At 67.2% G+C, this 230686-nt stretch carries 205 protein-coding genes, 1 tRNA gene and 2 pseudogenes (1 of these 208 cut by a window edge); 91 read left to right on the top strand and 117 right to left on the bottom strand.

Translation table 11 applies throughout. The features are described 5' to 3' along the window. On the top strand, window positions 1-16 hold the 3' portion of the coding sequence (gene lysA / locus CFB46_RS28780) for a diaminopimelate decarboxylase (RefSeq protein ID WP_089502092.1). 1223 nt of this gene lie to the left of the window's left edge; 16 of the gene's 1239 nt are visible here — the last part of the coding sequence; its start codon lies beyond the left edge, outside the window; its stop codon occupies window positions 14-16. Window positions 17-192: 176 nt separating this feature from the next. Here lysA and CFB46_RS35590 read toward each other — a convergent pair whose 3' ends face one another. Continuing rightward, complete coding sequence (locus tag CFB46_RS35590) at window positions 193-567, bottom strand: hypothetical protein (RefSeq protein ID WP_143751676.1); 375 nt, start codon at window positions 565-567, stop codon at window positions 193-195. A 33-nt stretch (window positions 568-600) separates the two neighbouring features. Between CFB46_RS35590 and CFB46_RS28785 the strand changes: the two genes are divergently transcribed. From CFB46_RS28785 to CFB46_RS28805, 5 genes are all read left to right on the top strand, one after another. Then, window positions 601-1401, top strand: a complete 801-nt coding sequence (locus tag CFB46_RS28785) for a transporter substrate-binding domain-containing protein (RefSeq protein WP_089502093.1) — start codon at window positions 601-603, stop codon at window positions 1399-1401. 67 nt (window positions 1402-1468) lie between these two features. Then, window positions 1469-2128, top strand: coding sequence for an amino acid ABC transporter permease (locus CFB46_RS28790; protein WP_089502094.1), 660 nt, complete (start codon window positions 1469-1471; stop codon window positions 2126-2128). A 41-nt stretch (window positions 2129-2169) separates the two neighbouring features. Then, window positions 2170-2895, top strand: coding sequence for an amino acid ABC transporter ATP-binding protein (locus CFB46_RS28795; protein ID WP_089502402.1), 726 nt, complete (start codon window positions 2170-2172; stop codon window positions 2893-2895). 46 nt (window positions 2896-2941) lie between these two features. Continuing rightward, entirely contained in the window at window positions 2942-4123 is a 1182-nt protein-coding gene (metC, locus tag CFB46_RS28800) for a cystathionine beta-lyase (protein ID WP_027781143.1), read from the top strand. Window positions 4124-4199: 76 nt separating this feature from the next. Then, the gene (locus CFB46_RS28805; protein ID WP_089502095.1) at window positions 4200-4544 is read left to right on the top strand and encodes a DUF3088 domain-containing protein; all 345 of its coding nucleotides are present in this window, start codon (window positions 4200-4202) and stop codon (window positions 4542-4544) included. Window positions 4545-4644: 100 nt separating this feature from the next. Here the strand turns inward: CFB46_RS28805 and CFB46_RS28810 are convergent, their stop codons facing one another. Then, window positions 4645-5532 (bottom strand): DMT family transporter, encoded by an 888-nt coding sequence (locus tag CFB46_RS28810; protein WP_089502403.1) that lies wholly within the window; start codon window positions 5530-5532, stop codon window positions 4645-4647. 124 nt (window positions 5533-5656) lie between these two features. On the opposite strand from CFB46_RS28810, the gene CFB46_RS28815 reads away from it, so the two are divergent. Next, entirely contained in the window at window positions 5657-7132 is a 1476-nt protein-coding gene (locus CFB46_RS28815; protein ID WP_089502096.1) for an aminotransferase-like domain-containing protein, read from the top strand. Between the two features lie 45 nt (window positions 7133-7177). On the opposite strand, the gene CFB46_RS28820 is transcribed toward CFB46_RS28815, so the two are convergent. Beyond that, entirely contained in the window at window positions 7178-8611 is a 1434-nt protein-coding gene (locus CFB46_RS28820) for a nicotinate phosphoribosyltransferase (RefSeq protein WP_089502097.1), read from the bottom strand. 73 nt (window positions 8612-8684) lie between these two features. Continuing rightward, entirely contained in the window at window positions 8685-9725 is a 1041-nt protein-coding gene (locus CFB46_RS28825; RefSeq protein WP_089502098.1) for a bifunctional nicotinamide-nucleotide adenylyltransferase/Nudix hydroxylase, read from the bottom strand. 191 nt (window positions 9726-9916) lie between these two features. Here CFB46_RS28825 and CFB46_RS28830 point away from each other — a divergent pair, with 191 nt between their 5' ends. The 4 genes from CFB46_RS28830 (at window position 9917) to CFB46_RS28845 (ending at window position 12400) form a co-directional block, all read left to right on the top strand. After that, entirely contained in the window at window positions 9917-10369 is a 453-nt protein-coding gene (locus tag CFB46_RS28830; RefSeq protein WP_089502099.1) for an SRPBCC family protein, read from the top strand. 247 nt (window positions 10370-10616) lie between these two features. Then, a complete protein-coding gene (locus tag CFB46_RS28835; RefSeq protein WP_089502100.1) occupies window positions 10617-11381 on the top strand; it encodes an N-acetylmuramoyl-L-alanine amidase family protein in 765 nt (254 codons plus the stop codon). A 54-nt stretch (window positions 11382-11435) separates the two neighbouring features. Continuing rightward, window positions 11436-11825 (top strand): lysozyme inhibitor LprI family protein, encoded by a 390-nt coding sequence (locus CFB46_RS28840; RefSeq protein WP_006480817.1) that lies wholly within the window; start codon window positions 11436-11438, stop codon window positions 11823-11825. 47 nt (window positions 11826-11872) lie between these two features. Further along, a complete protein-coding gene (locus CFB46_RS28845) occupies window positions 11873-12400 on the top strand; it encodes a GNAT family N-acetyltransferase (protein ID WP_089502101.1) in 528 nt (175 codons plus the stop codon). 25 nt (window positions 12401-12425) lie between these two features. On the opposite strand, the gene CFB46_RS28850 is transcribed toward CFB46_RS28845, so the two are convergent. The 3 genes from CFB46_RS28850 to CFB46_RS28860 form a co-directional block, all read right to left on the bottom strand. Continuing rightward, complete coding sequence (locus CFB46_RS28850; protein WP_027781151.1) at window positions 12426-13772, bottom strand: glutamine synthetase family protein; 1347 nt, start codon at window positions 13770-13772, stop codon at window positions 12426-12428. A gap of 152 nt (window positions 13773-13924) precedes the next feature. Then, complete coding sequence (locus CFB46_RS28855; RefSeq protein WP_027781152.1) at window positions 13925-14482, bottom strand: helix-turn-helix domain-containing protein; 558 nt, start codon at window positions 14480-14482, stop codon at window positions 13925-13927. A gap of 17 nt (window positions 14483-14499) precedes the next feature. Continuing rightward, window positions 14500-15789, bottom strand: coding sequence for an NAD(P)/FAD-dependent oxidoreductase (locus CFB46_RS28860; protein WP_089502404.1), 1290 nt, complete (start codon window positions 15787-15789; stop codon window positions 14500-14502). Window positions 15790-16067: 278 nt separating this feature from the next. Between CFB46_RS28860 and CFB46_RS28865 the strand changes: the two genes are divergently transcribed. Then, entirely contained in the window at window positions 16068-16295 is a 228-nt protein-coding gene (locus CFB46_RS28865; RefSeq protein WP_089502102.1) for a DUF2945 domain-containing protein, read from the top strand. Further along, complete coding sequence (locus CFB46_RS28870) at window positions 16292-16852, top strand: DUF488 domain-containing protein (protein ID WP_089502103.1); 561 nt, start codon at window positions 16292-16294, stop codon at window positions 16850-16852. Before CFB46_RS28865 ends, CFB46_RS28870 begins: the two co-directional genes overlap by 4 nt. An 18-nt stretch (window positions 16853-16870) precedes the next feature. On the opposite strand, the gene CFB46_RS28875 is transcribed toward CFB46_RS28870, so the two are convergent. The 4 genes from CFB46_RS28875 to CFB46_RS28890 all read right to left on the bottom strand — a co-directional run bounded on the left by CFB46_RS28875 (window position 16871) and on the right by CFB46_RS28890 (window position 28605). Then, on the bottom strand, window positions 16871-18043 hold the full coding sequence (locus tag CFB46_RS28875; protein WP_089502104.1) for an HlyD family efflux transporter periplasmic adaptor subunit: 1173 nt from the start codon (window positions 18041-18043) through the stop codon (window positions 16871-16873). Continuing rightward, window positions 18040-20265 carry a type I secretion system permease/ATPase gene (locus tag CFB46_RS28880; RefSeq protein ID WP_089502105.1) on the bottom strand — a complete coding sequence of 742 codons (2226 nt, stop codon included), beginning with the start codon at window positions 20263-20265 and terminating at the stop codon, window positions 18040-18042. The genes CFB46_RS28875 and CFB46_RS28880 overlap by 4 nt, the downstream gene beginning before the upstream one ends. Next, window positions 20258-21781 carry a TolC family protein gene (locus CFB46_RS28885; protein WP_227789542.1) on the bottom strand — a complete coding sequence of 508 codons (1524 nt, stop codon included), beginning with the start codon at window positions 21779-21781 and terminating at the stop codon, window positions 20258-20260. Before CFB46_RS28885 ends, CFB46_RS28880 begins: the two co-directional genes overlap by 8 nt. A 422-nt stretch (window positions 21782-22203) precedes the next feature. Continuing rightward, on the bottom strand, window positions 22204-28605 hold the full coding sequence (locus CFB46_RS28890) for an Ig-like domain-containing protein (RefSeq protein ID WP_089502107.1): 6402 nt from the start codon (window positions 28603-28605) through the stop codon (window positions 22204-22206). A gap of 1162 nt (window positions 28606-29767) precedes the next feature. Here CFB46_RS28890 and CFB46_RS28895 point away from each other — a divergent pair. Together CFB46_RS28895 and CFB46_RS36795 are read left to right on the top strand one after the other, a co-directional pair. After that, window positions 29768-30505 (top strand): sulfite exporter TauE/SafE family protein, encoded by a 738-nt coding sequence (locus tag CFB46_RS28895; RefSeq protein WP_089502108.1) that lies wholly within the window; start codon window positions 29768-29770, stop codon window positions 30503-30505. Window positions 30506-30520: 15 nt separating this feature from the next. Beyond that, a pseudogene (locus CFB46_RS36795) lies at window positions 30521-30975 on the top strand (amino acid permease); the annotation flags it as partial. Window positions 30976-30989: 14 nt separating this feature from the next. Here CFB46_RS36795 and CFB46_RS28905 read toward each other — a convergent pair. The 6 genes from CFB46_RS28905 to ftrA form a co-directional block, all read right to left on the bottom strand. Further along, window positions 30990-31568 carry an NnrU family protein gene (locus tag CFB46_RS28905; RefSeq protein WP_089502109.1) on the bottom strand — a complete coding sequence of 193 codons (579 nt, stop codon included), beginning with the start codon at window positions 31566-31568 and terminating at the stop codon, window positions 30990-30992. A 264-nt stretch (window positions 31569-31832) separates the two neighbouring features. Next, window positions 31833-32420, bottom strand: coding sequence for a TfoX/Sxy family protein (locus tag CFB46_RS28910; protein WP_089502405.1), 588 nt, complete (start codon window positions 32418-32420; stop codon window positions 31833-31835). After that, the gene (locus CFB46_RS28915) at window positions 32417-33526 is read right to left on the bottom strand and encodes a malate/lactate/ureidoglycolate dehydrogenase (RefSeq protein ID WP_089502110.1); all 1110 of its coding nucleotides are present in this window, start codon (window positions 33524-33526) and stop codon (window positions 32417-32419) included. The genes CFB46_RS28910 and CFB46_RS28915 overlap by 4 nt, the downstream gene beginning before the upstream one ends. Before the next feature lie 60 nt (window positions 33527-33586). Further along, window positions 33587-35041, bottom strand: coding sequence for a M20 family metallopeptidase (locus CFB46_RS28920; RefSeq protein WP_089502111.1), 1455 nt, complete (start codon window positions 35039-35041; stop codon window positions 33587-33589). Between the two features lie 80 nt (window positions 35042-35121). Beyond that, complete coding sequence (locus CFB46_RS28925) at window positions 35122-36192, bottom strand: NAD(P)H-dependent flavin oxidoreductase (RefSeq protein ID WP_089502406.1); 1071 nt, start codon at window positions 36190-36192, stop codon at window positions 35122-35124. An 85-nt stretch (window positions 36193-36277) separates the two neighbouring features. Then, a complete protein-coding gene (gene ftrA, locus CFB46_RS28930; RefSeq protein ID WP_089502112.1) occupies window positions 36278-37240 on the bottom strand; it encodes a transcriptional regulator FtrA in 963 nt (320 codons plus the stop codon). Window positions 37241-37354: 114 nt separating this feature from the next. Here ftrA and CFB46_RS28935 point away from each other — a divergent pair, with 114 nt between their 5' ends. Together CFB46_RS28935 and CFB46_RS28940 are read left to right on the top strand one after the other, a co-directional pair. Further along, a complete protein-coding gene (locus tag CFB46_RS28935) occupies window positions 37355-37774 on the top strand; it encodes a rhodanese-like domain-containing protein (protein ID WP_089502113.1) in 420 nt (139 codons plus the stop codon). Between the two features lie 90 nt (window positions 37775-37864). Then, complete coding sequence (locus CFB46_RS28940; protein WP_027781170.1) at window positions 37865-38191, top strand: superinfection immunity protein; 327 nt, start codon at window positions 37865-37867, stop codon at window positions 38189-38191. Between the two features lie 15 nt (window positions 38192-38206). Here CFB46_RS28940 and CFB46_RS28945 read toward each other — a convergent pair whose 3' ends face one another. The 7 genes from CFB46_RS28945 to CFB46_RS28980 form a co-directional block, all read right to left on the bottom strand. After that, window positions 38207-39367, bottom strand: coding sequence for a cytochrome P450 (locus tag CFB46_RS28945; protein ID WP_089502407.1), 1161 nt, complete (start codon window positions 39365-39367; stop codon window positions 38207-38209). A gap of 108 nt (window positions 39368-39475) precedes the next feature. Then, window positions 39476-39742 (bottom strand): YodC family protein, encoded by a 267-nt coding sequence (locus CFB46_RS28950; RefSeq protein WP_089502114.1) that lies wholly within the window; start codon window positions 39740-39742, stop codon window positions 39476-39478. 353 nt (window positions 39743-40095) lie between these two features. Further along, complete coding sequence (locus tag CFB46_RS28960; RefSeq protein WP_089502116.1) at window positions 40096-40956, bottom strand: isocitrate lyase/PEP mutase family protein; 861 nt, start codon at window positions 40954-40956, stop codon at window positions 40096-40098. Window positions 40957-41099: 143 nt separating this feature from the next. After that, complete coding sequence (locus tag CFB46_RS28965) at window positions 41100-42767, bottom strand: ankyrin repeat domain-containing protein (protein WP_089502117.1); 1668 nt, start codon at window positions 42765-42767, stop codon at window positions 41100-41102. 184 nt (window positions 42768-42951) lie between these two features. Then, the gene (locus tag CFB46_RS28970) at window positions 42952-43377 is read right to left on the bottom strand and encodes a GNAT family N-acetyltransferase (RefSeq protein WP_089502118.1); all 426 of its coding nucleotides are present in this window, start codon (window positions 43375-43377) and stop codon (window positions 42952-42954) included. A 54-nt stretch (window positions 43378-43431) separates the two neighbouring features. Next, window positions 43432-44292, bottom strand: coding sequence for a MurR/RpiR family transcriptional regulator (locus CFB46_RS28975; RefSeq protein ID WP_027781175.1), 861 nt, complete (start codon window positions 44290-44292; stop codon window positions 43432-43434). A 55-nt stretch (window positions 44293-44347) separates the two neighbouring features. After that, on the bottom strand, window positions 44348-44701 hold the full coding sequence (locus CFB46_RS28980; RefSeq protein WP_089502119.1) for a YgiW/YdeI family stress tolerance OB fold protein: 354 nt from the start codon (window positions 44699-44701) through the stop codon (window positions 44348-44350). Window positions 44702-44934: 233 nt separating this feature from the next. Between CFB46_RS28980 and CFB46_RS28985 the strand changes: the two genes are divergently transcribed. The 4 genes from CFB46_RS28985 (at window position 44935) to CFB46_RS29000 (ending at window position 48133) form a co-directional block, all read left to right on the top strand. Then, a complete protein-coding gene (locus CFB46_RS28985; RefSeq protein WP_027781177.1) occupies window positions 44935-45597 on the top strand; it encodes a response regulator in 663 nt (220 codons plus the stop codon). A gap of 5 nt (window positions 45598-45602) precedes the next feature. After that, window positions 45603-46967, top strand: coding sequence for an ATP-binding protein (locus CFB46_RS28990; protein WP_152777475.1), 1365 nt, complete (start codon window positions 45603-45605; stop codon window positions 46965-46967). A 315-nt stretch (window positions 46968-47282) separates the two neighbouring features. Then, entirely contained in the window at window positions 47283-47729 is a 447-nt protein-coding gene (locus CFB46_RS28995) for a MarR family winged helix-turn-helix transcriptional regulator (RefSeq protein ID WP_089502121.1), read from the top strand. A gap of 35 nt (window positions 47730-47764) precedes the next feature. Further along, window positions 47765-48133 carry an antibiotic biosynthesis monooxygenase family protein gene (locus CFB46_RS29000; protein ID WP_089502122.1) on the top strand — a complete coding sequence of 123 codons (369 nt, stop codon included), beginning with the start codon at window positions 47765-47767 and terminating at the stop codon, window positions 48131-48133. A gap of 720 nt (window positions 48134-48853) precedes the next feature. Here CFB46_RS29000 and blaPEN-B read toward each other — a convergent pair. Further along, complete coding sequence (gene blaPEN-B, locus CFB46_RS29005; RefSeq protein ID WP_089502123.1) at window positions 48854-49792, bottom strand: PEN-B family class A beta-lactamase; 939 nt, start codon at window positions 49790-49792, stop codon at window positions 48854-48856. A 135-nt stretch (window positions 49793-49927) separates the two neighbouring features. Between blaPEN-B and penR the strand changes: the two genes are divergently transcribed. Continuing rightward, window positions 49928-50818 carry a beta-lactamase transcriptional regulator PenR gene (gene penR / locus CFB46_RS29010; protein ID WP_027781182.1) on the top strand — a complete coding sequence of 297 codons (891 nt, stop codon included), beginning with the start codon at window positions 49928-49930 and terminating at the stop codon, window positions 50816-50818. A 483-nt stretch (window positions 50819-51301) separates the two neighbouring features. Here the strand turns inward: penR and CFB46_RS29015 are convergent, their stop codons facing one another. From CFB46_RS29015 to CFB46_RS29025, 3 genes are all read right to left on the bottom strand, one after another. Further along, window positions 51302-51553 carry a hypothetical protein gene (locus CFB46_RS29015; protein WP_006482135.1) on the bottom strand — a complete coding sequence of 84 codons (252 nt, stop codon included), beginning with the start codon at window positions 51551-51553 and terminating at the stop codon, window positions 51302-51304. A gap of 96 nt (window positions 51554-51649) precedes the next feature. Continuing rightward, window positions 51650-53872: an amylo-alpha-1,6-glucosidase gene (locus CFB46_RS29020; RefSeq protein WP_089502408.1), complete on the bottom strand. Its 2223-nt coding sequence runs from the start codon at window positions 53870-53872 to the stop codon at window positions 51650-51652. Window positions 53873-54027: 155 nt separating this feature from the next. Continuing rightward, entirely contained in the window at window positions 54028-59967 is a 5940-nt protein-coding gene (locus CFB46_RS29025; RefSeq protein WP_089502124.1) for an autotransporter domain-containing protein, read from the bottom strand. 492 nt (window positions 59968-60459) lie between these two features. Here CFB46_RS29025 and CFB46_RS36110 point away from each other — a divergent pair, with 492 nt between their 5' ends. Further along, complete coding sequence (locus CFB46_RS36110; RefSeq protein ID WP_179235129.1) at window positions 60460-60603, top strand: hypothetical protein; 144 nt, start codon at window positions 60460-60462, stop codon at window positions 60601-60603. A 69-nt stretch (window positions 60604-60672) separates the two neighbouring features. Here CFB46_RS36110 and CFB46_RS29030 read toward each other — a convergent pair whose 3' ends face one another. Together CFB46_RS29030 and CFB46_RS29035 are read right to left on the bottom strand one after the other, a co-directional pair. Further along, window positions 60673-61332: a YdcF family protein gene (locus CFB46_RS29030; protein ID WP_089502125.1), complete on the bottom strand. Its 660-nt coding sequence runs from the start codon at window positions 61330-61332 to the stop codon at window positions 60673-60675. Between the two features lie 220 nt (window positions 61333-61552). Continuing rightward, window positions 61553-62587, bottom strand: a complete 1035-nt coding sequence (locus CFB46_RS29035) for a rod shape-determining protein (RefSeq protein WP_027781186.1) — start codon at window positions 62585-62587, stop codon at window positions 61553-61555. A 271-nt stretch (window positions 62588-62858) separates the two neighbouring features. On the opposite strand from CFB46_RS29035, the gene CFB46_RS29040 reads away from it, so the two are divergent. After that, window positions 62859-65261 (top strand): patatin-like phospholipase family protein, encoded by a 2403-nt coding sequence (locus CFB46_RS29040; RefSeq protein ID WP_089502409.1) that lies wholly within the window; start codon window positions 62859-62861, stop codon window positions 65259-65261. A gap of 102 nt (window positions 65262-65363) precedes the next feature. On the opposite strand, the gene CFB46_RS29045 is transcribed toward CFB46_RS29040, so the two are convergent. Beyond that, a complete protein-coding gene (locus tag CFB46_RS29045; protein ID WP_089502126.1) occupies window positions 65364-66494 on the bottom strand; it encodes an ATP-binding protein in 1131 nt (376 codons plus the stop codon). A gap of 64 nt (window positions 66495-66558) precedes the next feature. Further along, entirely contained in the window at window positions 66559-67269 is a 711-nt protein-coding gene (locus CFB46_RS29050) for a response regulator (protein ID WP_089502127.1), read from the bottom strand. 218 nt (window positions 67270-67487) lie between these two features. Here CFB46_RS29050 and CFB46_RS29055 point away from each other — a divergent pair, with 218 nt between their 5' ends. After that, entirely contained in the window at window positions 67488-68402 is a 915-nt protein-coding gene (locus CFB46_RS29055) for a glutaminase (RefSeq protein WP_089502128.1), read from the top strand. Between the two features lie 110 nt (window positions 68403-68512). Here CFB46_RS29055 and CFB46_RS29060 read toward each other — a convergent pair whose 3' ends face one another. Together CFB46_RS29060 and CFB46_RS29065 are read right to left on the bottom strand one after the other, a co-directional pair. After that, entirely contained in the window at window positions 68513-68884 is a 372-nt protein-coding gene (locus tag CFB46_RS29060; RefSeq protein ID WP_089502129.1) for a DoxX family protein, read from the bottom strand. Window positions 68885-69024: 140 nt separating this feature from the next. Continuing rightward, window positions 69025-69897, bottom strand: a complete 873-nt coding sequence (locus tag CFB46_RS29065; RefSeq protein WP_089502130.1) for an NmrA family NAD(P)-binding protein — start codon at window positions 69895-69897, stop codon at window positions 69025-69027. Window positions 69898-70154: 257 nt separating this feature from the next. Between CFB46_RS29065 and CFB46_RS29070 the strand changes: the two genes are divergently transcribed. The 3 genes from CFB46_RS29070 to CFB46_RS29080 all read left to right on the top strand — a co-directional run bounded on the left by CFB46_RS29070 (window position 70155) and on the right by CFB46_RS29080 (window position 73012). Next, the gene (locus CFB46_RS29070; RefSeq protein WP_089502131.1) at window positions 70155-70574 is read left to right on the top strand and encodes a winged helix-turn-helix transcriptional regulator; all 420 of its coding nucleotides are present in this window, start codon (window positions 70155-70157) and stop codon (window positions 70572-70574) included. 156 nt (window positions 70575-70730) lie between these two features. Beyond that, window positions 70731-71369 carry an isochorismatase family cysteine hydrolase gene (locus CFB46_RS29075; RefSeq protein ID WP_089502410.1) on the top strand — a complete coding sequence of 213 codons (639 nt, stop codon included), beginning with the start codon at window positions 70731-70733 and terminating at the stop codon, window positions 71367-71369. A gap of 119 nt (window positions 71370-71488) precedes the next feature. Continuing rightward, window positions 71489-73012, top strand: a complete 1524-nt coding sequence (locus CFB46_RS29080; RefSeq protein ID WP_089502132.1) for an FAD-dependent monooxygenase — start codon at window positions 71489-71491, stop codon at window positions 73010-73012. Between the two features lie 156 nt (window positions 73013-73168). On the opposite strand, the gene CFB46_RS29085 is transcribed toward CFB46_RS29080, so the two are convergent. Continuing rightward, window positions 73169-73900 (bottom strand): ribonuclease T2, encoded by a 732-nt coding sequence (locus CFB46_RS29085; protein ID WP_027781197.1) that lies wholly within the window; start codon window positions 73898-73900, stop codon window positions 73169-73171. A 35-nt stretch (window positions 73901-73935) separates the two neighbouring features. Here CFB46_RS29085 and CFB46_RS29090 point away from each other — a divergent pair, with 35 nt between their 5' ends. Beyond that, window positions 73936-74520 (top strand): OsmC family protein, encoded by a 585-nt coding sequence (locus CFB46_RS29090; RefSeq protein WP_227789538.1) that lies wholly within the window; start codon window positions 73936-73938, stop codon window positions 74518-74520. Between the two features lie 78 nt (window positions 74521-74598). On the opposite strand, the gene CFB46_RS29095 is transcribed toward CFB46_RS29090, so the two are convergent. Both CFB46_RS29095 and CFB46_RS29100 read right to left on the bottom strand, forming a co-directional pair. Further along, window positions 74599-75171 (bottom strand): hypothetical protein, encoded by a 573-nt coding sequence (locus tag CFB46_RS29095; RefSeq protein WP_089502134.1) that lies wholly within the window; start codon window positions 75169-75171, stop codon window positions 74599-74601. Window positions 75172-75265: 94 nt separating this feature from the next. Continuing rightward, window positions 75266-76669, bottom strand: a complete 1404-nt coding sequence (locus tag CFB46_RS29100; RefSeq protein WP_027781200.1) for an HdeD family acid-resistance protein — start codon at window positions 76667-76669, stop codon at window positions 75266-75268. Window positions 76670-77009: 340 nt separating this feature from the next. On the opposite strand from CFB46_RS29100, the gene CFB46_RS29105 reads away from it, so the two are divergent. The 7 genes from CFB46_RS29105 (at window position 77010) to CFB46_RS29135 (ending at window position 84616) form a co-directional block, all read left to right on the top strand. Further along, window positions 77010-77651 (top strand): hypothetical protein, encoded by a 642-nt coding sequence (locus CFB46_RS29105; protein WP_089502135.1) that lies wholly within the window; start codon window positions 77010-77012, stop codon window positions 77649-77651. A gap of 52 nt (window positions 77652-77703) precedes the next feature. Further along, window positions 77704-78270, top strand: coding sequence for a helix-turn-helix domain-containing protein (locus CFB46_RS29110; RefSeq protein ID WP_089502136.1), 567 nt, complete (start codon window positions 77704-77706; stop codon window positions 78268-78270). A 76-nt stretch (window positions 78271-78346) separates the two neighbouring features. Beyond that, complete coding sequence (locus tag CFB46_RS29115) at window positions 78347-78928, top strand: HD domain-containing protein (protein ID WP_089502137.1); 582 nt, start codon at window positions 78347-78349, stop codon at window positions 78926-78928. A 64-nt stretch (window positions 78929-78992) separates the two neighbouring features. After that, window positions 78993-79721, top strand: coding sequence for a class I SAM-dependent methyltransferase (locus CFB46_RS29120; protein ID WP_027781204.1), 729 nt, complete (start codon window positions 78993-78995; stop codon window positions 79719-79721). Between the two features lie 273 nt (window positions 79722-79994). After that, window positions 79995-81176: a macrolide transporter subunit MacA gene (gene macA, locus CFB46_RS29125; RefSeq protein ID WP_089502138.1), complete on the top strand. Its 1182-nt coding sequence runs from the start codon at window positions 79995-79997 to the stop codon at window positions 81174-81176. A gap of 2 nt (window positions 81177-81178) precedes the next feature. After that, window positions 81179-83230, top strand: coding sequence for a MacB family efflux pump subunit (locus tag CFB46_RS29130; protein WP_089502139.1), 2052 nt, complete (start codon window positions 81179-81181; stop codon window positions 83228-83230). A 6-nt stretch (window positions 83231-83236) separates the two neighbouring features. Continuing rightward, on the top strand, window positions 83237-84616 hold the full coding sequence (locus CFB46_RS29135) for an efflux transporter outer membrane subunit (RefSeq protein ID WP_089502140.1): 1380 nt from the start codon (window positions 83237-83239) through the stop codon (window positions 84614-84616). A 30-nt stretch (window positions 84617-84646) separates the two neighbouring features. On the opposite strand, the gene CFB46_RS29140 is transcribed toward CFB46_RS29135, so the two are convergent. After that, window positions 84647-86185 carry an MFS transporter gene (locus CFB46_RS29140; protein WP_089502141.1) on the bottom strand — a complete coding sequence of 513 codons (1539 nt, stop codon included), beginning with the start codon at window positions 86183-86185 and terminating at the stop codon, window positions 84647-84649. A 188-nt stretch (window positions 86186-86373) separates the two neighbouring features. Here CFB46_RS29140 and CFB46_RS29145 point away from each other — a divergent pair, with 188 nt between their 5' ends. After that, window positions 86374-87294 carry a LysR family transcriptional regulator gene (locus CFB46_RS29145; RefSeq protein ID WP_027781209.1) on the top strand — a complete coding sequence of 307 codons (921 nt, stop codon included), beginning with the start codon at window positions 86374-86376 and terminating at the stop codon, window positions 87292-87294. 40 nt (window positions 87295-87334) lie between these two features. Here CFB46_RS29145 and CFB46_RS29150 read toward each other — a convergent pair whose 3' ends face one another. From CFB46_RS29150 to CFB46_RS29175, 6 genes are all read right to left on the bottom strand, one after another. After that, the gene (locus CFB46_RS29150) at window positions 87335-88474 is read right to left on the bottom strand and encodes an enoyl-CoA hydratase/isomerase family protein (RefSeq protein WP_027781210.1); all 1140 of its coding nucleotides are present in this window, start codon (window positions 88472-88474) and stop codon (window positions 87335-87337) included. After that, window positions 88471-89262 (bottom strand): enoyl-CoA hydratase, encoded by a 792-nt coding sequence (locus CFB46_RS29155; RefSeq protein WP_089502142.1) that lies wholly within the window; start codon window positions 89260-89262, stop codon window positions 88471-88473. The genes CFB46_RS29150 and CFB46_RS29155 overlap by 4 nt, the downstream gene beginning before the upstream one ends. Next, window positions 89259-90161, bottom strand: coding sequence for a 3-hydroxyisobutyrate dehydrogenase (gene mmsB, locus CFB46_RS29160; RefSeq protein WP_089502143.1), 903 nt, complete (start codon window positions 90159-90161; stop codon window positions 89259-89261). The genes CFB46_RS29155 and mmsB overlap by 4 nt, the downstream gene beginning before the upstream one ends. Before the next feature lie 18 nt (window positions 90162-90179). After that, window positions 90180-91709, bottom strand: a complete 1530-nt coding sequence (locus tag CFB46_RS29165; RefSeq protein ID WP_089502144.1) for a CoA-acylating methylmalonate-semialdehyde dehydrogenase — start codon at window positions 91707-91709, stop codon at window positions 90180-90182. Between the two features lie 112 nt (window positions 91710-91821). Continuing rightward, window positions 91822-93528: an AMP-binding protein gene (locus CFB46_RS29170; protein WP_089502145.1), complete on the bottom strand. Its 1707-nt coding sequence runs from the start codon at window positions 93526-93528 to the stop codon at window positions 91822-91824. A gap of 165 nt (window positions 93529-93693) precedes the next feature. After that, entirely contained in the window at window positions 93694-94827 is a 1134-nt protein-coding gene (locus CFB46_RS29175) for an acyl-CoA dehydrogenase family protein (protein WP_027781215.1), read from the bottom strand. 137 nt (window positions 94828-94964) lie between these two features. Between CFB46_RS29175 and CFB46_RS29180 the strand changes: the two genes are divergently transcribed. The 3 genes from CFB46_RS29180 to CFB46_RS29190 all read left to right on the top strand — a co-directional run bounded on the left by CFB46_RS29180 (window position 94965) and on the right by CFB46_RS29190 (window position 98450). Continuing rightward, a complete protein-coding gene (locus CFB46_RS29180) occupies window positions 94965-95999 on the top strand; it encodes an AraC family transcriptional regulator (protein WP_089502146.1) in 1035 nt (344 codons plus the stop codon). A 121-nt stretch (window positions 96000-96120) separates the two neighbouring features. Beyond that, on the top strand, window positions 96121-97680 hold the full coding sequence (locus tag CFB46_RS29185) for an NfeD family protein (RefSeq protein WP_089502411.1): 1560 nt from the start codon (window positions 96121-96123) through the stop codon (window positions 97678-97680). After that, the gene (locus tag CFB46_RS29190) at window positions 97677-98450 is read left to right on the top strand and encodes a slipin family protein (RefSeq protein ID WP_027781218.1); all 774 of its coding nucleotides are present in this window, start codon (window positions 97677-97679) and stop codon (window positions 98448-98450) included. Before CFB46_RS29185 ends, CFB46_RS29190 begins: the two co-directional genes overlap by 4 nt. A gap of 82 nt (window positions 98451-98532) precedes the next feature. Here CFB46_RS29190 and CFB46_RS29195 read toward each other — a convergent pair whose 3' ends face one another. Then, on the bottom strand, window positions 98533-98823 hold the full coding sequence (locus CFB46_RS29195) for a type II toxin-antitoxin system RelE/ParE family toxin (RefSeq protein WP_089502147.1): 291 nt from the start codon (window positions 98821-98823) through the stop codon (window positions 98533-98535). Next, window positions 98811-99083, bottom strand: coding sequence for a CopG family ribbon-helix-helix protein (locus CFB46_RS29200; RefSeq protein WP_027781220.1), 273 nt, complete (start codon window positions 99081-99083; stop codon window positions 98811-98813). Before CFB46_RS29200 ends, CFB46_RS29195 begins: the two co-directional genes overlap by 13 nt. Window positions 99084-99420: 337 nt before the next feature. On the opposite strand from CFB46_RS29200, the gene CFB46_RS29205 reads away from it, so the two are divergent. The 6 genes from CFB46_RS29205 (at window position 99421) to CFB46_RS29230 (ending at window position 104784) form a co-directional block, all read left to right on the top strand. After that, window positions 99421-100317 carry a M24 family metallopeptidase gene (locus CFB46_RS29205; protein ID WP_027781221.1) on the top strand — a complete coding sequence of 299 codons (897 nt, stop codon included), beginning with the start codon at window positions 99421-99423 and terminating at the stop codon, window positions 100315-100317. A 44-nt stretch (window positions 100318-100361) separates the two neighbouring features. Next, window positions 100362-102149: an SDR family oxidoreductase gene (locus CFB46_RS29210; protein WP_089502148.1), complete on the top strand. Its 1788-nt coding sequence runs from the start codon at window positions 100362-100364 to the stop codon at window positions 102147-102149. Between the two features lie 29 nt (window positions 102150-102178). Then, a complete protein-coding gene (locus CFB46_RS29215) occupies window positions 102179-103084 on the top strand; it encodes a metal-dependent hydrolase (protein ID WP_027781223.1) in 906 nt (301 codons plus the stop codon). A 79-nt stretch (window positions 103085-103163) separates the two neighbouring features. Beyond that, complete coding sequence (locus CFB46_RS29220) at window positions 103164-103451, top strand: hypothetical protein (RefSeq protein WP_027781224.1); 288 nt, start codon at window positions 103164-103166, stop codon at window positions 103449-103451. A gap of 251 nt (window positions 103452-103702) precedes the next feature. Next, on the top strand, window positions 103703-104080 hold the full coding sequence (locus CFB46_RS29225) for a DUF2917 domain-containing protein (RefSeq protein WP_089502412.1): 378 nt from the start codon (window positions 103703-103705) through the stop codon (window positions 104078-104080). A gap of 329 nt (window positions 104081-104409) precedes the next feature. Beyond that, window positions 104410-104784 (top strand): DUF2917 domain-containing protein, encoded by a 375-nt coding sequence (locus CFB46_RS29230; protein WP_027781226.1) that lies wholly within the window; start codon window positions 104410-104412, stop codon window positions 104782-104784. A 158-nt stretch (window positions 104785-104942) separates the two neighbouring features. Here CFB46_RS29230 and CFB46_RS29235 read toward each other — a convergent pair whose 3' ends face one another. Next, the gene (locus CFB46_RS29235) at window positions 104943-105221 is read right to left on the bottom strand and encodes a hypothetical protein (protein ID WP_027781227.1); all 279 of its coding nucleotides are present in this window, start codon (window positions 105219-105221) and stop codon (window positions 104943-104945) included. 813 nt (window positions 105222-106034) lie between these two features. Here CFB46_RS29235 and CFB46_RS29250 point away from each other — a divergent pair. Further along, a complete protein-coding gene (locus tag CFB46_RS29250; RefSeq protein ID WP_089502149.1) occupies window positions 106035-107336 on the top strand; it encodes an NCS2 family permease in 1302 nt (433 codons plus the stop codon). 241 nt (window positions 107337-107577) lie between these two features. Here the strand turns inward: CFB46_RS29250 and CFB46_RS29255 are convergent, their stop codons facing one another. Then, a complete protein-coding gene (locus CFB46_RS29255) occupies window positions 107578-107868 on the bottom strand; it encodes a DUF1488 domain-containing protein (protein ID WP_027781229.1) in 291 nt (96 codons plus the stop codon). 239 nt (window positions 107869-108107) lie between these two features. Next, window positions 108108-108383 (bottom strand): DUF2964 family protein, encoded by a 276-nt coding sequence (locus tag CFB46_RS29260; protein ID WP_249189237.1) that lies wholly within the window; start codon window positions 108381-108383, stop codon window positions 108108-108110. A 185-nt stretch (window positions 108384-108568) separates the two neighbouring features. On the opposite strand from CFB46_RS29260, the gene CFB46_RS29265 reads away from it, so the two are divergent. The 8 genes from CFB46_RS29265 (at window position 108569) to CFB46_RS29300 (ending at window position 113984) form a co-directional block, all read left to right on the top strand. Then, window positions 108569-110464: a sigma-54-dependent Fis family transcriptional regulator gene (locus CFB46_RS29265; RefSeq protein ID WP_089502150.1), complete on the top strand. Its 1896-nt coding sequence runs from the start codon at window positions 108569-108571 to the stop codon at window positions 110462-110464. Between the two features lie 82 nt (window positions 110465-110546). Further along, window positions 110547-110849, top strand: a complete 303-nt coding sequence (locus CFB46_RS29270) for a 2Fe-2S iron-sulfur cluster-binding protein (RefSeq protein WP_027781231.1) — start codon at window positions 110547-110549, stop codon at window positions 110847-110849. Between the two features lie 56 nt (window positions 110850-110905). Next, window positions 110906-111400, top strand: coding sequence for an SRPBCC family protein (locus tag CFB46_RS29275; protein WP_027781232.1), 495 nt, complete (start codon window positions 110906-110908; stop codon window positions 111398-111400). Window positions 111401-111489: 89 nt separating this feature from the next. After that, a complete protein-coding gene (locus CFB46_RS29280) occupies window positions 111490-111867 on the top strand; it encodes a DUF2946 domain-containing protein (protein WP_027781233.1) in 378 nt (125 codons plus the stop codon). Between the two features lie 290 nt (window positions 111868-112157). Then, entirely contained in the window at window positions 112158-112523 is a 366-nt protein-coding gene (locus CFB46_RS29290) for a copper resistance CopC family protein (RefSeq protein WP_027781234.1), read from the top strand. Window positions 112524-112606: 83 nt separating this feature from the next. Next, window positions 112607-113050, top strand: coding sequence for a copper chaperone PCu(A)C (locus tag CFB46_RS29295; RefSeq protein WP_089502151.1), 444 nt, complete (start codon window positions 112607-112609; stop codon window positions 113048-113050). 32 nt (window positions 113051-113082) lie between these two features. After that, entirely contained in the window at window positions 113083-113256 is a 174-nt protein-coding gene (locus CFB46_RS36115; RefSeq protein ID WP_179235131.1) for a hypothetical protein, read from the top strand. A 98-nt stretch (window positions 113257-113354) separates the two neighbouring features. Continuing rightward, a complete protein-coding gene (locus CFB46_RS29300) occupies window positions 113355-113984 on the top strand; it encodes a LysE family translocator (RefSeq protein ID WP_089502152.1) in 630 nt (209 codons plus the stop codon). A gap of 15 nt (window positions 113985-113999) precedes the next feature. Here the strand turns inward: CFB46_RS29300 and CFB46_RS29305 are convergent, their stop codons facing one another. After that, the gene (locus CFB46_RS29305) at window positions 114000-115313 is read right to left on the bottom strand and encodes a leucine-rich repeat-containing protein kinase family protein (protein ID WP_089502153.1); all 1314 of its coding nucleotides are present in this window, start codon (window positions 115311-115313) and stop codon (window positions 114000-114002) included. 141 nt (window positions 115314-115454) lie between these two features. On the opposite strand from CFB46_RS29305, the gene CFB46_RS29310 reads away from it, so the two are divergent. After that, window positions 115455-115539, top strand: a tRNA-Leu gene (locus CFB46_RS29310). Between the two features lie 76 nt (window positions 115540-115615). On the opposite strand, the gene CFB46_RS29315 is transcribed toward CFB46_RS29310, so the two are convergent. Next, a complete protein-coding gene (locus CFB46_RS29315; RefSeq protein ID WP_089502154.1) occupies window positions 115616-116488 on the bottom strand; it encodes a LysR family transcriptional regulator in 873 nt (290 codons plus the stop codon). A gap of 140 nt (window positions 116489-116628) precedes the next feature. Between CFB46_RS29315 and CFB46_RS29320 the strand changes: the two genes are divergently transcribed. After that, window positions 116629-117873 carry an MFS transporter gene (locus CFB46_RS29320; protein WP_089502155.1) on the top strand — a complete coding sequence of 415 codons (1245 nt, stop codon included), beginning with the start codon at window positions 116629-116631 and terminating at the stop codon, window positions 117871-117873. Between the two features lie 114 nt (window positions 117874-117987). Here CFB46_RS29320 and CFB46_RS29325 read toward each other — a convergent pair whose 3' ends face one another. Further along, complete coding sequence (locus CFB46_RS29325; RefSeq protein WP_089502156.1) at window positions 117988-118872, bottom strand: LysR family transcriptional regulator; 885 nt, start codon at window positions 118870-118872, stop codon at window positions 117988-117990. 78 nt (window positions 118873-118950) lie between these two features. On the opposite strand from CFB46_RS29325, the gene CFB46_RS29330 reads away from it, so the two are divergent. Then, a complete protein-coding gene (locus tag CFB46_RS29330; protein ID WP_089502157.1) occupies window positions 118951-120252 on the top strand; it encodes an aspartate aminotransferase family protein in 1302 nt (433 codons plus the stop codon). Window positions 120253-120345: 93 nt separating this feature from the next. Here the strand turns inward: CFB46_RS29330 and CFB46_RS29335 are convergent, their stop codons facing one another. Beyond that, complete coding sequence (locus CFB46_RS29335; protein WP_027781242.1) at window positions 120346-121095, bottom strand: SDR family oxidoreductase; 750 nt, start codon at window positions 121093-121095, stop codon at window positions 120346-120348. A gap of 44 nt (window positions 121096-121139) precedes the next feature. On the opposite strand from CFB46_RS29335, the gene CFB46_RS29340 reads away from it, so the two are divergent. From CFB46_RS29340 to CFB46_RS29350, 3 genes are all read left to right on the top strand, one after another. Then, window positions 121140-122123 (top strand): AraC family transcriptional regulator, encoded by a 984-nt coding sequence (locus tag CFB46_RS29340; RefSeq protein ID WP_089502158.1) that lies wholly within the window; start codon window positions 121140-121142, stop codon window positions 122121-122123. A 73-nt stretch (window positions 122124-122196) separates the two neighbouring features. Then, window positions 122197-123054, top strand: coding sequence for an AraC family transcriptional regulator (locus CFB46_RS29345; RefSeq protein ID WP_089502159.1), 858 nt, complete (start codon window positions 122197-122199; stop codon window positions 123052-123054). 44 nt (window positions 123055-123098) lie between these two features. Beyond that, window positions 123099-123506, top strand: a complete 408-nt coding sequence (locus CFB46_RS29350; RefSeq protein ID WP_027781245.1) for a DUF2000 domain-containing protein — start codon at window positions 123099-123101, stop codon at window positions 123504-123506. A 30-nt stretch (window positions 123507-123536) separates the two neighbouring features. Here the strand turns inward: CFB46_RS29350 and CFB46_RS29355 are convergent, their stop codons facing one another. The 6 genes from CFB46_RS29355 to CFB46_RS29380 all read right to left on the bottom strand — a co-directional run bounded on the left by CFB46_RS29355 (window position 123537) and on the right by CFB46_RS29380 (window position 129030). After that, window positions 123537-123887, bottom strand: coding sequence for a VOC family protein (locus CFB46_RS29355; protein WP_027781246.1), 351 nt, complete (start codon window positions 123885-123887; stop codon window positions 123537-123539). Between the two features lie 160 nt (window positions 123888-124047). Beyond that, the gene (locus tag CFB46_RS29360) at window positions 124048-124749 is read right to left on the bottom strand and encodes an ABC transporter ATP-binding protein (RefSeq protein WP_006484776.1); all 702 of its coding nucleotides are present in this window, start codon (window positions 124747-124749) and stop codon (window positions 124048-124050) included. Further along, window positions 124749-125522 (bottom strand): high-affinity branched-chain amino acid ABC transporter ATP-binding protein LivG, encoded by a 774-nt coding sequence (gene livG / locus CFB46_RS29365; RefSeq protein WP_089502160.1) that lies wholly within the window; start codon window positions 125520-125522, stop codon window positions 124749-124751. Before livG ends, CFB46_RS29360 begins: the two co-directional genes overlap by 1 nt. Beyond that, window positions 125519-126790, bottom strand: a complete 1272-nt coding sequence (locus tag CFB46_RS29370) for a high-affinity branched-chain amino acid ABC transporter permease LivM (protein ID WP_089502161.1) — start codon at window positions 126788-126790, stop codon at window positions 125519-125521. The genes livG and CFB46_RS29370 overlap by 4 nt, the downstream gene beginning before the upstream one ends. 11 nt (window positions 126791-126801) lie before the next feature. Beyond that, window positions 126802-127728, bottom strand: coding sequence for a high-affinity branched-chain amino acid ABC transporter permease LivH (livH, locus tag CFB46_RS29375; protein WP_006749488.1), 927 nt, complete (start codon window positions 127726-127728; stop codon window positions 126802-126804). Window positions 127729-127911: 183 nt separating this feature from the next. Further along, on the bottom strand, window positions 127912-129030 hold the full coding sequence (locus CFB46_RS29380; RefSeq protein WP_027781249.1) for a branched-chain amino acid ABC transporter substrate-binding protein: 1119 nt from the start codon (window positions 129028-129030) through the stop codon (window positions 127912-127914). 784 nt (window positions 129031-129814) lie between these two features. Between CFB46_RS29380 and CFB46_RS29385 the strand changes: the two genes are divergently transcribed. Continuing rightward, window positions 129815-130462, top strand: a complete 648-nt coding sequence (locus CFB46_RS29385; RefSeq protein ID WP_089502413.1) for a hypothetical protein — start codon at window positions 129815-129817, stop codon at window positions 130460-130462. A 139-nt stretch (window positions 130463-130601) separates the two neighbouring features. On the opposite strand, the gene CFB46_RS29390 is transcribed toward CFB46_RS29385, so the two are convergent. The 11 genes from CFB46_RS29390 to CFB46_RS29445 all read right to left on the bottom strand — a co-directional run bounded on the left by CFB46_RS29390 (window position 130602) and on the right by CFB46_RS29445 (window position 145774). Next, window positions 130602-131624, bottom strand: coding sequence for a hypothetical protein (locus CFB46_RS29390; protein ID WP_089502162.1), 1023 nt, complete (start codon window positions 131622-131624; stop codon window positions 130602-130604). Between the two features lie 341 nt (window positions 131625-131965). Next, the gene (locus CFB46_RS35595) at window positions 131966-132529 is read right to left on the bottom strand and encodes a hypothetical protein (protein WP_143751677.1); all 564 of its coding nucleotides are present in this window, start codon (window positions 132527-132529) and stop codon (window positions 131966-131968) included. 9 nt (window positions 132530-132538) lie between these two features. Beyond that, window positions 132539-136876 (bottom strand): RHS repeat-associated core domain-containing protein, encoded by a 4338-nt coding sequence (locus tag CFB46_RS29405; RefSeq protein WP_234015384.1) that lies wholly within the window; start codon window positions 136874-136876, stop codon window positions 132539-132541. After that, window positions 136873-137331: a DcrB-related protein gene (locus tag CFB46_RS29410; RefSeq protein WP_089502164.1), complete on the bottom strand. Its 459-nt coding sequence runs from the start codon at window positions 137329-137331 to the stop codon at window positions 136873-136875. Before CFB46_RS29410 ends, CFB46_RS29405 begins: the two co-directional genes overlap by 4 nt. A 17-nt stretch (window positions 137332-137348) precedes the next feature. Continuing rightward, window positions 137349-139487, bottom strand: coding sequence for a type VI secretion system Vgr family protein (locus CFB46_RS29415; RefSeq protein ID WP_089502165.1), 2139 nt, complete (start codon window positions 139485-139487; stop codon window positions 137349-137351). Window positions 139488-139878: 391 nt separating this feature from the next. Next, window positions 139879-140388, bottom strand: a complete 510-nt coding sequence (locus CFB46_RS29420) for an OmpA family protein (RefSeq protein ID WP_089502166.1) — start codon at window positions 140386-140388, stop codon at window positions 139879-139881. 86 nt (window positions 140389-140474) lie between these two features. Next, a complete protein-coding gene (locus CFB46_RS29425; RefSeq protein WP_089502167.1) occupies window positions 140475-141743 on the bottom strand; it encodes a diguanylate cyclase domain-containing protein in 1269 nt (422 codons plus the stop codon). Then, a complete protein-coding gene (locus CFB46_RS29430) occupies window positions 141740-142447 on the bottom strand; it encodes a YfiR family protein (protein ID WP_089502168.1) in 708 nt (235 codons plus the stop codon). The genes CFB46_RS29425 and CFB46_RS29430 overlap by 4 nt, the downstream gene beginning before the upstream one ends. Before the next feature lie 324 nt (window positions 142448-142771). After that, window positions 142772-142966: a hypothetical protein gene (locus CFB46_RS29435; protein WP_089502169.1), complete on the bottom strand. Its 195-nt coding sequence runs from the start codon at window positions 142964-142966 to the stop codon at window positions 142772-142774. Window positions 142967-143031: 65 nt separating this feature from the next. After that, entirely contained in the window at window positions 143032-145278 is a 2247-nt protein-coding gene (locus tag CFB46_RS29440) for a xanthine dehydrogenase family protein molybdopterin-binding subunit (protein ID WP_089502170.1), read from the bottom strand. Between the two features lies 1 nt (window position 145279). Next, window positions 145280-145774: a (2Fe-2S)-binding protein gene (locus tag CFB46_RS29445; protein ID WP_027781256.1), complete on the bottom strand. Its 495-nt coding sequence runs from the start codon at window positions 145772-145774 to the stop codon at window positions 145280-145282. Window positions 145775-145903: 129 nt separating this feature from the next. On the opposite strand from CFB46_RS29445, the gene CFB46_RS29450 reads away from it, so the two are divergent. Beyond that, window positions 145904-146797: a LysR substrate-binding domain-containing protein gene (locus CFB46_RS29450; protein ID WP_027781257.1), complete on the top strand. Its 894-nt coding sequence runs from the start codon at window positions 145904-145906 to the stop codon at window positions 146795-146797. A gap of 1 nt (window position 146798) precedes the next feature. On the opposite strand, the gene CFB46_RS29455 is transcribed toward CFB46_RS29450, so the two are convergent. Next, window positions 146799-147689 carry a LysR substrate-binding domain-containing protein gene (locus tag CFB46_RS29455; RefSeq protein WP_027781258.1) on the bottom strand — a complete coding sequence of 297 codons (891 nt, stop codon included), beginning with the start codon at window positions 147687-147689 and terminating at the stop codon, window positions 146799-146801. 241 nt (window positions 147690-147930) lie between these two features. Between CFB46_RS29455 and CFB46_RS29460 the strand changes: the two genes are divergently transcribed. The 13 genes and pseudogenes from CFB46_RS29460 to CFB46_RS29520 all read left to right on the top strand — a co-directional run bounded on the left by CFB46_RS29460 (window position 147931) and on the right by CFB46_RS29520 (window position 162868). After that, window positions 147931-148833 carry an amidohydrolase family protein gene (locus tag CFB46_RS29460; RefSeq protein ID WP_089502171.1) on the top strand — a complete coding sequence of 301 codons (903 nt, stop codon included), beginning with the start codon at window positions 147931-147933 and terminating at the stop codon, window positions 148831-148833. Between the two features lie 36 nt (window positions 148834-148869). Beyond that, window positions 148870-149775: an amidohydrolase family protein gene (locus CFB46_RS29465; protein ID WP_089502172.1), complete on the top strand. Its 906-nt coding sequence runs from the start codon at window positions 148870-148872 to the stop codon at window positions 149773-149775. A gap of 81 nt (window positions 149776-149856) precedes the next feature. Beyond that, on the top strand, window positions 149857-151251 hold the full coding sequence (locus CFB46_RS29470; protein WP_089502414.1) for a UbiD family decarboxylase: 1395 nt from the start codon (window positions 149857-149859) through the stop codon (window positions 151249-151251). Continuing rightward, entirely contained in the window at window positions 151248-151850 is a 603-nt protein-coding gene (locus tag CFB46_RS29475; RefSeq protein ID WP_089502173.1) for a UbiX family flavin prenyltransferase, read from the top strand. Before CFB46_RS29470 ends, CFB46_RS29475 begins: the two co-directional genes overlap by 4 nt. Further along, the gene (locus CFB46_RS29480) at window positions 151847-152947 is read left to right on the top strand and encodes a CobW family GTP-binding protein (RefSeq protein ID WP_089502174.1); all 1101 of its coding nucleotides are present in this window, start codon (window positions 151847-151849) and stop codon (window positions 152945-152947) included. Before CFB46_RS29475 ends, CFB46_RS29480 begins: the two co-directional genes overlap by 4 nt. Before the next feature lie 61 nt (window positions 152948-153008). Further along, window positions 153009-154382 (top strand): nucleobase:cation symporter-2 family protein, encoded by a 1374-nt coding sequence (locus tag CFB46_RS29485; RefSeq protein WP_089502175.1) that lies wholly within the window; start codon window positions 153009-153011, stop codon window positions 154380-154382. 81 nt (window positions 154383-154463) lie between these two features. Further along, window positions 154464-155846: an amidohydrolase family protein gene (locus CFB46_RS29490; protein ID WP_089502176.1), complete on the top strand. Its 1383-nt coding sequence runs from the start codon at window positions 154464-154466 to the stop codon at window positions 155844-155846. Next, a pseudogene (locus CFB46_RS29495) lies at window positions 155843-156148 on the top strand (Asp/Glu/hydantoin racemase); the annotation flags it as partial. The gene CFB46_RS29490 and the pseudogene CFB46_RS29495, both read left to right, overlap by 4 nt. Window positions 156149-156285: 137 nt before the next feature. Next, on the top strand, window positions 156286-157173 hold the full coding sequence (locus CFB46_RS29500) for a LysR family transcriptional regulator (RefSeq protein WP_089502177.1): 888 nt from the start codon (window positions 156286-156288) through the stop codon (window positions 157171-157173). Between the two features lie 171 nt (window positions 157174-157344). Continuing rightward, window positions 157345-158799, top strand: a complete 1455-nt coding sequence (locus CFB46_RS29505) for an N-acyl-D-amino-acid deacylase family protein (RefSeq protein ID WP_089502178.1) — start codon at window positions 157345-157347, stop codon at window positions 158797-158799. After that, window positions 158796-160136 (top strand): MFS transporter, encoded by a 1341-nt coding sequence (locus CFB46_RS29510; RefSeq protein ID WP_089502179.1) that lies wholly within the window; start codon window positions 158796-158798, stop codon window positions 160134-160136. Before CFB46_RS29505 ends, CFB46_RS29510 begins: the two co-directional genes overlap by 4 nt. Window positions 160137-160164: 28 nt before the next feature. Next, on the top strand, window positions 160165-161508 hold the full coding sequence (locus tag CFB46_RS29515) for an amidase family protein (protein ID WP_089502415.1): 1344 nt from the start codon (window positions 160165-160167) through the stop codon (window positions 161506-161508). Between the two features lie 118 nt (window positions 161509-161626). Further along, complete coding sequence (locus CFB46_RS29520; RefSeq protein WP_089502180.1) at window positions 161627-162868, top strand: NAD(P)/FAD-dependent oxidoreductase; 1242 nt, start codon at window positions 161627-161629, stop codon at window positions 162866-162868. Between the two features lie 49 nt (window positions 162869-162917). Here CFB46_RS29520 and CFB46_RS29525 read toward each other — a convergent pair whose 3' ends face one another. The 10 genes from CFB46_RS29525 to CFB46_RS29570 form a co-directional block, all read right to left on the bottom strand. Next, the gene (locus CFB46_RS29525) at window positions 162918-164063 is read right to left on the bottom strand and encodes an alpha-hydroxy acid oxidase (protein WP_027781271.1); all 1146 of its coding nucleotides are present in this window, start codon (window positions 164061-164063) and stop codon (window positions 162918-162920) included. Between the two features lie 182 nt (window positions 164064-164245). Further along, window positions 164246-165013, bottom strand: a complete 768-nt coding sequence (locus CFB46_RS29530) for a FadR/GntR family transcriptional regulator (RefSeq protein WP_089502181.1) — start codon at window positions 165011-165013, stop codon at window positions 164246-164248. Window positions 165014-165081: 68 nt separating this feature from the next. Then, window positions 165082-165972: an amidohydrolase family protein gene (locus CFB46_RS29535; RefSeq protein ID WP_089502416.1), complete on the bottom strand. Its 891-nt coding sequence runs from the start codon at window positions 165970-165972 to the stop codon at window positions 165082-165084. Window positions 165973-166038: 66 nt separating this feature from the next. Further along, entirely contained in the window at window positions 166039-166980 is a 942-nt protein-coding gene (locus CFB46_RS29540; protein ID WP_027781274.1) for an ABC transporter substrate-binding protein, read from the bottom strand. A gap of 82 nt (window positions 166981-167062) precedes the next feature. After that, window positions 167063-168100, bottom strand: coding sequence for an ABC transporter permease (locus CFB46_RS29545; RefSeq protein ID WP_006480700.1), 1038 nt, complete (start codon window positions 168098-168100; stop codon window positions 167063-167065). A 19-nt stretch (window positions 168101-168119) separates the two neighbouring features. Next, on the bottom strand, window positions 168120-169658 hold the full coding sequence (locus tag CFB46_RS29550; RefSeq protein WP_089502182.1) for a sugar ABC transporter ATP-binding protein: 1539 nt from the start codon (window positions 169656-169658) through the stop codon (window positions 168120-168122). Between the two features lie 12 nt (window positions 169659-169670). After that, complete coding sequence (locus tag CFB46_RS29555) at window positions 169671-170447, bottom strand: SDR family oxidoreductase (RefSeq protein ID WP_089502183.1); 777 nt, start codon at window positions 170445-170447, stop codon at window positions 169671-169673. A 70-nt stretch (window positions 170448-170517) separates the two neighbouring features. Beyond that, window positions 170518-171795, bottom strand: coding sequence for an L-fuconate dehydratase (locus CFB46_RS29560; RefSeq protein ID WP_027781277.1), 1278 nt, complete (start codon window positions 171793-171795; stop codon window positions 170518-170520). A gap of 23 nt (window positions 171796-171818) precedes the next feature. Next, window positions 171819-172661, bottom strand: coding sequence for an ureidoglycolate lyase (locus CFB46_RS29565; RefSeq protein WP_059502362.1), 843 nt, complete (start codon window positions 172659-172661; stop codon window positions 171819-171821). A 71-nt stretch (window positions 172662-172732) separates the two neighbouring features. Further along, window positions 172733-173497, bottom strand: coding sequence for an SDR family oxidoreductase (locus CFB46_RS29570; RefSeq protein ID WP_027781279.1), 765 nt, complete (start codon window positions 173495-173497; stop codon window positions 172733-172735). A 660-nt stretch (window positions 173498-174157) separates the two neighbouring features. Here CFB46_RS29570 and CFB46_RS29575 point away from each other — a divergent pair. From CFB46_RS29575 to CFB46_RS29585, 3 genes are all read left to right on the top strand, one after another. Continuing rightward, window positions 174158-174448 carry a DUF3331 domain-containing protein gene (locus CFB46_RS29575; protein WP_006484717.1) on the top strand — a complete coding sequence of 97 codons (291 nt, stop codon included), beginning with the start codon at window positions 174158-174160 and terminating at the stop codon, window positions 174446-174448. Between the two features lie 164 nt (window positions 174449-174612). Beyond that, window positions 174613-175599 carry an oxidoreductase gene (locus tag CFB46_RS29580; RefSeq protein ID WP_089502417.1) on the top strand — a complete coding sequence of 329 codons (987 nt, stop codon included), beginning with the start codon at window positions 174613-174615 and terminating at the stop codon, window positions 175597-175599. A 214-nt stretch (window positions 175600-175813) separates the two neighbouring features. Then, the gene (locus CFB46_RS29585; protein ID WP_027781281.1) at window positions 175814-176110 is read left to right on the top strand and encodes a DUF4148 domain-containing protein; all 297 of its coding nucleotides are present in this window, start codon (window positions 175814-175816) and stop codon (window positions 176108-176110) included. Between the two features lie 201 nt (window positions 176111-176311). Here CFB46_RS29585 and CFB46_RS29590 read toward each other — a convergent pair whose 3' ends face one another. The 6 genes from CFB46_RS29590 to CFB46_RS29615 form a co-directional block, all read right to left on the bottom strand. Further along, window positions 176312-177511, bottom strand: coding sequence for a TauD/TfdA family dioxygenase (locus CFB46_RS29590; protein WP_089502184.1), 1200 nt, complete (start codon window positions 177509-177511; stop codon window positions 176312-176314). A 23-nt stretch (window positions 177512-177534) separates the two neighbouring features. Next, complete coding sequence (locus CFB46_RS29595) at window positions 177535-178491, bottom strand: alpha/beta hydrolase (RefSeq protein WP_089502185.1); 957 nt, start codon at window positions 178489-178491, stop codon at window positions 177535-177537. Window positions 178492-178540: 49 nt separating this feature from the next. Next, complete coding sequence (locus CFB46_RS29600; RefSeq protein WP_089502186.1) at window positions 178541-179029, bottom strand: thioesterase family protein; 489 nt, start codon at window positions 179027-179029, stop codon at window positions 178541-178543. 3 nt (window positions 179030-179032) lie between these two features. Beyond that, window positions 179033-179998 carry an L-carnitine dehydrogenase gene (locus tag CFB46_RS29605; RefSeq protein WP_089502187.1) on the bottom strand — a complete coding sequence of 322 codons (966 nt, stop codon included), beginning with the start codon at window positions 179996-179998 and terminating at the stop codon, window positions 179033-179035. Between the two features lie 86 nt (window positions 179999-180084). Then, window positions 180085-181014 carry a 3-keto-5-aminohexanoate cleavage protein gene (locus CFB46_RS29610; RefSeq protein WP_089502188.1) on the bottom strand — a complete coding sequence of 310 codons (930 nt, stop codon included), beginning with the start codon at window positions 181012-181014 and terminating at the stop codon, window positions 180085-180087. Between the two features lie 79 nt (window positions 181015-181093). Then, the gene (locus tag CFB46_RS29615) at window positions 181094-182047 is read right to left on the bottom strand and encodes a choline ABC transporter substrate-binding protein (RefSeq protein ID WP_027781287.1); all 954 of its coding nucleotides are present in this window, start codon (window positions 182045-182047) and stop codon (window positions 181094-181096) included. A 156-nt stretch (window positions 182048-182203) separates the two neighbouring features. On the opposite strand from CFB46_RS29615, the gene CFB46_RS36120 reads away from it, so the two are divergent. After that, window positions 182204-182659 (top strand): hypothetical protein, encoded by a 456-nt coding sequence (locus tag CFB46_RS36120; RefSeq protein ID WP_152777463.1) that lies wholly within the window; start codon window positions 182204-182206, stop codon window positions 182657-182659. Between the two features lie 56 nt (window positions 182660-182715). Here the strand turns inward: CFB46_RS36120 and CFB46_RS29620 are convergent, their stop codons facing one another. Further along, window positions 182716-183597: a LysR family transcriptional regulator gene (locus CFB46_RS29620; protein ID WP_089502189.1), complete on the bottom strand. Its 882-nt coding sequence runs from the start codon at window positions 183595-183597 to the stop codon at window positions 182716-182718. A gap of 121 nt (window positions 183598-183718) precedes the next feature. Here CFB46_RS29620 and CFB46_RS29625 point away from each other — a divergent pair, with 121 nt between their 5' ends. Further along, entirely contained in the window at window positions 183719-184162 is a 444-nt protein-coding gene (locus CFB46_RS29625) for a DMT family transporter (protein WP_089502190.1), read from the top strand. Between the two features lie 53 nt (window positions 184163-184215). On the opposite strand, the gene CFB46_RS29630 is transcribed toward CFB46_RS29625, so the two are convergent. From CFB46_RS29630 to CFB46_RS29660, 7 genes are read right to left on the bottom strand one after another with little or no spacing between them, the layout of a single operon-like run. After that, window positions 184216-185721 (bottom strand): aldehyde dehydrogenase family protein, encoded by a 1506-nt coding sequence (locus tag CFB46_RS29630; protein WP_089502191.1) that lies wholly within the window; start codon window positions 185719-185721, stop codon window positions 184216-184218. A 33-nt stretch (window positions 185722-185754) separates the two neighbouring features. Beyond that, window positions 185755-186294: a c-type cytochrome gene (locus tag CFB46_RS29635; protein WP_089502192.1), complete on the bottom strand. Its 540-nt coding sequence runs from the start codon at window positions 186292-186294 to the stop codon at window positions 185755-185757. After that, window positions 186291-186791: a c-type cytochrome gene (locus tag CFB46_RS29640; RefSeq protein WP_089502193.1), complete on the bottom strand. Its 501-nt coding sequence runs from the start codon at window positions 186789-186791 to the stop codon at window positions 186291-186293. The genes CFB46_RS29635 and CFB46_RS29640 overlap by 4 nt, the downstream gene beginning before the upstream one ends. Then, complete coding sequence (locus tag CFB46_RS29645; protein WP_027781293.1) at window positions 186788-187333, bottom strand: methylamine dehydrogenase light chain; 546 nt, start codon at window positions 187331-187333, stop codon at window positions 186788-186790. Before CFB46_RS29645 ends, CFB46_RS29640 begins: the two co-directional genes overlap by 4 nt. Window positions 187334-187372: 39 nt before the next feature. Continuing rightward, entirely contained in the window at window positions 187373-188008 is a 636-nt protein-coding gene (gene mauD / locus CFB46_RS29650; RefSeq protein WP_089502194.1) for a methylamine dehydrogenase accessory protein MauD, read from the bottom strand. Further along, complete coding sequence (locus CFB46_RS29655; protein WP_089502195.1) at window positions 188005-188559, bottom strand: MauE/DoxX family redox-associated membrane protein; 555 nt, start codon at window positions 188557-188559, stop codon at window positions 188005-188007. The genes mauD and CFB46_RS29655 overlap by 4 nt, the downstream gene beginning before the upstream one ends. Window positions 188560-188566: 7 nt before the next feature. After that, on the bottom strand, window positions 188567-189724 hold the full coding sequence (locus CFB46_RS29660) for an amine dehydrogenase large subunit (protein WP_089502196.1): 1158 nt from the start codon (window positions 189722-189724) through the stop codon (window positions 188567-188569). Between the two features lie 239 nt (window positions 189725-189963). Between CFB46_RS29660 and CFB46_RS29665 the strand changes: the two genes are divergently transcribed. The 5 genes from CFB46_RS29665 to CFB46_RS29685 all read left to right on the top strand — a co-directional run bounded on the left by CFB46_RS29665 (window position 189964) and on the right by CFB46_RS29685 (window position 196016). After that, the gene (locus CFB46_RS29665; protein ID WP_027781297.1) at window positions 189964-190926 is read left to right on the top strand and encodes a helix-turn-helix domain-containing protein; all 963 of its coding nucleotides are present in this window, start codon (window positions 189964-189966) and stop codon (window positions 190924-190926) included. Window positions 190927-191054: 128 nt separating this feature from the next. Beyond that, entirely contained in the window at window positions 191055-191999 is a 945-nt protein-coding gene (locus CFB46_RS29670) for a GlxA family transcriptional regulator (protein WP_027781298.1), read from the top strand. 476 nt (window positions 192000-192475) lie between these two features. Then, entirely contained in the window at window positions 192476-194188 is a 1713-nt protein-coding gene (locus tag CFB46_RS29675) for a peptidase (RefSeq protein WP_089502197.1), read from the top strand. Window positions 194189-194267: 79 nt separating this feature from the next. After that, on the top strand, window positions 194268-195521 hold the full coding sequence (locus CFB46_RS29680) for a M20/M25/M40 family metallo-hydrolase (RefSeq protein ID WP_089502198.1): 1254 nt from the start codon (window positions 194268-194270) through the stop codon (window positions 195519-195521). 132 nt (window positions 195522-195653) lie between these two features. Then, complete coding sequence (locus CFB46_RS29685; protein WP_089502199.1) at window positions 195654-196016, top strand: YbjQ family protein; 363 nt, start codon at window positions 195654-195656, stop codon at window positions 196014-196016. A gap of 48 nt (window positions 196017-196064) precedes the next feature. On the opposite strand, the gene CFB46_RS29690 is transcribed toward CFB46_RS29685, so the two are convergent. The 4 genes from CFB46_RS29690 to betC all read right to left on the bottom strand — a co-directional run bounded on the left by CFB46_RS29690 (window position 196065) and on the right by betC (window position 201502). Further along, a complete protein-coding gene (locus tag CFB46_RS29690; protein WP_089502200.1) occupies window positions 196065-197315 on the bottom strand; it encodes an MFS transporter in 1251 nt (416 codons plus the stop codon). Between the two features lie 239 nt (window positions 197316-197554). Continuing rightward, window positions 197555-198694 (bottom strand): porin, encoded by a 1140-nt coding sequence (locus CFB46_RS29695; RefSeq protein WP_027781303.1) that lies wholly within the window; start codon window positions 198692-198694, stop codon window positions 197555-197557. Between the two features lie 258 nt (window positions 198695-198952). Next, on the bottom strand, window positions 198953-199921 hold the full coding sequence (gene choX / locus CFB46_RS29700) for a choline ABC transporter substrate-binding protein (RefSeq protein ID WP_089502201.1): 969 nt from the start codon (window positions 199919-199921) through the stop codon (window positions 198953-198955). A gap of 45 nt (window positions 199922-199966) precedes the next feature. After that, the gene (betC, locus tag CFB46_RS29705; protein WP_089502202.1) at window positions 199967-201502 is read right to left on the bottom strand and encodes a choline-sulfatase; all 1536 of its coding nucleotides are present in this window, start codon (window positions 201500-201502) and stop codon (window positions 199967-199969) included. 240 nt (window positions 201503-201742) lie between these two features. On the opposite strand from betC, the gene CFB46_RS29715 reads away from it, so the two are divergent. Together CFB46_RS29715 and purU are read left to right on the top strand one after the other, a co-directional pair. Further along, window positions 201743-202648 (top strand): choline sulfate utilization transcriptional regulator, encoded by a 906-nt coding sequence (locus tag CFB46_RS29715; protein ID WP_089502203.1) that lies wholly within the window; start codon window positions 201743-201745, stop codon window positions 202646-202648. 207 nt (window positions 202649-202855) lie between these two features. Next, window positions 202856-203740, top strand: coding sequence for a formyltetrahydrofolate deformylase (gene purU / locus CFB46_RS29720; RefSeq protein WP_089502204.1), 885 nt, complete (start codon window positions 202856-202858; stop codon window positions 203738-203740). A 33-nt stretch (window positions 203741-203773) separates the two neighbouring features. Here purU and CFB46_RS29725 read toward each other — a convergent pair whose 3' ends face one another. The 6 genes from CFB46_RS29725 to CFB46_RS29750 all read right to left on the bottom strand — a co-directional run bounded on the left by CFB46_RS29725 (window position 203774) and on the right by CFB46_RS29750 (window position 210086). Continuing rightward, window positions 203774-204487 (bottom strand): EamA family transporter, encoded by a 714-nt coding sequence (locus CFB46_RS29725; RefSeq protein ID WP_179235132.1) that lies wholly within the window; start codon window positions 204485-204487, stop codon window positions 203774-203776. A 3-nt stretch (window positions 204488-204490) separates the two neighbouring features. Beyond that, on the bottom strand, window positions 204491-205384 hold the full coding sequence (locus CFB46_RS29730) for a sugar phosphate isomerase/epimerase family protein (RefSeq protein WP_089502418.1): 894 nt from the start codon (window positions 205382-205384) through the stop codon (window positions 204491-204493). Beyond that, complete coding sequence (locus tag CFB46_RS29735) at window positions 205381-206439, bottom strand: ABC transporter permease (RefSeq protein ID WP_105133124.1); 1059 nt, start codon at window positions 206437-206439, stop codon at window positions 205381-205383. The genes CFB46_RS29730 and CFB46_RS29735 overlap by 4 nt, the downstream gene beginning before the upstream one ends. 2 nt (window positions 206440-206441) lie before the next feature. Beyond that, complete coding sequence (locus CFB46_RS29740) at window positions 206442-207449, bottom strand: ABC transporter permease (RefSeq protein ID WP_027781309.1); 1008 nt, start codon at window positions 207447-207449, stop codon at window positions 206442-206444. After that, window positions 207442-209001, bottom strand: coding sequence for a sugar ABC transporter ATP-binding protein (locus tag CFB46_RS29745; protein WP_089502205.1), 1560 nt, complete (start codon window positions 208999-209001; stop codon window positions 207442-207444). Before CFB46_RS29745 ends, CFB46_RS29740 begins: the two co-directional genes overlap by 8 nt. Window positions 209002-209093: 92 nt before the next feature. Then, window positions 209094-210086: a substrate-binding domain-containing protein gene (locus CFB46_RS29750; RefSeq protein ID WP_089502206.1), complete on the bottom strand. Its 993-nt coding sequence runs from the start codon at window positions 210084-210086 to the stop codon at window positions 209094-209096. A 212-nt stretch (window positions 210087-210298) separates the two neighbouring features. On the opposite strand from CFB46_RS29750, the gene CFB46_RS29755 reads away from it, so the two are divergent. Next, complete coding sequence (locus CFB46_RS29755) at window positions 210299-211372, top strand: substrate-binding domain-containing protein (protein ID WP_089502207.1); 1074 nt, start codon at window positions 210299-210301, stop codon at window positions 211370-211372. A 131-nt stretch (window positions 211373-211503) separates the two neighbouring features. On the opposite strand, the gene CFB46_RS29760 is transcribed toward CFB46_RS29755, so the two are convergent. From CFB46_RS29760 to CFB46_RS29810, 11 genes are all read right to left on the bottom strand, one after another. Then, window positions 211504-213159 (bottom strand): APC family permease, encoded by a 1656-nt coding sequence (locus CFB46_RS29760; RefSeq protein ID WP_089502208.1) that lies wholly within the window; start codon window positions 213157-213159, stop codon window positions 211504-211506. A 228-nt stretch (window positions 213160-213387) separates the two neighbouring features. Then, window positions 213388-214251, bottom strand: a complete 864-nt coding sequence (locus tag CFB46_RS29765; protein WP_089502209.1) for a glycine betaine ABC transporter substrate-binding protein — start codon at window positions 214249-214251, stop codon at window positions 213388-213390. A gap of 135 nt (window positions 214252-214386) precedes the next feature. Further along, on the bottom strand, window positions 214387-215535 hold the full coding sequence (locus CFB46_RS29770) for a hybrid-cluster NAD(P)-dependent oxidoreductase (RefSeq protein WP_027781315.1): 1149 nt from the start codon (window positions 215533-215535) through the stop codon (window positions 214387-214389). Window positions 215536-215647: 112 nt separating this feature from the next. Further along, on the bottom strand, window positions 215648-216889 hold the full coding sequence (locus CFB46_RS29775) for an aromatic ring-hydroxylating oxygenase subunit alpha (RefSeq protein ID WP_089502210.1): 1242 nt from the start codon (window positions 216887-216889) through the stop codon (window positions 215648-215650). Between the two features lie 53 nt (window positions 216890-216942). Next, on the bottom strand, window positions 216943-217728 hold the full coding sequence (locus CFB46_RS29780) for a drug:proton antiporter (RefSeq protein WP_089502211.1): 786 nt from the start codon (window positions 217726-217728) through the stop codon (window positions 216943-216945). Next, window positions 217725-218894 carry an electron transfer flavoprotein subunit alpha/FixB family protein gene (locus tag CFB46_RS29785; protein WP_089502212.1) on the bottom strand — a complete coding sequence of 390 codons (1170 nt, stop codon included), beginning with the start codon at window positions 218892-218894 and terminating at the stop codon, window positions 217725-217727. Before CFB46_RS29785 ends, CFB46_RS29780 begins: the two co-directional genes overlap by 4 nt. 4 nt (window positions 218895-218898) lie before the next feature. Beyond that, window positions 218899-220824, bottom strand: coding sequence for a (Fe-S)-binding protein (locus CFB46_RS29790; RefSeq protein WP_027781319.1), 1926 nt, complete (start codon window positions 220822-220824; stop codon window positions 218899-218901). Between the two features lie 3 nt (window positions 220825-220827). Further along, window positions 220828-222891: an NADH:flavin oxidoreductase gene (locus tag CFB46_RS29795; protein WP_027781320.1), complete on the bottom strand. Its 2064-nt coding sequence runs from the start codon at window positions 222889-222891 to the stop codon at window positions 220828-220830. Between the two features lie 68 nt (window positions 222892-222959). Next, window positions 222960-223493: a DUF5943 domain-containing protein gene (locus CFB46_RS29800; protein ID WP_089502213.1), complete on the bottom strand. Its 534-nt coding sequence runs from the start codon at window positions 223491-223493 to the stop codon at window positions 222960-222962. Between the two features lie 138 nt (window positions 223494-223631). Further along, window positions 223632-224603, bottom strand: a complete 972-nt coding sequence (locus tag CFB46_RS29805; protein ID WP_027781322.1) for a dipeptidase — start codon at window positions 224601-224603, stop codon at window positions 223632-223634. A gap of 37 nt (window positions 224604-224640) precedes the next feature. Beyond that, complete coding sequence (locus tag CFB46_RS29810) at window positions 224641-225915, bottom strand: serine hydroxymethyltransferase (protein WP_089502214.1); 1275 nt, start codon at window positions 225913-225915, stop codon at window positions 224641-224643. A gap of 355 nt (window positions 225916-226270) precedes the next feature. On the opposite strand from CFB46_RS29810, the gene CFB46_RS29820 reads away from it, so the two are divergent. Next, window positions 226271-227386, top strand: coding sequence for a GlxA family transcriptional regulator (locus CFB46_RS29820; protein ID WP_089502216.1), 1116 nt, complete (start codon window positions 226271-226273; stop codon window positions 227384-227386). A gap of 58 nt (window positions 227387-227444) precedes the next feature. On the opposite strand, the gene CFB46_RS29825 is transcribed toward CFB46_RS29820, so the two are convergent. Further along, window positions 227445-228857, bottom strand: coding sequence for a galactose-binding domain-containing protein (locus tag CFB46_RS29825; protein ID WP_089502217.1), 1413 nt, complete (start codon window positions 228855-228857; stop codon window positions 227445-227447). Between the two features lie 268 nt (window positions 228858-229125). Here CFB46_RS29825 and CFB46_RS29830 point away from each other — a divergent pair, with 268 nt between their 5' ends. Continuing rightward, window positions 229126-230547, top strand: coding sequence for an aminotransferase-like domain-containing protein (locus CFB46_RS29830; RefSeq protein WP_089502218.1), 1422 nt, complete (start codon window positions 229126-229128; stop codon window positions 230545-230547). Window positions 230548-230686 lie beyond the last annotated feature (139 nt).

Genomic DNA, 230686 nt, shown 5'->3' on the forward strand with positions numbered 1-230686 from the left:
GGAAACATTCGAGTAACGCGCGTCCTGCGTGACGAAGGCCAACGGCCAGGCTTGCCGCAACCGGCAGCCTGGCCGTTTTGCTTTTCGGCATGCCGCCGAGTCGCGCGCGGAGCAACCGCGCGAGCGCGCCGCAGCACCTGATCCCTCTCCTCGTGCGCAACCGCAGCAGATCGCTTGCGCCACCTTTCGCCCTCAGAGAAAAACATTCCACGTTGCGTGAAAAGTGCACGCATCTTTGGAAACACATTCCCTTTTGACAAAACTAAGATTGCCCTCAGTCGCACGGCATTCCCGCCGGATACGCATCGACGATGCGTTCGGCCCACCACTCGCAACGCTGCACGGGCAACCATGAATCACACGCTTGAACGCTTCACCGCGCACGCCGGCCGTCGCCTCGGCTCGCGTGCCTGCGTCCGCCATCCGCACGCGCACCGCACCTTCGCCGCGCACGAACGCATGCCGTAACGCACGGCATCGCGCACGGCGAATCACCACGCTCGCCGACTCACGCTTCACCGACTTCCCGCTCACGGCGACGCCGCCCGTCGCCGCGGCTTCGCGCATCCTGAATTTTCGACAACAACCACGGAGACAACCATGAAGCACTTCACCCCGACGTTCAAACACGGCATCGCGGCCGCCCTCCTCTGCGTCGCGGCCACGACGTCGCACGCGGCGGACCTGCTCGACACCGTCAAGCAGGCCGGCGTGCTGAAGATCGCGCTGGAAGGCACCTATCCGCCGTTCGATTACCGCAACGCCGACGGCCAGCTCGAAGGCTTCGACGTCGACGTCGCGAAGGCGGTGTCCGCCCGCCTCGGCGTGAAGCCGCAGTTCGTGACGACCGAATGGAGCGGAATTCTGGCAGGCCTGCAAGCCGGCAAGTTCGACGTGATCGTCAACCAGGTCGCGATCACGCCGTCGCGCCAGCAGGCGCTCGACTTCAGCACGCCGTACGTGTATTCGTCCGCGCAACTGCTGCAACGGCAAAACGATGCGCGCGCATTCAAGTCGCTCGACGAATTGAAGGGCAAGAAGGTCGGCGTGACGATGGGCAGCAACTATGTCGACCTGGTCAAGACCGTGCCCGCGATCGACCTCCAGGTCTATCCCGGTACGCCCGAAAACCTGCGCGACCTCGCGGCCGGCCGTATCGACGCTGCAGTCAACGATCGCCTGATGCTCAGCTACCTGATCAGGAACTCGCACCTGCCGCTGCGCCCGGGCTCCGTGCTCGCAGGCGGCGAGGACCGCATGGGCATCCCGTTCCGCAAGGGCAATCCGAAATTCGCGAAGGCGATCGACGATGCGCTTGCCTCGCTGCAGCAGGACGGCACGCTGAAGAAGATCTCGATGCAGTGGTTCGGCGCCGACACGACCAAGCCCGTGACGCAGTAACGCAGCTCGCCTCGCGCCCGCGCGCACGAATGCGCGGGCGGTCCGGCACACAATCAGGAGACACGCAATGGAAGCAATCGAACTGGTCGTTCATACGCTGCCCGTGATGGTCAAGGGCGCAGTGTTCACGCTGAAGTTCGCCGTCGCATCGATGGCGCTCGGCCTCGTCGTCGGGCTCGTGGTCGCCATCATGCGCATCGGCAGCAACCGGCTTGCCGCGAGCCTCGCGCGAGGCTACGTGAGCCTGATGCGCGGCACGCCGCTGCTCGTGCAGATGTTCGTCGTCTACTACGGCCTGCCCGATCTCGGCATCACGCTCGATCCGACCACGGCCGGCATCTTCACGCTGACGCTCAACGCGGGCGCCTACCTGTCCGAAAGCATGCGCGGCGCGATCCTCGGCATCGGTCGCGGGCAGTGGGCGGCCGCGCACAGCCTCGGCCTCACGCACGTGCAGACGCTGCGCTACATCGTGTGCCCGCAGGCGCTGCGCCTCGCGGTGCCAAGCCTCGGCAACACGCTGATCAGCCTGATCAAGGACACGTCGCTGGTTTCGGTGATCACCGTCACCGAGCTGCTGCGTTCGACGCAGGAAGTGATCGCCGCGACGTTCCAGCCGCTGCCGCTCTATCTCGCTGCCGCCGCGATCTACTGGGTGCTCAGCACGCTGCTCACGCGGCTGCAGGGTCGCGTCGAGACGCGCCTCGCGCTGCCGTCCACGCATTGACCGCGCCCGGGATTCCCATGAACTCCATCGACGGACAGAACATGATTACGCTCGACAACGTATCGAAATGGTATGGCAAGCACCAGGTGCTCTCGGCCTGCAGCGCGGCGGTCTCGAAAGGTGAAGTGGTCGTCGTGTGCGGGCCGTCGGGCTCCGGCAAATCGACGCTGATCAAGACGATCAACGGCCTCGAACCGTTCCAGAAAGGCAGCATCACCGTCGACGGCACGCGGCTCGGCGATCCCGCCGCGAAACTCGCGCAATTGCGCGCCCGCGTCGGCATGGTGTTCCAGCACTTCGAGCTGTTTCCGCACCTGTCGATCACCGAGAACCTGACGCTCGCGCAGATGAAGGTGCTCGGCCGCCGCAAGGACGAAGCGATCGAGAACGGCATGAAGCTGCTCGACCGCGTCGGCCTGAAGGCGCACGCGCACAAATATCCGGGGCAGTTGTCCGGCGGACAGCAGCAGCGCGTCGCGATCGCGCGCGCGCTGTCGATGAACCCGGTCGCGATGCTGTTCGACGAGCCGACCTCCGCACTCGATCCCGAGATGATCACCGAAGTGCTCGACGTGATGGTCGAGCTCGCGCGCGAAGGCATGACGATGGTCTGCGTGACGCATGAGATGGGCTTTGCGCGGAAGGTCGCGCATCGCGTGATCTTCATGGACCAGGGCGCGGTGGTCGAGGATGCGGCCAGCGACCGGTTCTTCGCGGCGCCGCGCTCCGAGCGCGCACGCGACTTCCTCGACAAGATCCTGCATTGACCGCGCCACCGCCGCCCCGCTTCGATCGACACTCAAAGGAGACATCTTGAACCACCTGCTTTCGACCGACACCGTTCTCGCCCATGAAGGCCGCTCGCACGGCCAGCCCGGTTCGCCCGTGAACCCGCCCGTGTACCGTCAGTCGACGCTGCTCTTTCACGGCACCGACGCGCTCGACGCCGTGCGCGGCACGCCGCTCGCATACGGACGGCACGGCAGCCCGACCACCCGCGCGCTCGAGAAGGCGCTCGCGCGGCTCGAAGGCGCGCATGCCGCGCTGCTGACGCCGAGCGGCCTCAGCGCGATCACGACCGCGCTGCTCGCGGTGCTGAACCCGGGCGACCATCTGCTGATGGTCGATTCCGTGTACGACCCGACCCGTTCGTTCTGCGATGAAACGCTGGCGCGTCTCGGCATCGAGACGACCTACTACGACCCGGCGGCCGGCGCGGACATCGCGTCGTCGATGCGGCCGAACACGCGCGCGGTATTCGCCGAATCGCCGGGTTCGCTGACCTTCGAAGTGCAGGATATTCCGGCCATCAGCCGCGTCGCGCACCGGCACGGCGCGGTCGTGCTGCTCGACAACACGTGGGGCACGCCGCTGAATTTCCGCTCGTTTTCGCATGGCGTCGACGTGTCGATTCACGCGGCGACCAAATACATCGCCGGGCACTCCGACGTGCTGATGGGCGCGATCCTGACGACCGATGCGCTCGCGCCGAAAGTCACGCGCTTCTACCGGCAACTCGGAATGACCGTCAGCGGCGACGACGCGTATCTCGCACTGCGCGGCCTGCGGACGCTATCGGTCCGGCTCGAGCGGCACCAGCGCAACGCGCACGTGCTGACCGAATGGCTGTCGCAACAGCCGGAAGTCGCGCAGATCCTGTATCCGGCGCGCGCCGGCGACGCCGGCCATGCGCTGTGGCAGCGCGATTTCACGGGCGCGTGCGGGCTGTTCGGCGTGGTGCTGCATCCGCAGGCCGACGAGGCCGTGCGCGCGCTGCTCGACGGCATGACGTGCTTCGGCATGGGATACAGCTGGGGCGGCTTCGAAAGCCTGATCATCCCGTCCAGTCCGTCGCGCCACCGCACCGCCACCCGCTGGACGGCGGCCGGCCCGCTGCTGCGGATTCATGCGGGGCTCGAGCATCCCGACGACATGATTGCCGACCTCGCCGCCGGCTTCGCGCGCATGCGCGCCGCCGCACTTGCCGAAGCGTGACATCCGGCGGCGTCGCGCACGTCGCTCCGCATCGCGTTTTCTTCGACGCCCCCCCCTCTCTCATAGCGAGACCATCATGAAAGACACGCTGTTCATTCTCCGCCCCGACTTCTTCAAGGACTCCGAAGGTCCGTTCTACTGCGGCGATTCGGTTGCCGTCGAAGGGCTGCTGAGCTTTTATCCGCGGTTGCGTGACGCCGTCGACGTCGAATACGTCGACGCACCGCGCCCGCGCCAGCCGATCGTCGCGCTGATCGGCCCGGACAACCAGTCGGCGCCGGTACTCGTACTTGGCGACGGACACGCACCGAACGACGACACTCTCGCGATCCGCGAACACAACGGCCGGCGCTTCATCGATTCGCCTGCCGATATCCGGCGATACCTGTCGTCGCAGTACGGCGTCGCGCACGTCGCGTAAGCACGCCGGCGCGTGCGGTCGAGCGGTTGCACTGAACGGAGCGCGCGATGAGCCGCCCCTTTCGCGCACCGCCAGCCGCACCTTCGCTCAGGAGGGTGCGTCACCCCGCGCGCTGCACGGGCGCCATCTTCGAGAAGTACTTCGCACCCGCCACGCAGCCGACCACCACGACCGTCACGACGACCATCGACGGCGGCACCGTCTCGTGCAGCAGCCCGGCCGCGAGCAGGAGGCCGAGGAACGGCTGCAGCAGTTGCAACTGGCCGACGCCCGCGATCCCGCCGAGCGCAAGCCCGCGATACCAGAACACGAAGCCGATCAACATGCTGAACAGCGACACGTACGCGAGCCCCCACAGCGCGGCGGCGTCTACGCCGTCGAACGACGCGGGCGAGGTCAGCCACGCGAGCGGCAGCATCAGCGGCAGCGACAGCACGAGCGCCCACGAGATCACCTGCCAGCCGCCGAGCTGGCGCGACAGCCGCGCGCCTTCCGCATAGCCGAGCCCGCACGCGACGATTGCGGCCAGCATCAGCGCATCGCCGACCACCGACGCCTGCCCGCCGTTGCGCAACGCAAACGCGGCCACCGCGCCGCTGCCGACGATCGAGAAGATCCAGAACGGCAGCCGCGGCCGTTCGCCGCCGCGCCACACGCCGAACAGCGCGGTCGCGAGCGGCAACAGCCCGACGAACACGATCGCATGCGCCGACGTCACGTGCTTCAGCGCAAGCGCCGTCAGCAACGGAAAACCGACCACGACCCCGAGCGCGACGACGGCCAGCGACACGGCCTCGGCACGCGACGGCCGCTTCTGCTTCAGCACGACGAGCAGCAGCAGGCCGAGTGCACCGGCGATCGTCGCGCGGGCGAACGTGAGGAACAGCGGGTCGAGCCCTTGCACCGCGACACGCGTCGCGGGCAGCGAGCCACTGAAGATGATGACGCCCAGCATGCCGCTGAGCCATCCGTCGGTCGTCTTTTGCACGGTCAACCCTGAATGGAAAATGGATGACCGATGATCCGCCGGCGACGAAAACGGCGTAAGCTACAGCCCAATACAATTCAGCCAAACTGTACTGAACAACCAGCCGTACAGTTCATCGTCCGCCATGAACCACTCCGCCCCGATTCCCGCTCCGCCCGCGCCGCCGCGCACGCGCGTGGAAACCGTCATGGATACCCTGCGCGCGCGAATCGCGAGCCGCGCGCTGATGCCCGGCGCGCGCGTGCCGTCGATCCGGATGATGGCCGACGCGCTCGGCGTGTCGAAATCGACGGTCGTCGATGCGTACGAACGGCTCGCGAGCGAAGGCGTGCTCGTCGCACGGCGCGGGTCGGGCTTCTACGTGTCCGGCCACGCGCCGCCGCTCGCACTCGCCGAATTGGGCCCGCGCCTCGATCGCGCGCTCGATCCGTTGTGGCTGTCGCGCCAGTCGCTCGAAGCGGCGCCGACGTCGGTGAAGCCCGGCTGCGGATGGTTGCCGTCGTCGTGGCTGCCCGACGAAAGCCTGCGTCGCGCACTGCGCGCCGTGTCGCGCGACGAACCCGATGCGCTGACCGACTATGCGACGCCGCTCGGCCTGCCCGCGCTGCGCCAGCAGCTTGCATGGCGGCTCGCCCAGCACGGCGTCCACGCGGAACCCGCGCAGATCATGCTGACCGACGGCGGCACGCACGCGCTCGACCTCGTGTGCCGCCTGCTGCTGGAACCCGGCGATACCGTCGTGCTCGACGATCCGTGCTACTTCAACTTCCAGGCGCTGCTGCGCGCGCACCGTGCGCGGATCGTCAGCGTTCCGTTCACGCCGAACGGCCCCGATCTCGTGCGCTTCGAGCAAGTACTCGCCGAGCACCGGCCGCGCCTGTACATCACCAACGCGGCACTGCACAACCCGACCGGCGCGACGCTCGCGCCGCCCGTCGCGCACCGGCTGCTGACGCTCGCGGCCGAGCACGGGCTGCTGATCGTCGAGGACGACATCTTCGCGGATTTCGAGAGCACGCCCGCGCCGCGCCTCGCGGCGTTCGACGGGCTGTCGCGCGTCGTGTCGATCGGCAGCTTCTCGAAAACGCTGTCGGCCGCGATCCGCTGCGGCTATATCGCCGCGCGCCCGGAATGGATCGACGCGCTCGTCGACCTGAAGCTCGCGACGTCGTTCGGCAATGCGCAGATCGGCGCAAACGTCGTGCACCGGCTGCTGATCGACGGCACGTACCGGCGCCATCTCGACAGCCTGCGCGCGCGTCTCGCGGATGCGATGGGCGAAACGATCCGGCGCCTCGCGCGAGCCGGCCTCGGGATCTGGACGGAGCCGCGCGGCGGGTTGTTCGTGTGGGCGCAATTGCCGGACGGGCTCGACGCCGCGCGCGTCGCACGCCACGCGCTGGACCACGACGTGGTGCTCGCACCCGGCGACGTGTTCAGCGCGTCGCGCAGCGCGACGTCGTACATGCGCTTCAACGTGTCGCGCTGCAAGGGGCCTGTCGTGTTCGATGCGCTTGCGCGGGCAATGGAGGCGGCGCGTGCGGTGGAACGCGGCAGCGCGGCGGCGGACGCCGGCGGCCGTGCGCTGGCCGGCAAGTGACACGAACCGGCCGCGCCGCGGCGGGACGCCCCGCCGCCGCCTGCGTCATACTTCTCCCGCGTGCGCCCTCGCCCGCACGTCGGCGAACGACGTATCGACGAGCAAACGCCCGGTGTCGAATACCGTGTCGAGCGCCTCGTCCGATTCGCCTTCAAGCGCACGATCGTCCCACGCAATCGGCAGCGTCACCGTTCGATACTCACCGGTGCGGCGATTGCGCAGCAGCGTGAGCCGCCCCTGCTTCGAGCGCTTGCCCCGATCGGTGACCGGATCCTTGCGGACGTCGTGCCACACGCCGCCGCGCCGGATGGCCGAACACTTCATCGCAAAGCGCTGCGTGTCGCGGTTCACGCGCTGCAACAACGCGCCACCCATACCGAATACGACGTTGCCGGCCGCGTAGCCTGCCTCGTCGAGCGCAACGAGGATCGCTTCGATCGACTGCTCGTCGACACCGTCGCCCTGGATCACGCGCACGCGGTTCAGCACGCGCCGCCCCTTGCCGTTCACGGACGAACCGAACGACGCATCGAGCGCCCGCACCGTCTGCAACACGATCGTCACCGGGTCGCCGGAATCGGGACGCACGACGAGCGTCGCGCCCGAATCGATCACCGCCTGCCGAAGTTCGCCGCCCCACATATCGAGTGCGGCGAACAGATCGTAGGAGTCCGACACGACCGATACGATCGCGCCCGGCAACCCGAAGCGGCCAATCATGTTGCGGTACGCATCGGCCTCGCCTGCGCGCCCCCACGACGTGATCGTGCTGTGCTCGGCCGCCGGCACCGAGTAGGCGGCCATCGGCTCGCGATAGAAGCGGTTCGCGGCCAGCACGCCGAGCACCGTGTCCGAGCCCATGAAGCTCACGAGATGCGCGGCGCCGCCGATCGCGGCCGATTCCGCGCTCGACACGCCGCGCGCGCCGAAGTCGTGCAGCTTGAACGGCAGTTGCGCGAGATCGTCGTCGGTCTTTTCGAGGAAGCGGCGAATCGTTTGGCGCAGATGCCAGCTGCGGGTCGCCACCGTCACCGGATACCAGATGCGCAACAGCATCGTCTCGAGATACGACGCGAGCCAGAACACCTGCGGATCCTCGCATTCGATCGTCATCAGCACGTTGTGCACCGGCACGATCGACCCTTCCGGCACCGCGCGGATCTTCACCGGCAGGTAGCCGTCGTAGTGCTCGACGATGTGGCGCCATCCTGCTTCGTTGAACGGCTCGCCGTGCACGGTGAAGAAATCGCGCGCATCGTCGATCATCGCGTGCGTGACCGGCTTGCACAGATACTCCTTCAGCAGCATCTGGAGGCCGAAGAACAGCGTGCGGTCGTAACGGCCGCCGCGCGATTCGACGTACGAGAACATCGCCGATGCGTCCGGCGGATATTGCAGGAAGTGGGAAGCCTTGTACGAATCCGTGTTGAGAATCGGATTGGCGAGAACCGCGGCAAAGCCGCCGGGATCGTTTTGCATGGCTAGAGCTCCTCTAGGCCGTTGAAGTGCCGCCGCGTCTGTCGCGGCGGACCGAATGCGGGGAATCAGCGCGTCACAGCTTCCCCAGGAAGTGATACGCGATATCGAAGTGATCCTCGAACATCACGTTGCGCATCTGCGCGAATTCGTTGAGCGGGACCCAGCGCGCCTTGTCCGCGTCGTCGCTGCCCTTCACGCGCGGCAGCTCGCCCGTCGGAAAGTTGAACAGGCACGCATGCGTGATCGTTCGGCCGCGCAGCGAACGCGTCGGGTGATCGAACACCTGGCGATCCTTGATCGAGCCGCGCAGCACGGGCTCCGGCAGCTTCAGGCCGGTTTCCTCGCGCAGTTCGCGGATGCACGCGGCATCGAGCCGCTCGTCCTGGTTCACGAATCCGCCCGGCAACGCCCACAGGCCGCGGCCCGGTTCGCTGCGGCGGCGCACCAGCAGGATATGCCCGGAGTGCACGACCACCGCGTCGACCGTCACGAACGTGACGGGATACGGCGCGGCCGCCCAGGCCTTGCGATACGCGGCGATGAATTCGGCTTCCGACTTCAGTTGCGCGAATTCCGGCTGCGTGCGGAAACGCTCGAGCCAGCCGAACACGGGTTCCGGCACGGCCCACTGCACGAAGCTGTTGGTGCGTTCGGCGAAATACTGGTCGCGGATTTCGGTGGCGGAGATGTCTTCCGTCGCGTCGACGTCGACGAGTTCCCATTGCGGGAACATCCGCAGGTAATACGACGTGGCGTCCTTCTCATGCCCGATCAGCCCGACCCTGCGCTGCGCGATATCGCCGAGCGTGGACGCGACGGCGTCCTGCACCCAGCGCACCCAGTCGCCGTCGTTGTAGGTCGAATCCTGCAGCGGGGCGATCGTCACGCGATAGCGCTCGGACGCATCGAGCAGCGAGGCCAGCATCTGGCGACGCTCGTCGAACGAGAACGGATCCTTGATGGTGCGGGGCTTGTCGGTCGACCCGATCAGCACGCACACGCGCTCGGCCCGGCTCAGTGCCGACTTCAGCACGTTCAGGTGACCACGATGCGGAGGCTGGAAACGACCAATGAAAACGAGCGCATCGAAGCGCCGGTTCTGTTGCGTACTCATGAGGCTCCCTCAAGAGATTGAAACGCTTCGGGTCTGTCCCGAAGGGTTGGAATGAATCGTAGGGGAATTCCCGAAGGACGTCAATCGAGTCCATTCGAGCCCACGCTCGACTTGACGAAGTCTGACGAAACACGCGTTATTGGCGCGGTACACTCGATCGCATCCCAATCCACGCCCTGGCGCCCGCCCTCATGAGGATCTCAGTCAGCCGGACCGTCGGCGTCGATCGCAGGCGCCTGTTTACGTGGTCGCAGGATTACGGACGGCGGCTCGTGTGGGACAACTTCCTCATCGATGCCTATCTGCTCGACGGAACGACCGCCGATGTCGGCGTCGACGCGTTCTGCCGCAGCCAGTCGGGCGCGACGATGGTGTCGCGCTACATCTCGTACCGTCCGCCGCAGGTCGCCGCCGTCGAAATGGTCGAAGGGCCGAAGGTGCTCGAGCGCTTCAGCGGCAGCTGGAACTTCACCGAGCGCACGGCCGGGTCGACCGAGGTGAAATTCACGTACCATTTCCGTGCGCAGCCATCCTGGCTGCGCTGGCTGCTCGAACCGCTGATCGGCGCGTTCTATCTCGTGCAGACGCGCCGACGTCTCGATTCGTTCAAGCGCTGGGCCGAAGCCGAAGCGCTGCCGCACTGACCGGCGCGCGCCGCCGGCCGTACGCTGCGCGCGTGCCATCCCGACATGCGCACGCCCCCCCCGTGACGCCATGCTCGCAGCCCCGTGCAGCTGGCTCGAGCTTCGGCTTCCGGCCGGTGCGAAAGCTGCCGTTTCGTCATCGCGGCGCCACCACCACCCGCTATAATCGCGCGACATTCCGACTGCATTGAGCAGGCCGACGGTGGCGCGCCGTTCGACGCGCCGTACGCCCTTCTCGACAACAACAATGACGAACCGAACCCTCCGACGCCTTCGCCCGCTCGTGCGCGCCGCCGCGCGCGTGCTCGCATGCGCCCCGCTGCTCGGCGCACCGCTGGCGCTGCACGCGGCCGGCACCGCGGGCACGCCCTTTACCGAGCCCGCGACCGGGCGCTATATCGTCGTCGACACCGGCCATACGCCGGCGCATCCGGGCTCGACCGGCGCGAGCGGGCGCGTCGAATACCTGTACAACCTCGACCTGTCCGGCGCGGTCGCCGACCAACTCGCCGCGCATGGCGACCGCGTGCTGCGCACGTCGGCGGACGGCCGCGAGATCGCGCTCGATCGGCGCTCGACGCAGGCGCCCGACGCGAACCTGTTCGTGTCGATCCATCACGACTCGATGCAGCAGCAGTTCATCGACGCGGGTCGGCAGCGCGAATTCCGCGGCTTCTCGGTGTTCGTGTCGGCGCGCAATCCGCACTATGCGCAGAGCCTGCGTTGCGCGAAGGCGATTGCCGAGCGGCTGGTCGCGGCCGGCGAACGGCCGTCGCTGTATCACGCGCAGCCGATCCGCGGCGAGAACCGCCCGCTGATCGATCCGTCACTCGGCATCCACCGCTTCGACGATCTCGTCGTGCTGCGCACCGCGCCGATTCCGGCCGTGCTCGTCGAAGCCGGCGTGATCGTCAATCCGGACGAAGAAGCGCGGCTCGCGCGGCGCGAGACGATCCAGCGCCTGTCCACCGCGATCGCGGGCGGCATCGACGCGTGTACGACGCCCGAATAAACGACGGTATCGCCCGTCGGATTCAACGGTTTTCACCCAGTCAGGAGCATCACCATGAAAAAGAAGAATCTGCTCGCATCCTGCGCATTGCTCGCGCTTGCCGTTCCGTTCGCCGCGCATGCGGCCGGCTGCGGGAAGCCTCGCAGCGCGTTCGACCAGGTGTATTGCACGAGCACGCAGTTCTCGCAATCCGACCGCGATCTCAACGACGAATACGGCCGGCTGCGCAAGCAACTGAGCGGCGATCAACAGGCGACGCTGAAGGCCGGCCAGCTCGCGTGGCTGAAACAACGCGACGCGCAGTGCAGCGAAACGCGCGGCAGCAGCTACCTCGTCGATATCCAGTGCGCGAACGACATGACGCAGTCGCGGCTGTCGTTCCTGCGCGAGCGTGAACGCGAATGCTCGAGCACCGGGTGCGTGACGTCGAAGCTCGGCGAGTAAGGTCGAGCAGTAACACGGCATACGGCAACCGATCGCACGGGGAACGCATGGCACCGAACACGACGACGATCGACATCCGCTCGGCCACATCCGCCGATGCACCGATCATCGCCGACATCCACGTCGCGTCGTGGCAAGCCACCTACATGGACATCATGCCGGCGCCGTTCCTCGCCGGCCTGTCGGTCGAAAAGCGCACGGCCGCCTGGCGCCAGGCACTCGACGCAGGACGGCCGCGCGTCGCGCTCGCCTTCATGAACCGCGTACCGACCGGCTGGATCGCATACGGCCCGACGCGCGACACCGACAAGGATCCTGCGTGGGGCGAAATCGAAGCGATCTATCTGTATCCGTCGCATTGCGGACAAGGCATCGGCACGTTGCTGGTCGATCACGCATGCCGATCACTGCATGACGCAGGCCATGTGTGGGTATCGCTGTGGGCACTGGTCAAAAACCGTCGCGCGAGAGCGTTCTACGAACGCGAAGGTTTCGTCGCAGAAGGCGACATCAAGACGTTCGAGATCGACGGTACGCCGATCGAGGAAGTGCGCTACTGGCGCGCACTTCCTTGACCGACTTCCTCGACGCACGCGGCACTCACAGAAACCACCGATACTCCCGCGCCCCGATCTCGTTGCGAAAATCCAGCTCCTCCTGCCGCTTGTTCTCGCAGTACACCATCACGAACTCGCTGCCCAACCCGTCGCGCACGGCCGGATGATCCTGCATCGCGGCGACCGACGACAGCATCTCCTTCGGAAAATCGATGCCGCTGCCGCGATCCTCGTTGAGCGGCGCGATCGGCTCGAGCCGCGCATCGAGCCCGTGCTCCATCCCGCCGAGGATCGCCGCAAGCACCAGGTACGGGTTCGCATCCGCGCTCGCGAGCCGGTGCTCGATCCGCAGATCGCGTGCATCCGACTCCGGAATCCGGATGCATGCGTCTCGATCCTCGAAACCCCAACTCGCGCGACTCGCCGCGTTCACCATCGACCCGTAACGCCGGAACGCATTGTGATTCGGCGCGAACACAGGCATGCAATGCGGCAGCAGCGCAAGGCAGCCGGCCACCGCATGCCGCAACGGCCGCTGTCCGTCCGCCGCCAGCAGGTTGCGCCCCGCCTCGTCATACAGGCTCACGTGCACGTGCATCCCGCTGCCCGGCGCATGCAGGTACGGCTTACCCATGAAGCTCGCGCGATAGCCATGACGCAACGCGACGCCGCGTGTGCTGCGGCAGAACAGCGCCGACCAGTCGGCCGCGCGCAGCGCGTCGTCGGTATGCCCGAAATTGATCTCGAACTGGCCGGGTCCGAGCTCCGCGGTGATCACCGTCGCATCGACGCCCTGCTCGCACGCGGCGTCTACCATCTCGTGCAGCACGTCGGAGAAGCGCGACAGGCGTTCGATATGCATGTTCGGCTGATCGTCGCGGTCGTCGCTCAGGCGGTCGCGCGGATACTGCGGCACGCCTTCCGCGAGCCGCGCGGCGAACAGGTAGAACTCGAGCTCGAATGCGACGACCGGCCGAATGCCGCGCGCCGCGAACCGCCGCAGCACGCGCGCGAGCACCTCGCGCGGCTCGAATTCGATCGGGGAATCGGTGCCGTCGGAGCTGATCAGCATCTGCGCAAGCGGCTGCCGCTCCCAGCGCACGGGCTTCAGCGTGCCGGGAATCAGGCGGCGCGGCGCATCGGGATCGCCGTCGTTGAAGCAGTAATCGCCGATCTTGTAGAGGCCGCCCTGCGTGCCGAGCAACACGCAGTTCTGCGGCAGCTTCAGCAGCGCGCCGGATGCGATTTTCTCGAGCGCGTCGATGGGATAGCGCTTGCCGTAGAAATGCCCGGGGAGATCGAGGCAGATCAAGTCGACATAACGGATCTCGGGGTGCGCCTGCCGAAATGCGCGGACTTCACTGACCAGCGCGGGAACGACGTCAGCCATGTCTCATCCTTTTCATGTCTCGTATGGCGGCGCCGCGGCGCGGCGAACCGGATTCACGCGGAATGCAGTGCAATGTACGCCGCATATCGATCAGTACTGCAAACAGGCTGCGTGGCGCGGCGGCCTGCGACACCGCCCGCCCCGCCGGCCACTCAGGTGAATACCCAGATCACGCGCGTCGGCGCGTCGGTCAGGTTCGCATACCGGAAGCGCTTGTGCGCGGGAAGCTGAAACGCATCGTTCGGGCCGAGCGTGACCGGCGTGTCGTCGCCGTCGATCCAGATCGTCAATTCTCCTTCGAGCACGAAGCCGCCCTGCTCGTCGCTGTCGTCGACCGGCCGCTCGCCGCTGCTCGCGCCCGGTTCGAGATGACTTTCGAGGATCGAGAAGCGCGCACGCATGTTCGGCGACACGAGGATGTCGGTAATGCCGGCCGCGTAATACACGGTGCGGCGTTCGTCGGGCCGCGTGACCCATGGCACGCTGCGCGGCTTGCTCAGGCTGTAGAAATACGTGGTCGGCACACCGAGCGCCTCGCCGATCGCGGTGAGATCCGCGACCGTCGGACGCGACAGTCCGCGCTCGACCTGCGACAGAAAGCCGACCGAGCGGCCGATCCGTTCGGCGAGATCGTTCAGCGTGACCTTGCGATGCTTGCGCAGATCGCGGATCAGGATCGCCAGACTTTCTATCTCTTCGCGTTCGTTCATGTTGGATTCCGGTGCAGTCAAACGGTATCGCGCAGACGGTACCAGGCCTTGCCGATCGCTTCGAGCGGTGCGGCCAGCCGGTCGCCGCCGGGAAAGCGTGGGTTGCGGATGCGCTGGTACTGCGCGAGCAGGTGTGCGTCGCCGAGCACGGCGTCGGCCACCGCGCGCGCGCCGGCGAGCGTCGGCAACACGCCGTGCCCCGAAAAACCCTGCAGCCAGAAGCGCTGCCCGTGGCGGCCGATGTCCGGCGTGCGGCGCATGCTGATGTCGATGTGGCCGCCCCACGCGTAGTCGAGCGGCACGCCGGCCAGTTGCGGGAACACGCGTTCGAGGTGCGGGCGCGTCGCCGCCGCGATATCGGCCGGGATGCCGCCGAGATACGTGCAGCCGCCGCCGAACAGCAGCCGGTTGTCGGGGCTCAGGCGGAAATAGTCGGGCACGAACTGGTTGTCGATCACGCAACTGTTGCGCGGCAGCAGCGCATGCGCGACGTCGGGCGCGAGCGGCGCCGTTGCGACCTGGTACGTGCCGACCGGCAGCAACCGGCGCGCGAGATCGCGATCGAGCCGGTCGACGTACGCATTGCAGGCAAGCACCAGCACGTCTGCCCGTACTTCGCCACACGCCGTGCGGGCGATGTGGCCGCCCGCCGTCTCGCGACAGTCGAGCACGCGGCTCTGTTCGAAGATGCGGCCGCCCGCGTGCTCGATCGTCTGCGCAAGGCCGAGCGCGAGCTTCAGCGGGTTCAGGTGGCCGGCCTCCGGATCGTGCAGCGCGGCGAGATAGCGCGTGCCGCCGATCCATTCAGGCATCTCGTCACGCCCGATCACGCGCAGCCGATCGTAGCCCCACCGCTCGGCCGCCTCGTCGCGCGCCCGCGCCAGCATCGCGACGCGCCGCGGCCGCACCGCGGCCCACAGGCTGCCGGGCCGGTAGTCGATGTCGAAACCGTGCCGCGCCGGCAGTTCGCGCACCTCGCCCGCCGCCCAACGCATGCTGTCCCACAGCAGGCGCGCGCCGTCGCGGCCGAGCGCATCCTCGAGCGGCTGCATGTCGCACGACCAGCCGAGCAGCGCCTGTCCGCCGTTGCGGCCCGATGCCGCCCACGCGACGCGGCTGGCTTCGAGCATGACGACGCGCTTGCCGGCAAGCGCGAGCCGTAGCGCCGTATGCAGCCCGCTGAAGCCCGCGCCGACGACCAGCACGTCGGCGTCGACGCGTTCGTCCAGCGCCGGCCGATGCGGGATCGGCGCCGGATAGGTGCCGGCGTAGTAGCTTGCGACGTGACGGTCGGACTGCACGAACATGCGGAACCCCGTGAAAATTACGCCGAGAAATTTCATGAAAAACTAGCATGACAATTTCATGCGGGCAAGGGGGGACCGGCGTCCATGCCGTTGGGGAAATGAAGGGCACGCCGATTGCGCATGCAGCACGGCTACCGCCGCCGACGTCCGTGTCTTTTACCGTGTGCGGTCGCGGCCGATAATGAACCCATGCACGCTCTTCCTCGCGGCCCCCGGCGCGCACCGCCAGGGTCGCGAAGGCCGACCCACCGCGCATCGACACAAGGAGGCACCCCGGCATGACTACGCCATTCAGGCTGGGCGACCACGTCCGCTGGAATTCCGAGGCCGGCTACGTGACCGGCACGATCGTCGCGATCCACATCGCCGACTTCGACTACAAGGGCCATCGCCATCGCGCGTCGCCCGAGGATCCGCAGTACGAGATCAAGAGCGACCGGACCGACCACGTCGCCGCGCATCGCGGCCGCGTGCTCGAACGCATCGACGGCAAGGACGACGCATGACGCTCCCGTTCTACACGATCGGCCATTCGAACCGCACGCTCGACGAATTCATCGACCTGCTCGACGCGGTCGAGATCACGCTGCTCGCGGATATCCGCAAGATGCCGCGCTCGCGTACCCATCCGCAGTTCAACGAAGCGACGCTGCCGGATGCGCTCGCCCCCGCCGACATCGCGTACGAACACATCGCCGAACTCGGCGGCCTGCGCGGCAAGTCGCACGGCGTGCCCGACGACGTCAACGACTTCTGGACGAACCGCAGCTTTCACCGCTACGCGGACTACGCGCTGTCGCCGGAGTTTCACGCGGGCCTCGACCGGTTGATCGCACAGGGCCACGAGCAGCGCTGCGCGATCATGTGCTCGGAAGCCGTGTGGTGGCGCTGCCACCGGCGAATCGTGTCCGACTACCTGATCGCGCGCGGCGAAACGGTGCTGCACATCATGGGCCGCAACCGCGTGGAACCCGCGCGGCTCACGGCCGGCGCCGTGATCCGGGACGACGGCACGATCGTCTACCCGGATCCCGAACGCAGCGATTCGGCGCCGCACGCATGATCATGCCGCGCATGCGCACTAGCGTTCGCGCAACGCCTCGGCGGCCCGGTTCAGCGGCTTGACGAGGTAGTCGAACACGGTGCGGCGCCCGGTGCGGATCTCCGCGGTGGCGACCATGCCCGGCAGGATCGGATGCCGCTTGCCGTCGCGGGTTTCCAGATACGCGTGCTGCGTGAGCACGTAGACGCGGTAGTAATACACGCGCCGGTCGACCTGGTCTTCGATCGTGTCGGGCGAAATCCGCTCGACCTTCGCCGGCAGCGAGCCGTAGATCGACGACTCGAACGCCGTGATCTTCACGGTCGCCTCCTGCCCCGGATGAATGAACGCGATGTCGCGAGGGCTGAGACGCGCCTCGATCAGCAACTGGTCGTCGAGCGGCACGATTTCCATCAGCATGCCGCCCGGCGGAATCACGCCGCCGACCGTCGACACCCGGATGTCCTTCACGATGCCGCGCGCCGGCGCGCGAATCACGGTTCGTCGCAATTGATCGGCACGCCCTTCGCGAACCTTGAGCAGCGGTTCGAGATCGGCCATCGTCTTCGAGTAGTCGGCTTTCAGCGCGACGTAGTACTCGCTCTGCGCCGCCGAGAGCTTCGTCGAGAATTCGGCGGCCTTCTGACGCAGCCGGAGCACCTCCACCTCGTTGGTCGCGCCGGTTTTCAGCAGCGGCAACGCAATCCGGAGCTCGTCCTCGGCGAGGCGCAATTGTTCGCGCAGGTTGGCGACGTTTTCGCGAAACGCGCGCCGATTCGCGACGAACAGCTGACGCTCGCGCCCGGTCACGGCCTTCTCGTTCGCCAGTTCCGCCGGGAAGTCGATGCCGGGCAGGTCGTTCATCTCCGCATACAACCGCGCCGCGCGGCCCTGCAATGCGGTGATCCGCTCCAGCGTTTCCTCCATCGACGCGCGCGCGAGCACCGGATCGAGCGTCGCGAGCCGTTGGCCCGTGTCGACGACATCGCCCTCGCGCACCGCCAGCTCCAGCAGGATGCCGCCTTCGAGGCTCTGGATGACCTGCCCTTTCGATGCCGGCGTGACCTTCGCTTCGCCGACCGCGACTTCGTCGAGGTTCGCGAACACGGACCACACCAGGAAGATCGCCAGCGCGGCGACGATCAGCCACAGCATCCGCCGGGCGGGCACTGCTTCGCGCGCGCGATTCACCAACCACGGAAAATCGCTCATCGCGTCTCTCCCGCCATCCGCGCCGGCAACGGACGCGAGCCGCCGGCCGGTGCGCGCGCGGCGGCCGCCGGCTCCGGCGTGCCGGAGCCGCGCAACGCGGCCAGCACCTCGTCCTTCGGACCATCGCGCACCACGCGCCCGCCATCGAGCACGATGATGCGATCGACGATCGACAGCACCGGATAACGATGCGTCGCCACGATCAACGTGCGATTGCCGAGCCACTGCTGCAGGCGCTCGACGATCGCCCGCTCGGTCGCCTCGTCGAGCGATGCGGTCGGCTCGTCGAGCAGCAACACGTTCGGCGAGCGCAGAATCACGCGGGCCAGCATCAGCGCCTGCTTCTGGCCGCCGGACAGGCCAAGGCCGCTTTCGCGCAGCTTCAGGTCGAGGCCGTGCGGCTGCCGCAGCAGCAACTGGTCCGCGCACGCGACCTTCATCGCGGCGAGCATCGCGTCGTCGGTGGCGAGCGGACTCGCGATCAGCAGATTCTCTCGCAGCGTGCCGTAGAAAAGGCTCGATTCCTGCAGCAGCATCCCGACGTCGCGGCGGACATCGGCAACGTCGATCAGCGGCATCGGCGTGTCGTTGAACAGGATGCGCCCCTGCACCGGCGTCGCGAGCCCGCCGAACAGCCTCAGCAACGTCGATTTGCCCGCGCCGACCCGGCCGAGGATCGCGACCCGTTCGCCGGGTTCGATCGATAGATTCGGAATACTGAGCACGGGTTTTTCCTGGGGATCGAAGCTGTATCCGACCTGCTCGAAGCGATATCGGCCGACGAGCGCCGGCTTGTGATACGCATCGACCGCCGGATCGTGGTCGACCGGCAGCGCGAGCAGGTTGTCGAGCCCCTTCTTGCCCGCCCGTACGTTCTGGATGCGCGACAGCACGGCGGGAATCTGACCCAGCGGCGCGATCGTGCGGCTCGTCAGGATCGAACAGGCGAGCACGGCGCCGAACGACAGGCTCGCGTCCAGGATGCCGTACACGCCGGCAACCAGCACGCCGGCGTAGGCAAGCTGCTGCACCGTCTGCGCGAGATTGACCAGCAGGCCGGCCAGCCGGCGTTGCTGCAAGCCGATATCGGCATTCACGCGATTCGTATGCGCCCACATCTGCCGGAATCGCGGCTCCGCCTGCAACGCCTTGATGTCCTCGGCGCGATAGATGGCCTCCATCAGGATCGCGTTGCGCAGCGCCGATTCCTCGAGCCCCTGGTTCGACAGCTTCGCCAGCGGGATTTGCGCAAGCACGCCCGGCAGGATCAGCAGCGGGATCGCCGCGAGCGGCACGAATGCAAGCGGCCCGCCGAGCAGCCAGATGATGAACAGGAACGTGATGACGAACGGGATGTCGATCAGCACGCCCATCGTGCTCGACGTCAGCAGCTCGCGCAGCTGTTCGAGATCCCGAAGCTGGGCGACCAGCGTGCCCGGCGAGCGCGGCCGCGCGTCGTTGCGGATGTCGAGCACGCGCGCGAAGAACATCGCCGACAGCTTGAGGTCCGCCTGCTTGCCGAAATGATCGGCAATCGACACGCGCGCGGTACGGAGCAGCAGCTCCAGCGCGAGCGCGAGCACGACGCCTGAAGCCAGCACCCACAACGTATGCGTCGCCCGCGCCGGGACCACACGATCCCACACCTGCATCGCGAACAGCGACGTCGCGATCGCGAGCAGATTGCCGAACAGCGAGCCGGCGCCGAGATCGAGCAACACCTTCCATTGCGCCGAGAATAGATCGTGCAGCCAGGTGTCGGGTTTGGCGGACAAGTAGCCGTCGACGCGCTCGTCGCGCCGCGCGACCCGCTCGTGGACGATCAGCACGCGGGCCGGCCATGCCGGCGCCGGCGCCGGCGCGTCCAGATCGATCGCGCGTTCGAGCGGCTTGCCGTCGAAGACGAACTGGACGACCGCACGTCCCGCCGCGACCGACACGATCACACCGACATGTGCATCGTCGAACACGGCGAGTGCCGGCAGCATCGCCGGCGTGAGCCGCGCCGGCGGCAATGCGACGAACTGCGCGGTCAGGCCTGCGGACGCGGCGACTTCGACGACGGCCGTGTCCGGGTCCGCGACGCTCGCCCACGATGCCGCGCCGCGCACCTGCTCGGGCGAGACGGCCAGACCGAGGTGCCGTGCCGCGAAAATCAGCGGGTCGGCCCAGCGCGCGATGTCGGCGCCGGCATCGCGCCCGGCGCGAAACGCATCATTCATGACGACTCCCCTCGTGTTCGCGCAGCAATTCGACGAACTTGCCGACTGCCACGTATGCCTTGATGCGCGCAATCGCGCCGTCGGCCAGTGCATTGATCGACTCGACTTCCGATTCGAAGATGTCGCGCTCCGGATTCACGACGTCGGTCAACGTACGCTTGTTCAGGATGTATTCCTGCCAGTACAGGTCGCGCGACGCCCGCGACAGCGCGGTCACCTTCTCGTAGCCGTTCAGGCGTGCCGCGGCACCCGTCGCTTCGATCTGCGCCGACTTGAGCGCGCTGCGCGTGACGAGCCGCCGGTTCTCGAGGCTTTCACGGTTCGCGCGCAGTTCGGCTTCGGCGGCCGCGATCTGGTGTCGCGCCAGGCCGCCCAGCGAGTAGTTGCCGCTCACCGCGAAACCGATCCACGTATCGTTGGTGGCGTTCGGGCGGCCGCTCGATATCGAACGGCTCGCGCCGATACCGATGGAAGGAAAGCGCTCCGCCTGGGCGACCCGCACGCGCGCATCGGCCGCATCGACGGCGGCCGCCGCGGCGAGCACCGACGGCGTTCGTTCGATGTCGCCGCCGGCATACCCGAGATCGCCGACGAAATCCACCGTGCCGCCGAGATTCGCCACGCGGCGCGGGCGCGCGCCGATCAGTTCGGTGAGCTTCGCGGCGGCGACGTCGAAGCGCGTGTTGGCCTTCAGCACTTCCGCCTGCGCATGCAGGATCGCCAGTTCGACCAGATTGCGGTCCGACGAAACCGATAGTCCGGCCCGCACGCGATCGAGGATCTTCGTGCGCGTGTCGCTCAGCGCGACGACCTGGCGCCGCGCGGCCGCGACGACATCCTGGCTGGCGGCCAGTTCGACGAACGTCGTCGCCGTCTGGTACGCGACCGTCTCGATCGTGTCGGCCAGTTGGTACTGCTTCTGGCTGCGCGTCGAGTCCGCCGCGGCAATCCGCCCCGACGTGCGGCCGAAGTCGTACAGCAACTGCGACACGCCGATCGATGCGCGCGTGCCGGTACGGTTGCCGTTGCTGCCGAAACTTCCGCCATAGCCGGGACGCACGCCGTAGTCGATCTTCGGGTACCAGGCCGCCTTCGCGACCTCGACCTCCGACATGCTTTGCGCCACTTCCGCATGGGCGCGGCCGATGTCGGGATGGCGCGCGATCGCGACGCCGACGGCGTCGCGCAGCGTCAGACGGTCGAGCGCGATGCGCAGCGTTTCGCCCGAGTCGCCGGCGGCATCCTCGGCATCCTCGGCGCGCCCGGCAACGGGGACATCGAACTCGTCCTGCCTGTCCGGCGTGATCGTCGTCACCCCCGCCGTCATCCCATCATGCAGCGGCGACACCGGCGCTTGCGGGTCGATCGGCGCCATCGCGCGGGACAGGTTCGCGAGGACGATGCGCCGCGCCGGATCCACGGGCGGCAATGGCGGCGCCACGTGCCGGCGCGGTGCGGCGGCGGGCATGCCGGCCGGCAGCGGCACGAACGACGCCGTCGCCACCGCCGGCCGCATCGATGGAGCGGCCGCCCTGGGAGGCGGTGGCGGCGCGACCGGCAATGCATACGCAGACGGTGCCGTAATTGCGTGGACCGCATCAGCCGGCACGCGCGCCGCGGTCTCGAACGAATCGGTCAGCCGGCCGCTCGGCAGCGGAGACGACGACGCGAACGCCGCCGGTGCGGTGTCGAGCAGCGCGATCGCGAACAACACATGGCCTGGATGGAAAACGGCACGCACCGCGCAAACGGCGCGACGCAAGGTGTATCTGGAACGAGCGATTGTCTTGAGCATCATCGGGACGCCGGCGGCGAGCCGTCCGGCAAAGCAGGCCCCCCTTGCCGCGGGGACGGATATGCGTCGGGCAAGCCCGCGTCGCGATGCGACGGGGCTCGCCGTGTCGGGGGAGGCAGGCCGGCCTCCCCGTCGCGCCGCGGTCAGACGATGATCTGCTGGTTTGCGAGCAGGGTCTCCAGGTTGGTCGTCACGTTGTTCAGCGTGACGAGGGTTTCGGAACCGAACGCCGTCCCGGCGCCGTCGCGATCGATGCTGATCACCGTATCGGCGCCGACGTTCGTCACCGACAGGAACTGCCCGATCGTGTCGCCCGCATCGATCGTGGGCACGCCGTCCACGTAGTGCGCGGGTCCGTCGGCATCGGCCGTGTAGCCGACCAGCAGCTTCGACAGATCGATCTTGTCGCCGCTCGTATCGGTCGGGCCGCTGGCCAGCTGGAAGTCGGTGATGACGTCCTGACCGTTGCCGCCGGTGTTGTCCGCGCCGACGACTTCCCACAGGAACACGTCGGTGCCGGCGCCGCCCGTCAGCGTGTCGTTACCGGCGCCGCCGATCAGGATGTCGTTGCCGTTGCCGCCGTCGAGCGTGTCGTTGCCGGCACCGCCGCGCAGCAGGTCGTTGCCGTCGCCGCCGTTCAGCACGTCGTCACCGCCGTAGCCGTACAGGCGGTCGTTGCCGGACGTGCCGGTGACGGTGTCGCTGCCCGACGTCCCCTCGATGATCGACGCCGACTGCGTCGAGCCGAGCAGGTTCGCATTCAGCAACTGACCGGCCGTGGCCGACGCCGACAGGCCTGTCTTGTCGGTCGCGGAGATCGTCACGCTGTCGAGCGCGCTGACGCTGATGAGGCCGCCGTTCAGCGTGATCGAACCGAGAAACTCGTTGAGCTTCAGGTTGTCGATCGTGCCGCCGTCGGTCGCCGTGATCGTCAGGTCGGACGACGGCCCGATCAAGCCGAGGATCCCGGGGTTGTTGACGACGTTGAAGTGCAGCCCCAGTTCGTTCGCCAGCGCCTGGTTCGCGTTGAACTGCAGCGCGCCGAGGCCGATCAACCCGCCGTAGTGCAGCGTCACGTGATCGAGGTTGTTGTTGTAGTCCGATGCGGAGAACGCCTGCTGCGTGCTGAAATCGATCAGATTGAGCAGATTCGCGCCGATGATCCCGAGCAGGTTCCCCGACGCCTGCGCCGATACGACCGGTGCGACATTCGGATCGATCGTGAAAAGCTGCGAGGTCGTCGGGCCGAGGTTGCCCGCCGCATCGACGACGCGCACCGTCGCCGTGTAGTTGGCCGCGGACAACACGCCCGGTGCATACCAGGTCCAGTTCGTGCCGTTGACGGTCGCGTTGGTCCAGTGTGCGCCGCCGTCGAGACTGACCTGGACGACCTCGCCCGCGCCGGGCGCCGCGTTCAGCGTGCCGCCCAGGGTCGGGGTCGTGTCGCCGGTGATCCAGTCGTTGGGTACGCCGGTGTTGTCGGTCAGGGTCGTGAGCGTGGCCGTCGCGGTCGGGGCGGTCGTATCGACCGTGATCGCGAACGATGCGCTCGGTGCGCTGACGTTGCCCGCGGTGTCCGTTGCGGTGACGGTCAGGCTGTGTGCGCCTTCTCCCAGGCCGGTGGTCGGCGTGAAGGTCCAGTTTCCGGATGGGTCTGCCGTCGTCGTGCCCAGCAGGGTCGTGCCGTCATAGACGCTCACCGTGCTGCCCGCTTCTGCCGTACCGGCAAGCGTCGGGGTCGTGTCGTCCGTCGTTGCATCCGTGGTCAGCAGGCCGGTGATCGAACCGACGTCGTCCGTGACGGTAGCGATGATCGGTGCGGCCGGTGCCGTCAGGTCTGCAACCGTCACCGATGCGGACGGACCGGTGTTGCCGGCCACGTCGGTGGCCGTCACGCCGATCACCGTGCCGATCGGCAGCGGGGTCGATGGGGTGTACGTCCACGCGCCGCTCGGGTCGGCCGTTACGGTGGCGTCCGGCGTGCCGTCGCCGTTCGTGTCGATGTTGAGCGTTGCGCCCGCTTCGGCCGTGCCCGATAGCGATGTACCGTCCGTCGCGTTCACCGTCGGAATCGCAGGGGCTGTCGTATCGATCGTCAGGTTGAATGCCGTGCTCGGAGTACTCACGTTGCCTGCCGTGTCCGTTGCGGTGACGGTCAGGCTGTGTGCGCCTTCACCCAGGGCGGTGGTCGGCGTGAAGGTCCAGTTTCCGGATGGGTCTGCCGTCGTCGTGCCCAGCAGCGTCGTGCCGTCGTACACATTGATTGTGCTGCCCGCCTCCGCCGTACCGGCAAGCGTCGGGGTCGTGTCGTCCGTCGTTGCACCCGTCGTCAGCAGGCCGGCGATCGAACCCACGTCGTCCGTGACGCTAACAACGATCGGTGCCGCAGGCGCGGTCGCGTCACCCGTCACCGTTACCGAAGCGGACGGACCCGTATTGCCTGCCACGTCGGTGGCCGTCACGCCAATCACCGTACCGGCCGGCAGCGGAGTCGACGGCGTATACGTCCACGCGCCGCTCGGATCGGCCGTCACGGTGGCGTCCGGCGTGCCGTCGCCATTCGTATCGATGTTGACCGTCGCGCCCGCTTCGGCCGTGCCCGACAGCGATGTACCGTCTGTCGCGTTCACCGTCGGAATCGCCGGGGCTGTCGTATCGATCGTCAGATCGAAGGCCGTGCTCGGAGTACTCACGTTGCCTGCCGTATCCGTTGCGGTGACGGTCAGGCTGTGTGCGCCTTCTCCCAGGCCGGTGGTCGGCGTGAAGGTCCAGTTTCCGGTCGGGTCTGCTGTCGTCGTGCCCAGCAGCGTCGTGCCGTCATAGACGCTCACCGTGCTGCCTGCTTCCGCGGTACCGGCAAGCGTAGGCGTTGCGTCATCCGTACTGCCGCCAGAAACGATCGCACCAACAACGGAACCGACATCGTCCGTGACGCTAACAACGATCGGTGCCGCAGGCGCGGTAGCGTCACCCGTCACCGTTACCGAAGCGGACGGACCCGTATTGCCTGCCACGTCGGTGGCCGTCACGCCAATCACCGTACCGACCGGCAGCGGAGTCGATGGAGTGTACGTCCACGCACCGCTCGGATCGGCCGTTACGGTGGCGTCCGGCGTGCCGTCGCCGTTCGTATCGATGTTGACCGTCGCGCCCGCTTCGGCCGTGCCCGACAGCGATGTACCATCCGTCGCGTTCACCGTCGGCAATGCAGGAGCCGTCGTATCGATCGTCAGATCGAAGGCCGTGCTCGGGGTGCTCACGTTGCCTGCGGTGTCCGTTGCGGTGACGGTCAGGCTGTGTGCGCCTTCACCCAGGCCGGTGGTCGGCGTGAATGTCCAGTTTCCGGTCGGGTCTGCTGTCGTCGTGCCCAGCAGCGTCGTGCCGTCGTACACATTGATCGTGCTACCCGCTTCCGCGGTACCGCTCAATGTCGGCGTCGCATCATCAGTAGTACCACCAGAAGTGATTGCGCCGACAACGGAACCCACGTCGTCCGACACGGTGCCGATGATCGGCGCGGCCGGCGCCGTCGTGTCGCCAGTCACGGTTACCGAAGCGGACGGACCCGTATTGCCTGCCACGTCGGTGGCCGTCACGCCAATCACCGTACCGGCCGGCAGCGGAGTCGACGGAGTGTACGTCCACGCACCGCTCGGATCGGCCGTTACGGTGGCGTCCGGCGTACCGTCGCCGTTCGTATCGATGTTGATCGTTGCGCCCGCTTCGGCCGTACCCGACAGCGATGTACCATCCGTCGCGTTCACCGTCGGAATCGCAGGGGCTGTCGTATCGATCGTCAGGTCGAAGGCCGTGCTCGGGGTGCTCACGTTGCCTGCCGTGTCCGTTGCGGTGACGGTCAGGCTGTGTGCGCCTTCTCCCAGGCCGGTGGTCGGCGTGAATGTCCAGTTTCCGGTCGGGTCTGCTGTCGTCGTGCCCAGCAGCGTCGTGCCGTCGTACACATTGATCGTGCTACCCGCTTCCGCGGTACCGCTCAATGTCGGCGTCGCATCATCAGTAGTACCACCAGAAGTGATTGCGCCGACAACGGAACCCACGTCGTCCGACACGGTGCCGATGATCGGCGCGGCCGGCGCCGTCGTGTCGCCAGTCACGGTCACCGAAGCGGACGGACCCGTATTGCCTGCTGCATCAGTAGCCGTCACACCAATCACCGAGCCGACGGGCAGCAGAGTCGACGGCGTATACGTCCACGCCCCGCTCGGGTCGGCCGTTACGGTGGCGTCCGGCGTGCCGTCGCCGTTCGTGTCGATATTGACCGTTGCGCCGGCTTCGGCCGTTCCCGACAGCGATGTACCGTCCGTCGCATTCACTGTGGGAATCGACGGAGCTGTCGTATCGACCGACAGATCGAATGCCGTGCTCGGAGCGCTCACGTTGCCTGCCGTGTCCGTTGCAGTCACCGTGATCGAGTGCGCGCCTTCGCTCAAACCCGTGCTCGATGTGAACGTCCAGTTTCCAGACGGATCTGCCGTCGTCGTGCCCAGCAGGGTCGTGCCGTCGTACACGCTCACCGTGCTGCCTGCTTCCGCGGTACCAGCAAGCGTCGGCGTTGCGTCATCCGTACTGCCGCCAGAAACGATCGCACCAACAACGGAACCCACGTCGTCCGTCACGGTGCCGATGACTGGCACGGCGGGTGCCGTCGTGTCGCCAGCCACCGTTACCGAAGCAGACAGACCGGTATTGCCCGCCGCGTCCGTAGCCGTCACACCAATAACCGTGCCGACCGGCAACGGAGTCGACGGCGTATACGTCCACGCCCCGCTCGGATCGGCCGTCACCGTTGCGTCCGGCGTACCGTCGCCATTCGTATCGATGTTGATCGTTGCGCCCGCCTCCGCCGTACCCGACAGCGACGTACCGTCCGTCGCATTCACCGTCGGAATCGCCGGGGCTGTCGTATCGATCGTCACGTTGAATGCCGCGCTCGGAGCACTCACGTTGCCTGCCGTATCGGTTGCAGTGACGGTCAGGATGTGAGCGCCTTCACCCAGCGCCGTGGTCGGCGTGAACGTCCAGTTTCCGGAAGGATCTGCCGTCGTGGTGCCCAGCAACGTCGGGCCGTCGTACACATTGATTGTGCTGCCCGCTTCCGCTGTACCGCTCAACGTCGGCGCCGCATCATCCGTGCTGCCGCCAGAAACGATCGCACCAACAACGGAACCCACGTCGTCCGTCACGGTGCCGATGACCGGCACCGCGGGTGCCGTCGTGTCGCCAGCCACCGTTACCGAAGCAGACGGACCGGTATTGCCTGCCGCGTCCGTAGCCGTCACACCAATAACCGTGCCGACCGGCAACGGAGTCGACGGCGTATACGTCCACGCCCCGCTCGGATCGGCCGTCACCGTTGCATCCGGCGTACCGTCGCCATTCGTGTCGATGTTGATCGTTGCGCCTGCTTCGGCGGTGCCAGACAACGACGTACCGTCCGTCGCGTTCACCGTCGGCAATGCCGGAGCCGTCGTATCGATCGTCATGTCGAATGCCGTGCTCGGAGCACTCACGTTGCCTGCCGTATCCGTTGCAGTCACCGTGATCGAGTGCGCGCCTTCACCCAAACCCGTGGTCGGCGTGAACGTCCACTTCCCGGACGAATCCGCCGTCGTCGTGCCCAACAACGTCGTACCGTCATAGACCCTCACCGTACTACCCGCTTCCGCGGTACCACTCAACGTCGGCGTCGTATCGTGCGTCGCACCGCTGATCGCAACCGGATGTTGCGCATCGTCGTTGACGGCCGTAATCGCAGGCGTTTCCGGCACGACCGTATCCACCACGATCCCCACCGTGCTCAACTCGCTCGTATTGCCGCTACTGTCGGTCTGCGTCACCGTGATCTGATGGGCGCCTTCGGGCAACGTACCGGGCGTGTACGACCAGTGCCCGTTCGCGTCCGCGGTCACCGTACCGACCGTCTGACCATCGATCTGGATCGTCACGGTCGCGTTCGGCTGAGCACCCGAACCGGCGATCGTCGGCGACGCACGACCCGTGACGATATTGCCGTTGCCGCCAATCGGCTGCCCATCGATCGAGTCGATCGCCGGTCGCGCGGGTCCGGTCGGCGTTCCGCCGCCGCTACCGCTACCGCCGCCATCCCCGCCGCCGCCGCTGGCCGCGGCTGCCGCAATGCCGCCGGCCGCGGCGACGCCGCCGAGTATTCCGAGCAGGGCACCGGTCGACAAGCCGTCGCCGATCGGCGCATAGACGAGCGCCGAATCGACGATGCCGTCGCCGGTCGCCTGCAAGGCGGGGCCGAACTGCACAAGAAATCGCCCGTCGTCCTGGACGAAGACGAGATTGTGATAATCCGCGCCGTTCTCGAAGAACGCCTGCAAGCGCACCGTTCGGCCGTCCTTGAATTCGACGACCAGGTCGTTCCCGGAGCGCGCGTAGTTGGCCACGTCCTCCTTGTGAGCCGACAGCAGGAAATTGGCGGGACCGCCCGGCGACGCGACGACCTGCGAACCATTGGCGACCGGAACATCGACGTGATTGCTCAAGACCGACGAGGAAACCATTGCCCGACTCCTTGTAGATGGGGGTGACAAACCTGGCCCGTCGCTGACGGGCAAACGTTCAACCAAACAGGCGCGACGGGGCACGACGCGATTTCGCGCCGCTGCAAATCGGGTATCCGGCTCACGCGGGACGCAATGAGCCGCTAGCCCGCCCGAGGCGGTCTATAACGGAAAAGGAAGAGGAAAGGAGCCGGGCTGCTATGGAATCAGCGAGGAATCCAGACGGCCGGAAAAGCCGTTCGCCCTGCGTGTCGGGAAACGGCCCACTACGGCGCACCACCCCGACAGACGTACGTGTTTGATGGCCCTTGTGCCGCGGATTTTCTCCATACGGCGATTTTTGGTTTGATATTGGATCTGCATCTCTACCGCCCTCGCCATATTAGTTATTTCCTTTTATCGCGAATAATCAACAATTCGCTCGATCAAGGCGAATTGTCGCGGTGCACCATTACTCTCTTTATGTACCGCTCGTGCCTGCATTTAGATTACACCGATCTTTCATGGACATGATTGCACTCCGTTGAAGCTTTTACAAATATTTTCAGTCTTTCGTTCAATATATTTTTCCATCACTATAAAAAGATCAACAATTTGCAGAATTGATTCGTCGAATTCATTGTCTCGACAATGATTTATCGCGATTCTGGTATCTCGAAAAGGCCGCCCGCATGGGCTCACGTCCCGGAACGAAAACGAAACCAGATAGCGGCATGCAACTATATTGAGGCCGTGTATTCCGGCGCGTCGCATCAGGCTACAAACCTCGTCGGGAACAAGGATCTCTTCGAGCCCTTTCGTTCTTCTCGATCTCTATCGAAAGCCCGTAGCCATCCACGGCGCCGCCAAACCTCCATATCCGTCTGCCGAACACCCGGAATTCAATTCAGTCTTCGCTGTAACGATATCCGTCACACCGGAAAACCAGCTTCTCAAAAAACCAAATCTGACAAATCCTAAAAAGGAAATAAATAATGAGGTTTTGTCCAAATTGAATCCTCACCATAGATAATCGGTGCGCGTTTTGTCCGCGCACCGGTCATCGCCCGCATGGCGCGAACGTGCGTGCGTGGAGGGCGGTCCTGAACTACCATCGTGCATCCTCACGCGGCGGGCTTGGCCCGTCAGCGGTTGCAGGTCGGATATCCCGGATCAATCGATCGTGCTTGCTCTCATCGTCGTCGCCGGCCTGTGGGCCGGCCTCCAGAACGCCCTCGCGGGCGGCGGTTCGTTCGTCACGCTGCCCGCGCTGATCGTGTCGGGAATGTCACCGCTCGCGGCCAACATCACGTCGACGGTCGCACTGTTCCCCGGCCAGGTCACGACGGGTTGGGCAAGCCGGACCATGGTGAGCGGCGTGGGCAAGCTGCCGTTTCGCGCATTGTTCGCGATCAGCGTGGCCGGCGGCGCGCTCGGCGGCCTGCTGCTGCTGAAAACGCCGTCGTCGATCTTCTCGCAACTGGTGCCGTGGCTCGTGCTGTTCGCGACGGTCGTGTTCGCGTGGGGCAGTTTCTTCCGCAAGCCGGGCGCGGGCGCGCGACATCTCGGCCCCGTCGCGACCGGGGTCTCGCAGTTCCTGATCGCGGTCTACGGCGGCTACTTCGGCGGTGGCATCGGATTCCTGATGATGGCCGCGCTGACGATGGCCGGCCTGCCGCCACGCCACGCGATGTCGACCAAGAACGCGCTCGCGGGCGTGATGAACGCATCGGCGGTCGTGCTATTCCTCACCTCGCCGCACCTGCACTGGCACGCGGCGATCGCGCTCGGCGGCGGCGCGATCGTCGGCGGCCTGCTGGGCGCGTGGGCGCTGCATCGCGTGAACGAACGCGTGCTGCGGATCGCGATCGTCTGCATCGGCGCACTGCTGACCGTCGGGTTGTTCGTCAAACCGATCTGAAGCCACGCTCGTCCCGCCGAGATCGCCGCCATGGCCGCGGGCGAATCGGAAAACCCGAGCAGGAACGTGATCCGCGCGATCAAGAGCGCGATCGTGCGCGTGATGGTGTTCTACGTCGGCTCGGTGTCGATCCTCATCCTGTGCATGTCATGGACCGACAAGGTCAACCTGAAATCGCCGTATGTATCGCTGCTCGGCATGGCGGGCTTCACGGGGGCAGCCGTCGCGACGAAGACGTGCTGTTCGTGTCGTTCATGTCCGTGACGAACTCGTTCCTGTTCTCGAACTCGCGCGTGCTGTCCTCGCTGAGCCATCGCGGCCACGCGCCCGCGATGTTCGGCCGCGCCAACGCGAAGGGCGTGCCGATGAACGCGCTCGTGCCGTGCCTCACCATCTGCGTGTCGATCCTCGGCATGCACTTCGCGAGCGGCGGAGATTTGTTCCTGCTGCTCGCGAAGAGCAGCGGCGCGGGTGCGCGTTCCGTTCAGCCGAACGGCCGCACGCCGATCAGCGGGCCGTGCAGGAACAGCGCGAACACGGCCCAGGCGACGAGTCCGGCGGCAACGGCCGCGACGTCGCCGGCCAGCCCACCGGCCGGATAGCGGACGCCGTCGCGGCGATCCCGCGCACGCGACACGACAAAATCGACGATCGACCACACGAAGAACGCGCCGAACAGCACGACCGCGTGCACGGTGCCGTTCACGAGCAGGTGCGCCACCGCCCAGACCATCACGCCTGCCAGCATCGGATGCCCGACGAGCGTCTTGATCCGATTGCGCGGCACGTACGACGCGGCGATCAGCACGAACGCGACCGCGGTCAGCATGCCCGTCAGGTGGCGCACGCCGACCGGCGACACCCACAGCAACGTCGCGCCCGCGCGGGCGATCCCGTACCCCCAGACGATCAGCACGAAGCCGACGATCGACGCGATCGCGTAACCGCCCTTCCAGCCCTTCTCGCCGATCCGCTCGATCGTCGCGGACCGCCAGCCGTCGGCGACGATCCGGATCGAATGCACACCGAGGAAGATCGCTAAACCGAGAATCAGGACGAGCATCGGCTGTCTCCATCTGGAATGATGAGTGGGGAAGCATTCCGCGCGGCGTCCGTGCGCCGTTCGCGGGGCCGGCGGCAAGGCCGGCGCGGGTCGCGCCAGGCACGGGCGCAACCCGCGCCGATCATAAACGCCGGGGCCGCCGTTGTGAAGCACGCCCGATGTGCGGCGCGTCAAGCTCGATGCATTCGTGGGCCGGTTCGTGCCGGCAAGCCTGAAAGAAAGGAAAGCGAAAAATCGCGAGGCTGTCGCGCCGCGCGGTCGGTACTACGTCTGCTTGCGCTTCGTCGCGGGCTTCGGCGCCGGTGCACGTGATGATTTCGAGGCCGGTTTCGCTTTCTGCGCCGACTCCAGCTTCGATGCGGATTTCGCCGCTGGTCTGGACACCTTTTTCGGCTCCGGCTTCGATGCAAGCTTCGCTGCAGCTTTCGGCGTTGCTTTCGGGGCGGCCTTCGGGGCGGCTTTCGGCCCCGCCCCGGATACCGTCTTCGACGCCACCCTCGCCTTGCGCTTCGTCGGCCCGGCCAGCAGCGCCGCGCGATACGCGCTGCGGCACCAGTCGAACAACGCGCCCGCATCCTCGAGCACGTCGGCCGGCGTTTCGTAATAACCCTCGAGCGCGACGGTGCGCGTGGGCCGCGCATACGAGAACGGCCCCATCCCCGCCGCGACGAACGCCGGGCGGTTCACATCGTCGACGCGCAGGAACAGCGATCCGCGCGACATGAAACCGAACATCACGCCGTCGAGCCGCAAGGCCGCACCGCTGAAGAACCGTGCGACGGCGACCGTCCCGAGCGGCGCAAGCTGATACGCGATTTCCTCGCCGTGCGCCTTCTCCGCCTGCCAGCTCATGCGGATGCCTCGCAGCGCCGCGTCCACGCATCGAGCTCGGCCGCGTCGAAACCGACGGCCGCCGCACTCTCGCGGATCTGCCGCCACGTCGCGCGGTCGACCGGAATGCCGGCCGTGCCGCGTACCGCGCGGCTCGCCTCTTCCGGCTCGCCGGGCACCTGCACCGGCGCATCGCCGGCCCGCGGCGACGCCTTCGCCCAAGCGACGAATGCATCGGCTTCGCGTTCGGCATCGGCCGCGTCGAACGCTTTCGGATCGATCAGCACCGACAGCATCCCGTTGACGATCGCGCTCGTCTTCTGCAGGGTATCGCCGTACGTCGTATGCCCGCCCACGAGCGCGCCGCCGAAGATCTCGCACATCGCCGCGAGCGCATACCCCTTGTGCAGCCCAAACGGCAGCAGCGCGCCGAACGGCTGCTCGTGCATCACGGCCGGATCGTCGGTCGGCTGGCCGCGATGGTCGATCAGCGCGCCGGCCGGCACGCGCCTGCCCTGGTTGTAGGCGACACGCGTCTTGCCGTACGCGATCGCGCTCGTCGCGAAATCGAGCAACAGCGGCGGTTGGCCCGCCCGCGGATACGCGGCGCAGAACGGGTTCGTGCCGAAACGCGGATCGGTGCCGTGCAGCGGCGCGACCAGCAAGTCGCCCGGCACGTTGACGAAATGGAACGACACGAGCCCCGAGCGCGCGCACTGCTCGGCCCAGTGCCCGATGCGGCCGAGGTGATGAACGTCGCGCAGCCCGATCGCGCAGATGCCCATGCGCCGCGCGCGCTCGATCCCTTCGACCATCGCCTCGAACGCGATCACCTGGCCGAAGCCGCGGCCGCCGTCGATCGTCAGCACCGCGCCGCCGTCGCGGACGATCGACGCGTGCCCGTTCAGTTGCAACTGCCCTTCCCGCCACGACGCGACGTAGTTCGGGATCATCCCGATCCCGTGCGAATCGTGGCCCGCGAGATTCGCGCCGACCAGGTGATCGGCGACGAGCGTCGCCTCGCGCAGGTTGCTGCCGGCCCGTTCCCAGAGTGCCGCGACGAATGCATGCAGCGGTTCGGCGCGCATGCGCGGCGGTTCGGCATCGGGCGTCGGCAGTGCGGTCATCGGCAACACTCCATCAAGTCGGTTCGGGTCGGGCAATCGGCACGTCGGGCGTTGCGACGATCAGCGCGCGGTCGCGATCACGTCGGCCACCGCCGCAGTGAGCTTCTTCGCGTACGGCACGTGCAGGAACTCGTTCGGGCCGTGCGCGTTCGATTTCGGCCCGAGCACGCCGCACACCATGAATTGCGCTGCGGGGAAGCCCTCCTGCAGCACGTTCATCAGCGGGATCGTGCCGCCCAGGCCCATGTACGCGCAGTCGGCGCCGAAGTGGCGGCGCGACGCGGCGTCGAGCGACGACGCGAGCCACGGCGCGAGATCCGGCGCCGCCCAGCCGGTCGCGGCGCCCGCGTCCGGCTTGAACGTGACCTTCGCGTTGTACGGCGGATCGAGTTCGAGCAATGCCTTCAGCTGCTGCACGGCCTGCGCGGCGTCGACGAGCGGCGGCAGGCGCAGCGACAGCTTGAACGCGGTACGCGGACGCAGCACGTTGCCCGCATCGGCGAGCGCCGGCATGCCGGCCGCGCCGGTCACCGACAGCGACGGGCGCCACGTCGAATTCAGCAGCGCCTCGCGCGGATCGGTCGTGGTCGGCAGCACGGGTTTGCCGTCCGCGCCGCACGCCCACGGCAGCCCCTTCCACACCGTGTCGCCGAGAATCGCGGCGGCGGCCTCGGCCTCGCGCACGCGGCTCGACGGAATCTCGCAATGGAACGCGCCGGGCAGCAGATTGCCGTTCTTCGCGTCTTCGAGGCGTTCGAACAACTGGCGCATCACGCGGAAGCTCGACGGCGCGATGCCGCCGTAGACGCCCGAGTGGATGCCTTCTTCCAGCACCTCGACCTGCAGGTCGCCGGACACGAGGCCGCGCAGCGACGTGGTGAGCCACATCTGGTCGTAGTTGCCGGCGCCCGAATCGAGGCAGACGACGAGCGACACCTGGCCGAGCCGGTCGCGCAATGCGTCGACGTACGGCAGCAGGTCGTAGCTGCCCGACTCTTCGCAGGTCTCGATCAGGCCGACGCAGCGCGGCCGCTCGATGCCCTGCTCGTCGAGCGCGCCGAGCGCCGCGAGGCTCGCGTAGATCGCATAGCCGTCGTCCGCGCCGCCGCGGCCGTACAGCTTGCCGTTCTCGAACTTCGGCGTCCACGGGCCGAGGTCCGCGCGCCAGCCGTCGAATTCCGGCTGCTTGTCTAGGTGGCCGTACAGCAGGATCGTGTCGGCGCTGCCCGAACGCGTCGCGGGCGTCTCGAAGAAGATCACCGGCGTGCGGCCGGGCAGGCGCACGATTTCGAGCTTCAGGCCTTTCACCGGCTGGCGTTCGGCCCATTGCGCGGCATCGGTCACCACGCGCTCGAGATAGCCGCGCTTCGCCCAGTCGGGGTCGAATGCGGGGCTCTTCGCGGGAATCGCGATGTAGTCGGTCAGGGCATGGAGGATTTCATCGTTCCACTTGCGCTCGACGAAGGTCACGAGCTTGTCATGGTCGAGGACGGGGGTAGTGTCGACGGAAGTCATGGTGGGGGTGCCTGGATCGGGCTGACGAAAAACCCGATGATACGCCGATGCCCCCTCGCCGGCGCCCCCTTACCCGCCGTTCAAACCGCCTTCGGAAACGCGTCGCGCAGCCCGGCCGCGCATGCGAGGGCGTCGCGCCACAGGCGCCGCGTCAGTTCACCGGCATCCTCTTCGCGCGCCAGCGCCGCGGCCTCGCCCGACCACAGCAGCGAAAAATCGTCGCGGCCCTGCCGCTCGAACGCGCCGCGCAGCGGATCGACCGCGGCCGTCGCGAGCGGAAACGCGGGCGCGAGTGCACTCATCGGCCCCTGTTCGCGCATGAAGCGCGTCAGCAGCCCGCGTGCGGGGCGGCCCGTGTACAGGTTGGTCATGCGCGTGCCGTCGTCGCGGGCGGCGCGCACGGCCGCGCGATGCTGTGCTGAACGGCCGGCCTGCGGCGCCAGCAGGTAGCCGGTGCCGATCTGCACCGCGCGGGCGCCCAGCGCGAACGCGGCCGCGATGCCGCGCCCGTCGGCAATCGCACCGGCCGCGATCACCGGCGCGCGCACTGCATCGACGATCTGCGGCAGCAACGCGAACAGGCCCGGTTGCGCGTGGATATCGTCGGTCAGGAACATCCCGCGATGGCCGCCGGCCTCCGCCCCCTGCGCAACGATCGCGTCGACGCCGCGTGCATCGAGCCAGCGCGCCTCCTCGACGGTCGTCGCGGACGACACCACCCGCGCCCCCATGCGGCGCACGCGGTCGAGCAGCGCGTCGTCCGGCAGTCCGAAATGGAAGCTGACGACGGCCGGCCGCAGGTCCTCGACGACCGCGCACATCGCATCGTCGAAAGGCGCGCGGCCAGGGCCACCCTTCACGTCGGCCGAGTCCAAGCCGGCTTCCGCGTAGTAGCCGGCGAGTGCCGCGCGCCACCGCGCGTCCACCTCGGCATCGGGCGCGGGCGGCGCATGACAGAAGAAATTCACGTTGAACGGCGCGGCCGTGCGCGCGCGGATCGCCGCGATCTCGTCGCGCAACTGCCGCGGGCCGAGCGCCGCGCACGCGAGTGAACCGAGCCCGCCGGCTTCGCACACGGCAATCGCGAGCGGGCTCAGCGAACCGACCATCGGGGCCTGGATCAACGGCAAACGGGAAGGCAGCATCGTCATCGGCATCCTTGTTCGGAATGAGTGGCCGTCGCCACACGGGTTGTTCTTTTCATCGTCGCGCACGAGCCCTCCCGCCCGGCGCCTGCTACGTGCCGCCGCGATCCATCCCGCGCCGATACGCGGCCGGGCTCGTCGCCGCGACGCGCCGGAAATGCCGGCGCAGCGATTCCTCGGAACCGAATCCCGCACGCGTCGCCACCTGCGCAAGCGACAACGCGGGCTGCGCTTCGAGCATGTCCTTCGCGACGTTCACGCGTTCGCGGACCAGCCACGCGAGCGGCGACATTCCCGTCGCGTCCGCGAACTGACGCTGCAACGTGCGCGTGCTCATCGCGGCCTGCGCGGCGAGCGATGCGAGCGTGTGCGGCTCGGCCGCATGCGCGCGCATCCAGTCGATCAGCTTCGCGAGCCGGTCGGTGCCGCCCGGTGCGACCGGACGCGGCACGAACTGCGCCTGCCCGCCGTCGCGATGCGGCGGCAGCACGAGGCGCTGCGCGACGCGGTTCGCGATCGCGCCGCCATGATCGCGGCGCACGAGATGCAGCAGCATGTCGAGCCCCGCCGCCGAGCCGGCCGACGTGACGACCTGCCCTGCGTCGACGTACAGCGCATCCGGATTCACGCGCAGCGCCGGATAACGCGCCTGCAGGCGTTCCGCATACCGCCAGTGAGTCGTCACGGTGAGGCCGTCGAGCACGCCGGCCGCCGCCAGCACGAACACGCCCGAACAGATCGAGCAGAGCCGTGCGCCGCGCCGGTGCGCGGCCCGCAGCTTCTTGAGCAACGGTTCCGGCGGCCGCTCGTCCGGATCGCGCCAGCCGGGAATCACGATGGTATCCGCGCGATCGAGCGTCGCGAGCCGGTACGGCGCGGCAACGGTAATGCCGCCCGCCGCCCGCACGGGCCCCGGCTCGCTCGCGCATACCGCGAAGCGATACCAGTCGACGCCGAGTTCGGGGCGCTCGAGCGCGAACAGTTCGACCACGCAGCCGAATTCGAACGTGCAGAGGCGATCGTAGGCGAGTGCGACGACGAGATGATTGTGCATGGCGCGATATTACCGGAACTTGTCGATCGCGCCACTGCCGCCAAACGCGCCGAACCGCGATACTGCCCTCCATTGCGGCGCGTTCCGTGCCCGTTCAACCCGGAGAGCCTGACCATGTCCTATGTCACCGACGTCCCCGCCGCCGACAGCCTCGCCGCCCTCGCGCATTTCGAGGCATCGCTGCGCTTCGAAACCGATTGCTGGGACGTGCACGACGCAATCGCATCCGGCACGCCCGATTTCGTGCTGCTCGACGTGCGCGGTCCCGACCCGTTCGCCGCCGGCCACGTGCCCGGCGCGCGCAACCTGCCGCGCCGCAAGATCATCGAAAGCAAGCTCGCCGACTACCCGGCCGGCACGCTCTTCGTCGTCTACTGCGCGGGGCCGCACTGCAACGGCGCCGCGCGTGCGGCGATCCGGCTCGCGCGCCTCGGCCGCCCGGTCAAGCTGATGATCGGCGGCGTGACGGGCTGGCTCGACGAAGGTTTCGCGCTGAGCAACGAAGTGCAGTCGGCAGGTGCCGAAGCCGCCTGATCGTCACCAAAAGCGCAACAATCAATTGCCAGCACATAAACGGAAAAAGCGCGACAATCAGCCTCATTGCAGTTCGGACGGAGCAGCACCATGCATGACGCAGTCCTGATTCAACTGGCCGGCTCGGTCGTCGCGATCGCACTCTATTTTCTGCCGGCGATCATTGCAGACAGGCGCGGCCGGCACGACAAGCTCACGATCGCACTGTTCAACGCACTGTTCGCGTGGACGGGCATCGGCTGGTTGATGACGCTGTACTGGGCGTGCCAGCCGAACCCGCGCACCGACGTCGCGCAGACGATCCTCGCGAAGCGCCGCGGCGTCAGCATGCGCACCTTTTCGACCGGCCTCGTCGAACGCGTGCAACGCCGCGTCGCCGCCCAGGAGCAATGGGCGGAAAAGCAAGGCTGCCGTTAAGTCCCCCTTTCCCCTTCACCGTATCGCGTCGAACTTCGGCATCCTGATGTTGGTCGACGCGCGGTAGCCCCACTTCAGTGCCTCGCGCGGCGGCCAGCCGCCCGCGCGCAACCGCGCCGCGAATGCCCCCGTCGTCACCGCATGTGCGATCCGCTCGCCCGGACACCCGTGCGGCCCCGTCCCGAAGCCGAAATTCGGCCCCGTCGGGCGGCCAGGCATCAGCCGGTGCGGCTCGCGATGCACGGCCGGATCGCGATTCGCCGCGGCAAGCACGACGAGGATCGCATCGCCGGCCTCCACGCTCACGCCTTCGATCGTCGTGCGTGCCGCGACGAAGCGGCGCGTGTTCTGCACTGGTGAATCGAAACGCCCGACCTCGGCGACGAATGCGTCGAGCGCGGCGGCGTCCGGCATCGCGCCTGCTTCGCCGCTCCATGCCACGAGCGCATTGCCGAGCCATCCGGCGCTCGCCTCGCACGTCTGCGACAGCAACCCGACGAGATTCGCGACCTGCGCGCCGCGCGCCTGCCAGCCCGACGCGCGGGCCGCCTGCTGCACCGCAGCGACCAGCGTGCCGTCGTGCGCATGCGACTGCGCGACGCGTTCCGTCATCCGGTCGAGGAGTTGCCGCGCCGCGTCGCTCGCGCGCGCCAGCGCCGCGGCATCCGACAGCGGCGACAGCGCGGCAACGAACTCGACGACCCGCGCCGCGATGTCGTCGAGCTGCGTTTCGTCGAAGCCGAGCAGATCGGCCACCGCACACACGGGCACCGTCATGCACCACGCATTCAGCGCGTCGGCATCGCCGGGCGCCGGCAGTCGCCGCGCGGCAAGCGCCTCGGCGCGACCGCGCAGCGCGTCCGTGTCGATCGGCGCGAATGCCGCGCGCAACGCCTGCTTCGGCACGTCGTGTCGCGACGCGCCATCGTTCATGCGCACCAGCTCGCCGAACAATGCGCCGGCCGTCGTGCCGCGCAATGCGGGCGGCACCGGCGCGTCCAGCGGGCGCACCCGGCAGGCCGGGTGGCCGAGCACGGCCGTCACGGCCGCCGCGCGGCTCGCGACCCACAGGCCGAGCGTGGCGTCGAACGCGAGCGGCGGCCCGTCGACGAGCGCTGCGTAATAGGGATAGGGATCGCGGTGCGTGACCGCGGCAATGGGATCGGTCGGGTTCATGCGTTCAGTATCGGCGCAGCGCGCCGCCGCATGTTTCGGGATTGCGTGAAATGTCGTCGCACGGACGCCGGGCACCCGGCGCCGCGGCGTCGCAACGGCAAGCCGGCGTCAGGCCGCCGACCGGTAGCGGTGCGACTGCATGCGCAGCCGGACCCGCCCGGCCGAAATCGCGCGCGGCTCGGGCACCACCGTATCGTGATGGAACATTTCCTGGCGGAACTCGCCGCTTTCGTCGAACCACTGGCAGATCAACCAGTCGCCATCGTCGAACACGACCGGCCCGGCATACGTGACGGTCATGCGCGGCCCGCCCGTTTTCAGCGTCACGACATCGCCCACGCGAAACCTGACGCGGTGATTTTCTCGGATCGTCATCGCTCTCTCAGCTTTTTATATATTGAATATGTTGATATTCCCGGCGGCCCACCGGCTGGCCATTGGAACGTGCCGCAGATTATCAATCAAAAAATCATCCGGCAACTCCCGCGCAAGAAAATGCTCAGAACGGAAACCTGCAACAATGCTCGACATCGTCGCGGATGACGGCCTGCCGGGCGTCAGTCCGGCGTGGCTTACACGCCGGCTGCGGCCGTTCGGGCGGAATGCGGAGAATAGACGATGATTTTCGCGCCGTCATCGACGATTAATTCGGACGCGAAATCGGTTGATTATTGTCAATCAATGTTTCGCCGGAAACGATTCCAGCCGATTCCAGCTTTTATTGGGGCTCATTCGTCGAACAAAATCGGCGAATTATCCGGCGCGGCAAACCAGCGGTTGATATCGCGCCCCGGTACAGCCGCCCGGGTAAAGGTGAACGTGCCGTCGCGCCGCATCTCCGTCGCCGCACGCAGGAACGCGCCGAGCGCGGCCCGCGCCAGCGCGCCGCCGACGCTGACGCGCTTCACGCCGAGCGCCGCCAGCTCGTCGAGGCTCAGCAGCCCGCCCTGCAGACCCATGACGACATTGACCGGTGCGCCGACCGCCCGGGTCACCGCCGCGATCTCGTCGGCGTCGGTGATGCCGGGCGCATACAGCACGTCGGCGCCGGCGTCGCGATAGGCGACGAGCCGCGTGATCGTGTCGCCGAGGTCACGCCGGCCGTGCAGGTAGTTTTCGCAGCGCGCGGTCAGCGTGAACGGAAACGGCAGCGCCCGTGCCGCGTCGACGGCCGCCGCGATGCGCTCGACCGACGCGTCTCGCGCATAGATCGGCGTATCGGCGCGGCCGGTCGCATCCTCGATCGAGCCGCCGACCGCGCCCGCCTCGGCCGCCAGCCGGATCGTTTCGGCCACCGTGTCGGGCGCGTCGCCGAAGCCGTTCTCGAGATCGGCGCTCACCGGCAGGTCGCCCGCGGCGACGAGATCGGCGATGTGATCGAGCATTGCGTCGCGGTCGATCGCGTTGTCGGGCTGCCCTTTCGAAAACGCGTAGCCGGCGCTCGTCGTGGCGAGCGCCTCGAAGCCGGCCATCGCGAGCAGGCGCGCGGTGCCGGCGTCCCACGGATTCGGGATGATGAACGCGCCGGGGCGCGTGTGCAGCGCACGGAAAGCTTCGGCGTGGCGGGCTTGCAGGTCGGAACGGGGCATCGCGAACTCCGGGGCGGTGTGGACGAGTGAGCTTACGCCGGCCGTGCACGCGACGTTTCAGCGTTCGCCGAAATGTCGTCGCGCAACGGGAAAAACCCGGCCGTGCCGAATGCGAGCCGCCACGCACGGCCGCCCGCGTCGGTTCACGTCGATGCGGGCAGCCCGACATCGACGCCGAGCAACACGTCGGCGACGGCCTCGGAGAACCGCATCGCGCGACCGTCGATCAGCACGCCATCCGGATTCGACGGATCGCGCACCGCAGGCGGCACGCCGTGCGCGAGCAGCACGCGCGCACACGCTTCCCAGTCGGGATCGCCAACGCCCTCCGGCTTGTTGACGGACGCCCAGGACAACGTACCGAGCGCATCGCTGCCGAACCCGTGCACGTCGCGCCAGTTGGCGCCGTGCGCGAGCAGGAACGCCAGCAGTTCGGCATCGCCGCGGAACACCGCGTGGTTCAGCGCGCTCGCGTCCCAGTCGCCGCCGCGCACGGCGATCGGCCAGCCGAGTTCGACCATCACCTTCACCGCATCGCGCGAACCCCATGCGGCGGCGTCCGGCAGCAGCCGCAGCCGGTCGTCGGACAGCGCACCGGGCAGCTCGCGATGGCGCGCCTGGATGCGCCGCGCGTCATCGGCATCGGCGCGCGCGCAGGCCGCCACGAACGCGTCTTGCGCGTCGAGCGCCTCCTCCGCGCCGGCCGCGCGCAACAACGCCGCGATGTCGGACAACCCGGTCTGCATCGCGAGCCGGTACGCGCTGACGCCCGCGGCGGTCCGCGCACGGGGATCGGCGCCGGCCGCCAGCAGCGCGGCGACATGGCGCGCCGGGCAACGCACGGCGATCGCGCGCAACAACGGCGCGCCCCACATCTTCGTCGGCCCGTCGCCGGCCGGCTCGTTCGGGTCGCCGCCATGCGCGAGCAGCCACTCGAGCGCGGCCGCGTCCGGCACGTCGAGCGCCCGCCGCAACGCATTCGTCCCGCCCACCCGGGCGCCGTGCTCGAGCAGCAAGCGCGTGCACGCCGGGTTCTCCACCGAGTGATACAGCGATTCGCCGTCGTTCGGATCGGCGCCGGCTTCCAGCAGCATCGCGGTGAGCGCCGCATCGCGATTGACGCCGGCGGCGCCATATAGCGCCGACAGCGGCTGCGACTCATCGGGCTCCGCAAGTGAGGCCGGCGGATACCGGTTGCCGATCCGCTGGTTCGGATCGGCGCCCGCATCGAGCAGATGACGGGCGCATGCGCGCAGCCGGGCCGCGAATTCGGGAAGCTGCGCGAGCCGTGAATGCGTGACGGCGACGAGCGGCGGCAACTTCAGCGCACCGCCGGCGCGCGCGATCCAGCCGGGATCGGCGGCCAGCGCCGCCTTCACCGCGTCGAGATCGCCCGCCGCGCACGCGATGGCCGGGTCCGCCGATACGAGATCGGGATGGTCGAGCAGCAATTGCGCGGCGACGCGCGGCCGAGCCGCGTCGAAGCCGCCGGTCACGTCGGCGCCGTACGCGAGGTCGAGCCAGCGGCTAATCAGCTGCGGCCGCGGTTGCCGTGCGAGCGCATGCGTTTCGACGAACACGCCGAGATCGGCCCACGAAGCAAAACCGTACTCGCGCGCGATGCAGGACTGCGCGTGGTGCAGGCGCAGCCCGAGCGCGAGCGTTTCGTCATGCGTGCGATTCGCGGCCGCCGGCAGCGACTGGACGAAGCGCGCGACGGCATCGGCGTCGCCCTGCCGGTACAGGCGCAACAATGCCTTGGCCTGCTTTTTCAGATGATCGGGATGGGCGTCGGGAGGCAGCTTTTTCATGCGGATCCTCGTGCATGGATGGCCGAAGGTCCGCAATACCGCCAGCACAAAGGATGGGGGAAAGACTGGATTTGCCGCGACAGGTGGGTTGAACCCTTTCCGCGGACCCGGAAGCGACCTGCATCGCTGCCCGGTATCGTAGGCGACGGCCGCTGGCGGCGTCAATCGTGTGGCGCGACGACGCTCAGCCCGTGAGTTTCTTCGTCAGGAAGATGCGGGTGTGCCCGACCGGATAATCGGGCAGCTCGCCGAAGCGGACATAGCCGCGCTTCTCGTAGAACGGCCGCGCCTGGAAGTCGAACGTATCGAGCCACGCACTGTGGCAGCCGCGCGCGACGGCCTCTCGTTCGGCCAGATCCATGATGCGCGTGCCGGCGCCCTGGCCCCGCGCGGCCTCGGGCACCACGAGCAGGTCGACATGCAGCCAGCCGAACGCCGTGCCGCCCCACAGGCCGCCGACCACCGCGCCGGCCTCGTCGGTCACGATCACGGCCAGCGGCCGGAAGTCGACCGGGCCGGCCTGGCTTTCGTTGAAGCGGATAAGCGGCGCAACGACCTGCTTGCGCACCTCCGGGTCGCCCGCATCGGTCACTGCATAGGTCAACGTCATCGGTTGCGTGGGGTCGTCAATGAAGGTTGGCGGAAACCGTACGTCCTGCGCCCGTCAAACAACGTACGCGCCCTTCGCGTGCAGCTCCGCTTCGGTCCGCTCGAGCGCCGCGATCGCATCGCTGCCCTCGAGCGCCAGCAACTGCGCGACCAGCGCCTCGGCCATCGCGTGCGCGGCCACCAGCGACGGAAAAAACGACGGGCTGTCGTGCGTGAAGATCAGTTGCGCGTCCGCGTGCAGCGCGATCGGCGACACCGCGCTGTCGGTGATCGCGACGATCCGGCTGCCCTGGGCCTTCGCGGCCTGCGCGACGCGCGTCGCTTCGGCCGAATACGGCGCGAAGCTGACGATCACCGTCACGCTCTGCTTCGCGATCGTCCGCAACTCCATTTCGAGCGAACCGGCCACGCCGTTGAGCAGCGACACGGTCGGACGAAACAGCCGGTAGCCGTAGACGAAACCGAAAGCAACCGGATAGCACGAACGAAACCCCGCCACGTGCACGTGCGATGCCTTGCGGATCAACCTCGCCGCATCCGCGAGCGCGTGCTCGTTCTGCGCGGCGGTCGCCGACAGGTTGTGCTGCTGCGCGGCGAGCAGATCGTGCGCAAGCGATGCCTTCGCGTCGGGCCGCACGAGCGAGCGCGCACGCTGCGTGAGCGGCTCGGGGCGCGTGCGCACGCGCGCGACGCACAGGTCGCGCAGCTCGTTCCAGCCGGGAAAGCCGAATTGCTGCGCGAGCCGCACGAGCGACGCAGGCTGCACCTGCGCGCGCTGCGCGACCTTGCGCATCGACGACGTGGCGACTTCGTCGGGATGATCGAGCAGGAAGGCGGCGCCCGCCTGAAATTGCGGGCTCAGCTCGGAAAATTGCGCCCGGATCCGGGACGCGAGTTCGTCGAAATTGGCGGCCATCTTGGTGGGAACGGGAACCGGTCGTCCATGGTATCACCGGCCCCGCGCCCACCGGTCAGCGCAGCACTTCGACGTGATCGGCGTCGACCTTCACGCGGCCCGACCATTTGCGCTCGAATTCGCCGGTCAGCTTCACCTCGTTCTTGTCGCTGACCGGCTGGCCCGCCGCCCACAGCTTGTGGTCGATCTCGACGCGGATCGTGCCGGTGGCGTCGGCGAACTCGTAATCCTCGCCGCCGACGTGCTTGACGATGCGCCCCTGCAACTGCACGTGCTGGTCGTCCTTGCCGTTCGCGAGCAGTTCCTTGACGGTCGTCGGGGTCAGCGCGGACGGCCCCGTGTATTGCGCGTAGACGGCGGCGGGCAGCGCGACGAGCGCAACCGCCAGGATTCTGGCCAGGTGTTTCATGATTTCGTTCCTCTTCTTCGATGTGGCGCCGCGCTCCGTTGAACGCGACGGCGCCAGATTACGGACCGTAAGATTAAGCAAACCTGAAGGGTATACCGAGGCGACACGGCGCCCCATTGGACGAGTACGAAAGCGGGCCTCGTACCGCGCGCATTTAAGCTCGGCCTAAGACGCGTACGCTTATCATGAGAACCCCGGGCGCCGCGGCGCCCCCGTTGGAGAGACACGAATCCATGCGCGTACTGCTCGTCGAGGACGATCCGCTGATCGGCAGCGGGCTCGAACAGGGCCTCAAACAGGAAGGCTTCGCGGTCGACTGGGTGAAGGACGGCGACGCCGCGTCGCTCGCGCTGCGGGCGACCGGCTACGGGCTGCTGCTGCTCGATCTCGGGCTGCCGAACCGCGACGGCCTGTCGGTGCTCGCCGCGCTGCGCCGCCGCGACGAAAACCTGCCCGCGATCATCATCACCGCGCGCGACGGCGTGCCCGACCGTATCGCGGGCCTCGACAGCGGCGCGGACGACTATCTCGTCAAGCCGTTCGAGCTCGACGAGCTGCTCGCCCGCATCCGCGCGGTCAGCCGCCGCCATGCAGGCCGCGCGCAGACGACGCTCGCGATCGGCCCGCTGCGGCTCGATCCCGTCAAGCACCTCGTCTGGCTCGACGACGACGAAGTGCCGCTGTCGCCGAAGGAATTCGTGCTGCTGCACGAGCTGATGCGCGAACCCGGCGCGGTGATTTCGCGCGAACAGTTCGAGGAACGGCTGTACAGCTGGGGCGAGGAAATCGAGAGCAACGCGGTGCAAGTGCATATCCACAACCTGCGCAAGAAACTCGGCCACGACATGATTCGCACGGTGCGCGGCGTCGGCTACCGGATCGGTGACGGCACGTGACGCGCATGCAACGCGCGGTCGCGCGCTGGCGCAACGCGTCGCTGCGGCGCCGCCTGCTGACGTGGCTGCTGCCGGCCGCGTGCGTGATCGGCCTGGTCGCGAGCGCCGGCACCTACTGGGGCGCGCTGCGCGAACTCGACGACCTGCTCGACGACCAGATGCGCAGCATGTCGAAACAGATCGTCGTCGGCCCGAACGGCGAGCTGTCGTTCAGCAACCAGGCCAAAGGCAAGCACGGCTTCGAAGCGAGCGACCCCGATGCGGTGCTGCTGCAGGTCTGGCGCAACGGCACGCTCGTGTATTCGACAGATCGCGACTCGAAGCTGCCGCCGCCCGCGCAGCAAGGCATCGCGAGCGTCGACGTCGGCGGCCAGCCGTGGCGCACCTATGTGACCGAGCGCGGCGGCACGACGATCCGGCTCGCGCAGGCGCGGCATGCGCGCTGGGAAGCGATCGCGGGCATCGCCGTCCATCTGCTGTGGCCCGTGTTCTCGATGCTGCCGCTGCTCGCGCTCGGCCTGTGGTTCGGCATCGGCGCGGGGCTGCGGCCGTTGCGGGCAATCGCGTCCGGCCTGAAACGCAGGAATGCGAACAACCTCGAGCCGGTCGACGTCGCATCGATGCCGAACGAGGTCCGCCCGCTCGCCGAGGCCATCAACGACCTGCTCGCCCGCCTCGACCGCTCGTTCACGTTGCAGCGGCACTTCATCGCCGACGCCGCGCACGAGCTGCGCACGCCGATCATGGGGCTGTCGATCCAGTCGCAATTGCTGCGTCGCGCGGCGACGGCCGAGGAACGCGAGCACATCCTCGCGCAAATCCATGCGGGCACGACGCGCCTCGGCCACCTCGCCGAACAGTTGCTGACGCTCGCACGCCTCGAACCCGATGCGCAGGCGGCCGTCGCCGCGTCGGCGCCGCTCGATCTCGCCGCGCTGTGCCGCTCGGTGGTGTCGGACCGCACGCGCGTCGCCGACGCGCACCGGATCGATCTCGGTGCGATCGTCGACGGACCCGTGTTGACGGCGGGCAATGCCGACACGCTGCGCGTGCTGCTGAACAATCTCGTCGACAACGCGATCCGCTATGCGGGGGAAGGCGCGCGCGTCGACGTGTCGGCGCGCATGGACGGCGCGACGCCCGTACTCGAAGTCGCCGACGACGGCCCCGGCATCCCGGAAGCCGAACGCACGGACGTGTGGGAACGCTTCTATCGCGGCGAAGGCGCGCAAGCCGCCACGTCGGGCAGCGGGCTCGGGCTGTCGATCGTCAAGCGGATCGCCGAACAGCATCGCGCGACCGTCGCGCTCGGGACCACGCGCGGCGGACGCGGGCTGACCGTCACGGTGCGCTTCCCGCGCCCGGCCTGACGCGCGGCGGCGGGCGGCTTGTCCACAGATTATGTTGGCAAGCTTGTGGACAACCTTCCATTAACGGCACCAAGCCCTTGATCGGAAAGGGTTTGTCGTGCGTGCGCGGCAAATGCGCCGGACCGGGGCAGGCACGCGCTCCCGTCAGTTGTCGTTGACGATCCGCTCGACCCGAAGGCCGGTCGAGGTTTCGAGGACGTTCGTGTGCTTCTGCGCACCGCAATACAGCAGCCCCTTCGTCGACGCTCATTTGGAAATTTGACAACCAGTTGTCTATTACGTAAAATGGTTGTCAATTTACGATCCGGGCTGGATATGACGAAATCCGACAAGTTGACCGCCGTCGCGCTGTCCGTATTCCGGTTGAACGGCCTGCTGATCGAATGGGGCAACGCCTTCGCCGGGCCGCACGGCTTGACCAGCGCGCGCTGGCAGGTGCTGGGCGCGATCTCGATGGCGCAGGACGCGCCGAACATCCCGCAGATCGCCGATGCGATGGGTATCACGCGGCAGGCCGTCCTGAAACAGATCAACGTGCTGACCGACGAAGGGCTGGTGTTGTCGTTGCCCAACCCGGCGCACAAGCGCTCGCCGTTGTATTCGCTGACGCCGCGTGGCGAAGCGGCCTATCAGGCCGTGGTCGAGCAATGGCAACGGCATGTCCGCGACATCGCCGGCGATTTCAGTTCGGCCGACCTCGACGCGGCGCTGCGCGTGCTGTCGGCGATGTCCGGCACGCACGGCCAAGGCGGCCACGCGTGACCGCCCGCTTGCCCTCTACCCCACCAGGAGTACCCATGCCTCAGTTCAAGCCGATGGATCCGGCCTTTCCGATCCAGCAACAGATCGCGATCGACGCGGAGCCGGTCGTGCTCGTCAACGTGTTCACGCTGGCGCTCGCCGACGAAGCCGACTTTCTCGCCGCCTGGAAAGACGACGCGGAGTTCATGAAGCGGCAGCCCGGATTCATCTCGACGCAGCTTCACCGCGCGCTCGGCGACAGCCCGACCTACCTGAATTATGCGATCTGGGAATCGACGGATGCGTTTCGCGCGGCCTTCACGCATCCGGAGTTCGTCGCGAAGCTGTCGGCCTATCCGTCGTCCGCCGTCGCCAGCCCCCACCTGTTCCAGAAGGTCGGCGTGGCCGGTATCTGCACGGCGTGAGCCGGCGTGCGAGACGTGGCAGTGCGTGGCATCGGCCGAATCGCGAACACGGACTTCTCCACAGAAAATGTTGGCAAGCTTGTGGATATCCTGCGCACCGTGACGCTAAACCCTTGATCCGATGGACTTTGGCACGCGTGATGCAGAGGAGGCGCGGGCAATGGCCGCCGCCTTCACCGCTTCGCCGCACATCGCATCACGACGCCACGCCGCCACGACGATGGACGCTCGATGAACGTCGCCACCACCCCCCGCGTGCCGGGCCGGTGCGGCGCCACTTACCCACAGATTGTGTTGGCAAGCTTGTGGATAGCCTGCGCATACCGCGATCAAGCACTTGATCCGAAAGACTTTGTCCGCGCCGCCTCGAAACGGCACACGGCCGCCCGATCGCCTGTTGCGTGACGCCTCGGCACGCGACGTGCCGCCTGCCGTGCTTGTCCACAGATTGTGTTGGCAAGCGTGTGGATAGCCTGCGCATACCACGACCAAGCGCTTGATCCGAAAGACTTTGTCCGCGCCGCTTCAAATCGAGCACGGCGGCGCGCGTCATGCCGGACGCCGCCACTCGCGGGCTTGTCCACAATTTTTGTTGGCAAGCATGTGGATATCCTGAGCATGCGCGACCTAAGTCGTTGATCGCACAACGTTTGATCGCGCGGGTCACGACTGCGGCACGGCGCGTCCGAGGCGCGCGCCACCCATGCCGTGCCGCGCGGCTCAACCGAACGTCTGCGCGACGATACGCGCGACCGACGCGATCACGTCGTCCTTCGCCCGCGCATCGGCGCGCGTCTGCGTGTAGTACACGACCAGCACGATCGGCGCGCGCGACGTCGGCCAGATGACGCCCGCGTCGTTCGTCGTCCCGTAATCGCCGGTACCGGTCTTGTCGCCGACTGTCCACCCGGTGGGCACGCCCGCGCGAATTCGCTTGTCGCCGACCTTGTTGCCGCGCAGCCACGTGACGAGTTGCGCACGCTGCGCGGCCGGCAGCGCGTCGCCGAGCGTCAGCACGCGCATGCTGGCGGCCATCGCGGCGGGCGTCGTCGTGTCGCGCGGGTCGCCCGGCAGCGCGGTATTCAGTTCGGTCTCCCATCGATCGAGACGGAACATGTCGTCGCCGATCGAACGCGCATAGGCCGTTACCGCCGACGGGCCGCCGATCAGCTTCATCAGCAGGTTCGCAGCCGAGTTGTCGCTGTACTGGATCGTGGCCTCGCACAGCGCGGCGACCGTCATGCCCGTGCCGACATGCTTCTCCGACACCGGCGAATAGTTGACGAGGTCGGCCTTGGTGTACGTCACGCGCTGTTGCAGCAGGCCCGGCCGCTCGACGCTCTGCGCGAGCACCGCCGCACTCAGCATCGCCTTGAACGTACTGCAGAACGGGAAGCGCTCGCCCGCGCGATGCTCGATGACCCGGCCGCTCGCCGTGTCGATCGCGCACACGCCGAGACGGCCGCCCGCGTCGCGCTCGAGATCGGCGAGCGTCGTCGCCGCCGCGGCGGGCGCAATGGCGTCCGCGGCAGCCGCCGCTGCCGCCGTGGTTTCGTCCGGCGCGGCGGCCTGCCGCGACGCGCACGCGGCGACGGTGAGAACGAGCGGCGCCGTCGCGGCGGCCAGCAACAGGGTTCGACGTTTCGATGAGTAGGTCATGTCGGTTGTCTCGTGGTGGAATGGCGGCGAAACGGTGGTGCGTGTCGAAAACGGCCGGCCGCCGAGACAGCACTATCGGGACTTTACGGTTGACTGACAAGCAACGATAATTGAGCGCTGACAAAAGAAATTCTTATGACGAAGCTTCGCCCTCATCTCCCGCTCAATGCGTTGCGCGCGTTCGAATCGTCGGCGCGCCACCTGAACTTCACGCGCGCCGGCCTCGAGCTGAGCGTGACCCAGGCCGCGGTCAGCCAGCAGGTGCGCTCGCTGGAGGAGCGGCTCGGCTGCACGTTGTTCACGCGGTTACCGCGCGGCCTCGGGCTGACCGACGAGGGGCGCGCATTGCTGCCGGTACTGAGCGACGCGTTCAGCCGTATCGAGACGGTGCTCAAGCAGTTCGACGGCGGGCGCTTCCACGAGGTGCTGACGCTCGGCGTCGTCGGCACCTTTGCCCTAGGCTGGCTAATGCCGCGGCTGAAGCAGTTCGGCGACACGCACCCGTTCGTCGAGCTGCGGCTGCGGACCAACAACAACGTCGTCGACCTCGCCGCCGAGGGCCTCGACTTCGCGATCCGCTTCGGTGAAGGCAACTGGCCGACGACGCGCAACGAGCGGCTGCTCGATGCACCGCTCACCGCACTGTGCACGCCGGACATTGCGCGACGCCTCGCGCGGCCGGCCGATCTCGCGAACGAAACGCTGCTGCGCTCGTACCGCACCGACGAATGGCTCGGCTGGTTCGACGCCGCGCAGCTCGAACCGTGGGCCGTCAACGGGCCCGTGTTCGATTCGTCGCGGCTGATGGTCGAGGCCGCGATGCAGGGCGCGGGCGTCGCGCTCGCGCCCGCGTGCATGTTCGCGCGCGAACTGCAGCTCGGCCAGCTCGCGCGGCCGCTCGACATCGACGTGCGTGCGGGCGGCTACTGGCTCACGTCGCTGAAATCGAAACCGCTGACGCCCGCGATGACGCTCTTTCGCGACTGGATCGTGGCGGAAGCGGCCGGCGCGGCGCCCACCGAGTAACGCCGCCGCGCTTGTCCACAGAAAGTGTTGGCAAGGATGTGGATATCCTGGGTATCCGGGGCCTAAGCCCTTGATCGCGCACACATTCGCGCGCCGATGCACGGCGCGGGCAGCCTTTGCGCACGGGCTTCGCGCACCGGTCGCATTCCGGCCGGATCCTCAACCCGTACGACGCAATCGATTGCGAGTTGTCCACAGATTTTGTTGGCAAGCCTGTGGATATCCGCCAGATCGGACGCGTAACATCTTGATACACAAGGGGATTCAGTGCACGGACCTTGACCGGTCAATGGTGTGGCACGGAAACGGTTGCCGAACCGCACGCCGTGCACGCGTGGCGCGCCCGGCCGACGGCCGGGCGGTTCTCCACAGATTGTGTTGGCAAGCTTGTGGATATCCTGCGTATCGGGCACCTAACCGATTGAGCGGACGAGGTTTTGTGCCGCGTCCGCCGAATCGGGCAGCGTCTGCGCCGCCCGTGCGTCAATGGCGGTCGAGCCCGCCGCGCAATTCGCTCGCCTTGTCGCGCAACGCTTCGTAGCCCGAACGCGCATGCTCGGGCAGGTCGGGATCGCCGATCAGTGCGCCGAGCGTTTCGATCAGGCTGAACAGGATGCCCTTCGCCGCGCCGACCGCGATGCTTTGCGATTCGATCGACTTGTGCAGGTGGTCGACCGCCGCTTCCAGATTCTCGAGCTTGTGCTCGCCGTCGTCGGGCCGGTTGTCGGTCGTCATCGTCTACCTCCGCCATCGTTCAAGGGTCATGTCACGATTCTATGCCGCTGCGCGCGAACGTGGCGCGACATCGCGCAACGTTCGCGCGGCACGCCGCTACAGCACCGCGACCACCTTCACGCGGCCCGGCTGCTCCGCCGCGGCGACCACCTGGCCGTCGACGCGGCGGAACGTCAGCGACACGGTTTCGTCGCCGACGCGCAGCGCATCGATCCGCAGCCAGTCGACGCCTTCCGGCAATGCCGGACGCTCGACGCGCACCTCGTGGCGCGACGCGTCGATGCTCACGCCGAGGCACGCCTGCAGCATCATGAACGGCGCGCCGGCCGCCCACGCCTGCGGCAGGCAGGCCACCGGATACGCGGTCGGCGGTTCGCCGCGCCGGCGCGGGAAGCCGCAGAACAGCTCCGGCAAGCGCATCTCGAAGCTCACCGCCGCCTCGAACAGCGCGCGCAGCAGATTCACCGCGGCCGTCTTGTCGCCGTAGCGCGCCAGGCCGCGCGCGATGAGCGCATTGTCGTGCGGCCACACCGAGCCGTTGTGATAGGCCATCGGGTTGAAACGCGGCTGGCCGGCCGCGAGCGTGCGGATGCCCCAGCCCGTCTGGAACAGCGCCGAGCCGAGCACGCCCGCGACCGCCGCGCCGCGCTCGGCGTCGGGCAGCCCGAATGCAAGCAGGTGGCCCGCGTTCGACGCGAACACGCGGCACAGATCGCCACGACCGTCGAGCGCGATCCCGTAGAAATCGCCTTCCGGCATCCAGAACAGCGCGTCGACCTGCTCGCGCAGCGTCTTCGCGCGCAACGCGTAGCGCGTCGCGTCGGCAGCATGGCCGCGCCGGTGCGAGCAAGCCGACATCGCGTCGAGCGCCGCGCACGCATAGGCCTGCACTTCGACGAGCGCGATCGGCCCGTCCGGGAAACGGCCGTCCGCGTGGAATACCGAATCGTGACTGTCCTTCCAGCCCTGGTTCGCGAGGCCGCGTTCCGACGTGCGCTGATAATCGAGCAGCCCGTACGGATTGCGGTCGCACTTGTCGATCACCCATTGCGCGGCGCGCTCGAGCGCGGGCCACAGCTCGTCGATCAGCGCTTCGTCGCCGGTGCGTTCGACATAGGCGCCCGCGAGCACGATGAACAGCGGAGTCGTATCGACGCCGCCGTAGTACAGCGCGAACGGCACCTCGCCCGTCGCGGCCATCTCGCTGCGGCGGAACTCGTGCATGATCTTGCCGGGCTCCGCGTCGCGGAACGCGGAGGTCTCGCGCGCCTGATGCTCGGCGAGAAAACGCAGCACGCCGCGCGCGAGCGACGGCTGCAGCCACAGCATCTGCAGCGACGTGATGATCGCGTCGCGACCGAACGGCGTCGAGAACCACGGGATGCCCGCATACGGGTACGGCCCCGTGTCGAGTTGCGTCGTGAGCAGCCCGAGATCCGCGAGCGAACGATCGAGCCATGCGTCGAACAGCGGATTGCCGGTGTTCACGCGCGCCATCGACTCGCGCCGTGCCCGCATCTCGCGATGCACGCCGACGAGAGCGGTGCGCAGCGCGACGCGGCCGCATCCGGGCCCTTCGGCCTGCGCGGGCCCGAGCGTCGCATCGACGGTCAGGTAAATCGACACGCACGCCTGCGCGGCGATCGTCAGCGTGTAGTCGGCGCGATCGACCGACAGCGCATCGGGCGCCGGCGAGAAATGCACGGTCACGTTGCGCGCCACGCTGTCGAGGCCGTCGTAGTGCAGCCGCACCGCGCCCGCGTCGACGCGCGGCGCGCCCACCGTGCCGCGCTTCGGCCGCCGCGTGCCGCGCACTTCGAACATGTCCTTGAAATCGGCCGCGAACGACAGCGACAGCGGCACCTCGGCTTCGCTCGCGCCGTAGTTCGTCAGCGTCAGCGCTTCGTAAAGCACGTCGCCCGCGAGCACGCGCATGCGCTCGATATGGATCACGCCTTCGGGCGTCTCGTGGCCGCCGAGCGGCGGCAGCGGGCGGTTCGTCAGGTGCGCGGTGAACGACGCGTTGTCGGCGCTCGTCGCGCCCGACAGCAGCGACGGCGCGCGGCCGCCGAACGTCAGGCGCCAGGTCGACAGCACGCGCATGTCGTCGACGAACAGGCCGTCGTCATGCCCACCGATGTCGCCGAGCGCGTCGCTGACCACGAACGCGTCGCCGGATTTCAGCACGTACTGGTTGTTGCGCGCGAGGGCCTGCGGATCGGCTTCGGGCGCGATGAAAGCGGGACCCGACGCGGTGGTCGGGGCAATGGGCGCGACTTGCGGCGCCTGCGTCGTCGTGGCTTCGGCGTGATTCGGCATCGATGCTCCTGTGTCGAGGCGCAACGCGCGGCGCGCGTCGCGTGTTTCGCACAGGATAGGCCAGAACGGCGTACGTGCGCAGCGCCGAAACGGCCGCGACGCCATGCGACGTTGCTTCGTCGCATGGCGTCGCTTACGGGCACGTCAGTTGCCGGTCAGAATTTCCACAGGATGTTGCCGAGGATCGCGTTGTCGCGCACGCCGCTGCCATACTGGCCGCTGTACGTGAGGCCGAGCGTCAGGCGCTTCGTGATGTTCGCGTCGATGCCGGCTTCGAGCACCGCGCTGTCGCGAGCAATCGGCACGCCCGACACCTGGAACGACGTGCCGCCGTTCGCGAACGTGAACGCCGACGACGGCCGCACGTTGCCGAACGCATGCCGCCAGCCGACCGTGCCGCGCGCGGTGAACGTGCCGCTCGCGATCGAACCGAGCTGCGACGCCGCGCGCAGGCCGAGCGTCGAGAAGCCGACGTGGGTCGTCTCGCCGCCGGCGCGCAGCGCAGCCGCGCCGCCGGTTTCCGTATAGCCGTCGGTATGCAGGTTCATATACGCAAGGCCCGCGAACGGCTCGATCGCGACCGGGCCGACCGGCAGCGCGTAGCCGACTTCGCCGAACACCTGCGCCGAATGCGCGTTGTAGCCGGCCGAGTCGTGATCGGAGAAGCCCGCGAAGCCCGGATAGCGGTCGCTGTTGATGCGATACCACGTGTACGACGCGCCGCCGCGCACGCCGAGCGCGCCATACTGCGCGCCGCCGTACAGCGACAGGTAGTAGCTGTTCACCGCTGCCGACGAACTCTGGTCGTTGTCGAGCGAGCTGTGCGTGACGCCCGCGGCCAGACCCGCACGCCACTTGTCGTTGAGCGCCATGTCGGCGCCGGCGATGAAGCCCGTCATGCTGCGCTTGATCGTCGACGCGTTGCCGTCGCCGGCGAGGCGACTGCGGCCGCCGAACGCCTGCCCCCAGACGACCGGCTGATAAGGCGTCCCGCCGTAGCACCCTTCGCGCGAACCGATCCGGCGTTCCGGCGGCAGCGTCGGGTCGGTCACGCCGGCCGTGTTGTCGCCGCACAGCGCGGCGCCGCCCGACGACAATGCCGCGAGCGGGCCCGATCCGGGCGCGAGGCCCTGACGAACGCGATCGGTCACCGCGTCGCGCACATAGCGGCTGTCGAGCAGCAGCATGCTCTTCAGGCTCGCCTGCAGTTCGCCATCGAGCAGCCCGTACGCGCGGCGCGCGGTGGGCGCGTCGGTCGTCAGCACCGCGTCGTACAGCGGATTGCCGGTGCCGAGCCCGCCGAGCGCGGTCGCGACCGAGCGCTGGTTCGGCGTCGTCGCGACGTCGGGCAGCGACGTGCCGTTCTGGACCAGTTGCAGGTACACGTGATCCGGATCGTAGGTGAGCTTCGGCATCAGGAACGCGTAGTTCGCGTTCACCTGGGCGAATGCTCCCTGCACGCCCGACGACGCAGTAAGGATCGTGTAGGTCGTGCTCGGCTGGTAGCTGCCCTGGTTCGCGAACACCTGCACGGTGCCGCCATTGAGCATCGCCGTGCCGCTCGCCGCGAGGCTGCCGCTTTGCTGCGGCGTGGCGGCGACCTGGAACGTCGAACCCGGCTGGAACGTGACGTTGCCGGCCACGTTCAGCGACGCGCCCGGCTGCGTGGCGGCGGCCGTCGCGCCGCCCTGCACCACGAGGCCGCCGATCGTGCCGGTGCCCGTCAGCGTCGCGCCGTTCTGCACGGTGACGGTCGACTGGCCGAGCGAACCGTTGACGGCGAGCGTGCCCGCGCTGACGGAGGTCGGGCCGCTCAGCGTGCTCGTGCCGGTCAGCGTGAGTTGTCCGCTGCCGGCCTGGGTGAGCGAACCCGTGCCGGACAGCACGCTCGCGATCGTCACATTGCCCGATTGATCGACGATCAGCGCACCGTTGTCGACGACGTTGCCAGCCACGCTGCCCGACGTGCCGCCGTTGCCGAGTTGCAGCGCGCCGCCGGCTGCGATCGTGGTGCCGCCCGTGTACGTGTTGTCGCCGGTCAGCACCTGCGTGCCGCTCGCCACCGTCACACCGCCCGAGCCACCGATCGTGCCGCCGAACGTACTGCTGCCGCTGCCGTTCAGCGCCAGCGCATTCGCGCCGAGATTCACGTTCGTGCCGGCCGCACCCGACAGCGCACCGACCGTTTGCGTGCCGGTCGTACCGCTCACGTCGAACGTCGCACCGGCGCCCGCGAGATTCACCGCGCCCGTCGCCGCGAGACTGCCGCCGGCGCCGAGTGCGAGTGTGCTGCCGCCGTTGATCGTCGTGCCGCCCGTGTACGTGTTCGCGCCCGTCAGCGTCTGCGTGCCGGTGCCCGCCAGCGTCACGCCGCCCGTCCCGCCGATCGTGCCGCCGAACGTACCGTTGGTGGCGCCATTCAGCGTCAGCGCATTCGCGCCGAGATTCACGTTCGTGCCGGCCGCACCCGACAGCGCACCGACCGTTTGCGTGCCGGTCGCACCGCTCACGTCGAACGTCGCACCGGTGCCCGCGAGATTCACCGCGCCCGTCGACGCGAGACTGCCGCCGGCGCCGAGTGCGAGCGTGCTGCCGCCGTTGATCGTCGTGCCGCCCGTGTACGTGTTCGCGCCCGTCAGCGTTTGCGTGCCCGTGCCGGCAACCGTCACACCGCCCGCCCCGCCGATCGTGCCGCCGAAGGTGTTGTTGCCGCTGCCGTTCAGCGTCAGCGCATTCGCGCCGAGATTCACGTTCGTGCCGGCCGCGCCGGTCAGCGTGCCGAGCGTCTGGGCGCCCGTCGCACCGCTCAGATTGAACGTCGCGCCCGTGCCCGCGAGATTCACGGCGCTCCCCGACGCAAGGCTGCCGCCCGCGCCGAGCGCGAGTGTGCTGCCGCCATTGATCGTCGTGCCGCCCGTGTACGTGTTCGCGCCCGTCAGCGTCTGCGTGCCCGTGCCGGCAACCGTCACGCCGCCCGCCCCGCCGATCGTGCCGCCGAACGTACCGTTGGTGGCGCCATTCAGCGTCAACGCATTCGTGCCGAGATTCACGTTCGTGCCGGCCGCACCGGTCAGCGTGCCGATGGTCTGCGCGCCCGTCGCACCGGCCAGATCCAGCGTCGCGCCGGCGCCCGCGAGGTTCATCGCGCCGGTCGACGCGAGGCTGCCGCCCGTGCCGAGCGCCAGCGTCCCGGCGTTGATCGTCGTGCCGCCCGTGTAGGTACTCGCGCCGGTCAGCGTGGTGGTGGCCGCGCCGTCCTTCACGAGGCTGCCCGCGCCGGAAATCGCGCCGCCCAGCGTGAGACTGTTGCTGCCGCCCAGCGTCAGTGCGGCACCCGTGCCGAGATTGACCGCATTGCCGACCGACAAGGCCGCATTCGTATCGAGCGTCGCCGTGCCGCCGACGTTCAGCGCGCCAGTGCCGAGCGCGCCGTTGTTGCCGAGCACCAGGCTGCCGCTATCGAGGTTCGTACCGCCGGTGTAGGTATTGGCGCCGTTCAGCGTCTGCGTGCCGGTACCCGACAACGTGAGACTGCCGGTGCCGCCGATTACTCCGCCGAACGTGCCGCTGGCCGTACCGCCCAGCGTCAGCGCGTTGGCGCCGAGATTCACGCTCGTTCCCGCGACACCCGACAGTGCGCCAAGGGTTTGCCCGCCCGTCGCACCGGCCAGATCCAGCGTCGCGCCGGCGCCCGCAAGGTTCATCGTGCCCGTCGATGCAAGGCTGCCGCCCGCGCCGAGCGCGAGCGTGCCGGCATTGATCGTCGTGCCGCCCGTGTACGTGTTCGTCCCCGTCAGCGTCGTCGTCGCCGCGCCGTTCTTCACGAGGCTGCCCGCGCCGGCAATCGCGCCGCCCAGCGTGAGGCTGTTGCTGCCGCCCAGCGTGAGGGCAGCGCCCGTGCCGAGGTTGACCGCATTGCCGACGGACAAGGCCGCATTCGTATCGAGCGTCGCCGCCCCGCCGACGGTCAGCGCGCCGGTACCCAATGCCGAGCCGTTGCCGAGCACCAGTCCGCCGGCGTTCAGCGTCGTGCCGCCCGCATAGTTGTTCGCGCCCGACAGCGTGAGCGTCGCCGCGCCGTCCTTCACGAGACCGCCTCCGCCGGAAATCACGCCGCCGAGGCCGAGATCGGTGCTGCCGCCAAGCGTCAGCGTGGTACCCGTCGCGAGGTTGACGCCATTTGCCAGGGACACGTTGGCGGTAGCGTCGAGCGTCGACGAGCCGTTCACGTTCACCACGCCGATGCCGAGCGACGCATTGCTGCCGACGACGAGGTTGCCGCCGTTCAGGTTGGTGCCGCCCGTGTACACGTTCGTGCCCGTCAGCGATTGCGTGCCAGTACCCGACAGCGTCACGCTGCCGGCCCCCCCGATCGTACCGGCATAGGTCGCATTGCCGGTGCCGTCGAGCGTCAGCGAATTCGCGCCGAGGTTCACGTTCGTGCCGGCCGCGCCGGCCAGCGAGCCGATCGTCCGCCCGCCCGATGCGGCGCTCACGTCGAACGTTGCGCCCGCACCGGTCAGGTTGACCGTGCCGGCGGCCGACAGACTGCCGGCCCCACTCAGCGCGAGCGTGCCGCTATTGATGGTCGTGTCGCCCGTATACGTGTTCACGCCGCTCAGCGTCATGGTCGCCGCGCCGTTCTTCGTGAGGCCGCCGCTTCCGTTGATCGCGCCGGTCAGCCCGAGATTGCTGCCGCCGCCGATCGTCAGCGTCGAGCCGGTGGCGAGATTGACCGTGTTGCCGAGCGTCACGTTCGTGCTCGCGTCGAGCGCCGCCGACGCATTGACGTTCAGCGTACCCGTGCCGAGCGCCGAATTGTTGCCGACCACCAGGCCGCCGGCGTTGAGGTTCGTGCCGCCCGTGTAGCTGTTCGCGCCGGACAGCGTCAGCGTGCCGCCGTCGTTCTTCGTCAGCACGCCGCCGCCCGACACCGTGCCGGAGAGCGTCAGCCCGGTCGCGCCCTGCACCGTCAGGCCACCCGTGCCGAGCGACACGTCGTTGGAGACGTTGAGCCCCGCCACGCCCGCCTGCAACGCGCCGCCGTTGCCCGTGACGGTGCCGGTGCCGAGCGACGCGTTGTCGTTGATGATCGCCACGCCGCCGCTGAGCGTTGCGTCCTGCGCCGTGGACGCACCGTTGATGGTCCAGTTTCCGCTCGCGACGTCGAGGTGATTGAAGTTGATGTAGTTGTTGACCGCGATCGTGCCGTTCGCCGCGGCGCCCTGCTGCAGGTTGAGCGTGTTGTTGCCGCCCGCGCCGCCGTCGACGACGCCGGTTGCCGCCACGCCGAGCGTGATCGGGCCGACCGTGATGTTGAATGCACCACCGGTGCCGCCGGCCGTGTTGACCGACGAGCCCGTCACGGCATTGAACGTATTCGTGCTGTTCGCCCCCATCGACACGCCGCCGTTGATCGTGCCCGAGTTGGTGAACGTATTGCCCTGTCCGGGCGTGCCGTTCGTGCTGAACGACACGCGACCGGTAATCGTTCCGCTGTTCGACATGTTGACCGTGCCGCCGCCGTATGCGGCGACCACCGGCGCATCGGCGCCGACGAGGGTCGCGCCGGATAGTGCCGTGGAGCCGATCGAACCGGTGTTCGTAATGGTCGACGTGCCGCCCGTGCCGTTTTGAACCGACAGCGCCATGCCCGTCACGCCGGCGATCGCCACGCCGGTCGAGCCGTTCATCGTGCCGTTGTTGGTCACGGTCGCCGTGCTCGCCGACGCGTTGCCGACTACCGTGCCGCTCGACAGGATGCCGAGCCCCGAGCCGAGCAGCGCCGGGTCGATCGTGCCGTTGTTGGTCAACGTCGTGCCGCTGCCGGTCAGCGACATCGCCGTGCCGCCGACACCGAGCAGCACGCCGACGCTGGCGCCGGGGTTGACCGTCACGTTCAGGTTGTTGGCGCTGTTCGAATAACTGGGTGCCAGCGGGTTCGCGACGCCGGAACAGGTCACCGTGGTGCCCGCCGTGCTGCAGGTCGCATAGGCGGGAACGATGCCCGCGCCCGACAACGCCAGAAACACGCCCGTGGGCAACAGCAGTCTCGGAAACGGCTCACCCGCTTTTTTCGAACGCGCAATATTCATGCTGTCCCTCGTTATTGATTTCGGCCCTGGTATTGGTATCGCGGCCGCACCGCATGGCACGCAGTAGAAAATCACGGACAAAAGCGTCCGCTCCGATAATCGCGACGCGATATCGGTTTATTCACGGATGAAGTTTTGATCGACCCGGGAATACGGTCGAAACTAGTCGAATGACATGATGGCGGCCCCTGGTTTTTGCAGCGACTTTCTGGTTGATTCGATTACTGCCCTGCTTTTATCAGACAAGGCTATATCAAACGCAAACCGTTTTCCAGTCGATGTTTACCTATCGGATCAAGCGTCGACGAACATGTACTTTTTACCCGCCAGGGAGCTCCGGGTACGACACCCCGCACGTTTTTCGCCGGCTTATTTTGATTTTTCGCAAAGATATCGGACACGACGCATCCGTGAAAACGCCGATATATATGGTTTTGATTCAATACAGACGGATTTTGCAGCGCAATATTTTTACCGCGACGAATCGTCAATATGGATAATCAGCATCCGCTTAATAAACGAACCGAATTGTTGAGCTTCCAGGGAAATTATTTTGATTTTTCGCCGCGCAAGGGATTTTCAACACGAATCGTTATCGTTTATCCGGTGTCGATGGCGTTCGCGCAGTCGGCATGAGACGACGGGAACCCGGAGAAAACAACGAAACCACGCATGCCGAAAGCGCGCGCTCCCGAGGTCACCACATCACGAAAACAGGCTCATCAGATAAAGCATCGGCCGAAACGAGACCGGTCGCGCATCGGGATTCGCCCACAGACGCACCGCATAGACGACATAGGCCGGCACCTCGCGCCAACTCGAATAGACATCGCGCAGTTGAAAGCGGCGCGGGTACGCGGCGGAGATGTTCTCCCGCGCAATGCCGACACGCTCGAACGCGAGGCGCGCCCGCGCGAGATGGTAGTACTGGCTGACGATCAGCACGCGCGACAGGCGATGCGCGTGCAGGTAGGCAAGCGTGTGTCGGGCGGTCGCGAGCGTGTTGTCGCCCTGGTCGTCGACGGCGATCCGGTCGGCCGGCACGCCGCGCGCCACGAGGTAGTCGCGCATGGCCGTCGCCTCGTTCAGCCCGGGGCCGTCGATCGCGCCGCTGACCAGAAACGCCGGGCACTGCCCCGTGCGGTAGCAGCGCACGCCGACGTCGAGCCGGGCCGCGAGCACGGGCTTCGGCGCGCCGGTGTCGTCGAGCGCGTTGCCGAAGATCACGGCGACGTCGGCCGGTTCGCTCGGCATCCGCATCCCGTATCCGACGAGCGCGACGGCGGCGGCGCCCCAGATGCACGCGACGACGGCCAGCAGGCGGCCCGTTCGGGTCGCAAAGCCCCGTTTGGTGTGGTCTTTCAAGGTTTTCGGTCTCTCAGGTCGTCGGGCGTATCGGCTGGCCCGGCCCCGCATGGGCGCGTAACGCTAGCATGGCGCGCTCGCGCGTGTCCACGCGGCGGACCGATGCCGGGCTGCTACCGGCCTTTCGGCACGATGACCGACAGTGCGCGCCCGGGTAAGCGGGCCGGCAATACGGAGATCGAAAGAATGCGAATGGCCGCGCCGCGCGGCCCGGACCGATTCAATCGGCCGGGCACATCGCGAGCCGCCCCATCGCCTCGCCGGCGCCGCGCACCGCGCAGGTGGCCGGCTCGTCGGCGACCCGTGCGACCAGCCCGGTCTCGTCGTACAGCAGGCGTTCGAGATCGGCGAGCAGCGCGCCGCCGCCGGTGAGCACCACGCCGCGATTCGCGATATCGGTCACGAGTTCGGCCGGCGCGTTTTCCAGCACCGACTTCACCGCGCCGATCACCTGCTTGAGCGGCGCGGCCAGTGCGTCCGCGACGTCGTGATTGGACAGCTCGACCGAACGCGGCAGGCCGTCGCCGATGCTGCGGCCGACGGCGCGGGTCGACGTGCGCGGCACCGCGCTGGTGGCCGAGCCGATCGTCTTCTTCACGTGCTCCGCCGTCTGCTCGCCGAGCAGCACGCCGTACAGGTTGCGGACATGGTTGACGATCGCCGCGTCGAACTGGCTGCCGCCGACGCGAATCGCCTCGCGGTACACGATGCCGCCGAGCGCGATGACGGCGACTTCGGTCGTCCCGCCGCCGATGTCGATGACCATCGAGCCGACCGGCTCAGTCACCGGCAAACCCGCGCCGAGCCCGGCCGCGAGCGATTCCTCGATCAGCTCGACCTCCGATACGCCGGCCGCGAACGCGGCCTCGCGGATCGCGCGGCGCTCGACGGCCGTCGCGTCGGACGGCACGCACAACGTGACCTCGACGCGGCGGCCGAAGCGCGAGCGGGTGCGCGACATGTCGATGAAGCTGCGGATCATCTGTTCGGCCGCGTGCGCGTCCGCGATCACGCCGTGCCGCATGGGCCGCACGGATTCGAGATGCCCCGGTTCGCGGCCGAGCAACGCCTTCGCGAGCTCGCCGACGGCCTCGAGAATCGGCCGCGCGTCGCTTGCGCCGCCCTTGCGGAAGCAGACGACCGACGGCTGGTTCAGCACCACGCCGCGTTCGTGCGTATAGATCCGCGTACTTGCCGTTCCCGGGTCGATCGCAACGGGTTGCGAAAACAACTTTCCGAACAGCGGTGTCGACATATCAAACCTTTGTGAGGGAACGGGCCGGGACAGCCGCGCCGCACTTTTTGCCGCGCGTCCATGCCGCCCCATCACGAGCTTAGCGGCAAATCGTTCCGATACTTTAGGCAATTCCCGTGATTTTTTCGCGACGAAATTGCCGAACGTGGCGTTTCGGGCACGTCCGGCTACGCAACGGCCTCTCGCGTTGGGCCTGTAAAACACGGTAATCTCTCGGTCTTGCCTGCTCCCGGCAGGCCTCAGACGCACGATCACGCCAGGTATGTTCACCATGACAGCGACCGTTTTCTTCCGCTGGGCGCCGGTGCGCCCGCTCTGCACGGCGCTCGTTGCCTTCTGGTGCTGCACGGTCGCCGCCCAACCGCTGCCGGCCACCGAATCCGCCGCTGCCCGGACCGTTGCCGCTGCCGCCAACGCCGCAGCTGCCGCCGCACCCGCCGCGTCGACGCACACCTGCACGGCCGACGGCGGCCCGGCCGGCCGCCCGTCGATCGGCCTCGTGCTGTCCGGCGGCGGCGCGCGCGGCTACGCACACCTCGGTGTCCTGAAAGTGCTGGAGGACAACCGGATTCCGATCGACTGCATCGCGGGCACCAGCATGGGCGCCGTGGTCGGCGGCCTGTACGCGAGCGGGATGGCGGCCGACGAGATGCAAAAGCGGCTGTCGGAAGTCAATCTGGCGGATATCGCGTTCGACGTGACGGACCGCGCGGACCTGCCGCAAACCAGCCGGGAAGACGAACGCCTGTACATCAACGGGCTGACGCTCGGCTTCGGCAAGAAAGGCGTCAAGGCGCCGGTCGGCCTCGTCCAGGGCAATCGGCTGCAGGCGCTGCTCGCGAACTGGACGGCCGCCGTGCCGACCAACCAGCCGTTCGACCTCCTGCCAATCCCGTACCGCGCGGTCGCGACCGACCTGCAGACGGGCCAGATGGTCGTGCTCGACCACGGCTCGCTGCCGCTCGCGATTCGCGCGAGCATGGCGATGCCGGGCCTGTTCGCGCCGGCCGAGATCAACGGGCACGCGCTGGTGGACGGCGGGCTCGTCAGCAACCTGCCCGTCGACACCGCCCGGCAGATGGGCGCGAACATCGTGATCGCCGTCGACATCGGCTCGCAACTGCGCCCGCTCGACGCGCTCGCGTCGCCTGCCGACGTGATGCAGCAGATGGTCGGCATCCTGATCCGCCAGAACGTGACCGCGCAGCGCAAGCAGCTCGACGCGCAGGACGTGCTGCTCACGCCGAACCTCGGCTCGCTCGCGTTCACCGATTTCCAGAACGCGAAGCAGGCGATTGCCGCCGGCGAGGTCGCCGCGACCGCGGCGCTGCCGAAGCTGCGGCGTTTCGCGCTCACGCCGGAACAGTACGCGGCCTACCGGTCCGCGCACGCGCAGCCGCTGCCGCCGCCGATCCGGATCACGCGCATCGACATCAAGACCAGCGGCGGCGTGCCGAAGCGCGTCGTCAGCAACGCGCTGCATGTGAAACCCGGCGACATCTACGATCCGAAGACCGTCAGCCAGGATCTGCTCGGGCTCACGACGGGCGGCAACTTCGAGAGCGTCACGCAGCAGATCGTGAGCCGCGGCGACGACAACGTGCTCGAGATCGACGCGCGCGAGAAGTACTGGGGGCCCAACTTCCTGCTGTTCGGGCTCGGCATGTCGAGCAGTTCGACCGACGAAGGCGGTTTCCGCCTGCACGTCGGCTACCGGCGGCCGTGGCTCACCGAATCGGGGCTCGAATTCCGCGCGGACACGACGATCGGGAGCGACCTGCAGTCGGCCCGCGTCGAATTGCGCCAGCCGCTGTCGTCCGCGTACGGTGTGTACCTGTCGCCGTACGCGGAATACCAGCGTCGCTATGCGAACCTGTACGACGACTCCGGCGACGTGAAGATCACGCAGTACCTGATGCAGACGGCACGGGCGGGAATCGATCTGGGCCTGCCGATCGCGCGGCTCGGCGATTTCCGGATCGGCCTCGGTTACGTGACCGGGCACGGCTCGCCGACCTACAACTTGCCGTTCGACAACGGCAGCGGCCAGACGCTGCTGTGGCCGAGCTTCACGTCCCAGGCGCTGATCGCGCGGGCACGGTTCGTGATCGATCAGCTCGACGATCCGATGTTCCCGCGCAAGGGTTATTTCGGCGAACTGCGAATCGAACGCTCGCTCGTGTCGCGCAACGGCGGCTCGGCACAGGCATTCGACGACGGGATCAACAACGCGCCCTATACCGAGATCTACGGCAAGGCGATGATCGCGCAGCAGTTCGGCCGGCACAGCGTCAGCGCGACGATCGAAGGCGGCAAGAGCATCGGCGGCACCAACCTGATCAACGCGTTCAACTTCACGCTCGGCGGCTTCCAGCATCTGTCCGCCTATGCGGCCGATCAGCTGAACGGCAACGAGCTGGCGTACGGGCAGGTCACGTACATGAACCAGTTGATGACGTTCAACGCATCGCCGATCAAGGCGCTGTCGGTGGGCGCCAGCGCGGAAGTCGGCAACGTCTGGTCCAGCGGCCAGCAGATCGGCGGCGGCGCGCTCAAGCAGAGCTACACGTTCTTCACGAGCCTGTCGACCGCGTTCGGGCCCGTCTACATCGGCGTGGCGCTCGCGCCCGGCGGCCGACGCAACTTCTACCTGCAGCTCGGCCGCACCTACTGAGCATGCGCGGATGCCGCTTCGGCGGCATCCGTGGCGTCGGTGCGCTCGCCGGCAGCCTTCGTCGTCACGATTGCCGCGGATCGGTCCTCGCGCAGCGTAGCCCTAGACCGGCCAACTGATCTCGAAGCGCGCGCCGCCGAGCTCGACCGGATCGACGACCGCGATCCGGCCGTTGTGCGCGTGGAGCACCTGCCGCGTGATCGACAGGCCGAGCCCGTAGCCGCCGGTGCGACGGTCGAGGCGCACGAACGCGTCGAAGATCCGTTCGCGCTCGCCCTCGGGCACGCCGGGGCCGTCGTCCTCGACGAAGATCTCGATGTTGCCGTGCACGAGCGAGATTCCGACAACGATCCGCGATTTCGCGTACTTGCTCGCGTTGCGCAACAGGTTGCGCATCGCATACGACATCAGCCGCCGGTCCATCTTCACGCGCAAATCCGCCCCGATCGCGATACGCGACTCGATCGCACGGTCCGGATACAGCAGTTGCGCGTCGTTCACCTGGTGCTCGAACCACGCGACCGGCGCGGTCATCTCGATGTTCGACTGCAGCGAGCTGTATTCGAGCCGGGCATACGTGAGGCTCATGTCGATCAGCTCCTCGAGCTCGGTCACGTCCTGCGCGATGCTCTCGAGCGCGCCCTGGTATTCGGCCGCCGAACCCGGTTCGCGCAGCATTTCGAGCGCGAAACGCACGCGCGCGAGCGGCGTGCGCAGTTCGTGCGAGATCCCGTTCGTCAGATCGCGCTGCGCGGCGATCAGCCGCTCCATGCGCATCGCGAGCGCATTCAGCGTGCGCGCGAGCGGGCCGATGATCACGCTGTGCGATTCGCGCGCGCGCGTGTTGAAACGCCCGCCGGTGAAGTCGATCGCGCGCTCGCGCACCATCACCAGATCCGACCAGACCGGCCGCATCCACCGGTACGCGGCGAGCGCGGGCGCCGTAAACACGAACGCCAGCACGATCCAGATGTCGCCCGGCAGCGAGTCGAACGCATGCCACACGACCTGCGGCGACAATTCGACGCACAGCGCGAGCGCGGGCACCAGCGCGGTCAGCAGGACGAGGCCGAGCAGATGCAGGTAGGTGCGCACGTACAGGCGCGACCAGCTCGGAATGCGGTCGGCGCGCGTGTCGGTCCATGCGCGACGGAAATGCAGCCAGCGCCATTTGACGTAGCGCAGCGTCGGCAGCGGTGGTGCATCGGGGTGCGAACGGGTGGGTCGGATCATCGCGGCTCCCGGCCGGCGGGCGGAATGCCCACGCGGAACGTGACGGCGTCGCGCGACGGCGGCGTCATTCCCACGCGTGCTTGCTGAATTGATAACCCTTGCTGCGGATCGTCTTGATCCGCTGCGGGTTGCTCGCGTCGTCGCGCAGCTTGCGGCGCAGCTTCGAGATGCGCCCGTCGATCGTGCGGTCGAGACCGTCGAATTCGACGCCGCGCAGTTGCAGCATCAGATCGTCGCGGCTGACGACTTCGCCCGCATGGCACACGAGCGCCCACAGCAGGTCGAATTCGGCCGACGTCAGGTCGGGCGTGCTGCCGTCGGGCAGCATGACGGTACGGTCGGTGCGGTCGATCGAGAACTTGCCGAACGCGTAGCGCTCCGGCTGCGGCGCGGTGCTCTCGGCCGCTCGCGCCGGCGCCCGGCGCAGTTGCGCCTTGATCCGCGCGAGCAGGATGCGCGGCTCGACCGGCTTGTGCACGTAGTCGTCCGCGCCGAATTCGAGGCCGAGCAACTCGTCGAACGGCTCGTCGCGCGCCGTCACCATGATGATCACGCCGTCGTACTGCTTGCGCGCCTCGCGGCAGATTTCGAAGCCGTCCTTGCCAGGCAGGTTCACGTCGAGGATGACGAGATCGGGGCGAATGGACAGGATCGCCGGCACCGCGGCGTCACCATGCAGCACGGTATCGACTTCATAGTCGTTCTTGCGCAGGTAGCTGGCGATCAGCGTGGACAAGCGGGTGTCGTCTTCGACGAGCAGGATGCGAAAAGACATGGGCGGCGGTCGAGTCATCGGGGAAGCCGCGGCGGCGCCGGCCGGTGCCGGACGCCGGCCCTCGGCCGAAACGTACCGCATGATACTGCGCCCGCTGCTCGCCCGTTTGCCGGTCTTGAAAATAAGGGCGCGATTCCGGCCGCGCTTGACGAATCGGCGCCGGGACGGTTCCATACGGGCTCGCCGGAATCCGGCCATGCCTTTACCTGCCTGACGTGATGAATTACCAGACGACCCTCGAACGCATCCACACCGAACTCGTCCCCTGGATTGGCCAGGGACGGGTGGCCGACTACATTCCCGAACTCGCGAAAGTGCCCGCCGACAAGTTCGGGATGGCCGTCGTGACGCTCGGCGGAAACGTTTACACGGTCGGCGACGCGCACGAGCGCTTCTCGATCCAGAGCATCTCGAAACTGTTCGCGTGCACGCTCGCGTTCCAGTTGCTGGGCGACGCGCTGTGGGAACGGGTCGGCCGCGAGCCGTCCGGCACCGCGTTCAATTCGCTGGTCCAGCTCGAAAGCGAGCGCGGCAAGCCGCGCAATCCGTTCATCAACGCGGGCGCACTGGTCGTCACCGACGTGCTGTGCCGCCGCTTCGTGAAGGCCGAGACGGCGCTCGTCGAATTCGTGCGGCGGCTGATCGGCGCGAACGACATCGACTACGACTCGCGCGTCGCGCTGTCGGAGTTGCAGCACGCGGAGCGCAACCGCGCGATGGCGCACTTCATGGCGAGCTTCGGCAACATGCAGATGCCGCCCGATACGGTGATCGACGCGTATTGCCGCCAGTGCGCGATCACGATGAACTGCGTCGAGCTCGCCGGCGCCGCGCTGTTTCTTGCGAACGGCGGCGTCGCGCCGGCGACCGGCGAGCGGATCATCGATTCGAGTTCCGCGAAGCGGCTGTCGGCGCTGATGCTGACCTGCGGCACCTATGATGCGGCCGGCGATTTCGTGTACCGGGTCGGGCTGCCGGCGAAGAGCGGCGTCGGCGGCGGGATCGTCGCGGTGCTGCCGGGGGAGATGGCGGTATGCGTGTGGGCGCCGGGGCTGGATGCGAACGGGAATTCGTTGGCGGGGACGCTGGCGTTGGAGTGGTTGACGACTTATACGGGAAGGTCGATTTTTTGAGGGGGCGAAGTCAGGCATGCCTCATCTGGCGCAACGCGATTTGAAACCTACAACCGGATTCCCAACAGCACCTTCAGCATGCTTTCAAGCGTTTGACGGCCGCATAAAACTCAGGCTCTTGCCACGGAACCGACGGCGAGCCGCTTGCGCCAGGTGATCCAGCCGACCCCACTCGATAGTATCGCCGCGACGAGCGGCGCCACGCCATGTCCGTATTCGCCGTGGAACGCGACGGTCGCGAGCGCAGCCAGCATCACGGCACAGCCGAGCGCCGAACCCCACAGTCGCGTCCTCGTTCGCGCCAGCAGGATGGCGGTCGTGAGTTCCAGCGCGCCGGTGACGAAATGGAACCCCGGCGGATATCCCCACTTCAGGTATTCGTCGATGATGGATCGCGGGGCAACGATGTTGCTGAGCGATCCCGCGACGAAAAAAGCCGCCAGCAACAACGGCAATACTTGGTGCCACGATATCCTGGACATTCGTTCTTGCTCCTTGTCTGATCCGCGTGCCGCCGTAAACCAGTGTGGCTGGCTCGTCGACGAGCCAGCCAATCACCGCTGACTGCCGCGGCTCGAAAAAGGCGGCCTACGCGCCCCGCTCTCGATGTGACTGCCCCGGTTCAAGTGTTGGCGGCCTTGTAGGCTGCCGCAAAGACGTCGCGAGGAAGCGTCGTGCCCCCGACGTGCTCCGTCCCGTCGACACCGAGGTCCATCCATCCCTCGTTGACGGCATCGAACATCGCTTCGGCCGGCCCGGTCTGGCCCTTCGGGATGCCGAACCGTTCGAATGCTGCCGGCCACTCGGCCCGGGGGATGGCGAAGGCCTTGACGTCGCGCTGCATGATTTCGCCCAGTTGGGCCGCGACCTGATCCGCGCTGAACATCGAGCCAAGCTCGACGACGCGATGCCCTGACCACGCCGGCCCGGTCAGCAGCGTCGCCACCTCGGCACCGATGTCGTCGGTCGCGACCATGGTCGATTTCCGGCTCGTCGGGTTGTAGTAGACAGGCAGCGTGCCGCCTTGGGCGACGTGCAAGCCGTAAAGGAAGTTTTCGAAAAAACCGCCGGCTCGCACATAGGCAATCGGCAATGTCAGGTCGCGAAGCCCTTGCTCCAGAAGTGCCAGGGCCGTGATCATTCCCAACCCGCTGGTTCTGTCCGCCCCCATCGACGAGAGTGCGACCACCCGCGGCGGCGGTGCCTTGGTCAGCGCGTCGACATAGTTCGCGATCACACCCCTTGCTTCGCTGAAATCCGGCGACGGAGCCCAGACACCGGGCAGCATGACAAATGCACCTTCCACCCCTTCGAGCGCCCGCGCGACTGCGTCCGCGTCGTTCCAGTCGCCTTCGATCAGTTCCACGCCTTGATCCGCCCAGTGCATCGCCTTGTCGCGATTCCGGACCAGCGCACGGACTTTCTTGGCTCGCGCCAACAGGTGTCGGGCCGTTGCGCCGCCGACGCGTCCTGTTATTCCTGTTACCAAAAACATAGGTTTCTCCTGAAATCAGTATTGCCTTCGAGCATCGATAACTGACACTCGACCCAGGTAAAAGCCGCGGCAGCGCCTTCGATCCATGGCGAGCCGGGTGTCCGCCGGCACCTGAATATCGAAAGCGGGAAACAGGGGCCGGTATGAGAACTTCTCGAGGTACGGTCTAAGTTCGAGGGCAGGCCTATCATAGAGACCTGCGCCTCGCACCGTAAGGAGGCAGTTTTTTGTTACCAGAAGAGTTGAAGGGAACCCGAATGAGCGCTGCAGAGAATGCAATCGAAAGATTCGGCCGATATCAACGTCAGTCACGCGACGCCCAGTTCGCCCACTGTGCGGTTCGCGACGTGCTCGACCGAATCGGCGACAAATGGAGCATGCTCATGATCATGGAGTTGGCGACGCGATCGCAGCGCTTCGGCGAGCTTCGCCGATCCCTCCCCGACATTTCCAAGCGCATGCTGACGCAGACACTCCGCAATCTGGAGCGTGACGGACTCGTCACACGTCACGTTTTTCCCACCAAGCCGCCAAGCGTCGAATATCGTCTGGCTCCGCTCGGTCGATCGCTGCTGGACCCGATGGCGGCCCTCGTCGATTGGGCCGATCGAAGTTATGCCGACATCCATGCCGCACGCACGCGCTTTGACGGCGCACTCGCGGATGTCCCGCGCTAGATGCGCCACGAGGCCATACCAACTTGTTGAAACGCGGCACTGCCTCGAATGCCGGATGACTGGCGCGCGCCGTTTGCCGGATTCTTCTACTATCTGTCGCGCAAGCCCGATAAGGCAGCACCGAAAAATTGCCCGAGCTTTTGGAGAACGTCGTTCATGAACGAGGAAAACGCATCGGATATCGACATGGCAACCCGCTCGCCCGCCAATGACGACAACGTGCACGCTCAGCCTTTCCCCATCGCGCCATCAAAAACCGCGCTGCTCGTCATGCATTACCAGACCGACATCCTCGGCCTGTTCCCGTCGGTCGCGCCCGAGCTGCTCGCCAATACGCGCCGTCTCTGCGACGCGGCACGCGCCGCCGGCATCGGCGTCTGGTTCGCGAATCTCCGCTTCAGCCCCGGCTATCCGGAAGTCAGCCCGCGCAACAAGAATGGCCAGGGCATCAAGCAGCTCGGCCTGTTCATCGACGACGCCCCGTGCCCCGAACTGGCCAGGCAGCCCGACGAACCGCTGATCATCGCCCACCGCGCAAGCGTATTCTTCGGCACCGATCTGCAGGCGCGGCTCGTCGCACAACGCGTCGATACGCTGATCATGGTCGGCATCGCATCGACCGGCGTGATGCTGTCGTCGATCGCCCACGCGAGCGACGCCGATTTCCGCCTCTACACGGTCAAGGATTGCTGCTACGACCCGGACCCGGTGGTCCACGAGCATCTGTTCGCCACCGCGTTCGAATCACGTACGACGGTGCTGTCGCTCGCCGATGCGCTTCGGCTGCTGGCGTAACAAATCTCGTCAATGGAACGACATTCCATTATTTCCCCGAAGAGAGCGCAATACCGGCGCGTACCGCCCTCTCGATCACACCGGGCCGCCCTGGCCTGAAACCGAGCCCCCGATCCCCGATGAATCTGCCCGTGACCCATGATGTCGTGATTGCCGGAGCCGGCCCTGTCGGCCTGTTTCTCGCGTGCGAGCTGCGCGTTGCCGGCGTCTCCGTGCTGGTGGTCGAACAGGCGGACGAGCCGGAATCCCCGCTGAAGCATCTCCCGTTCGGCATGCGCGGCCTGTCGGCGCCGACGATCGACGCGCTCTACCGTCGCGGCTTGCTCGACGGCATCGCGCTGGCGCCTCATGCAAAGGACACCGCGCACTGGATGCGCCAGGCGCGTCGTCCGGCCGGCCATTTCGCCGGCATTCAGTTCTTCCACGACGACGTCGATGCGTCGCAGTGGCCGTACCATCTGCCCGGCCCGGCCGGCACGCACATGGCGACCGACATGGCGCGGGTCGAATCCGTGCTGACCGCCCGTGCGCACGCAACGGGCGTCGAAATCCGCCGCGGCCTTGCCGTCGAGGGCTTCGATCAGTCGGACGATGGCGTCACGCTGTACGCGGGCGGCGAGACATTGCGCGCACGCTGGCTCGTCGGCTGCGACGGCGGCCGCAGCGCGGTCCGCAAGGCCGGCGGCTTCGCGTTCACCGGCACCGACGCCGAGTTCACCGGCTACTCGATCGAAGCCGAGTTCGCCGATCCGGGCGCGCTGCTGCCGGGCCGTCACCACACGGCGGCCGGGATGTACACGTACACGCCGCCCGGAACCGTCGCGCTGGTCGACTTCGACGGCAGCGCATTCCACCGGAGCGGGCCGGTGACGCTCGAGCATGCGCAGGCCGTCCTGCGCCGCGTGTCCGGCACCGCCGTCACGTTGACCGCGCTCCGGCTCGCGGCCACGTGGACCGATCGCGCGTACCAGGCATCGACGTACCGCAACGGCCGCGTGCTGCTCGCGGGCGATGCCGCGCACATCCACTCGCCGCTCGGCGGCCAGGGGCTCAATCTCGGGCTCGGCGATGCGATGAATCTCGGCTGGAAGCTGGCCGCGACGATCCGCGGCGACGCGCCGGACGGGCTGCTCGACAGCTACACGGACGAACGGCATCCGGTGGGCGCACGCGTGCTCGACTGGTCGCGTGCGCAGGTCGCGCTGATGCGGCCGTCCCCGAGTTCGCGCGCGCTCGCGGCGATCATTCGCGATCTCGTCGACACGCGCGACGGCGCGACGTACTTCGCCGAACGCTTGTGGGGCGTGTCGCTCGCGTACGATCTCGGCGGCGGCCATCCGCTCGTGGGCCACGGCGTTCCCGACTTCGAACTGGCCGACGGCACGCGGCTCGGCGAACACGCCAGGCACGGCAAGGGCGTGCTGCTGGACTTCGATGCGAATCCATCGCTTCGGGCACTGGCAAACCGTTGGCGCGACCGGATCGCCTATATCGCGAGCGATGCGAAAGACCGGCTCGGACTGCGTGCGGTGCTGGTGCGCCCCGACGGCTTCGTCGCATGGGCCTGCGATGACGATGCGGACATCGACGCAGCCACGCATGCGGCCACTCGGTGGTTCGGCGTGCCGTCCGCGACGCGTTGAGCGCAGCCGCGTGACGCAGGAAGCGGTCGTGTGTTGCCGACCGACGAACCTGCATGCGTGCCATCAACGGCATGCCCGAATGCCCATGCCGTCTGTCCTGGCGCGGCCCTGACCGCCGGCGACGTGCGCGATGTCGCGCACGTCAGCCGCCTTCCCTCACTTCGCGATGAACACACCCGACGTCGGGCACGTGCCCTGCGTATTGCCGTCCGTCACGAGCGACGCCGCGCTCGGAAACTGCGCGGTCGCATTCGTCTTCACCGCGATCCACGCTTCGGTGAAGTAGCTCACGCCGTTCGTCTTCGTGCACTTCAGCGACACCGCGCTGCGCGTGTTGCTGCCGAACGCGCCTTCGAACGCCGACAGCAACTGGTTACGCGTGACCGTCTTGCCCGCGTTCGCTTGCAGGAATGCGTTGAACGACGTGTTGCCCAACCGGCTGATCATGCCCGACGCCTGGTTCCAATAAGCATCGGGCGTCGCCGAATTCGAACACGTGCCGTGCTTGAACCACTCGTGCTTGTCGAGACACGATGCGACGCCCGGCATGTACGTCGACAGCGTGTTGCGGGTCGCGCTGCTGATCGGGTATGCGTCCATGCTGCACCACTGGTGCGCGTTGTCGAGATCGATGTCGTTCTGGGGCACGCCGCAGTAGAACGGCTGATTGCCGTCGTAACGGTTCGGCCACATCCCGTGCAGCGACAGGCTCGTCGCCGCATACGAGCCGGCGAGGTTCGTGCATTCCGGTGTGTCGTGCGACGCGCAGAAGCCGGGCTCCCACGATGCGGCGAGCAACAGGTAGTCGTAGCTGGTCTGCGCGGCGGCGTGCAGTGAAACGGAAGCGACGGCGAGTGCGGCAGCGGCGCGGGCGAGCGTCTTGAGCATGGCGTGTTTCCTCGGAAAGGGCTTGCGGTCGCGGAATGCGCCGCAAGGTTGTCGAATGTCTGCCCGCGATTGTTGCTGCCGGAACATGGCACGAATGTGAAGGTGGACGAAAGAATTCGCGGGGCGCCGCCGACGCTGTTACAGCGGGTACCGGTACCGGTGATTGCCTTCCTTCGCGTGCGACGCCGGCATACGCTGTCGTCACTTTCATCCTGCAACGGAGCATTCTCATGGTGACGGCCACGCGGCTGGGCAAACCGTACTGCGTCGAGATCGGGAACGGGCGCAGCCTCGTGCGCTCGGACACGCACAAGGAAGGCATCGGCGGCGACGCCGGCATGCGGCCGCATGAACTGCTCGAAGGCGCGCTCGCGGCCTGCGTCTGCATGTCGGTCGACCTGGCCGCGGAGCGGGCGGGCATGACGCTGCCGACGTGTAGGGTCGACGTCGCCATCGAACGCCTCGATCGCGAAACCGGTTTCGACATCACGGTGCGCTTCGCGGCGCCGCTGTCGCAAGCGCAGCAAATACTCGTCAGCAACGCGGTAAAAGCCTCGCCGGTCGCCCGCACCCTCGGCAAGCCGATACGGATCGGCCCGGCCACGATCGAGCATGATTGAGCTTACCGCCACGGACGTTACACTGCCGACGCGAGTGCGTCGCCGATCGAACGGCATGCGCTTACCGCACGTGATCGCTCAGGTGCCGAGCTGCGTGCACGCGCGCGCCGACGCTTCGGGGCCCTCGAGCGCGAGAATCTGCCACACGCCGATGCTGACGCGCTGGCGCGCCGCCGTCGACGCATCGGCCAGCAACGCCTCGACACGCGGTGCGACATCGGGCGCCTTCTGCTGCAGCGCCGCGTGGTGCCGCGCACGAGACGCCGGCCCGGATTCGTACACGTCGCAGAGGCGCACCATGCCGGCGAGGCCAGCGAGCGTATCGTCCTTGTCGATCGCGCCCGGCTCGACGGGCGCGAGCCCGTTACGCTCCGCCGGCGGCAGCTTGTTGCGCGCGCCTTCGTCGATCGCGGTGGCGGAAGCCGGCGGCAGGCCGCCGATCGCCGCGACGATCCGGCTGCCCGCGGCGATCATGTCGCCCTGGCACGTAATCTTCTCGGCGGCCGCGACGTTCGAACAGAACGACACCGACATCCGGTACACGTCGTTGCTCATGCGCGGCACTTCGTCCGTGCCCGCCCGCGCGAGGCCGGCGCTCGCCAGCGTCAGCGCGGCGGGAATCAGGATGCGGAACGCTCTCGTGTTGTTCATTGTCGTCGTCTGTGGGTGCTGATGGCAGGCAATATCGCCGGGCCGCGCGCAGGCGCCCCTCGTGATGCCGGGCCCGCATCCGGCGCCACGCGTTTCACTTCATCGACGCCGCTTCCGATCCGCCGGGCGACAGCGCCGCGCTGTCCTGCTCGCGCCACGCGCGGCGCGACGCCATGATCGCGCTCACGGCCGAGCGCGCGACCTTCCACCACGCGAACGGACGCGGATCGGCGAGCATGCTGAGCGCGCGCGCATAGTCGAGCGTGAGCCCGGGCGTCCACGCCATCGTCACCGCACGCTTGCGGATCTGCGCGGCCACCCACAGCTCGGGCGTGAGCAGCAGCCGCACGAAAGCGCCCCACCCTGCCCGCGCGCCCTTCAGCCGCCACACCGCGCCGTCGAGCGCGGCCTCGAGCGCATACGACACGGTACTCGAGCAGTTGCGGTGCGTGAGGTTGTACGTCGTGTTCTGCCGGTACGACGACCAGAACGCATCGAGCTTGGCCGGATCGTAGTTGCGGATGCGCACGCGCACCGTCGACGGACACCACGCTTTCGACTCGGTCGCATAGTCGGGCTGGAACAGGCCCGGCACGTCGTTCTCGCGCGTCGCGCGCAGGATGCGCGTGAATTCGTCCGGAGAACGATCGATTTCGACGCCCGGATACAGGCTGATATAGATGCCTTCCGGCGACTCCAGCGCCGCATGGCCGGTCGAGATCACGCCGTTGACGTCCACCGCCGCGATATAGCGGTCGATCACCGGATAACGCTGCGCCTCGGCCTTCGACGTGCCGGTCGGCGTCCACACGTGCACGGTAAGCGCCCGCTCGCCGTCGGCCGGCGGGCCGTCCCATTCGGATTGCGCGAACTGCGGCAGGTCCGGTGCATCGTCGAGATCCGGCGCAAGCGCCGGCGCGGGCGACGTCGCGAACGCCGGGTTGCGCGTGAGCCGCCGCACGCGTGCGGCGAGGCTCAGCATGTGCATCCCGCCGAACATCAGCAACAGGCCGAGGCAGTACGGCACGGTGCCCGCGTAGTGCGTCGGGTACGGCTGGAAGAAGAAGATCGCCAGCAGGATCTCGACGACGCCCCACGCGAACGCGACGTTCCAGCGGCGATAGCGCACCATCCACGCGGAAGTGCACTGCAACAGCCCGTCGACGAGAAACAGCGTGCCGAAGATCATCGACAGCAGGAAGTGGCCGTGATGATGGCCGGCAAACACGAGTCCCGCGGCCACCACGACCGCGATGCCCTTCACGTAGCGCAGGATGCGCTGCCCGCCGACCCCACTGCCCGCCACCGCGAGCGTCGCGAGTCCCTCGATCAGGAACAGCCAAGCGAACAGTTCGATCGGAAAATGCAGCGCGCCGTCGAGCGCATCGACGAAAATGCCGACACCCGCGACGACCCACAGCCAGCCGAGCACGGTCAGCCCGCGCCAGCGGGTCCGCAGATATTCGATGCCCAGCAGCAGCAACACCAGTCGTACCATTGCGCCCTCGTATCTTTTTCGGGAAACGCGCGGCCTCGCGCTCCCTGCCGTTGCGACCGTGCGTCGGGCGACGCGCCGGCCGGAAGGCGGTCATCGTTGCCGGCGCGTCATGTCGTCGACATGATCGACGGCGGCCGGCACGCGCCGCTCTGGCCGAATAATAAGATATGGCGGGGCCGGTTGAAAGCCTCGCGAAAACGTTCTCGGCGCGATGCGGGCGGGTGCGGTCACCCGAAGCCACGGCAGATTTCGGGTTCGACAACGTCCGGCGGATACGCGAGAATCCGGCTTCCGAGGGCGAAAGCCACTAAACCGAACCGCACAGACGGGACAAAAACAAATGAATGGATCGATTACGCGCCGGCGCATGCTTGCCGCCTGCATCGCCGCGAGCAGCCTCACGCTGTCGGGCTGCTTCACGCCGGCGCTCTACGAAAACCGCGACGAAGCCTACATCGAGCATGTTTCCGCGTTCCTGATCACGAAAGACGGCAAAAAGCTGGTGGTGCTGGGCGAGCGCTATCACTACATCTTCGATCTGCCGGACAAGCTGCGCCCGGTGCTGGCGGCCAGCTACCGCACATCGCTGCATACGTCGTTCAGCCGCTTCCATGCCGACGGCAGCGACGTGACCGGCGACTACGACACCGTTCTGTCGAAGGATGCGTCGGCCGACGCGCGCCAGGCGGCCACCGCCGACGGCTTCACGGCCTCGCGCGACCGGATCGAACTCGACGGCAAACTCGTCGGCAAGCGCTATTCGACCGAGGGCTTTACGCTGAAACCGGATGGCGCCGCGCAACCCTTCAACGAGCGCTATACAGTCGGCATCAGCGAAGCCCCGTCCGCGTTCGCGAAGGGGCTCAGGATCCTCGCCACGCCGGTCACCGTGGCGGCCGACGGCGTGCTCGTGCTGGGCGGGATCCTGCTGCTGCCGGTCGCCTATTTTTCGCTCAAGGACCGGCCACTCATCGGGTTCTAGGCCGGCCCGGCGCGCCGCGGCGCCGGCCGGCGCATGAAACAGGAGCATCGACATGCCACACCTGCCGCTTCATCCGTCCTCGCTCGGCCCGCAACTCAAGCGCTGGCGCGCGCTGCACCGCGTGAAGCAAAGCCATGCGGCCGAACTGTTCGGCGTCGCGCAATCGACGATCTCGCGCTGGGAGGCCGGCCGCCAGCAGATGTCGGCCGCCGAGCGCGCGACGGCCGAACGGCTGCTCGCCGCACGCCTCGATTCCGCCGGCGACCATGCACTCGCGCGGCTGATCGCCGGCAGCGCGGGCCGCATGCATCTCGTGTGCGATCTCACGCACCGCCTGCTTGCCAGCTCGCCGACGCGCGCGGCCGAGTTCTCGCAGCCGCTTTCGACGCTGCTCGGCACGTCGCTGTGGCGCTACGCGACGCCGGAGATCGTCCGCATGGAAGCCGCGCTCGACCCGCTCGGCTGGCACGACCGCGCCGGGCCGCCGAGCGTCGAGTTCGACACCGGCACGAATGCGTCGCGCGTCGTGCCGATTCGCGGCAGCCGGTGCCGGTGGACACGGATGACGTTGTCGGACGGCTCGGCCGTGCGGCTCGTGGAAACGCTCGACGCACGCTGACGTCCGCATATTTCATGCGTGGACGCACCGCCGCCGGCCGGCGTACGCTTGGTGGTTCATCGCAAGGACGCCGACCATGAATTCCGATACGATCCACGCGCGACTCGATTTCCTGCGCGAAGCCGAACGCCTGAAGGACGTGCTGCGCAGCGGCCATACGTCGGGCGGGCGCCCCGAAAGCACGGCCGAGCACAGCTGGCGGCTGTGCCTGATGGTGCTCGTGTTCGCCGACGCGCTGCCCGGCGTCGATACGCTGAAGCTGCTGAAACTGTGCGTCGTCCACGACCTCGGCGAGGCGCTGCACGGCGACATCCCCGCGATCGAGCAGGCCGCGCATCCCGACAAGAGCGCGCACGAACGCAACGATCTCCTGACGCTGACCGCGTCGCTCGACTGCGCGGTGCGCGACGAGATCGTCGCGCTGTGGGACGAATACGAGGCAGCCGCCTCGCCGGAAGCCCGCGCGGCGAAAGCGCTCGACAAGCTCGAAACGATCCTGCAGCACAACCAGGGCAGCAATCCGCCCGATTTCGACTATGCGTTCAATCTCGGCTACGGCCGGCGCTATACCGACGCCGCGCCACTGTTCAGTGCGATCCGCGAGATCGTCGACGCCGATACGCAGCGCAGGATCGACGCGGGCGGACACCGCGCGTAAGCTCGCGGAATCGGGCGAGCTACCCCGCTCGCGTCGCTCGCCCTGCCCGCATGAGAGCCGACGCATGACGCAGAACATCTACGACGATCCGGCCTTCTTCGAAGGCTACAGCCGCCTGAACCGCTCGATTCACGGGCTCGACGGCGCCCCCGAATGGCCAGCGCTGCGCGCGCTGCTGCCCGACCTGCACGGCCGTCACGTGCTCGATCTCGGTTGCGGCTACGGCTGGTTCAGCCGCTGGGCGGCCGACCGGGGCGCGGCCGGCGTGCTCGGCATCGACGTGTCCGAACGCATGCTCGAACGCGCGGCATCGACCGCCGCGCATCCGGCGATCACGTACCGTCGCGCCGATCTCGAGACGCTCGCGCTGCCGGATGCCGCGTTCGATCTCGCATACAGCTCGCTCGCGTTCCATTACATCGTGCACCTCGACACGCTGTTGCGTGCGATCCATCGCGCGCTCGTGCCGGGCGGCCGGCTCGTGTTCTCGATCGAGCATCCGATCCATACGGCGCCGCGCCGGCCCGGTTTCGTCGTCGATGCGCAAGGTAACCGTTCGTGGCCGCTCGACGGCTACCAGCGCGAAGGCGAACGCGTGACCGACTGGCTCGCGCCGGGCGTCGTCAAGCAGCATCGCACGCTCGGCACGCTCGTGAACCTGCTGATCGGCAGCGGCTTCACGCTCACCCACCTCGACGAATGGGGGCCGACGCCCGAGCAGGTCGACGCGTTGCCCGCGCTCGACGAGGAACGCGACCGGCCGATGATGGCGATCGTCGCCGCGCGGCGGTAGCGCGGGGCACGGCGGACCGCCGCATTTCACAGATCGAAACAATTGCGCCGTCCGGCCCGCCCATCGGTACGGCCTCCGCACAATTCAGCACAATTCCCACACGATTTAGCGCGAATTCCTCGCTTACCATGAGCGCCTGATTCGATTCGGCACGCCCGCGCGATGCGTACGCGGAGCCCGTCGCGGGCAACACGCCCGGCATGCGACGCCGACCGAATCGTTCCGTTCGGCCGCACGCATTGCCGGCGCCTGCTTCATCCTCGCTGCACGCTCATGACCCAGAAGACCCATCGCCGCCGGCGCATCGTGCTGGCTACCCTTGCCGTCGTCGCGATCGCCGCCGGCATCACACTGAAGGCCTGCGCGCCCGACAAACACCCGCAGTATCTGTCCGCGCCAGTCACTCGCGGCGATCTCGAGAACGCGGTGCTGGCGACCGGCGCGCTGCAGGCGTTCAAGCAGGTGGACGTCGGCGCGCAGGTGTCGGGGCAGTTGAAGACGCTGAAGGTCAAGCTCGGCGACAAGGTCACGAAGGGCCAGTGGCTCGCCGAAATCGATCCCGTAATCTCGGAAAACGCGCTGCGCCAGGCGCGCGCCAGCGAAGAAAGCCAGCGCGCGCAGCAGCAATCGGCCGCCGCGCAGTTGACACAGGCCGAGCTCGCGTTCCGCCGCCAGCAGGCGATGCTGCCCGACGATGCAACGTCGCGCGAATCGTTCGAGGCAGCGCGCGCGACGCTCGACGTGCAGCGCGCCTCACTCGCATCGCTCGCCGCGCAGATCCGTTCGGCCCGCATCCAGATCGAGACCGCACAGGCCAACCTCGGCTACACGCGCATCGTCGCGCCGATCGATGGCGAGGTCGTCGCGATCGTCACGCAGGAGGGCCAGACCGTGATCGCGCAGCAGCAGGCGCCGGTGATCCTGAAGCTCGCGGAGCTCGACACGATGACCGTCAAGGCGCAAGTTTCGGAAGCCGACGTGATTCGCGTGCATGCCGGCCAGACCGCATATTTCACGAGCCTCGGTGAACCGGACAAGCGTCACTACGGCAAGCTGCGTGCGATCGAGCCGGCACCCCAGAACTTCGCCGACCCGCAGAGCCCCCTCAGCGGCAGCACGAAGCCGAACAGCGCCGTGTTCTACAACGCACTGTTCGACGTGCCGAATCCCGAGCACCGGCTGCGCATCGCGATGACCGCGCAGGTCAACATCGTGCTCGGCGACGCACGCAACGCGCTGATCATTCCGGCCGCCGCGCTCGGCGAGAAACGCAAGGACGGCACCGTCGCGGTACGCGTGCTGCGCGCCGACGGCAGCACGCAAACACGCCACATCCGTATCGGCATCAACAACAACGTGCGCGTCGAAGTGCTGGCCGGCCTGAAGGACGGCGAGCGCGTCGTGATCGGCGAAGCGTCGGCGGACGAGCACGCGCCGCTGTCGGACGTGGTGTAACGATGAGCCAGCCCCTGCTGAAACTCGCCGCCGTCACGCGACGCTTTCCGGCCGGCGACAAGGACGTCGTTGTCCTGAACAACGTCAACCTGGCGATCGACACAGGCGAGATCGTCGCCATCGTCGGCGCGTCCGGGTCCGGCAAGTCGACGCTGATGAACATCCTCGGCTGCCTCGACCACCCGAGCGAAGGCACGTACACGGTCGGCGGACGCGACACGCACATGCTCGACAGCGACGAGCTCGCGCAGTTGCGCCGCGAGCACTTCGGCTTCGTGTTCCAGCGCTATCACCTGCTGCCGCACGTCGACGCGGTCGCGAACCTCGAAATGCCGGCGATCTACGCGGGCACCCCGCGCGCCGAGCGGCACGCCCGCGCTCGCGCGTTGCTCGCGCGCCTCGGGCTCGCCGATCGCGCGCATCACCGGCCCGGGCAACTATCCGGCGGCCAGCAGCAGCGCGTGAGCATCGCGCGCGCGCTGATGAACGGCGGCCAGGTGATCCTCGCGGACGAGCCGACCGGCGCGCTCGACACGAAGAGCGGCCAGGACGTGATCCGCATCCTGCACGAGCTGAACGCGCTCGGCCATACGATCGTGATCGTCACGCACGACAAGGCCGTGGCGCGCCATGCACGGCGCATCATCGAGATCAGCGACGGCGAGATCGTCGCGGACCGGCCGAACCGCCACTACGCGGAAGCGCTCGCGGAATCCGGCGTCGGCGCGGCCGAAACGGCCGAAACGGCAACCGACACGCCGTCCGCACCGGCTCCCGGGGATGCCACGCTGCCCGCCGAGACCGAAGCCGACACCACTACCGACCCCTCCCCGCGCGCCCGACGCTTCGCGGCCGGCACCGGCCGCTTCGCCGAGGCGTGCCGGATGGCATGGATCGCGCTCGTGTCGCACCGGCTGCGCACGCTGCTGACGATGCTCGGCATCATCATCGGCATCACGTCGGTCGTGTCGATCGTCGCGGTCGGCGAAGGCGCGAAGCGCTACATGCTCGACGAGATCGGCAGCATCGGCACCAATACGATCAACGTCTATCCGGGCACCGACTGGGGCGACAGCCGCGCGGACACGATCCAGACGCTCGTGCCCGCCGACGTCGCCGCGCTCGCCGAGCAGCCGTACGTCGACAGCGCGACGCCCGAGACGTCGCGCACGCTGCTGCTGCGCTACCGCAACATCGACGTCAACGCGCTCGTGAGCGGCGTCGGCGACCGCTACTTCCAGGCGCGCGGGATGCGTTTCGCGCTCGGCGTCGCGTTCGACGACGACGCGGTGCGCCGCCAGGCGCAGGTGGCCGTGATCGACCAGAACACACGCCGCAAGCTGTTCGGCGCGACGCGCAATCCGGTCGGCGAAGTGATCCTCGTCGACAACGTGCCGTGCATCGTGATCGGCGTGACCGCCGACAAGAAAAGCGCATTCGGCAGCGTGAAGAGCCTGAACGTATGGGTGCCGTACACGACCGCGAGCGGGCGCCTGTTCGGCCAGCGCTATCTCGACAGCATCACCGTGCGCGTGCGCGACGGGCAGCCGAGCGCCGCCGCCGAGAAAAGCCTCGAGAAACTGATGATCCAGCGCCACGGCCGCAAGGACTTCTTCACGTACAACATGGACAGCGTGGTCAAGACCGTCGAGAAGACCGGCCAGTCGCTGACGCTGCTGCTGTCGCTGATCGCGGTGATCTCGCTCGTCGTCGGCGGGATCGGCGTGATGAACATCATGCTGGTGTCGGTCACCGAGCGTACGCGCGAGATCGGCATCCGGATGGCGGTCGGCGCGCGCCAGTCCGACATCCTGCAGCAGTTCCTCGTCGAGGCCGTGCTGGTCTGCCTGCTCGGCGGCACGATCGGCATCGCGCTGTCGTTCGGGCTCGGCGCGCTGTTCTCGATGTTCGTCGCGCAGTGGAAGATGGTGTTCTCGGCCGGCGCGATCGTGACCGCGTTCGTGTGCTCGACGCTCACTGGTGTGATTTTCGGGTTCATGCCCGCGCGCAACGCGTCGCGGCTCGATCCGATCGATGCGCTCGCGCGCGACTGACGAAACATGGCCATGACGCATTCCTCCCTGCTTCACCGTCTCGGCGCATTCGCGTGCGCAGCCGCACTGCTCGCCGGCTGCGCGGGCGCGCGCCACGATCCGCTGCCGGCCGTCGCGATGCCCGCCAACTGGGCCGCGCCGGTCGCGGCCGAGGCGCCGGCCACCGCGCGCGACTGGTGGCGCAGCTTCGGCGATCCGCAACTCGATGCGTTGATCGACGACGCGCTGCGCGCCAACGGCGATCTCGCGATCGCGGCGATCCGCGTGTATCGCGCGCAATTGCAGGCGGGGCTCGTCGACACGAACCTGACACCCAGCGTGACGCTCGGCGCGAACGGCGCCGTGTCGCGCACGCTCGATACCCATCAAACGAGCCGATCGAGCGGCCTCACCGGTTCGCTCGGCTACGAAATCGACCTGTGGGGCCGGCTGGCCGCGCTGCGCGATGCCGCGCACTGGGAAGCCGACGCGACGGCCGCTGATCTGGAGGCCGCGCGGCTGTCGCTGATCGGCACGACCGCGGCGCTGTACTGGCAGATCGGCTATCTGAACCGGCAGATCGCGCTCGGCGACGCGAACATCGCGTATGCGGTGCGCACGCTCGCGCTCGTTCGGTCGCGGCACACGGCCGGCGCCGTGTCGGGGCTCGATCTCGCGCAGGCCGAACAGAGCCTCGCCGCGCAACGGGCGGCGCAAACGCAGCTGATCCAGCAGCGCACCGAGAACCGGCACGCGCTCGCGATCCTGTTCGACCGGCCGCCGCAGCAGCTCGCGGCCGAGCCGGCGGCGCTGCCCGACGCCGCGCCGCCCGACGTGGCGGCCGGTCTGCCCGCGAGCCTGCTCGGCCGGCGCCCCGACCTGCGCGCGGCGGAATTCCGGCTGCGCGAGTCGCTCGCGCAGGTCGACGCGACGCGCACGAGCTTCTATCCGACCTTCACGCTGACCGGCAGCGCCGGCACGACGAGCACGAGCCTCGAGCGCGTGCTGACGAACCCGGTCGGCACGCTCGGGCTCGGCCTCGCGCTGCCGTTCATCCAATGGAACACGATGCAATTGCAGATCAGGGTGTCGAAGTCGCAGTACGAGGAAGCGGTGGTCGGCTTCCGACAGCGGCTCTACACGGCGCTCGCGGAAGTCGAGAACGCGCTGTCAGCACGCGTGCAGCTCGAACGCGAAGCCGAACAGCGCGCGCTGTCGCTCGCCCAGGCGCAGCGTGCCGAACGGCTGGCCGCCGCGCGCTTCGCGGCCGGCGCGACCGCCGTGCAGCCGTGGCTCGACCAGCAGCAGGTCCTGAGGAGCGCACAGAGCGCCGACGAACTGACGCGCCTGAACCGTCTCAACAACCAGATGAAGCTCTACCGCGCGCTCGGCGGCGGGACGTCCTGACCGGCCGTCACACGCCGTACGCCGGCCGCGTCATTCGCACACGGCCGCCTCGCGCCGCGCCGGCGCGAACGCCACCGTGCTCGCGGTCGCGAGCACGGCCACGCCCGCCGCGCCGTACACCATCACCCAGCCGAATCCATGCACGAGCGCCGCGTGCAGCGCCGCGCCGCTCGGATCGGCCTGCCCGAGCGCCGGCGCGATCGCCTGCAGGCCGTCGGTGCGACCCGACGCGATTTCCTGCGCGAGCCGGCGCAGCGCCGCCTCGCCGATCGCGCCGGCCGGCCCGCCCTTCAGGCTCGCGACGATCCCCGCCACCAGTACGAAGCCCATCGCCGCGATGTTAAGCGCGAGCGAGATCATCCGCGCGCTCATGTCGATGCCCGACGCCATCCCGGCCCGCGCACTCGGCACCGCGCCCGTGGTCGTGTTGGTGACGGGCGTGTTGGTCAGCCCGAGCCCGATGCCGGCGATCACGCAGCCCGGCAGCATCGTCAGCCAGCTCGCATGATCGGCCGCGCTGCCCAACCGCATCAGCACGAAACCGGCCGCGATCGTGAACAGGCCGCCCGGAATCACGACGCCCGGCCCGTAGCGCAGTGCGAGCCGTTCGCCGAACGGCGGCGCGATCAGCGTCGGCAGCGTGTACGCGAGCAAGGCGAGGCCGGCCGTCACGCTGTCGTAGCCGAGCGCGACCTGGAACCAGATCGGCAGGTAGATCATGAACGGCCAGAAGCTGAAGTTCATCCCCATCGAGCCGAAGATCGCGCCGGTGAACGCGCGAATCCGGAACACCGAGAAGTCGAACATCGGCCGCGCGCTGGCGCGCTCCGCGGTGACGAAGCCGACCAGCGCGAGCACGGTCGCGCCGAGCACGCCGAGGCCGGCCGTGCTCGTCAACCCGAGTTCGGCGCTTTGGGTGATGTAGAACGCGAGACCGAGCACCGCGAGCGACAGCGTGACGATGCCCGCGACGTCGAGCGAGCCCGCATGCGGATCGCGCGATTCCCGCACCGCGCCGCCGATCAGCACGAGCGCGACGGCCGCGAGCGGCGCATGAACGAGGAACACCCACGGCCAGCTCGCCAGCGCGACGATCGCGCCGCCGACGATCGGCCCGAACCCGAGGCCGATGCCGAACACGATCCCCCAGATCCCGAATGCGCGGCCGCGCTCGCGCCCTTCGCGGAACTGGTGCGACAGCACGGCGATCTGGCAGATCAGCATCGCGCCGCCGCTCGCGCCCTGCAGCAGCCGCCCCGCGACGAGCACCGGCACGTTCGGCGCGAGCCCGCACAGCAGCGACGTCGCGCCGAACAGCACGGTGCCGATCACGTACACGCGCTTGCGGCCGAACCGGTCCGCGAGCGTGCCGGCCGCCATCAGCACCGTCGTACACGCGATCGTGTAGGCGTTCATGATCCACTGCATGCCGTTGAAATCGCCGTGCAGCACGTGTTCGAGCGTCGGCAGGATCACCGGCACGCTCGAGATTTCGAGGCCGAACATCAGCGACGTGAGACAGACGGCCGCGAGCGCGACCGCATTCCTGCGAGAGTCGGATAGCGTCATGCGTATTGCGCGGCGGCCCGACGACAGGTCGCGCGCCTCCAGGTAAGTAGGATTCGCCGCGTGCGGCCGGCGACGCACGCTGAACGGGAATCGGTACTATAGTGAGAATTCACCTCCCCATTGACGCACGCATTTCCATTCACTGGGGAATCTCAGGACCCAATCGATCCAATCGACGCAAACCCACGATGACCGACAGACTCGACGGCGTAACGACCTTCGTCCAGGTCGTGGAATCGGGCAGCTTCGCACTGGCCGCGGAGCGGCTCGACATGACGCGTTCGGCGGTCGGCAAGGCAATCGCCCGGCTCGAGAAGCGGCTCGGCGCGCGCCTGCTGCAACGCACGACGCGCAGCCAGAGCCTGACCGACGACGGCCAGGCGTACTACGACCGCTGCGTGCGTGCGCTCGCGGAACTGGAAGCGGCGGAAGCCGATCTCGACTGCGGCCGCCACGAGGCGCGCGGCAAGCTGCGGCTGAGCGTGCCGCTCGCATTCGGGCACCACTGCGTGACGCCGATCGTGCTTGACCTCGCGCGCAATTACCCGCACCTGCGGATCGACGTGTCGATCACCGACCGCTTCGTCGATCTCGTCGAGGAAGGGATCGATCTCGCGGTGCGGATCGGCACGCTCGCGGACAGCACGAGCCTCGCGGTGCGGCGGCTCGGCACGCAATACGGCAGCCTGGGCGCCGCGCCGTCGTATCTCGCGCGCTACGGGATGCCGAAGACGCTCGACGACCTGAAGCACCACCGGACGATCGCGTATTCGCGTTCGGGCATGGTGCAGCCGTGGGACTTGCGCGCGCCGGACGGCTCGACGGTGCGGGTCGACATGCCGCATCAACTGAGTTTCGACGACGTGCAGGCGATCGCCGCGGCCGGTGCGTCGGGGTACGGAATCGCGTGGCTGCCGAGCTGGCTGCTCGACCATTACGTGAAGCGCGGGGAGATGGTGGTCGTGCTGGATCGCTGCTTCGTCTGCGAAGGCGACATTCACGCGATCTGGCCGAAGACGCGCTACCTGCCGCGCAAGACGCGCTGCGTGATCGACGCACTCGCCCAGGCGGTTCCGCCGATGATCGCGCGCCAGGGCGAAGCGCAATGAGACGCGTGGAAGCCGACGCGCCGCGCGGCGCGCCGACGCATCATGCCGCGCCGAGATCGGCGAGCGGATGCGCGAACAGCTTCCACGGCGACGTCAGGAAGTGCCGCACGCGCTCGGCGCGCAGCTCGACGAGCGACGCGGGCGCCCAGCGCGGCTTGCGATCCTTGTCGACGAGATGCGCGCGCACGCCTTCGCAGAAATCGCCTTCCTCGATCGCGCGCGCCACGATGCCGAGCTCCATCCGGAACGATTCCGCGAGCGTCATCTGCCGGCCGCGCAGCAGCGCCTCGCGCGTCACGGCGAGCATCGTCGGCGAATGGCTCGCGAGCGCATCGAGCGTCGCCTGCAGCCATTGACGGTGCTCGCGCGCCAGCTCGTCGCGCGCCAGGTCCTGCGTGAGCGTCGCGACGATCCGCTCGACGGTCGAACGCTTGTCGAAGTGGCGAACGATCCACGGCATCTGGCCGTCGAGCGCGGCATGCGGCACCACGTTGCACGGCGGCTCGAACACCTTGCGCAGCAACGGCAGCGCATCGCCGTCCCACTTGACGCTTTCGATGCGCGTCTCGAACGTATCGAGCCACGCGGACGGCACGCACAGGTCCGCGAGCTTCGCGCTCAGCGCGTCGGCGCCCGACAGCATCGTGCCGGTCAGCCCCACGTACAGTTCGAGTTCGACCGGCATGCGCGACAGAAAATGCGTGGCGCCGACATCCGGCACGAGACCGATGCGCGTTTCCGGCATCGCGATCCTGCTGCGCTCGGTCGCGACGCGCAGCGCCGCGCCCTGCGCGAGACCCATGCCGCCGCCCATCGTCACGCCGTCCATCAGCGCGACCACCGGCTTCGGGAACGTGTGGATCGCGTAATCGAGCCGGTATTCGTCGACGAAGAACGGCAGCCAGGTCTCGCGCTGCGCGACCATTCTGTACAGCGCACGCACGTCGCCGCCCGCGCAGAAGCCCTTCTCGCCCGCGCCGCGCAGCACGACCGCGACGATCTGGTCGTCGTGGCGGCAGCGCTCGAACAGCGCGGCCAGCTCGCCGATCATCGCGTACGACAGCGCGTTGAGCGCGGCCGGCCGGTTCAGCGTGATCAGCGCCACGCGGTTCACCACGCGATACAGCACCTCGGGCGCATGCTCCGCGAATGCGCCGTGATTCGTCACCGGCGTGCTCATCGTTGCGCCTCCCCATCGGTGCGCCACTGCGGCGCGCGCTTGCCGAGGAACGCCGCCACGCCTTCGCGCGGATCGGCCGTGTCGAACAGGTCGACGAAGCGCTCGCGCTCGACCGCGAGGGCCGCACCGCGCGGCACGCCGCGGCGCGCGAGGCCGATCAGCTCCTTGCTGTACGCGAGCGCGTGCGGGCTTTGCCGCGCGACGTTGCGCGCCAGCGCGAGTGCCGCATCGCGCGCGGCGCCGCTTTCCACCACGTCCTCGACGAGGCCGATCCGCAGCGCGGTGGCCGCATCGACGCGCGCACCGGTCAGGATGATCTTCTTCGCCCAGCCTTCGCCGACGAGCCAGGGCAGCGTCTGCGTGCCGAGCCCGCACGGCAGCAGGCCGACCGACGGCTCGGGCAGCGCCATCTGCGCATGCGTCTCCGCGATCCGCAGGTCGCACGCGAGCGCGCATTCGAGGCCGCCGCCCATCGCATAGCCGTTGATCGCCGCGATCGTCACGACGCGCGCATCGTGCAGCGCCTCGAACGCCGCGCCGAAGCGCGACGCCATCGCGCGCGCGACCGCAGGATCGCCATCGGCGAACGTGTTGAGGTCGGCACCCGCGCTGAAGAACTTCGGGCCGTCGCCGGTGATCACCAGCGCGCGCACGCGCGGGTTCGCATTCAGTGCGGCGATGGTTTCCTGCAACTGCTGCAGCCCGTCGGCGGTAAAGGCGTTCGCGGGCGGACGCTTGAGCGTCGCGCACGCGATCGCGCCGTCGTCGACGTAGTCGAGTTCGATCATGAGGCGTCCTTCTTCGTGGCCGGTTGGTACAGGCGGATCACCGCCGAGAAATCGAGCTGGCCGTCGCCGCGGCTGCTCATCGTCTGGTACAGCTGCTGTGCGAGCGCGCCGAGATAGACGGGCTGGCGCGCCTGCTTCGCGGCATCGTTCGCGAGGCCGAGATCCTTCAGCATCAGGTCGGTGCCGAAGCCGCCCGAGTAACCGCGCGACGACGGCGCGGTCTCGATCACGCCCGGATACGGGTTGTAGGTGTCCGAACTCCAGCAGCGGCCCGTCGACGTGTTGACGATGCCGGCCAGCACCTTCGGATCGATGCCGAGCGCGACGCCGAGCGACATCGCCTCCGATACCGCCGCCATCGAGATGCCGAGCACGAGGTTGTTGCAGACCTTCGCGACCTGCCCCATGCCGGTCGCGCCGCAGTGGACGATGTTCTTGCCCATGCCGGCGAGCACGGGCTTCACGCGCTCGAAATCCGCACCGCTGCCGCCGACCATGAAGGTCAGCGTGCCGGCCGCCGCGCCGCCGGTGCCGCCCGACACCGGCGCATCGACGAACGCGCCGCCGTGCTCGCGCACCAGCGCGCCGAACGCCTGCGCGCTCGCCGGGTCGATCGTGCTCGAATCGATCACCGTCGCACCCGCGCCAAGGCCGGCCAGCACGCCGTTCTCGCCGGACAGCACCGAGCGCACGTGCGGCGCGGCCGGCAGCATCGTGATCACGAACGTCGCGCCCGACGCCGCATCGCGCGGCGACGCGGCCACCTGCGCGCCGGCGTCCTGCAGCGCGCGCAACGCGTCGGCGCTCAGGTCGAACGCGTGCACGTCATGGCCGGCTTTCAGCAGGTTCAGCGCCATCGGCGCGCCCATGTGGCCGAGGCCGATAAATCCGATTTTCATGTTCGTTTCCTCCGCCGCTCAATGCAGCCGGATCGTCGTATTCACCGGGCCGGCCGTCGTGTCGTCGTCGAACCAGCGCGCGGTGACCGTCTTGGTCTGTGTGTAGAACTGCACGACCTGCTTGCCGTACGGGCCGAGATCGCCGAGCTTCGAGCCGCGCGAACCGGTGAAGCTGAAGAACGGCACGGGCACCGGAATCGGAATGTTGATGCCGACCTGCCCGACGTCGATCTCGCTCTGGAACTTGCGTGCCGCCGCACCGCTCTGCGTGAAGATGCCCACGCCGTTGCCCATCGGGTTCGCGTTGACGAGCGCGATCGCGTCGTCGAGCGTGTCGACCTCCATCACGACCAGCACCGGCCCGAAGATTTCATGCGTGTAGATCGACATGTCGGTCGTCACGCCCGAGAAGATCGTCGGGCCGATGAAGTTGCCCTGCTCGTAGCCGGCCACCTTCACGTCGCGACCATCGAGTTCGAGCTTCGCGCCTTCCTTGATGCCCGCTTCGATCAGCGTCAGAATCCGCGCCTTCGCGCCGCGCGACACGACCGGCCCGACGTCGGTGCCCGCTTCCGCGCCAGCATTGACCTTCAGCGCTTTCGCCTTCGCGACGATGTCGGGCAGCCAGTCGCGTGCCTTGCCCACCAGCACCGCCACCGACGTCGCCATGCAGCGCTGGCCGGCCGCGCCGAAGCCCGCGCCGACGAGCGCGTTGATCGCCTGCTCGCGGTTCGCGTCGGGCAGCACGATCGCGTGGTTCTTCGCGCCCATCATCGATTGCACGCGCTTGCCGTGCTGGCTGCCGAGGTTGTATACGTGCGTGCCGACCGCCGTCGAACCGACGAACGAGATCGCCTTCACGAGCGAATGCGTGCAGATCGCGTCGACGACTTCCTTGCCGCCGTGCACGACGTTCAGTACGCCTTTCGGTACGCCGGCCTCGAGCGCGAGTTCGACGAGCTCCATCGTCGACATCGGGTCCTGCTCCGACGGCTTGAGCACGAACGTGTTGCCGCACACGATCGCCATCGGGAACATCCACAGCGGAATCATCGCGGGGAAATTGAACGGCGTGATGCCCGCGCACACGCCGAGCGGCTGGCGCAGCGTGTAGGTGTCGACGCCGCCCGCGACGTTCTCCGCGAATTCGCCCAGTTGCAGCGTGCCGACCGAGCACGCGTGCTCGACCACTTCGAGACCGCGGAAGATGTCGCCTTCTGCATCGGGAATCGTCTTGCCCTGCTCGGCCGTCAGCGTCTTCGCGATGCGCTGCTGGTTCGCGCGCACCAGATCCTGGAACTTCAGCATGATGCGCATGCGCGCGGCGATCGGCGTGTTCTTCCACGTCGCATACGCGGCGTGCGCGGCCTGCACGGCCGCGTCGACTTCCGCGACGGTCGCGAACGGCACGCGCGCGAGCACCTGCTGCGTCGCCGGGTTGACGATGTCGCGCCACTCGCTGGTGGCGGACTCGACGAAGGCGCCGTCGATCAGCAGCTTGACCGTCGGCACGTCCTGCCCCGTACGGGGCGTCGGATTCGCGTTCATCAGAGCTCTCTCCTTGCAGTGGGTCGCGGCGTAGCGGCATGCCGCCGTGCGACCGGTTCGATTCGGCTGCGGGCGGCGGCCGCGGCATGCGGCGCGCGCGGCCCGCGGTCGGTCATTTCAGTTCGGCGGCGAAATCTTCTTCCCAGTATTCGCCGGGCATGCGCGCGGTCGCGTCGTCGCCGCGTTCGATCTCGCGGCGGCGCAGCTCGACGCGGCGGATCTTCCCCGAGATCGTCTTCGGCAACTCCGCGAATTGCAGGCGTCGGATGCGCTTGTACGGCGCGAGCTTCTCGCGCGAGAAACGGAAGATCTCCAGCGCGAGCGCGGGGCTTTCCTCGTAGCCCTGGCGCAGCGTGATGAACGTTTTCGGCACCGACAGCCGCACCGGGTCCGGGCTCGGCACGACGGCCGCTTCGGCGATCGCCGGATGCTCGATCAGCACGCTCTCCAGTTCGAACGGGCTCAGCCGATAGTCGGACGACTTGAACACGTCGTCCGCGCGGCCGATGTACACGTAATAGCCGTCGTCGCGACGCATCGCGATGTCCGACGTGCGGTAGTGGCCGTCGCGCATCGCGTAGGCCGTCGCGTCGGGATTGTTCGCATAGCCCTTCATCAGCCCGACCGGGCGCGTGACGTCCGCGCCGATCGGCAGCGCGACCTCGCCTTCGGTCACCGGCGCGCCGTCCGGGTCGAGCAGCGCGATCCGGTAGCCGGGCAGCGGCCGGCCCATCGAGCCCGCGACCACCGGCTGGCCCGGCGAGTTGCCGATCAGGCAGGTCGTCTCGGTCTGGCCGTAGCCGTCGCGAATCGAGATGTTCCACGCCTTCTTCACGCGCTCGATGATCTCGGGATTCAACGGCTCGCCCGCACCGACGATCTCCCGCAGCTTCACGTCGAACGACGCGAGCGGCTGCTGCACGAGCATGCGCCACACGGTCGGCGGCGCGCACAGCGTGGTCACCCGGTATTTGACGAGCGCATCGAGCACGACCTTCGGCTCGAAGCGCGCATAGTTGAACGCGAACACGCACGCCTGCGCATTCCACGGCGCGAAGAAGCAGCTCCATGCGTGCTTCGCCCAGCCCGGCGAGCTGATGTTCCAGTGGATGTCGCCCGGCTGCAGGCCGACCCAGTACATCGTCGACAGATGGCCGACCGGATAGGTGCGGTGCGTATGCTCCACGAGTTTCGGCTTCGACGTCGTGCCCGACGTGAAGTACAGCAGCATCGGATCGTTCGCGTGCGTGACGGCGTCCGGCTCGAACGCGGCGCTCGCCGCATAGCCGTCGTTCATCGCGAGCCAGCCCGCGCGCGGCGCGCCCGCGACGATCTTCCGCGCGAGACCGAGATCGGGCTGCTCGAATTTCGCGGCTTCGTTCTCGTCGACGATCGCGTATTTCGCGCCGCCGATCCGCACGCGGTCGCGCACGTCGTCGGGCGACAGTTGCGTGGTGGCGGGCAGCACGATCGCGCCGAGCTTCATCGCGGCCAGCATCGCGTCCCACAGCTCGACACGGTTCGGCAGCATCAGCAGAATGCGGTCGCCGCGCACGACGCCGATCGAGCGCAGCCAGTTCGCGATTCGCGACGAACGCTCGGACATCTGCGCGAACGAATACGGATCGCCCGTGCCGGTCGCCGCATCGACGATCCACAGCGCGGGCTGCTCGTTGCCGCGCGCCATCGGGTCGAAGTAGTCGAGCGCCCAGTTGAACGCATCGAGCGCCGGCCATTCGAAATCGCGATACGCGGTGTCGTAGTCGGTGCGATGGCGCAGCAGAAAGTCGCGTGCGTCCAGGAATGCCTGTACCGTCATGTGTCGTCTCCGTCCAGTCTCCATGCCCAGCGGTCAACCGGCGCACGTGCTGCAGCACATGCCCGGTTCCGTGTTGCACGGCGCACGGTCACGTCGTTGCGTGCCGCGTTCACCGCGCTGCCCTCGTGCCCTGCGTGACGCTGTCGTCGGCGCGACCGTCGCGGCTCAAAGCTGCCGCGCGATCACCATCCGCTGCACTTCGCTGGTGCCTTCGTAAATCTGCGTGATGCGCGCGTCGCGATAGTGACGCTCGACTTCGTAATCGACCAGGTAGCCGTAACCGCCGTGAATCTGGATCGCGTCCGAGCACACGCGCTCGGCCATCTCGGACGCGAAAAGCTTCGCCTGCGACGCTTCCGACAGGCACGGCAGGCCGGCCGTACGCAGCTTCGCCGCGTGATGCACGAGCAGCCGCGCGGCGTTGATCTGCACGGCCATGTCGGCGAGCTTCTGCTGGATCGCCTGATGCTCGGCGATCGGCTTGCCGAACTGCACGCGCTCGCCCGCATAGCGGCGCGCCTTGTCGAACGCGGCGCGCGCGATGCCGAGCGCCTGCGCGGCGATGCCGATGCGCCCGCCTTCGAGGTTCGACAACGCGATCTTCAGCCCTTCGCCGCGATTGCCGAGCAGGTTTTCTTCGGCAATCGCGCAGTTCTCGAACGTGATCGGGCACGTATCCGACGCGCGGATGCCCATTTTCTTCTCGGGCTTGCCGACGATGAAGCCCGGCGTGTCGGTCGGCACCAGGAACGCGGAAATGCCGCGCTTGCCGGCTTCCGGGTCGGTCATGGCAAAAACGATCGCGACGCCCGCGCGCTGGCCGTTGGTCACGAACTGCTTCGCGCCGTTCAGCACCCACTTGCCGTCGCGCAATTCGGCCCGCGTGCGCAGGTTGTTCGCCTCGGAACCGGCATGCGGCTCGGTCAGGCAGAATGCGCCGATCACGCGGCCGGCCGCCATGTCGGCCAGCCAGCGATCCTTCTGCGCGGGCGTGCCGAAGCCGAGGATCGGCCCGCAGCCGACCGAGTTGTGCACGCTCATCATCGTCGCGCACGCGGCGTCGCCGGCCGCCACTTCCTCCATCGCCAGCGCATAGGCCACGTAGTCCGTATACGAGCCGCCCAGTTCCTGCGGCACGATCATCCCGAGCAGGCCCAACTCGCCCAGTTGCGCGACGATCGCGTCGGGCAGGTGCGCATCATGGTCCCACTGGGCCGCGTTCGGCGCCAGCATCTCGGTGGCAAAAGCGCGCGCGGCATCGCGGATCATCCGCTGGTCTTCGGTGTAAAGCTCGTCCATGGTGCTGCAGTCTCCCGCGGCCGCCGGGCGCGACCGTCCTTACGTTTCGATGCAACAAGTGTAGGCAAGCACGCGCGACTGTTCGATGCTCGCGTCGCTCATTTACACTGAGCGTTTTTGCCACACCGGCGACACCGATGAAGCAGGAAGACAAGGGAACCGTCGCGATCAGCCTCGTCGCGTACAGCGTCGCGCTGGCCACGCGGCGCGGCGTCGCGGCCGAGCCGCTGCTCGCGCAGGCCGGCATCGCACCCGCGCTGCTCGGGCAGCCGCGCGCACGCGTGTCCGCGCAGCAATATGGCGCGTTGTGGAACGCCATCGCGCGCACGCTCGACGACGAGTTTTTCGGGCAGGATCGCCACCCGATGCGCGCCGGCAGCTTCATCGCGATGAGTCAGGCGGCGCTGTCCGCACGCGACGGGCTGCACGCGATGGCGCGCGCTGTGAACTTCATGCACTGCGTGCTCGACGACCTGCACGCGGAACTCGACGCGAACCCGCAGCGCGTGCGGCTGCGTTTCGTGCACCGCAACAACGGCGCGACGCCCGCGATGTTCACGTACGCGACCTATTTCATCATCGTCTACGGGCTCACCTGCTGGCTGATCGGCCGGCGCATTCCGCTGCTGCATGCGAGCTTCCGCTGCGACACGCCGCCCGCCGATCACGAATATCCGTCGATGTTCTGTGACGACATGCGTTTCAACGAACCCGATTCGTATGTCGATTTCGATCCCGAATTCGCGACACTGCCGGTGGTGCAGAACGCGAAGACGCTGAAAACGTTTCTGCGCAACGCGCCGGCCAGCTTCATCGTCAAGTACCGCAACCCGAACGCGCTCGCGCAGCGCGTGCGCGCGGTGCTGCGCGGGATGCCGCCCGCCGCGTGGCCGGGCGCGGGCGGGATGGCCGCGCGGCTGCACGTGGCCGAGGCCACGCTGCGCCGCAAGCTGCACCAGGAAGGCCACGCGTACCAGTCGATCAAGGACACGCTGCGGCGCGATCTCGCGTTCGAGGCGCTGGCCGACCCCGCCCGCACGATCGCCGACGTCGCGGCCGCCACCGGGTTCGCGGAACCGAGCGCGTTCTACCGCGCGTTTCGCAAATGGAGCGGGCGCAGCCCGGCCGACTATCGCGACGAAGTGCTCGCGCGCGGCGGCGGCGCCAGCTGAATCCGGCCGGCGCGGCCACACCTTCGCGCTTTCCGCCGAAACCGCCTAATCTTCAAGTATCGGGCTCACGCCCTTTCCGCAAGCCGGACGGCACGCGGCCGTGCGCCGCCCGGACGTCCCGATGCGCTTTCACCGTCATGGGCCGCCGCCGGCGCCTGCCGCGCCCGACGGCCGCCCCCGTCACCCGCTGTCCGCGCGGGTCGCGCGCGCCGCGCTGTTCGCGGCGCTGCTCGTCGTGTGCGCCGCGGTCGCGGCGCCGCCGTCGGCCGACGCGCCGGCCGCGCGTCCGGTCGTCGTGATTCCCGTCAACGGCGCGATCGGCCCGGCCAGCGCCGATTTCATCGTGCGTTCGCTCGACCGCGCGGCCCGCGAGCACGCACCGCTCGCGATCCTTCAGCTCGACACGCCCGGCGGCCTCGATACGTCGATGCGGCAGATCATCAAGGCCATCCTCGGCTCGCCGGTGCCGGTCGCCGCGTTCGTCGCGCCGGGCGGCGCGCGGGCGGCGAGCGCGGGCACCTACATCGTCTATGCGAGCCACTTCGCGGCGATGGCGCCCGGCACCAATCTCGGCGCGGCATCGCCCGTGCAGTTCGGCATCGGCGGCGCCGCGCCGCCGGGCGCGAACCCTGCCGCGCCACGGCCGCCCCCGGCCGGGACGTCGGGTGCATCGGGTGCATCGGGCACGTCGCCGGCCGCGCTGCCGACCGATACGCAATCGACCGAGATCCGCAAGGCGATGCAGGACGCTTCCGCGTACATCCGCGGCCTCGCGCAGTTGCGCGGGCGCAATGCAGAATGGGCCGAGCGCGCGGTACGCGAGGCCGTGAGCCTGTCGGCGAACGAGGCACGCGCGCAGCACGTCGTCGATCTGATCGCGCAGGATCCGGCCGATCTCGCACGCCAGCTCGACGGCCGCACCGTGACGACCACCGCCGGCACGCTGCATCTCGCGACCGCTCACGCGCCGCTCGTCGTGCTCGCGCCCGACTGGCGCAGCCGCTTCCTGGCGATCATCGCCGACCCGAACGTCGCGCTGATCCTGCTGACCATCGGCATCTACGGCCTCTTCTTCGAATTCGCGAACCCCGGTTTCGTGCTGCCGGGCGTCGCCGGCACGATCTGCCTGCTGGTCGGGCTGTTCGCGATGCAGTTGCTGCCGATCAGCTATGCGGGCCTCGGCCTCGTGCTGCTGGGGCTCGGCTGCCTCGTCGCCGAGGCGTTCCTGCCGACCTTCGGCGTGCTCGGGTTCGGCGGGATCGTGGCGTTCACGATCGGCGCGCTGATGCTGATCGACACCGACGTGCCCGGCTACGGGATTCCGTGGCCCGTGATCGCGAGCCTCGCGCTCGGCGGCGGGCTGCTCGTCGCGGGTGTGTCGAGCGTCGCGCTACGCGCGCGGCGCCGGCCGGTCGTGACGGGCGCGGAGGCGATGCTCGGCAGCATCGGCGAAGTGCTCGACGACGGCCTGCATCCGGACCAGCCGAACGACGCGGCCGGCGCGCCGCCGTCGGCCGCCGGCTGGGCGCGCGTGCACGGCGAGCGCTGGCGCGTGGCCAGCAGCACGCCGCTGGCCGCCGGCTGCCGTGTGCGCGTCACCGGCCGCCACGGGCTGACGCTGACGGTCGCGCCGCTCTACGACATGCCTGCACCCGCCCATCCCCAGGGAGAACCTTCATGATCGGTTACACGTTCGGCTTCAGCAGCGTCCTGGTCGTCTTCGTCGTGGTGCTCGTCGCGTCGTCGATCCGCATCTTTCGCGAATACGAGCGCGGTGTCGTGTTCATGCTCGGCCGGTTCTGGAAAGTGAAGGGGCCGGGGCTCGTGCTGATCATCCCGATCGTCCAGCAGGTCGTGCGGATCGACCTGCGCACCGTCGTGTTCGACGTGCCGCCGCAGGACGTGATCACGCGCGACAACGTGTCGGTGAAGGTCAACGCGGTCGTGTATTTCCGTGTGGTCGATCCGGAGAAGGCCGTGATCCAGGTCGCGCGCTTCTTCGATGCGACGAGCCAGCTCTCGCAGACGACGCTGCGTTCGGTACTCGGCAAGCACGACCTCGACGCGCTGCTCGCCGAGCGCGAGCAACTGAACGCTGACATCCAGAAGACGCTCGACGCGCAGACCGACGCGTGGGGGATCAAGGTGTCGACGGTCGAGATCAAGCACGTCGACCTGAACGAGACGATGATCCGCGCGATCGCGCGGCAGGCCGAAGCCGAACGCGAGCGGCGCGCGAAGGTGATTCACGCGGAAGGCGAATTGCAGGCGTCGGAGAAACTGCTGCAGGCCGCTCAGACGCTCGCGCGGCAGCCGCAGGCGATGCAGTTGCGCTATCTGCAGACGCTGACGACGATCGCCGCGGACAAGAATTCGACGATCGTGTTTCCGCTGCCGATCGATCTGCTGGGGGCGTTGCTGGAGCGGTTGGGGGGAAAGCGGGAGGATTAACGACGCCGAGGTCCGTATGAACGACATTCCGGCCATCGTGCAACGGAGCGTTGCACGATTCCGGCGGGCGCGGCCCGGTCGCTCAGTACCCGGCTTCCCGTTGATGCCTGATCGTCAGAATCGTGACGCCATCATCATCGACCCTGTACATCACCACGTATCCGCTGTCGCCGAAATCGATCAGCCATTCGCGAAAAACCGTATCGAGTTCGTCAACGGGACGGCCGAGCCGGGGCTGTCGAACCAGAACATCGACGCCAGTACGAATCGCCTTGATCGCACGACGCGCGGCCGGCGGATCGTGGTCGGCGAGAAAACGATGAAGGCGGACAATCGCTTGCTGGGCAGTTCGCGTCCAGATCAGTCGTGACACTCGGGCGGCTCCGCTGCTTCACCGGCCTCGAGCTTCTCGAGATACGCGTCCATCTCCTCGTGCGTCACGTGCAGCCCCGTCGACTGATAATCTGCCCATGCCTGCATCGCTTCCTGCTTGAACGACTCGCGCTTTTCCTCGCGCGCCACATATTGCGCAATCGCCTCGCGCATGATCCAGTGCGGCGTGCGCCGACGCTGTTCGGCCAGATGACGCACCCGGTCCTGAAGGGCCGGATCGAGTTTGATCGAGGTTGCCATGATAAAAAGTATCCAGAGGTATTACCTTTGAATATTGTAGGTCTGCCCTCCCTCGAAAAGCAATGTCGGATGGACGCCGGAAAGTATCCCGGCCATGGGCGCGCTAGAGCCTTCCCTCCATTTCACCCCTCCATTAGGACAAATCCCCACCCCCGGGGGCTGGCGCGTTTTCCGGAACCGTCTATGATTATTACATTACTCAATGGCACATTAAATGCTGACTGAATAACGCGTGACGGCGGATGCCGGCGGGCGCATTCCGGATCAGCGCCCCGCAAAGCATGGGACCCGAGTAAGCGCGGAAGCGCCGACTCCGGTCGACCAATGGAGACGCATCATGACCGACCACCCGCTGCCGGAAGTCCACCTCGACGAACTGCCGCAATTCCGCGCGGTCCAGCAGCTGGCGTACCGCTGCGTCGAAACCGTCGGCGCGATGCTGTACCCCGGCATCACCGAGAAGGAAGCCGCGCGCCTCCTGACCGAATGGCTGCAGGACAACGGCGTGCACGACTGGCTGCACAAGCCGTTCGCGTGGTTCGGCGACCGCACCGCGTTCGAGGGCTTCTCGGGCCTCAAGCACATGGGCGGCTTCAATCTCGCGTTCTTCCCGAGCAATCGCCAGCTCGAAACCGACATGCCGGTGATCCTCGACGTCGCGCCCGTGCTCGACGGCATCGTCGCCGATGTCGGCTACGCGCACTGCCTCGGCCGCAACCCGATCCTCGAGCAGTTGCAGGACGACCTGATGGACCATCGCGACATGATCGTGCGGCTCGTGAAGGCGCGACGGTCGATGGCCGAGGTCGCGCAGGAAGTCGACGCGCTGTGCCGCCGCCAGGGCGTCGAGCCGCGCCACAAGGCCTATCCGTTCAAGGTGCTCGCGCATCGCGTCGCGAAGATCCACAAGCTGTCGAAGCCGCGCTTCGTCGCGCGCTTCGGGCTGAATGCGACGCGCAACCTGCTGCTCGACCAGGGTCGCGCGGCGAAGCAGCAAGGCTGGTCGCCGCTGTGGTCGATCGACCGCCGCTCCGAGCATGCGCCCGTGCCGGGCCTGTGGGCCGTCGAGCCGCATCTGGGCTTCGCCGGCGTCGGCGCGAAATTCGAGGAGCTGCTGGTGATCACCGACGACGACGCGTACTGGCTCGACGAGGACCTGCCGCACGTGCGCCGCTGGCGGCGCCGCCAGGCCGAGCGCGCGCAGGCCGTTGCAAACGTGCCGGCCGCCGCCTGACCCACCCGCTTCCTCTTCCCGACTCCCTGAACGACGGACTCACGATGCAGCCTCTTTCCGACGAAGCGCCGCTGGCCCTGTTCGAATCGGTTCACAGCGAGACGGCGGTCGCCTCCGGCGACCTGACGCTCGCGGTCCGGACCTGGGGCGACCCGGCCCGTTCGCCGGTCGTGCTGGTGCACGGCTATCCCGACGACAGCAGCGTCTGGCAGCACGTCGCGCCGCTGCTCGCGCGCAAGCATTACGTGATCGCGTACGACGTGCGCGGCGCGGGCCTGTCCGGCGTGCCGAAGCGCACGGCCGACTACCATCTCGCGAAGCTGACCGACGATTTCGTCGCAGTGATCGACGCGCTCTGCCCCGGCCGCGCCGTGCACCTGGTCGCACACGACTGGGGCTCGATCCAGGGATGGGAATTCGTCACCGATCCGCGGCTCGCCGGCCGCATCGCGTCGTATACGTCGTGCTCGGGGCCGTGCCTCGACCACGTCGGCTTCTGGCTGCGCGAACGCGTGCTGCGCCCGACGCCCGCGTCGTTGGCAAGGCTCGGCGGCCAGCTCGTGCGCTCGTGGTACGTGTATCTGTTCCACCTGCCGTTCGTCCCCGAGCTCGGCTGGCGGCTGTGGCTCGGCCGCGCGTGGCCGGGCCTGCTGCGCCGGCTCGAGAAAACGCCCGCCGCGCCGCGCCCGACTCAGGCCGACGACGGCGCACGCGGCGTACGCCTCTATCGCGCGAACTTCATCCGCTGCCTGTTCGCACCGCGCGAGCGCTACGCGCACGCACCGGTGCAGACGATCGTGCCGCTCGGCGACAAGTACGTGAGCCCCGCCCTGTCCGAGAACCTGTCGCGCTGGGTGCCGCAGTACTACCGCCGCGAAGTCGCTGCCGGCCACTGGCTGCCGCTCGCCGATCCCGCGCGCTTCGCGGATCTCGCCGGGCAATTGATCGACGCGGTCGAATCCGGCAACGAACCGCCCGCGCTCGCGAACGCGCGCCGCCGCGCAACCAGCGGGCGCTTCAGCGGCAAGGTCGCGGTCGTCACCGGCGCGGGCAGCGGGATCGGCCGCTGCGCGGCGCTGGCCTTCGCACGCGAAGGCGCGACGGTCGTCGCATGCGACATCGATCTCGCGAGCGCCGAGCGCACCGCGCTGCTCATCGGGCTGATCGGCGCGCACGCGCATGCGAAACGTGTCGACGTCGGGTCCGCGGACGAAATGGAAGCGCTCGCGACCTGGGTCGGCGGCGAACTCGGCGGCGCGGACGTCATGATCAACAACGCGGGCATCGGCATGGCCGGCGGCATCCTCGACACGAGCACGCGAGACTGGGAGCGCATCCTGCACGTGAACCTGTGGGGCGTGATCCATGGCTCGCGGCTGTTCGCGCAGCAGATGGCCGCGCGCGGCACCGGCGGGCACATCGTCAACACCGCGTCGGCCGCCGCGTTCGGCCCGTCGCGCGACCTGCCCGCGTATGCGACGACGAAGGCCGCGGTGCTGATGCTCAGCGAATGCATGCGCGCGGAACTCGCGGAGAAAGGCATCGGCGTGACGGCCGTGTGCCCCGGTTTCGCGGAGACCGGAATCATGGCGTCGACGCACTACGCGGGCGCCAGCGCACAGGACGAAGCGCGGCTGCGCAAGCGCGCGACCAAGCTGTACCAGATGCGCGGCCTGAAACCCGAAACCGTCGCGCGGGCGATGGTCGACGGCGTGCTGCGCAACCGCCCCGTCGTCGCGGTCGGTGGCGAAGCGCACGCGATGCGCTTCGTCGGCCGCTTCATGCCGTGGCTGGGCCGGATGATCGCCCGCGTGAGCATGGCATCGCATTGACGGCGCACGACGCCGCACAGGGAGACAACATGACCGATACCGCCGACTATCACAAGATCAGGGCCCGGCACGTGAAGTTCGACTTCAGCGATACGCCGATCACCTGGGTGCCGAACGATCCGGGCAGCACGCACATCATCAACACGCTGAACCTGCTGTTCCCGGAAGGCGAGCTGTGGTTCTGCCGCGTGTACAACAAGGCGCTGCCGCTGATCGCCGATGCACGCCTGCGCGACGAAGCCGAAGGCTTCCTGCGGCAGGAGGCCGTGCATTCGCGTTCGCACGGCGGCGTGCTGAAGCACTACTACGACCGCCACGGCATCGACACGAAGCCGTTCACGCAGAAGCTCAACCGGTTGTTCACGCGCGTGCTCGGCGAGCAGCCGCTGGGGCTGAAGATCGGCCATACGCGCTTCTGGCTGCGCCAGCAGCTGGCCGTGATCGCGTCGCTCGAGCATTTCTTCGGCTATCTCGGCAACTGGGTGCTCAACGCGCACGGCCTCGACGAAGGCCGAGCCGACCCGACGATGGTCGATCTGCTGCGCTGGCACGGCGCCGAGGAAGTCGAGCACCGCACCGTCGCGTTCGACATCTACCGGCACCTGGGCGGCACCTATCCGGAGCGCTGCGTGCACATGGCGTTCGTGATCCTGCTGCTGCTCTACTACATCACGACCGGCGCGAAGTTCATGTACCGGCGCGACCCGGACGCCGGCCGCTACCCGGGCTTCGTGCTCGCATGGCGACAGGGTTCGCGGCGCGGGCACCTGCCGTCGTTCTGGAAGGTGATCGGCGCGGCGCTGCGCTATTTCAAGCCGGGCTATACGCCGCACCACGAAGGCTCGACCGAGCAGGCGCTCGCCTACCTCGCGCGCTCGCCGGCCGCGCAGGCGGCCGCGCACGGCGGCAACTGGGGCACGACGAAAGGCGCGTGAGCGGGTTTCCGGCCGGTTCGGCGGGCAGCGCCCGCCGAAATGCGTACAATCGCGGCTTCAATTTCCCGGAGGTACCGCGATGGCCATGAAGAAAACCGATCTCGAAAAGAACAAGGCGCTCAAGCTGACGCAAGCGATGAAGCAGTCGAACGCCACGCGTTTCGGCAAGGGCGCCGACGAAACGGCCAAGCTGGACCGCCGCGCGCAGCGCAAGCTCGACCAGGAACAGGGACTTGTGCCGTTCGCGTGCAAGCTCAACGCCGAGCTCGTCGAACAGTTGAAGGCACGCGCGGCCACGCACCCGGAAGGGATGACGGGCCTGCTGTCCGAACTGATCGTGAACGGCCTCGCACAACGCGACGCGTAACCGCCACGTATCTCGAAATTTCCGTTGACACGGCTGCGCGGCCGCGACACACTCGTTCGCATGCCTATGCTCAAGCCCGTCGCCATCGCGCATAAAAACCGAGTGAACGCCCACCCGCGGCGATCACCGGAGGCGCTTGTGCGTTAGCATCGAGATTCAGTCACGCATGTCACAAGGCCTCGCCGGAAACGGATGAGGCCTTTTTGTTTTGGTGCGCGTCATCCCGCCCGGCTCAACGGATGGAGATGACGATGGACCAAGCAAGCCGGCTGGTTGTCTGCCCCGATCGGTGTCGCACCGATACGATCGCGTTGCCGAGAGTCGAGTTGCATTTCACGGTCGCGCCGCGCAAGACGCTGGCGTGGCGTGCGCGGCACGCCGCCGAGATCCGCGCACACGACGCGACGCTGTGGATCACGCGGCTCGGCAGCGTCGACGATTACTGGCTGCGCACCGGCGACGTGCTGCGCGTGCAGCGCGGCGATCGCGTCTGGATCGGCACCGACGACGACCAGCCTGCCGAAGCGTCGATCACGACCATGTACGTGATGCAGCGCGTTACATGGCTTGCGCGTGCGCTCGCATGGATGCGCGACCGGCTGGGCAAGCGATGGCAGGTTCGCGCATGACGCACGCATCGCGGCGCATCCGATCCAGATGCGCCGCGACATCATGAAACGCCGCATGCGCGCGGCAACGCATCGCTGCCCGCGCATATCTCGAAAATAGTCGTTGACAACGCCGCACGCCGACAACAAAATCGTTCGCATGCCTACGTTCAAGCTCATCGCCATCGCGATTCATTGCCCGGTGAACATTCGAAAGAATGGATCACGGGAGGCGCTTGTGCGTTAGCAATCGAGCAGTACCGCATGTCACACAAGGCCTCGCCGGAAACGGATGAGGCCTTTTTGTTCTGGTGCACGTCATCCGTCCGGCTCACTGAATGGAGCAGACGATGGACCAGGCAAGCCCGCTGTTTGAACGCCGCGATCGGCGCCACGCCGGCACGATCGCGTTACCGACCGTCGTGATCCGCTTCGCGGTCGCGCCGCGCACGACGATGACCTGGCGCGCGCCGCAGGACGCGGAAATCCGCGCCCACGGCGCGGCGCTGTGGATCACGCGGCCGCCGAGCATCGACGATTACTGGGTGCGGCCCGGCGAGGTGCTGCGCATCGCGCGCGGCGAGCGCATCTGGCTCGGCACCGATGCCGACCGGTCGGCCGAAGCGACGATCACGACCGCGTACGTGCGGCGCGGCGAACGCGTCAGGCGCATGCTCGCGCAAGTGCAACGTTTGCTCGTCGGGGTAGGGAGAAGGAGCGGATGAGCGGCGCCGTTACGCACGCGATACGCGGGACGGCCGCGACCGGAAACGGGCGTACCCGCGGCGCAACGCACCGCAGGTGCGCATCGAAGGACGCGGCACGCCGGTGCGTGCCGCGAGCGATCGCGCGCCGTGCGCAGCAACGGGATGCAGCAGGTGCATCAGGTGCTGGCGGCGAGACGCGGGCCCGTGCTCCGGGGCGTGGAATCGAGGTCGGGACGTTGCGCGGCCTGCGAGGTCACCCACGGATCGATGCCCTGCTTCTGCACCTCTTCGAGGAATGACACACGTGTGCGCCAGTAATCCGCCTGTAATTTCGCATCGATGACGCGCTGTTCGGCTGTGAACAGTTCCATGCGCGCCGTCACGAGCATCGACGCGGCGGTTTTTTCCGGCGTGGGGGCGTGTCGCATCGCCCAGCGGCTGATCCAGTTCAACATGCTGACCTCCGTGATTACGAACGAACCCGCATCGGGCAATCGCAATCGGCCGTGCCTGACCGGCCGTGCCTGCCCAAACGCGCAACGGCCTTGACCGCCATGCACCGCCTGGCCTGCACGGACTGCGACTCCCCCGCATCGGCAATTACCGGCCGGCGCGTGTATGCGCGGTGTATCTATCCTAGAAAGACTTGCCGGTTTACGCGATGGGGTCTTGCAATCTTTTACACAGAAACCACAGTCGCCCCCGCATCGCGAAATGGCAGTTGCGGACGGGACGGCTTCGGCGCACGATTGCCCGATACCTGCAACCGCCTGGACTGACGAATGGCCGCTGCACGCCGCTGCCGCGCGCACGCACCGGCTGCGCACGTGCGTTCGCATGCGTGCCTCACCTGCGCCGCCTGCACCGCCTGCACCGCGTTCGTGCAGCATGCGGGCACTCCGTTTCAGTCGCATGTCATCGCGCACCGGCCGCGTGCGACGTTGCCGGCGTGCCGTTGCGCACGCATCGGCTGGTGTCGCCCGCCTGCCCCGCGCCCCTTCCGCTCGCTTCCACCGTTTCAGCCATTTCTGCCGGCCCGTGCCGCGCGAACCGGTAAAATGCGCGCCTTCGTCGCGCGGGCGGGCTGCCCGACCGTTCGCGCGCAGGCAACCGATCGTGCCCTCCAACTATATCGTCCGAGCTATCCGCGCTATTACAATCCGCCGATAGCCGGACAATAGTGGCTGGTTACAGTGAGCCGGCCGCACTGCCTTTACAACAATTCGGCACAACAATCAACACGACAACCCGACCGGAGAAACGCGTTCATGGAATCCATCAAGCGGTATTTCGGCTTCGCTGAAGCCGGCACCGACTTCCGCACCGAAATACTCGCGGGCGTCACCACGTTCCTGACGATGGCCTACATCATCTTCGTCAACCCCGCGATCCTCGGCGACGCCGGCATGCCGAAGGAATCCGTGTTCGTCGCGACCTGCCTCGTCGCGGCGCTGGCGTCGATCATCATGGGGCTGTACGCGAACTACCCGATCGCCTGCGCTCCCGGCATGGGCCTGAACGCATATTTCGCGTACACGGTCGTCAAGGGGATGGGCTTCACGTGGCAGGCCGCGCTCGGCGCCGTGTTCATTTCCGGCTGCCTGTTCCTACTCGTCACGCTGTTCCGCGTGCGCGAGGCGATCGTCAACGGCATTCCGAAATCGCTGCGGATCTCCATTACCGCCGGTATCGGCCTGTTCCTCGGCATCATCTCGCTGAAGACGTCGGGCGTGATCGTCGGCAATCCGGCCACGCTCGTCACGCTCGGCGATCTGCACAAGCACGACACGATCCTCGCGATCGTCGGCTTCTTCACGATCGTCACGCTCGACCACCTGCGCGTGCGCGGCGCGATCCTGATCGGCATCATCGGCGTGACGATCCTGTCGTTCTTCTTCGGCGACAACCAGTTCCACGGCGTGTTCTCCGCGCCGCCGTCGATCGATGCGACGCTGTTCAAGCTCGACATCCGCGCCGCGCTGTCGACCGGCATCATCAACGTGATCCTCGTGTTCTTCCTCGTCGAGCTGTTCGACGCGACGGGCACGCTGATGGGCGTCGCGAATCGCGCGGGCCTGCTCGTCGAAGGCAAGATGAACCGCCTGAACAAGGCGCTGCTCGCCGACAGCACGGCGATCGTCGCGGGCTCGGTGCTCGGTACGTCGTCGACCACCGCGTATATCGAAAGCGCGTCGGGCGTGCAAGCGGGCGGCCGCACCGGCGTGACGGCCATCACCGTCGCGGTGCTGTTCCTCGCGTGCCTGTTCATCGCGCCGCTCGCCGGCGTGGTGCCGGCCTACGCAACCGCGCCCGCGCTGCTGTACGTGTCGTGCCTGATGCTGCGCGAGATGGTCGAGGTGCCGTGGGACGATGCGACGGAAGCCGTGCCGGCCGCGCTGACCGCGCTGCTGATGCCGTTCACGTACTCGATCGCGAACGGTGTCGCGTTCGGCTTCATCGCGTACAGCGGCCTCAAGCTGCTGACGGGCCAGGCCCGCACGGTCAAGCCGATCGTATGGATCATCGCGGCCGTGTTCCTGTTTCGCTTCTTCTATCTCGGCAGCGAGTAAGCGAAGCGCATCGCTGCGCCGCGCGATGAAATGAAAAAACGCCACCTTCGGGTGGCGTTTTCGTTTTCGCACGATTCTTTCGCGATCCTCACGAATCGACGCGCATGATCCTGCCGACGCTCGGGCCATCCCGCGCGGCCCGCATACGAAAATGCCGCCCGGCCCCGCCGAACGGCATTGCGTGAAGGCAACGTCTTCGCGTGCGCCGCTCGGATGCGCGCGCCGCGAGACGTGCGTCGTGTCATCCGCGCCAGTTGGCCTCGTAGAAACGCACGTAGCCGCTGCGCAGCGTCACGCATTGCGCGCGCGTTTCCGACAGCAGGCGCCGCGCGGCCGCCTCGATGCGCTCGCGGTGCTGGTCGAATGCGCCGACCATGTCCTCGAAGCGGGGCGATGCCGCGCCGAAGTGGTCTTCCAGCGCCTCGGCGGTGATCTGACATTGGACGCGCTCGCCATTGACCAGTGCCGTGAACGCCAGCATCAGGTCACGCCCCGAATACTCCGGCTTCTCGTTCGTGAAATGGATCTGCATGGAGCCGCCTCGACCGGTAGAAAACGAATGACCGCGTCCGTCGTCCGCTACCGGCCGGACGAAATGTACGCGGGCTCGCCGGCGGAGGCCCCGACCGCGGAGTGTGGCGCGGTCGATGCATGCCGGTTGAATTCCACTTTAGACGGTTTCGCGCGGGAGACAAAAATTTCGGTGTGCGTCGTTCCGACGCGCATTTCGTCTGATCTGCGCGGCATCCGGCACCGTTTCGCAAACGGGCGTCAGTGCGGATCGGTCGGCCAGACGTTGAGCGCGATCGCGGCGGTCGTGACGCCCACCGCAATCGCGGCCGCTCCGTATCTCACCGCGTCGGTCAGGTCGAACAGCAATCCGTGGATCGCCACGGCAATGCCGCCCAGCATGATGAAGGTGGCGATGGCCGCCAGCACGACTCTCAGTTCCGCCCGAACCATGATGCGTCTCCCGAACGGATGCATGTCGCGTCGCATGCTTGTTGCAGTGCGGAACACGGCGCGTGCGTGCTCCATTTCCATCATTGCAGGCGGGCGCTTAAAAGCAAGTGGATTTTGTTCGCGGTCGCACATCGCACGTGGCGCTTGTATGATGATGCGTACCCGGACGGTCGGCTGTCGCGCCGAATGGTGCACCGCGAGCGGAGCCGCACTCCGCCGCCGATTCCGATCCGGCCGGCTCCAACGGCCCCGGGAACAGGAGACAAACCATGCCGCAATCCTTCGTGCTGCCCGCCACCGCGGGGCGTACCGACCTGCTCGCGCAGGCGCATGCGCGTTCGACCGCGGTCGGCCTGCGCGCGCACGAACGCCCCGATTTCTCGCCGCTGTCGCGCCTCGCGCTGCGCGAACTGCTCGACACGAACCACACGCTGTTCTCGCACGCACGCCCCGTGATGGAGGATCTCCACGCGCAGATCGCCGAGACGCAAAGCCTCGTGCTGCTGACCGATGCCGACGGCGTGATCCTGCACAGCATCGGCGACGCGGACTTCATCGAGAAAGCGAACCGCGTCGCACTGTGCAACGGCGTGTCGTGGGCCGAAGGCGCACGCGGCACCAATGCGATCGGCACCGCGCTCGCATCGGGCCAGGCCGTCGTCGTGCACGGCTCCGAACATTTCCTGCGCGCCAACCACATCCTCACCTGCGCGTGCGCGCCGATCGTCGATCCGTTCGGCCGCACGCTCGGCACGCTCGACGTGAGCGGCGACCCGCGCGGCTCCAGCCCGCATACGCTCGCGCTCGTGCGGATGTCCGCCCAACTGATCGAGAACCACCTGTTCGCGAACCAGTGCGGCGAAGCGCTGCGGCTGCGCTTTCACGCACACGAGGATTGCGTCGATTCGCTGTTCGCGGGGCTCGTCGCCTTCGGCCCCGACGGCGGGCTGATCGCCGCGAACCGCAGCGCCCAGTTCCAGCTCGGCGCGTCGTTCGACGCACTGCAGCACCAGGCCAGCGACGCGTTGTTCGGCATGCGCTTCGGCCAGCTCGCGCAGCAGGCCGCGCGCGCGCCGGGCGCCACGTTCCGCCTCACGCTGTCGACCGGCGTGCGCGTGCTCGCTCGCTGCGAATTCCCGGAAGCGCAGAAAACGACCGTCGCCGTCACGCCGCCCGCGCCGGCCGCACGCGTGCGCGCGCCGGACCCCGATGCGATCACGTTCGCGACGCTCGACACCGGCGACGCGCGCATGGCCGCCGTGCTCGAACGCGTCGCGAAGATCCGCGGGCGCGACCTGCCGCTGCTGATCCTCGGCCAGACCGGCACCGGCAAGGAATGGCTTGCCCGCGCGCTGCATCAGGCGTCGCCGCGCGCGGACGGCCCGTTCGTCGCGGTCAACTGCGCGGCGCTGCCCGATTCGCTGATCGAGGCCGAGCTGTTCGGCTATGAAGACGGCGCGTTCACGGGCGCGCGCAAGCGCGGCAGCCCCGGCAAGATCGTGCAGGCCGACGGCGGCACGCTGTTTCTCGACGAAATCGGCGACATGCCGCTCGCGCAGCAGGTGCGGCTGATGCGCGTGCTGCAGGAGCGCGCGGTGATGCCGCTCGGCGGCGCACGCGCGGTGCCGGTCGACGTGCGCGTGGTCTGCGCGACCCACCGCGATCTGCGCGCGATGATCGCGGACGGCACGTTCCGCGAAGACCTGTTCTACCGGATCAACGGGCTCGCGGTCACGCTGCCGGCGCTCGCCGCACGCACCGACCTGCCGGCGCTCGTCGAGCGGATCCTCGCGCGGCTCGCGCGCAGCGAGCCGATGCCGCGCCGCCTCTCGGCCGACGTGCTCGACGCGTTCGCGCGCCACCGCTGGCCCGGCAACCTGCGGCAGATGACCAACGTGCTGCGCACGGCCGGCATGCTCGCCGACGGCGAAGCCGAGATCGCGCTCGCGCATTTGCCCGACGATTTCTGGCTCGACTGCGACGACGCCGCGGCTGCACCGGAAGCCGCCACGCCGGCCGGCAAGCGCGAAGGCACGACGCTGCAAAGCCACCAGGCCGCGATGATCGACGCGGTGCTCGCTCGGCATGGCGGCAACGTATCGGCGGCCGCGCGCGAACTCGGCCTCGCGCGCAACACCGTGTACCGGTATCTGCGACGCCACTGACGCCCACGGCTGGCGGCCGTCGGCCGCCGGCGGGTTCGGGTATGCTTGGCGCGTTGCCGCCGAACCGCTGCCCGCTTCAGTCATGACCGATCCAGAACACCCGCCCCTCGTGCGCATCGAGCCGCTCGGCGCACGCTTCGACGCGCCCGATTCGCTGACGGTGCTCGAAGCCGCCGCGTTCGCACGCGTGTCGCTGCCGCGTTCGTGCCGCAACGGCACGTGCCGAAGCTGCCTGTGCAGGATCGTCAGCGGAAGCGTACGCTACACGATCGAATGGCCGGGGCTGAGCCGCGAGGAAAAGGCCGACGGCTATACGCTGCCGTGCGTGGCCGTCGCAACGTCGGACCTCGTGCTCGACGTGCCCGACGCCGTCATGCTCGACTAGACACGGCGCGCCAGCGCGCGTCGACCTGCAACGCTCGATTCTGCATGGAGAACGCGATGATCCAGCAAACCGATCGCATCGAAAAACAGGCGCTGCTCGGCGCCTCGCCCGACCGCGTCTGGGCAGCCGTCAGCAATTCCGGCGAATTCGGCCAGTGGTTCGGCGTCTCGTTCGACGGCCCGTTCGAGGCCGGCCAGCCGCTGTTCGGCCGCATCACGCCCACCCGCGTCGACGACGACGTCGCGAAGGCGCAGGAGCCCTATGCGGGCACCGCGTTCGAAATCGTCGTCGATCGTATCGAGCCGCGGCAACTGTTCTCGTTCCGCTGGCACCCGTTCGCGATCGACCCGCATGTCGATTACGCATCCGAGCCGATGACGCTCGTCACGTTCACGCTCGCGGCGCAGGCCGGCGGCACGCTGCTCACGGTCACCGAAACGGGTTTCGACCAGTTGATCGAGGCGCGTCGCGCGACGGCGCGCGAAATGAACGACCAGGGCTGGGCCGCGCAGATGACGCTGATCGCGAAGTATCTGGCGCTGCCCGCGTAGCGCGCCGCTACGCCGCACGTTCGGGCCGGCCGGCGAATCGACGTGCGTGGCATAATCGGCGGCATCGTCGCCCACCCGCCGCGCATCGCATGCTGAGTCGTCGTCTCCGGAAGATCGGCAGTCTGATCGGGATGCTCTTCATCCTGATGACGGCGCTCGCACCGACGATCTCGCAGGCGCTGACCACGCAAGGCCGCGTCGACGCGCTGCTGGCCGGTTACTGTTCGTCCGCGCCGGCCTCCGGCGACCGCTCCGCCGATGCGTCGATGAAAAGCCTGCAGGCGCATCTCCACGCATGCGGCTACTGCAGCCTGCTTGCTCATACTCCCGCCCTGCCTGCGCCCGAACTGACGTTCGCGGCCCACGTGCATGCGATCGAGCATCGCGCGGCGACCCGCTTCGAAAGCCTGCGCCGCGCGCTGCCGCTCACGGCCGCGCAACCGCGCGCTCCGCCATTCGCGTCCTGATCCGTCGTCATTGCGCGTGATGCCGTCGTGCATCGCGTAGCCTGCGCACGCCGCCCGCGTGCGCGACATGCCACGTTTCGAAGGACGATCATGTCTCACCATGCTGCGCGCGGCGTCGTGCCGTGCGCGTGGTCGGCCGCCGCCGGTCCGGATTACCGCGCCCGCATTCGCCCGCATGCGAATGTCCGGCAGCGCACGGCCGCGCCAACCGCCGCCGGCATCGATGCCGCTCGCGCGGCCGTCCGTCGAATCCGTCTTTTCCATCCGATTCGTCACTCGCTCATCCAGCCATGAAAACCACCACTTTCGTTCGCGGCGCACTCGCCGCACTCGGCTTCGTCGTCATCCAGGCCGCCCATGCGCATGCGCTCCCGAAAACACAGGACCCGGCCCCCGGCGCCACGCTGTCGAGCGCGCCGCACGCGGTCACGATCGACTTCGGCGAGGCGCTCGAGCCTGCGTTCAGCTCGATCGCCGTGACCGACAGCCAGGGGCAGTCGGTCGTCGACGGGAAGTCGGCCGTCGACGCCGGCAACCGGAAGCGGATGCGCGTCGCACTGACCGGCCTGAAAGCCGGCACCTACACGGTCGCGTGGATCGCGGTGGCCAGCGACGGCCATCGCACGCACGGCCGCTACGCATTCACGCTGAAGTAACGCACGCGATGCGCATCGGCGCGCCGTGCCGATCGCATTCGCATCGATGCCCCAGGGCATCGCACCGATCAGGAGAACAAACGATGAAACGCTCGATTTCGACCAGCATGCTCATGGTACTGGCGCTGCATGCCTCGGCCACGTTCGCCGCGCCGGCCATACAGGCCGATGCGTGCTGGATCCGCACGATGCCGGCGACGGTGCCGTCCTCCGGCTACTTCACGCTGAAGAACAATGGCGACGCGCCCGCGACGCTCATCGGTATCGACACGCCCGCATACGGGACGGCGATGGTGCATGAAACGCAGACGAGCGGCAGCACCGCGAAGATGGTCCACGTCGACTCGGTCGTCGTGCCCGCGCACGGCACGGTCAGCTTCAAACCGAAGCGCTATCACGTGATGCTGGAAGCGCCGCGCCAGGCCGTCGCGCCCGGCGCGAAGGTGCCGTTCCGGCTGCGTTTCGCGGACGGCTCGGCCGTGTCCGTGACCTGCGACGCGAAGGCGCCGACCTACGCCGGCCAGTAACGCCGCCTGCCCCTCGACCGAAGGAGACACACATGAAAGACCGCCTGCCGCTGGCCGACCTGATCGTTCGCTACCGGACGCCGCTGAATGTCGCGGTACTGATCGTCTGCGGCGCATGGGCCGCGTGGATCGCGTGGATGACGCGGCCCGCCGCCATCGATACGCCGCCGCCGATTCCCGCGTACTGCATGCGCGACGCGCGCTGACGCGTCGCGACGGCACGGTTCCGGCGGCGGCCCGCGCCATTATTGGCGTGGCATCATCGCGTCATCCCGACCGCCGCAACCGCCTCCCGGAGCGCCGCATGTCCATTCAGACCTGGATGCTGTTTGCCGCAGCCTATCTCGCCACGACGCTGTCGCCGGGGCCCAACGTGCTGCTCGTGATCCGCAACACGGTGCGCTACGGCACGCACGGCACCGTCGCGACGATCGCCGGCAATCTCGTCGCGCAGGGCGTGGTCGTGCTGCTGGTCGCGCTCGGCGTCGGCGCGCTGCTGGCGGCGATGCCGCCGCTGTTCGTCGCGATGAAGGTGGGCGGCGCCGCGTATCTGATGGTCCTGGGTGTGCGGCAGTTGCGTGGCGACCGCAAGGCCGCCGCATCGAGCGATGCGGCGAGGAGCATCGCGCCCGATCGCCGGAAGCTGTTCCGCGAAGCGCTGTTCGTGTCGGGCAGCAATCCGAAGACGATGATCTTCCTGTCCGCGTTCATGCCGCAATTCATCGTGCACGACCGCCCGCTCGCGCTGCAGTTCGTCGTGATGTACGCGACGATCGCCTGCACGGTCGTGATCGTTCACAGCGTCTATTCGGCCGGCGTGCGCCGCCTGCATCGCGGCTTCGGCATGAGCCGCGCGGTGCGCGCGCTCAAGCGCGCGAGCGGGCTGCTGTTCGTCGGGCTCGGCATCAAGCTGCTGACCGCGCGGCAGGCGTAAGCCGGCTCGATTCCGTCAGTGCAGGCGAGCGGCCAGTGCGGCCGTGATCTCGTCGAACGACGGCCGTGCATCGACGTCCTCGTTCACGCACGCTGCCGCAAGCGCATCGAGCGCGCCGGCATGCGGTTCGCATCGCTCGAGCAATTCGCCGAGCAGATAGCCGAACGCGCGCACTTCGAGCCGCTCGAACCGGGCGCCGCGTGTGCGCTCGTTCACGTCGTACAGCGACGCCGCCCCGAAATCCCCGAGCAACGCGCCGCCCGCGCCGTCGTGCAGGATGTTGTGCGCATACAGATCGCCATGCATGATGCCGCGCGCGTGCAGATGGCCGGCGACCGATGCGATGCCGTGCGCGATCCGCAGCGCTTGCGCCGGATCGAATTTCAGATCGGCGGCATAGACGTCGCGCGTGCAGGACGCGAAGCTCGGCGGCCCGGCGAGATTCGTCAGCGCCGGATCGACCCGCTCCATCACGAGGCCGTGCGTGCCGTCCGGATGCCCGCGCAGCTTGCCGATCACCGGAATCAGGTTCGGATGACGGTCGGCATGCAGGCATGCGGCCATTTCGCAGTCAGGCAGGCCGTCGCTCGTGACCGCGCCCTTGAACAGCTTGACCGCGACCGTGCGCGGCGGATGGCCGTCGGCCCGCCACTGCGCGCGATAAATGACGCCCGACGCGCCCTCGCCCAGCTTCCGTTCACATGAAAGGGCCGCCCAATCGATCTCCGCGACGTCCGGCCCGGCGGAAGCCGTGGCTTCCGGCCCCGCACCGAACGGATTGCCGGCAACGGCGAGCCATGCGAGACGCGGCAGGCGCGGCAGCCAGTCGGGCAACGCGTCCAGCCGGTTCGCCGACAAGCGCACCAACTCCAGCGCGCGGCACGCGGCCATTTCCGTGGGCAGCGCCCGCAGCTGGTTGCCGGCAAGCATGAGCTTCTGCAACCGCGCACAGTCGCCGATGTCGGGCGGCAGTTCGTCGATCGCGTTGTCGGTCAGGATCAGCCAGCGCAGCGCGGGCGGCAGCGCGCCGCGCGGCACGGTGCGGATCCGGTTCGCCTTGAAGCCGATCATGTCGAGCTGTTCGCACGCGCCGAGCACGTCGGGGAAGGTGGTGAAGCGGTTGCCCGACGCGAACAGGATGCGCAGACGATGCAGCCGCGGCAGATCGTCGGGCAGCGCGGACAACGCATTGCCGGTCAGGTCGAGCACTTCGAGCGTGTCGGCCAGCTCGAAGATCTCGCGCGGAAATTCGGTCAGTCCGCACGCGAGCTTGAGTTGCCGCACGCCCGACAGTTGTCCGGACTGCAGCTGTTCGAGGGTATGTATCACGGAGAAAACGGGTGGCGGTTGCGGGGACCCGTCGGGTCGATCGGACGAATTCTACCGGCATCGATGGCGTGCCCGTACACGACCTTGTCACACCCCCTTCACAAACGCGCGACGTGACGTTAGAATTGCGCCCCTTGCAGTGCCGACGTGGTGAAATTGGTAGACACGCTATCTTGAGGGGGTAGTGGCGAAAGCTGTGCGAGTTCGAGTCTCGCCGTCGGCACCAGATGCGTTTCCAGCGCATTCCGAGCATGATCTGAAACCCGCGACAGCATATGGCTGCGCGGGTTTTTTGTTGCCAGCTACGCCAGCAACAGAAAATTCCGCACCACCGCGGACGGCTCGTCGCAGCGCGACGCGATGGCCAGCCTGGCGCGAAACCGGTTACCCGAGAACGGCCGGTACACGACCCCGGGCACCTGCACCTGCGTAATCGCTTTCGGCACGACCGACACGCCGAGCCCGGCCGCCACCAGCGTCACCGCGGACGCGATCTGCGGCGCCGGTTGCGCCATGCGCGGCTCGAACCCGGCGGCCTGGCACGCAGCGACGATGTCGTCGAAAAGCGCGCCGCCGGCCGCGCGCGGCACCTGCACGAACGACTCGTCGGCCAGCTCCGCCAGATCGATGCGCCGGCGCTGCGCCAGCCGATGCGCGACGGGCAGCGCGACGAACATCGGCTCCTCGTCCCAGTCGGATACCCGCAGCGTCGCGGCGACGCGGCGCTCGGGCCGCACGATCGCGACGTCGAGACGTCCGGCCTCCAGCGCCTCCAGCAGGACGCCCGACGTCGCCTCCTGCAACGTCAGCTCGGCATCCGGAAACGCCTCCCGAAAGCGGCGAATCAGATCCGACACTTTCGGATTGAACGCGGCCGTCCCGGTGAAACCGACCCGCAGATGGCCGGTTTCCCCGCGCGCGGCGCGCCTTGCTGCCCGCGCCGCGCGCTCGGCATCGTCCAGCACGCGTCGCGCCTCTTCCGCGAAGACCTCGCCCGCCAGCGTCAATTCGGCGCCGCGCGCGGTCCGCTTGAACAGCTCCACGCCGAGTTCGTTCTCGAGCGCCTTGATCTGCTGGCTCAACGGCGGCTGGCCGATGCCGAGCGTTTCGGCGGCCTTCGTGAAATTCGATGCGGCCGCGACGGCCAGAAAGTAGCGCAGATGCCGAAGTTCCATTCGTGACCTGACCTCGCGGTGAGTCGGGGCTGGCCTGTCAGCCAGTGTTAAAACATATTGCTGCGGTTTCTTTCATATATTGGACATATATATGACGGTGCGCAAGAATTCACGTATTCCGTCGCACATCGAGTGCATCCATGTCCTCCGCTTCGATTTCCCGCTCCATGCCCGGCACCCAACCATCCGCATCCGACGATGCGCTGCCGGCCGGCGTGTCCCCGCGCTCGGCCGCCTACAAGCGCATCGCGTTCGCGCTTTTCCTCGCCGGCTTTTCCACTTTCTCGCTGCTGTACTGCGTGCAGCCGCTGCTTCCCGCGTTCGCACGCGAGTTCAACGTCGGCGCGGCGTCGAGTTCGCTCTCGCTGTCGCTGTCGACCGGGATGCTCGCGGTGTCGATCCTGTGTGCCGGCGCGCTGTCCGAACGGGTCGGCCGGCGCGGGCTGATGTTCGTGTCGATGACGCTGGCCGCGCTGTTCAACATGCTCGCCGCGCTGTCGCCGAACTGGCACCTGCTGCTGGTCTGGCGTGCGCTCGAAGGCTTCGCGCTGGGCGGCGTGCCGGCGGTGGCGATGGCCTATCTCGCGGAAGAAATCGCCGCCGACGGGCTCGGTTTCTCGATGGGGCTCTATGTCGGCGGAACCGCGTTCGGCGGCATGATCGGACGGATCGGCATGAGCGCGCTCGAGGAGCACTTCTCGTGGCGAACGGCGATGCTGTCGATCGGCGTCGTCGACCTGCTCGCGGCGCTCGCGTTCGTGATGCTGCTGCCGGCCTCGCGACGCTTCGTGAAGCGCACCGACCTGACGCTGCGTCACCACCTGGGGCTGTGGCACGCGCAACTGCGTCACGCACGCCTGCCGTTCGTGTTCGCGATCGGCTTCCTGGTGATGGGCGCGTTCGTGACGATCTACAACTACGCCGGGTTCCGACTCATGGCGGCGCCGTTCAACCTGAGCCCGACCGCATGCGGGCTGATCTTCGGCGCGTACCTGTTCGGGATGGTGTCGTCATCGAGCGCCGGCGCGCTCGCCGATCGTCTCGGGCGGGCGCCGGTGCTGGTCAGCGGCATCGTCGTCTTCGCGGCGGGCCTCGCACTGACGCTGTCGCACTCGCTCGCCGCGATCGTCGTCGGCATCGTGCTCGTGACGATCGGCTTCTTCGTCGCCCATTCGGTCGCGAGCGGCTGGGTCGGCGCGCTCGCGGGCGCCGCGAAAGGGCATGCGGCTTCGCTGTATCTGCTCGCCTACTATGTCGGCTCGAGCGTGCTCGGCTCGGTCGGCGGCGCGTTCTGGCAACGCGGCGCGTGGGCGAGCGTCGCCGCGTATGTCGCGGTGCTGCTCGCGGTCGCATTGCTGGCTGCGCGGCGGTTGAGCCGCAGTTGAGCCGCAGTTGAGCCGCAGTTGAGCCGCGCGTGATGCGACGCGATGCGGCGGCGGAGATACCGGGCCGCACGCCGGTGTCGGCCTCGTCGATGATCGACCGATTCGCGTCGCTCCTCAAAGCAACGGCAGCGTTTGCCGGATATGGTCGGCGAATGCTGTCGTCAGATGCGACGGCCGCTTCCGGTCGAACCTCAGCGTAATGCCCACCGCCGGCAACGGCGGCAAGCGCGGATCGCCGTTCACGATCGCGAGGTCGGCCGGCACGGCCGTCTGCGTCATCACCGCGAACGCCTGCCCCGAGCGCACCAGCGCGATCAGCCCGGCGAGACTGCTGCTCGCATACGCGACGCGGTAGTCGCGGCCGGCGCGATTCAACGCGTCGCAGGCCGCGAGGTGATCGAGCGTATCGCGATCGGACAACGCGAGCGGCAACGGATCGAAATGCGCGGGTTCGAGCCCCGGATAGCCGATCCAGACCAGTTGCTCGCGGCGGATGATGTCGTCGGTCGCGCCATCGTCCGGCAGCGAAATCATCGCCAGATCGACCGCACGCTTCTCCAGTTGTTCGACGAGCCGCGGCGTCGGCCCGCAGACGACTTCGACGATCGCCTGCGGATGCTGGCTCGAAAACTGCCGCAGCAGCGACGGCAGCCATACCTCCGCGTAATCGTCCGGGCACCCGAACCGGATCGTCCCCGACAGCCCCGTGCCACACAGGTCGGCCATTGCCTCGTCGTGCAGCCGCAGGATGCGCTGCGCATGCACGAGCAGCCGCTCGCCCGGATGCGTCAGCACCACGCCACGGCCGGTGCGCTGGAACAGCGGCTGGTCGACGGTCTCTTCGAGCCGCTTCATTTGCTGGCTGAGTGCGGATTGCGTGCGGCCGACGCGCGCGGCCGCGCGGCTCAGCGCGCGCACCTCGGCGATCACGACGAACGAGCGCAGAAGGTCGATTTCGAGCGAAAGCCCCAAGGTATTAGCTCCTTTTCTACCTTGCATTAGAACTATTCGTTTCCATCAAACCAGACGCGCGCCTAGACTGCAAGCGATCCCTGCCCTTTTGTCCGGAGACGCCCGATGTCCCTGAACGACGACGCAACCTTCTGGCGCAATGCCAGGCAGCACCTGGTCCGCTACGGCGGCACGTTCGAGCCGATGATCATCGAGCGCGCGAAAGGCAGCTTCGTCTACGATGCCGACGGCCGCGCGATCCTCGATTTCACGTCGGGCCAGATGAGCGCGGTGCTCGGACACAGCCATCCGGAGATCGTGTCCGTCGTCAGCGAATACGCGGGCAAGCTCGACCACCTGTTCAGCGGCATGCTGTCGCGGCCGGTCGTCGATCTCGCGACGCGCCTCGCCGACATCACGCCCGCCGGGCTCGATCGCGCGCTGCTGCTCAGCACCGGCGCGGAATCGAACGAGGCGGCGATCCGGATGGCGAAGCTCGTCACCGGCAAGTACGAGATCGTCGGCTTCGCGCAGTCGTGGCACGGGATGACGGGCGCCGCCGCGTCGGCCACGTACAGCGCCGGCCGCAAGGGCGTCGGCCCGGCATCGGTCGGCTCGTTCGCGATTCCGGCGCCGTTCGCGTACCGGCCGCGCTTCGAGCGCAACGGCGTCTACGACCCGCTCGCCGAACTCGACTACGCATTCGACCTGATCGACCGGCAGTCGAGCGGCAACCTCGCCGCGTTCATCGCGGAGCCGATCCTCAGTTCGGGCGGGATCATCGAATTGCCTGAAGGCTATATGGCCGCGCTCAAGCGCAAGTGTGAGGAACGCGGCATGCTGCTGATCCTCGACGAGGCGCAGACGGGCGTCGGCCGCACCGGCACGATGTTCGCGTGCCAGCGCGACGGCGTGACGCCCGACATCCTGACGCTGTCGAAGACGCTCGGCGCCGGGCTGCCGCTCGCGGCCATCGTGACGTCGGCGGCCATCGAGGAACGCGCGCACGCGCTCGGCTACCTGTTCTATACGACGCACGTGTCCGACCCGCTGCCGGCGGCGGTCGGCCTGCGCGTGCTCGACGTCGTGCAGCGCGACGGCCTCGTCGCACGCGCCAACACGATGGGCGACCGGCTGCGGCGCGGCCTGCTCGACCTGATGGAGCGCTTCGACTGCATCGGCGACGTACGCGGGCGCGGGCTGCTGCTCGGCGTCGAGATCGTCAAGGATCGCCGCACCAAGGAGCCGGCGGACGGGCTCGGCGCGAAAATCACGCGCGAGTGCATGAACCTCGGGCTCAGCATGAACATCGTGCAGTTGCCCGGCATGGGCGGCGTGTTCCGGATCGCGCCGCCGCTGACCGTCAGCGAGGAAGAGATCGACCTCGGCCTGTCGCTGCTGGAGCAGGCGATCACGCGCGCGCTGTAGCGGCACGCGGCCGCCCCGTTCTCGCGTCACGCGATCCGTCGCGCCGGTTCGAAGTTCCGGCGCGACGCGTTGATGTTTCGTATTCCGGATCGATCAGCGCGCTTCGGCCGCCCATGCTTCGGCATCCGCGCCGGCAGGGATGCGCAGCGGGCTCGACGGATCGGTTGCCGCGCGCCATACGGCGTCGGCGACGTCCTGCGCATGGGTAATCGGTGCGGACGCATCGAGCATGCGCGCGAAGGCCTTCTCGACAAATTCCGCATACGCTTCGTGCTCGAAGCCGTGCATGTTCGCGCGCGCGTTCTCGGCGAAGCGTGTGTCGGGCGCGCGGCCCGGCAACACGAGATGCACGCGCACGCCGAACGGTTCGAGTTCGGCCGCCATCGATTCGGTGTACGCATTGACCGCCGCCTTGGTGGCGCGGTACGCGCTGACCAGCGGCAGCGCCTTCAGCGTGACGCTCGACGTGACGTTCACGACCACGCCGGCCCCGCGCTGCCGAAACTGCGGCAGCACCGCCTGCGTCACCGCCATCGTGCCGATCGCGTTGGTCTCGAACAGCGCGCGCACCGTATCGAGCGGCGCCAGCTCGGCCGGCGCGGCCGCGCCGAAACCCGCGTTGTTGACGAGCACGTCGATCGGGCCGGCTGCGTCGATCGCGGCGCGAATGCTGTCCGTGTTCGTCACGTCCAGCGGCAGCACGCGCAAGCGCTCCGACGGCGGCAGCACGTCCTCGCGCGGCGTGCGCATCGTCGCGACGACCTGCCAGTCGTGCGCCAGGAAATGGCGCGCGATCTCGAGGCCGAAGCCGGAGGAACAGCCGGTGATCAATACGGTCTTCATGCGAACTCCTGACGGGTTGTGTTGAGCAAGTGTTCGTACGATAGATGGCCGGGCCCGTATTCGCTACAATCGAAAATCCGCTTTTCTTTTGCGAGAGTCCGGCGATGATCGACCCGCTCACCGAAGTCGTGACACTGCTGCAACCGGCTGCGCGGCACTCCAAGTCCGTTCACGGTGCGAGCCCGTGGCTCGTGCGTCGCACGGTCGCCGGCGAGCCGTTCTATTGCGTCGTTCTCGACGGCGGGTGCCGGATCGCGATCGACGGGCACGCGCCGATCGAATTGCGGGCCGGCGATTTCGTGCTGATTCCGGCGGCGTACGGCATCGCGACATCGAGCCTCGAACCGCCGCCGCCGGGCGTCGAATCCGCACCGCCGGTGGCGCTCGACACCGGCGAATACCGGGTGGGCGATCCCGGCAACCCGGTCGACACGCGCATGATGCTGGGCAACTGCAGCTTCGGTTCGCCCGACGCGGCATTGCTGGTGTCGCTCCTGCCGCGGGTCGTGCACGTGCGCGGCGATCCGCGGCTGACCACGCTCGTGCAACTGGTGCGCGACGAGTCGCGCGCGCAGCGGCCCGCGCGCGAGATCGTGCTGTCGCGGCTGATGGAAGTGCTGCTGATCGAGGCGTTGCGATTCACGGCCGGCACGCACGCATCGCCCGGCATCGTGCGCGGGCTCGCCGACAGCCGTCTCGCGGCCGCGCTCCGCGCAATGCACGCGCGCCCGTCGCATCCGTGGACGATCGTCGAGCTCGCGAAGGAAGCGGCGCTGTCGCGCTCGACCTTCTTCGAGCGCTTCAGCCGTGCGGTCGGCGTCGCGCCGATGGAATACCTGCTCACGTGGCGCATGGCGCTGGCGAAGGATCTGCTCCGCCGCAACGAAGGCCGCATCGCGGAAATCGCGGCGCGCGTCGGCTACAGCTCCGCGAGCACCTTCAGCGTCGCATTCACGCGGCATGTCGGCCGGCCGCCCGCGCAATACGCACGCGACGAACAGGCGGCGGTCGAACCGATCGAACCATGAACCGCACCCGCCACCCTCGCCTCGCCGCCCCCGTACCCCTCCCGTCAGGCAATGACGACGTGCGAGGCACTCGATGACGACCGCGACGCCCCGAACCGGCACGACGGACCACTGGCTCGTCGCACACCGCGATGCGGAAACCGGCATCGAAAGCCTGCACGCGCATTTCAACGGCCATGCGTACGATGCGCACGACCACGACGACATGCTGGTCGGCTTCACCGAACAAGGCGTGCAACGCTTCCAGTGTCACCGTTCGCTGCATACCAGCGTGCCGGGCCGCGCGATCCTGATCGAGCCGGGCACGATGCACGACGGCCACGCGCCCGAAGCCGGCGGCTTCACGTACGGGATGCTGTACCTGCCGCAGGCGTGGGTCGAGCGCGCCGCGCGCCGGCTCGACCTGCCGGGCCTGGGCGGCGTCGAAGCCACGTTCGGCCACACGCTCGTCGACGATCGCGACCTCGTCGAGGCGATCCGGAACGCCTTCTTCGCGATCCACGACAACGAAGGCCGGCTCGCGCGCGACCAGACGCTCGACCGCCTGCTGATGCGGCTCGGCAGCCAGCTGGGCGGCCCGCTCGCGCTGGAAGGCGGCGTCGTGCCGCCCGCGATCGCGCGCGTGCGCGACCTGCTGCACGAACACATGGACGGCAACATCGGCCTCGACGAACTCGCGAGCGTCGCCGGCATCGACCGGTTCCGGCTGACGCGGATGTTCCAGCGCGCGTTCGGCACGTCGCCGCACGCGTACCTCGTGCGCTTGCGGCTGCGCGCCGCACGAAGGCTGCTGGCCGCCGGCCGCACGCCCGCGCAGGCAGCCGCCGACGTCGGCTTCGCCGACCAGAGCCACCTCGGCCGCTGGTTCCGCCGCGCGTACCGGATCACGCCGGCCGCGTACCGGCAACTCTGCACAAACGTTCCAGACTGATCGCGCGCGACATCCGATCATGGGCGCTTCAACCGGGAGCAAGCATGTTCGATACCAAAGTAGCGCTGATCGTGCGCGACGATCTCGCAGCGTGGCAAAAACTCAACGTCGTCGCGTTTCTCGCGACGGGCGTCGCGGCCGGTGCGCCAGACGCACTGGGCGAGCCTTACGAGGATGCGGCCGGGCGCCGCTACGGCCGGATGCTCGGCCAGCCGATGCTGGTGTTCGCGGCCGACTTGAATGGATTGCAGGCCGCGCACCGGCAGGCGCTGTCGCGGGAACTGACGATCGTGCCCTACGTGCGCGCGATGTTTTCGACCGGGCACGATGCGGCCAACCGCGAGGTGTTTCGCGCGGAGGATGCAGCAAATCTGGATCTGGTCGGCCTCGCGCTGCACGGGCCGAAGAAGGCCGTGGACAAGGCGGTGAAGGGGCTGGCGTTGCATGCGTGAACGCCGGCGTGCCCCGCTCGCCGATGCTGCTCAGCGATGCGCGAGCACGTTGACGAGCTTGCCGAACGGGTCGCGCACGTAAAATCGCCGCACGCCCCAGGGCTCGTCGGCCGGGCCGTATTCGACGGGCACGCCTGCCGCATGAACGCGCGCGAGCGCTTCATCGACATCGTCGACTTCGATCGACAAGTCGGGTGTCGGCGTGCCCGACCCGCCCTGCGACGCGAAGCTGATCTGCACGTCCATCTGCTCGGCGTTGCCGTAGGTCGCGATCCAGCCGTGGTCCATCAGCAGGTCGAGGCCGAAGATCTGCTGATAGAAACGCTTCGCGTCGTCGACTGATTGCGTGTCGATATTGGCGACGATTCGTTTGACCTTCATCGGTTTCCTCCGCAGCGCGAAGATGTAGTCAATTTGACTACGATCGAAGCCAAATCGGCTACAGATTTCCTGCAAAACGGGCCTTGCGGCTGTCGTCCCGAAGCATCCAGGAAGGATGCCGCAAGCCGCTGGCCCATTGCAGGCCGGCGGCTTTCCCCCATCAACCGCCCAGATAAGCCTGCTTGATCCGGTCGTTCGCGAGCAGGTTCGCGCCCGTGTCGGCCAGCACCACGCGCCCCGTTTCGAGCACGTAGCCGCGATCGGCCACGCCGAGCGCCTTGTTCGCGTTCTGCTCGACGAGGAACACCGTGACGCCTTCGTCGCGGATCGTGCGGATGATGTCGAAGATCTGCGCGATCACGAGCGGCGCGAGGCCGAGCGTCGGTTCGTCGAGCAGCAGCAGACGCGGCTTGCTCATCAGCGCGCGGCCGATCGCCAGCATCTGCTGCTCGCCGCCCGACATCGTGCCGGCCCGCTGCGCCGCGCGTTCCTTCAGGCGCGGAAACAGCTTGAACACATGCTCGATGCCGTCGTCGATCTCGTGACGGCTCGCGAAGAAGCCGCCCATCTTCAGGTTCTCGAGCACCGTCAGGCTCGGGAACACGCGCCGCCCTTCCGGCGAGATCGCCATCCCCTGCCGCATGATCTGGTGCGTCGACATCGCGGTGATGTCGTTGCCCTCGAACAGCACGCGGCCCGACGATGCGCGCGGCGTACCGCATACCGTCATCATCAGCGTCGTCTTGCCGGCGCCGTTGCTGCCGATCAGCGTGACGATCTCGCCCTTGTTCACCTCGATCGACACGCCCGCGAGCGCCTCGACCGCGCCGTAGTGCGTATGGACCTGTTCCAGCTTCAGCATCACTCTTCCCCCAGATACGCCTTGATCACGCGCGGGTCGTTGCGGACCGCTTCCGGCGTGCCGATCACGATCGGCCGGCCGTGCTCCATCACGAGGATGCGGTCGGACACGCCCATCACGAGGCTCATGTCGTGCTCGATCAGCAGCACCGACACGCCGAATTCCCGGCGCAGCTTGTCGATCAGGTGCTGCAGTTCGATCTTTTCCTGCGGGTTGAGGCCGGCGGCCGGCTCGTCGAGCATCAAGAGGCGCGGCTCGGTGATCATGCAGCGCGCGATCTCCAGACGCCGCTGGTGCCCGTACGACAGCGTGCCCGCCGGCCGGTTGGCCACCGCCGTCAGCCCCATCCGGTCGAGCCACACGGCCGCGCGTTCGAGCGCTTCCTTCTCGGCGTGGCGATACGCGGGCGTCGCGAACAGGCCGTGCAGCAGCCCCGCCTTCACCTGGCGATGCTGCGCGACGAGCAGGTTCTCGACGACGGTCAGCGACTTGAACAGGCGGATGTTCTGGAACGTCCGCACGAGGCCCTTCAACGCGATCTTGTGGCTCGGCAGCCCGGCGATCGCGTGGCCGTCGAGCACGACGTCGCCACCGGTCGGCTTGTAGAAGCCGCCGACGCAATTGAACACCGTGGTCTTGCCCGCGCCGTTCGGCCCGATGATCGCGAACACCTCGTCGCGGCGCACATCGAAATCGATGCCGTCCACCGCGAGCAACCCGCCGAAGCGCATCTGCAGCCCGGCGACCTTCAACAGTTCTGCATTCGCGCTCATTGCGGCAGCTCCACATGGGGACGGCTCGCGGGCAGCAGGCCCTGCGGACGCCACATCATCATCAACACCATCACCAGACCGAAGATCAGCATCCGGTACTCGGCGAAGCCGCGCGCGACTTCCGGCAGCACGGTCAGCAGGATCGCCGCGAGAATCACGCCGAGCTGCGAGCCCATCCCGCCGAGCACGACGATCGCGAGGATCAGCGCCGATTCGATGAAGGTGAACGATTCAGGGTTCACGAGGCCCTGACGTGCCGCGAAGAACGCGCCGCCGATACCCGCGAACGCCGCGCCGAGCGTGAACGCAGACAGCTTGATGCGCGTCGGGTTCAGACCCAGCGAACGGCACGCGATCTCGTCGTCGCGCAGCGCTTCCCACGCGCGGCCCATCGGCATGCGGATCAGGCGGCTCGTCACGAACAGCGTGAAGCCCACCAGCAGCAGCGCGATCAGGTACAGGAAGATCACCATGTGCTCGCCGCTGTATTCCAGCCCGATCAGTTCATGGAAGGTCTTCGCGCCTTCGACGCTCGCCGAGCGCGCCATCTCGAAGCCGAACACCGTCGGCTTCGGAATGCTCGAGATGCCGTCCGGGCCGCCGGTGAGGCTCGTCAGGTTGTTCGCGAGCAGGCGAATGATTTCGCCGAAGCCGAGCGTGACGATCGCAAGATAGTCGCCACGCAGGCGCAGCACCGGGAAGCCGAGCAGAAAGCCGAACGTCGCCGCCGCGACCGCCGCGATCGGCAGGCATTCCCAGAACGACAGCCCGAAATACTGGTTCAGCATCGCGTACGTATAGCCGCCGACCGCATAGAACCCGACATAGCCGAGATCGAGCAGCCCCGCGAAACCGACCACGATGTTCAGGCCGAGGCCGAGGATCACGTAGATCAGCGCGAGCGTCGCGACGTCCACCGCACCGCGCGAGCCGAAGAACGGCCACACGAGGCCGACCGCGAGCAGCACCCAGATGATCGCGCGCTGCTGCCGCGCGCCCATCGCGGGCGCCGCCGGCAGCTTCACGGCCGCTTTCGCGCGCATCAGCCACGGCTTGAACAACTGGAACAGGAACACGGCCGCGACCGCGATCCATACCGGGCGCCAGTGCGGCGTCAGCACCACCTGGTAGCCGTCGAGCTTCAGTTGCAGCCCGAGCACCGGGATCGTGAGGATCGCCGTCAGGACCGCGGCGGCCACCGCATTCTTCAGCGCCTGGCCGAACGAAGCGTCGGCGGCCGGGCGGCGAACGGAAATGACTTGACTCATCTGCGTCTCCCTCAAACCTTTTCGATGTCCGACTTGCCGAGCAGGCCGGTCGGGCGGAAGAGCAGGATCAGCACGAGCAGGCCGAACGCGACCACGTCCTTGTACTCGGCCGGCATGTAGCCCGCGGCGAAGGTTTCCGCAAGGCCGAGCAGCACGCCGCCGAGCATCGCGCCCGGGATGCTGCCGATCCCGCCGAGCACCGCGGCGGTGAACGCCTTGATGCCCGCGACGAAGCCGATATACGGATTCAGCTTGCCGATCGTCAGCCCGATCAGCACGCCGCCGACGGCCGCCAGCATCGCGCCGAGCACGAACGTGAACGAGATCACGCGGTTCGTGTCGATGCCGAGCAGGTTCGCCATCTTCATGTCCTCGGCGCACGCGCGGCACGCACGGCCCATCCGCGAATGCGAAATGAACAGCGTGAGCGCGATCATCAGTACCAGCGTCACGCAGACGATCAACAGGCGCGCATACGGAATCGTCACGTCGAAGTCGCCGCCGAGATGGATCTCGAACGCGCCGGAGATCAGCACCGGCACGGACACGTCGCGCGCGCCCTGGCCGATCTGCACGTAGTTCTGCAGGAAGATCGACATGCCGATCGCGGAGATCAGCGGCACGAGGCGCGGGCCGCCGCGCAGCGGCCGATACGCGACGCGCTCGACCGCGAAGCCGTACAGGCCCGTGACGATCACCGACACGATCAGTGCCGCGCCGAGCACGAGCGGCAGCGGATAGCCGGCGGAGATGCCGATGGCCGTGAGGGTCACGAGGCCCACGTATGCGCCGATCATGTAGATCTCGCCGTGGGCGAAGTTGATCATGCCGATGATGCCGTAGACCATCGAATAGCCGATGGCGATCAACGCATAGATCGCACCCAGCGTCAGGCCGTTGACCAGCTGCTGGGCGAATTGCGGAAAGAAGTCAGTCATGTGCGGGAAGCTCCCGTTGGCGCCGCGTCGCTTGCCGCGCCGGATCACGGCTGCGGCCGCGCGCAACGCACGGTGTCGTCTCGGGCCGCCCTCTTTGGCCGCGCACGGGGAATGCGCGGCCAAATGCGCACGCGCTCCGCCCGGGTGACGGGCAGAGCGGGTGCGCGAGGCGGGTACTCCGTATTACTTGGCGGCGGTCTTCGTCGCGTCCTTGTGCCACGTGTACACGACGAACTTGAACGCCTTCAGGTCGCCCTGCGCGTCATACGACACCTTGCCGATCGGCGTGTCGAACGTCGTCTTGTGCATGTACGCGGCGACCTTGGTCGGATCGGTCGTCTTCGCTCCGGCGATCGCGTCGGCGATGATCTTCACCGCTGCGTACGACGGCATCTGGAACGGGCCGTTCGGGTCGCGCTTCTTGTCCGCGAACGCCTTCACGAGCGCCGCGTTGGCCGGATCGGCCGAGAAGTCGGCCGGCAGCGTGACCAGCATACCTTCCGAAGCCGGGCCGGCGATCGCCGTCACGTCCTTGTTGCCCACGCCTTCGGGGCCCATGAACGTCGCCTTCACGCCCTGCTCGCGCGCCTGGCGCATCAGCAGGCCCATTTCCGGGTGGTAGCCGCCGAAGTAGACGAAATCGACGCCTTGCGACTTCAGCTTCGTGATGATCGCCGAGTAGTCCGAATCGCCGGCGTTGATGCCTTCGAACAGCACGACCGGGATCTTCGCGGCTTCGAGGTCCTTCTTCACCGACGATGCGATGCCCTGGCCGTACGACTGCTTGTCGTGCAGCACCGCGACCTTCTTCGGCTTCACGTTGTTGATGATGTAGTGCGCGGCGGCCGGGCCTTGCTGATCGTCGCGACCGATCGTGCGGAAGATGAAGTGGCGCTTCTTGCCTTCGGTCAGCTGCGGCGCGGTGGCCGACGGCGTGACCATCACGATGCCTTCATTCTCGTAGATGTCCGACGCGGGAATCGTCGAACCCGAGCACACGTGGCCGATCACGTACTTGATCTTCTGGCTGACGATCTTGTTGGCGACGGCGACGGCCTGCTTCGGTTCGCACGCGTCATCCATCAGCACGACTTCGAACTTGTTGCCGCCCGCACCGCCTGCAGCATTGATCTGTTCGATCGCGGTCAGCGCGCCGGCCTTCACCATGTCGCCGTATTGGGCGACCGAGCCGCTCATCGGACCAGCGATGGCGATCTTCACGGTTTCCGCTTGCGCGGCGGCGGCGCCCGCGGCGAACAGCACGGCGGCGACGGAAATGGACGTAAGACGGGACAGCGTCATCTGGGAGCTCCTCGATGTTGTTTAGTCATACGGGCAAAGGCGGCATGACTTGCGCAATCGAACAGCACCCGGGGCGAGGACATGGGACACGCCCGAGACACATAGAAGACGGAACTCCGGCGGAATGTTGCGTAGCGGGGCCCGGCTCTTGCAGTCCCCGAAGGGGGACGTCTGGTTCGGAAAGACATCGTGATGCGTCTTGCATTGCGCAAGCGTTTCGCCTGCCCCGCTTGCCAAACCGCTTGATCGGAGGGGTGGTCCGACAGCCGTTGGCAAGGCAGTCGAAATTATATGGGCGTTTTTAAATTGTCTGTCAAAAATGCCTGTCGACTGAGGGAAAACACGTAGGTTTTGCGGGTGGTGCGGTGGCGACGGTGGCGCAACCGGAAGTGGGCGACAACGTTTGCTGGTGGTGCAATTGGGTTGCTATGGTGGGTGCCGGTTTGGCTGTCTGCCTTGCTACGCCTTGGGTTCGGCAATCGCTGATTGCGTGCGGCATGTTTTTGGTTTGCTAAGGGTTCGATCATTGAAATTCAATCGACTGATGATTGAGCCGGCAAGCACCAACACGGGGCGCTCGGGCGAGGCGGCAATCCTTCTACTTGCTGACAGATCTAGACATTTGGAAGCTAGTTGTTATTTTCATGAAATAATACGAATTCGCCTCTGCAATCCAGCCAGCCTTCCTGCGAGCCGCGCCCGCCGCGCTTCGCAGTCGCCTCAGGGCCGCTTCGACGCCCGTCCGTCGTCCAGCCGCCAGCCAGTGATCTGCCGTTTTTTTTCAATGCACATCACCCGCTTTGGATCGCTGATGAATCATCCCTTCTGCTTGTCTTCCGCCGCCGCGATTGCGTGCGCGTTTTCTGTTTCCGTCGCTGGCGCTTCAGGACCCGATACGCTGACCGATCGGTCGGCCGGTGCCAATGTGTTTCGCTCGGAACGTCGTGCTGCTGTGCGTGATGATGGGCATGCCGCACGTATGAGCCGACACCGCGTGCAGTACGTCGCGCCGGTGGAGCGGAGTCCGTTCGATACGCCGGATACGCGGCCGGTGCGTGTGTCGGGCGAGACGCTTGAGCCGCAGCCTTCTTCCGAACACGAACCCGAGTTTGTATTGCCATCGAACCGCGTTGCGCTCGGTGCGGGTGGCAGTGACAGTTTTGGTCGCGCGTTGTCCGGACATGAACAGCGCGAGCAGAACTGGAACGAGTACCTGCGAGATAACGGCTCGCGGCCGGCTGGTGTTGGCGGCTCGTATACGCCGACGCGGCCGTACGATGCCGCGCGTGGTCCGCGCGGTACACCGAATCCGTTCGATCCGTCGGCGCCGCAACCGGAGACGCGTACGTTCTACGACAACGGCGCGGGTACGCATTGCACGGCTACTGGCGGTGCGAGGACGTCGCGGTCGTCTTGCAATATCGCCTGGTGATGCGTTGGGGCGGCCGATTGCGACTGCCCTGCCCGGCTCGCTGCGCGATTTCGCGCAGCGCGGCAGCCTGCCCATAGTCCGCAAGCAGCCCTTCGCGTCATCTTTGTTATGTTGCGAAAAAACGGATAATTCGAAAAGATCACTTCATGTAGAAGTCGAACTCCGTGCCGTAAGTACGGATACTCAGATCAATCTTTTCGCCATCCAGTTCAAAGGTCGTCGGCGTTGCATCGATGCCGCACTTCTCCAACTCGACCCGCAAGTTTTCCTTGTTGATTGGCAACTTTTTGTCTTGCAACCAGGACGCGATCGGGGGATGTTTCAGCAGCTCGCCGAAATAGACGCCGTGCCGCTGCTTCTCCTTCAGAGTGAGCGCCGCACGCAAACAGATGCCAAGAATGGAGTCTACCGGTACCGTGTTCGTTGCCTCTAGCTGCGGCGGTGCGATCTCATCGATCTCAGCCGAAAACACCTCACGCAAGACAGGTGCAACGACTTCCGCATAAGATTTATCGAAGCGATCGAAGAAATCTTTGGTGGCCACATCCTCGGCAGCAATCTCGTTAGCCTTACCTGCCTGATGGATCTCGAAACATCCGTCCTCATCGTTGAAGCGGATCAAGAACAGGGAAAATTTCCTGTTTTCCTTGATGACGACGTAGAACATCACTGGCACCCTGATCAATGACGAGTCGATCCCTCCTCGCACCAAGATGTCCATGAACTTAGCAAGATGTGCCCGATCGTCCTTGTGCAAGTGATATGCATGTGTCTCCGCTTTCCACTGCATCGGCGTAATCGTGCCAAAAGTGTCACTATCGAAGTCTCGCCCAAAGATCTGCTTGCGGTAGTCCCACAGCAGTTCCCTTGCGAAGTCTTCGATTGAGATGTTGTCGCGAAATTTCGCCTCGACGAAATGATGATCGTACGACTCGTGACCAATCAGCAGATCCGGTAGATGGCCAATGTAGTTCTGAATCTTGCTGACGTTGCTACCACCTGCATTGCCACGCATCTGCGAAGACCGATTAGCAAACTTTGTTGCGAAATGCTCCACGCCTGCGCTCTCGATCTGAAAGCCCATCGCCGCAAAGTGATTCTTGCAAATCGCTTCAACAATATCGCCCTTGATCCGACGCACACCGTATGCATCTGTCATCATTGTTCTCAATCCATAGACATGTGGAAACTGTGCCTGATCCTACCATGTGGAGGATGACCTCATTTTCGCCCCTAAGGTAAGCATCCCTGCAACAATGCACCGTGTGGCCCGCTCGTCCCATCTCGAACCTGTCCGCCACCTGCAACTACACTTTTGCATCGAATGCATCGTCCGGAAGCGGATCGAAAATGAAGCAGTCGGCGTGCAACACTGCATCCTGATCAATGTTGCACGTTCTCCATTGAGTCAAACCCTCATCGTATGACCTCGATCGAACTACGATTTTATTATGGTCGATCAACAGGTCTATCGTTTGCACGTTCGCTCGTAGAGCTCACGATTCATGGGGTGCCAAGATTGAACAACCACTCGTGATATTTCACCTTGTCACCATCAGCCAACGCTCCTGCAACTAGTTCACGGGAAAAATCCTTCTGCGCGTTCATCTCATGATCTACTGGATTCGGAACATGCCCGTCAATCATCTCAAAACTCTCCAAGTAGTCGATTCGATTTATCAAAACCTCGGCACATGCAACCAGCCTCTCGATCTTATGTTCAGCGCACCATTTTGCCAAAAACGACAGACCTGCCAGCAAATCTGTCGCCCCCTGTGCCGCAGCTTCATCTTCCATTCCGATTGCATCAGGATCCCAATCAACTTTCTCCAGATCGCTTAACGGATTGGAATTTTCGTTCCCATTCCAAACCTGACCCAAGTAATTATCTACTTGTTGCTTGATTTGAGTACTTGTTCCCCCTGCTTGCTTCGCAAGGAATTCGAAGATTGACTCATCATGGGCAAGACCAAAACAGCACCACACGCCAAAACGGGCAAGGGTATCGAGCTTCCCGCCAACGAGAACTGATTCGAGATATTTTTTATGCGCCTCGATATCTAACATACTCATCTCCTAATCAAAAATCCCACCAGCTTGGTCCACATGTGGCTGGCATGATGGACACGATGCATTTCGTTGCAGTCCGCCCCAAGAGATACCCCAGCGACTAACTTCGGCACCTTCAGGCAGATTACGCAATATAATTCGCTCCGCATGGTTTTCGAGCTTGTCAAAGCCATCGATAGACTTCTTACCATAGAAGATGTTTTCTTCTGGCACGCCCATCTTCATAAGTGCCTGCCGTTGTGCCGGACTTAACCGTCCCCCACTTCCCGCCGCAAATAGTTGTGGCTTGCCATCTACCTTGGCTTCGACGATTGATACCGTTGAATTCCGTATTGAGCGCACATCCCCGCCACCCGCCAAATTGTGAACTTCCTGTGCTTTACCGCTAAGTTCGCCGCATGCCCAACCCCACGGATCGATCCACACCAACGGATTGGCAGCGTACCGATAGAGGTTCGTCCCTCCCAGCAAGCCGATCGGATCCGGGTTGATGAAGCGCCCGATATCAGGATCGTAGAACCGGAAAGTGTTGTAATGCAGCCCGGTCTCGCGATCAAGATATTGTCCTTGGAAACGCAAATTCTGCGGTCGTGGCACGTGAGTCGACGTTGGTGCGGCCGCTTGAACATCTCCCCAAGCTGGCTGCGGCCGGGTTGACGCCCGCGCGATCCACTCCTCCTGCACCGCGTTACCCCAAACCTTGTATCGAGCCTGCCAGATCAACTCGCCGTCGGCGTCGGTCAGTTCCTCCGGTAGCCCCGAAACGTCGTTGTGAAAATAGTAGACCGCGTCCCGTGCATTGGCATCGTTAGCCGCCGGCTTGCCCTGATCAATCCGTGCAAGCGGCACGTAGCTGTTGGCCTCATACAAGTACGTCAGCGCTTCCTCGCCCTGACGGTCGTGATACGTTTCCTGCACGAGCCGCATGCCGTCCCACAGGAAATCCGTACTGGCGTAACCACCATTTAGCTTGCGGATACGCCGGCCGAACGCGTCGTATTCGAAATGCGTCGTCGCGATGCCAAGGCGGTCCTTCGTCACGACGGTCTTCAACTGGCTCCAGTCGTCGTATTCAAGAACCAGCTCTTTGGCAGGTCCGTGGCCGCACAGCTTGCGAACCAATCGTCCATACGAGTCGTACTCGAAGCGCTTGTCCTCGAACATCTTGAGCCGGTTGTGCTCGACGTATCCACCGGGGTGATCGCTCGACACCAGGTTGGCCGCCGCGTCCCAGCGAAACACTTCAGACGGCAACCCCGGTCCCGCCGCCTGTTCAATGCGACCAGTCGGGTCATATTGATAGCTCGTCGTGCCATGACGCTGATCTCGCTTCTGGATCACGTCGCCCGCTGCATCGTATTGCCACTGCTTCGCAAGCAGATTGTCAGCCGCCCGGCCTCGCTGCGCAGCATGCCGCGCACGACGGCCAACCGCGTCATATCCGAAATGACTGATCAGCTTGCCCTGCGTTCGTAGTACCTCCCGATGCAGATCATCGCGTTCCATGTCGGCAACTGCAGCGCCGTCGACACGAATCTGGTGTACGTGTCCCGAGCCGTAATGCAGCCAGTCGATCGTACGCTCGCCCGAGATCGTGGTGCTGACGCGGTTGCCGAGCTCGTCGTATGTGTGTGCGAGCCAACCGGTCGGCGTGTATTCCTCAAGTACATTTCCACGCGCGTCGTATTTCAGATTGACCCGATTCTTCAGCGACGGACCGCGTGCAGTTAGCGTATGGAGCTCGGCCGACGCGATTCGGTTTGCCTTGTCGTACAGATATTCGCAACGTTCACGCGCGACTTGCTTCGCCGTCAGGCGCCCGATGGCGTCACGCTCGAACCGAGTCTCGAGCTGTCCGCCCCGCACGATCGTGCCATGGCAACACGCGTCATATTCGTATCCGCGTTTATGGCCATCGAGGCCGACTTCCTCGACCAGCAAATCGCGGCGGTCATACTGAAAGCGATAGGTCTCGCGGTTCTCATTGGTCAGACTCGCCAGCCGAAACGCATCGTCGTAACCGAACCGCACGACACGATCAGCCGCATCCGTGCGGGACAGCAGCAATCCACGCGGATTGAGTTCGTAGCGCGTGCTGCGCTGGTTCGCATCGACGACCTCGACAAGCCGCCCGGCCGCATCGTATCGGAACGTCTGACGAGCACCATCGGCTGTCCCAATCGCCGTGACCCGCCCCATCGCATCCGCTTCATACACGGTGGACTGGCCCGCCGCATCGGTCACACGCGCGAGCGCGCCACGTGCGTCATAACCGAACCGCGTGACTTTGCCGGAACAATCGGTGTACGCCGTCAACTGCGCACGACCATTCCATTCGAGGAACTTGTACCCGCCACGCGCATCGCGGATCGTGTGCACCAACCCGCGCTCATCCCGGTGATACTCGGTCGCGAATCCCGTCGGATCGCGCGTCATCGTCAGGTTGCCGCGATCGTCGTAGCGGTAGATCCAGCGCGAATTCGCCGGATCGGTTTCCGCAACAGGCAGGTCGTAGTATGCGTTCCATTCGGTCCGCTCGACCTGGCCCAGCGCATCGATACGCTGCGTCTGACGCCCCCGCTCGTCATATTCGAAGCGGGTCGTATGCCCGGCCGGATCGGTCGTACTGACCAACTGCCGCATCGCATTCCACTCGAACCGCCAAACATGGCCTTCGGCATCCGTATGGCTGGTCGGCTGCTGATCCTCGTTCCACGTCCACTGCGTAACGCGACCGATCTGATCGGTGATCGTCACCGAACGCTGCGCAAGATTCGCGTTGAACGTGTACGCCTCACCGTCGTCGGTCCAGTGACGCACGACACGCGCGTCGCGGCCCGCGCCCTGCCATCCATAAAAGCACTGCAGGCCGCCGCGCAACGTGTGCTGAACCATCAGTCCGTGTTCATACGCGAATCGTCGCCCGGTATGGCCACTGCGATCGGTAACGGCGACCAACTCGCCGGCATCGTTGTACGCGTAATGCACCAGCGTATCGGGTTGCTCACCGTCCACGCCACGAGTCAGTTCGATCGTGGCAATGCGTCGCGGCTGCGATCGATCGTAGACCAGCGTCAGCATGCGACCAGCGCTGTCATGCAGCCGGGCCGGCCGCACAACCTCACCAGCCGCTTCTTGCTCCACCTCGATCCAGTTACCGTTGCGATCCTCGAGACGCCACAGCTTGAGCGTCTCGTTGTCCGCATCGCTACGAGCACGGCCGAAATCGCGATACAAACCGTCGACCGTCTCAACCACGTAGTGGCCGCCGGCGGTACAGATCAGATAAATGCCTTCGGGAACGCTGAAATGGCTCTCGCCCGGCGGCACGGCCGGGAACACGATGTCGCGCCCCTGCTCGTCCCAATACGTAATCGACGTGAGCACGCCATGCTCACGCGCAAGCTGCAGCTCAACGCTGATCGGCACGCTCCAGCCCGTTCCGAACAGGCTGTCAGCACGATCATCGTGACTGCTGTAAAAGCGCCGCCACACGATCGGCAGCGGCCCGGGCAATGCGAAGTCGGTATCGTCCGTACCGTCGAGAATCTTGCCGCCAGTAACGACATTGACCGGGTGGCCCGCGGACGGTCTCGCCAAACTGCCGAGCCACGTACCGAAGGCACCGGCTGCAAAATTGATCGCGAGGCAAGGTGCCTTGCTCTTCAGAAACTGCCCCCAGCTCATCTTCCCGCGGCCGCAAACCGCGAGCGCAATACCCAGCGCCGCGCCCAGCCATCCGAGCCGGGTCGCCGACTTCACGTCCCGCACCCGCTGCGTGCCGCCGCCGATGAAAACGTTATCGGATCCTTCGGCAATCGTCCCGTCGCAAGTCGTCTTGTCGCCAACCCGCGCAGCCGGATGATCGTTGATATAAACGCTCCCCGACCCATCGGCGATCATCTGCGGCCCAGGATGATCCGTGCACGCGACGGTATCGAGATCTCCCGGCTTCGCCGCCCGCGCCGCCGGCTTGTTGTTGACGTAAACGTTCCCCGACCCGCTCGCGATCTTGCCTTTGATCTCGGGCGGCACGATCGAATTGGCCAGAGCCTTCGCGCCGTCGTCGATGGCGTCGTTCATCCCGCTCGCTTCCATCAGCGCGCCCGAGCCGACCGCCACCCCTACGCCGATCGCAATCACCAGCGGCGTCGCCAACCCTGCCGTGCCGATCTCGAGCGCAGCGAGACCGGCGAACACCAATCCCTCCATCGCCTCCGCCACCAATGCACCGACGATGGCGCCGCCGACCACCGATCCGACCGTGCCGACAAGCTCACCGAGGAACGACGTGTGCTGGATCGGATCTTCGAAGCGCGCGGCCGCGAAGTTTTCCGCGCTCACGACGCGTCACCCGTCCCAAGCAGGGTCGGTCGAGCCGCGCGCGGCTGGAAGCTGGCAAGCATACGGTCGGCGATCGCCTGCTGCTCTTCGGTCAGCGGCGCCGCGCTGGTCAACGTCATCACCAGCACGCGGCCAGCGTCGTCCGACGCAAACATGGTCTGCACCTGATGCCAGAGCCTGCCGTCCCGCTCGTGAGTGGAGTCGATCTGGATGCCAGAACGGCCGGCCACCGTTACGCGCCGGCGCGCCTTCTCGGTGAGCATTTTGGCATCGCGCGACGCCACTTCCCATTCGCGGGCGACAAACGCATCGATACCTTCGCCGTCGCGCAACCGCCCACGGGCGATCACGAGGTTGAGGCCGCCGGGGCCGGCGTTCATCACGAGGATGTTGACCGTGCGATCAAGCGCCGCGTCCGGCAGTTCGAAGGTGCCTTCGTGGATTGCGTAGTGCATGGCTGGTTTCGTTCGACTTATTTGTTGAGATCGATGCGCTGTCCGTTGACCATCACGCCGTCGTCGGTCATCAGGATCACGGAGCCCTTGTGCTCGAGGCGGATGCCTTCGGGCGCGAGCGAGATCGAGCTGTCCTGCACCTTCAGCAGGATGCCGCGCTCGGCCATGTAGACCTGCGTGCCGCCGCCACCGTCCTTCGCCGGCGTCGTCACCTCGACGGCAGTCGCCGTGGTGCTGCGCTTCTCGGCGATCGTCTCGGTCAGGTTGCCCTGCGGAATCTGCTTTTCTTCGCTGCCCGTCGCCACGAGGACGGTACGCATCGGTCCCATCACCTTGTGCGTCTCGTTGTTCTCGACGACGGTGTTCATGTCCTTCTGCGCGTGCATGAAGAATTCCTGCATGCCGTTCGTATCGGTCATGCGGATCTCGTTCGACCCCTGCCCCTTGTGCGTCTGGCTCTTGATCCCCATCGTCTGGCCAGCGGCACCGTGGTACGGGTTGCCCTGCTCGCCGTTGAACACGCGGCCGACGATCACCGGGTTATCCGGATCGCCTTGATTGAACGCCACCAGCACTTCCTGCTTGATCCGCGGAATCGCGGCCGCGCCCCAACCGTCGCCCGCCCACGGCTGCGACACGCGCACCCACATCGAATCCGAGCCGTCCTTCTTGCCGCGCCGGTCCCACGGGAAATTCACTTTCACCGCGCTACCGTTCGTATAAATTTCCTCGCCCTTCGGCCCGACGACGATCGCCGACTGCGTGCCGTGAATCACCGGCTTCGGCGTCGCGCGCGGCGCACGGTACGGAATCTTCTTCGGCAGCAGTGCGAAGCTGTTGCGGTACGGCAGCTTCGCGCTGTGCTGCGTGTAGTCGTTCACCGCCTCGTGACGCACGTGCAGGATCACGTATTCCTGATTGTTTTCGAGGACGGGGTGATTCGCCACGTTGACGGCGCCGGCCGTCGTCATGCGCCACGCGTAGCCGCCGCCGGTATAGCGATGGGCCTGCACCTCCTCGGCCTCCATCGCGAAACGGGCGTAGCGGTTGCCGTCGTCGCCGTGGTCGTACAGCGACTGGTGCTCGAACCGCTCGGTCGCATCGAGCCGCGCGTGCTTGAGGTTTTGCGGCCCGGCCTCCACCAGCATCAGCGGCGACGACGGATTCTGGTGATTGAAGTCGCGGAACGTGACCTTGCCGACGCCGAAGCGCCGGCCTTCGTGCAACTGGTCGATGCCGCCGTCCTCGCTGGCCTCGGTCGAGGCGAACGGCACGGTCGCGAGCCCGTCGATCGGGCGGAACAGCAGGTTCGTGTCGCCGATCACGAGAAAGTGCTTGTCCTTCTCGTAGCGGTGGGTCCAGACGAGCCCCTCCTGCTCCATCAGCCGCGCGCAGAAATTGTAGTAGCTCTCCTGGTACATCACGACGTACTCGAGCGGCTTCTGGCTCGTCCGGATGTCGAACGAGAAATCGGAAAAACCGTGTTCCTGGAAGATCTCGGTGAGGATGTCCTGGGCGGTCTTGTTCTGGAAGATCCGGCAATCGGTCGAGCGCGTCAGGAACCAGAACCACGGCACGGCCGTCAGGTGGTATTGCGTGACGTTCCCGGGGTTGCCGGCGCGGTCGAACGACGCGACGTAGCCGTCGAAGTAACGATCGCCCTCGACCGCACCCGACGCCACGACGCGTTCGAGCGTCGACAGGCGCGCCTGCTGATCGAAGCGGATCTTGACCTGTTGGCCGATCAGATCCTCCGGGCGCAGGTCATGGCGGTGCGACAGCAGGTCGAGATGAATTTCCGGCAAGCGGTTCACGTGCTCGTCGACGACGGCCGCGCTGACCAGCAGCACATCCGGGCCGAGCGGTGTATCGAGCGTGACGTAACGGTTGAGCTGGGTCAGGCGCGCGGGGTTGGCTGCGCCGTTGATCGCTTCGGCAATCGCGCCGGGCGTCTTGTCCATCAGCGAGAAGCCGGTCTGCGCGAGCTGCATCGCGCGCTGGACGGTGTCGACGTGCCCGGCCAGGCCGGCGAGCGGCCCAAGGCTGCCGGCCACACTCGATGCAACCGGGCCGGCAAGGCCGCCGAGCGCGCTCAGGGAGCCGAACGCACCGCCGCCCAATCCAGTGGGAATACCCCCGTTCGGAGCGAAACTCATTCTTGTTCCTTGCGTGTGATCTCAGGTTCCATCGGCCGGTTCGCCGGTCCGCGGCTTCGATAATGTAGGGTAAAACCCGACTGCTTGAAAGTCTTCCGCAAACGTTTGCTTTCCGGCCCTTAAAACTGAAACCTGGACCGGCAGCAGAGCGCCTGAACGCAGGTCGTCCACGGCCAAGCAGCGCGACGGTCGGCAATGAAAACCGTGCCGCTGCGTACCTCGATAAGCCGGACAGCCCGGGACACCACGACGATCAACGGATGCTCGGATGTTTGCGTGACAACGGTAGGAAACAGTTGAAACTAACCGACCTCATGCCGGGGTCAGTGTTTGAACGAACATACTGCCTACCGGTGGGCAGTCGCGTCATCGCGATCGCGGCGCACTTTCCTCACCGCGGCGAAACCACAATCGCCGCCCGCCGGTTCTGCGCCCTCCCTGCCGGCGTCTTGTTATCCCCTACCGGATCGCGCTTCCCTTTCCCGACGATCGCGATCCGCTTCGCATCGAGTCCGACGTCAACCAGTTCAACGGCAACGACTTCAGCCCGCCGCCTCGACAACTCGAAATCGTAAGCAGCCTCCCCCTCGTCGTCCGAGTACCCGTAAACCCGCACCCCGTTGATCCCCGCCGATCTCAACGTCCGCCCGATCCGTTCGACGATCCGCCGAACATCCGGCTTGAGGTTATACCGGTCGAAATCGAACAGAATCGGCCCGATCGAGCCGAACTCGAATCCCTGCCCGGTCTCCTGGAACCCGGCCGACTTCAATGCCGTGACCTGCGTCTGCGTCAGCCCGCGATGAAGCGGCGGCGCCTTGCAGCCCGCCAGCAGCATGCACAGCAGCAGCGCACTCCCGACGCACATCCGCCCCATGCTCACAGGAAACGAGTGGTTCATTTCACATCCCCTTCCATCGCGCCCGCGCTGCAAGCGCTTCTTTTAACCGCCGCCGCGGCCTCGCCCGCAGCGCGAGTCGATCAACGTCACACCGGCCCTGCAACGCTCTCCGCCAACCGCCACGATCCCGGCCGCGCGCGCTTGGCGCGGTACATCGCGATATCCGCCGCGCGCAGCAAGCTGCTCGCGTCCGACGCGTGATCGGGATACAGCGCAACGCCGGCACTCATCATGGTGGCCACCACGCGGCCGTCGGACAGCTCGATCGACGGCGCCATGCCGGACAAAATCTCGTCGGCGATCCGGCACACGCTGCCCGCTTCGGGCACCGCCGCCAGCATCACCGCAAATTCGTCGCCGCCCAGGCGCGCGACGAGATCGGCCTCGCGCACCCGCGCGCGCAGCCGCGACGCGATGCCGATCAGCACCGCGTCCCCGGCGTCGTGACCGAGACAATCGTTGATCTCCTTGAAGCGGTCGCAGTCGAGATACAGGACGGCGACCCGCTGCCCCGTCAACGTGGCATCGCAAAGCGCAAGTGCGAGGCGCGATTCGAACTGCACGCGGTTGGGCAAGCCGGTGAGCGCATCGTGCGTCGCCTTGTGCTCGAGCGACGCGTTCTCGTCGCGCAGCGTGTTCTGCCAGTCTTCGAATTCGTCGAGCAGCGTGTTGAAGTCGTCGCCGAGCTGGTTCAGTTCGGCGATCGCCGCGGACTCGACGCGCCGCCCGAACGCACGCTCGCGCCGCACCGCGTGCGCGACGCCCGCCAGCGCGCGCAGCGGCGAAACGATGTCGCGCAGCAGACGCTTCGAACTGACATACGCACCGAACACGCTGAAAGCGAGGCAGCCGAGAATGCCGCCGACGCCGCCGAGCAGGAAGCCGAAGAACTGATGTCCGCGCCCGCGCACGACGACGTGACCGACGATGATGCCGTCATGCGTGACCGCGGCGGTAACCGGCCCAGGCAGCGCCGCATCGGCGACGGTGCGCTCGAGCCGCGCGATCCCGTTTCCGGCCGGCAACTGCCACGTCGCGAACAGTTGTCCCTTGCTGTCGGTGACGACTACCTGCGCGACGTCCTCGTCACCGGCGATCATCCCGATCGCCTCGTTCGCCGCGATGCGATCGCCGAACACGAGCGCCGCCTCGACCGTATAACCGAGCGAGCGCGCCAGCAGGTTCAGGTTGTTGCCGGCATACGCACGCAACGCGATCACGGCGACGACGATCAACGACACAGCGGCCATCGCGACGGCGACGAACGCGAGGCGCAAGTGCGCGCGTCGCAACACGCTTTGCAGCGTCGGGCGCGGCAGGCGCGAAGCGGAAACGGGGGGTGCGGACCGTGTCATGGCGCCACCGGCCGTCGTGCGAGATTGAGGACGTTCGGGTGCACGCGCACGCCGCTGCGCGCGACGGCGTCGAGATTGATGTCGAAGGTGACGCGTTCGCCGTCGACGTTGAGACAGAACATGCCGCCTGCGGTGCAGGACGGATCGTGCTCCGAGATCGTCAGGACCGGATGGCCGGCCACCGCTACTCTCACCCGTGTTTTCTCGTCTTCGCTCAGGGTGCCGAGATAAACGACGTCGCAGACCGTGCCGAGCGCGGGATCGTCGAAGCGCACGCGCTGCACGTCGAGCAGCGTCGAGCCGGCCTGCAGCGTGTCGGTCAGCCCGCGCGCGTAGTCGGGCCGGCCTGTCACGCAAAGATGCAGGCGCACCGGCGTCGTCGGCCAGTGCGTGAAGCTGATGATGCCGAGCACGACCTGACGCACGGCCGTGTCGTGTGACGAAATGGCGGGATCGAGGGAATCGGCGGGGCTCGCGACGGCGGCGATACGTACGGTGTCGGGCGGGTCGTCCGCATCGGCGGTTGCCCCGGCGAGCATGGCGGGCGCAGCGCTCAGAACGCAAACGATTGCGAGAAACGCGTGGCGCAGCGAAGCGGTTCGGCCAAGCCGGCCGGACGCCGTCCGCGCGGCCATTGCCGCCGCGCCCGTTGGCGTCGCTGCAGTCGCAAAACTGGCTGCGGACGCGCACACTTTCGCATCCATGATGGGAACATCCGCTGGCGTCGGTCCCGACGCTGCCTACTGCCTCCCTCCATGCGCGTGCAGGTACCGAATTACGCGCATGATTCCTTCATCTTAGGTAGAAAGTCGCGTGGGAAACCAGTGGGATACACCCGGGAGAAATGGTGGGAAGTATGGGGAATTGGGGCTGTTTTAGATGATTTGGGGGAGTGCGGCATCCGTCGTCGGTTCAGTGCCAACGCCTGCGAATTGATCAGCGGATTGGATGCGCGGCTGTCTCGAACTTCATATGGTCTTACGTGGCGAGCCAGATCGTTTTCCAGTGCATGGGGCTGCCGTCTGCAACTACCTCGACTGATCTTGCTCGTCGTCCTTTACTTTGTAGCTGTCGCGCGCCTTCTTGTAGCTGTTGTCGAACGGTTTTATCTTCAGCATATGCGCTCTACTTGCGTATCCACCAACGGCCACGACTCCAAATCCGAACAGCAGCAAAAAACCTCCAAACGGCGCGCGTGGAACGTACTTGTATGCGGCGAACATGATTGCACCGGACGCAAATACTTTCTCGCGTCCGGTGCGTGCGCTGAACCACGATGCTTCCGCGCTTACCCCACCGCCGACAAATCAAACGGCGTCTCCCTCAACCGCTTTCCCGTCAGCCTGAACACCGCATTCGCGATCGCCGGCGTCACGGACGGGCTCGACAGTTCGCCCACACCGCCCGGCTTCGCAGGATCGCCCTGCACGATATGGATATCGGTCGCGGGCATGTCGTTCATCCGCATCACGCGATACGTATCGAAGTTCGACTGCTGCACGCGGCCGTGCCGGAATTCGATGCGGTCGGACGTCGCGTGGCCAAGCCCCCACATCAGCCCGCCGTACAACTGTTCCTCGACACCACCCGGCGATACCGCGATACCGCAGTCGGCCACGCACGTCAGCTTCTCCACGCGTACTGCGCCGTCCTTGCGCACCACGCGCGCCACCACCGCGACATAGCTGCCGTACGCCTGATTCGTCGCAATACCGAGCGCGACACCGTCCGGCAACGGCTGCCCCCATCCCGCACGCTTCGCCGCCTCGCGCAGCACGGCCGCATGACGCGGCCGGCCGCGCATGTGCGCCAGTCGGAATTCGACCGGATCGCGCTTGGCCGCATGCGCGGCCTCGTCCATCACCGATTCCACCGCGAACACGTTCGGGATATAGCTGACCGCGCGAAACCAGCCGGTCGGCACGCCGGTCTCCAGACGAACCCAGCCGATGTCGCGATGCGGCGCCGCATACGCGAACTCCCATTTCGTGATCGCTTCGGTCGTGCTGAAATCCATCCGGTCCGGCCGATTCAGATAGCCGGGTTCCCACTGCTCCGGCGATGCGGGCATCACGCCGCGCAGCCACAGCGATGCTAGATTGCCTTGCACGTCGAGCACGGCCCGCGCGCGGTGACAACTCGCGGCGTGATAGAACAGCGCACGCATTTCGTCCTCGCGGCTGTTCATCAACTTCACGGGCTTGCCCGTCTTCAGCGCAAGCCAGGTCGCCTCGAACAGCCAGTATTTCGATTCGCGCGCACCGAAGCTGCCGCCCGACACGAGCTCGTGCAGCGTCACGCGATGCGAAGGAATGCCGCCGATCACATCGGCCGCTTCCATCGCGGTCGACGGTACCTGCAGCCCGCCCCAGTATTCGATTCCGCCGTTGTGCGCCCACACGGTGACGTTGATCGGCTCCAGCGGGTTCGCCGCCTTGTGCGGCATCGCATACGACGCTTCGATCATGCGTACGCCTGACGCGGTGGCCTGCGCGGGATCGCCGTCCTGGATCGTCGGCACGGCGCGCGCGGCCGGATCGTCGACCCAGGCGGCCTGGCGGGCAGCGAGCGTGCTGCTGTCGAAGGTCTCGAACGGGCTGTCCTCCCATTCGATCTTCAGCGCGGCCTGCCCGCTATGCGCGGACCAGTAGTCGTCGGCCAGCACGGCGACGCCGGCCTGGTTGCCGCCGAGCACGTCGGGGCGCGGCGGAATCTGCAGCACGTCGCGCACACCGGGAACCGCGAGCGCGGCTTTCGCGTCGACGCTGCGCACGCGACCGTCGATCACCGGCGCGCGTGTGACGACCGCCACGAGCATCCCCGGCAGCGACACGTCGAGGCTGTACGGAAACGAACCGTCGGCCTTCTGCGCGGCGCCGCGCTTCTCGCGCAACTTGCCGATATAGCGGAAATGCGCGGGATCCTTCAGCGCGACCTGCTTCGGCGCGGGCAACTGCGCGGCCGCCGACGCGAGCGCACCATACGTTGCACGACGTCCGCTCGCCACATGCGAGACCGCACCGTCGCCCGTCGTGCACTCGGACAAGGGCACGTTCCATCGATGCGCGGCCGCTTCGACGAGCATCGCGCGCGCGGTTGCGCCCGCGTGGCGCAGCCGGTCGTATTCCAGCGCAACGCTCGTGCTGCCGCCGGTGGAGAACACCTTCCACAGCGGATGGATATAGTCGGCGAAGAACGGATCTTCCGGCGTGATCACGTCGACCCTGAACGGATCGACGTCGAGTTCCTCGGCGACCACCGCCGCGAGCGCGGTGCGCGTGCCGGTGCCCGAATCGTGTTTGTGCACGACGAGCCTGATCGTGTCGTCGGGGAGCACGCGTACCCACGCGTTCGGTTCGAACTCGCCGGCGGACGGATGCGGGTCGCCGCTTGCCGATTGATTGCCCGCCATGGCGTCGGGCATCCGGAAGCCGATCGCGATGCCGGCCGCGAGCAGCGCCGTGCCTTGCTTGAGAAAACGTCGGCGCGGCGTATCGTCGGCGCGTTGCGCATCCTGTGCGTGATCGTCGCGCATGTCACGCCTCCTTTGCAGGTTCGGCGGCGGCCTTCAACGCGGGATCGCCCGACGCAGCGCGCTTGATCGCGCGATGAATCCGCGCATACGTGCCGCAGCGGCACACGTTGCCCGACATTGCCTGCACGATCGTCGCATCGTCGACCGGCTGCCCGCCCTTCAGCAGCGCGGCGGCCTGCATCAGTTGCCCCGGCTGGCAATAGCCGCATTGCGGTACGTCTTCCGCGACCCATGCGAGCTGCAGCGGATGGCGCCCGTCCGGCGACAGCCCTTCGATCGTCGTCACGCGCCGCCCGTTCACGGCGACGGCAGGGATCAGGCAAGACCGCACGGCCTGCCCTTCGAGATGCACGGTGCATGCGCCGCACAGGCCCTTGCCGCAGCCGAACTTCGTGCCGGTGAGCTTGAGCCGGTCGCGCAGCACCCAGAGCAGCGGCATATCCTCCGGTACATTCTCGAGCGAATGGCGTGTATCGTTCACGACGATGTCGATCATGCGCTGTCTCCTGATTCGCGTTCATGGTGTCGGCCCGCGTCCGTTGCGCGGTTTCGAAGCATTATCGAAACGCGATGCGCGGGCACGCCAGCGATCATTTCGTCGATTCCCTGTCAGTCGGACTAACAGATGCTCAAGCGATACCCTTCGATCCAGTCGATGCAGGCGTTTCTGCAGGCCGCGCGGGTCGGCAGCTTTTCCAGCGCGGCGCGCCAGCTCTCGCTCACGCACAGCGCGATCAGCCAGCAGATTCGCTCGCTCGAGGAATTCATCGGCCAACCACTGTTTGCGCGGGCGGGCGGCCGCGTGATCCTGACCGATGCCGGGACGCTGTTCGCGAACCAGTTGTCGGACGGCCTAGAACAGATCGATCGCGCACTATCGTCGGTGAAGGGGCGCACGACCGGGCCGTCGATCCGGCTCGACGTCGATCCGGAACTGATGCAGGGCTGGCTGCCCGCGCGGCTGCCGGAACTGATGCGCACGCTCGACGGCGTGGCGCTGATGGTGCTGTCGGCGCCGCGTCACGACCGCGACGCGTTCGATCGCGTCGATGTGGCGCTGCGCTACGGCTACGGGGAATGGGAAGGCGTCGACAGCGCGCTGGTCTGCCCCGACCGGCTGACCGCAATGGCCGCGCCCGCGCTGCTCGAACGCTATGGACTCACCGCGCCGCTCACGCCCGAACAGGTGCTGGAACTGCCGTTGCTCGGCTATACGAAGCGTTCGTGGATTCCATGGCTCGAAGCAGCCGGCCTCGCGCCGGTCGAGCCCGATACGGTCGCGGTGTTCGACAACGCGGCAGGGCTCGTCGCGACGCTCGCGTCAGGGCTCGGCGCCGGGCTGGTGCGCGGCCTGCTCGCCGCCGACGCGCGCCGCGACGGCCGGCTCGTCGAACTGTGCGCGATCGCGATTCCAACGCACTACAACCTCCATGCGATCTGGCCGCGCGAGCGGCGTGCGCGCGTGAAGCCGCTGATCGACGCGATCGGCGCGCTGGTCGCGCAGTCGCTCGCACCCTGACTCACGCGCTGAATTCCGCCGCGACCTCACGCACGGTATCGAGGAACGCGGCGAGCACCGCGGACGTATCGTCCGCGCGGTAGCGCGCCTGCAGCGACACCTCGAGCGCCGGCGGCAGCAGCGGCACGAACGCGACACCCCCTGTCGAAATCTGCCGCGACGACGCCGGCAGCAGCGCGACGCCCAACCCTTCGCGCACCAGCGACAGCAGCGTGTGCACCTCGACCACCTCGTGCACGATCTGCGGCGTGAAGCGCGCTTCGACGCAACTCTGCTGCAGGAAGCGCGCCAGTTGCGAGTGCCGCAAGCCGAACGACACGAACTGCTCGCCAGCCAGCTCGCCGAGCGCAATCGCATCGCGCGCCGCGAGCGGATGGCCGAGCGACAGCACGGCCACGGCCGTCTCGCGCACGACGATCTCGCTGCGGATCGACGGATCGTCCTGGAACAGCCGGAAGAAACACACGTCGAGCCGCTTCTCCTTCAGCGCGTCGATCTGCACGGCTGGCGTCATCTCGTGCAGCGACCAGTGCACCTGCGGATGACGTTCGGCGAACACGCGCAATGCACGCGGGATCGGCGCGACCATCGCCGAACTGATGATGCCGACCGCGAGGCGGCCCACTTCGCCGCGCCCCGCGCAGCGCGTGAGATCGATCGCGCGATCGAACTGCGCGACGATCAGCGGCACCTGCTCCTTCAGTGTTTTCCCTGCCTCGGTGAGTTCGACGCGATGCTGCGAGCGCACGAACAGCGCGGTGCCGAGCTGCTCTTCGAGCAGCCGGATCTGCTGGCTCAGCGGCGGCTGCGAGATATGGAGCCGCGCGGCTGCGCGCCCGAAATGCAGTTCGTCGGCCAGCACCGCGAAGTAACGCAACACACGCATGTCCATATCGCAAACGTATCAAGAACGTCAGTAAAAAATATTGTACAGAGGGCAATTGGCTGGTGACACTCGGTCTCAAGCAGCAGTGCACGTCGCAGTGTGTCACTCGATGCCGGCGAGGGGAAGGCGCCAAAAAAGGCGCCTTGAAAAAGGCCGCGTGAATCCGACCGACAGGGTCGCTTCATCGACGTGCCTGCCCGCGAACCGGCAACCGGTTCCCCCGGTTCCTCTCAAGGAGATCGAGTAGATGATCATCGACACCAGCTGTTACCCGACGAATCTCGTCGACCTCGCGTGGCGTCACGACGGCCCGCCGTTCACCGGCGAGCGCCTGATCGAGACGATGAACGGCCCGTTTCTCATCAACGGCAAGCCGCGCCGCATCGACAAGGCCTTCATCCAGCCGCCGCAAGGCAACACCATCTATACGTATACCGACGGCGAGAAGTCGGGCACCGAATCGATCGACGCGTACATGGCGTACACGGTCGAAATGGTGCGCAGGCACCCCGACCGCTTCATCGGCTGCTTCGTCTACAACCCGCGCTGCGGCGTGGAGAACGGGGTGAACGCGATCGATCACTACGTCCGCAAGCTCGGCTTCAAGATGGTGCAGTTCCAGGCCAACATGCACGCGTACCGGCCCGACCGCGCACTCGACTGGCTGCGCCCCGCGCTGAAGAAATGCGCGGAGCTCGGCGTGCTCGTGAAGCTGCATACCGGCGACGGCCCGTACAGCATCCCGACCGAATGGGTGCCGATGATCAAGGAATTCCCGACGGTCAATTTCATCATGGCGCACTTCGGTGTGCAGACGGGCGGCGTCTACTGCTTCGAGCCGTTCCAGCTCGCGATGGATCTGCCGAACGTGTATTGCGAATCGGGCTGGTGCCTGCAGTCGCGCATCGTCGAATTCGCGAAGGTGCTGCCGAAGCACAAGATCCTGTTCGGCTCCGACACGCCGCCGAACGAACCTGGAATGTGGCTGCGCCTGCTCGAAGTGCTGTGCTTCGAACCGCCGCAAGGGATGAATCTCGACGAGGACACGCTCGAGGATTACCTCGGCAACAACACCGCGCGAATGATCGGTCTCGAACCGACGCCCGCACCGCGCACCGTCGACGAAGCGAAAGCGTTGCTTGCCGCCTGACGGCCGCGCCCTCTTATCCCGATTCCGGAGCATTGCATGATCATCGATACGCATCTGCACCCGACCAACCTCGTCGACGAGGCCTGGCGCCACACCGGCGAGCCGTTCACCGGCGAACGCCTGCTGAAGATGATGGACGGCCCGTACATCATCAACGGCAAGCTGCGCCGCATCGACATGGGTTTCATCCAGCCGCCGCCGGGAAACACCGGCTATCGCGACGGCAACCGCCGCGGCCGCGACGGCATCCGCGACTACATGGCGTATATCGCCGAACTCACGCAGAAATACCCCGACCGCTTCATCGGCAACTTCACGTACAACCCGCGCTGGGGCCCGGAAAACGGTGCGGCCGAGCTCGAATTCCACATCAAGGAATACGGCTTCAAGATGGTGAAGCTGCACGCGAACATGCACGGCTACCGGCCCGATCGTGCGCTCGACTGGCTGCGCCCGGCGATGAAGGTCTGTGCGAAGTACAACATCGTCGTGCTGATCCACACCGGCGACGGGCCGTACACGATCCCGACGCAGTTCTACCCGATCATCCGCGAGTTTCCGATGGTGAACTTCATCATCGGCCACTTCGGGATCCAGACGGGCGGCAACTACTCGTTCGAAGCGTTCTGGATGGCGATGGACACGCCGAACGTGTACTGCGAATCGGGCTGGTGCTACCAGGCGCGGATCGTCGAGTTCGCGCGCGAGCTGCCGCGCAACAAGATCGTGTTCGGCACGGATTCGCCACCGAACGAACCCGGCATGTGGCTGCGCGAGCTGGAAATGCTGTGCGGGCCCGCGCCGCAGGGGATGGATCTCGATGAAGACGGCCTCGAGGACTACATGGGCAACAACATCGCCCGCCTCGTCGGCATCGAACCGACCAAACCGCCGAAGGATCTCGACGAAGCGGAGAAGCGCCTGACGGCGACCTACGTGTAACGCGCCGGCGGCCGGATCGCGCGCCGTCGCAAGCATGCGCGCGGTCCGGCCGTTCCTCTTCCGCATCCGATGGAGTGCATCATGGCGTCCAGCCTTTTCGCCGAGCAGCAGGATTTCCACCACTTCGCGAACGCATATCGCGAACGTTTTCCGGACGACGTGCTGACGATTGCGCAGCCGCTGTCCGCCGACCAGGACGTCACGGCCGTCGTCGCGTCGCTCGCCGCGCGCGGCCGGCACGAGATGCTCGTCTGCGAGCGCGTCGACGGTCTCGCCGCGCCGCTCGTCACCAACGTGTTTGCATCCCGCACGCGCATCGGCCGGCTGTTCGGCGTCGATGCGAATGGCCTGTTCGACGCGTGGCAGCAGCGCGCGAACGCGCCCGTCGCGCCGGTCGTCGTGCCGCACGGCCCGGTGCTCGGCCATGTCGTCGAAGGCGATGCGGTCGATCTCGCACAGTTGCCGATGATCCGCCACTTCGAAACCGATCGCGGGCCGTATGTGACCAACGCGGTGATCGTCGCCGAAGATCCGATGACGGGCATCGCGAACCTCAGTTACCACCGCTCGATGCCGCATGCGCGCAACGCACTGGCGACGAGCCTGCATTCGCGCGGCCATCTGTGGCGGATGCTGCAAACCGCCAAGGCACGTGGCGACACGCTGAAAGTCGCGATGGTGATCGGCGCGCATCCGCTGTTCATGCTGGCCGCCGCCGCGCGCCTGCCGTTCGGCGCGGACGAGCGCGCGATCGCCGGCGGCCTGTTCGGCGCGCCGCTGCAACTCGTGCGCACGCCGCGCCACGGCATCGGCGTACCGGCCGCCGCCGAGTTCGTGCTCGAAGGCACGATCGATCCCGACGCGCATGCCGACGAAGGGCCGTTCGGCGAATTCACCGGCTACTCGTCGGACCGCTCGACCAACAACGTGCTGCGCGTCGACACGATGATGCGCCGCGACGACGCGTGGCTCGTCGACGTGGTCGGCGGCCCGTACGCGGAACACCTGACGCTCGCGCGGCTGCCGCGCGAAGCCGAGATGAGCGAGAAGCTGAAAGCGCGCTTTCCCGCGGTCACCGCGATCCACTATCCGAATTCCGGCACGCACTTCCATTGCTACGTCGCGCTGAAACAGACACGCGACGGCGAAGCGCGCCAGATCATGCTCGCGCTGCTCGGCTGGGATCCGTACCTGAAGAACGTCGTCGCGGTCGACAGCGACGTCGACATCACCGACGACGCGCAGGTGCTTTGGGCGATCGCGACGCACTTCCAGCCGCATCGCGACCTGTTCGTCGTCGACGGCCTGCCCGGCAGCCCGCTCGATCCGTCGTCATCCGCTGACGGCACGACGTCGCGAATGGGCCTCGACGCGACGCGCGGCTCGCGCTTCGACGGCGTGCGTGCGCGCGTCGGCGACGCCGCGATGCAGCGCGCCGCGCAGGTCATCGCAGCGCTCGGCGGAGCCGCGCGATGAGCACGCGCCGGCTCGTGGTCGGCATCAGCGGCGCATCGGGCTTCGTGTACGGAATGCGGCTGCTCGCGCTGCTGCGCGAACTCGACATCGAGACGCACGTAGCCGTGTCGCGCGCCGCCGCGCTGACGATGGCGCACGAGACCGATTTCAGGCTGTCGGACATCACGGCGCTCGCCAGCGTGCTGTACCGCGGCGACGACATCGCGGCACCGATTTCGAGCGGCTCGTTCCGTACGCTCGGGATGATCGTCGCGCCGTGCTCGATGAAGACGCTCGCCGAGATCGCGAGCGGCCTGTCGTCCGGCCTGATTTCGCGCGCGGCCGACGTCGTGCTGAAGGAGCGCCGCCGGCTCGTGCTGCTTGCCCGCGAGACGCCTTACACGCTCACGCACCTGCGCAACATGGCGGCGGTCACGGAGATGGGTGCGATCGTCGCGCCGCCCGTGCCGGCGTTCTATGCGCGCCCCGCTTCGCTCGACCAGATGATCGACCACACGCTCGGCCGCGTGCTCGATCTGTTCGACCTCGATTCCCGCACCGTCCATCGCTGGAAAGAAAGCGAATTGCAGCCCAACCGACTCAACGGAGACGCATCATGACCCACATCCACACCACCCACAGCGACGTCGAGAAGATTCCGGTCACCGTGCTCACGGGCTTTCTCGGTGCGGGCAAGACCACGCTGCTCAACTACATCCTGCGCGAGAAGCACGGCCGCAAGATCGCGGTGATCGAGAACGAGTTCGGCGAGATCGGCATCGACGGCGGCCTCGTGCTCGAATCGACCGAGGAGATCTACGAGATGACGAACGGCTGCGTGTGCTGCGTCGGCGCAGTGCGCGAGGATCTGGTGCGGATCGTGCGGATGCTCGTCGAGCGGTCCGATCGGCTCGATCACATCATCGTCGAGACGAGCGGCCTCGCCGATCCGTATCCGGTCGCGCAGACCTTCTTCCTCGACGATCCGATCGCGAAGGAAGTCGCGCTCGACGCGGTCGTCACGATGGTCGACGCAAAGCATATCCGCGCGCACCTCGACGATCTCGTGCTCGACGGCCGCGACAACCAGGCCGTCGACCAGATCGTCTGCGCGGACCGGATCGTGATCAACAAGGTCGATCTCGTCACGTCGCCGGACGTCGATGCGCTGACCGCGCGGCTGCGCGAGCTGAACACGACGGCCGAGATCGTTACGTCGAGCTACGCGCAGGTCGATCTCGACCGCATCCTCGGCATCGGCGCGAACGAATTCGCGCAGATCCTCGTCGAGAGCGACGGGCTGCGGGCGGATACGCCGGCGAGCGAACACGAGCATGGCCATGAGCATGAGCATGAGCACGGCCACGACGATCACGCGCACGACGACCACGACCATCACGAACACGACGAAAGCGTATCGTCGGTCGGTATCGAGATCGATGCGGACGTCGATCTCGATGCGCTCGAAACGTGGCTCGGCGAACTGCGCGCCGCCGATACCGCGAACCTGTTCCGGATGAAAGGCATCCTCGCCGTGCAGGGCCGCGCGCAGCGCTACGTGCTGCAGGGCGTGCACGGCGTGATCGAACTGCGCGCCGCGCAGGCGTGGGGGTGCGAGCCGCGCTCGTCGCGCATCGTTTTCATCGGCCGCGATCTCGATCGCACCGCACTGACCGACCGTTTCCATGCCTGTCTCGCCGCCTCGATCGCGGCCTGACGGGCACGCCGGGCGGGCGCGCCACGCACCCGCCCGATAACGAACCTCAGGAGACACGCCCATGAACTCTGCTTCACATCCCGTCGATCGGGTCCTGCCGCGCCGCCAGATGCTGACGCTCGGCCTGCAGCACATGCTCGTCGCCTATATCGGCGCGATCGCGGTGCCGCTGATCGTCGCGTCGGCACTGAAGATGTCGCCCGCCGACACGACCGTGCTGATCAGCACTGCGCTGTTCTGTTCCGGCATTTCGACGATCCTGCAGACAGTCGGCGTCTGGAAGCTCGGCGTACGCCTGCCGATCCTGCAGGGCGTCGCGTTCAGCAGCGTCGGCCCGGTGATCGCGATCGGCCTCACGCCGGGCGTGGGCTTCGCCGGCGTGTGCGGCGCGGTGATCGGTGCGGGCATCATCACGACCTTCGCGGCGCCGCTGGTCGGCCGGCTGCGCCGCCTGTTCCCGCCGGTCGTGACGGGCTGCATCGTCACCGTGATCGGCCTGCAACTGTTTCCGGTCGCATACCAGTGGGCCGGCGGCGGCGACGCTGCGAAGCTGCAGTTCGGCGAGCTGTCGTTCCTCGCGGTCGCGCTCGTCGTCGCGGTCGTGATCCTCGCGGTCAACCGTTTCGCGAATGCGTTCCTGCGCAACCTGTCGGTGCTGATCGGGCTGGTCGCCGGCAGCCTGCTCGCGATCGCGCTCGGGATGGGCAACTTCACGAACGTTGCGGCCGCGCCGTGGTTCACCGTGCCTGTCCCGTTCCACTTCGGCACGCCGGTGTTCGCGATCGTGCCCGTGCTGACGATGGTCGTCGTGATGATCGTGCAGATGGTCGAATCGATGGGCCTGTTCGTCGCGATCGGCGACATCGTCGAGAAGCAGGTGAGCGAGGAAGATGTCGTGCGCGGCCTGCGCGCGAACGGCGTCGCGAGCGCGATCGCCGGCACGTTCGCTGCGTTCCCGTTCATCGCGTTCATGGAGAACGTCGGGCTCGTGATCCTGACCGGCGTGCGCAGCCGCTGGATCGTCGCGGTCAGCGGCGTGCTGATGTGCGTCGTCGCGCTGGTGCCGAAGATCGGCGCGATCGTCGCGTCGACGCCGTCCGCCGCGCTCGGCGGTGCGGGTATCGCGATGTTCGGCGTGGTCGTCGCGGCCGGCGTGCAAACGCTCGCGAAAGTCGACTTCGAAGGCAACCGCTACAACGTGTTGATCGTCGGCTTCACGATCGCGACCGCGCTGATTCCGGTGATGGCGCCGAAGGTGTTCGCACACATGCCCGACTGGACGCAACCGTTCCTGCACAGCGGCGTCGTGCTCGCGTGCCTCGTGTCGGTCGCGCTCAACGCACTGCTCAACGGCGTGCCGGCGGCCGAACCGGTCGACGTCCACGCGCATCACGACGCCTCGCACCGCAGCCCGATGGCGCGCGAGTGCGACTGATCGGCAGGCGCCGCGCGCGGCAACGTGCCCGCGCGCGGCGCGTGATGGCCAACCACTATCCGAATCCGAGGAGACCCAAGCATGAGCCTTCCCTCTTCTTCGCTGCTGATCCGAAACCCCGTCGCGGTCATGAGCGGCCGCGCCGGCGACGCCGCGCGGCTCGGTCAGACCGACCTGCGCATTCGCGACGGCCGGATCGAATCGATCTCGCCCGATCTCGCGCCGCTCCCCGGCGAGCGCGTGATCGACGCAAGCGATTGCGTCGTCTACCCAGGCTGGATCAACACGCATCACCACTTGTTCCAGAACCTGTTGAAAGGCGTGCCGGCCGGCATCAACGCGGACCTGCAGGAATGGCTCGCGGCCGTGCCCTATCCGCGCGTCGCGCGCTTCACGCCGGCACTCGCGCCCATCGCCGCGCGGCTCGGCTTCGCGGAACTGCTGCTGTCCGGCGTGACGACCTGCGCCGATCACCACTACCTGTATCACGCAGGCGGCACGACCGAGACCGGCGACCTGCTGTTCGACGAGGCGGCCGGCTTCGGGATGCGCTTCGTGCTGTGCCGCGGCGGCGCATTGCAGGCGGCCGGCGACCATCCGGGCTTCGCCGGCACTGCGCTGCAACCCGAGACGCTCGACCAGATGCTCGCCGACATCGAGCGGTTGAAGGCGCGCTATCACGACGCGGGCAGCGCATCGATGCGCCGCGTGGTCGTCGCGCCGACCACACCGACCTTCTCGCTGCCGCCCGAACTGCTGCCCGAGGTGGCGCGCGCCGCGCGCGGCATGGGCCTGCGGTTGCATTCGCACCTTTCCGAGACGACGCGCTACGTCGATTTCTGCCGCGAGCGCTACGGCAAGCTGCCCGTCGAATTCGTCGCCGATCACGAATGGCTCGGCCCCGACGTGTGGTTCGCGCACCTGGTCCATCTCGAAGCGAACGAGATCGCGATGCTTGCGGAAACGGGCACCGGCTGCGCACACTGCCCCGTCAGCAACGCGCGGCTCGGCAGTGGCATCGCGCCCGCGCCGCGCATGGCGGCGGCCGGCGTGCCGGTGTCGCTCGGCGTGGACGGGGTCGCGTCGAACGAATCGGGCAGCATGACGCACGAAGCGAATTTCGCGTGGCTCGTGCATCGCGCGGCGCACGGCGCGTCGGCAACCACCGCCGAGGAAGTGCTGCACTGGGGCACGCAGGGCGGCGCGCGCGTGCTCGGGCTCGATGCGGTAGGCACGCTCGAAGTCGGCCAGGCCGCCGATCTCGTGCTGTACGACGTGAGCGGCCCGCGCTTCAACGGCTTCCACGATTATGCGATCGCATCGGTCGCGGCCGGCGAGCCGGCGCCCGTGAAGTACAGCATCGTGAACGGCCGCATCGTGGTGGACGACGGCGAGATCCCGGGCCTCGACCTGCCCGCGCTGCGCCGCGCGGCTGTCGACGCGGTGCGGCAGTTGCTCGACTGAACGGGGGCCATGCAACGCATTCACGTATCCGCATCGGTATCCTGACGCCGTCGTCGAACACCGCGCTCGAACCGCTGACGACCGCAATCGTCGCCGAACTGCCGAACGTCAGCGTGCACTTCGCGCGCTTCACCGTGACCGAGATCGCACTGAGCGCGGCCGCGCTCGACCAGTTCGACGCCGAGCGCATTCTCGTCGCGGCGCGGCAGCTTGCCGATGCGCGTGTCGACGTGATCGGCTGGAGCGGCACGTCGGCCGGCTGGCTCGGCTTCGAGCGCGACGCCGCGCTGTGCCGCAGCATCGAGATGCGCTGAGCGGATCGACGCGCGCGGCTGCGCCCGCGCGCCGATCGTGCCGCCCCGCGATTTCGACGACAATGACCGCTTGATCGCGGCGCGTCGTTCCGTGCCGTCGAATCGGACACGGAGCGCCCAGCGTCATGAAAGTCGAAAACTCGGAACTCGAAGCGTTCGTCGCCGTCGCGGAGCTCGGCACGTTCCACCGCGCCGCGGAGAAGCTGCACCTGACGCAGCCGGGGCTGTCGCGCCGCATCCAGAAGCTCGAACAGGCGCTCGGCGTCGAATTGTTCCATCGCACCACGCGCAGCGTGACGCTGACGGGCGTCGGCCGCCAGTTCCTGCCGATGGCGCGCGAGCAGATCGCGCAGCTCGGGATGATGCTGTCGTCGATCCAGGAGATCGCTGAAAAGCGCTACGGCAAGGTGCGGCTCGCGTGCATCCCCACCGTCGTCGCGCGGGCGCTGCCCGACGTGCTGCGCCGCTACGCGGCCAGGTATCCGCATGTCGCCGTGCAGATCCTCGACGGCAATCACGACTTCGTGCTGTCGCAGGTGCGCGCGGGCATCGCCGAATTCGGCGTGAGCCTGCACCCGGGCGACGACGACGATCTCGCGTTCGAGCCGCTCTTCACCGACCGCTACGTGCTCGCGGCCCATGAGGACGACCCGCTCGCGCGCGCCGACGCCGTCACGCTCGGCGAATTGCGGCACGCGAAGCTGATCATCGGCGGGCGCGACAGCGGCAACCGCCTGCTGCTCGAAATGCTGATGGGCCAGGAAGCCGTGCGGACCCGCTGGTTCTACGAGGTCGAGCACATCTCGTGCGTCGCGGCGCTCGTGGCGGCCGGCGTCGGCTGCGCGATCCTGCCCGAGAGCGCGCTGCGCGCGTACGGTTCACCCGCCGTGCGCGCCGTACCGATCGCGAGCCCGACGATCGAGCGCACGGTCGGCATCGTGCGGCACCGCACCATCTCGATGTCCAGCTTCGCGAGCGACCTCCAGGCCCTGGTGAAGGCGTCGCTCGCCTGACGCTCACGAACCGCCCGCGGGCGCGGCGCCGCCCGCATTGATGCCGGTTTCGCATGAATCGCGAGCCGAACGGCATTGGACGCCCGAAAAATGGCCGGGGACGATGGTGGCCGATACGAACGACGGAAACGGGCAACGCTCCGGGTCCGGACGGATTCCGGAGGAGCCACCATGCATTTCGATGTAATCCTGCGGCGCGGCGAGCTGATCGACGGCACGGGCACCGCGCGCTTCGACGCCGATCTCGGCGTGACCGGCGCGCGCATCGCCGCGATCGGCGACCTGAGCGGCGCGACGGCCACGCACACGCTCGACGCGAGCGGCCTGGTCGTCGCGCCGGGCTTCATCGACAGCCACACGCACGACGACGCGTTCGTGCTGACCGATCCCGACGTCGAACCCAAGGTCGCACAAGGCGTCACCACGGTGATCGCCGGCAACTGTGGGATCAGCCTCGCACCGCTGCTCGCCGAACGCGAAGTGCCGCAGCCGCTCGACCTGCTCGGCGCGTGGCAGGCGTTCCGCTTCCCGTCCTTTCGCGCGTATCTCGACGCGCTCGATGCCACGCCCGCCGCCGTCAACACGGCGGCCCTCGTCGGCCATTCGACGCTGCGCGTGCGGCACATGGCCGATCTCGAACGCGCGGCCGACGCGGCGGAAATCGCCGCGATGGCGGCCGACGTGCGCGAAGCGATGGCGGCCGGCGCGTTCGGCGTATCGTCGGGCACCTTCTATCCACCCGCCGCCGCCGCGACCACCGACGAGCTGATCGACGTGTGCGCGCAGCTGCGCGACACGGGCGGCGTGTTCGCGACGCACCTGCGCGACGAGACCGACGCGATCATCGCGTCGCTCGACGAGGCGTTCTCGATCGGCCGCGCGCTCGACGTGCGCGTCGTGCTGTCGCATCACAAGGTGGCCGGCAAGGCCAATCACGGCCGCTCGATCGAGACGCTCGCGCACATCGACGCGCAGCGGGCGCGGCAAGCGCTGTGCGTCGACTGCCATCCGTATCCGGCCACGTCGACGATGCTGCGCGCCGACCGCATCGGCCAGTCGTCGCGCGTGATCCTCGCGTGGTCGAAGCCGCATCCCGAGCTCGCGGGCCGCGACTTCCACGACCTGCTGCCGCTGTTCGGCGATTCCGTCGACGCGGCGATCGACGCGCTGCGCCCGGCCGGCGCGATCTACTTCGTGATGGACGAAGCGGATGTCGAACGCATCATGGGCCACGCGCTGACGATGGTCGGCTCCGACGGCCTGCCGAACGACACGCGCCCGCATCCGCGGCTGTGGGGCACCTTCCCGCGCGTGCTCGGCGAGTTCTCCCGCGAGCGCGGCCTGTTCCCGCTGGAGACGGCGGTGCGCAAGATGACGGGCCTCACCGCCGAGCAGTTCGGGATCGCTGAACGCGGCCGACTCGCGGTCGGCCACTACGCCGATCTCGTCGTGTTCGATCCCGCGCGCGTGATCGACCGCGCGACCTTCGCGAGCCCGACGCTGCGCCCCGACGGCATCGAGCATGTATTCGTCAACGGGCAGGCCGTACTCGCGGACGGGCGCCACACCGGCGCACGCCCCGGGCGCGCGCTGCGCCGCATCCTCTCCAGCCGGGAGTCGTCATGACACATTCGAACGGCACGGCCTCGCCGCGCGGCCTGCCATCAGCCGCCGATGCGCGCGCGGGCGCCGCTACACCCGACGTCGATGCGTTGTATGCGCGGTTGAGCCGCCGCATCATTCCGCTGATCCTCGTGTGCTACTTCTTCGGCTATCTCGACCGCGTGAACGTCGGGTTCGCGAAGCTGCAGATGGTGATGGACCTCCACCTGTCGGATGCGGCGTACGGCGTCGGCGCGGGGCTGTTCTTCGTCGGCTACCTGCTGCTGCAGGTGCCGGCCGGCTGGCTCGTGCAGCGCGTCGGCGTGAAGCGCTGCCTCGCCGGGTCGATGCTGACCTGGGGCGTGGTGTCGATCGCCACGCTCGCCACCCGCGACACGGCCAGCTTCTACGCGCTGCGCTTCCTGCTCGGCGTGACGGAGGCCAGCTTCTTCCCGGCCGTCATCGCGTATTTCAGCGTGTGGTTTCCGTCGCATCGGCTGTCGAAGGTGATGGCGCTGCTGTTTCTCGCGATGCCGCTCGGCGTGATCGTCGGCGGCCCGCTGTCCGGCTGGATCATGGACGCGACGCACGGCGGGCTCGGCCTGCGCGGCTGGCAATGGATGTTCCTGCTCGAAGGGCTGCCGGCCGTCGCGCTCGGGCTGGTTATGCTCGTACGCGTGACCGAACGGATCGACGACGCGACGTGGCTGACCGACGCCGAGAAGCGCACGGTCCACGCGGAAATGGCGCAGGAGGCGGCCGGCAAGCGTACGCAACTCGGCGCCGCGCTGCGCGAGCCGACGCTGTGGATCCTGTTCGCGACGTCGTTTCTCTATAACGTCGGCAACTACGGGCTCGTGTTCTGGATGCCGACGATGATCAAGTCGCTCGGCAATCTCAGCAATCTCGCGATCGGTCTCGTCAGCGCGATCCCGTATCTCGTCGCCTCGGTCGCGATGGTCGCGAACGCGCAGCATTCGGTGCGCACCGGCGAGCGGCGCTGGCATACGGCGCTGCCGGTCGCGATCGGCGGCGTCGCGCTGCTCGCGAGCCTCGGGATGCGCACGCACCCCGTGCTCGCGGTCGCGTGCCTGACCGTCGGCGTGGCCGGCATCATGAGCACGCTCGCGATGTTCTGGAGTTTGCCGTCGCGGATCCTCGCCGGCGAGGCGGCCGCGGGCGGCGCGGGGCTCGTCAACATCGGCGCGGCCGTCGCCGGATTCGTCGGCCCGACGCTGATGGGCTATGCGAAGGGTTTGACGGGCAGCACGGAATTCGGCGTCGCGCTGCTCGCGTTCACGCTGTTCGCGGCGGCGGCGCTGATCCTGTCGATTCCGCGCCGGTTGATGGCGCAATCATGAGGTGGTGCGCATGAGCACGGCGCCGTCGATGCGCAGCGCGCTCGCGCTGGCGGCCGAAGTTCGCGCGGGGCGTATCGGCGCTGAGTCGCTCGTGCAGGCCGCGCTCGCCGACATCGCCGCGCACGACGGCGCGATCCACGCGTGCGCGCAGACGTTCGACGAACGGGCGCTGCGTGACGCGCGGCGTATCGACCGGTGCGTACAGGACGGGCGCGACCCGGGCCCGCTCGCCGGCGTGCCGTTTCTCGTGAAGTGGAACTTCGACGTAGCCGGCTACACGACGGTCGCGGGATCGCCCGCGCGCGCCGCGTTGCCGGCCGCCGCTGCCGATGCGGCGATGGTCGCCCGGCTGTGCGCGGCCGGCGCGGTGCCGGTCGGCGCGACCCACATGGACGAACTCGCGTGCGGCGCCACCGGTGTGAATCCGCACTACGGTTCCGTACGCCTACCGGCGGACCCGACGCGCATGACCGGTGGCTCGTCGAGCGGCTCGGCCGCCGCGGTCGCGGCCGGCTATGTGCCGCTCGCGCTCGGCAGCGACACCAACGGCTCGATCCGCGCGCCGGCCGCGCTGTGCGGCGTATGGGGATTTCGGCCGGGCGACGGGCGGCTATCGCGGGACGGTTGTCTGCCTTATGCCGATTCGCTCGATACCGTCGGCGGGTTCGCGAACGATATCGACGATCTTGCGGCGTTGTACGACGTGATGCTCGGCGGTGCGGTGACGTTGCATGCGCAACGAATGCGCGCACCGGGCACGCAGTTGCGCGTCGCCGTGCTGGCCGGCGATTTCGAACGGCACGCCGATGCGGACGCGCAACGCGCCGTGCGGCGCGCGTCGGCTTGCCTGCGCGCCGGCGATTCGATATCGGTCGGCCGTGACGAAGTCGCGCGAGTGCGCGACGCGGCGGTCGTGATCTCGAACGTGGAACTGGCTCGCGCCCATCGCGGGTTGCTCGATGCGCCAGCCGCGCTCGTCTCCGAGCGCCTGCGGTCGCGCATTGCGGCCGGCCTCGCGACGACTGACTCGGCCTATCGGGAAGCGATCGCCTGTCGTGCCGCGTGGCGCGCGCGCCTCGAAGCGCTGTTCGCGCACCACGACGTGCTGATCGCGGCCGCGACACCCTATGCCGCGCCGCGCTTCGCCGACGCGACCGTCGACGTCAACGGCGAAGCGCTCGAACCCGCGAAGACGCTCGGCCTGCTCACTCAGCCGATCTCGTTCGCTGGTTTGCCTGTCGTCAGTGCACCGTGCTTCCTGCCGGGCGAGTTGCCGGTGGGCGTGCAGTTGATCGGCGCGCCGGGGAGCGAGGCCGTTTGCTTCGACGCCGCACGGCAGTTCTCGGCCGCCTGGCGGAACATGCGTCGTTAGCACCGGCACCCCTTGGTGCCCCGCGCCGCCGCGAGTATGCTTGCAGTTCGAATGCCCCCAACCTTGGCGCGCACACCGCATCGCGGGCAAGCGCACCGCCAACCGTCTTTCATCACCCATGGATTTCGACGTCATCGTTCTCGGCGCCGGCATCGTCGGCGTTTCCGCCGCGCTGCACCTGCAGGATCGCGGCCGCAAGGTCGCCCTCGTCGATCGCGGCGCGCCCGGCGAAGGCACGAGCTTCGGCAATGCCGGGCTGATCGAGCGCTCGTCGGTCGAGCCGTACCCGTTCCCGCGCAGCCCGTTCACACTGATGCGCTATGCGTTGAACCGCTCGACCGACCTCTACTGGCACAGCGCGTCGCTGCCCGCGTTCGCGCCATGGCTCGCACGGTTCTGGTGGGAATCGGCGCCGCTGCGTCACGCGGCGGCGTCGCGCGACATGCTGCCGCTGATCGAACGCTGCATCGTCGAACACGATGCGCTGATCGCGCGGGCCGGCGCCGGCGAACTGATCCGCGCGAGCGGCTGGCTGGAAGCGTTCCGCACGCCGGCCGCATTCGAACGCGGCGTGGCCGAGGCCGGCCTCACCGCGCGCCGCCATGGGCTCGGCATCACGCCGCTCGACGCGGCCGCGCTGCTCGCCCACGAACCGAGCCTCGCACCGGGCTTTTGCGGCGCGCTGCACTGGCTCGACCCGAAAAGCGTCGTCGATCCGGCCGCGCTCGTCAAAGCATATGCGCAGCTCTTCGTGCAAGGCGGCGGCACGTTGCTGACGGGCGACGCCGCAAGCCTCGACGCGCTGTCGCCCGGCTGGCAGGTCCGGACCGACGACGGCCCAGCGGCCGCGCCGGCCGTCGTGGTCGCGCTCGGCCCGTGGTCCGACACGGTGTTCGGCAAGTTCGGCTACAAGATCCCGCTGCGCGAGAAGCGCGGCTATCACATGCACTACGCGCCGTCCGACCGCGGCGTACCGTCGGCGCCGATCGTCGATCGCGAATACGGTTACGTGATCGCGCCGATGCGGCGCGGGCTGCGACTGACGACCGGCGTCGAGATCGCGCGGCGCGGGCTTCCGCCAACGGGTGTGCAGCTCGAACGCGCGGAACGCGTCGCACGGCCGGTGTTCGGGTTCGGCGAGCGGCTCGACCCGCAGCCGTGGCTCGGCTTCCGGCCGTGCACGCCCGACATGCGCCCGGTGATCGGCCCCGCGCCCGCGCATCGCGGGCTGTGGTTCGCGTTCGGGCACAACCATCACGGGCTGACGCTCGGCCCCGTCACCGGCCGCCTGCTGGCCGAGATGATGACGGGCGAGGCGACGTTCACCGATCCGGCGCCGTATCGCGCGGATCGCTTCTGAGCGCGCAACGCCAACCGGCCCGAACGCAGGACCGGCGTCGCCCCCGCCGTCAGCGAAAGCGAAGCTGATTTCGCCCGAGCTGCGAGACGGACGCGCAGCCCATCAGCCGCATATCGCGTTCGATCTCCGTCCGCATCAGCTGCAACGCGCGCTCGACGCCGGGCTGCCCCGCAGCGGCGAGCGGGAACAGGTAGTAGCGCCCGAGGCCGACCGCCTTCGCCCCCAGCGCCAGCGCTTTCAGTACGTGCGAACCCCGCTGCACGCCGCCGTCCATCATCACGTCGATCCGGTCGCCCACCGCGTCGACGACCTCGGCAAGCTGATCGAACGCGGCGCGCGAGCCGTCCAGTTGCCGCCCGCCGTGGTTCGACAACACGATGCCGGTACAACCGATGTCCGCCGCCCTGCGGGCGTCGTCGACCGACATCACGCCTTTCAGGCAAAACTGGCCGCCCCACTCCCGCACCATCGCGGCGACGTCGTCCCATGACATCGACGGATCGAGCATGTCCGTGAAGTAGCGGCTGATCGACATCGCGCCGCCGCCCATGTCGACATGCCGGTCAAGTTGCGGCAAACGGAACCGCTCGTGGGTCAGATAGTTGAACGCCCAGGCCGGCTTCAACGCGAACTCGGTCAGCCCCGCGAGCGTCAGCCGGAACGGAATCGAGAAGCCGGTGCGCTTGTCGCGCTCGCGATTGCCGCCGGTGATGCTGTCTACCGTCAGCATCATCACGTTCACGCCGGCCTCCCGCGAGCGGTTCATCATTTCGCGGTTGAGACCGCGATCCTTGTGAAAGTAGAACTGGTACACCTGCGGGCCCGGGCTGATCGCACGGGCCTCTTCCAGGCTCACGGTGCCGAGCGACGACACCCCGAACATCGTGTCGAATTTCGCGGCCGCAGCGGCGACGGCCCGCTCGCCGTCGTGATGAAACAGGCGTTGCAGCGCCGTCGGCGAACAATAAACCGGCATGCCGAGCTTTTGTCCCATGACCGTCACCGACAGATCGACATCGCGCACGCCACGCAACACGTTCGGTACCAGATCGCAGCTTTCGAATGCGCTCGTGTTGCGTCGATACGTGGCTTCATCGTCGGCCGCACCGTCGATGTAATTGAAGATCGGTCCCGGCAACCGCCGTCTGGCGAGCTCACGGAAGTCGTGGAAATTGTGGCAATCGTTCACGCGCATTCGTCACACTCCATTCGGCGCGCGAGCGGCATGCCGGTGGGCCGGCGCGCGGCGCTCGCATCGCAGTGTTCGTTCGGTCCCGGCGGCCGGTGTATTCGCGCGATACGGGGGCCGCGTCGGCGCCCTGGCGGAGCCGCATCGCGTCCGCCGCTTCCGAACCTGCAGGGAATCGACTCGCACGTTCAGTCGAGCGCGCGGCCGAAGATGCGGATCACTTCGTCGAGATGCTCGGCCATCGCGCGGCGCGCGGCTTCGGGATCGCGCGCGCGGATCGCGTCGAGGATCGCGCGATGCTCGCATTCCGACCGGTGCGGCATGTCGTTCGGCATGTACAGCGACTGCAGCCGCTGGAACATCAGGTCGTACTTGTGCGCGAGCAACTGCTTGATCATCAGCGCATACGCCGGATTGTCGCTCGCTTCCGCGATGCGGATATGGAACAGCCGGTCGCCCGGATGCGTGAGCGAGCCGCTGCGGTTGTCGTCCTGGTTGCGCAGGAACGCTTCGTGAATGCCTTCGATCTGCGCGTCCGAGCCGTGCTTCGCGGCCAGCGATGCGGCTTCCGGCTCGATCAGCCGGCGCGCCTGCAGCAGCGCGAACGGCGGGATTTCGGTATCGAGGTCGAGCGCGATGCCGAGCTCCGGATCGATCTCGACGATCGTGAACGGCGCGACCTTCGCGTCGGGCGCCGATGCGGGTTCGGGCGCGGCGGCCGTTTCGGGATGGCGCACCTTCACGCCGTCGCCGACGCGCACGCTGACGAGCCCGTTCACTTCGAGCGCGATCAGCGCCTCGCGCACCGACGTGCGCGACACGCCGAACCGTTCGGCGAGTTCGCGCTCGGGCGGCAGATAACTGCCCGGCGGGAAATCGCCGGACTCGATCATCGCACTGAGCTTGTCGGCGATCTGCTGGTAGAGGCGGCGGTTCTGAATCGGCTGGATGGACATACGTTGACGCTGGTAATCGGTTTCGTTCCGGACGGTCCGACGAATCGCGCGGACCGCTCGCGCCTATTTTATATGCCGCGCTTCACATCGCCCGGCACCGCGTAGCAGCGCGCGGCCGTGCCGCCCCACAACGCGGCGCGTTCGGCCGCCGACAGCCGCGATTCGGCCCAGCGCTCGACCAGCGACGCCACTTCGTCATACGACGCCGCGAGCAGGCACACGGGCCAGTCCGATCCGAACATCAGCCGCTGCGGGCCGAACGCGTCGAGCGCCGCGTCGAGGCACTGCTCGATATGCCGGATGTCCTGCCCGCGCAGGCCGCGCCGCCAGTCGGCTTCGGTCACGAGCCCCGACAGCTTGCACGCGACGTGCGGCAGCGCGCCGAATTCGCGCAGCGACGCGCGCCAGCGCGCGAGCGCCGTGTCGTCGCGCTCGAACTCGGCGAGCGCCGGCTTGCCGGCGTGGTCGAGCACGAGCCAGTGCGCGTCGTGCCGCGCGCAGAACGCGCGCACGTCCGGCAACTGGCGCTCGAACACGAGCACGTCGTACACGTAGCCGTTCGCCTGCAGCCACGCGACGCCGCGATTGAAGCCGGGATCCGCGACGAACGCGCCGACGTCGGCTTCGTCCTGCACCTGATGACGAAAGCCGCGCAGCTTCGGGCTGCGCCACTCGGCGACACGGTCGGCCAGCGCCGGCGCACCGAGATCCTCCCAGCCGACCACCGCCGCGATGCGTGCATCGTCGCGCGCCAGATCGAGCAGGAACGCCGTCTCGTCGCGCCCGGCGCGCGCCTGCACCGCGATCGACGCGCCGAGCGCCTGTGCATGCATCCGCGGCCACAGCGCGTCGGGCAGGTAGTCGCGCGCGAGCACGCCCATGCCGGGGCCGATCCACGGATAGTCGGCCGCGCGATAACGCCAGAAGTGCTGATGCGAATCGATGCGCACTGCGCCCATGATGCCCTCGTGTTCGATCACCGCGGCGGCGACGGCCCGCATCGCCGCCCCGCCCATCCGCAACGCTCAGTCGTACAACACCGCCGCGATCTTCGGATCGTCGATATTGGTCTTGTCGTACCAGTAGAAACCGGTATCGATGACCTTCGGCAGTTTCTCGCCCTTGATCGCCTTCACGGCCGCCTCGACCGTCTTGTAGCCGATCCCGATCGGGTTCTGCGTGATCGCGCCGGCCATCAGCCCGCTGCGGATCGCGTCCTTCTGCTGCTTGCCGGAATCGTAGCCGACGATCACGACCTTGCGCTTCATCTCGCGCACGCCGTTGACCACGCCGATCGCCGAGCCTTCGTTGGTGCCGAACAGCCCCTTGAGCTTGGGATACGCCTGCAGGATCGACTTCGTCACTTCGGTCGATTTCAGCTGATCGCCTTCGCCGTACTGCACGGTCACGACCTGCACCTTCGGGTGCGCCGACTTCATCCGGTCGAGGAAGCCGTCGCGGCGATCGATGCCGGTGCGGCTCGTCTGGTCGTGCGCGACCACGGCCACCTCGCCTGCGTCGCCGATCAGCGCGGCAAGCTTGTCGGCGGCGAGCGCGGCAGCCGCCTTGTTGTTGGTCGCGGCCGTCGTCACCGGAATGTCGCTGTCCACACCCGAATCGAACGCGATCACCGGAATCTTCTCGGCCTGCGCCTTCTTCAAGAGCGGCAGCGCGGCCTTGCTGTCGAGGGCCGCGAAGCCGAGCGCGGCCGGCTTCTTCGCGATCGCGGCGGACAGCATGTCGATCTGCTTGTCGACCATCGCCTCGGTTTCGGGCCCTTCGAACGTCACCTTCACCTTGTAGTCCTTCGCGGCTTGCATCGCGCCCGATTTCACGGCCTGCCAGAACTGATGCTGGAAGCCTTTCGAGATCAGCGGGATGTAGGTTTCCTGCGCCTGCGCGCCGGCCGTGACGCCGACGGCGAACGTCAGCCCGACGATCGCGTTCAACACCTTGCTCCTGATCACTTCGCGTCTCCTTGGTTGGTATCGACTGAAATGCCGGCCCGGCCGGCGGTGAAGCGCATGCGTGTTGGCGTCCATGCCGGCGTCAGCGGCGGCGCCGGCGCAGGATGTCCACATAGACGGCGAGGATGATGATCACGCCCGTCACGACCGTCTGCCATTCCTGCGCGACCGACATGATGCGCAGGCCGTTGGTCAGCACGCTCATGATGAACGCGCCGATGATGGTGCCGACGATGCTGCCCGCGCCGCCCGACAGCGACGTGCCGCCGATCACGACGGCCGCGATCGCATCGAGCTCGTAGCCCTGCCCGAGCGCCGGCTGCGCCGAGTTCAGCCGCGACGCGATCAGCAGGCCGGCGATTCCGCACACAGCGCCGCTGAACGTGTAGACGGCGATCTTCCACGCGTCGACGTTCACGCCGGAGAGCCGCAGCGCCTCCTCGTTGCTGCCGAGCGCGAACGTGTAGCGGCCGAAGATGGTACGGTTCAGCACGATCGACGCGCCGATCGCGACGAGGAACAGGATCAGCACCGCGTTCGGGATCGGCAGCGCGGGGATCAGGTTGCCGATCAGCGAATCCTGCGCGATCGACGTGAAGCCCGGCGTGTCGTTGAAGTAGATCGGCCGCGTGCCCGAGATCACGAGCGACAGCCCCTTCAGCAGCATCATCATGCCGAGCGTCGCGATGAACGGAGGCACCTTCATCTTCGCGATCACGAAGCCCGACACGCAGCCCGACAGCGCGCCGAAGCACAACGCGGCGAGGATCCCGAGCGGCAGCGGCATCCCCCATTTCGTCAGCACGACGCCGGCCATCACCGCGCAGAACGTCATCAGCGTGCCGACCGACAGGTCGATGCCGGACGTGATGATCACGTAGGTACAGGCGACGGCCAGCACGCCGTTCACGGCGGTCGCCTGCAGGATCGACACGAGGTTGTCGACCTCGAGGAAGTTCGACGACGCGAAGCTGAAGAACACGATCAGCAGCACGAGGCTCGCGAACGCGAGCAGCTTCTGCCGCGCGGCCGGGTTGAAGAAGCGCGATTTCAGGCTCGATGCGGCGGCCGGCGTGTCGCCGGTGGCAAGGGGCGGAACGGGATGCGTATCGTTGGACATGATGGGATCGGCTTGTGAATCAGGACAACACGGTCGACTCGCGCTGCGTCGCGAGCTGCATGATCTTTTCCTGCGTGGCGTCGGCCGCGCGCAATTCGCCGGTCACGCGGCCTTCGCACATCACGAGAATCCGGTGGCTCATGCGCAGCACCTCGGGCAGCTCCGACGAGATCATCACGATCGCCTTGCCGTCGGCGGCGAGCGCATCGAGCAGCTTGTAGATCTCGCTTTTCGCGCCGACGTCGATGCCGCGCGTCGGCTCGTCGAAGAACAGGATGTCGCAGTCGCGCAGCAGCCACTTCGCGATAACGATCTTCTGCTGGTTGCCGCCCGACAGCAGTCGCGCGGGCTGCGCGACCGACGGCGTGCGGATCGCGAGCTGCCGCACGTACGACTGCGCGGCCTCGCGCATCCCGCGCGCATCGAGGAACACGCCGCGGCGCACGAAGCGGCGCATGCTCGACAGCGCGATGTTGTTCTGCACGTCCATCCCGACCGCGAGCCCGAAGTGCTTGCGATCCTCGGACAGATAGCCGATGCCGAACTTCACCGCGTCGGCGGGCGTGCGGATCGTCACGGCCCTGCCGTGCACGCGGATCTCGCCCGCATCGACCGGGTCCGCGCCGAACACCGCGCGCGCGACCTCGGTACGGCCCGCGCCCATCAGCCCGGCGAAGCCGAGGATCTCGCCGCGCCGCAGCGTGAAGCCGACGTCGCGGATCGCGCGGCCGCGCGACAGCCCGCGCACTTCCAGCGCGATTTCGTTCGCGGACGTATCGGGCGGCGTACGGGTGTCCGTATCGAGCTGACGGCCGACCATCATCGAAATGATCGACTCCATCGACGTATCCGCCATCGGCACGGTCGCGACGTACTTGCCGTCGCGCATCACGGTCACGCGATCGGCGATCTGGCGCAGCTCGTCCATCTTGTGCGAGATGTAGACGATGCCGACCCCGTTCGCGCGCAGGTCGCGGATGATGCGGAACAGTTCGGCGATCTCCGCGTTGTTCAGCGCGGCGGTCGGCTCGTCCATGATCAGCGCGCGCGAGTCGAACGACAGCGCCTTCGCGATCTCGACCATCTGCTGCTTTGCGACCGTCAGCCTGCCCACGGGCGTGCGAGGATCGAGATCGAGCCGCATCCGCTGGAAAATCGCGGCCGCGTCGCGGTTCAGCTTGTCTTCGTCGACGAACATGCCGAGACGGCCGCGCGGCTCGCGGCCGATGAAGATGTTCTGCGCGACGCTCAGGTGGTTCATCAGGTTCAGTTCCTGATGGATGATGCCGATGCCGAGCGCCTGCGCGGCACGCGGATCGGCAATCTCCACCGGGCGGCCGTCCATCCGGATTTCGCCTGCGTCGCGCTGATAGACGCCCGCGAGAATCTTCATCAGCGTCGACTTGCCGGCGCCGTTCTCGCCCATCAGCGCATGCACTTCGCCCGCGCGCAGGTCGAAACGGCAATCGTCGAGCGCCTGCACGCCCGGAAAGCGCTTGCCGATGCCGGTCAGTGCGATCAGCGGCGGCGCGGTGTTCGGATTCAGGTCGGCTTGCATGAATCGCGGCCCTCAGCTGATCGCACGATCGAGATGCGTGTAGCCGCCGTCGACGAACAGCCACTGGCCCGTCGTGTGCGATGCGCGATCCGACAGTAGGAACACGGCCGTGTCGGCAATCTCGTCGGCCGTCGTGAAACGCTGGCCGAGCGGCACCTTGCCGGCGATGCCGGCGAGCTTCGCGTCCGGATCGTCGAAGCCGGCGAGCCAGCTTCGGTACAGCGGCGTCATCACTTCGGCGGGAATCACCGCGTTCACGCGCACGCCGTCGTCGCGCAACGCGACGGCCCATTCGCGCGTCAGCGCGAGCTGCGCGCCCTTCGACGCGCAATAGCCGCTCGTGTTGCCCTGCCCGGTCACGGCCGTCTTCGACGAGATGTTGACGATCGCGCCGCGCGCCGCCTTCAGGTGCGGCACGCAGTAGTGCGCCATCGCGTAGTAGTGGATGAGGTTGCGTTCGAGCGACGCGACGAACGCGTCGCGCCCGGCATCGAGCCCGATGCTGTCGTTGATGCCCGCGTTGTTGACGAGGCCGTCGATGCGGCCGAAGCGCGCGATGGTCTGCGCCACGGCGTCGCGGCACTGCGCGTCGTCCTGCAGCTCGACGGTCACGCACGCGGCGCGCGGCTGTTTCTGCGCGAGTGCGCGCCAGAACGCGTCGTCGGGCGCGTGGCGCGCGAACACCACCGGGATCGCGCCTTCGCCGGCGAGCCGCATCGAGATCGCGGCGCCGATGCCCGACGCGCCGCCGGTCACGATCACGACCTTGTCTTGCAGATTCAAATCCACTTCGCGTCTCCGTCGTTCATGTTGTCGCCGCGCACGACGCGCGTGGCGCGCCGTCGTGCGTTGCCATGCGTCAGCCGCGGAACCGGTACTGCTCCAGCGATTCGGGCTTCATCTCGATCGAGAAACCGGGCGCCGTCGGCGGCATGTACGCCGCGCCGCGCACCACGCACGGTTCGACGAAATGCTCGTGCAGGTGATCGACGTACTCGGTCACGCGCCCCTCCTTCGTGCCGGAAATGCATACGTAGTCGATCATCGACAGGTGCTGCACGTATTCGCACAGCCCGACGCCGCCCGCGTGCGGGCACACCGGCAGCCCGTATTTCGCGGCCATCAGCATCACCGCGAGAATTTCGTTCACGCCGCCGAGCCGGCACGCGTCGATCTGCACGACGTCGATCGCGCCGCGCGCGATGAACTGCTTGAACAGCACGCGGTTCTGGCACATCTCGCCGGTCGCGACCTGCACCGGCGCGATCGCCTTGCGGATCTTGCGATGCCCTTCGACGTCGTCGGGGCTCGTCGGCTCCTCGATGAACCACGGCCGCGCGAATGCGAGCTCGCGCACCCAGTCGATCGCCTCGTCGACTTCCCACACCTGGTTCGCGTCGATCATCAGCTTGCGATCGGGGCCGATCACCTCGCGCGCGATCGTCACGCGGCGGATGTCGTCCTCGAGGTTCGCGCCGACTTTCAGTTTCACGTAGTCGAAACCTTCTTCCACCGCCTCGCGGCAGAGCCGGCGCAGCTTGTCGTCGCTGTAGCCGAGCCAGCCGGCCGACGTCGTGTAGCACGGGTAGCCGTCGCGCTCCAGCGCGGCGATCCGCGCGGCCTTGCCGGGCGCCTGCCGGCGCAGCAGGTCGAGCGCTTCGTCCGGGCTCAGGCAGTCGGTCAGGTAGCGGAAGTCGATCGCCCGCACCAGCTCCTCGGGGCTCATGTCGGCGACGAGCCGCCACAGCGGCTTGCCCACGGCCTTCGCCCACAAATCCCACACTGCATTGACGACGGCGCCCGTCGCCAGATGGATCGCGCCCTTGTCGGGGCCGATCCAGCGCAACTGGCTGTCCGACGTGACGTGCCGCCAGAAACGGCCCATGTCCTCGCAAATCCAGTCGAGGTCGAGGCCGACGACGAGGTGGCGCATCGCATCGATCGCCGCACAGCAGATTTCGTTGCCGCGCCCGATGGTGAACGTGAGCCCGTGACCTTCGAGGCCGTCGTGGTCGGTTTCGAGCACGACGTAGGCCGCCGAATAATCGGGGTCCGGATTCATCGCGTCGGAGCCGTCGAGCTGGCGCGAGGTCGGAAAGCGCACGTCGAGGACGCGCATCGATCGAATGATAGGCATGACGAACCGTCCGTTGAAGGGAATCAGGCCTGCACGGTGCGCTGGCGTTGCTCGCCGAGCCCGTCGATGCCGAGCGTGATCACCTGTCCGGCGCGCAGATAGACGGGCGGCTTCTGCCCGAGGCCGACGCCCGGCGGCGTGCCGGTCGAGATCACGTCGCCCGGCTGCAGGCTCATGAAGCGGCTCAGGTAGCTGATCAGGTGCGGCACGCGGAACACCATCGTCGCGGTCGTGCCGTTCTGGTAGCGGTGGCCGTCCACTTCCAGCCACAGCCGCAGCGCGTGCGGATCGGGCACTTCGTCGGCCGTCACGAGCCAGGGCCCAAGCGGGCCGAACGTGTCGTTGCCCTTGCCCTTGTCCCACGTGCCGCCGCGCTCGAGCTGGTATTCGCGTTCCGACACGTCGTTCACGACGCAGTAACCCGCGACGTGCGACAGCGCGTCGGCTTCGTCGATATAGCGGCCGCCCTGGCCGATCACCACGCCGAGTTCGACTTCCCAGTCGGTCTTCTCCGAGCCGCGCGGGATTTCGACGTCGTCGTTCGGGCCCGAGATCGCGCTCGTCCACTTGCCGAACACGACGGGCTCCTTGGGCACCTCCATCCCGGATTCGGCGGCGTGATCCGAATAATTGAGCCCGATGCAGATGAACTTGCCGACGCGGCCGACGCACGCGCCGAGCCGCGGCGTGCCTTCGACGAGCGGCAGCGACGACGGCGGAATGTCGCGCAGCCGCGCGAGCGACGCGGGGGTCAGCACGTCGCCGGCGATGTCGTCGATCACGCCGGACAGGTCGCGAATGTGGCCCTGCGCATCCAGCAGGCCCGGCTTTTCATGGTGTTTGTCGCCAAATCTCAGCAGTTTCATATCGTCGTCTGAACGGAAACGGAAAGTGAATGGGAAGGTGCGATCAATTAGACACGGTCAGTTAGACGCGGTCAGTTCGACCAGCCGCCGTCGATCAGATGAATCGTGCCGGTGGTGAACGACGCTTCGTCGGACGCCAGGTACAGCGCGAGTGCGGCGACCTCGTCCGCGGTGCCGATGCGGCCGATCGGCTGGCGCGCGACGAACGCCTGGCGCACCTCGTCGTCGGACACATGGCGCGTGCGCGCCTGGTCCGCGATCCGCTGCGCCAGCGACGGCGATTCGATCGTGCCCGGGCAGATCGCGTTGCAGCGGATGCCCCGCTCGACGAAATCGGCCGCCACCGCCTTGGTCAGCCCGATCACGGCCGCCTTGGTGGTGCCGTACACGAAGCGGTTCGGCACGCCCTTCACGCTCGACGCGGCCGACGCCATGTTGACGATCGACGCGCCGCCCGCTTCGAGCATCGCGGGCAGCAGCGCGCGGATCAGCCGGTACATCGACGTGACGTTCAGGTTCAGCGAGAACGCCCACGCGTCGTCGTCGCAATCGAGGATCGAGCCGTGGTGCACGTATCCGGCGCAGTTGAACAGCACGTCGAACGCGCGTTCGCTCGCGGCGAGCGCGGCCACCTCGTTCGCGTCGGTGACGTCGAGCCGCCGCGTGACCAGCCGGCCGCCCGCGCGCTCGGCGTCGGATTCGAGCCGCTCCAGCGCGGCTTCGTTGATGTCGGTCGCCAGCACGTCGGCGCCCTCGCTCGCGAACCGCAACGCGGTCGCGCGGCCGATGCCCTGCCCGGCCGCCGTCACCAGCGCGCGTTTGCCCTGCAATCTCATGAGCGTCTCTCCGAAAAAGCCGGCCGCCAGTCGGCCGATTGGCACAAAGGACTAAAGGTCCAACCAATCATAGGAACGGATTGCGCGTTTGTCACGAAATTGGGATTCAGTATTTACCCGGGCGGGCGAATCCGTGCGGCGCAGAAATTCGGCGGGAAAGCGGCGTGGGCGCCGCGCCCGGCGATTCGCTCAAATCCAATACCGGCGGGTATTCCAGCCGTTCCTTCCGCAGCGTTCGGCACGCTGGAAGGGCAAACTGACAAAAAAGTCATGTTCGCGTCAGGGTGTCAACGGGTGGCGCGCGCCATCATGGCGTTGCCGGACCGCGCTTCCGGTACATCGCCTCCCCGCCCGCGCCGGATCCCTGCGGGCACCTCCGTCCCTGGCGATGTATCCCGTGACTGGGCGAGCAGACACGGCGCGCGGGCCGATTTTCCGCCCCGGACTTCCCGTCCGGGGCTTTTTGTCATTGGTTTTCCAAGAAAATAAGCTTGGATTGTTTCTAAATCGGCAAAAGGTAATTTGAGCCAGACAGGATGTTTTTTCCGGTCACAGACGCTTACATTTAGCGCACCACTCATGGAAACCGCTACGGATTCGCCATCGGGTAGTGACATCCACTGCCACGGACGAAACCGCACGAGCTTTAGGAAACGGCAAATGAAGGCCTCCAAATCCCTGCCTGCGCTCGATCCCGCCGACGTCCACGTCGAAATCCTCGAACGTTCCGACACGCTGCTCGTCGTCCGCTGGGTCGAACCCGGCCGCTGCCACTACGGTGAGCAGCGCTGGCGACGCCGCTTCGCGCAGCGCACCGGTACCTGCGCGCTGTCGCGCCAGGTCATCCATCGCGGCGACGAAGTATTCCGCCCGGCCGAACGCCCGGCCCCGGCGAATGCCGCCGCCATGATCTCCGCCGCCGAGGTGCTCGCGCTGGCCGGGAGCAGGTAAACCTGCCGGCCGCGCGCCGGGCTTGCAATGCCACACCCTACGCCAGCCCTGGAAGCGCCGGTCTAATTCCCCGCTTGTCTGCTGCGTCCGCCCGCACTATCGTTACACCACTCAATGTAACGATTACGTGCCGCGGCCGACCGGTCGCGCCGATGGAGGCAGACATGCATGCATGGAGCGCGCGCCACGTCCCGGCGCAAGGCGGCAAGGTCGCGGTCGTGACCGGCGCCAACAGCGGTCTCGGCTGGCAGCTCGCGGAAACGCTGGCCGCGAAAGGCGCGACGGTCGTGATGGGCTGCCGCGACGCCGCCCGCGGCGGGCAGGCTGCCGACGCGATCCGTCGGCTTCATCCTCATGCACGCGTCGAAGTCGATCCGCTCGACCTCGCCGATCTCGCGTCGATCGCACGCTTCGCGACCGACGTCGGCGAACGCCACGGCCGCGTCAACATCCTCTGCAACAACGCCGGCGTGATGTTCCTGCCGCTGCGGCACACGCGCGACGGCTTCGAGATGCAGTTCGGCACCAACCACCTCGGCCATTTCGCGCTGACCGGCCATCTGCTGCCGGCGCTGCGCGCGGCACGCCGGGCGCGCGTCGTCACGATGTCGAGCGGTTTCAACCGCGGCGGCCGGATTCGCGTGGACGACCTGCGCGCCGCGCATCGCTACAACCGTTATCTCGCCTATTGCGACAGCAAGCTCGCGAACCTCGTGTTCGCGATCGAGTTGCAACGCCGCTTCGAACGCGCGGCGTTCGCCGGGATCAGCGTCGCCGCGCACCCCGGCTACGCGGCGACCAATCTGCAGTTCGCGGGCCCGGCGATGGACCGCTCGCCGGCCCGTGCCGCGCTGATGCGCGCCGCGAACCGTTATCTCGCACAACCGGCCGACCAGGGCGCGCTGCCGACGATTCATGCTGCAACGTCGCCCGATCTGGCCGGCGGGGCGTACATCGGGCCGTCCGGCTGGTTCGAATCGCGCGGCCTGCCGGCACCAGCCAGCGTGCCGCGCGCGGCGCGCAGCGTGGCGGCGGCGGCGTTGCTGTGGGAAGCATCGGAAGCCGCGACGGGCGTGCGCTTCCTCAGCGCCGGCGCGCCGGCCGGCCGCGCGCCGGGCCGGCCGTTCGATGCGGCGGCCGAAGCGCGCTGAACCGCGCGCGAGCGACCTCGGCATTCTTCATACTTATTACGACAACCGAAAAGAAAGCGCGTTGAAAGACTGATTCGACGCGGCACTGTTACCAGCCAGGAAACAATTTATCGTCAAAATCAGCGTTTACCCTGAACACGCCGGTGACTAAGATTTGATCAATCGCTCAAGACATGGTGTCGAGAGCGAACTCAATAAAACACCGGAGGTCACCATGAAATCGCTCGTTTCCGCAGTCGTTGCCGCTGCCGCCCTGTCCGCTTCGTTCGGCGCATTCGCGCAAAGCACCGTGACGCGCGCTCAAGTGCGCAACGAACTGGTCCAGCTCGAGCAAGCCGGCTACAAGCCCGGCCTGTCGAGCCCGTACTACCCGAACGACATCCAGAGCGCCGAGGCGCGCGTTCATGGCGCCGACACCAGCGGCTACGGCGCACAACCGGCTCCGCTCGTCCACTCGGGCTCGCCGGCCGCGTCGTCGAACGCACGCGATTCGATCTTCTTCGGCCAGTAAGCCGACGCGTCCTCGGCGGGCGCCGCGCCTCGCGCGATGAAGTCACGCAGTCCGGACGAGCCCCTTCGCGGGGCTCGTCTTTTTTGTGAAACGCATACCTCCGCCGCCCGGCAGCGGGTGGCTTCGCCCGGACGCCTGGCGTCCGGGTGCTTTTTCCCGACCAGGTGCGCGTGAATACGCCGTGTGCGCCGCGTGCACCGCTCAGCGCGCCACGGCCCCGGCCGGCGCCGACCGCGACAGCACGCGCCACCGCGACAGCAGTTCGTCGCGATCGACGTAACAGCCCTGCAAGTGCCGTCGGCCCGTCGACGGATCGAACTCGGTGCGGGCATGCAGCACGCGCCGGTTGTCGAACGCCCACATGTCGCCCGCCCGCAGCCGGCGCTGCACCCGAAAGCGCGGCTCGCGCGCCAGCGCGAGAAACCGCCGGTATGCACGATAGACCGCCGCGACCGAACCGGCCGGCGCATCGAGCGGCCCGCGCAGGAAGTTCGCGACGCGCACCTCCGTCACGTTGCCGCGCGCATCGAGCCCGATCACCGGCGCCGAACAGCGGTAGTCGCTGTTCGCGCTCTTGTTCCAGAACTCGAACGGCGTCGACGCGAGCCGTTCGAAGTCGTCCGGATGTTCGCGCCGCAGCGCGTCCGCGAGCGCGAAGCCGTCGAGGAAGATGCTGTCGCCGCCCGTCGCGTCGTTCGCGAGGCAGTGCAGGAACTGCACGCCAGGCTGCAATTCGCGCGTCGGAAGATCGGTGTGCGGCGGAAGATTCAGCGACGTATACGCATTGCTGTCCGGGCGCGGCTTCGATTCGACGTCGAACAGCACGCCGAAATTGCTTTCGCGGATCAGGCCGATGCGGCGCGCGATCCCGTCGACGCGGCCGCGCTCGGCCGGCACGCCCTCGACGAGCGTCAGCCCCGTGCGCTGCAATGCGCCGAGCCATGCCAGCAACGCACGGTCGTCCTCCATCACGTCGCACCACGCGAACACGCCGATCGCCGTCGCATCGTCGCCGGTCCATACGTGCCGCCCGTGCGCGGCCAGGCGCTCCGCGCGCGACGCATCGTCGTATGCATGCGCACGCAACCAGCCCGGCGACCACGCGCTGCGGTGCCCGTCGTTCCATTCCACATGCAGCGCACCGTCGGTTTCGACGTGCACGGTGAGCGCGGACAGATCCTCGCGCGCATCGGCGATCTCGAACACCTGTTCGCGCGTGGTCGCATGCACGCATGCGGCACACGCGCAGTTGTCGCGCAGCCAGTCGAAATGAAACGGCGATCGTCGCGCGTCGCTCCACTCGACGTCCACCGCGTCATCGCCGATCGTCGCCGCCGCGATGGCCGCGTCGGCCGAAAATGTCCGCCAGTCCTCGATACGGTGTTGCGCCGCTGCCTGCATCGTTGCCTCCCGGAAAACGCCCGCTACGCGTGTGGTGCGAGCAAGAACCCGCCGACCATCCAGTGCATCCGTGCGGCCTGCGGGCTCGTCCCGAGCGCGCGCCAGCAGCCGTGCACCAGCCCCTCTCCCATCCAGTACCGCGCGACCCCGCCGGCCGCGCGAATCCGTTCGACGTACACGCGCGCATCGTCGCGCAGCGGATCGTGCTCCGCGCCGATCGCGAGCACGGGCGGCAAGCCGTCGAAACGCGCCGCCTCGAGCGGCACCGACGCGCGCAGCAGCGGGTTGCGGTCCCGCAGCGCGTCGGACACGTCACCGCCCCAGTACAGCGCACGATAGCGATGCACGTCGTCGAGCGTCAGCATCGGCGCGTGCGCTTCCGTTTCGCGCGCGGACGATTGCGGTTCGAAACCGAGCATCGGATAAACGAGCGCGATACCGTCCACGCTACCTTCGCCTGCATCGCGCAGCGCGGTCGCCGCCGCCGCCGCGAGCATCCCGCCCGCGCTGTCGCCCGCGAGCGTCAACGGACGGACGCAATGCCCGAACGGCCAGCACGCCTCGAGCGCGGCGCGCGTGACGGCCAGGCAATCTTCGAGCGCGGCCGGCGCGCGGTGTTCGGGCGCCAGCCGGTAGTCGACGGCGATCACGTCGAGGCCCGTATCGGCCGCCAGTTGCGCGGTGATCAGCGCATGACTGTCGAGCGAGCCGACGACGAAACCGCCGCCATGAAAAAACAGCACCGTGCCGCGCGGCGTGCCGTGCGCGGACGTATAGCGCCGGAGTGCGATCGTGCGACCGTCCGGCGCGCGCCACGCGGCGTCCTGCTGCACGATGCCGGCCGGCAGCGCGGCCGGTGTCCATTCGGCCGCGAAGCGGTCGTAAAGGCGGCGCTGCTCGTCGGGCGAGCGCGCCGCCGCATCGGCCGGATACCACGCGTCGACGGCCGCGACGAACGCCGCGATTTCCGGTTCGAGCATCGTCTACGCTCCGCGGTCGAAGGTGAGGATCGAAAGGTGAAGCGCGCCGCTAGCGGCGCGGCGGCAGCCCGATCACGCGGCCCGCATACGCCGGCGCCGCGCAATCGCGCTGCAATGCATGCAGTTCGGCCACGCGCGCGGCCACGTCGTCGTCGAACGGCGCCGATTTCGCACCGTCGCGCGTATCGACGTGCAGCAGCATCTGCTCGCTCGCCGATACCGCGTCGCCATGCCCGTCGGCGAACAGTTCGAGATACAGGTGCAGCCGCTTCGCGTCGTGTGCGAGCACGCGCGCATCGACGCGCACTGCCGTGCCTTCCTTGATCTCGTGCAGGTAGTTGACGTGCGCTTCGAGCGTATAGACCGAGCGCCCCTGTTCGCGACGCGCGGCGTCGTCGAGGCCGATGCGATCCAGCAACGCATCGGTCGCGAAGCTGAAGATCAGCAGGTAGAACGCATCGCGCAGGTGGCCGTTGTAGTCGACCCATTCGGGCCGCACCACGTCGCGGTAAATCGTCAGCGGGATATCGCCCGTCATCGTCTAGTCCTCGAATCGCATCCCGTGCCGCGCCTTCACCGCGGCGATCGATTTCAGCACCTCGGTGATGCACTCGTCGCGATAGCGTTCGAGCTCCTTGATGCTGCGCGTGCCCTGCTGTTCGGTCGTGCCTTCGACGACGCTGTCGATCAGCGCATCGGTCAACGTCGGCGCGACCAGCTTCGTCCACGGCAGTTCGAGCGCGGGGCCGAATTGCTGCATGAAGTGTCGCATGCCCGCATCGCCGCCGGCCAGCGTGTAGGTCAGGAACGTGCCCATGAACGACCAGCGGATGCCCGCGCCGAAGCGGATCGCGTCGTCGATTTCGCCGGTCGTCGCGACGCCTTCGTTGACGAGATGCAGCGCCTCCCGCCACAACGCCTCGAGCAGACGATCCGCGATGAAGCCCGGCACTTCCTTGCGCACGTGCAGCGGCCGCATGCCGAGCTTGCGATAGACCTCCATCGCGCCTTCGACCGCTTCCGGCGACGTGCGCGCACCGCCGAGCACCTCGACAAGCGGCAGCAGGTAGACGGGGTTGAACGGATGGCCGACCACGCAGCGCTCCGGATGCGTCGCCCGCGCGTAGAAATCGGTCGGCAGCAGCCCCGACGTCGACGACGCGATGATCGCATCGGGCTTCGCCGCGCGGCTGATCTGCTCGTGCAGCTCGAGCTTCAGCGCCTCGCGCTCGGGCGCGCTTTCCTGGATGAAATCGGCATCGGCGACGCACGCTTCGATCGTCGGCACGAACCGCAGCCGCGTGGGATCGGCGCCCGGCGCGAGGCCGACGCGTTCGAGCGCGGGCCACGCATTCGCGACGTTCGCGCGCAGCCGCGCCTCGGCGCCCGGCGCCGGGTCCCACACGACCACGTCGAGGCCGTGCGCGAGCGCGCGGGAAATCCATCCGCTGCCGATCACGCCGGTGCCGATGGCGGCAAACGTCTTGATGTCGGTCTTCACAGCCATGTCAACGCATCCTTCAAATCAGGGGAAATCGGTGGGCGGCCGCGTGCAGACGCAAGCCGCCGTGCCATGTCGGTCAATGAAAAAGCTCACGCGAATTCGGCGATCGCGCGGCGTTCGAGCGCGCGTTCGCCGCGCGCCGGCAGGCCGAGCTTGCGGCGGCCTTCGGCCGGCGTCAGCACACGGCCGCCGAGGCGTTCGACGATCTCGCGAGCGCGCTCGACGAGCGTGCCGTTGGTCGCATGCACGCCGCGATCGAGCCAGATGTTGTCTTCGAGGCCCACGCGTACGTGGCCGCCGAGCAGCATCGCCTGCGCGACCATCGGCATCTGCATGCGGCCGATCCCGAAGCCGGCCCAGTGCGCGCCCGGCGGCAGGTTGTCGACCATCGCCTTCATCGTGCCCGTATCGGCCGGGGCGCCCCACGGAATGCCGAGGCAGAGCTGGAACAGCGGCGGATCGTCGAGCAGCCCTTCCTTCAGCAACTGCTTCGCGAACCACAGGTGGCCCGTGTCGAAGATCTCCAGTTCCGGCTTCACGCCGAGTTCCTGGATGCGCTTCGCGCCGGCGCGCAACTGCGCGGGTGTCGACACGTAGATGTAGTCGCCGTCGCCGAAATTCAGCGTGCCGCAGTCGAGCGTGCAGATTTCGGGCAGCAGTTCCTCGACGTGCGCAAGGCGCGTGAGGCCGCCGACCAGGTCGGTGCCCTTGCCGAAGCGCATCGGGTCCTCGCCGGGGCCGATCTCGAGATCGCCGCCCATGCCGGCCGTCAGGTTGATGATCACGTCGACGTCGGCCGAGCGGATACGGTCGACCACTTCGCGATACAGGTTCGGGTCGCGGCTGCCGCGCCCCGTGTGCGGATCGCGCACGTGGCAGTGGGCGACCGTCGCGCCGGCCTTCGCGGCTTCGATCGCGGCGGCCGCGATCTCCTTCGGCGTGACCGGAATCGCCGGATGCTTGCCGACCGTATCGCCCGCGCCCGTGACGGCGCAGGTGATGATGACTTCGTGGTTCATGCTGGATGCCTCGCTTGAATCGGGTTGTGTCGCACTGCTGATGTTTCGTCGACGCGCGCCTGCTGCGGCGCGCGGGCCATTACAGGCCGAGATACGCCTTCACGGCAGGCAGGCCGTCCTTGCCGTCGAACGTCTTGACGCCCGCGAGCCACGGATCCAGCACCTGCGGGTTCTTCTTCAGGTACGCCTTCGCGGCCTCGGCCGGTTTGGTCTTGTTCATCACCGACTGCATCAGCTGGTTCTCGAGCTGTGTCGAGAAGCGCAGGTTCGTCACGAGCTTGCCCGCGTTCGGGCAGCGTGCGATGAAGTCGGGCGCGGTCAGCGTGTACACGCGCGCTTCGCCGTAGTTCGGCCCGAACGACGCGTCGCCGCCGGACAGGTAGTTCATGGGGATCTGGATATTCATCGGGTGCGGCTCCCAGCCGAGAAACACGACCCACTTCTTCTCGCGGATCGCGCGCTCCACCGTCACCAGCATCCCTGCCTCGCTCGATTCGACGAGCTTGAAGCCGCCGAGCCCGTACTGGTTCGTGTCGATCATCTTCTGGATCGTCGCATTCGCGCTGCTGCCCGGCTCGATCCCGTAGATCTTGCCGTCGAGTTCCGCGCGGTGTTTCGCGATGTCGTCGAAGGTCTTCAGGCCGGCCTGGTACTCGTAGCTCGGCACCGCGAGCGTCGCCTTCGCACCGGACAGGTTCGGCGGTTCGACGATGTTGATCGACTTGCTGTCGAGGAACGGCTGCAACTGCTTCTGCTGCACGGGCCACCAGTAGCCGAGCGACACGTCGAGCTGCTTGCTCTTGAGGCCGGCGAACGAGATCGGCACCGATGCGATCGTCGTGGTCGGCTTGTAGCCGAGTGCCTCGAACACGGTCGACGCGAGCGCCGTGGTCGACGTGATGTCGGTCCAGCCGATATCCGCGAAACGCACGGTGCGGCAGGTCGCGGCGTCCGTCTCGGCAAGCGCGGCGTGCGTGAACGCGCCCGTCGCCAGCACGGCCGCGGCTAGCGCGGCGATCTTCGTCGACTTCATGGTTCGATTCCTCCCGGTTTGATCTCGCGGCAGCCGGTGCGCGGAGTGTGCGCCGGCCTGCATCGTGGGTGTAAAAGTAACGAGCCATATTGGCCGCGAAAAGACCGGCGGCGACCTGTTCTTGCCTGTTTGCGACTATGAGTGGAAACCACTAGGTTGGGTAAGAGGCTTGCCGGACGGGGGTTCCTGGTTTTTCTGGAGGGCGACGAGATTGCCCGGATGCGGCGTTCGCCTTTCGATTCCGCCACGGCCTTGCTGACAGATTTCCGACACGCATCCGGGTGCCGTGGGGCGGCCCTATGCTGGAAGTTGCCGGGCAATCGCGCACTATCCGCCCGTTGCGGCGCCACCCGGGCGCGGATGTTGCGCGTCATTGGAACGGGTGCCGACGGACACGGCCGGCCGTCGCGATGTCCGTTTCCGGTCTCTCCGGCCAGGAGTAATACGATGCTTGCCGCTTTCTTCGTCGTCGCCCTTTTCGCCATCGTCGTGGCCATGCACCGCGGCGTGACGCGCGGCGCGGATGCGAAACTTCGCGCGCAATTCGATGCGGACGGCCCACGCGGCGACGTGTCGCGTCGGTTGATGCGCGACGCGGGGTACAACGTCTGAGTATGGACGCCGGTCCGGCGGAACATGCTGGCCGGTATGGTGGCGCTGCGGCGCGTTCAGCCCGCCGTCACCGCCCGCACGAACGCCTGCGCCAGCACCGTCGGCTCGACCGGCAACACCAGCGCGCATACCGATCTCGCGTCCTCGTCGGAAATCGGCACGAACACGACGCCGTCGATCCCGACGCTCGCCATCCGCGCCGGCACGATCGCCACACCCCGCCCGGCCGCGACGAGATTCAGCATCGACGTCTTCGGCGACACGATCCGCGCGGGCGCCGGCACGAAGCCTCGCTTCAGGCACAGATCGATCACGACGCGCGCGAGGCCGCCCCGCTCCCGATACACGGCCGAGACGAACGGCTCGCGCCGCAACCGCGCTATCGCGATGCGCTTGCGGCCGGCGAGCGGATGATCCGCCGGCACCGCCGCGCACAAGCGCTCGGCCGCCAGTTCGACGAAACGCACGCGTGCATCGCGCCGCAGCACCGGCAGCCGGACGATCCCGATATCGGCATGGCCGTTCGCGATTTCCGTCACCTGATCCTCGGACGACGCGCGGTCGAGATCGACCCGCGCGCCCGGACAATCGCGCATGAAGCGGTCGAGATCCGGCATCAGGCTGCCGACGGGAACGGTACTGGAATGCAGAAGCCGCAGCACGCCGGCTTCTCCGCGCGCCAACTGCGAGCCTTCGTCGGCAGCCGCCGTCAGCGTTGCCGGAATCGACGCCACGCGTTCGCGGTAGATCGCGCCGGCCGGCGTGAGCCGCACGCCTCTCGGTTCGCGGTCGAACAGCAGGAACCCGAGTTCGTCCTCGAGCTGGCCGATCTGCCGGCTGAGCGCCGACTGCGCGACATGGAGCGCCCCCGCGGCCGGCGTGAAGCCGCCGAGGTCCGCCACGGTCAGGAAATACTGAATTTGCCGCAGTGATGGCATACCGAAACGAGATGGATAAGCGCCGGATTCGATATTTGCGTTATACCGCCGCGCTCCGCAGAATGAAAGCCTTCCGTGCCGGCATCGCCGTCGCGGCCATCCCTTCGGAGCGTTCATCTTCGTGGCTACCTTCCTGTCGTATCTGCTGGTCGTGGCGGCCGGCATCAGCGTTGCATTGCAGCAGGTGCTCAACGCGAACCTGCGCGCGCAGCTCGGCTCGCCGTGGTGGGCCGGGTCGGTCAGCTACGTCGTCGGCCTGGCCGCGATGCTGGCGGTCGCGCTGTTGTCGCCTCACCCGCGCGCGAGCGGCGCGTTCTCCGGTGCGGGGTCGTGGTTCAGCTGGACGGGCGGATTCTTCGGCGCGGTATTCGTCGGCGTCGCGATCCTGATGGTGCCGCGATTGGGCGCGGCGACGACGCTCGCGCTGATCGTCGTCGGGCAGATGACCGGCGCACTCGTGTTCGACCACTTCGGCGTGCTCGGCATCCAGCAGCATTCGGCGAGCGCGATCCGGATCGCCGGCGCGGCTTGCCTCATCGTCGGGGTGGTGCTGATCCGCGCGTGACGGCGGCGCGTGCGTTCCCGATACGCCGAGAACGCACGCACTCGCCGCGACGCTCACGCGTAGTTCATCATCACCGACTTGCTTTCCGTGTACTGATCGATCACCGCACGGCCGAGTTCGCGGCCGAAGCCCGACTGCTTCATCCCGCCGAACGGCAATGCGTTGTCGAGCCGCGAGTGACAGTTGACCCATACGGTGCCCGCGGCAATACGCGGGATCAGCTTGTGGATCGCCGCGAGATCGTTCGACCAGATGCTCGCGCCGAGGCCATACGGCGTGTCGTTCGCGAGCCGCACGGCCGTATCGATGTCGTCGAACGGCATCGCGACGAGCACCGGCCCGAAGATTTCCTCGCGCACCACGCGCATCGCGTGCGTCGTATCGACCAGCACCGTCGGTTCGACGAAGAAGCCCGGGCCGTCGATCGCGCGGCCGCCCGCGGCGGCACGCGCGCCCTCGCCGAACCCCGAGTCGATGTACCCGCACACGCGCTCGCGCTGCTTCGCCGAGACGAGCGGCCCGATCTGCGTCGACGGGTCCATCCCCGGGCCGATCTTCAGGCTCGCCGCGATCTTCGCGACGCGCTCGATCACGCCATCGAACACCTTCAAATGGATGTACGCGCGCGAACCGGCCGTGCACACCTGCCCCTGGTTGAAGAAGATCGCGTTCGCGACACCCAGTGCGGCCTTGTCGAGATCGACGTCGGGCAGCACGATCACCGGCGACTTGCCGCCGAGTTCCAGCGACATCCGCGTCATGTTGTCGAGCGCCGCATGGCCGATCGTCTTGCCCGTCTGCGTCGACCCGGTAAATGCGATCTTGTCGATGCGCGGATCGCGCGACAGCGCCGCGCCTGCCGTGTGACCGTAGCCGGTGACGATATTGACGACGCCGTCCGGGAACCCGGCCGCCTGGATCAGCTCGCCCAGCCGCAATGCGCTCAGCGGCGTGTCTTCGGCGGGCTTCAGCACGACCGTGCAGCCGGTCGCGAGTGCCGGCGCGATTTTCCATGCGGCCATCAGCAGCGGGAAATTCCACGGAATGATCGCGCCGACCACGCCGACGGGTTCCTTGCGCGTATAGGCGAAGATCTCGCTGTCCGGCAGGTACGGCATGCCGGCGTCGATCACGCTGCCTTCGATCTTCGTCGCCCAGCCGGCCATGTAACGGAAGCACTGCGCGGCCATCGCGACGTCGAGCCCTTGCGCGACCGTCACCGGCTTGCCGTTGTCGAGCGATTCGATCTCGGCGAGCTCACGCGCGTTGGCTTCGATCAGGTCGGCGAGCACGAGCATCAGGCGCTCGCGATCGGTGGTCTTCGCGCTGCGCCACGGGCCCGCATCGAATGCACGGCGCGCGGCGGCGACCGCCTGTTGCACGTCGCGTTCATCCGCTTCGGGCACGCGTGCGAGCACGGTGCCGTCGGCCGGATTCACGACCTCGATCTGGCGGCCCGACGCGGCGTCGCTCCACTCGGCGCCGATCAGCATCTTCTTCGGCTTCGCGAGAAACGCGCGGGTTGCGTCGAGCAGCGGAAAGGTTTCGTTCGTCTCCATGTTCACGTTTTCCTGATTCGTTGAGTGAGTCGGTCAGTAGCGGTCCGCGACGCCGTCGATCCCGTGCGCCTGCAACGCGCGGACGAGACCGGCGCGCACGGTCGCGACATCGGACAGTGCGGGACCGCGGTGCGCGGCAACTTCGGCGGCCGTATAGGGCTTGAAGTCGCGCGGCAGCGCGTCGCGGTTCATCGTCGTGAGCAGCCAGTTCAGCACGTCGGCCAGCTCCCGATCCGACAGCGCCGAGTTCGACGCGCCGGGCACGCGCATCACGTACTCGCGCCCGGCCGGCAGATGCGTGAAATAGCCGAGCGAATTCGCGAGCGGCGGCACCTTGCCGGGAATGCCGCCGCCCGTCGCCGTGTGGCAGCCCATGCAGTTGAGCACCCAGTGCTGCCGTGCAAGCGCCGCATTGACAGCACCGGCCGCGCCGTCCGCATGCGCGGGTGCGGCAAACGCGCAAGCCGCGGCGCTCGCCAGCAGCAGCCGGGACGACAGGCGATGCGACAGGCCGCCGAGCCGCGACGACGGCGCGCGCCGCGTACCCTGCACCGGCACGCGAACGCCGTTCACAGGCCGAGCCCCTTGATCACCACCGCGCGCTGCGCATGCACGGCCGTGCCGTCCATCGGCTTCGCGCGTGCCGCACGGATATCGGCCGCCGTGAACGGCTTCGCATCGCCATGCTGCGCGTCGAGGTCGAATACGACGTAGTTGAGCACGTGCGCGATGTCGTCGTCGCTTGCGCTCGCGAACGACGGCATCTTGAAGTTGTAGCGCTTGTCGTGCACCTCGATCTCGCCGAACATCCCGTGCAGCAGCGTCGCGATCAGCTGCGCACGCCCGGCTTCCGTCGCCGCATACTTGCCCGGATACTCGGTGAGCGGCGGCGCAAGGCCGTCCTGCCCTTTCCCGCCCGCCCGGTGACACACCGCGCACTGCGTGTCGAACACGCCTTTCCCGGCCGGGTAATGCACGGTTTCCTGTGCGCCGGCCGCGCCGGGCAACGCGAAGGCCGCAACGGCCGTCATGCACGCCACGGCGATCTTTCCTGCCTGCTTCACGTTCATTGTTTTGCCGCTCCCAGCAGAACCGAAACCGAACAGTGGTAATTCGAATTACCGTTCGCCATGCACCAGTTGATGTCGTTGTTCAGCGACAGCTTGTACAGCGGCTTCTCGCGCTCGTTGCGGTTGCAGAAGCATTTGCCGCACGAGGTCTTGCCGCAGCAATCGTTGTACGAAACGATGTAGTCCGACCCGTCGTGCGGGTTTCGGCAGGTGCCGATCCATGTGATCGGCGAAGGCGTCGTACCCGGCGGGCAACTGCTCGACGTTCCGCCGCAGCAACTGCAAAGCCAGCCGTCGATCGCGCAGTATTTCCAGTAGTCGCAGCTCATCGGGTCGTCGCTTGCGCCCGATGCGGCCGTGCCGGATGCGCCCGACGCCCCGGATGCCGCCTCGGCCGCGTACGCGGTGCGGTCGACGGGCAGCAGCGGCAGCAGCGCCGAACCCACCAGCACCTTGCCGAGCTTCGCCATCGCGCTGCGCCGCGAACTGTGCTGCGCGACGCCGCGCGCCGACCGCTCGAACCATGAATCAAACACGCCCATGTCGTCGTTCTCCAATGACGTTGAAAAAGGTTCGGCCGCTCATGCGTGCTGCGCGTGCCCGTCGTGGGCATCGTGGCCGTGATCGCCGTGCACGTACTGCTGCAGCGACGCGACGCCGCGCTCCTTCGCCTCGAACAGGCTCTCGAGATGCTCGCGCGTGTTGACGAGCCCCTTCGCGCGCACCGTGCCCGTTTCGTCGAGCAGCACCGCATACGGCAGCTTGCCGATCTGATACGCGAGACCGAGCTCCTGCGACAGCACGTACGGGAAGCGCCCGAGGTCGTGCTTTCGCGCGAAGCGCGCGTGTTCGTCGGCATCGCCGTCGCTCGCGAGCACGATGTTCACCGGGGTCGCTTCGCTGGCCTGCAGTGACGGCAGCAGCGGCAGCAGCTTCTTGCAGACCGGGCACGTCGGCGACAGGAAGAACAGCAGCGTCGCCTTGCCCGATGCGTCGATGCCGCCGACCTTCACGTGCGAGCCGCGAATGTCGGTCAGTTCGAACGTCGGCGCGATCGCGCCGACCGCCGGCCCCTTGTCGATCATCAGCGCGCCGGCCGGCATGATGCGTTCGTACAGGATGCCGATCTGGCGTACCAGTGCGAGGCAGATTGCGCCGAGCGCGAGGACGGCCACCCACAACAGGGCGGTGGAAACGGTGAGAGCGGTTTGCATCATGAATTCCTCAGGTGGGCAAGGCGCGGGACGTTGGCGAGCAGCACGTCGACGGTGAGCAGCGCGCAGACGATCAGCAGCACGGAAAAGAACAGCGTCAGGTAGTCGAACCACACCACGGCGCGCGTGCCCGGTTCGACGAACGAGGTCGCGACCAGCGCGACGAGCAGCAGCACGCGGCCGACATGCAGCCAGCCGATGCCGCGCGGTGCGTCCGCACGGGCGGCGGTGAAGCCGGAACAGCCGCAGTCGATGTCGGTGTGGCCGCGCAGCAGGTTGATCGCGAGGCCGGCCGCGAACGCCAGGAGCAGCACGATCAGCGCGATCGCGCCGGCCATGCGCGTATCGGGAAACAGCAGCGCCGTGGCGCCGATCGCTTCAGCCAACGGAATCGCGAACGCAACGGGCACGCTCAGCGCATCGGGCAGCAGCCGGTAGCCGGCGAGCGCCTGGCGGAACGCGGCGGGCCGGCGCATCTTCGCGAAGGCGCCGAGCAGCACGACGGCGGCCGCACCGGCCTGCGCGCTGGTGGCGAGTACGGGATCGAGGGTCATCGCGGCCTCACGGGTTGACGAGCAGCGACGACGTATTGCCGATCTGCTTCTCGACGTGCTGCAGCTTGCCGGTGCGCGCATCCATCACGACCAGGTCGGAGGTCGCCGTCAGCCCGTAGAACAGCGGCTTGTCGTCCTCGCTGACCTGGATCGACACGAGTGGATCGACCTTCTGCTGCGCGAGATCCCAGCGCGCGACGCGCTGCTTCGACTTCAGGTCAACCACCCACACCTGCGTGCCGGGATCCTTGTGCGAGCCGTCGCCGCCCCGGTGCATCAGCACGTAGTAACGGTTCTGCTTCGCGTGCACGGCCGTCTGCTGCATGCCGCCCGGGCGCCAGCCTTCCGCGCGCTCGGCGGCCGTCAGCAACGACCACGGCTTGCCGAATGCCGGCTTGTCGCCGCTGAAATCGGCACTGCGCACGTTGCCGCCGTAGGTGGTGAACAGATAGTCGCCTTTGTACCGCGACGCGTTCACGAACGCCGGATCCTTGTCGACGTCGATGAACGTGTCCGACATCGTGCGCTTCGTTTCCTTGCCGTTCGCGTCGAGCGTGACGGTCAGCGCCTTGCCGCTTTCGCACAGCGCGGTGAAGCGGTCGTTGCCCGACGGATACGCGAGCACGCACGCGGCCATGTCGATTTCCGACAGCACCTTCTTCGAGACGGTGTCGATCACCGTCACCGATGCGGCCGGCGTGATGTTCGCGACGTACAGCCGCTTGCCGTCGGCGCTGAACGCGGTGTTGTACGGCGACGGCACGTGCTGCCCGTGCTTCGCCGGAATCACGATCTCGCCCGCGTGATCGAGCGTCGCGTTGTCGATCGTCTCGACGACGTCGGTGCGCGTGCCGTGCGAGCCGCGCGAGAAGTAGGTCGTCGCGACGAAGCTCGTCTTGCGGTCGGGCGAAATCGCGAAGCCGGGGGCGAAACCGCCGTCGATCTGGCCGAGCAGCTTCTTCGCGTCGGCGTCGTACACATGGATGCGCCCGTCGGTCATCGACGGCATCGAGATGTCGACGATATAAACCTCGTGCGGATGCCACGGCGGCATCTTCTGCACGACCAGTTCTTCGGGCTTTTCCGCCGCGTTCGTGCCGCCGGCCCATGCTGCCGCCAACGCCAGCGTCGCCGCGAGCGTCGCGGTTCGTCGCCTTGTCCTCATGCCGCCTCCAATGGGAATTCACGTTATGTGGGGCGACTGTAGTTCGACAATAAATCTGCTCAGCACCCGGACTGGCAACGCGTGCGTGCCGATTCGGGATATTGGAAATGCACGTGAAAGCGGCGCAGCCGCGCACCTTTCGACCCTCTGAAGCACGCACGCGCAATAGCGCTCCCCCGTATTGCGCCGACCGCTCGGCCGGTTTAATCTTGCGCGGTCCGAAGATCGCCGGAGGCGCCGTGCTCGTGTTACATCAGAGGTTCGACGACGCAGACCGGCATGCCGAGGCGCTGCGCGGCTGGAATCAGCGGTACGAACAGATCGGGGCCGGCTCGTATCGCAGCGCGGTCAAACACGCGGTGCTCGACGGCGTGCAACTGTTCCAGGAAGCGGCGAACGTACGCATCATCCAGCGCGGATGCTTGCCGCACGGCCATACGGTGTTCGGGATGCCGCTCACCGGCTCGGGCACGTTCGCCTTCGGCGATGTGCGCATCGAGCGCGGCACGATCGTGATGGCGCGTGGCGGCACACCGTTCGAACTCCATTCACCCGACGACATGTCGCTGATCGGCGTGGTCGTCGAACCCGAATTGATGCAGCAAATCGAAGATGCAGCCGACGTCCGGCTGGACGCACGCGCACTGCGGCGCGGTGTCGTCGAGGTGCCGGTCGCCGCGCGCGAACGCGCGAGCGTGCAACTCGCGACGCTGCTCGAACGCGTGCTGTCGGCGCCCGATGCGTTCGATGCGGCACGCACGCAATGCGCGATACGCGCCAGCGTCGGCAACGTGCTGGTCGATCTCCTCACGTACCGGATGCCCGAGCCGCCGAACCGGCTCACGCACGCCTGCCACGCCGACATCGTGCGCCGCGTGCACGACTACGTGATAGAGCACCCGGAAGCGCCCGTCGACATCCTGAGCCTGTGCACGCGACTGCGCGTCAGCCGGCGCACGATGCAGAACAGCTTTCAGTCGATCGTACAGACGAGTCCGCTCAACTACACGCGCTCGCTGCGCCTCGCCCAGGTGCGACGCCTGCTGCTCGACACGCGGCAATCCGACCTGCCGATCAGCGAAGCGGCCGCGCGCTGGGGCTTCATTCATCTCGGGCATTTCGCGAACGCGTACAAGGCCCAGTTCGGCGAATTGCCGTCGACGACGGCGCGCCGGACGGTGCGAGGTGCGAAAACGCGCTGAGCGCCGGCAAAAAAACGCGATAATCCCGGCTTGAACGTTCGGCGCCCGCGAGTCGGGCACGGCCCGCGCCGGCCCGCTCGACGCGTCGCACGGCATGCGCCGACCACCTGCTTCCACCCCACGCCCCGATGCCCGAGGATTTCCACTTCCTGCTGCTTCCCGGCTTCTCCGCGCTCGGCTTCATGGCCGCCGTCGAGCCGCTGCGCGTCGCGAACCGTTTTCGCACCGAGCTTTATCGCTGGCACGTGATCAGCGCGGACGGCGCACCCGTCGCCGCGAGCAACGGCATTCCGGTCGCCGCCGAAGCCGCGTGCGCGGACGTCCCGCAGGTCGATACGGTATTCGTCGTCGCGGGCTTCGATCCGCTCGTGTGCTACACGCGCACGCTCGGCGACTGGCTGCGCCGCCAGCACCGGCATGGCGCAACGCTCGGCGGCATCGATACGGGCAGCTTCGTGCTCGCGGAAGCCGGGCTGTTCGGCGCGTCGCAGCCGCTCACGCTGCACTGGGAAGCACTGGCCGCGTTCCGCGAGCGCTATCCCGGCCTGAACGCGACGCATGAGCTGTTCGAGATCGACGACCGGCGCATCACGTGCGCGGGCGGCACCGCGTCGATCGACATGATGCTCGACCTGATCGGCCGCCGGCACGGCGCCGACCTCGCGGCGGCGATCTCCGAGCAGTTCGTCGTGAGCCGCATCCGACAGCGCTCGGACAGCCAGCGGCTCGAGATCGCCGCGCGCTACGGCGTGCACAACCGCAAGCTGATCCAGGTCATCGGCACGATGCAGCGGCACATGGACAACCCGCTCGGCTCCGACGCGCTCGCGCGGGAAGTCTCGATCACGCGGCGCCAGCTCGAACGGCTGTTCAGCGCGACGCTGAACGACACGCCGACGCACTTCTACCTGAACCTGCGCCTCGATCGCGCACGCGAACTGCTGCAGCAGACCGACATGAGCATCACGTCGGTGTGCGTCGCGTGCGGCTTCGAATCGCCATCGCATTTCTCGCGCACCTATCGCGCGCGATTCGGGATGAGCCCGCGCAGCGACCGGCGGCCGACACGCTGATCGTCACGGCTTTGATCACAATCCGGCGCGGTATTGCGCGTTCCGGCAGCGTTTCCCGCCGTTCGATGAACAATGCCGGCGATTGGTCGACGGACCGAAGCGGTCGTCGAAAATAATCTGGAATCTCGCTGAAAATATTCTGTAACATACCTCGCAATTAGATAGGCAGCCTAACGACACGATCGCCGGGCTCGACGGACGTCGGGCCACGCAGGCTGCCAACCGATATCCAATATCGATCCGAGGGGTATGACATGACGATGCTCGATTCGCCGTCGCCGCACCTGCCTGCCGTTCGCTTCTCCTCCGCTTCGCCTGCCCGCTTCTTTTCGACCTGACAGTTAGGGTTCCTTAGTCAGTCGATACTCCCAACACCGCTTCGTCGCACCGGTTCCATCGAACCGGCGCGCGGGCCGTGTCGTGCCTGCTCGCCACGAGCGTGCGGGTGTGTCCAACCGTTGAGATGAGGATCACGTATGCAGACATCACGCAACGCATTGCCGCTCGCCCTGGGTCTCGCGCTCGGTTTCGGCATCGTCGGCGCCACCCTGGCCGATACGAAAGTGTCGAATCCGCAGGCCGCGAGCCTGCGCGAAAGCCTGACGCGCGGCGTCGCGCCGCCGGCCGCGAAGGCCGACACGGCCGCCGGGCAATTCCGCGCGGACGGCGTCGCCGTCACGCTGTACAACCCGGCCTATCGCGTCAAGAAGGCCGCCGCGACGCCCGCCGCCGTCGCGCGCGACTTCGTCGCGTCGCAAGCGGCGCAGCTCGGGCTCGACGCGACCGCGCTCGCAAGCCTCGTCGTCACGTCGGAACGCAGCGACGCCGACTTCACCGTCGTGCGCCTGCAGCAGCAGGCCGCCGGACTGCCCGTGTACGGCAGCGATATCGCGGTGACCGTCGCGAAGGACGGCCGCATCCTGTACGTCGCGAGCAACACGATCAACGGCGTGGTCGCGACGACGCGCAAGTCGCAGGCCGTCGACCAGCAGCAGGCGCTCGATCGCGCCCGCGCGTATCTCGGCGCGAGCGGCTTCACGCATCTCGATGCGCAGCTCGTCGCGTTCGTCGACAAGGCCGGCACGCATACCGCGTGGAAGGTACGCGGCCGCCCGCAGGACGGCCCGAAGGGCGACTGGGAACTGCTGATCGACTCGGGCAGCGGCGAAGTGCTGCGCGCCGAGGACAAGGCGTTTTACGCGACCGACGGCACCGGCTTCGTGTTCCGCCCCGATCCGCTGTCGCCGACGAAGAGCAGCTACGGCAGCACCGGCTACAAGGACGGCAACGACGCCGATTCGACGCAGCTCACGGCCGCGCGCGTGCGCGTGACGTTGAAGGATCTCGCGCAGTCGGGCACGCGCTACACGCTGACGGGCCCGTACGCGGCGTGCGTCGACTTCGATGCGCCGCTCGACAAGGCCTGCCCGTCGCAGTCGACGCCCGCGTTCGAGTTCACGCGCGGCAACCTGTATTTCGAGGCCGTGAACGCGTACTACCACATCGACACGTTCCTGCGTTACGTGAACCAGACGCTCGGCATCAAGGCGCTGCCGTACCAGTACACGGGCGGCGTGCAGTACGACCCGCACGGCGAATCGGGCGACGACAACTCGTCGTACTCGTCGAGCAGCGGCCGGCTGACCTTCGGGCAAGGCGGCGTCGACGACGCGGAAGACGCGGACGTCGTGATCCATGAGCTCGGCCACGGCATCCACGACTGGGTCACCAACGGCGGCCTGTCGCAACAGGAAGGCTTGTCGGAAGGCACCGGCGACTATCTCGCCGCCGCGTACAGCCGCGACTTCAACCAGTGGAGCCCGTCGGATGCGCAATATCACTGGGTCTACAACTGGGACGGTCACAACGAGTTCTGGGGCGGCCGCGTGACCAACTGGAACGTCGGGCGCACCTATGCGCAGGCGCGCGGCGCGGAGATCCACACGGCCGGCCAGTACTGGGCGTCGTGCAACCTCGTCGCGCGCGATGCGATCGGCGCGCAGGCGATGGACAAGGCGTTCCTGAAGGGATTGTCGATGACCAACAGCTCGACCAACCAGAAGGCCGCCGCGCAGGCCGTGCTGGCGGCCGCATCCGCGCTCGGCTACAGCAGCGCGCAACTCGCCGCGATCGGCAACGCGTACAACAAGAGCTGCACGTACGGCGTGACCGTCCCGCAGAAGTCGTAATACCGCAGCAGGCGGGAGCGCGTCGCACGATCTGCGACGCGCTCCCTTCATCGACATCGCCATCCTCACGAGATCGAACATGCCTACTCTGAAATCGACCCGCCTGAGCGCCGCGCTGGGCGGCATGCTGTTGACTGCCGCCGCGCATGCGACGCCCGTCTGGATCACGCTCGGCGACACCGCGTTCCGCCAGCTTCAACGCATCGATGCGACCGCAACCGCGCAATACAGCACGTCCGTCGACGCCGGCAAGACAGCCGACGGCGCCGCGCGCCGCGAAACCGTTCACGTCGTCGAGATCGACGATTCCCGGCTCAGCGAGCTGGCCCACGCCGTCCACCGCACGCGCGGCCACGGGCCCGGCTACGTCGTGCACGATTCGTTCGACGACGCACGGCAGGCGCTCCAGCCGTTGCCGGCAATGCTCGCGAAACAGGCCGCCGGCGCTGCGTACACGGTGTCGAACGTGCCGCAGATCGGCACGTGGGTCCAGCAACTGCAGGCCAGCAACATCGTCGGCACGATCACGTCGCTGTCCGGCTTCACGAATCGCTACTACACGACGTCGCACGGCGTCGCCGCGTCCGACTGGCTCGCGTTGCAGTGGAAGCAACTGGCGGCTTTGCGCGCCGACATCGCCGTCGAACAGTTCGCGCACACGGGTTTCCCGCAGAAATCCGTGGTCCTGACGATCCGCGGCAGCGACCCGGCCGCGGGCACCGTCGTGCTCGGCGGCCACCTCGATTCGACCGTCGGCCGCACGACGGAGAACACGCGCTCGCCCGGCGCCGACGACGATGCGTCGGGCATCGCCAGCCTCACCGAAGCGCTGCGCGTGCTGCTAGCGAACAACTACCGGCCGAAACGGACGATCAAGTTCGTCGGGTATGCGGCCGAGGAAGCCGGCCTGCTCGGCTCGAAGGCGATCGCGAAGCAGTTCCGCACGCAGAATGCGAACGTGGTCGGCGTGCTGCAGCTCGACATGACGAACTACAAGGGCGATCCGAAGGATATCTACCTGATCACCGACTACACGAACGCGGCGCAGAACACCTACGTGACGAACCTGGCGAAGACCTACCTGCAGGAGCTTGCGATCGGCACGTCGCAGTGCGGGTATGCCTGCTCGGATCACGCGTCGTGGAATGCGCAGGGGTATCCGGCATCGTTCCCGTTCGAGGCCGATCAGAACGACAGCCCGTACATCCACACGGTGAACGACACGCTGGAAAACTCGGATCGACAAGCGAACCATGCGCTGAAATTCGGCAAGCTCGCGCTGGCCTATGCGGTCGATCTCGGCGGCATTGCCGGCGCGACGGTCAAGCGCTGAGCGTTCCGCGTCGAGCGGCTCGCACGTTCGGCAATGAAACGGGCGTTCACCCGCGTGGGTACGCCCGTTCGAATGCCTTTTCTCGGTCCGGCTAGAATCGTCGTTCGACCACTCGCTACACGCTCCCACACCATGACCGAACCCACCCGCTCCATCGACGACCTGTCGCCGGCCCGCGTCACGACCGCATTCGACCTCCCCGGCCATACGACCGTCCGCTCGCTGGGCGTCGCGCAGGGCATCATCGTGCGCTCGCGCTCGATCGTCGGCTCGTTCGGCGCGTCGCTGCAGACGATCTTCGGCGGCAACATCACGCTCTATACGTCGCTGTGCGAAAAGGCACGCCAGCACGCGTTCGACAAGATGCTCGACGATGCCCGCAAGCTCGGCGCGAACGCGGTCGTCGCGATGCGCTACGACTCGACCGAGGTCGGCACCGGCGTGACCGAAGTCATCTGCTACGGTACGGCCGTGCGCGTGACGCCGGCCGCTTGAACACATCGGCATACCGTTGCGGATGAAACGATCATTGCACGGCCGGTCTCACCGATCGCGTTCGAGCGACTTCATGTGCGTAAGTTGCGGAAACAACCGCATCCACGCAAGCGCGACGGCGATCGTGGCCGCGCCGCCGACGACGATTGCCGTCGGCGCACCCCACCACGCGGCCGTCACGCCGGATTCGAATTCGCCGAGCTGGTTCGACGTGCCGATGAACAGCGAATTGACCGCACTCACGCGCCCGAGCATCTCGTCCGGCGTGCGCAGCTGTACGAGCGACAGCCGCACGACGACGCTGATCACGTCCGATGCGCCGAGCGCGGCCAGCGCCACGAGCGACAACATGAAGTGCCGCGACAGCCCGAACACGATCGTCGCGACGCCGAATGCGATCACACCGCCGAACATCGCGCGGCCCGGCCGGCCCTTCAACGGAAAACGCGTGAGCCACAGCGTGCCCGCGAGCGCGCCGACCGCGGGCGCCGCGCGCAATGCGCCGAGCCCCCACGGGCCCACCTGAAGAATGTCGCGCGCGTAGATCGGCAGCAGCGCGGTCGCGCCGCCGAACAGCACGGCGAACAGATCGAGCGACAACGCACCGAGAATCGCCGGCTCGCACCGGATGAACGCGATACCCGAAAACACCGAGCGCAGCGTGACCGGCTCGCGGGCGGGTGGCGTGCTGCGCAGCGGAATCGTGCCGCTCAGCATCGCGGCAGTTGCGAACGCAACGGCGCTCGTGCCGAATGCGACCGGCGCGCCGAGCCCATACAGTAACCCGCCGAACGCGGGCCCGAGAATCTGCGCGGCCTGGTTGGCAGACGTCGACAGCGCGGTCGCGCGCGGCAAATCGGTGCGCGGCACGACGGCCGGCAACAGCGACGACACCGACGGCGACTCGAAGGCGCGGGCCGTGCCGACGATTGCCGCGAGCGCATATACGGCCGGCGCGGCCAGCCACCCTTGCACCGCGCCGAGCAGGAACACGCCGGCGGCCAGCGCCTCGACGCCCTGACAGATCGTCGCGATGCGCCGGCGATCGTAGCGGTCGGCCACCTGCCCGACGACGAGCGTCAGCGCGAACATCGGCACGAACTGCGCGAGGCCGACCAGACCGAGCGCGAATGCGCTGTGCGTCAATGCATACACGTACCAGCCGATGGCAACCGACAGGATCTGGAAAGCCAGCGACGACATCACGCGCGTGCCCCAGAAACGCTGGAACGGCGCGTGGCGGAACAGATTGGCGGGTAACGGGGATAAAGAACTGGAATCGGGCACGGGGGTGGTCATCGAGGTCTCGGCGGTTGGCGGTGCGCACCGCAACCGTTCGGGAAAACGACGACGCACGCAGGTGCGCGCGGCAACGGTGCGGACGCGGCCAAACCGCGATGATATGCCAACCGCCGAAAACCGGCCGGCCGCCGGCCGCGAGTGCCGTCGAGCCCGCGCGTCGCACAAAAAAAAGCGCGAACCGCGGTTCGCGCCAAAGAGAGACCTCGCTGAAGACGTCACACCATCCCGCCCCCCACTCAGAACGAATGCCGCATCCCGATCCGCACGTCGGCCTGCGTCTGCGTCGTCGACGGCGTGAAGCTGTAGCCGACCACCGCATCGACGCCCTGCGACGCGCGCAGGTAGTCGCCGGAGATGTACACGTCCGTGCGCTTCGACAGCAGGTAATGCAGGCCCGCCGTGCCCTGGTTCCAGTGATGGCCTTCGAAGCGCGTGTGCTGGTAGCCCGCAATGAAGCTCAGCGCCGGCGTGAACTGGTACAGGCCGCCGCCTTCGTACACCTGCATGTGCGACGACTGGCCGAAGCCCTTGATCGTCGTGTACGAGTAGTTGGCGTCGAGCGTCAGCTTGCCGATCGTGTAGCTCGTGCCGATGCCGAACGTGCCCTGGCTGTCGACGTCCATCGGCGTGTTCGCGAACAGGTCGGTGCGCGCGCCGGTCGCCGGATCGACCGTGACGGTCTGCTGGCCGAGGAACGTATGCGTGCCGATCATCGCGTACGGGTCGAATGCGTAGATGCCGTTCGGGTTGTTCAGGCGCGTGTACGCGGCGCCGATCGAGAAGTCGCCCTTCGTGAAGCTTGCACCCGCGCTCCATGCGCTGTTGCGATGGAAGTTGCCCGCGACGTTGCCGAACGAGTACATCGCGCCGAACTTGAAGCCGCTCATGTCGTTCGACAGGAACTTCACCGAATTCGGCAGGCGGTCGCCGTTGAAGCGGTCGAAGTCGCCCTGGTGGATCGCATAGCCGCTGCCCCACGCCGAAATGTTGTAGATCGACACGAGTTCGTTCGTGATGTCGAGCTGGTTGCCGAACGACAGCGTGCCCCAGTCGTTCTGCAGGCCCACATACGCCTGCCGGCCGAATTCCGCGCCGCCGAAGCCGAGTTGCCCGTTGCCGAGATGGAAGCCGCTCTCGAGCACGAACACGGCCTTCAGGCCGCCGCCCAGGTCTTCGGTGCCCTTGAGGCCGAAGCGGTTTCCGTAGGCGACGCCGTCGTCGAACTTGACCACGTGCGAACCGCCCGTGTTGTTCACGTACGTGATGCCGGCGTCGAGAATCCCGTACAGCGTCACGCTGCTCTGCGCGTGCCCGATGGCGGGAATACAGGCCGCGCATGCAAGCGCGGCGGCTACGGCGACTTTCTTTTGCTTCATTGTCGACCACCCTCCCTGAACCGTTCGATGGAAAGAACCGTGGCCTGGCGCGTGCCGCGATACGCCGGCTGATTCGAATTCGGTACGTCTACTGGCTGCGGTATTTCGTTTTCCGCAATAACGCAGCCATTGGCGAAAAATACAAACCCATATTTCGCGTCACCCGTCTGTAGGCGACACTAAATGGTCACGATGCGACGGGTCGGGAAAACACGTAGACGGGCGGCGCGGTAAAACCGGCCGCCCGGAGGGAGGAAATCAGTGACCGTCGAGGGCCGCGCGCACGGCCGGCAGGCCCGGCGCGCCGGCCGCCGTCGTCACGCCGTCGAGCCAGCCGGCGACGAGCGCGGGCTCGGCCTTCAGCGCATGCTGCGCCGCCAGCGCGGGCGACGTCTTGTGGTCGAGCATGTCGGCGATCATCCGGTTCTCGACGTCGACGGAGAACGTCATCTGCCGGAACAGCCGCGCGAGGTTCGTGCACTGGCCGGCGAACCCGGCACGCGTGACCGTGTTGACCGTCGCACCGCCATAGTTCGGGCCGAAATACGCATCGCCGCCCGACAGATACGTCAGATGGAACTTCGTGTTCATCAGATGCGGCTCCCACGCGAGAAACACGATCCAGCGCTTGTCGCGCACCGCCCGCTCGACCTGCGTGAGCATGCCCGTCTCGCTCGACTCGACCAGCGACCAGTTCGCGGGCCCGAGCGCGTGGTCGGACAGCATCCGCTTGATGTTCTGGTTCGCGGGCGCGCCGGGCTCGATGCCGTAGATCTTGCCGCCGAAACGATCCGCGTAGCGCGCGAGATCGGCGAACGTATGCACGCCGGCGGCGGCCACGTAGTCGGGCACCGCGAGCGTGAACTTCGCGCCGCTCAGGTTCGCGTGCAGCACGTCGATCGATTTCTCGTCGACGAACGGCTTCACGAGCGGCGCCTGCGCGGGCATCCAGTTGCCGAGGAACACGTCGACCTGCCCTTTCTTCAGCCCCTGGTACGTGATCGGCACCGACAGGTTCGCCACGTCCTGCCGGTAGCCGAGCGCCTTCAGCACGACGCCCGCCATCGCGTTCGTCGCGTCGATGTCGGTCCAGCCGGGCGCCGCCATCTTGACGTCGCCGCACGTCTGCGGATCGGCGGCGTACGCAGGCTGCGTCGCCACCACGCACGCGGCGGCGGCGAGCGCCGGGCCGATCCTTCGGATTGCTGCATTGCATTGCCGTTTCATGGTTCGCTTCCTCCGTCGTTCTTCAATGATCGCGATGCGGTGCGTTCAGCGCCCGACGCGCGGAAAACGTGCCATCGCCTCGAGCGTATCGAGTTCGATGTGATTGCGCATGTAGCGCTGGCTCGCGTCGGTGAACGGCTGCCAGTCCCACGCCTGAATGCGGCCCTGCGTCGTCGCCGCGTAATGGAAACGCCGGCGCCGCTGGCTCGCGCGCACCTGCCGGTCCAGTTCGGGCAGGTTCCAGCGCTGCGCGGCCTCCGCGCGGAACGCGGCGAGCACGTCGGCGGCTTCAGGCTGCCCGGCGAGGTTCGTCAGTTCGCGCGGGTCGTCCGACAGGTTGTAAAGCTGGTCGGGATCGGCCGGGCAATGCACGTATTTCCAGTCGCCGCGGCGGATCATCACGACCGGCGCGAGCGCGCCTTCCGCGAGGTATTCGCCGAGCGCGACATCGTGCGCGGGCGTGCCGTTCAGGTGCGCCACGAGGCTCGCGCCGTCGACCGGGTCCGGCCAGCCGCCGGCGGGCGCGGCGCCGGTCAGCTCGACGAGCGTCGGCAGCAGGTCGAGGTGCGACACGGGCCCGCGCACGCGCGCGGCGTCGAAGCGGCCCGGCGCGTGGACGATCAGCGGCACGCGGCAGCCGCCTTCGAAGAACGTCATCTTGTACCAGAGCCCGCGTTCGCCAAGCATGTCGCCGTGGTCGGACGTGACGATCACGATCGTGTCGTCGGCGAACCCGCATTGCTCGAGCGCGGCCAGCACGCTGCCGAACTGCGTGTCCACGTAGGACGTCGCGCCATAATACGCCCGGCGTGCGGCGCGGATCTGCGCGTCGGTCGGCGGCGTGCGGTCGTTCTCGCAGACGAAACGCAGCCGCTGCGAATGCGGATCGCTTTCGGCCGCATCGAGCCGCACGGCCGGCATGTCGATCTCGTCATCGTCGTAGCGATCCCAGTATTCGCGCGTGATCGCATACGGGTCGTGCGGATGGGTCAGCGACACGACCATGCAGAACGGCCGCGCATCGTGGCCGGCCGCGCGCTCGCGCGCGACGTCGTACAGCTTCTGCTTCGCGGCGAACGTCACTTCGTCGTCGAAGTCGAGCTGGTTCGTGCGCACGCACGGGCCGGCGTCGAGCACCGAGCTCATGTTGTGATACCAGCTCGGCCGTTCGGTCGGTTGGTCCCAGTCCGGCACCCAGCCGAAATCGGCCGGATAGATGTCGGTCGTGAGGCGTTCCTCGAAGCCGTGCAACTGATCGGGTCCGCAGAAATGCATCTTGCCGGACAGCATCGTCCGGTAGCCGCCCGCGCGCAGGTAGTGCGCGAACGTCAGCGTTTGCGCCGGCAATTCGGCGGCGTTATCGTAGGCGCCGATCCCCGACGGCAGCTTGCCGGTCAGCAGCGAGAAGCGCGACGGTGCGCACAGCGGGCTCGCGCAGTACGCGGCGTCGAACACCACGCCTTCGGCGGCGAGCCGGTCGAGCGTCGGCGTGCGGGCGACGCGGTTGCCGTAGGCCGGCAGCGCGAACGGCGTGAGCTGGTCGGCCATCAGGATCAGGATGTTGGGTGTCGGATTCGTCATCGGCGGTCGTGGGGAAAGCGGTGTTCGAATGGAACGGCTCGCCGCTCGGGCAGCGAGGCGTCCGGCATGACGGAGGCGGTCCGCAGAAATTGCCGCGCGCTGGGGCCGCGCTGGCTAGAATCGCGGAGTGTGTTGCGCGGCTGCACGTGAAGCGCATGTGCCATACCGTCCGCTGCACTATCGCCCGCCCGAATTCGCGCGGGTAGGCGTCCGGTCCTTATGGGGCCATTAGAGGGACTTATGTCGAAACCCGAACCGTTACCGTCGATGCAGGCGCTGCGCGCGTTCGAATCGGCCGCCCGGCTCGCGAGCTTCACGGCCGCCGCGCGCGAGCTCGGCTCGACGCAGCCGGCCGTGAGCCAGCAGGTGTACCAGCTCGAAGCCGAACTCGGCGTGCCGCTGTTCGAACGCAGCCCGCGGGGCGTCACGCTGACGGCCGACGGGCAGTGCCTGTACGAAGCCGTGCGGGTGAGCCTCGACACGCTGCGCGGCGCGACCGCGACGCTGCGCGCGCGCCGCGAGCACGGCGCACTCACGATCGTCACCGATTTCGGTTTCGCGACCTACTGGCTGATGCCGCGCCTGGCCGGGCTGAAGCACGTGATGCCGGACGTCGACGTGCGCGTCGTCACGTCACAGGATTACGACGCGCAGCGCGACCACGGCGACATCGCGATCCTGTTCGGCGACGGCCACTGGCCGTCGTGCACGGCCGCGCGGCTGTTCCCGGAATCCGTCACGCCCGTCTGCTCGCCCGCGTTCCGCGACGCGCATCCGGGCGTCGCGCGCCCCGACCACCTGCTCGCGCTGCCGCTGCTGCACGTGCAGCCGACGCGCCCCGAGCGCTGGCTGTCGTGGTCGGGCTGGTTCGACGCGCACGGGCTCGAACCGCCGGCCGCCGCCCGCGGCGTGACCTTCAACAGCTATGCGCTGGTGATCCATGCTGCGCTGCTCGGCGAAGGCGTCGCGCTCGGCTGGTCGCCGCTCGTCGACGAGCTCGTCGCGTCCGGCCAGCTCGTGAAACTGGTCGATGCACCCGTCGTCACGTCGCGCGGCTACTTCCTGGTGCGGCCGCCGCAGCGGCCCGAGCCGGACGCGACGCACGTATTCCGGCGCTGGCTGCTCGACGCGTGCGCGGGGGCCTGACGCAGCGCGCCCGCCCGCGCCGGCCGCAGCCCTGCCCCGGCCCCAGCCCCGCCCCGGTCCGCTGGCGCGCCGATACCAGCCACACGGCGCGTTGGTTCTATCCGCGCCGAAATCGGCCTGATTTACTTGAGCTTCCCGCCACCCGCGCGGCGCGGCGCTGTCATGCGCCGCCGCGCGGCCGTGCGCCCCTGCCATCCGAGGAGTCTCATGACCGCCGAGCACCGCCCCGATCAATTCGTCCTGACACTGTCGTGCCCGAGCGCGGCCGGTCAGGTCGCCGCCGTCGTCGGCTTTCTCGATCGCCATCGCTGCTACGTCGATGCGCTGAACGTGTTCGACGACGATCTCAGCAACCGCTTCTTCGTGCGCTGCGTCTTTCATCCGACGAATGAAACGCTGCAGATCGACGCGCTGCGTCAGGAATTCGCGCCGATCGCGGCCGGACTCGGCGGCCACGCTGGCGACATCCAATGGGCGATCCACGACGTCAACGCGCGGCCGAAGGTGCTGATCATGGTGTCGAAGCTCGAACACTGCCTCGCGGATCTGCTGTTCCGCTGGCGGATGGGCGAGCTGAAGATGGACATCGTCGGCATCGTGTCGAACCACCCCGACTTCGAGCCGCTCGCCGCGCAGCACGGGCTGCCGTTCCGGCACTTCCCGATCACGGCCGACACCAAGGCGCAGCAGGAAGCGCAATGGCTCGACTTCTTCGAATCGAGCGGCGCCGAACTCGTGATCCTCGCACGCTACATGCAGGTGCTGTCGCAGGAGACGAGCGCGAAGCTCGCGAACCGCGCGATCAACATCCATCACTCGTTCCTGCCCGGCTTCAAGGGCGCGAAGCCGTATCACCAGGCACATGCGCGCGGCGTGAAGCTGATCGGCGCGACCGCGCACTTCGTGACCGACGATCTCGACGAAGGCCCGATCATCGAGCAGGTCGTCGAGCGCGTCGATCATGCGCTGCGGCCCGAGCAATTGCTCGCGGTGGGACGTGATGTCGAAAGCCTCACGCTCGCGCGTGCGGTGAAGGCGTTCATCGAGCGGCGGGTGTTCTTGAACGGGGATCGGACGGTGGTGTTTCCGTAAGCGCGTTGCGTCCGCGAACACCGTCGTCCTCCATCACGCGGACGCCGACGGCACGCGCGCAAGCGTCGCACCGATGCGTCGTGCCCGACGCCGCAAGTACAGATTGTTGAGGATCAGCGCCACGCCCGTCAGCGCGGCGCCAGCTATCTGCGCGCGATTGGGCACCACGCCCGTGATCGCGGACACGACGAACGCGGTGATCGGCACGATGTCCATGAACAGCACGCCGTTCATCGGCCCCAGGTTGCGGTTGCCGGTCATCCACAACAGGATCGCGCCGAAGCCGGCCACCGGCCCCATGTAAGCGAGATGCGGCAGCACCGCGTGCACGGCGGCCCATGACGGCGCCGCGACCCGCTGCGTCGCGACCAGTACCACGTTCACCGTGACGATCGCGGTCAGCCCCAGCCACGTCGTGAACGTCGTGTATTTCAGTGCCGACCAGCCGGTGAAACGCGCTGCACCGAACGTATAGACGACCCAGCACAACGCGCCGACGACGATCAACGCGTTGGCCGCGTAGTGCTGCGGTTGGTGCAGCGCGGCAATCACGTCGCCGCGCGTGATGACGAGCGCCACGCCGGTAAAGGACAGCACGACGAACAGCACCGACACCGGTGCGGGTGCGACGCGCCGCACCAGGGCGCGCCATCGCGCGGTCAACCGCTGGACGAGCATCGCGCCCGGCGCACCGGCGATCGCGACCACGCGCCGCGCGGTCGATCCGTTGCGCGCCCATGGCCGCATCGCTCACGCCAGCCGGCTCCGTTCAGCCTGCTTCAGCGCCTCGCGCGCAGACTTGAGCTGCACGCGCGTAAAGGCGAGCGCGTGCGCCGCGAGGTCGTGACTGTCTTCCCACAGGTTGCGCCAGATCGCCAGAATGCCTTCGAGCGGCTGACCGACGACGCGCGACGAGAAACTCTCGAACGTGATCGGCCCCGTATAACCGCTGAACACCAGCGCACGAAACACCGCTGTGAAATCGACGTTGCCCGATCCCAGATACCCTCGATGCGAATCGCCGATGTGCACGTAACCGAGCTGCTCGCCGGTGTCGCGAATCGCCGACATCACGTCCGACTCCTCGATATGCATGTGATACGTGTCGAGATGCACCTTCACGTTCGGCCGGCCGATGCGCCGGCACAGCTCGACACCCTGAGACGCGGTGTTGAGCACATTCGACTCGTAGCGGTTCACGACTTCAAGCCCGAGCGTGATGCCGCTTTGCGCGGCCGTGTCCGCCACCTGCGCGAGGATGTCGGCGGACATCGCGACACCGGCGGCCGTCGTCGGCGTGAAATTCTTCTGAAACGCCGAGTACAGGATCCCGCATACGTGGGTCGCGCCGCAGTCGCGTGCGACACGCAGCGCGGCCTCGAGTTTTTGCTTGCCGCGCGCGGCCTTCCGCGCATCGCCGCTTGAAATGTCGGATTCCGCATCGAGCCCGAGCGAGAACGTGATGCCAAGGCCATACCGTTCGAGTTCGCGCCGCGTGAACGCTGCGTCGATCGAATCCGGATCGAGTGCGGGCACCTCGATGAAATCGAAGCCCGTCTCGGCCGTATTCGCGATCGCGCGCGCGCATGCGTCGCGGCTCCAGCCGGCCTCCCAGACCAGCGCATGTACGCCAAGCTTGTTCATTTCGTCTCCTTCCGTTGAGAGGGTTCGAGGCCGCCGAGCGCCGGCGTCGCGATTCGATTGCGATTGCGCGGCCGCGACGCATGCCGGGCCCATGCCCAGCGCACCAGCATCACCGCGAGCAGGAACGCACCCCACAGCGCGGTCGCCAGGTGCTGGCTCGCACCCAGCAGGTTGAGGCCCGATGCGATCACCTGCAGGATCACGAGCGCGATCACGACCGGCGCGACGCGACCGAAGCCGCCGAACGGATCGACGCGCCCGAGAAAGCAGGCGAGCACCGAGATCAGCAGGAACGCCTCGCCGTGGCCGACACGCACCGAGTTGAAGCGCGACAGCATCACGACGCCGGCCACGCCGCACATCAGCCCCGACAGCATGTAGATGCGCGTGATCGCCCGCGTGGTCGAGATGCCCGAGTAGCGCGTCGCTTCCGCATTCGAGCCGATCATCCGCGTGACGAAGCCGAGCCGCGAATACGTCATCACGACGTGCCACAGCAGCGCACAGCCCGTGAAGATCCACAGCGGCGCCGGCACGCCGAGCCACAGCCCGTTGCCCATCGCGCGGACCGCCGGCGGAAACCCGGAAATGTCGCCGCCCCGCGTGAGGAATTCGCCGAGACCGCGCAGGAAGATCATCGCCGACAGCGACACGAGGATCGGGCTCGCGCCCGTATGTGCGATCACCGCGCCGATCAGCCAGCCGGCCGCCGCGCCCGTCGCGAGCGCCGCCGCGATGCCGAGCGCGACCGCCGCGAAGCCGGCCTCCGGGCCGCCGTGCGACTGGATCACCCACGCCATCGCGAGCCCCGCGATGTTCGCGGTAAACGTGACGGCGAGATTGAAGCCGCCGGACACGAGCGGCATCAGCATCGCCAGCGTGAACAGGCCGAGCTCGGGCAGCTGGAATGCGATCGACGCGAACGTGCCGCCCGTCAGGAAGCGATCGGACGCGACGCTCATCGCCGCGACGACACACGCGAGAAAACCCAGCAGGCCGGCCACGTCGGCCGGAACGGACAGCGACGGAAAGCGCCGGGATTCGGCGTGCTTCATGATCATGTCCTCGCGCGTGGCGACAGGAAGCGCGAGCCGACCAGCCGCGCGACGCCGTCGCTCGACACGGTGATCGCGACCAGGATGACCGCACCGACGATCATCTTGAAAGCGTACGGCGACACGCCGAGCAGATTGAGCCCGTTCGCGGTGATCGACACGAGCAGGATGCCGAGGATCGCGCCGAGCACCGTGCCACGCCCGCCGCCGAGCCGCGCGCCGCCGAGCACGACGGCCGCGAGCACGTCCAGTTCGCGGCCGTACAGCGCGTTCGGCACGACTTCCTGCACGTAATGCGCCTGCATCAGGCCCGCGATGCCCGCCATCATCCCGAGCCAGCCGTATGCGACGTAATGCATCGTCGCGAGATCGATGCCGACGCGCCGCGCGGCTTCCGGGTTGTCGCCGGTCGCATAGAGCTGGCGGCCGAGCGTCGTGCGCCGCAGCAGGAACCACGTCGCGACGACGGCCGCGGCCATCACCGCGACCGGCAGCGCAAGCGATGCGACGCCGCCTGGCGTATCGGCCTGCAAGAGCGTGACGCGGTTCGTCCACCAGTCGGGCAAGTCGTAGATCGATACGCCGCCCGTCACGAACATCAGCCCGCCGAAGAAGATGTTGAAGGTCGCGATCGTCGCGACGATCGACACGACGCGAAACCGGTAGATGATCGTCGCGTTCACCGCACCGAGCAGGATGCCGAAGCCGGCCGATACCGCGAAGCCGAGCACCCAGTTTCCGCCGCCGAGCCGCATCAGCGTGAGCGCCGCGAGGTACTGCACCACCGACGCGCCGACCGCGAACGAAATGTCGATGCCGCCTGCGATCAGCACGATCAGCAGCCCCACCGCGAAGATGATGTTGACCGCACTCTGGTTGAGCAGGTCGAACAGGTTGGACAGCGTCAGGAAGGTCGGCGTCGCGATGCCGAGGCCGATCGCCATCGCGACGATCACCGCGAGCAGCCACGCTTCGGTCGAGCCGATGCCGAATGTGCGGAGGTTACGCATGGACGTCTCGCTCGATGTGATCGATCGGCGTGCCACCCGGCACGTACTCGGCGACGATACGGCCGTCGCGCATGTGCAGGATGCGGTCCGCGTTGAAGTACACCTCGGGAATCTCGTCGGAAATCAGTACGATGGCCATGCCTTGCGCCGCGAGCCGGTGAATGATCGCGAAGATGCCGGCGCGTGCACCCACGTCGACACCGACCGTCGGCGAATCGAGGATCAGCAGCTTCGGCTTCGTCGCGAGCCATTTCGCGAGCACGATGCGCTGCTGGTTGCCGCCCGACAGCGTCGACACCGCGTCGTCGGGGCTGCCGATCTTCACCGCGAGCCGCGCGACCCAGTCGCGGATCAACGCATCGCGCCGCCGCGGCGAAATCAGTCGGGCCGCACCGAGCAGATCGTCGAGCACCGCGATCGCCGTGTTGTCGCCGATCGATTGCGGCTGCACGAGGCCCAGTTGCAGGCGGTCTTCCGACACGTACGCGATGCCCGCGCGAATCGCGTCCCGATTGGAGCGCAGCGACAGCGGCAGACCATCGAGCGCGATCGTGCCGGCGTCCGGTCGCGTCATCCCGAACAGCGACAGCGCAAGCTCGGTGCGCCCCGCGCCGAGACGCCCCGTCAGGCCGAGGATCTCGCCGCGCCGCACCTGGAACGACACGGCCGCGTACTCGCCGCGCCGCGACAGGCCGTCGACGCGCAGCATCGTGGTCGCGGCCGACAGGTCGGTCGTGCGCACCGCGTAATCGAAGGTGCGCCCCGTCATCAGCTCGGTGAGCCGCGTCTGCGTCATTCCGCTCGTCGGAAACGTGCCGACATGACGACCGTCGCGCAGCACCGTCACGCGCGCGCACACGTCGAGCACTTCCGCGAGCCGATGGCTGACGAACACCACCGCGATGCCGTCGGCCGACAGGCGGCGCACGATCGCGAGCAGTGCCTGCGTCTCGGCATGGCTGAGGGACGCGGTCGGCTCGTCCATGAACACGAGACGTGCCCGGGCGACGAGCGCACGCGCGATCGCGACGACCTGCCGCTGCGCGATCGTGAGCGTACGCACCGGCCTGCCGAGATCGAGCTCGACGCCGAGCCGCGCGAGAATTTGCCGAGCGGCGACCTTCATCCGCCCGTAGTCGACCAGCCGTGGACGCGCGCCGAGGTTCTGCTCGAACGCGATGTTCTCGGCGACCGTCATCTCGGGGAACAGCGCGAGGTCCTGCCAGATCACCTGGATGCCGAGCGCGCGCGCCCGCGCCGGATCGAGATCGCCGGCCGGCTTGCCGTCGAAGCGCATCACCGCGCCGGACTCCGGGCGATGGACGCCGCTCACGATCTTGATCAACGTGCTTTTGCCGCAGCCGTTCTCGCCGGCCAGGCACAGTACTTCGCCCGGCATCACGTCGAACCGCACCTGTTGCAGCGCGTGCACGCCACCGAACGTCTTCGATACATTGTCGAGTTCGAGCAACGGCGCATCGGCCGCGAACGCGGCCGGCGGCGGGCTCGCCCGGCCGGACGCCGCGGATTCACGGGAATGGGCAGACATCATCGCTACGCTCCGGTGCGACCTGCTATGAAACGACGGGAAAGGCGAACGACTTCATCGCACGGCGCGGTGCACCGCGCCCGCGTGCATGCCGCTCACAGCCCCTGCTTCGCGAGATCGTCGACGGTTTTCGCGTTCAGCTCGACGAGCTGGTTCACGATCAGGTTGTGGCCTTCCGGATGCACGACGCCGAGCCCCGGAATCGTCATGCCGTCCTTGATCGGCTGCCCCTTCGCGAGCATCGTGCCGAGCGTGACGAACACCTCGCCGGCCTGCTCGGGGTTCCACATGTAGCCGCCGTTCAGCACGCCGTCGTGCACGAGCCGGCGGCCCTGCCCCGGCGAGAACGGCCCGAGCACCACGACCTTGCCCTTCGCCTGCTTCTCGGCGACCGCGCGCGCGGCGCCGATCGGCCCCTGGCTGCCGAACGCCAGGATCGCCTTCAGGTTCGGATGCGCGCGCATCAGATCGAGCGCGGTCTTGCGCGACGCGTCCACGTCTTCGGCCACGCCGTAGCGATCGCCGACGAGCTTCATGTCCGGAAAGTTGGCCTTCAGATACGCGATCGCGGCATCGGCCCACGCGTTATGCAGCGGCACCGTCAGCGAGCCGACGAACACCGCGTATTCGCCCTTGCCGCCCACCGCCGCGGCGAGGTTCTTCGCGTACGCCTCGCCGAAACCCTTCGCGGACGCCAGTTCGAAATTCCAGTCGGTGTTCTTCTGCTTCGGCGATTCGTGCGTGATCACCTTGATACCGGCGGCCCGCGCGCGCTGCAGCACCGGCTCGAGCACCTCGGCATCGTTCGGCACCACGCCGATCACATCGACCTTCTGCGCGATCAGGTCCTCGATCGCACGCACTTGCAGTGCCGGGTCCGCGCTGGTCGGCCCAACCATGAACGCCTTCACGCCGAGTTGCTCGGCGCGCTTCCTGATGCCCGCGTCCATCGCGTTGAACCATGGAATGCCGCCGATCTTCACGACGACCCCGATTACGGGCTTGTCCGGCGATGCCGACGCGATGCCCGTCGCGAGCGCGAACGCAGCCACGCCCGCGCATACCTTGCGCAAGAAATTCACCGACATGTCTCCTCCATCCGAAGGCGACCGTCGCCGGGCTTCCGGGCCCCGGCATGGCGGTCAGTTGCTAAATCCATTCAGCAAACCGGTTCGTGTATGCTGAATCCATTTAGCGGCGACGGAAAGCATGGGAAAACCCTGATAGGGCATCGCGCCCCGAAACGCATACCGTCGGCATCATCGGCACAAGAACGCACACGAGGGGAGCGACGACGCAGATGGCCCGCACGACTACCGGACGCAAGTCCACGATCTACGACATCGCGAAAGCAACCGGCTCGTCCACGTCCACGGTCAGCATGGTGCTGAACGGCAACTGGGCCCGCTACCGGATCAGCGAGGAAACGGCCACGCGCATTCTCGACAGCGCCAAGGCGCTCGGCTACAACGTGAACCTGAGCGCGCGCGGCCTGCGCCTGTCGCGCTCGGGGCTGGCGGGCATGGTCATTCCGCACTACCGCAATCGCTTCTTCGCGGGGCTCGCCGAAACCTTCGAGGACGAGGCGCGCCGGCGCGGCCTGTGCCCGATCGTCGTCGGCACGCAGCGCGACCCGGACGTCGAGCTGAACGTCGCGCAGACGCTGCTCGCGCAGCGTGTCGAACTGCTGTTCATTGCCGGCGTGCGCGACCCGGCACCGCTCAATGCGCTGTGCGACGCGGCCGGCATCCCGTCGATCAACGTCGACCTGCCGGGCGCCGGTGCGCCGTCGGTCGTGTCGGACAACCGCGCGGGCGCGCGGGCGCTGACCGACGTGCTGATCGACAAGATGCTCGCGCGCGGCAATGCACCCGACGAACTGATCCTGCTCGGCGGCATCGCCGGCGAATACGCGACCGAGATGCGGATCGCCGGCTTTCGCGACGCGTTCGCCGCGCGTGGCCTGCCGCCGCCGCCGGACGACGCGATCGAGCGCTGCGGCTACGCGCCCGCAGCCGCGCGCGAAGCGCTTGCGCGCCGCTACGACACGCTCGGCCGGTTGCCGGCCGGCATGCTGACGAACTCGATCACGTCGTTCGAAGGGCTGGTGCGTTTCGCGTCGGAGCTGCCGTGGGACATCTGGCACCGCACGGCCGTCGGCTGCTTCGACTGGGACCCGTTCGCCGCGCGCCTGCCGTTCGACGTCACGATGCTGCGGCAGGACGTGCAGCGGCTGATCGCGGAAGCGTTCGCGCTGCTCGATGCGAGCGACGCCGGAGACGCCACGCCGCATCCGGTCGTGATGGTGCCGACACGCTTCATGCGAACCCTCGACGACGACATGCGCGCCAGCGACGCAGAGCCGGCCGGCTGAGCGCGCGGACGCGAAATGAAGAAAGCCCGGTCGGTCCTGCGACCGGTCGGGCTTTCTTCATGCTGCGCATCGTATCGAGCTGGCCGGGACCGTGTGCGGTGTCCGCTCCCGGCGCGTGACGTATCAGATGTTCACTTCATCCACGCGAAGTAATACGACAACCAGATCGTCAGCCCCGCCCCGATCAGCGCCGCATACGGCATCAGGCTCACCCACGGCGCGCGCTTCGGCACTTCCAGCTCCATGTCGCGCTGCATCTGCGCAGGGAAGCGGCCGCGATCCTGCCAGTAGTGACGGAACAGGAACACCGGCACGATCAGCAGCATCGCGATCAGCCCGTTGCGCAGCGTGCCCTCGCCCTGCAGGTTCGCGCCCGCGCCGACGTAGACGAGGTTCGCATAGCCGCAGATCGCGCCGCCGACGAGCAGCCACGTCGGGCAGCGGAACGGACGATCCCAGTTGCCGCGATCCATCCGGTGGATCCAGCCCGACTGAAGATTCAGGAATACGAAAAGCATGTAGCAGACGTTCGAGATCGACAGCACCGTCATGTAGTCCGACATCATCAGCAACACGAGGTTGAAGCCGAGGTCGGTCCACATCGCGCGGGTGGGCGAGCCGTGCTCGTTCACGTGCGACAGATACTTCGGCAGCCAGCCATCGACCGACGCCTGGTACAGCGTGCGCGACGAGCCCATCATCGACGTCATCACGATCAGCAGGATCGACAGCATCAGCATCACGACGACCGCATTCGCGACCCACGCGCCGCCGCCGACGATCTTCGCCATCGCGGCCGCGACGCCGGTGCCGTCGCCGATCGACGGATCGAGCATCGCCTGGGTGCCGAGCGCACCCTGGAACGCCATCGGCACGAGCGTCATCACGACCAGACACAGCGCACCCGACCAGAAGATCGCCTTGGCGGTGTCGCGCCGCGGATCGCGGAATTCGCGCGTATAGCAGACGGCCGTCTCGAAACCGTACGAGGCCCAGCCCGCCATGAACATCGCGCCGAGCGCCATCGTCACGCCCTGCCCGTTCCACGAGCCGAAGGTCGCGGCCGTGAGGTTGCCCTGCGCGTCGTGGCCGAGCGGAAGCAGCGGCAGCAGGTTCGACATCGGTACGTCGCCGGTGACGAACGGCACGATGCCGACGATCAACAACGGCGTGAGCGATGCAATACCGAGAATGCGCTGCGTACGTGCAGCCTTCGACGCGCCGCTGTGCTGAAGCTTGAACGTGATGAGAAGCAGAATCGTCGCGATGATGAACGTCGCGTTGATCCGCAGGGAAAGACCCGGCTTGATGAACCCGAGATCCGCAACCTTGAGCTGCCAGTGCAGCACCGCCGCGTCGGCGGGAAAGAGACTCGTGAGCGCATAGCTCGCCGCGAGACCGCAGCCGAGTGCAAGCATCGGCGACCACGCGAGCCAGTTGCACCACACGGAAACCGGGGCAATCAGCTTGCTGTAACGGACCCAGCCGATCGCGCCATACACGGACGCGCCGCCCGATTTATGAGGAAATAGCCCCGATATTTCCGCATAAGTCGCGCTTTGAATCAGCCCCATCGTGATCGCGGCGATCCAGATCGCCCACGCGGGCTGGCCGATCGTCGCGCATACGCCGCCGATCGTGAACAGCACGCCTGCCGGCACGCCGCTCGTTACCCAAAAAGCGTCTTTCCAGGTCAGGCCACGATGCAGCGTGTGGCCCGTCGAATCATGTGAGATGGTTGCCTCAACATCACTGGTGCGATTCGCACGCAGTCCTGCTTGACTCATCCAATTCCTCCTGTCGATCAGTGTTAGCGCTTTAGCGCTTACTCTGGTCCCATGCAAAGCTGTGATGACTCCGCACAAGGGCGCTAGTGTAACAACTTACGCACTTTTTTGCAGAATCCGCAAAAAAATTCCGGGATATGGCTGCATTGCATCCGGATTATTTCGGATTCCTGCATGCCATTCCCGGCGTGTCTTTTATGATGATTCGTACGACGTATGTCGAGATACTTACTGCGCGCCTTCGGTCCACGAATTCACGCGGTCGGCATGCGCCGCGATCCACGCATCCGCGGCCGCTTCCGGCTTCGAGCCGCTCTGGATCGCCAGCATCACGCTGTCGATTTCACCCGGCTTCCACTGGAACTTCTTCAGGAACGCGACGACCGGCTTCGCCTTGGTTTCGAGTCCCGGATTCACGACACTGTCGACGTGCTCGGCGCCGCCGAACACCTTCTTCGGATCCTCGAGGAAGCGCAGCTTCCACTTCGCGAACATCCAGTGCGGCGCCCAGCCCGTCACGATGACCGGCTTGTTCGCATTGACCGAACGCGACAGCTCTGCCGTCATCGCGCTGCCCGAACTCGGCATCAGCGTGTAGTTCAGCCCGTAGCTCTTGATCGCGTCGTCGGTCTTGCGCATCACGCCGGCGCCCGCATCGATGCCGACGATCCGGCCGCCGAAGCTGGCCTTCTCCGCATTGAGGTCGTCGATGCTCTTCGCCTTCACGTACGCGGGCACGATCAGGCCGATCTTCGCATCGGGAAAATTCGCGCCGAGGTCGACGACCTTGGCCTTGTACTCGTCCCAGTACGAGCCGTGCGTGACCGGCAGCCACGCGGACAGCGTCGCATCGAGATCGCCGCGCGCGACGCCCTGCCACATGATCCCGGCAGCGACCGGCACGAGCTTCACCTCGTAGCCGAGCTTCTTCTCGATGACGCGGGCCGCGACGTTCGACGTCGCGACGCTGTCGTCCCAGCCTTCGACGTAGCCGATTTTCAGCGTCGGCTTCGTATCGGCGAGCGCCGATGCGCTCAACGCCACCATCGCCGACAGGGCGCCGGTCCACAATAGTTTTCCGAACAGTTTCATGGTCGATCTCCTTGGTCTGCGCACCGTGCGCGTTGTCTCTCTAGGTTCTTCAACCACAAATCCGCGGTATCGTTGTTTTCCGACGGATGCTTGTCCGGATGCGACGCACCCGGACAGCCGATGGCGAGTTTCGGATTACTTGTCGATCACGAGATCCGACAGCGGCTTGCTGCAGCACAGCAGCACCATCCCCTGATCGATCTCGCGCTGACGGATGCCGCCGTTGTGTTTCATGTCGACCTGCCCCGACACGAGCTTCACCTTGCAGGTGCCGCACATGCCCTGCGTGCACGATGCCGGCAGCCGCACGCCCGACTGGCGGGCCGCATCGAGCACGTGCTGCTCCGAGCCGCACGAGATCTCCCGGTTGCTCTTCGCGAAGCTGACCGTGTACTGCTTCGTGTCGGCATCGCCGCCCTCGGCCGGCGGCACGAGATCGGCGAGCAGCTCGTCGCTCGCGGTCTGCGCGAGCGTCTCGAACGAGAAGCTTTCCTCGTGATACTGCTTGCGATCGAAACCGGCTTCGTCGAGCAGGTCGCGCACGGCCTTCATGTACGGCGCGGGGCCGCACGTGAAGATCTCGCGTTCCATGAAATCCGGCGCGATCAGCTTCAGCAGCGGCAGCGTCAGGAAGCCCGTGACGCCCGGCCAGTTGGTGCGTGCGCCGACGCGCTCGACGACGAACGACGTGCGGAAATTCGTGTGGTTCGACGCGATCAGGTCGAGCTCGCGCGCGAAGATGATGTCGTCCGGCGTGCGTGCGCTGTGCACGAACAGGATGTCGCGATCCTCGGCGAGATCATGATGCGCACGGCTCATCGACATCAGCGGCGTGACGCCCGAGCCGGCCGACAGGAACAGGTACTTGCGCGCCGGATGCCGTGCGCACGTGAATTCCCCGGCCGGGCCGAGCACGCGCACCGGTGCGCCCGGCTGCAGGTTGTCGTGCAGCCAGTTCGACACCTTGCCGCCCGGCACGCGCTTCACCGTGATCGAGATCGTGTGCGGCCGCGCCGGCGACGACGAGATCGTGTAGCACCGGTTGATCGTTTCGCCGTCGATGTCGAGCTCGAGCGTGATGAACTGCCCGGGCTCGAACGAGAACGTGCGGCCCTGCGGCGAACGGAAGAAGAAGCTCTTCACGTCGTGGGTTTCCTGCCGCACGTGGCAGCACACCAGCGTTTCCTCGACGTCGCTCGTCCAGCGCTCGGGCAGCGCGTTCCAGAAGGCCGGGTGCGTAACCCGGCTGTCCGCCGGTTCGAAATTGGCCGCATCTCGCATCATGTCAGCCTCCGCAGGGCCGCCCCAAGGAGGCTGACCGCCCCCGTGGGGGGCAGGGAACGCAGTGAGCGTGGGGGTCGTTTCATCGGTTGCTCCGCTTATACGCTGCTGGGTACTATTCGCCGATTTTTTCGGCGAGCCGGCCGATGTACCAGGCCGAGAATTTTTCGACGAGACCTTCCGTGTACGGCGAATACGGGCCCGGCTCGTACGCGCTGCTGTTCGCGCCGCGCTGCGAGAATTCGACGAGCGCGCGATCCTGGTCGTTGGTCGCATTCCACACGGCCGTGAGGTTCTTCACGTCGTAGTCGATGCCTTCCTTCGCGTCCTTGTGCACGAGCCACTTCGTGCGCACGAGCGTCTTGCCGGCCGACAGCGGGATCACCGAGAACGTCACGATGTGATCGCTCATGAAGTGATGCCACGAGTTCGGCTGCGTCCAGAACGACAGCCCGCCGAGATCGGCCTTGTCGAAGCCGCCGAGCAGCTTCTTCGACGCGACCTTCGCGTCGAGTGTCTGCGATTCGCCGTGACGGTCCAGCGGCAGGCGCTGCGTGCGGAAACCCGTCACGTCGAGCAGCTTTTCGATTTCGGCGGACGGCAGGCCCATCTCGGCCCACTCCTTGCCGCGTCGCACGCAGGTTTCGGCGAATGCGTCCATGCCTTCGGCGTTCGCGTCGGAGCGCTGGTAGCCGAAGCCGTATTCGTACAGCGAGATCGTCAGCTCCGGATGGTTCGCGACGCAGTGATAGCACTCGCGGTTGTTCTCCATCGTGAGCTTCCAGTTGCCTTCCTCGATGATGTCGATCTGCGCGGCGATCTTCGTGCTCGGCAGGTCGTGCGGCAGCAGGTAGGGCTCCATCTCGGCGCGCATCTGCGCGAAATCGACCGGCGGCTCGTCGGCGATGCAGATGAAGATCAGGCCCGCGAGGTTCTCGACGTGCACCGACTTCAGGCTGTGCTTGCAACGGTCGAACTTCTCGCCCATGTGCTCGGCGAACATCAGCTGGCCCGTCAGGTTGTAGGTCCAGCTGTGGTACGGGCACACGATGTTGCCGACCGAGCCTTTATCTTCGTTGCACAGGCGCGCGCCGCGGTGACGACACACGTTGTGGAACGCACGGATCGCCATGTCGTCGTCGCGCACGATCAGGACCGAATCGCCACCCAACTGCACGGTCACGTAATCGCCCGGCTCGGGAATGTCCGGTTCGATCGCCACCTGGATCCAGTGCTGGCGGAAAATCGCCTCCATGTCGAGCGCGAAGATGTCCTCGCTCGTGTAGAACGGTGCGTCGAGGCTGTGCCCTTCCTTGCGCCGCTCGATCAATGCACGAATGTCTGCCGTTACTTTCATCGTTTGCTCCGGATTCCTTGCATCCCTGGGTGTCTTGCCGACAGGCATCAAAATCAGTAGTCGATGAGCTGATGCTCGCGCAAATACGCGAGGATCACTTGTGCTTTTTCGACCGAACTCCCTTCATTTACGACGTTGCCGCCACGGCTTTCGGTCGTCGTCGCGGACAGCATCCGGGCATGCCCGGAGCGCTTCTCGGCGGCAACCAGTTTTACGGGTTTACGCTCGACCGGGCCGATCGTCCACGCGGCCGCGTCGGCGTCCGCACCGGGCGCCGCGAGCGCCGGCCGGATCGCGCCGGCGCGCAGCCGCGCATACGCATAGCGCGGCTCGACACCCGCGAGCGGATGGACGGCGACGACGGCCGGCAGCGCCGCGGCGACACGCCGCCGCAGCCCTTTCGGCAAAAATTGCCGGACCGCCGCGCGACCGTCTTCGACCGTCACGTCGACGGCCGAGCCGACGAGCGGATAGCCGAGCGCCGCGGCGACGCGGTACGGCAGCATCCCGGTGTCGTACGCGCCCTCGGCGCGCGTGCCGGTCAGCACGAGGTCGTAGCCGTCGAGACGCGCGGCGAGCGCGTGCACGGCATCGTCGCCGTCGCGGCAGGCCAGCACCTCGACCTCCCGCGCGCCGAGCGCGAGATAGTCGGCAAGCGCCGCATTCGCGGGGTCGCCTGCATGGATCACGTCGAGCGTCGCGCGATGCTTGTCCGCGAGCTGGCGGCCGGTTTCGAGCGCGGCCGCATCGTTGCGGCTGTAACGCGCGACGCCGCTGACCGGATGCCGGCCGACGGACACGAGCACCGCGATGCGTTGCAAGGGGCGAGGGGCGTTCATGCGGCAACTCCTTCGGGTTCACGGGTGCCGACCGCGGCCGGCGATTCGCCGCGCGCGGCCCGCGCGGCCTGGACCTGTTCGATCAGCGCGGCGATCGTCGCCTGCGCGTCGCCGACCACCGTCAGGTTCGCGCGCTTCGCGATCGGCGCGCTGCCGTCGAGATTCACCGCGATCACGTGGCGGCAGTCCTTGATGCCCTGCAGGTGCTGCACCGCGCCCGAGATGCCGAACGCGATGTACACGCTCGCCTCGACCGTCTTGCCGGTCGCGCCGACCTGCTTGTCGCGCGTGAAGTAGCCGTTGTCGACCGCGACGCGGCTCGCGCCGATCGCCGCACCGAACACGCCGGCCAGCCGCTCGAACGCGCCGATGTCGGACACGCCGTTGCCGGCCGACACGATGAAATCGGCTTCCTCGAGCGCGACCTGGGCCGCGTCGATTTCGTCGAGACCGAGATCGCGGTACGGCTGCGCGGCGTCATGCGCCGGGCGGATGAAATCGGCGGCGACGCGTTCGCCCGCGCCGACGAACGGCAGCTTCGCTTCGACCGCGTTCTGCGCGAGCAGGATCACGTCGGGCAGCGCTCGGGTGGCGAACGCCCGTCCCGCCTGTGCATACGCGCCCACATGCTTCGCGTCGATTTCGACGACGTGAGTCGCGACGCTCGCGCCAGCGGCCGCCGCGTAACGCCGGCCGAGATCGCCGTCGCCGGTCGCGTTGTCGGGCACGAACACGTGTTTCGGTGCGAGCGCGGCCACGCAGGCCTGCAATGCTTGCAGTTCGCTTTCGGGATCGAACGCGCGGCGCTCGAAACCGGTCAGCTCGAGCAGCTTGTCGACGCCGAGTTCGGCCACGTCGTCCTTCAGTTCGCCGAACGCGAGCAGCGCGACCTCGGTCTGCGCATCGGCGAGCACGGCCGCGGCGGCGATCGCCTGCCGCGAATGGTCGTCGAGCGCGCCGCGTTCGCCATGGGCGACCACCAGCATCACGTGCTTCGGGTCCTTCAACTCGCGGCGCGGCTTCGCGGCCGCGGCGCCATGGCCGTGCGCGGACCACTGCGCGGCGTTCGCATCGGCGCTGCCTTCCTCGCCGAGCGTGATGCGCTTCAGGCCGGCGGCCGTGATGATGAACGGCCGGCGCGGATCGATTCGTTTGATCGTATTCATCGATTCACTCCAGCGAGGCGGCGACGAGTTCGGCGACATCGAGCACGTCGGGGCGCGGGCCCACGACGCCTTCGAGCATGGCCGTGCAGTTCGGGCACGCAACCGCGACCACGTCCGCGCCGATCGTGCGCGCGTCGGCGATGCGGATGTCCGGGATGCGCTGCTTGCCCGGGATGTCGGTCAGCGGCGCACCGCCGCCACCGCCGCAGCAGCGGCCGCGCATGCCGTTGCGCTCCATCTCGACGACCTGGATGCCGATCGTCTTCAGCAGCTTGCGCGGCGCTTCCGTCTCGCCGTTGTAGCGGCCGAGGTAGCACGGATCGTGATAGGTCGTGCGTTTCTCCTGCAGCGCCTCGACGGCCTTCGGCACGATCTTGCCGCTGTCGGCCAGTTCGGCCAGATAGGTCGTGTGATGCTTGACCGTCACGCGCAACCCGAGCGCACGGTATTCGTTGCGCAGGCTGTGCATCACGTGCGGGTCGGCCGTCACGATCTGCTTGTACGACAGCGTGCCGAGCGTGCCGATCAGGCGCTTCGCCATCTGCTGGAACGTCGCTTCGTCGCCGAGCCGGCGGGCGACGTCGCCCGTGTCGGTCTCGGTCGAGCCGAGCACGGCGTAGTCGACGCCCGCCTTGTTCAGCACCTTCACGAAGGCGCGCAGCGTGCGCTGATAGCGCATGTCGAACGCGCCTTCGCCCGCGACGAACAGCACGTCGACCGGCTTGCCCGGTTGCGCGACGGGGGCGCTCAGGTCCACCGACCAGTCGTAACGTGCGGCCGTGTCGTAGCCGCCCATCGTGCCCGTCTCACGCAGGTTCGCGAGCACTTCCTGGCCCTTGCCGGGCACCGTGCCATGCACGAGGGTCTGGTTGCGGCGCATGTCGACGATCGCGTCCACATGCTCGATCAGCATCGGGCATTCCTGCACGCACGCGCGGCAGGTCGTGCAGGACCACAGCGTCTGCGCTTCGATCAGGCCCGACACGATCGGGCCGTTCGGCTCGCCGCGATGCTGGCCGACCGCGATGCCCGGCGACGGGCTGCCCGCGTACGCCGCATCGGTGCCGCCGGCCATCCCGACCACGAGATCCTGGATCAGCTTCTTCGGGTTCAGCGGCTGACCCGACGCGAACGCGGGGCACGCGGCTTCGCACTTGCCGCACTGCACGCAGGCGTCGAAGCTCAGCAGCTGGTTCCAGCGGAATTCGACCGGCTTCGCGACGCCGTACTCCTGATGCTCGATGTCCGGCAGCTTCAGCGCGGTCGGCGGCGTGGCCGTGCCGTTGCCGGTGAACGATTCGCGCGTCGCGGCGAAACGCTCCTGGCGCGGGTGGAACGCGAGGTGCAGCAGGCCGGCGATCGCATGCTTCATCGGGCCGCCCTTCGCGGCGCCGACCGTCATCGTGAACGCGCCGATGCCGATCAGCAGCGCGCAGAGCACCGCGAACGCACCCGACATCGCGCCGGTGGGCACCAGCATGAACAGCACGAGGCCGAGCGCGAACGAACCGAGCAGCCAGGGCAGCGTATTCCACGGGCCGCGCGACAGGCGCGCCGGCACGTCCTTCGCCGCGCGTCGGCGCCACACGAACACCGCGCCGACCAGCATCGCGAGCGCCGCGAGGAAGATCAGCTTGTCGAGCCACGGCGAGTAGATCGCGAGGCCGTAGTTGACGAACACCAGCGCGAGCGCGCCGATCGCGCCGCCGGCGGTCGCGACGTGGGTCTTCGCGATGTACGGATCGCGGGCGACCACGTGGTGCAGGTCGACGAAATAACGCTTCGGAATCGCGAACAGGTTCGCGACGCCGAACGAGCCCGGTGCCGTGGCGCGGCCCAGACGCCAGTACGACGAGCGCTTCGCGACCGCGAACGCGAGCCCCGCCACCGACAGCCACAACAGGACGGTAATGAGGAAGGACGGGTTCATCTTTTAGAAATCCTTCACGAGACGCAGCGAGTCGTAGATGGCCCCGTGGACGTTGTGCATCGAAATGCAGTCGCCGACACGGAACAGCAGGAAACGGCCGTTGCCGAGTTCTTCCGACAGGCACGGCTGCGGCTCGGCCGCGAACAGCGTGTGCGGATCGATCTGGCCGCGGTTCACCGATTCCGGCTTGAGCTTCCAGTACAGTTCGTCGTTCGGCGACGAACCGTTCTCGATCACCACCTGGTCGACGGCGCGCTCTTCCAGTTCTTCCGTGTACTCGTTGCGCAGCACGGCGATCATCTTGCCGTTCTCTTCGTAGACGCGATCGAGCATCGTGTTCGGCGTCGGAATCACGCCGAGTGCGTACAGGCGGCGATAGAAGATCGGGAACGTCGTGCCGCCGCAGTCGTCGGCCACCTTCACGTCCGGCGTGACGACCTCGACCTTCGAGCCGCGGCTCGCCATGAAGTCGGCCACGCCCGCGCCCGCGTGGGTGCTCACGCCGTCGAACAGCAGCACGTTCTGCTTCGGCTCGACCTTGCCGGTCAGGATGTCCCACGAGCTGACGGCGAGGCCTTCGGCCACGCCCCACGCCGGCACCTGCCACGTGAAGCTCGAGCCGCCCGTCGCGAGCACGACGATGTCCGGCTTCTCGGCCATGATCATCTTCTCGTCGGCGGCCACGCCGAGGCGCCGGTCGACGCCCAGACGCTTCGTTTCCATGTCGAACCAGCGGATGATCCCCGACATCTGCTCGCGCTGCGGCGCCTTCGCGGCGATCATCACCTGGCCGCCCACTTCCGCGTTCTTCTCGAACAGCACGACGTCGTGGCCGCGCAGCTTCGCGACGCGAGCGGCCTCGAGGCCCGCGGGGCCGGCGCCGACCACCACGACCTTGCGCTTCGGGCCGCGCGACTTCTCGATGATGTGCGGCATCGTCGCTTCGCGCGACGTCGCCGCGTTCTGGATGCACAGCACGTCGAGGCCGTTGTACTGGCGGTCGATACAGTAGTTCGCGCCGACGCACTGCTTGATTTCGTCCTCGCGGCCGTCGCGGATCTTGATCACCATGTGCGGATCGGCGATCTGCGCGCGCGTCATGCCGACCAGGTCGATCATGCCGTTCGCGAGCAGGCGCTCGGCCTGGCCCGCATCGCGGATGCTCTGCGCGTGCATCACCGGAATCTTCACGACCGACTTGATGCCCGCCGCGAGGTGCACGAACGGCTCCGGCGGCAATGCCATCGGCGGCATGCAGTTGGCGATCGTGTTGTGCGTATCGCCGCCCGACCCGACCACGCTCAGGTAGTCGATCAGGCCCGTCTCCGACATCGCCTGCGCGATTTCCTTCAGCGCTTCGTGATCGAGGCCGTCCTCGTGGAATTCGTCGCCGCACATGCGCAGGCCGACGCAGAAGTCCTTGCCGACCGCCTCGCGCACGGCCGTCAGCACTTCGATGCCGAAGCGCAGGCGGTTTTCGAGGCTGCCGCCCCATTCGTCGGTGCGATGGTTCGAACGCTTGCTCCAGAACTGGTCGATCAGGTGCTGGTGCGCGGCGGAGATTTCGATGCCGTCCATGCCGGCCGCCTTCACGCGCTTCGCGGCCGCCGCGAAATCGCCGATGATGCGGCGGATTTCCTCGATCTCGATGATCTTCGCGTTGCCGCGGTGCACCGGCTCGCGCACGCCCGACGGCGACATCAGATGCGGCCAGTGCTCACCGTGGAACGACGAGCGGCGACCCATGTGCGTCGCCTGGATCATGATCTTCGCGCCGTGCTTGTGCATCGTGTCGGCCAGCCGCGTAAGCGGATCGATGATCTTGTCGGTCGACAGGTTCACCGATTTCCACCAGCCCTGAGGGCTGTCGATCGATACCGGGCTCGAGCCGCCGCAGATGGCCAGGCCGACGCCACCCTTCGCCTTTTCTTCGTAGTAGCGGATATAGCGGTCGCCCGGCAGGCCGCCCGGCTCGGCATACACCTCCGCGTGCGCGGTGCTGACGATCCGGTTGCGCAGCGTCAGCTGGTTCAGCTGCATGGGTTTGAACAGGTGGGGATAACGCATCGCAGGCGACCTCTGGCGTTCGAATGTCTCGTGTTGCGGGTGTTGTTGTGTTTCAGTGAATCAATGCGTCAGTGCGCGATCGGCGACACTTCGAAGACGCAGTGATCGTGATGCTCGGCCGCACACTGCACTTCCTTCGATTGCGCGCGCGGCGCGTTCTTGCCTTCCGGCGTCGTGTCGTTGACCCAGTCCATCGCGCCCGCGAACCAGCCCGCGAACATGTAGCAGAGCTTGCCTTCCTTGCCCGGCTGCTGGAGCACGAACGACGAGTGGCGCAGTTCGATCTTCGCGCGGGCGCTGGCCGGATCGGCCTCGATGATCGAGAACAGGCCCCAGCCGCGTTGCGACAGGCGCTTCAGGTAGTGCTCGAACACGGCCATGCCGGTCAGGCCGTGCAGCTTCGCTTCCTTGTCGCACCAGTGGTAAGCGGACTTGTAGCCGGCCTTGTAGAGGATCTCGGCATACGCTTCGACGCCGAGCGCTTCCTCGACGGCGACGTGGTTGTTCGTGAAGAAGTGGCGCGGCACGTACAGCATCGGCAGCGCGTCGGTGGTCCAGACGCCGGTATCGGGATCGACGTTGATCGGCAGTTGCGGTTGCATCGTGGTGACTCCGTGAGGAAATTGGCCGCGCGGCTCAGTGCGCTGGCGCGACATCGTCCGCGCGCCCGCGCGGCGAGCGCGGGCACGTCCCGATTTTTTTATGTTGAAACGCGGGCGGCGGTTCTGCGGGCGCGGCGCTTACGCGCCCCACACGTCCTTGAACACGCGCACCCAGTTCTCGCCCATGATCTTGCGGATGCGCGACTCCTTCCAGCCGTGGCGTTCCATCGCGGCGGTCAGATTCGGGAATTCGCCGATCGTGCGGATACCTTCCGGGTTGATCACCTTGCCGAAGTTCGTCAGCTGGCGATAGCGGCCCTTGTCATGCGTGAGCATGTCGAAGAATTCCTTCGCGAAATCCTGCGTGAAGTCCGTGCCGATGCCGACCGCGTCTTCGCCGATCAGGTTCACGACGTAGTCGATCGCCTCGATGTAGTCGTCGATGTTCGCTTCGATCCCGCGCTTCAGGAACGGCGCGAACATCGTCACGCCGACGAAGCCGCCCGCATCGGCGATCTCCTTCAGCTGCGCGTCGCTCTTGTTGCGCGGATGCTCCTTCAGGCCCGACGGCAGGCAATGCGAGTAGCACACCGGCTTCTTCGAGAACGCGATCGCTTCCGACGACGTGTTGCCGCCCACATGCGACAGGTCGACCATGATGCCGACGCGGTTCATCTCGGTGATCACTTCGCGGCCGAAGTCCGACAGCCCGCCGTCGCGCTCGTAGCAGCCGGTGCCGACCAGGTTTTGCGTGTTGTAGCAAAGCTGCACGACGCGCACGCCCATGTCGTGGAACGCCTCGATGTAGCCGAGGTTGTCCTCGAACGCATGCGCGTTCTGGAAGCCGAGGATGATCCCGGTCTTGCCTTCCTTCTTCGCGCGGAAGATGTCGTCCGTCGTGCGCACGAGCGTCAGCAGCTCGCCGTTGTCGCGGATCTTCTTCTTCATCACGCCGATGTTGTCGACGGTCTTGGCGAAGTTCTCCCACACCGACACCGTGCAGTTCGCGGCCGTGATGCCGCCCTTGCGCATGTCCTCGAACACCGGCTTCTCGAACTTCGAGATGTTCAGTCCGTCGATGATGATGCTGTCCTGATGCAGCGTGCTCATATCTGCTCCCGCTCGTGTGGCTGTTCTGTGGGGTCGATCAGTAGATCGGGAAGCGCTCGCAGAGCGCGAAGATCTCGCGGCGCACGCGCTGTTCGGTTGCGGGATCGCCTTCCGGATTCGCACGCAGCGCGTCGAACACTTCGAGGATCAGGCGGCCGATCTCGCGGAACTCCGCGACGCCGAAGCCGCGCGTCGTGCCAGCCGGCGTGCCGAGACGAATGCCCGACGTGACGGTCGGCTTCTCGGTGTCGAACGGGATGCCGTTCTTGTTGCAGGTGATGCCCGCGCGTTCCAGCGCCTGCTCGACCGGCGCGCCCTTCAGGCCCTTCGGGCGCAGGTCGACCAGCAGCAGGTGGTTGTCGGTGCCGCCCGTGACGAGATCGACGCCGCCGGCCTTCAGCACTTCGCCGAGCGCCTGCGCGTTCGCGAGCACGTTGTCGATGTAGGTCTTGAAGTCCGCATGCAGCACTTCGCCGAACGCGACGGCCTTGCCGGCGATCACGTGCATCAGCGGGCCGCCCTGCAGGCCGGGGAACACGGCCGAGTTGATCTTCTTCGCGATGTCCTCGTCGTTGGTCAGCACGAAGCCGCCGCGCGGGCCGCGCAGCGTCTTGTGCGTGGTCGACGTGACGACGTGCGCGTGCTCGACAGGGTTCGCGTGGCGGCCCGCGGCGATTACGCCCGCGATGTGCGCCATGTCGACCATCAGCTTCGCGCCGACGCTGTCGGCGATCGCGCGAAAGCGTGCGAAGTCGAGCGCGCGCGGGTACGCCGAGAAGCCGGCGATGATGAGGTTCGGCTTGTGTTCGTGGGCAAGCGCCTCGACCTGGTCGTAATCGATCAGCAGCGTGTCGCGGTTCACGCCGTACTGGACGGCGTTGAACCACTTGCCCGACAGCGCCGGCTTCGCGCCGTGCGTCAGATGGCCGCCCGCGTCGAGCGACATGCCGAGCACCGTGTCGCCCGGCTTGGCCAGCGCGAGCATCACCGACCCGTTCGCCTGCGCACCCGAGTGCGGCTGCACGTTCGCGTAGCCGGCGTTGAAGATCTGCTTCACGCGTTCGATCGCGAGCGCCTCGACTTCATCGGCGAATTCGCAGCCGCCGTAGTAGCGCTTGCCGGGATAGCCTTCCGCGTACTTGTTGGTCAGTACCGAGCCCTGCGCCTCGAGCACGGCGCGCGACACGATGTTTTCCGACGCGATCAGCTCGACCTGCGACTGCTGACGCTCGAGTTCCTTGAGGATGGCGCTGCGCACCGGCGCGTCGCGCTCGGCAAGGGGCTGCGAGAAGAAAGGCTGGGTATTCGACATAGTGCGTCCGTGACGAAGAATAAAGGGCTGCAACCGAAGCTCGAGGCCCGCCGTGCCTGGGTTTCCTGCTCGTCCAGTGCGAGGCTGCCGACGGCTCTATTCTTGTCGTTCGGATTTTCGGCGGATTGATGAATTTAGACGCGTTCTTTGCCTTTTCCGCCATGCACGTCCGTTTTGTACAAGTGACCGGTCGTGCTTTTCGGGATGACCGCCCGAAACGGTGTCGATGGTTCACCTATGGACACGCACATCGCCAGTGCGTTTGCCGCACGTTCGAGTGCGACTTCTCCCGGATACGGTGCAGTGCAGCAACGGCCCGATGTCCAGACAACGTATGGAGCTAGGGTTTAGCCGTATGGCACGCTTGTTGCACTCGCTCACACAATATCGCAGCCCGATTCGTGCCCCGGGCCAAAAGCTATTAGAGATTCAAGGAACGCTCCCCATGTCGCCCGACCGCACAGCGTCGCTGTCCCACTTCGCGTTCATGCCTTTACCGAACTTCACGATGATCGCGTTCACCAATGCGATCGAGGTGCTTCGGATGGCGAACTATCTGAGCGGCCAGCCGCTCTACCGCTGGTCGGTGATCAGTCCGGACGGCGGCCCGGTCACGGCGAGCAACGGCCTCACGGTCGACACGGGGCCGGCCGAATGCGTGGGGCAGCCCGACATCGTGTTCGTATGCGGCGGCGTCGACGTGCAGCGCGCGACCACGCCCGCCCATCTGTCGACACTGCGCCGCTTCGCGCGCCTGGGGCTGCCGCTCGGCAGCCTGTGCACGGGCACCTATGCACTCGCGAAGTCGGGGCTGCTCGCGGGCTACGCGTGCGCGATCCACTGGGAGAACATGTCGGCGCTGAAGGAAGAGTTTCCGGACACGCGCTTCCTGAAGGAACTGTTCGTGATCGACCGCGATCGCATCACGTGCACGGGCGGCGTCGCGCCGCTCGACATGATGCTGAACCTGATCGCCGCGCGCGTCGGCACCGCGCGCGTCACGCAGATCGCCGAGCAGTTCATCGTCGAGCACGTGCGCGACACGAGCGCGCAGCAGCGCATGCCGCTCGTCGCACGCCTCGGCTCGGCGAACAAGTCGCTGTTCGAAGTGATCTCGCTGATGGAGAACAACATCGAGGAGCCGCTGTCGCGCGAGGAACTCGCGCGGCTCGCGAACATGTCGCAGCGGCAGTTGCAGCGCCTCTTCCGCGAGCATCTCGGGATGACGCCGACGCACTACTACCTGACGCTGCGGCTGCGCCGTGCGCGCGAGCTGCTGCTGCAGACCGACATGTCGATCATGCACATCACGATGGCGTGCGGCTTCCAGTCGGCATGCCACTTCAGCAAGAGCTATCGCGACGCATTCGGCGTCGCGCCGACGCGCGAGCGCCGCAAACAGGTCGCGCCGCTCGCGCAGGGTGCGGCGGCGGCCGGGCCGGCGTTTCCGGCGCATGTGCTGCATGCGTGAGGCTCGGAGTCCTTGAAGCAAAAAAAAGCGGCCTCGACGGCCGCTTTTCTGTTTGCATTTACGATCCCCACACCTGTATCTCGTCGAGCGAGTAACCCCACTGCGTCGCCCGCTTCGTGCCGAGCATCCGCACGTAACGACCCTGCCCCTTCAGGTTCGGCAACGTCACGTGCCCGTACGATACGCCGTTGGTCGTCGAGTAGATCGTCGTCCAGTTCGCGTTGTCGTTCGACGTCTGGATCTGGTAGACCAGCGCGCCCGCATCCCAGTACAGATCGATGCTGCTGATGGTCTTCGTCGCACCGAGATCGACGGAGATCCATTGCGGATCGACGCCCGCGCCTTCCGGCGAATCCCAGCGCGTGCTCGTCGTGTTGCCGTCGAACGCCTTGTCGGCCGTCAGCGACGCGTCGTAGCTCGCCGATGCGGCAGCCGGACGCCCTTGCGACAGCAGCATCAACTGCTTGGCGGCCGGGCCGCCGTAGTAGTTCGCGCCGAGCTTCGCCTTCGTCGCGTCCGCATTCACGCCGAACTGCGACAGGCTCCAGCGCTGGCCGGTCGTCACGTCGCCGACGTAAATCTGATAGCCGCCCGCCGTCGTCGACGAGAAAAAGAGGTAATTCGTACCACTGACAGGTGCCGGGTCCGAGTTGTTGCTCATGCAATCGTTGAGCGCCAGCGCGCTCGGCGTCGAGGCCGGATCGGCCGTCTTCGCATAGATCTGGTCCGCCCCGCCGCTGTCCTTCCAGCGTGCGTAGTACACCATGCCGTCCGCACGCACGATCGGGTAGTACGTCTGCAACCCGGCCGGACGATCGAACACGGCGATCGCACCGGTCGCGATCGTGCGCTTCATCAGCCCCATGTTCGAGCCGGTGCCGGTCGCGTAGTACACGGCGCTCGCGTCCGGCGCGAGGAACGGCATCGAGTATTCGGCGCCGGCCGGCGCGTTCGTCAGGCTCACGACCGACGTGAACACCGGGCCCGCGCTGGTGTACGACAGCGTCGCCTGCTTGACGTCGCCGTTCTGCTTGAACACGAGCGTCTTGCCGTCCGTGCTGAACTTCGGGTCTTCGTTGCGCGTGGCGCCCGTGCTGTTGGTCATGTTGACGGGCGGCGTGCCGGCGCCGAGCTGCAGCATGAACACGTTCCATGCGCCGTTGCTGATGCCCATGAACGCGAGCCACTTCCCGTCGGGGCTGAACACGCCGTTCATCGGATCGGTGATGCCCCACCCGCTCTTGCTGAGTTGCGTCAGCGTATGGGCCGAAAAATCGTACAGGAACAGCTGGCTCGTGCCGTCGCCGTACTTGACGTAGCTGTGATAGACGAGCTTGCCGGTCAGCGCGGCGGGGAACGTCGCGTTCGGCTGGGCGGCGGGATTGTTGACGCAGGCTGCGGCTGCCGCGCCGCTGAACAGGTTGAGGGCGATGCCGGCCACGAGGCCCGCGACGGTGGTCTTCAGTTTCACGCTGGATGCTTCCGGGTAGGGTAAGGACGCCGCTGACAAGGACCCGCGCGGCACGCGCGGGCGTCACGGATCCGCCGTCGGGCAGCGTGAATTCCGTATCGGTCGGACATCGGGAACAAAGCTTGCGGGAGCATGCCCGTTCGTCAGACGAAAGAACAGGATCAGAGCGCTCATAAAACATACGGATCAGCGATTTGGGGGCGCGCTTGAACGTGACGGCTGCCGTACTACTCTTTGTCATCTAGGTTCAACGGCCGGGAGGACACGCATGAAGCGTTATGCGGTGCTGGCCCAGACGATTGCCGACGCCATTCGGCGCGGCGATCTGGGGCCCGACGCGCGCATCCCCACCGTGCGCGCGGCATGCCGCGCGTATCGCGTGAGTCCGTCCACGGTATTTCGTGCGTACTACGCGCTCGAGAACGAGGGTCTGATCGTCGCACGGGCGCGCTCCGGTTATTTCGTTGCGAACCTCGCGGACAAGCACGTGCGGTTCGCCCGCGATCCGCCGCGCAAGCCCGACGCCGCGCAAACCGGCGGCGAAGATACGCTGTTCCGCCTGCTCGATTCGCTCAAATGCGACGACATCGTGCCGCTCGGCTCGGCATTCGCGAACTATTCGCTGTTCCCGATGAGCAGCCTGTGGCGTTACGTGGCGTCGGCCTCCCGCAACATGGACCGCACGAAACTGATCGCGGGCTTGCCGCCCGGTAACGAAGCGCTGCGCCGCCAGATCGCGTTGCGCTACCTGAACGCGGGCGCGTCGCTGCCGCTGGAGGAAATCGTCATCACGACGGGGGCGACCGAAGCGCTGACGCTCAGCCTGCAGGCGCTGACGCGCCCGGGCGACATCGTCGCGATCGAACGGCCGGCATTCCATGCGGTGCTGCAGGCCGTCCAGTGCCTGCACCTGAAGGCCGTCGAGATCCCGGTCGATCCGCGCACGGGCCTCGACCTCGACGCGCTCGCCGAGGCGCTCGACACGCATCCGGTGCGCGCGTGCTGGTTCATGACGTCGTTACACAACCCGACCGGCGCGACCCTGACCGACGAGCGCAAACGCGCGCTGATCGACCTGCTCACGTCCCGCGGCGTGCCGCTGATCGAGGACGACGTGTATGGCGAACTGCAGTTCGGCACGGCGCCCACGCGCCCGGCGAAACTGTACGACGACAGCGGGCTCGTCCTGCATTGCGGGTCGTTTTCGAAATGTCTCGCGCCCGGATTCCGGATCGGCTGGGTCGCGGCCGGCCGCTTCGTGCGGCAGATCTGCCAGGCCAAGGGCATGAGCGCGCCGGCCGCCGACGTACCGGCGCAGATGGCGATCTCGAGCTATCTGCGCGACGGCGCGTACGACCGTTTCCTGCGCAAGCTGCGACGCAATCTCGCCGCGCACCAGGCACAGATGCTCTCGGCCGTGCGCGCGTACTTTCCGGCCGACACCGAAGTGTTCGCGCCGCGCGGCGGGTATTTTCTGTGGATTGAACTTCCGCCGCACATGGATGCGATGCACCTGTTCGACGAGGCGATTGAAAACGGCGTCAGCATCGCGCCCGGGCCGATCTTCTCCGCGACCGGCGGCTTCCGCCGCTATTTGCGGCTCAACTACGGGCGGCCATGGACACCGGCCGTCGAACGCGCGCTGGAGACGCTCGGCACGCTCGCGGCCCGGCAGCGACACGGCGGGTAGTACGAAATGTGCGGAACACAACGCGCGACATGTACTTGCGTTTCGCGCGCGAACGACCAAAAATTAAGCGGCAGGCCGTTGCGGACGAACGGATTCCACGCGTCCGATGTTATGGAGAATCACTTGACGTCCTCCTCTC

Source organism: Burkholderia sp. HI2761, from assembly GCF_002223355.1.
In the GTDB taxonomy this organism is placed as follows: domain Bacteria; phylum Pseudomonadota; class Gammaproteobacteria; order Burkholderiales; family Burkholderiaceae; genus Burkholderia.

Coding starts and splice junctions, on each gene's coding strand:
- CFB46_RS29105 (WP_089502135.1), top strand. CDS start 77,010: ATGAATGGATCGATTACGCGCCGGCGCATGCTTGCCGCCTGCATCGCC.
- CFB46_RS29670 (WP_027781298.1), top strand. CDS start 191,055: ATGCCCGAGGATTTCCACTTCCTGCTGCTTCCCGGCTTCTCCGCGCTC.
- CFB46_RS28870 (WP_089502103.1), top strand. CDS start 16,292: ATGACGCTCCCGTTCTACACGATCGGCCATTCGAACCGCACGCTCGAC.
- CFB46_RS29730 (WP_089502418.1), bottom strand. CDS start 205,384: ATGAACAAGCTTGGCGTACATGCGCTGGTCTGGGAGGCCGGCTGGAGC.
- CFB46_RS29675 (WP_089502197.1), top strand. CDS start 192,476: ATGCAGACATCACGCAACGCATTGCCGCTCGCCCTGGGTCTCGCGCTC.
- CFB46_RS29575 (WP_006484717.1), top strand. CDS start 174,158: ATGAAGGCCTCCAAATCCCTGCCTGCGCTCGATCCCGCCGACGTCCAC.
- CFB46_RS28890 (WP_089502107.1), bottom strand. CDS start 28,605: ATGGTTTCCTCGTCGGTCTTGAGCAATCACGTCGATGTTCCGGTCGCC.
- CFB46_RS28925 (WP_089502406.1), bottom strand. CDS start 36,192: ATGACGATGCTGCCTTCCCGTTTGCCGTTGATCCAGGCCCCGATGGTC.
- CFB46_RS29455 (WP_027781258.1), bottom strand. CDS start 147,689: ATGGACATGCGTGTGTTGCGTTACTTCGCGGTGCTGGCCGACGAACTG.
- CFB46_RS29810 (WP_089502214.1), bottom strand. CDS start 225,915: ATGTCGAATACCCAGCCTTTCTTCTCGCAGCCCCTTGCCGAGCGCGAC.
- betC (WP_089502202.1), bottom strand. CDS start 201,502: ATGACGAATCCGACACCCAACATCCTGATCCTGATGGCCGACCAGCTC.
- CFB46_RS28990 (WP_152777475.1), top strand. CDS start 45,603: ATGCAACGCGCGGTCGCGCGCTGGCGCAACGCGTCGCTGCGGCGCCGC.
- CFB46_RS29045 (WP_089502126.1), bottom strand. CDS start 66,494: ATGATCCGACCCACCCGTTCGCACCCCGATGCACCACCGCTGCCGACG.
- CFB46_RS29520 (WP_089502180.1), top strand. CDS start 161,627: ATGGATTTCGACGTCATCGTTCTCGGCGCCGGCATCGTCGGCGTTTCC.
- CFB46_RS29580 (WP_089502417.1), top strand. CDS start 174,613: ATGCATGCATGGAGCGCGCGCCACGTCCCGGCGCAAGGCGGCAAGGTC.
- CFB46_RS29525 (WP_027781271.1), bottom strand. CDS start 164,063: ATGCGCGTGAACGATTGCCACAATTTCCACGACTTCCGTGAGCTCGCC.
- CFB46_RS28850 (WP_027781151.1), bottom strand. CDS start 13,772: ATGGCTGACGTCGTTCCCGCGCTGGTCAGTGAAGTCCGCGCATTTCGG.
- CFB46_RS29640 (WP_089502193.1), bottom strand. CDS start 186,791: ATGAACGTGAAGCAGGCAGGAAAGATCGCCGTGGCGTGCATGACGGCC.
- CFB46_RS29185 (WP_089502411.1), top strand. CDS start 96,121: ATGCGCTTTCACCGTCATGGGCCGCCGCCGGCGCCTGCCGCGCCCGAC.
- CFB46_RS29410 (WP_089502164.1), bottom strand. CDS start 137,331: ATGCACTACGCAATCCACGAAGGCACCTTCGAACTGCCGGACGCGGCG.
- CFB46_RS36115 (WP_179235131.1), top strand. CDS start 113,083: ATGAAAGACCGCCTGCCGCTGGCCGACCTGATCGTTCGCTACCGGACG.
- CFB46_RS29460 (WP_089502171.1), top strand. CDS start 147,931: ATGATCATCGACACCAGCTGTTACCCGACGAATCTCGTCGACCTCGCG.
- CFB46_RS28985 (WP_027781177.1), top strand. CDS start 44,935: ATGCGCGTACTGCTCGTCGAGGACGATCCGCTGATCGGCAGCGGGCTC.
- CFB46_RS29600 (WP_089502186.1), bottom strand. CDS start 179,029: ATGACGGGCGATATCCCGCTGACGATTTACCGCGACGTGGTGCGGCCC.
- mauD (WP_089502194.1), bottom strand. CDS start 188,008: ATGATGCAAACCGCTCTCACCGTTTCCACCGCCCTGTTGTGGGTGGCC.
- CFB46_RS28935 (WP_089502113.1), top strand. CDS start 37,355: ATGTCCTATGTCACCGACGTCCCCGCCGCCGACAGCCTCGCCGCCCTC.
- CFB46_RS29510 (WP_089502179.1), top strand. CDS start 158,796: ATGACACATTCGAACGGCACGGCCTCGCCGCGCGGCCTGCCATCAGCC.
- CFB46_RS29340 (WP_089502158.1), top strand. CDS start 121,140: ATGGCCGGGCCCGTATTCGCTACAATCGAAAATCCGCTTTTCTTTTGC.
- CFB46_RS29425 (WP_089502167.1), bottom strand. CDS start 141,743: ATGACACGGTCCGCACCCCCCGTTTCCGCTTCGCGCCTGCCGCGCCCG.
- CFB46_RS29200 (WP_027781220.1), bottom strand. CDS start 99,083: ATGGCAACCTCGATCAAACTCGATCCGGCCCTTCAGGACCGGGTGCGT.
- CFB46_RS28920 (WP_089502111.1), bottom strand. CDS start 35,041: ATGACTTCCGTCGACACTACCCCCGTCCTCGACCATGACAAGCTCGTG.
- CFB46_RS29065 (WP_089502130.1), bottom strand. CDS start 69,897: ATGTTTTTGGTAACAGGAATAACAGGACGCGTCGGCGGCGCAACGGCC.
- CFB46_RS28865 (WP_089502102.1), top strand. CDS start 16,068: ATGACTACGCCATTCAGGCTGGGCGACCACGTCCGCTGGAATTCCGAG.
- blaPEN-B (WP_089502123.1), bottom strand. CDS start 49,792: ATGACCTACTCATCGAAACGTCGAACCCTGTTGCTGGCCGCCGCGACG.
- CFB46_RS29330 (WP_089502157.1), top strand. CDS start 118,951: ATGTCCCTGAACGACGACGCAACCTTCTGGCGCAATGCCAGGCAGCAC.
- CFB46_RS28825 (WP_089502098.1), bottom strand. CDS start 9,725: ATGAGTACGCAACAGAACCGGCGCTTCGATGCGCTCGTTTTCATTGGT.
- CFB46_RS29225 (WP_089502412.1), top strand. CDS start 103,703: ATGGACCAAGCAAGCCGGCTGGTTGTCTGCCCCGATCGGTGTCGCACC.
- CFB46_RS29080 (WP_089502132.1), top strand. CDS start 71,489: ATGAATCTGCCCGTGACCCATGATGTCGTGATTGCCGGAGCCGGCCCT.
- CFB46_RS29445 (WP_027781256.1), bottom strand. CDS start 145,774: ATGATCGACATCGTCGTGAACGATACACGCCATTCGCTCGAGAATGTA.
- CFB46_RS29255 (WP_027781229.1), bottom strand. CDS start 107,868: ATGCAGATCCATTTCACGAACGAGAAGCCGGAGTATTCGGGGCGTGAC.
- CFB46_RS36110 (WP_179235129.1), top strand. CDS start 60,460: ATGGATAATCAGCATCCGCTTAATAAACGAACCGAATTGTTGAGCTTC.
- CFB46_RS29645 (WP_027781293.1), bottom strand. CDS start 187,333: ATGGGCGTGTTTGATTCATGGTTCGAGCGGTCGGCGCGCGGCGTCGCG.
- CFB46_RS29055 (WP_089502128.1), top strand. CDS start 67,488: ATGAATTACCAGACGACCCTCGAACGCATCCACACCGAACTCGTCCCC.
- CFB46_RS29390 (WP_089502162.1), bottom strand. CDS start 131,624: ATGATGACAGATGCATACGGTGTGCGTCGGATCAAGGGCGATATTGTT.
- CFB46_RS29090 (WP_227789538.1), top strand. CDS start 73,936: ATGCGCCGCAAGGTTGTCGAATGTCTGCCCGCGATTGTTGCTGCCGGA.
- CFB46_RS28785 (WP_089502093.1), top strand. CDS start 601: ATGAAGCACTTCACCCCGACGTTCAAACACGGCATCGCGGCCGCCCTC.
- livG (WP_089502160.1), bottom strand. CDS start 125,522: ATGAGCGCGAATGCAGAACTGTTGAAGGTCGCCGGGCTGCAGATGCGC.
- CFB46_RS29265 (WP_089502150.1), top strand. CDS start 108,569: ATGCCGCAATCCTTCGTGCTGCCCGCCACCGCGGGGCGTACCGACCTG.
- CFB46_RS29165 (WP_089502144.1), bottom strand. CDS start 91,709: ATGAACGCGAATCCGACGCCCCGTACGGGGCAGGACGTGCCGACGGTC.
- CFB46_RS29690 (WP_089502200.1), bottom strand. CDS start 197,315: ATGACCACCCCCGTGCCCGATTCCAGTTCTTTATCCCCGTTACCCGCC.
- CFB46_RS29380 (WP_027781249.1), bottom strand. CDS start 129,030: ATGACGCTGTCCCGTCTTACGTCCATTTCCGTCGCCGCCGTGCTGTTC.
- CFB46_RS29820 (WP_089502216.1), top strand. CDS start 226,271: ATGGCACGCTTGTTGCACTCGCTCACACAATATCGCAGCCCGATTCGT.
- CFB46_RS29695 (WP_027781303.1), bottom strand. CDS start 198,694: ATGAAGCAAAAGAAAGTCGCCGTAGCCGCCGCGCTTGCATGCGCGGCC.
- CFB46_RS29470 (WP_089502414.1), top strand. CDS start 149,857: ATGGCGTCCAGCCTTTTCGCCGAGCAGCAGGATTTCCACCACTTCGCG.
- CFB46_RS29000 (WP_089502122.1), top strand. CDS start 47,765: ATGCCTCAGTTCAAGCCGATGGATCCGGCCTTTCCGATCCAGCAACAG.
- CFB46_RS29025 (WP_089502124.1), bottom strand. CDS start 59,967: ATGAATATTGCGCGTTCGAAAAAAGCGGGTGAGCCGTTTCCGAGACTG.
- CFB46_RS28910 (WP_089502405.1), bottom strand. CDS start 32,420: ATGAGCTGGCAGGCGGAGAAGGCGCACGGCGAGGAAATCGCGTATCAG.
- CFB46_RS29560 (WP_027781277.1), bottom strand. CDS start 171,795: ATGCCTATCATTCGATCGATGCGCGTCCTCGACGTGCGCTTTCCGACC.
- CFB46_RS29235 (WP_027781227.1), bottom strand. CDS start 105,221: ATGTTGAACTGGATCAGCCGCTGGGCGATGCGACACGCCCCCACGCCG.
- CFB46_RS29130 (WP_089502139.1), top strand. CDS start 81,179: ATGAGCCAGCCCCTGCTGAAACTCGCCGCCGTCACGCGACGCTTTCCG.
- CFB46_RS29035 (WP_027781186.1), bottom strand. CDS start 62,587: ATGTCGACACCGCTGTTCGGAAAGTTGTTTTCGCAACCCGTTGCGATC.
- CFB46_RS29740 (WP_027781309.1), bottom strand. CDS start 207,449: ATGCGTAACCTCCGCACATTCGGCATCGGCTCGACCGAAGCGTGGCTG.
- CFB46_RS29335 (WP_027781242.1), bottom strand. CDS start 121,095: ATGAAGACCGTATTGATCACCGGCTGTTCCTCCGGCTTCGGCCTCGAG.
- CFB46_RS29015 (WP_006482135.1), bottom strand. CDS start 51,553: ATGACGACCGACAACCGGCCCGACGACGGCGAGCACAAGCTCGAGAAT.
- CFB46_RS28975 (WP_027781175.1), bottom strand. CDS start 44,292: ATGGCCGCCAATTTCGACGAACTCGCGTCCCGGATCCGGGCGCAATTT.
- CFB46_RS29260 (WP_249189237.1), bottom strand. CDS start 108,383: ATGATGGAAATGGAGCACGCACGCGCCGTGTTCCGCACTGCAACAAGC.
- CFB46_RS29535 (WP_089502416.1), bottom strand. CDS start 165,972: ATGGGCGCAGTGCGCATCGATTCGCATCAGCACTTCTGGCGTTATCGC.
- CFB46_RS29180 (WP_089502146.1), top strand. CDS start 94,965: ATGAAGCAGGAAGACAAGGGAACCGTCGCGATCAGCCTCGTCGCGTAC.
- CFB46_RS28950 (WP_089502114.1), bottom strand. CDS start 39,742: ATGACGATCCGAGAAAATCACCGCGTCAGGTTTCGCGTGGGCGATGTC.
- CFB46_RS29475 (WP_089502173.1), top strand. CDS start 151,248: ATGAGCACGCGCCGGCTCGTGGTCGGCATCAGCGGCGCATCGGGCTTC.
- CFB46_RS29140 (WP_089502141.1), bottom strand. CDS start 86,185: ATGACGCTATCCGACTCTCGCAGGAATGCGGTCGCGCTCGCGGCCGTC.
- CFB46_RS29605 (WP_089502187.1), bottom strand. CDS start 179,998: ATGGCTGTGAAGACCGACATCAAGACGTTTGCCGCCATCGGCACCGGC.
- CFB46_RS29595 (WP_089502185.1), bottom strand. CDS start 178,491: ATGCTCGAACCGGAAATCGCGGCGTTCGTCGCGGCCGTCGACGCGTGG.
- CFB46_RS29660 (WP_089502196.1), bottom strand. CDS start 189,724: ATGAGGACAAGGCGACGAACCGCGACGCTCGCGGCGACGCTGGCGTTG.
- CFB46_RS29070 (WP_089502131.1), top strand. CDS start 70,155: ATGAGCGCTGCAGAGAATGCAATCGAAAGATTCGGCCGATATCAACGT.
- CFB46_RS29435 (WP_089502169.1), bottom strand. CDS start 142,966: ATGTTCGCCGCATACAAGTACGTTCCACGCGCGCCGTTTGGAGGTTTT.
- CFB46_RS29770 (WP_027781315.1), bottom strand. CDS start 215,535: ATGATGCGAGATGCGGCCAATTTCGAACCGGCGGACAGCCGGGTTACG.
- CFB46_RS28915 (WP_089502110.1), bottom strand. CDS start 33,526: ATGACCGCACTGCCGACGCCCGATGCCGAACCGCCGCGCATGCGCGCC.
- CFB46_RS28995 (WP_089502121.1), top strand. CDS start 47,283: ATGACGAAATCCGACAAGTTGACCGCCGTCGCGCTGTCCGTATTCCGG.
- CFB46_RS28940 (WP_027781170.1), top strand. CDS start 37,865: ATGCATGACGCAGTCCTGATTCAACTGGCCGGCTCGGTCGTCGCGATC.
- CFB46_RS28840 (WP_006480817.1), top strand. CDS start 11,436: ATGAAAAAGAAGAATCTGCTCGCATCCTGCGCATTGCTCGCGCTTGCC.
- CFB46_RS29775 (WP_089502210.1), bottom strand. CDS start 216,889: ATGAAAGTAACGGCAGACATTCGTGCATTGATCGAGCGGCGCAAGGAA.
- CFB46_RS29115 (WP_089502137.1), top strand. CDS start 78,347: ATGAATTCCGATACGATCCACGCGCGACTCGATTTCCTGCGCGAAGCC.
- CFB46_RS29210 (WP_089502148.1), top strand. CDS start 100,362: ATGCAGCCTCTTTCCGACGAAGCGCCGCTGGCCCTGTTCGAATCGGTT.
- penR (WP_027781182.1), top strand. CDS start 49,928: ATGACGAAGCTTCGCCCTCATCTCCCGCTCAATGCGTTGCGCGCGTTC.
- CFB46_RS29215 (WP_027781223.1), top strand. CDS start 102,179: ATGACCGATACCGCCGACTATCACAAGATCAGGGCCCGGCACGTGAAG.
- CFB46_RS28980 (WP_089502119.1), bottom strand. CDS start 44,701: ATGAAACACCTGGCCAGAATCCTGGCGGTTGCGCTCGTCGCGCTGCCC.
- CFB46_RS29020 (WP_089502408.1), bottom strand. CDS start 53,872: ATGCCGAATCACGCCGAAGCCACGACGACGCAGGCGCCGCAAGTCGCG.
- CFB46_RS29345 (WP_089502159.1), top strand. CDS start 122,197: ATGACGACCGCGACGCCCCGAACCGGCACGACGGACCACTGGCTCGTC.
- CFB46_RS28860 (WP_089502404.1), bottom strand. CDS start 15,789: ATGTTCGTGCAGTCCGACCGTCACGTCGCAAGCTACTACGCCGGCACC.
- CFB46_RS29370 (WP_089502161.1), bottom strand. CDS start 126,790: ATGAGTCAAGTCATTTCCGTTCGCCGCCCGGCCGCCGACGCTTCGTTC.
- CFB46_RS28945 (WP_089502407.1), bottom strand. CDS start 39,367: ATGAACCCGACCGATCCCATTGCCGCGGTCACGCACCGCGATCCCTAT.
- CFB46_RS28960 (WP_089502116.1), bottom strand. CDS start 40,956: ATGCCCCGTTCCGACCTGCAAGCCCGCCACGCCGAAGCTTTCCGTGCG.
- CFB46_RS29780 (WP_089502211.1), bottom strand. CDS start 217,728: ATGAACGCCCCTCGCCCCTTGCAACGCATCGCGGTGCTCGTGTCCGTC.
- CFB46_RS29590 (WP_089502184.1), bottom strand. CDS start 177,511: ATGCAGGCAGCGGCGCAACACCGTATCGAGGACTGGCGGACATTTTCG.
- CFB46_RS29565 (WP_059502362.1), bottom strand. CDS start 172,661: ATGAAACTGCTGAGATTTGGCGACAAACACCATGAAAAGCCGGGCCTG.
- CFB46_RS29290 (WP_027781234.1), top strand. CDS start 112,158: ATGAAAACCACCACTTTCGTTCGCGGCGCACTCGCCGCACTCGGCTTC.
- CFB46_RS29765 (WP_089502209.1), bottom strand. CDS start 214,251: ATGAAACTGTTCGGAAAACTATTGTGGACCGGCGCCCTGTCGGCGATG.
- CFB46_RS29110 (WP_089502136.1), top strand. CDS start 77,704: ATGCCACACCTGCCGCTTCATCCGTCCTCGCTCGGCCCGCAACTCAAG.
- CFB46_RS28835 (WP_089502100.1), top strand. CDS start 10,617: ATGACGAACCGAACCCTCCGACGCCTTCGCCCGCTCGTGCGCGCCGCC.
- CFB46_RS28965 (WP_089502117.1), bottom strand. CDS start 42,767: ATGAAAAAGCTGCCTCCCGACGCCCATCCCGATCATCTGAAAAAGCAG.
- CFB46_RS29735 (WP_105133124.1), bottom strand. CDS start 206,439: ATGAAGCACGCCGAATCCCGGCGCTTTCCGTCGCTGTCCGTTCCGGCC.
- CFB46_RS29655 (WP_089502195.1), bottom strand. CDS start 188,559: ATGACCCTCGATCCCGTACTCGCCACCAGCGCGCAGGCCGGTGCGGCC.
- CFB46_RS29450 (WP_027781257.1), top strand. CDS start 145,904: ATGCTCAAGCGATACCCTTCGATCCAGTCGATGCAGGCGTTTCTGCAG.
- CFB46_RS29040 (WP_089502409.1), top strand. CDS start 62,859: ATGACAGCGACCGTTTTCTTCCGCTGGGCGCCGGTGCGCCCGCTCTGC.
- CFB46_RS29315 (WP_089502154.1), bottom strand. CDS start 116,488: ATGGAACTTCGGCATCTGCGCTACTTTCTGGCCGTCGCGGCCGCATCG.
- CFB46_RS29750 (WP_089502206.1), bottom strand. CDS start 210,086: ATGTCGGTGAATTTCTTGCGCAAGGTATGCGCGGGCGTGGCTGCGTTC.
- CFB46_RS28820 (WP_089502097.1), bottom strand. CDS start 8,611: ATGCAAAACGATCCCGGCGGCTTTGCCGCGGTTCTCGCCAATCCGATT.
- CFB46_RS29790 (WP_027781319.1), bottom strand. CDS start 220,824: ATGAACCCGTCCTTCCTCATTACCGTCCTGTTGTGGCTGTCGGTGGCG.
- CFB46_RS29300 (WP_089502152.1), top strand. CDS start 113,355: ATGTCCATTCAGACCTGGATGCTGTTTGCCGCAGCCTATCTCGCCACG.
- CFB46_RS28970 (WP_089502118.1), bottom strand. CDS start 43,377: ATGACGTTGACCTATGCAGTGACCGATGCGGGCGACCCGGAGGTGCGC.
- CFB46_RS29745 (WP_089502205.1), bottom strand. CDS start 209,001: ATGATGTCTGCCCATTCCCGTGAATCCGCGGCGTCCGGCCGGGCGAGC.
- CFB46_RS29570 (WP_027781279.1), bottom strand. CDS start 173,497: ATGAGATTGCAGGGCAAACGCGCGCTGGTGACGGCGGCCGGGCAGGGC.
- CFB46_RS28885 (WP_227789542.1), bottom strand. CDS start 21,781: ATGCGGCCGGCGGTGGCGACGGCGTCGTTCGTGCCGCTGCCGGCCGGC.
- CFB46_RS29220 (WP_027781224.1), top strand. CDS start 103,164: ATGGCCATGAAGAAAACCGATCTCGAAAAGAACAAGGCGCTCAAGCTG.
- CFB46_RS29145 (WP_027781209.1), top strand. CDS start 86,374: ATGACCGACAGACTCGACGGCGTAACGACCTTCGTCCAGGTCGTGGAA.
- CFB46_RS29190 (WP_027781218.1), top strand. CDS start 97,677: ATGATCGGTTACACGTTCGGCTTCAGCAGCGTCCTGGTCGTCTTCGTC.
- CFB46_RS29505 (WP_089502178.1), top strand. CDS start 157,345: ATGCATTTCGATGTAATCCTGCGGCGCGGCGAGCTGATCGACGGCACG.
- macA (WP_089502138.1), top strand. CDS start 79,995: ATGACCCAGAAGACCCATCGCCGCCGGCGCATCGTGCTGGCTACCCTT.
- CFB46_RS29795 (WP_027781320.1), bottom strand. CDS start 222,891: ATGCGTTATCCCCACCTGTTCAAACCCATGCAGCTGAACCAGCTGACG.
- CFB46_RS29515 (WP_089502415.1), top strand. CDS start 160,165: ATGCGCAGCGCGCTCGCGCTGGCGGCCGAAGTTCGCGCGGGGCGTATC.
- CFB46_RS29420 (WP_089502166.1), bottom strand. CDS start 140,388: ATGAACCACTCGTTTCCTGTGAGCATGGGGCGGATGTGCGTCGGGAGT.
- CFB46_RS29500 (WP_089502177.1), top strand. CDS start 156,286: ATGAAAGTCGAAAACTCGGAACTCGAAGCGTTCGTCGCCGTCGCGGAG.
- CFB46_RS29490 (WP_089502176.1), top strand. CDS start 154,464: ATGAGCCTTCCCTCTTCTTCGCTGCTGATCCGAAACCCCGTCGCGGTC.
- ftrA (WP_089502112.1), bottom strand. CDS start 37,240: ATGCACAATCATCTCGTCGTCGCACTCGCCTACGATCGCCTCTGCACG.
- CFB46_RS29360 (WP_006484776.1), bottom strand. CDS start 124,749: ATGCTGAAGCTGGAACAGGTCCATACGCACTACGGCGCGGTCGAGGCG.
- CFB46_RS29800 (WP_089502213.1), bottom strand. CDS start 223,493: ATGCAACCGCAACTGCCGATCAACGTCGATCCCGATACCGGCGTCTGG.
- CFB46_RS29095 (WP_089502134.1), bottom strand. CDS start 75,171: ATGAACAACACGAGAGCGTTCCGCATCCTGATTCCCGCCGCGCTGACG.
- livH (WP_006749488.1), bottom strand. CDS start 127,728: ATGACTGACTTCTTTCCGCAATTCGCCCAGCAGCTGGTCAACGGCCTG.
- CFB46_RS29150 (WP_027781210.1), bottom strand. CDS start 88,474: ATGAGCACGCCGGTGACGAATCACGGCGCATTCGCGGAGCATGCGCCC.
- CFB46_RS29715 (WP_089502203.1), top strand. CDS start 201,743: ATGTCGAAACCCGAACCGTTACCGTCGATGCAGGCGCTGCGCGCGTTC.
- CFB46_RS29480 (WP_089502174.1), top strand. CDS start 151,847: ATGACCCACATCCACACCACCCACAGCGACGTCGAGAAGATTCCGGTC.
- CFB46_RS29385 (WP_089502413.1), top strand. CDS start 129,815: ATGCACATCACCCGCTTTGGATCGCTGATGAATCATCCCTTCTGCTTG.
- CFB46_RS29085 (WP_027781197.1), bottom strand. CDS start 73,900: ATGCTCAAGACGCTCGCCCGCGCCGCTGCCGCACTCGCCGTCGCTTCC.
- CFB46_RS29550 (WP_089502182.1), bottom strand. CDS start 169,658: ATGCAAGCCGACCTGAATCCGAACACCGCGCCGCCGCTGATCGCACTG.
- CFB46_RS29785 (WP_089502212.1), bottom strand. CDS start 218,894: ATGAATACGATCAAACGAATCGATCCGCGCCGGCCGTTCATCATCACG.
- CFB46_RS29280 (WP_027781233.1), top strand. CDS start 111,490: ATGCTGAGTCGTCGTCTCCGGAAGATCGGCAGTCTGATCGGGATGCTC.
- CFB46_RS29620 (WP_089502189.1), bottom strand. CDS start 183,597: ATGCCATCACTGCGGCAAATTCAGTATTTCCTGACCGTGGCGGACCTC.
- CFB46_RS29415 (WP_089502165.1), bottom strand. CDS start 139,487: ATGAGTTTCGCTCCGAACGGGGGTATTCCCACTGGATTGGGCGGCGGT.
- CFB46_RS29585 (WP_027781281.1), top strand. CDS start 175,814: ATGAAATCGCTCGTTTCCGCAGTCGTTGCCGCTGCCGCCCTGTCCGCT.
- CFB46_RS29320 (WP_089502155.1), top strand. CDS start 116,629: ATGTCCTCCGCTTCGATTTCCCGCTCCATGCCCGGCACCCAACCATCC.
- CFB46_RS29120 (WP_027781204.1), top strand. CDS start 78,993: ATGACGCAGAACATCTACGACGATCCGGCCTTCTTCGAAGGCTACAGC.
- CFB46_RS28790 (WP_089502094.1), top strand. CDS start 1,469: ATGGAAGCAATCGAACTGGTCGTTCATACGCTGCCCGTGATGGTCAAG.
- CFB46_RS28795 (WP_089502402.1), top strand. CDS start 2,170: ATGATTACGCTCGACAACGTATCGAAATGGTATGGCAAGCACCAGGTG.
- CFB46_RS29250 (WP_089502149.1), top strand. CDS start 106,035: ATGGAATCCATCAAGCGGTATTTCGGCTTCGCTGAAGCCGGCACCGAC.
- CFB46_RS29755 (WP_089502207.1), top strand. CDS start 210,299: ATGGCCCGCACGACTACCGGACGCAAGTCCACGATCTACGACATCGCG.
- CFB46_RS29615 (WP_027781287.1), bottom strand. CDS start 182,047: ATGAAGTCGACGAAGATCGCCGCGCTAGCCGCGGCCGTGCTGGCGACG.
- CFB46_RS29295 (WP_089502151.1), top strand. CDS start 112,607: ATGAAACGCTCGATTTCGACCAGCATGCTCATGGTACTGGCGCTGCAT.
- CFB46_RS29275 (WP_027781232.1), top strand. CDS start 110,906: ATGATCCAGCAAACCGATCGCATCGAAAAACAGGCGCTGCTCGGCGCC.
- CFB46_RS28905 (WP_089502109.1), bottom strand. CDS start 31,568: ATGCTCGTCCTGATTCTCGGTTTAGCGATCTTCCTCGGTGTGCATTCG.
- CFB46_RS29205 (WP_027781221.1), top strand. CDS start 99,421: ATGACCGACCACCCGCTGCCGGAAGTCCACCTCGACGAACTGCCGCAA.
- CFB46_RS28875 (WP_089502104.1), bottom strand. CDS start 18,043: ATGAGCGATTTTCCGTGGTTGGTGAATCGCGCGCGCGAAGCAGTGCCC.
- CFB46_RS29680 (WP_089502198.1), top strand. CDS start 194,268: ATGCCTACTCTGAAATCGACCCGCCTGAGCGCCGCGCTGGGCGGCATG.
- CFB46_RS28845 (WP_089502101.1), top strand. CDS start 11,873: ATGGCACCGAACACGACGACGATCGACATCCGCTCGGCCACATCCGCC.
- choX (WP_089502201.1), bottom strand. CDS start 199,921: ATGAAACGGCAATGCAATGCAGCAATCCGAAGGATCGGCCCGGCGCTC.
- CFB46_RS29135 (WP_089502140.1), top strand. CDS start 83,237: ATGGCCATGACGCATTCCTCCCTGCTTCACCGTCTCGGCGCATTCGCG.
- CFB46_RS29270 (WP_027781231.1), top strand. CDS start 110,547: ATGACCGATCCAGAACACCCGCCCCTCGTGCGCATCGAGCCGCTCGGC.
- CFB46_RS35590 (WP_143751676.1), bottom strand. CDS start 567: ATGCGCGAAGCCGCGGCGACGGGCGGCGTCGCCGTGAGCGGGAAGTCG.
- CFB46_RS29545 (WP_006480700.1), bottom strand. CDS start 168,100: ATGTCCAACGATACGCATCCCGTTCCGCCCCTTGCCACCGGCGACACG.
- CFB46_RS29175 (WP_027781215.1), bottom strand. CDS start 94,827: ATGGACGAGCTTTACACCGAAGACCAGCGGATGATCCGCGATGCCGCG.
- CFB46_RS29630 (WP_089502191.1), bottom strand. CDS start 185,721: ATGGAGACGAACGAAACCTTTCCGCTGCTCGACGCAACCCGCGCGTTT.
- CFB46_RS29230 (WP_027781226.1), top strand. CDS start 104,410: ATGGACCAGGCAAGCCCGCTGTTTGAACGCCGCGATCGGCGCCACGCC.
- CFB46_RS28855 (WP_027781152.1), bottom strand. CDS start 14,482: ATGAACGAACGCGAAGAGATAGAAAGTCTGGCGATCCTGATCCGCGAT.
- CFB46_RS28830 (WP_089502099.1), top strand. CDS start 9,917: ATGAGGATCTCAGTCAGCCGGACCGTCGGCGTCGATCGCAGGCGCCTG.
- CFB46_RS28880 (WP_089502105.1), bottom strand. CDS start 20,265: ATGAATGATGCGTTTCGCGCCGGGCGCGATGCCGGCGCCGACATCGCG.
- CFB46_RS29170 (WP_089502145.1), bottom strand. CDS start 93,528: ATGACGGTACAGGCATTCCTGGACGCACGCGACTTTCTGCTGCGCCAT.
- mmsB (WP_089502143.1), bottom strand. CDS start 90,161: ATGAAAATCGGATTTATCGGCCTCGGCCACATGGGCGCGCCGATGGCG.
- CFB46_RS29430 (WP_089502168.1), bottom strand. CDS start 142,447: ATGGATGCGAAAGTGTGCGCGTCCGCAGCCAGTTTTGCGACTGCAGCG.
- CFB46_RS29805 (WP_027781322.1), bottom strand. CDS start 224,603: ATGAGCACGCTGCATCAGGACAGCATCATCATCGACGGACTGAACATC.
- CFB46_RS29760 (WP_089502208.1), bottom strand. CDS start 213,159: ATGAGTCAAGCAGGACTGCGTGCGAATCGCACCAGTGATGTTGAGGCA.
- CFB46_RS29355 (WP_027781246.1), bottom strand. CDS start 123,887: ATGAAGGTCAAACGAATCGTCGCCAATATCGACACGCAATCAGTCGAC.
- CFB46_RS28805 (WP_089502095.1), top strand. CDS start 4,200: ATGAAAGACACGCTGTTCATTCTCCGCCCCGACTTCTTCAAGGACTCC.
- CFB46_RS29100 (WP_027781200.1), bottom strand. CDS start 76,669: ATGGTACGACTGGTGTTGCTGCTGCTGGGCATCGAATATCTGCGGACC.
- CFB46_RS29155 (WP_089502142.1), bottom strand. CDS start 89,262: ATGATCGAACTCGACTACGTCGACGACGGCGCGATCGCGTGCGCGACG.
- CFB46_RS29350 (WP_027781245.1), top strand. CDS start 123,099: ATGTTCGATACCAAAGTAGCGCTGATCGTGCGCGACGATCTCGCAGCG.
- CFB46_RS29830 (WP_089502218.1), top strand. CDS start 229,126: ATGAAGCGTTATGCGGTGCTGGCCCAGACGATTGCCGACGCCATTCGG.
- CFB46_RS29075 (WP_089502410.1), top strand. CDS start 70,731: ATGAACGAGGAAAACGCATCGGATATCGACATGGCAACCCGCTCGCCC.
- CFB46_RS29725 (WP_179235132.1), bottom strand. CDS start 204,487: ATGCGGCCATGGGCGCGCAACGGATCGACCGCGCGGCGCGTGGTCGCG.
- CFB46_RS35595 (WP_143751677.1), bottom strand. CDS start 132,529: ATGTTAGATATCGAGGCGCATAAAAAATATCTCGAATCAGTTCTCGTT.
- CFB46_RS29485 (WP_089502175.1), top strand. CDS start 153,009: ATGAACTCTGCTTCACATCCCGTCGATCGGGTCCTGCCGCGCCGCCAG.
- CFB46_RS29530 (WP_089502181.1), bottom strand. CDS start 165,013: ATGTCCATCCAGCCGATTCAGAACCGCCGCCTCTACCAGCAGATCGCC.
- CFB46_RS29685 (WP_089502199.1), top strand. CDS start 195,654: ATGACCGAACCCACCCGCTCCATCGACGACCTGTCGCCGGCCCGCGTC.
- CFB46_RS29610 (WP_089502188.1), bottom strand. CDS start 181,014: ATGAACCACGAAGTCATCATCACCTGCGCCGTCACGGGCGCGGGCGAT.
- purU (WP_089502204.1), top strand. CDS start 202,856: ATGACCGCCGAGCACCGCCCCGATCAATTCGTCCTGACACTGTCGTGC.
- CFB46_RS29440 (WP_089502170.1), bottom strand. CDS start 145,278: ATGCGCGACGATCACGCACAGGATGCGCAACGCGCCGACGATACGCCG.
- CFB46_RS29050 (WP_089502127.1), bottom strand. CDS start 67,269: ATGTCTTTTCGCATCCTGCTCGTCGAAGACGACACCCGCTTGTCCACG.
- CFB46_RS28815 (WP_089502096.1), top strand. CDS start 5,657: ATGAACCACTCCGCCCCGATTCCCGCTCCGCCCGCGCCGCCGCGCACG.
- CFB46_RS29465 (WP_089502172.1), top strand. CDS start 148,870: ATGATCATCGATACGCATCTGCACCCGACCAACCTCGTCGACGAGGCC.
- CFB46_RS29060 (WP_089502129.1), bottom strand. CDS start 68,884: ATGTCCAGGATATCGTGGCACCAAGTATTGCCGTTGTTGCTGGCGGCT.
- CFB46_RS29325 (WP_089502156.1), bottom strand. CDS start 118,872: ATGCAAGGTAGAAAAGGAGCTAATACCTTGGGGCTTTCGCTCGAAATC.